Consider the following 224,196-nt stretch of genomic DNA (forward strand, 5'->3'; position numbering starts at 1 on the left):
CCGCCCTGGACGATGTTCAGGTCCTTAACGAAGACCGCATCCTGCGTCGCTACCTCGACCTGATCAAGGCGACCCTGCGCACCAACTTCTACCAGACCGATGCCAACGGCCAGAACAAGGGCTACTTCAGCTTCAAGTTCAACCCGCGTCTGATCCCCGAGCTGCCGAAACCGGTGCCCAAGTTCGAGATCTTCGTGTACTCGCCGCGCGTCGAAGGCGTGCACCTGCGCTTCGGCAATGTGGCCCGTGGCGGCCTGCGCTGGTCGGACCGCGAAGAAGACTTCCGCACCGAGGTGCTGGGTCTGGTCAAGGCCCAGCAGGTCAAGAACTCGGTGATCGTGCCGGTCGGCGCCAAGGGCGGCTTTGTGCCGCGCCGTCTGCCGACCAGCGGCGGTCGCGATGAGGTCCAGGCCGAGGCCATCGCCTGCTATCGCATCTTTATCTCCGGTCTGCTGGACATCACCGACAACCTCAAGGAAGGCGTGCTGGTGCCGCCGGTCAACGTGGTGCGCCACGATGACGACGACCCGTACCTTGTCGTGGCGGCCGACAAGGGCACCGCGACCTTCTCCGACATCGCCAACGGCATTGCCATCGACTATGGCTTCTGGCTGGGCGACGCCTTTGCCTCGGGCGGTTCGGCCGGCTACGACCACAAGAAGATGGGCATCACCGCCAAGGGCGCGTGGGTCGGTGTGCAGCGCCACTTCCGTGAGCGCGACATCAATGTCCAGCAGGACAGCATCACCGTGATCGGCATCGGCGACATGGCTGGCGACGTGTTCGGCAACGGCCTGTTGATGTCCGACAAGCTCAAACTGGTGGCCGCGTTCAACCACCTGCACATCTTCATCGACCCGAACCCGGAACCGGCCAGCAGCTTTGTCGAGCGCAAGCGTCTGTTCGACCTGCCGCGCTCGTCCTGGACTGACTACGACGCCAGCCTGATTTCCGAAGGCGGCGGCATCTTCCCGCGCAGCGCCAAGAGCATTCTGCTCAGCGAGCAGATCAAGGCGCGCTTTGACATCAAGGCCGACCGGCTGACCCCGACCGAACTGCTGCACGCCTTGCTCAAGGCGCCGGTGGATCTGTTGTGGAACGGCGGCATCGGTACTTACGTCAAGTCCAGCGAAGAAAGCCACGCCGATGTCGGCGACAAGGCCAACGACGCCCTGCGCGTCAACGGCGACGAGCTGCGCTGCAAGGTGGTGGGCGAGGGCGGCAACCTGGGCATGACCCAGCTGGGCCGTGTCGAGTTCGGCCTGCACGGCGGCGCGACCAACACCGACTTCATCGACAACGCCGGTGGTGTCGACTGCTCCGACCACGAAGTGAACATCAAGATCCTGATCAACGAAGTGGTTCAGGCCGGCGACATGACCCAGAAGCAGCGTAACCAGCTGCTTGAAAGCATGACCGACGATGTCGGCCATCTGGTGCTGGGCAACAACTACAAGCAGACCCAGGCCTTGTCGCTGGCGGCGCGTCGTGCCTACGACCGCATCGCCGAATACAAGCGCCTGATGAGCGACCTTGAGTTGCGCGGCAAGCTGGACCGGGTCATCGAGTTCCTGCCGTCCGAAGAGCAGATCGCCGAGCGTGTTGCGGCAGGCCACGGCCTGACCCGTGCCGAGCTGTCGGTGCTGATCTCGTACAGCAAGATCGACCTCAAGGAAGCGCTGCTCGAATCGCGTGTACCGGATGACGATTACCTGGCCCGCGACATGGAAACCGCGTTCCCGTCGTCGCTGGCGGCCAACTTCTCGGTGGCCATGCGTAATCACCGCCTGAAGCGCGAAATCGTCAGCACCCAGATCGCCAACGACCTGGTCAACCACATGGGCATCACCTTCGTGCAGCGCCTGAAGGAGTCCACCGGCATGAGTGCCGCCGCCGTGGCCGGTGCCTATGTGATCGTGCGTGACATCTTCCACCTGCCGCACTGGTTCCGTCAGATCGAGGCGCTGGACTACAAGGTGCCGGCCGAGATTCAGCTGGCCTTGATGGACGAGCTGATGCGCCTGGGCCGCCGCGCGACCCGCTGGTTCCTGCGCAGCCGCCGCAACGAGCTGGATGCGGCGCGTGATGTCGCGCACTTCGGCCCGCACATCGCGGCGCTGGGCCTGAAACTCGATGGCCTGCTCGAAGGCCGCACCCGTGCGGTCTGGCAGGAACGCTACGAGGCGTACGTGGAATCCGGCGTGCCGGAACTGCTGGCACGCATGGTGGCCGGCACCACGCACCTGTACACCTTGCTGCCGATCATCGAGGCGTCCGACGTCACCGGGCAGAACGCGGCAGACGTGGCCAAGACCTACTTTGCGGTGGGCAGTGCGCTGGAAATCACCTGGTACCTGCAACAGATCAGCAGCCTGCCGGTGGAAAACAACTGGCAGGCCCTGGCCCGCGAGGCGTTCCGCGATGACATCGACTGGCAGCAACGGGCGATCACCATCTCCGTGCTGCAAATGGCCGATGCCCCGGCGGACGTCGAAGAGCGTCTGGCCCTCTGGCTGGAGCAGCATTCGGCGATGGTCGAGCGCTGGCGCGCGATGCTGGTCGAGTTGCGTGCGGCCAGCGGCACCGATTACGCGATGTACGCGGTGGCCAACCGTGAACTGCTGGACCTGGCCATGAGCGCACAAACCACGACGGTGTAATGCGCTGAACCGGCTGTAAACGAAAAACCCCGCCTTGAGAAAGGCGGGGTTTTTTGTTGTGCGGGGTATTTAGAACGGCACGGCCACGATCACCTGGCTGTACAGGTTGCTGCCATTGCCGCCGTACTGGTTGCCGCCGCTGTCCTGGTCCTTGCGCGGTTTGTACAGGCCGACCAGCGGGGTGATGATCAAATGGTCGTTGACCGCCCATTCGGCGTACACGTCCAGCTCGCGGCCATCCAGGTTCAGCGCTTCGCCGGTATCCACCGTCTTGTAGTTGAAGAACAGCGCGCCCAGGGTCAGGTTTTCCAGCGGCTTGACCTTGAGGCCCACGTGGTGAATGCCGGTGTTGCTGTTGAACGGGCCTGAATAGTTGGCGGTGACTTCGCCCTGGAACCAGGTACCGAAGCCACGGTTCTGGCCGTTGAACATCGAGTCCCAGCCCTCGGAATAACGGCTGTAGCGATAGGTCAGGTCCGGGCTCCACGGCACCTCGCTAAAGGTGTAGCCGCCTTCCAGGTACCAGGCGTTTTCATTGCCGGCGTCCTTGTTCTGCCGGGCGTATTCGAACGAGAAATGCGCGTTGTCGATCCCGGCATTGCCGGCGCCGCGCAGGCTGTAGATGTTCATGCCGTCGCGCTGGCGCTGAAAATCGCTGGCATAACGTTCATCGACATCCAGGCCGTGAATCCAGGTCAGGCCCAGCGTGCCGGGCGCTGCGGTGTATTCCAGGGTGGCGGCGGCCATTTCGGTATTGGCCTGGGCGCGGTTGTCGGACTCGAACCACAGCACGCTGCCATGCAGGCCTTCCTTGCCGCCCAGGCGCAACACGGCGGTCTTGTCGAACGCATGCCGGGCCGCCAGATAGTAGGCGCCGCCACGGTTCAGGTCGCCATCGGCCAGACCGTTGCCGAAGTTGATGCCGTCGTCGTTGATGATAAAGCCGTCACCCAGGGTGATGATCTGCCGACCCCACGACAGGTCGACGCCGTCCTGGCCCAGCAGCGGGAACAGGTCGCCGGATTTCCAGCCGACGAAGGCTTCGTCGAACCTGGTCGTGCGCTCGCTGCCGTCGGTGTAACCGGCCGCATCGCCGTCGCCCCAAGTGGCCGAGCTGACCAGATTGGCGGTGCCGTACAGGCTGCCGAGCGGGCCGATGCCCTGGGTGCCGCTCAGCCCGTATTTGATGAAGCCTTCGCGCCAGGTCGAGCCGCCGGCCGTGCCGTCATAGTTCTTGCGGCTGTTGAAGTGCCCGTACACGGCAAGAAAATTGCCTGTCAGCGTGGTGTCTTCGTCGCTGTACAGCTCGATGGCCTGCGCGCTGCTGGCGCCCATCAGGCCCGCCAGGCCGAGGCCGATCAGTGTTGGCAAAGCGTTGCGTCGGGTAAAGCGCTCCATGGGTGTTGCCCCCTTGTAGGTGGTCTGTAATGACTGCCATCACAGTTAGGGCTATCCGGTGGGCTCAAGTCTTTGCAGCGCCTGCCAGCGGCTTGTCCCTGCTCGCCAGCGTGGCGGCGCTGGCAGGCTGCAACAAAGTTATCGTCAGCCACGGGCAAGACGCAGGATCGGCTGCGGCGCAAAGTGGTTTGCATGCCGCAGTGCAGCGATCGTTCGATCGATGGTATTGCCCACGTCCATCTCCTTTGCAGGGGCCCAGCATGTCACTCAACCAACAGCTCACCGAGCATCTGAACCGCGGCACCGTGGGTTTTCCCACCGCATTGGCCAGCACCATCGGCCTGATCATGGCCAGCCCGGTGATTCTTACCGCGACCATGGGCTTCGGCATCGGCGGCAGTGCCTTTGCCCTGGCGATGATCCTGGCGGTGATCATGATGCTGGCCCAGGCCACGACCTTCGCCGAAGCCGCGTCGATCTTGCCGACCACCGGCTCTGTGTACGACTACATCAACTGCGGCATGGGGCGCTTTTTCGCGATCATGGGCACGCTGTCGGCGTACCTGATCGTGCATGTGTTTGCCGGCACCGCCGAGACCATTCTGGCCGGGGTCATGGCGCTGGTGAACTTCGAGCACCTCAACACCCTGGCCGAGTCGGCCGGCGGCTCCTGGCTGCTGGGCGTGGGCTTTGTCGTGGTGCTGGGCATTCTCAATGCCTTTGGCGTCAGTGCGTTCAGCCGGGTGGAGATCATCCTCACCTTCGGCATGTGGGTGACGCTGATGACCTTCGGCGTGCTGGGCCTGATCGCGGCGCCTGCGGTGCAACTGGACGGCCTGTTCGGCGAGTCGCTGGTCGGCACTGACCTGATCACCATCCTGTCGCTGGTCGGCATGGCGATGTTCATGTTCGTCGGCTGCGAGTTCGTCACGCCGCTGGCGCCGGACCTGCGTCAGTCGGCCAAAGTCTTGCCCAAGGCCATGATCCTCGGCCTGCTGGGCGTGGCCACCTGCATGTTCATTTATGGCGCGGCGATGAAGCGCCAAGTGGAAAACGTGGTGCTTGATGCCGCCAGCGGCGTGCGCCTGCTGGACACACCGATGGCCATCCCGAAATTTGCCGAGCAGGTGATGGGGGATATCGGCCCGATCTGGCTGGGCATCGGCTTTCTGTTTGCAGGCGCTGCGACCATCAACACCCTGATGGCCGGCGTGCCGCGCATTATCTACGGCATGGCGGTCGACGGCGCGTTGCCCAAGGTCTTCACCTACTTGAGCCCACGCTTCAAGACCCCGTTGCTGTGCATTCTGGTGGCCATGTTGATCCCGTGCCTGCACGCCTGGTGGCTGGGCGGCAACACCGACAACATCATTCACCTGGTGCTGGCGGCGGTCTGTGCCTGGAGTACCGCGTATTTGCTGGTGACGATTTCGGTGGTCAGCCTGCGCATTCGTCGTCCCGATTTACCGCGCGCGTACCGCTCGCCGTGGTTTCCGCTGCCGCAGATCGTCTCCAGCGTCGGTATTCTGCTGGGCATGTGGTTCATCACGCCGCCGGGCATGAACCCTGCCGATATTTACGTGCCATTCGGCATCATGCTCGCCGCCACCGCCGCCTATGCGCTGTTCTGGACGCTGGTGGTCCAGCGCGTCAACCCGTTCAAGCCGGCCTCGGTCGAAGAGGTGCTGGCCAAGGAATTTGCCAACGAACCCGGTCTGCATGTCGAGGACACTGCCCATGATGCTCTCAAGACTGTTTGACGGCCTGACCGCCGAGCGCGACCCGTCCGGTTACCGGCCGGGCGTGACCCTGGAACACCTGCGCCGCAACCTCGGGGTCAACGGCTGGCAGGTGATCGACCCACGCACGGCACGGCTGAGCGTGCCGGGATTAAGCTGCGAAGTGCGCGAGCGCACCGAGTCGCAACTGCTGATGCACCTGGTGATGAGTGAGTTCGTGCTAAGCGTGCCCGGCCGAACGCAGTGCAGCGGTCGTTACGATATGCACCATACCGGGTCGATTCGCCGCACTGGCCTGCGGTGCCGGCACCGTGGCGGTGACGACGCGCTGTTACCGGCGCTGCGTCAGGCGCTGGAGCTGGACGAGCCGCTGCGTGCAGCGTTGATGCCGCTGGACTTCAAATGTTTGCGTCTGGAACTGGCCGAAGGCCTGTGGACTGTGCGCCTGGAGCATATGGGCGGCAGTGAAGTGGTCAACCGCATGCCCGCGTTCCGGCGCTACATCAGCATCGCGGCCGAACAGAAAACGGCGTTGTTTGCGGGCCTGACAGCGCTGCAGCGCGTGTTGGGGCAATTGTAGAAAAACTGGCACGCATCCTGCCTTCACCTGATAGGTCAGCATCACTGTTGTGCGCATATTGTTAACATGTTATCAATGCGCACATAACAAAAAGACTTATCAGAGAGGTAGGTATGCACACTGATCAAATCGCCCGTAACGGCCTTGAGCAATGGAATGCCAGGCTGCACGCCATTTGTGGTCGTTTCGACACTGAACTGGCCTTCAATCGCTCACTGTTCATCGGTGAAATCTGCACCTGGACCCGCTCCGGCCTGGAACTGGCCAGCCTGCGCACCAATGCCGGCAATATCATGCGCCAGGCCGGCAGCGCCGATCGGGACAACGACGAAGACTGCTTTCTGGTCAGCCAGCGCAGCGGTTATTCGCAGATCACCCAGCACGGCATCAGCATCAAGCTGGCACCGGGCGACCTGCTGTTGATGGATTCCACCGGCTCCTGCGAAATCACTCCGTTCGGCCTGATCGAACACGCCTCGCTGTCCTTGCCGCGCAAAGACGTGCAGAAAGCCATGAAGCAGGAGCGCCTGACCTTCGGCAAAGTCTCCGCCACCCGCACCTGCGGGCGCATGCTGCATGTATTGATGGAGCAGATCTGCAAGGACACCGGCGTCGAAGAAATGCCTGATGCCGACGAGCATGGTTTGCAGAACGCGCTGATTTCACTGCTGCCCTCGGCGCTGGAACACAGCCAGGCCCAGCGGCTCGACCAGCGCCCGGAACTCGGTGCGCTGGGCAACGCCAACCTGCGCAGCTATGTGCAGAAGCTTATCGACGAGTCGCTTGGCCAGCCGGGCCTGACCCCGTCGGCACTGGCAAGTCGGCTGAATATTTCGGTGCGTCATCTGTACCGTCTGTTCGAGGACGAAGGCGACAGCGTCTGCCGCTATATCCAGCGCGCCCGGCTCAAACGCAGTGCCGAAGATCTGGCCAACCCCTTTCTGCGCAGCGAATCGATCACCACCATCGCCTATAAATGGGGCTTCACCGACTCGGCGCACTTCAGCCGTTCGTTCAAGAAGCAGTTCGAGCAATCGCCCAAGGATTTCCGCAGCTACCGCTTGACCCATGTGGTCGGGGCAGCCTGATCACACAACGCAAGGTTTGACCCGTTGCACTGAGGCTCATATAGTGGCGCTTCTTTACCTACCTATCGTTAGGTAGCGTTTTGCCGAGAGGCAATCGACTGGAGCGTCACCATGAGTGCAATACATACCCCGGGTTTTGTCCGGTTCGCTGTTTCACTGGCTGTCATCGGCGCGCTGGGGCCGGCGGCGATCGACATGTACCTGGCCAGCCTGCCGGAGATTGCCCGGCAGTTCGCCGAGTCCAACGCGCGGGTACAGTTGACCCTCAGCGTGTTTCTGATGGCCATGGGCGCCGGGCAATTGCTGTTCGGTCCGCTGGTCGATGCCTATGGCCGGCGTGTGCCGTTGCTGGCCGGTTTGCTGGTGTTCATGTTCAGTTCGCTGGCGGCGGCGATGGCGCCCAGCCTGGATGCCTTGCTGCTGGCCCGGCTGATTCAGGGGCTGGGCAGCGCGCTGACGCTGGTGGTGATCATGAGCATGGTCCGCGATGTCACTCAGGGAGCCGAGGCGGCGAAGATTTTCGCCTTGTTGATGACCATCGAAGGCCTGGCACCGGTCACCGCGCCGGCGCTGGGCGGCTTGATCGGCGAGGCCTGGGGCTGGCGCGCGATCATGCTCACCCTGGCGGTATTGAGCGTGCTGGTGCTGGTCAACAGCGCCGTGTCGCTGAAGGAAACCCTGCCGGCCGAGCGCCGCGAGCCTGTGCAACTGCGCCGGGCATTTGCCACTTACTGGCGGATTGCACGGGACCCGGCCTTCATGCGTCCGACCCTGGCCATCGCTTCGGTGTTCTTCTTTTTGTTCGGCTATATCGGCGGTGCGGCATTCGTTTACCAGTCCACCTTTGGCCTGGCGCCGGGCACGTTCGGTCTGGTGTTCGGCGCCAGCGGCCTGGCAATTCTGGCCGGTGCCCTGTGCGCAGGGCGCTGGGTGGCCGCTCAGGGGCTGGCAAAACTGGCGATGCTGGGCGCGCTGTGCATGCTCGGCGGCGCGCTGATCGTGGCTTTGGCATTGGCGGCCCACCTGAGCCTGGCGCCGGTGGTGGCCGGCATGGTGCTGGCGCTGTTTGGTCTGGGCGTCAGCGAAACCGTGTTGATGACCCAGGTCATGTCGTCGCAACAGCGCTCGCTGGGCTCGACCGCCGCGCTGTTGGGCGCCTTTCAGTTGATGTTATCTTCCCTCGCCACGCCGCTGTCCGGCGCCTTGCTCGACCACGGCGTCGTTGCCTGGGGCCTGCTGTTGCTGGCCAGCGCGTGCGTCGCGGTGCTGCTGAGCTGGCGCAGTGTCCAGGTGGCGGGCGTCATTGAAAACCGATTGGCAGGACATTGATTGATGAAAACCCTGAGCGCTTCGGCCGAACGAATCTGTTGCCTGGCCATCGAGCATTTTGCCGAGCGCGGCTATGACGGCTCGTCGCTGAATGACATCGCGACCCTGGCCAACATGCGCAAACCGTCGCTGTACGCGCACTTTTCCAGCAAGGACGACCTGTACCAAGTGGTGTTCGAGCGCGCGCTGGAAAACGAGCGGCTGTACATGGAAAGCTGCTTCAGCCCCGACAGCGAACGCAATAGCGTGCCGGGCCGTTTGCACGTCGAGCAGCTTGCCGAGCGCTATCTTGAGTCGCCATCGCTGCGTTTTCTGCTGCGGGCGGCGTTCTATCCGCCGACGGTGTTGCGCCCGGTGATCAGCACAGGCTTCGAAGGCTATCTGGCGGTACTGCGCGAGCGTTTTCTACACCTGCTCGCGCAGCGTTATCCGGGCATGGGCGACGATGACCTGCAACTGTACAGCGATGCCTATCAAGGCATCGTCGACAGCCTGCACGTGGAACTGATCTACGCAACGCCTGAGGCGTATGCAAAACGCCTCAGGGCGCTGTGGCGCTTGTTTTGTGATTCGCTGTCGCTGGTGCGCTGAATGGCGGCGATCACACGGCATCACACGACGGCGAAATAATGCTTCACGAAGCTTTCGCTGAGCACTTCCCACAGCACCGGCGTGCCTTTGGTCACGAACCAGCTGTCGCCGGCCTTGTAGCGGCTGACCAAACCTGTCGATTCATCGGTCAGTTGCAGCTCACCGGTGACCACGGTGGCGTGTTCGTTGAACGGGTAGACCATGCGGAACTTGCCCTGAGTGGTGCCGAAATAGGCGCTGCTGACCGGATCCGTCGGCGCGCCGAAGGTCATCTTGCCGAAGGCTTGGACTTCGCCTTCAAGAATCGTCGAGCCCAGGTCGGCCACGGTGCCCCAGGCATCGAGTTCGCTCAGTCGGGTGTCATGGTTGATGACGGTAAGGGTCATGGCAGTGCTCCTGCAGGAATGAAGTGAAATGAAATGAATCAGCGGCGACCGTTGAAGTAGCCGGACAACTGGTGAAAGGTCTTGCCGCCGGTCAGCAGCAACGGGCGCAGGTGGTCTTTGCCGATGATCTCGGGATGGCGGATCGCGCTGATCAGGTCATAGCGCGCCGAGCCTTCGCTCATGCCTTCGGCCAGCACCTTGCAGATGATGTGGCTGGGGGTGACGCCAAAGCCTGAATAGCCCTGCACATAGAACACATTGCGCCGCCCGTTGAGGGTGCCCAGCTGCGGGAACAGGTTGGCGCCGGTGGCCATCGGCCCGCCCCAGGCCAGGTCGATCTTCACGTCCTTGAGGTACGGGAACACCTTGAGCATCAGGCGCCGGTTCCAGGCCTTCAGGTCGCGCGGAATGTGCTCGATGAATGGGGTGGCCGAGCCGAACAGCAGGCGGTTTTCGCGGGTGACGCGGTAGTAGTCGATCACCGGGCGGATGTCGCTGTAGGCGCCACGGATCGGGCTGATGCGGTTGATCAGTTCCTCTGACAGCGGCTCGGTCATCATCTGGAAGGCGTAGGTGTTGACCGTGGTCTTGTGCAGTTGCGGTTCGAGCTTGTTGAGAAAGCTGTCGCAGGCCCACAGCAGTTTGCTGGCCCTGACCGAGCCGCGCCCGGTGCGCACGGTGATGCGCTCGCCGTATTGCACCTCCAGCGCCGGGCTGTGTTCATAGATGCGCGCGCCAAGACCGCTCAGCGCCTTGGCCTCGCCGAGCAGCAGGTTGAGCGAGTGCACATGGCCGCCGCCCATGTGCAGCAGGGCGCTGCTGTAGGCGTCGGAGCCGATGATCTGCTTGACCTCCGAACCGCCGAGAAAACGAATCTCGTCCTGGCTGTTGATCGACTTGAAGTCGCGCTCCCAGTTGCGCAGGGTCTGCTCCTGGCGCTTGTTGAAGCCCAGGTAGCCGTAGCCATGGCAGAAATCGGCGTCGATGTCGTACTTGGCGATACGGTCCTTGATGATCCCGGCGCCCAGCTCGCTGATCTCGAAAATCTCGCGGATGCCGCTTTCGCCGACGCTGCTGCGGATCTTTTCCAGGTCGTGGCCGATGCCGGCCATGATCTGCCCGCCGTTGCGCCCGGTGCCGCCGAAGCCCAGATAGCGCGCCTCTAGCACGACGATATTGGTGATGCCTTTTTCGGCCAGCTCCAGCGCGGTATTGATGCCGGAAAAACCGCCGCCGATGACCACGACATCGGCCTCGACGTCGTCTTCGAGCGTCGGAAAACTCAGGTTGTATTTTTTCGTCGCTGAGTAATAGGTAGGCGTTTCGATATTGATCATGGCGCAGGCCCAAGGCTGATTAAGACTCACCGGCTGCGCGTTGCAGTGCGCGCCGATGAGGCCTATTAAGAGCTTGTTCAGCCTGGGTGTCTTGCCTGTGTGTGACCGGGGATTTGTTCTCGCTTGCCAGCGCTCACTCGATACCGGCCCATGTATCAGGCATGGCTTTCGGGCAAGGTCGCGCCGCCATCGACAATGATCGTCTGGCCGGTGACATAAGCGGCCAGGCTCGATGCCAGGTAAAGCATGGCGTTGGCAATGTCGGCCGGCGCGCCGAGCCGTCCCAGTGGCACGCCCTTGGCGATGCGTTCGCTGAGCCCGTCATCGCCCAGGTTGCCCATCGCCGGAGTGGCGATCATGCCGGGCTCCACGCCGTTGACCCGCACGCCATGCGGCGCCAGTTCCAGGGCTGCACTGCGGATAAAACCGTTGACCCCGGCCTTGGACGCGGCGTAATGGCTCAGGCCCGGAAAGGCAACCCGCGGGCCGGTGACCGAGGAGGTGACCAGCACGGTGCCGCGCCCTTGTTTTTTGAGCGCCTGTTTTTTGAACAGCGGCAAGGCGGCCTGGGTCAGCCAGAACAGCGACGACAGGTTCACATCCAGCGTGCGTTGCAACATCGCCGGGGTGATCTGTTCGAAGGGTGTCAGCGGAAAGTAACCGGCGTTATGGATCAGCACATCGAGCCTGCCCAGGCTGCTCACCAGTGTGGTGATGGCCTGGTGGTCGGCCAGGTCTATGCCCCGCGCATCAACCTGACGGCCCTGTTCGCGCAGGGTGTGCGCCAGCGCCGTGGCGCCCTCAAGGTTCAGGTCGGCAATCACCACGCGGGCGCCGTGGGCACTGAAGGCTTCGACGATGGCCTGGCCAATGCCTTGCGCGCCGCCGGTCACCAGTACGGTTTGTCCGTTGAAATCGAGCATCAGCTATCTCCCAGGCGGGTGTAGGCCAGGGTCGGCACATCGACAATGCTTGAGCCGCCATCGGCCACCAGCGTGGCGCCGGTGATGATGCTGGCCTCGCTGCTGATCAGAAAACGGCACAGGCTGGCGATTTCTTCAGGCAACGCCGGCCGGCGCAGTGGTACGTCGGCGGTGACCCTGGCATAGGCGGCGTCGAGGTCTTCGCCGTAATGGTCCATCAGCGGCTGCATTTCTTCATCGGCCATCGGCGTGCGCACCCAGCCGGGGCAGATGCAGTTGACCCGCACGCCCAACGGCCCGTAATCACGGGCCAGCGAGCGGTTGAGGCCGAGCAGGGCGTGCTTGGCGGTGGTGTAGCCACACACCTCGGGCCCGGCGGCCAGCGAGGCGATCGAGCCCAGCAACACGATGCTGCCACGCCGTTCGATCAGCAGCGGCAGGCAGGCCTTGGCACTGTAGAACGCGCTGTCCAGATTGCTGCGCAGCGCCGCTTGCCAGGCATGATCACTGGTGTCGGTGGCGCTGCCCAGACCGTGCCCGCCGGCGCAGGCCAGCAAGGCATCGAGGCCGCCGAAACGCTGGCGGATCTGTTCGATGAAGCCGGCCCAGGTGACGCTGCATGCCGCGTCACCCACCAGCACCAGCGCGCCGGTGTCGGCGGCGACCCGCTGCAGCGGTTCGCGGCGTCGACCGACCAATACCAGGTTGGCGCCCTCGGCCGCCAGGCGCCGGGCGCAGGCTTCACCGATGCCGGTCCCGGCACCGGTGATGAGGATGGTCTCAGGCATCGTCGCCATACTCCGTGACATTCAACTGGCGGCAGTAAGAGGCGACCGGAAAGTTGCTGAGTGCATCGAAGGTGTCGCCGGCATAGCCATAGATCTTGCCGTCGCTGCGATGCTGTTGCAGGTCGATGACGATCAGGCCCAGGGTCGGGACGATCTTTTCGCGCCAGACAAACAGGTACAACTGCTCGGCGATCTTGTAGTAGTGCGCGCGGTCGGTGTCGCACAGGCCTTGCTCCACACCCTTGAGGCACTGCCAGCTGTAATAGTCGCGGTTCAGGTAGATGTGTTCGTAGACTTCGGTGGGGCTGTAGCGATACAGGTTGCGCACGCCGACCAGTTCCTCGGTCGGCGCATGTGGGCAGGCGCCGTCTTGCCAGGGTTTATTCAGGCTGCCGTGCAGGAAATCAGCCTGCACACCGGTTAAAGGCTTGCCGGCCAGTGCCCGGCCATACAAGCCCTCGCGGGTTTCGGCAGCTTCGGGCAGGCGCCCGATCACGGCGGTAAAGGACGCTGTCAGGGTGTCCAGCACCAGGCTGATCGACCAGTGCTGGCCGCCTTCGTTTTTGAGGAAATCCACCAGGTAGATGCCCGGCCGCAAAGACGTGGCGCGATACGTCGCGCTGCCGCTGCTGTGGCCATCGGCGGCGTGCCAGTGCACTTGCTCGGCATCGAAGCGGTGGCCGATCTGCCAGCCGTTGGCGAAATTCAGCTCGAAGCTCTGGCCGGCCAGTTCGGCGGCGTTGGGCAGGATAAACGCCTCAGGGGCAAAGCCATCGGCCAGGGCGCCGACGGTGATCCAGTCGTTTTGCATGCTCATCAAGGTGTGCTCATGGGGTGAATGATGGGCACGATGGTGCAGGCAAGGGCGCGGTTGCGGTATCAACCGGATGGTTGAGATGGCATTACAAAAACAGGCGGCTGACCAGTTCGGTGCGGCTCTTCACGCCGACCTTGCGAAACAGATTGAGCAAGTGGGTCTTGACCGTGGGCAAACCGAGGTCGAGCTGGCGGGCCAGGTGTTTGTTGCTGGCGCCACCCTGCAACAGCACGGCGATCTGCCGTTCGCGCGGAGTCAGGTCTTGCAGGCGGTCCTCTTCAGCATCGGCGGGCAGGCTGTGCGCAGCCATCTGCATCAAGCCTTGCAGCGCCAACAGGCTGTGCAGTTCTTCGGGCTGGAACACACCCTGGCCCTTGCAGCGCAGCAGCGACAGGCCCAATGCCGGGCGGCCGTTCACCTGGGCGATGATCTCCACCACATCGACCACCTGATGACGGCGCAAAAACTGTTGGTACTGGCCACTGCTGCCCGCATCCTGATGCGCCAGGCCTTCACTCAGTGCGATCACCGGCTGGCCGATGGCCGCACAGGCGCTGGGCTGCAACGGGTCCAGCCAGCGGTAGTGTTGCAGCCAGGCCTCATGCATGGGCGGCTGCATGCCGTGTAACTGGAAGTCGCAGGCTTGCAGGCCGTCATCGATCCGATAGAACGCGCCCAGCGCCGCCGGCACCTGACGGGTGAAGGCGTTCAGGCAATGACGGGCCAGTTCCTGGCGGCACATATTCATGGGGCAATCCTCGCAGGCGATGATCAGGGGCTGACCATTATTCACCGCCACGCGGCGGTGGATCTTGTCTGTGCCTGCCAGGCGAGCGCCTGATGACCCGTAAAGGATTGACAGGTTTTATTAACAAGTTAACGTGTTGGCGGCTTGCCGGCAGGCGAGCGCTCATTGTCCGGAGGCTTCGATGCTTAAACCGCAACGCCTTATCGTCCTGCTTGCTGCGCTGGTAGCCTTTGGTCCGTTGTCGGTCGACATGTACCTGCCGAGCCTGCCCAGCATTGCCGACGACCTGAATGCCCGGCACGCCCAGGTGCAGATGACCATCGGTGTCTTTCTCGGCGGCTTGTGCCTGGGCATGTTGCTGTATGGGCCGCTGTCGGACCGTTTCGGGCGCCGGCGTTTATTGCTCGGCGGCATTGTCTTGTACCTGCTGGCCAGCATCGGCTGCGCGCTGGCGGCCCAGGTCGAGCACCTGGTGTTCTGGCGTTTTTTGCAGGCGCTGGGCGGTGCGGCGGCGTCGGTACTGGCGCGTGCGATTGTGCGTGATCTGTTCCCGCTCAACGAGGCGGCGCGGGTGCTGTCGCTGATGCACCTGGTGAGCATGCTGGCGACCCTTGCCGCGCCTCTGGTCGGGGGCTACCTGATGCTGCTGGCCGGCTGGCGCTCGCTGTTTGTGGCGCTGGCGGTGTTTTCCGCTCTGTGCCTGATTGCCGTGGCCTGGAAGATCCCGGAAACCCTGCCGCCGGATCGGCGCGGTGATTCGGTGGGCCAGGTCTTTCTCGCCTATGGCCGCATGGCCCTGCAACCGCTGGCGATCGGTTACACCCTGTGCATGGGCCTGGGATTTGGCGGCATGTTCGCGTTCATCACCGCCTCACCCTTTATCTACATCGACTACTTTGGCCTGTCGCCCTTGGGCTATGCGTGGCTGTTCGGCATGAATATCGTCGGCATTATCATTGCCACCTGGCTCAATGCGCGGCTGGTCAAGCGCCTTGGTCCACAGCGGCTGCTCAGCGCGGGCACGGCGGTGGCGGCGGTGGCAGGCGTGGCCTTGCTGGTGGTCGGCATCAGTGGCTGGGGCGGGTTGCCGGCGGTGGCGGTCGGCGTGGTGCTGTATATCAGCATTACCGGCTTGCTGGGCGCCAACTGTCTGGCCAGCCTGCTGGCGGCGTTTCCCCAGCAGGCAGGCGCCTCGGCAGGGCTGGCAGTGGCGTGCCAGTTCGGTCTGGGCATGGCCTGCAGTGCACTGGTCGGCGCGTTGTATGACGGCACACCGTTACCGATGTGCCTGATCATGGGCGCTTGCGGGATCGGTTCCTTGCTGGCCCTGCGCTTTGCGCGCAGCCAGAAAAGCTCAGCCCAGCTGTAACAGCGGCTCGGGCGCGAAATCGAAGGCGTTCAGGGTAAACCCGTGTTCGTCGACCTGCAGCACCCAGGCTTGCCGGTCCCAGTCGCCGAGCACGATGCGTTGCCCGGTCTGTTCGCCGATTTGCAGCTTGTGAATCGCCGGCCGGTGCGTATGGCCGTGAATCAGCGTGCGCACACCGTGGTGCTGCATGACGCGCGGCACTTCGTCCGGGGTGACATCGACGATGTCGTTGGCTTTCATGCTGACCTTGCTGCGGCTTTCGTTGCGCAGCTTGCGCGCCAGCGTGTGCCGGGTGTTGAGCGGCAGATGGCGCAGGATGAACAGCGTCAGCGGGTTGCGCAGCAAGCGGCGCATCTTGAGATAGCCGACATCGCGGGTACACAGGCTGTCGCCGTGCATCAACAGCACCGGTTCGCCATTGAGTGACACCACGCTGGGGTCACGCAGCAGGGTGCAGCCGGCCGCCTTGCAAAAGCGCTTGCCGAGCATGAAATCGCGATTGCCGTGCATCAGGAATATGGGGGTGCCGCTGTCGCTGAGGGCGCGCAGGGCCTGGCAGATCGAGGTCTGGAACGGCGACATGGCATCGTCGCCGATCCAGACTTCGAAGAAATCCCCGAGGATATACAGCGCCTGGGCCTTGCGGGCAGGGCCCGCCAGCAGATCCAGAAACGCCCGGGTAATGTCCGGACGTTCTTCTTCAAGATGAAGATCGGAGATCAGCAGAATCACTCAACGATCTCTGCTTTCTCGATGATCACGTCTTCAGCCGGTACGTCTTGATGGCCGGCCTTGCTGGTGGTTTTCACGCCTTTGATCGCATCGACGACGCTTTCGCCTTCGACCACTTTAGCGAATACCGCGTAGCCCCAGCCCTGGGTGTTCTTGCCGCTGTGGTTGAGGAAGCTGTTGTCGGCGACGTTGATGAAGAACTGCGCCGAGGCCGAATGCGGCTCCATGGTGCGGGCCATGGCAACGGTGTACTTGTTGTTCGGCAGGCCGTTGTCGGCTTCGTTCTGGATGCTTGGGCGCTTGTCTTTCTTTTCTTTCATGCCTGGCTCGAAACCGCCGCCCTGGATCATGAAGTTACCGATGACGCGGTGGAACACGGTGTTGGTGTAGTGACCGGCGTTCACGTACTCGATGAAGTTGGCGACGGTGATCGGCGCCTTTTCAGCGTTCAGTTCCAGGACGATGTCGCCGTGGTTGGTAGTCAGTTTTACTTTGGACATAAAAAAGTCGCTCTTTTGGCATTCATGAACAGGTGTGAATGTCACCCTGACGCGCAGTTTAGCGTGTGCGATACATCTTTTTTCAGGGTTTTTACACCTTCGCCCGCCCGTGCGGCAGGTTAAGCCGCAGTTTTCGCACACTGTGTTGTCAGGCGCTTGACAGCATCGGCTATGATAGGCGCCTTGATTTGACCGGCCCTTCCTGGCCGCGAAACTGTATGCCCAAGGATCCCATGAGCAAGCCCACCCCAGAATCCGCTGCGAACGCAAAGGCAGGCCCTGTCGTCCCTACCAATTTCCTGCGCCCGATCGTGCAGGCCGACCTGGACGCGGGCAAGCACAGCAAAATCATCACCCGCTTCCCGCCGGAGCCTAACGGTTATCTGCACATCGGCCACGCCAAGTCGATCTGCGTGAACTTCGGCCTGGCCAACGAGTTCGGTGGCGCGACGCACCTGCGTTTCGACGACACCAACCCGGCCAAGGAAGACCAGGAATACATCGATGCCATCATGAGCGACGTCAAGTGGCTGGGCTTCGACTGGGCCGGTGAGGTGCGCTATGCCTCGCAGTATTTCGACCAGTTGCACGACTGGGCGGTGGAGCTGATCAAGGCCGGCAAGGCGTATGTCGATGACCTGACCCCCGAGCAGGCCCGCGAATACCGTGGCACGTTGACCGAGCCTGGCAAGAACAGCCCGTTCCGCGAGCGCAGCGTCGAAGAAAACCTCGACCTGTTCGCCCGCATGAAGGCCGGTGAGTTCGAAGACGGCGCCCGTGTGCTGCGTGCCAGGATCGACATGGCCTCGCCGAACATGAACCTGCGCGACCCGATCCTGTACCGCATTCGCCACGCCCATCACCACCAGACCGGTGACAAGTGGTGCATCTACCCGATCTACGACTTCACCCACGGTCAGTCGGACGCCATCGAAGGCATCACCCACTCGATCTGCACACTTGAGTTCGAGAGCCATCGTCCGCTGTACGACTGGTTCCTGGACAACCTGTCGGTGCCGTGCAAGCCGCGCCAGTACGAGTTCTCGCGCCTGAACCTGAGCTACACCGTCACCAGCAAGCGCAAACTCAAGCAGCTGGTCGACGAAAAGCACGTGCAAGGCTGGGACGATCCACGCATGTCGACGCTGTCGGGCTTCCGTCGTCGTGGCTACACGCCGGCTTCGATCCGTAACTTCTGCGAAATGATCGGCACCAACCGCTCCGACGGCGTGGTCGATTTCGCCATGCTCGAATTCAGCATCCGCGACGACCTGGACCGCAGCGCACCGCGCGCCATGTGCGTCCTGCGCCCGCTCAAGGTGGTGATCACCAACTATCCAGAGGGCCAGGTCGAGAAACTCGAACTGCCGCGTCATCCCAAGGAAGACCTGGGCGTGCGCGAACTGCCGTTCTCGCGTGAGCTGTACATCGACCGCGACGATTACATGGAAGAGCCGCCAAAAGGCTACAAGCGCCTGGAACCCAACGGCGAAGTGCGCCTGCGCGGCAGCTATGTGATCCGCGCCGACGAGGCCATCAAGGACGCCGACGGCAATATCGTCGAACTGCGTTGCTCGTATGACCCCGAGACGCTGGGCAAGAACCCTGAAGGCCGCAAGGTCAAGGGCGTGATCCACTGGGTGCCGGCCGCTGAAAGCGTCGAGTGCGAGGTGCGTCTGTATGACCGCCTGTTCCGCTCTGCCTCGCCTGAAAAGGCCGAAGATGGCGCCAGCTTCCTGGACAACATCAACCCTGACTCCCTGCAAGTGCTGACCGGTTGTCGTGCCGAGCCTTCGCTGGCGCAAGCGCAGCCAGAGGACCGTTTCCAGTTCGAGCGCGAAGGCTACTTCTGCGCCGACCTCAAGGATTCGCAGCCTGGCCGACCGGTTTTCAACCGTACAGTGACCCTCCGGGACTCCTGGAGCTAAAGCGCCTGCGCCTCGGCCAGGCGGCGTTAAAAACAGGTTCGTAATGCTCATGTACAAAAGTACATTCCGCTTGCTCACCTGTTTTTGCCTTGCCTGACCCTTGCTCGGCAGCTAAGTAACTCTGAGGTAGGAAAGTGCTTTCCATCTACAACACGCTCACCAAGAGCAAAGAAGTCTTCAAGCCGCTCGATGGCAACAACGTGCGCATGTATGTCTGCGGCATGACCGTTTATGACTACTGCCACCTGGGCCACGGGCGCAGCATGGTCGCGTTCGACCTGGTGACCCGCTGGTTGCGGTTCAGCGGTTATGACCTGACCTATGTGCGCAACATCACCGACATCGACGACAAGATCATCAATCGTGCGCGTGAAAACGGCGAGCCGTTCGAGCAACTGACCGAGCGCATGATCGCCGCGATGCACGAGGACGAAGCGCGCCTGAACATCCTCAAGCCGGACATGGAGCCGCGTGCCACCGGGCATATCGCCGGCATGCACGCCATGATCCAGACCTTGATCGACAAGGGTTACGCCTACGCGCCGGGCAACGGCGACGTGTATTACCGGGTCGGCAAGTTTCTTGGTTACGGCAAGCTGTCGCGCAAGAAGATCGAAGACCTGCGCATCGGTGCGCGCATCGAAGTCGACGAATCCAAGGACGATCCGCTGGATTTCGTGCTCTGGAAAGGCGTCAAGCCCGGCGAGCCGAGCTGGGAGTCGCCGTGGGGCGCCGGGCGTCCGGGCTGGCACATCGAGTGCTCGGTGATGTCGACCTGCTGCCTGGGCGAGACCTTCGATATTCATGGCGGCGGCAGCGATCTCGAGTTCCCGCACCATGAAAACGAAATCGCCCAGAGCGAGGCGGCCACCGGCAAGACATACGCCAATGCCTGGATGCACTGCGGCATGATTCGTATCAATGGCGAGAAGATGTCCAAGTCATTGAATAACTTCTTCACCATCCGCGACGTGCTGGATAAGTACCACCCGGAAGTGGTGCGCTATCTGCTGGTGTCGAGCCACTATCGCAGTGCGATCAACTACTCCGAAGACAGCCTGCGCGAGTCCAAGGGCGCGCTGGAGCGTTTCTATCACGCGCTCAAAGGCTTGCCAGCCGTCGAGCCTGCGGGTGGCGAGGCATTCGTCGAGCGTTTCAAGGCGGCGATGGACGACGACTTCGGCACGCCTGAAGCCTGTGCGGTGCTGTTCGAGATGGTCCGCGAGATCAACCGTCTGCGCGACAGCGATGCCGCCGCCGCAGCGGGCCTGGCAGCACGCTTGAAGCAACTGGCCAGCGTATTGGGTGTGTTGCAGCTTGAGGCCGACGAGTTTCTGCGTGCCGGTGCTGAAGGCAAGGTCGACGCTGCCGAAGTGGAAGCCTTGATTCAGGCGCGCCTGACTGCGCGGGCCGAGAAAAACTGGGCCGAATCCGACCGTATCCGCGACCAGATCACCGCCATGGGCGTGGTGCTGGAAGACGGCAAGGGCGGTACGACCTGGCGTCTGGCTGACTGAGCCTGCGCTTTTAAAAGCGCCCGCCAGCTGCAAATGAAAAACGGCACCCTCGGGTGCCGTTTTTTATGCGCTACAGAAACTTACTTGTGCAGGGTTTCGGCAGCGTACAGGGTGTTTTCCAGCAGGCAGGCACGGGTCATCGGGCCAACGCCGCCTGGCACCGGCGTGATCCAGCCGGCGCGGGGCAGGGCGGTCTCATAGACCACGTCGCCGACCAGCTTGCCGTCAGCCTGACGGTTGATGCCGACATCGATCACGATGGCGCCGGGCTTGATCCACTCGCCCTTGACCAGGCCAGGCTTGCCCGCGGCCACCACCACCAGGTCTGCACGGGCCACATGGCCGGCCAGATCCTTGGTGAAGCGGTGAGTGACGGTCACGGTGCAGCCAGCCAGCAGCAGCTCCATGGCCATGGGCCGACCGACGATGTTCGAGGCGCCAACCACCACGGCATCCAGACCATAAAGGTCGACACCGGTGCTTTGCAGCAAGGTGATGATGCCCTTGGGCGTGCATGGGCGCAGCAGCGGAATGCGCTGGGCCAGGCGGCCGACGTTATACGGATGGAAACCGTCCACGTCCTTGTCCGGGCGAATGCGCTCCAGCAACAGCGAGGCATCGAGGTGCGCCGGCAGCGGCAATTGCAGCAGGATGCCATCGACCTGATTGTCGTCGTTGAGACGATCGATCAGATCGGTCAGTTCGACCTGGGTCGTTGTGGCAGGCAGGTCATAAGCCTGTGAGAGGAAGCCTACTTCTTCGCAATCCTTGCGTTTATGCGAGACGTAGACTTGGGAGGCAGGATCGCTGCCCACCAGGATCACCGCGAGGCCCGGTGTGCGCAGGCCTTGCTGGCGACGTTCGGCGACACGTTCGGCGATCTGCTGGCGCAGGCTGGCGGCGATCGCTTTGCCGTCGATTAGTTTTGCAGTCATGACGGGTGATAACCATCGAGAGGGATTGAAAAGAGCGCGCATTCTCGCATGACCTGACGTCAGGGCAAAGGCGCTTGGCTTGCAGATGTAGCTAACTCCTTTATCTGACTGAGTTTTTTTAAAAAAGGTATTGACGACCTTTGGGGCCGTCTATAAGATTCGTCGCACTTGTCGGGCAGAGCCAAGCACGGTTTGAATAGGTGCTGGTTAATGCTGATCAGGTCGAGTAGGTTTAACGCCTTGTTCGATGTGATTTGAAGCCTTTAATTTGTCGTCGTTCAAGATGCAGATTATATAAGTGCCCGTAGCTCAGCTGGATAGAGCATCCGCCTTCTAAGCGGATGGTCGCAGGTTCGAGTCCTGCCGGGTGCGCCATAAACTGGCAGCTTTGGCACAAGTAATGCGCAATATGGTGGGCGTAGCTCAGTTGGTAGAGCACAGGATTGTGACTCCTGTTGTCGTGGGTTCGATCCCCATCGTCCACCCCATATTCGAAAAGGCGCCAGACTTATCATCTGGCGCCTTTGCTTTAAGCGCTTTGCATGCGGAAGTGGTGGAATTGGTAGACACACTGGATTTAGGTTCCAGCGTCGCAAGACGTGAGAGTTCGAGTCTCTCCTTCCGCACCACCTTGTAAATCAAGGGGTTACGAGCTTTAAGTGGCCTCCTTGTAGCAACACTGGATTATCTGCGTGAACAGATCGTGAACTCGGCCTTTCACGCAGACCGTCCAACACCCTCACCGCATCCCTCACCCTTGCAGGTGCAAGATGCGCGTATCGCTCGGTCATCATGATCGTTGAGTGACCCAGCAAATCCCTGACTTCCGCCAGCGCAACGCCGGCACTGATCAGATGCGCCGCACATGTGTGCCGCAGATCATGGATCGTGAAGTCATCAATCCCAGCTTTCTTGCAAGCCAGCGCGAATCCAGAGCGGATGCACACGACTCGCTCACCGTTTCCGCGAATGAACACCCAGGGCGAAGAGGGCGCTTTCTCTGCCCGAATAGCGGCCATCACCTTCAAGGCTGCCAGTGCGCCTTCGTTCAATGGAATGCTCCTGCGTTTGCCGGCCTTGGTGTGAATGCCTTCCAGGTGGATCAGGCTGTTGGCCAAGTCGACCCGGCGCCACTCAAGCCCGAGCATTTCCTCTTTCCGGCAGCCGGTATTGACCGCCAGTCGGATGAAGCTCTCCAGCGCCTGGCCGAATCGCTGCGCCCGCGCCGCCCGACAAAGTGAATCGACCTCCGCCCGCGTCAGCCAGCGCACCCGGCCCTCCGGCTCCTTCATCTTGCGACCCTTCACAGGGTTGGGCAGCCCCCACTCGTATTCGACGTTGCACCAGTTGATCGCTGCCGAAAGGGCCGACAACTCTCTGTTGATGGTCGCCGCCGACTTGCCGGCTTCATGCCGCTTGTCCATGTAGGCGCGAATATCCTTTCCTGCTATGTCATTCATCACCACGCCTGTAAAATGAGGGCGCAAAGCCTTTACCCTGTTGGCCGTGGTCTCGTAGCTGCGCTGGTGCTGGCTGGCGTTGCGCAGGTACGGAAGAATGACCTCTTCAAACGTGCGGGGCGGATTCACGCCCCACTCTTTCTCTTTCCAGGCATCCGCCCTGGCCTGCTGCTCTATTGCCTTCGCCGCCGCGTAGTCTGCGGTCCCAGAAGAGCGTCTAATTCGCTTGCCATCTGCCTGGGTGACGAAGATCCACCAATAGGGCGAATCGTTTCTTTTATAGGGCATTCGGTTTCCTCCGACATGCCGCCCGCGACGCGGATACTATCAGCGGCGGCATCGTCGATCATCTGTTGCAGTTTTTCGGCATGCACCCTGACCCCGCGCTTCATCCAGCGCACGGTAGGTATGCGTCGCTCGGTGGCCATGCGGTAGGCGGTGGCCCGGCTGACGCCCAAGATGGCCGCCGCCTGTTCAACGGAAATCAGTGACATGGTTGTCTCCGGGCCGCGCGCGGCAGGCATATAAAGGAAGGGAAGGGGTTAAGCGAGGAAGTGGTGGCCGATCGTCACGGCCTGCGCCGCTTCTTTGGTCTTGAACATGAGCTGTGATTTGCTGGTCCGGACTTCGCTTTCGTACTCAACGTCGACCCACCACATTCCGAACTTGCGATATGGCTCGCTCAGGATCTTGCTGACGTAGCAGTCGCAGAGGTTCATGGCATCAACTCCGCCGGCACGCTGACCGTCTCGCCCAATTGCCTGGCAATAGCTCTGCAGATGGCTATCTGCTGTGTCGAGCCCGCCGCCCAGAACCTCCACGTATCAGCCTTCCATGAGGCTTCAGGGTCTTCGTTCGGGCGCTCTTTCAATTCGATGATCTGGCCCATCAACGAGCCGGTGGTCGCCCAGTCATTCGCCGGGTCATACCGCTGGCCATATACCGTCTCGCCGCGCAGCCTGTGCACGAACGCCCGAGCCGGGACGCCGTACACAGTCGAGGCGACATACATGTTCAGCCCCTCGGCCGCGCCCACGACCCAGTTCAGGGCCTCGCCGGCCAGATCGGATGTCTTCACTTCGATCAGAGCGGTCATGGCGTCACCACCCGGCACGCCCACTGCGCATACGGCCCGTCCTCGGTGTCGAATATGCCCAGCAGAAACCATTCGCCCTTGAAGCCCAATACCCCATCTGCATGCGGAGGCTTTTGAGGCTCCCAGCCCAGACAATGGCAGGCTTCATTATTGAAATAAGGGTGATCCTCAAGGTCGGACTCCATATGCCGGCCGACCACTCTTAGCTGCTGGTCGGACAGCCACGCCTTGTAGGCGTCGATGTCTTCGTCGAAATTCGGAACCTGCGGATGCCACCACCAGCCATCGCTGTCCCGCACAACTTCTACCGGGCCAATCAGCTTACTTTCTTTAGGCATGACTTCATCCTTGCCGCCCACCAGGCAGCATCTATAGAGGGGAGAGGGGTTATTGCGGCGCGTTGAGGCTACCGAGAACCTTGTGGCCCTCTTTGCTCACGCGCCAGACGGGCGGCTTTCGTCCTATCTGGTCAAGAAGGCCGAGCGCGGTCAGGTGGTCCATCCAGCGGCGGCCCACGGCGCAGGCATGACCGTTGCGCAGATCGCGCTCGGCGGTGATCAGCTTGCCGATGACCAGGCCTACGAATTTAGGCAGGGCCACGCTCATGGCTCGACACCGTTGAGCTTGGCTACTTCGTCCAGGCACTGATTCCACACAAGCGCTTCCCGAGCGCCGTAAATGTCCACCGCTTTGTCCGGGTCTTCCCGATCCGGCAACTTCACCGCCTGAGCGGCAGGGCGCGCAAATACGTCTCTCGTTTGATAGCCGGCAGCCTCGGTGTTTGCCCGGTGATCCTTTATCCGGTCGTCACCGTTGCGCCACCTCCCGTCATGGCCTATGAACTGCCAGCCTACAGGCTCATCCTGCTGCTCGTCCGGCTGGGCGCGAGTGTTCCATTTGTCGATTGCCTCAAGCTTGGCGCGCTCGACAAACTCTTCACCGTAGCGATAGTTTTTGAACGAATCCGCCGCTCGCTCTTCAAGGGTCATCAGGTCGCAGATTTGGACCGCTGCAACTGCGCCGCCGCAGTCTTCGCACCAGATTTCGTATTGAGTGCCGTCGCCGTCTGGCAGCTTTGGTTGTGTTCCGCAAAACGGGCACGGTTTCAGTTCTTCGCTCATGACTTCGCGCCCTCGGCCAGCTTGGCGCGAATGCGCTTTGACAGCCCGCTCGTAATGAAGTCGTCCATCTCGTCTACCGCTTCAAGCAGCAGCCCCTCAAGCTCAGCACTGCGGGCCTCTGTTTTTAGCTCTTCGGCAATATGGGTAGCCGCCTCGTCTTCAATGCGCTGACCAAGCCGCTCGACCTCGGCCTGTAGCCGGGCGACGTGGGCGCGGTGATCTTTCAGAAACACGAAAGCCTTCTTCATGTACGACCGGTATTCCTCGTCGGGCCGCATCCCGTCTGCCGTCCACTTATAGACTTCCATCTCCCCGCCGAGCGCTGGCGGCTGAGGGGCTGCCTCAATCATCGCCAGATAGTCAGCGATCACAATTGCTCGCGGATCGCACTCTGCGCCGTCACGCGAAAATGCTGCGCGCACCATTTCTTCTGTAGCCGGCACCGGCACCAATTTCCACTGTTGTTCACTCATGTCGCTTTCTCCGCGCTCTGCGCATATATGGCCTGGCGCCGCTTCGAGCAGGCCCGGTGGTTTCCGTGGGATCTGGGGTGCCCACAGAGGTCGCATCGGGTCTTGTGCGAATACCAGGGCGATGGGATTGGACTGTCTGAGGTGCTGCGGCTGTGACCCTTCATGCCGCTTCACCGATCTTGCGCACCTCGTCGATCACGTCCTGCACGCCGAGCACGAATGACGCAGGTTTGCCGCGCAGTCCGCGCTCCAGGTACGCGATCAACTGCCGGTGCTTGTCGTTCTTGGCGGCCAACTCACGAAGCTGGCCGATTGAATCCAAGGCCCACTGGCGGCCTTCACGTTCGAGAACCTTGCACATATGGGTATTCCTCACAGCTGATTGAGGATTCGCTGGCCTATCCAGCGAATGACAGGAACGGCCTTGCTGTTGCCTATCGCCTTATAGCGCGGGCCATCCGGGCAAAGTTCGGCGGTTTTCTTGCGGTAGGGGATCTGGGTGTAGTCGTCGGGAAAGCCCATCAGTCTTTCGCACTCGACAGGCATCAGCCTGCGCACCCGGCCGGCTGCCGGTGCCAGCCCGCCGACCAGGTCGCAAGACTCCGGATGAACCAAGAACGTCTCGGTGGCGAAGTCGTGACGAATGCCATGGGCGGTCAGGGTGCCCGCCCGGAAAAGAGAGCCCTTCCGGTCGCCGCCGTATGCCGGAACGCCGGCAAGCACGCTCACAGCGGGGCCGTCATCGCCTTCACAGTTCGCACAGCCATAAGCGCCTAAATCTTCTTCGAACAGATATCCGCATCCGCACTGGAGAGCAGGGCCAAACGGAGCGTGTCCGGCAAAGTCGTATCCCTCTGCGCGGTTCGGCGCAGTATCCCGGCGCTCGCCTTCCCGCTCAAAAAGTACTTCGAGGGGATCGAACCCTCTTCGAGCACTTGCGACAACGAACACACGGCGCCGTTGTTGGGCCAGGCCGAAATATTGGGCGTCAAGTACCCGCCATGCGATTGTTCTGCGGGGTCCATACACACAACCAGCGTGCGGCCATCCTTTCCCTGGAGACTGCAATTCGCAGTCTTCCCCAGCAAGCGCGCCAAGAAAGCATCCGAAGGCGTTTTGCTTATCGGCAAGGCAGCCGACAACGTTTTCCCAGGTGGCGACACATTCGGCATCGCCACGGGCTGTTCGAACATGGTCAATTGCATCAAGTAGCTCCACGTATTTGATGGTCAGGGCGCCGCGGGGATCAGCCAGGCCGGCGCGCATGCCTGCAACGCTGAACGCTTGGCAAGGCGTGCCACCGACCAGCAGGTCAGGCGCCGGGATTGAGCCGGCCAGTACCCGGGCGGCCAGCCGGGTCATGTCGCCGTGGTTCGGCACGTCAGGGTAGTGATTGGCCAGCACTGCGGACGGGAAGGGCTCGATCTCGGCATACCAGGCAGCACGCAAGCCGAGCGGGTGCCACGCTACCGTTGCGCTCTCTATGCCGCTGCACACGGAGCCGTATTGAACTTGATGCATAGATGCTCCATGAGCTGCGGGGTAGGCGAATCAGGCAACCTGCTTGGTCATGTCCGAGGTGTAATCCACCCAGCCAACCTTCGGCGCCTTGGTTTTCTTGTTGATGATCGGCCGACCTTCTGCATCAGTTATCACGCACTTGGCGCGAATCCGCAGGTCGCGGCTTTTACACTGCTTGCGGGTCAGCTCAAGGAACTGGAGGGCGTACTGCGGGGTGTCGAACATCGCGCTGAGCTGCTTCGACTTCCTGCTGGCCATGATCCTGGCTGCCTCAGTCGCGACGGCGGCATTCCACTCTTCCAAGGTCATCTGGATGGGAATCCATACCCCCCCCACCCGGTGATTTTTCCGAGCCCGGCTTGGTGCTCGGGACTGTATTGCGTGCCTCGGCAATCGCTACATTGAGCGTCATGCCGAACACTGCGAATGTGCTCATGGGAATCTCCAGGCAGGCGCCGCCCTCCGCTTAGCAGTGGTGGCAAATTGGGTGTGGGTGGGGTGCAGCAGGCAAGCCGCTAGCGCTTTCCGTGATTTTCGTGAAAGCCATACTTCTTTTCAGCTGCACGCCGGGCCTGCTTGGCGAAGAATTTCAATCCGAAGCTGCCAAGATGAATTATCTTCCCGCCAGTCCGTATGGTCGCAATCCATTGCCCAGTTTTCTTATCAAAATAGACGCCAGATGCACCGCTCCTGTTGTTTGAAAAGATCTTCTTGTTTCGCGAATTTTCAGCTGAGGAAACTCGACGCAGATTTGGCCAGGAGTTGTTGTGGCGAACGCCGTCTATGTGGTCGACCTCTGATTGAGGGTGCTCTCCATCCATGTACAAAAATGCCAGCCTATGGAGGAGGTATCTCTTATTTAAAAGCCAAACCTGCAAGTAGCGATTGCCGTTCATCTTGCCCGCTATGTCGCCTGGCGACGTGCCGCGCGGAGGCATAATCCACTTGAATTCCCCGCTCTGCGGGTCGTAACTCATTCTCTCCTTGAGCTGTTGTTGGGTTACCAGGTCAACTGAGTCTCGCATTTTTGCCGTCATGGGCTATCTCCACATGGTCCGGGTCAATGATCTCGTCTCCGCCATCCTTGCGGATCATCAATAGGCTTTGTTGTCGAAACGCAACCACCACAGAATGGCTCAATGACGTGTTGTGGAGCGGAGGTGGTGTGAGCAGCGGCAGCGCGCCACCCGGCCCCAGCGCATGCAGGTGGTGGATCATCAGGGTAAGCGCCTCGCCTTGCTCCTCGATGCCAGCCCACTGCATCAGTTCGGTCAACGCCTGCTTGGTGCCAGGCCTGACCCTGAGCCGCAATTCTTCCTCCTGCACCCGCTCCGCTTTCTGTTTGCGCCGATCATCGCGCTCCTTCTGAGTCATGGCCATGACATATCTCCATTGCGCACGAATCTGGTCCCAGGCACGCAGTCAATCAGGTCGCAGACCCGGTTGATAATGCGAAGAGCAGCGTCGAAAACCTCCGCATCATCTTTCTCGCGGGCGAGTCGGCGCATGTTCGGTTGATGCTCAAGACAGACTTTATCGACCATCCGGCGAGCCAAGGCTCGAAGCTCGTCGGCGCTGTCGTGAAAGCGCAGGCTCAGCGCAAACGCCAGAGCTACATCCTCAGGCCGGTAATGCCCGCCGCTGCGCGTGTTGTAGAGCTTCTTCACCGCAGTCATCCACTTTGGCAGGGTGACCACTCCAGATGCTGCTATTTGCATTCCTGCGCTCCTCCAGCCCGCTGGCTGGGATGTGTAATTGCTCGGCTCGCCGGCGGCAGCGAACTCTTGCGCTGATCCGCTTCAAAACTCAGCATCCTTTCGACTTCGGTCAAAGGCCGGATGCACTGGATAGTCGATGGCGTAGCTTTCAATGAGCCGGTGCATCTGGCTGCTGCTCATGCGCAGTTCTTGGCGGGCGGCGTTGCGGGATAGGCCGCGATCTCTGGCGGCCTTTATCCTGATCACGTTCGCCGCATCCTCAATCGGATCTGGCACGCTGCATGGGTTGACGAATCGAAACCCGTTGCTGCGGGCCATGTTGCGCAGGGCATAGGTGGTGAGGCCTGTTTCCTGCTGCACCTGAACCAAAGTCATGACGGTGGCCAGCTCGCGTACCATCCTGATTTGCGCCTCTTTGGCTGCTTGCTTGGCGATCATGGCCAAGTCGCTTTGCTCAGGCCTTGGCTGTCTGGTTTCGCGCTTTCGGACCAGAACCGTTTCAGGCTCGACCCGCTCGGAGCGGAATGGCAGCGCCACTTCCCGGCTTTCCACCTCTTCGACCTGGCCTCCAGATGCAAGAAAGGCGACCTTGGCCGCCTCGATTTCCGCCTGGCGCTCAGCGCTGGCGAGGATGTAGTTGTCGGTCATGCTGCGATCCCCATTACGCGATTCATGCGCTCATCAAGGATTTCGTAGAAAGTTTTGACGCGCTCGGCGATCTTGCGGATCAGCGCCTCATCCCGATACATGCGTTTGACGAAAAGCGGCATGCCAGGCCAGTAGCTGATGAAGTCGATCCACTCGCGCTCAGAGGCCCAGAGCCCGCCCTGACATTGATGAATGTGTTCCTTGGGCACCTCGCCGGCCAAGATCACCCCAACCTGAAACTTGGGCAGCTTGGTCTTGATCTCGATCAGTCCGCTATCGCCCACCAGCGCGTCAGGTGAGTAACCAATGCCGTGATTCAGGATGATGCCTACAGAGCTGGTTTTGACCTCTTCCCGATCTTCATACAGGCTCTTCGCTACACCCTCTTGCTCGTGACCCCGGATAGTGGCCTTGGTTTGGAAGGGGATTTCGGCCGCTTCGCCGGTGATCCGCTCACCTATCAACTGGTCCATGTAGGTGAAGGCCGCCACGCCGAAGCCAGCCTCGCCTTTGCCGTTGACCATCAAGCAATCCAGCTCGGACGCGGTAGCGATGCCCAGGCGCAGGGCCAGCCACTCGGGCGTGCCTTGCTCGATATCAGTCACGATTTTCATTGGCGGCCTCCGCTGCCTTGATGGCTTTGTTGAGCTGGGCGGTCAGAATGTCGTGGCGGGCCTTTGGTACGCACTCGACAGTGCCGTACTCGCCCACAAACCAATCTCGCGTTTTGTCTGTGCATCGGGCGAGCAGGGCGCTGATTGCGCTCGCCTGCACTGCTGTGATGTTGGCGGTCGGCACGGCGGCGTGGCCGTCATCGTCTTCGCCGCGCGTGGTGAGGTTGAGCAGGGCGCTCATCACATAGCGTTTGCCGTAGCTGGTGGACGACCCGACAGCCTGGACGGCGTTCTTGCTGCCGCTGGTATCGAGCGGGATGAACATGCTGGTGCTTTCCCGGTGCCCGGCCCGGTGCATGAGAATGCCGGTGATGTTCATGCCGCCCTGGGTGTTTTCGACCTTGAAGGTAATGGCGAAGCCGTGGGCCTGCATGATCGGCTTGATGACATCGTTGATGTCTTCGAAGGTTGCGTAATTGCTTCGAACCACACCATTGACGGTGATGGCGCCGCGCTCGGCGATGCTGGGGATGTCGCTCTGCATGGCTGCCATCGAGGCGTTGAACTCTGCTTCAGCGTCGCGGGCCTGCATGCGCTCATGCATCGCCATCAACCGCTCCATCTTGTCGATGTCGCACGATGGGTCAGCAGCGGCGCGGCTGATGACTGCCAGCAAGCTGGTGTCCGCCGGTGGGCGCTGAGAAATAGCAGTAGCACGGTGAGACTCAGGAACAATGATTGCTGAACTCATGGCGACCTCAGTATTGAATGCTGATGTTTGGGATCTTGCGCTGGGCGATCAGGGTGACCGCTTGCTTGGCGCAGGCCTCGGGCATGCCGCCGGCGATGAACGCTTCCAGGGCGGCGCGGTTGATCTTTTTCTTGTGCTCAAGATCGGCCTCGCGGGCCTGCTGCTGCCGGACGATTTCGGCTGCGGCTGCATCGGCGCGCCGGCGCTCATCAATCCTGGCTTGCTCGGCGGCTTGTTCGGCTCGCTTGGCGGCAGCAACGCGCTCTTGCTCGGCTCGCTGCTCGGCGGCGATCCGATTGGCTTCGGCCTGGGCGGCTTGACGCTCAGCCTGCTCGCGCTGCAGTTGCAATTCCAGGCGCTGGCGTTCGGCAGCAGCCTCAGCATCACGCACTGCTTGTTCGGCGGCGCGCTGCTGAGCGGCGGCCTGGTCGATCAGCGCCTGCTCACGTCGGGCGGCCTCGGCGCGCTCTGCTGCTGCACGCTCATCAGCTTCGCGCTGAGCCTGCTCGGCAGCGGCACGGGCAATGGCAGCGTCGCGGTCGGCTTTCTCTCGGGCTTCGGCTTCGGCGCGCAGGCGGGCCAGCTCGGCCTGCTGGGCCTCGAAGGCCTCGCGCTTCACCAATGCCTGTTTCAAAGTCGCGATGCTCTCGGCCTTCAAGCGATGAGCTTCGGCCTCGTAATCGCCAAGGTATGAGCCGTCGATGGCTACACCTTCGAAGGCGCCAATGTGAATCTTCAGGCCCGCAGCAGTGGCGCCATCAATCGCGGCTGGATCGATTCGAAGGCTGGCGACCCAGGCCTCAATTTCCTGCTTCTTCGCAGCCTCGGCAGCCTCCCACTCGGTCAGTGGCCGGCGAATCTCGTCGCGCAGCGCATCGGCATCCTTCACGAACTCGCGAAGCTCGGCCTCGATGACCTTGGGCAGCTCTTTGATACGGCGCAGGTAGTCCCGGCCCGGCTTCTCGACAGCAACCTTACGCTTGCTGACCAGCGCAGCCAGGCTGGCGATGCGGTCGCGTCCTTTGCGGGTGGTGAGGTCGGGCACTTCGCCGCAGACCTCATCCTTGATCATCTGCAGGAATGGCTTGAGGCCGTTATGCACGTAGACAGCCGGGGCGGTCTCTTCGCTGATGTGGTCAATCGTGATGACTTGCTGAGCTGCAGACATGGTTTTCTCCTTAACCGTGACAGGCGAATTCTTTGTGTATTTCCAGGCGCTTTGATTGGATGGCTGCTTTTGCCGAGTCCAGATCCGGATAGCTACCTGCGTAATAAATCCTCCCTTCAAAGCGAAGCTGGGTGTACCAGCGGCCTTTCCTGCCATCCCAGTACACGCCTTTCACTTTGCTGGCAGGGCTATTCCCAGTACGATTTGCCATGTTTTGCTGATGTGTTGCGAGGCGGAGGTTCGCCCACCTGTTATCCAGACTGTCCCTGTTGATGTGATCAATACGCGAGTCTGGGAAGCTCCCATTCATATAAAGCCAGGCCAGCCGGTGCGCCGAATACCGTACGCCATCAATCCAGATCGCCACGGAGCCGCGGTTGGTTTTAGTGCCGGCCACTGCCCCTGCCGCTTGTCGTGCGACTCGGCACAGACGGATGAATATCCCTGTATCTGGCTCGTATTTGAAAAGCTCTTTGAGTCGGATCTGGGTAATTGAATTTTTTGAAGGAGGCACACGCTGCTCCTTGCGCCATGCCGTCACCGGGGCGCTGCGAGTGGAATAAGGGGGGGGTTACAGGTTTTCGAAAGGGTCGAACCCAAGGCACTCGACGCAGATTGCTGGGCCGTCACCGGTTGGCGACGGACAAAGCAGTTCGTAATCCACCTTGGCGCCACACTCCATGCAGGTATGCTCATCGACATACCGATCAGCAAGGCGCTCTGCTCGGTCGCGGGATATCTCTATCGGGTCAGGTATTCGCATATTCGCTGCCTTGGGCTCAGGAAGTGATGCAGCCGGCGTAGGCGCTGAGCAGCATCCAGGCTGTTGAGATTGCGAGGACCAGAGCAGAGCTGCGCCATATGTACAGCCGCTTGGCGGCTTGATAGCGGGTCACGATTTTGGCCTCACAGCAATACGCCCAGCCTTCACAGCCTCGACCAGCTTTGGCGGCAGGGCGGATACCGGCAACTCGCGGGGCAGGCCGGCGCCTACGATTTGCAGGCTTCGCTCAATGTCGGCCAGTTGTTCGTCGATCAGGGATTTCACGACCGGCGTTGTCATGGCGCCACCTGCTTGCGGTAGCCTTCATCAATCATCGCCTCGACCACCGCCCGCATGGCTGCCGAGCAATTGACATCAAGGTTGTAACTTTCGGTGGCTTGGCTGATTGCACTGCAAGCGTTTCGGATTTGATGTAGACGCTCATCCGCAGCCATCTGCTCGGCTGTGCGGATAGGGCGCAGCTTTATGGCCGCAAAGGGCAGCGCCTCCTCGATAACTTCCTCGCCAGCGTAGCGCTCGAAAAGCAGGTACTTGCTTCCGCTGTGCAGCGGTGTGATTTCCTGCCAGTTTCTGCACCCAGCGTGCAGCATTTCGATTAGGACGCCAGGCGGAGGATTGCCTTCGCCATTCCATGCTGGTGATGGCCTCTCAACATACAGGGAATGGTCTGAAGAGGTGACAGTCATCCAATTGCCATGCCAAGCATGCCAAATCCCATTTTTCAGCATTCTCCACGGGAATCGATAGTCATCTATGCGAGCATGAGTCGCGCCTGCAGGCGCCTTGCTCCAGTCGATATGAGTCATGCCGCTCTCCTTGCGCCGCGCTGGATGTTCGTGAGCCGCTGGCTGTAGTGGGAAAACTCTTCAAGGGTTATGAGGGTGTCGGCCATCATCTTGTTGATGATCCGCTGCACCAGAATGAATTCGCCGGGCATTGCGGCGGGGTGATGAAGGCTTTCCAGCGCTTCATCGATCAGGATATGGGGGCTCATACCTCGTCCTCGCGCTGAGCAATCAGCCCGTCACGTGCCAAAGGCCGCAATAGGCCCTCTGCCTGATCCAGAGCAGCCTGCTTCGGGTCTTCCAACTCCAGCGCCTCTGTCAGCCCCTCGCGGGCCAGCGACATGTTGCCGATCAACAAGCCGTGGAAGATCTTGCCCAGCGCTGATTGGCTGGCACCCTTGCGGCTGGTGCGCTCCATCAACAGCTCGTCCAAGGCGATGTGGAAACGCTCCTGAGTGACGCCCTGAGCCGACTTGGCGAAGCGCTGAAACTGCACGTCGGCGCCCATCAACAACTGGTCGGCGGCGTTTTCGATCCAAACCAGCTCAGCAGGCGAGCAGGGGATAACGGGCCGACCGGTCGGCGGCACGATTTTGGTAGCTGCGTTCATGGTCGCCTCCGGAGGCGGTCGTTATGGGGTGGCTATGGGGTGATTTGGGCTGCATCGGGGTGTGAACTGGCCGGGTGCGATACCGGCATCCATGGAGGGAATCGAACCCCCGGCGCGCCTTTTGTGAGGCCGCTCTACCAGCTGAGCTACATGGTCACGCTTCGGTTACCCGGCCTAGGAACCCGGTCACCCGTTACGCTTAGCGCATCGCCTGCGCATTCAGTTCACACTCCGATACAGCCTGGGTCAGCGGAAAAGCGTTCCAGGTGATATCGGGCTGGTGTCCTATGGCAAAACCAGCAATGCCCCAACTTCGTCTCAAGTTGGCAGAAGCCCGCATGTGCGGGATGGCCCGGTGCGCGGCTTAGGCCGCTGGGCGTGGTGTAACGGATGCATCGGTCCTGCAATCTCAGAGGGAAAACCCTCAGCCCGCCGTATCTATTGCCCCGTGCCGGGCTGGCAGGTAACCGGTGCGCACGCTCCGGCGAGATTGCAGGCCGATGGGCACTCTTGCGAATGCCGACGGCAAATCAAACCGGCGAGTCGCCATCAGGCGTGCCGTGAGAAAGGTATTCGTGGATCTTGTCGAGGCCGATCCGCTCAAGCGTGTCGTCTGGGTCGCTGTTGGCCAGCAGCCAGTTGCGTACATGCTCTTCGCCAATAGCGTCGAGCAACTCATCAGCGCCCACCTCGTCCTTGATGTCTTCCGGATCAAGCTCGTAAAGGCGGTCATCAATGTCGAGCTTCTCCGCAATATCGCGGCCGCGCGCATCAACAGTTACGCTTATTCCGCTGGTGTGATAGCTGCTGTCGATGCTTGCGCTATCTGCGGGGAAGGTGATTTCCATGCTGTGACTCCTGTGTGATTTCCCGATGCCACCTCGCGGAAGTGGCATGAGGAAAGCGTCAGGCGGCAGCCTTGCAGTCAGCGGCCGTCATGCGGTGACCGTCCTCGCACTCCACGACGTGTACTGATGCGTGATATCCGCGCTCTGCGTTGAGCCGGTTCGCCTCGCGGATGCAGACGGCCAGGTCGGCGTCGATGAGTACCTGCAGCTCTCCGCGCAGGGTTATGCGAAGCACTTTGTTCATGATCAGAGGCCATTCGGGAGGTGGTAGACGGCCATCTTGTCCGGGCAGCTGGTGTAGCCCTTGAATGTGGCTTGTGCAGCTTCCTGCGGCTTGACAGGCTGAGCCGCGGCTTTCTTTGCCGCCATTTCAGCAGGGGTAGGAATGCGGAAAGTTTGCATGTCGTGATCCTCGGTTGGTTTCCCGTAAGCCCCTCGTTAGAAGGGCTTCCAGTGAAGCCTTGTTCTACCGCTGGCACCGCATAGCGGGTCATTCACTCGGTTCGAGCCTTTCGCTCTAGTCAGCCGTCGAGGTGAGCCTCGCGTTGGTTGCCTTTCGGGGCAATCTGATCTCCGGTCGCCGTAGAGGCGGTGCCGTCTTTGTTCGTGTAGCGCGGATTGTTAAAGAGCGGACCGGACTGCTGAGTCCCTCGGGAGGGGCTGCGGCGCCGATGGGTGTAAATCTACAACCAATAGTTACAGCGCGCAACCCTATGGTTGTAAAAAATGCGAATAAAAGTTCTGTCTCCTTTTTTATCAGTAACTTAGGGTTGTTTTTTTGTTCGTCAGCGCGCCGCTGCGTGCCGGCCACCGATCAGATCGTGACGAGGGGGTGCTGAACCCTGAAATTTAGGCAATAAAAAACCCGGCGCTGGACCGGGCTTTCAGTGCTTATTGGGGGGGGGGGTGGCGCTATCTGCATGCCTCTTGGCCAACATAGAAAGCGATAGACCCGGAGACAACAGGGCTCATCGACGCATCAGGCTTGGACGCCTTTAGCTCTGCATACGTGCTACCAGTGCCCAGGTACATCACAGTGCCTGCCGCGCAGTCGTAGGCGCGCTGCGAATAGGTGATTCCGCTTGAGCCAGACCTCTTGGTCATTATGATGCCCAGTCCTTTATCCTTGCTCTTGCTGATAACTGTGTAAGTGGCGCCTGGATCGGACGGGACGTAGACAGTGGGTAGGGAATATTCAGCCGCTGCCTCTGGCTGCGCGGTCGTGAAATATCGCTTGCCCTTTATCCCAGCCATGAACAAAGCAGGGCAAGCAATAAGGCATGCAATAATTATTATTCTGCTGCGCCTGATTGTTAGCAGGTCAGCCTCTGATGGATCCCTTCCTACGCTGCGTAGATACGTCACTTTAGCTTTTGCCACGCCCTTATCAACTCCTCCCTCAAGCAACACTTTCACACCAATTACAAGCGGTATGGCGGAAGAAACGCTTAATAAAAACCAGATCATTGCCGATTGCCCTCCTGGCAGTCTCTACACTCAAACCAGTACCGAGTACCAGAAAACCTTACCAAGAATGAGGATGTTTTTGGCGATCATATCCTCTGCTGAGTACACCTCATCTGGGTGTTCTTCACGGTTATAGCTGCGCATCCTCACCCCGCCACCGGGTAGGCGATAAAGCATCTTCACCCGCAACTGGCCGTCATGGTCGATGGCGTACATCTTTCCATCCACAACGCCGGTTGCGCCCTGATCCACACCAACAGTACTTCTGTCGGGCAGCACTGGCTCCATGCTGTTACCGCTCACGGTTGCGCAAACCGCCTCGCTGGGCTGCACCCCCTGCTGTCTCAGAGTGAGCTTGTCGAAGCGCAAGCGCTCGCCGCCCGAATTTTCAACAACAGTTTTGCCCGACCCTGCGGACAGCTCCACTTCCCTGAGGAACGGCACGTATACCTCGTCATCGTCCAGTGGCGTGTTGTCGTCCCATGTCTCCATTGGGCCGATCATTTTGGCGTTCGAGTCTGTCCGCCCATCGCCTTGAGGCGAGTCACCAGTCACAAGGTAGCCGACAGTGGTGGATAGGGCGGAGGCAATCTCATCGAGTCGCCGGCCGCGCGGAATTGAAACCTCAGACTCCCATTTCTGGACGGCTTGAGGGCTCACTGAAAGTCGACGGGCCAGCTCAGACTGATTCAGCCCGGCCTGCATCCTTTTTTTCGCTATGCGCTTACCTAATGTGCTCATCCCCCAATGATGCAACCCAAGGTTGTAATTATCACTGTGAATCTCAGTTGTAACTTCTGCGGCCATGCGATAACCTTTGGTTGTAAATGTAACTTTGAGGTTCAAAAATGGAAGAGCTACCCATCTGCAGGGCGGCAAAAGCCGCAGGCGGCCAGTCCGCTTTGGCTCGCCTTCTCAAGGTAACGCCCCAGGCGGTGCAGAAAATGTGCGCCTCTGGGCGTGTGCCCGCCGAGCGAGTTCTAGAAATCGAAAAGGCTACTGGCGTTTCTCGCCACGACCTTCGACCTGACATCTACCCGATTGCCGCTTAAACCAATTCATCAGCCACAAGGAGGCAAACAGATGGCCTACGACGATCCAGACCACAAACGCAGCGAAGTAGTGAAGTCGCGCTACAAGCCGGAAGACCTGCGAATGCTCCGTATGGAGGCCCGTGCAGCCGGCATGCAATTGGCCACCTACGTTCACGAGCTTTCCATGATTGCCAGGCGCCTTGGTGCTGCCCAGCTGATCCGAGAACTACACGGGCTTGGCGAGCAGGATAAATCAGCTTAAGCGCCCTATGGAGGGCCTATGCCTGAAACGACCTTCAACTCGATGGAGAAGGGGGCTCAGGAAGAAGTTAGGCAACTGAGTGCCGAACTCGGATGGAGCCTCGAGTACGCAGCGAATCAGTACCTGGAAGCAGGCAGATCGCTGGCCGTACAGGCCCAGTTGAGGCAGATGAAGCGAACAGCTCCGCTGCTTTCACTGGTGGAACACAAAAAGGGCCTCGAACGGGGCTAATTGTGGAAAAGGAGGGGTAGCAGCTTTCCTCCAGGCAAAAAAAAGCCGGGGTAGTGACCCGGCTCTCTTAAACATCTATGTGGGACAAATTATATGCATACCACGACCCCGATAATCAATACCCCAGCTCTCGCTCCACAAAATTCAATTATAGAAAATGTGGAGCGCACGCATTCTCTCAGCCTGGGCGGCGTCAAGATCAAGCAGGATCTGGAGGGCCGATACTGCCTGAATGATCTGCACAAGGCAGCGGGAAAGGAAAAGCGTCATGCGCCTGGATACTGGCTTGCCATACAGCAAACCAGCGAGCTTGTTGCTGAGCTGGAAACTACCGGAATTCCGGTAGTTACGATCGAAGGCAGAAATGGCGGAACCTTCGTAATGAAGGAGCTGGTTTATGCCTATGCCATGTGGGTGAGCGCAAAATTCCATCTTCAGGTCATCCGCACATTCGACGCCGTGGTTATCGGCCACATCAAGCTGGTCGAGGGTAAGCAGGCCAGAGAGCGTGCCCGCCTGGAAGCGCCGGCCCTGACCGATGCAATCAAGCATGGCCGCCTGGCAGCCGGCAAAGACATCAAGCATTACCACTTCAGCAATGAGTTCGACCTGATCAACCGTATCGCACTTGGCATGCCATCTAAGGCGTACCGGGCTGCCCATTGCATCAGCCCTACGGACCCGATCCGCGACCACCTGACGCCATGCGAGATCCGCTGCATCGAGCATCTACAGCGCGTTAACGCCTCTCTGATCGACGTGGGCATGTCGTTCGAGTCCCGCAAGGAAAAGCTCAGCCAGATCTATATCCAGCGCCATAGCCGGGCTCTGCTTTCCGAAATCAAGAGCCTGGAGTTTTGAGCATGGCCACGACTACCTATCAAGAGTTGATTGAGCGTGCCGCCCTGACAGCCCTAGACCTGTTCGAGGCGACGACCACTAAAAAGACCCTCAAGGTCGAGCTTAGCGCTATGTACGACGCCTTCTTCGCCGCGCATGGCCGGCCTGAAGGCTCTTTCGACCAGTACAACGACGCCTTCCTGCCAGTGATGACTTTCACCGATGAGCAGTACCAGCGCGTCGGCCAGGCGAAAAAGGCTGAGTACAACGCCAAGCGTCGTCACGAGACGGCCATCCGCGCCCTTGCGGGCTTTCAACTGAGGGCTGAGTAATGGCCGGAGACTGGATCAAATTCGAAATAACCACCCTGGACAAGCCAGAGGTTTGCCAGCTTGCGGATCTTGCCAGCATTGACCCGGATGCCGTGATCGGAAAGCTCATGCGTGTTTGGGCCTGGTTCGATCAGCAGACCGAAGATGGTAACGCTCCGAGCGTTAGCAAAAAGTTGCTAGACCGTAGCGTTGGCGTTACTGGCTTCTGCGAAATGATGAAGTGCGTGGGTTGGATGCATGAGAACGAAGGCCTTGTAAGCCTCCCGCGCTTTGATCGTCATAACGGAAAAACCGCTAAAAACAGGGGTTTGACGGCCCGTCGCGTTGCAAATCACAAATCTGGTAACGCTAAAGGTAACGCTGGCAGCGTTAATAGTGCGTTACCTAGAGAAGAGAAGAGAAGAGAAGATCAAAACCCTCTCTCTACGCGTGAAGCTGTCGATCCTCGCATGCCCAGCGAAATGACCCTGGACTGGCATGCTGACAAGAAGCTCCTGAAAACCTACGCGGTGCATTCAGGCGTAGCGCTGGACCTGTTCACCGAAGAGGCGCGACGCGCATTCACTGCCCACTACGAGCCACGCGGCCAGGTGAACACCCAGGCTGAGTGGGTGCAGATGCTGGTCAAGTGGGTGCTGAACGATCGTAACCGCGCCGCTGCATCGAACGTGAAGCAGTTCCCGGCGCGCCAGAGCAGCGAACCTGACTTCGACAGCACCGACTGGGCAGCCAACCTAGTGGTGCGCCCATGAAGCCCGCAAGCCAACTCATGGCCACCATGACCAACCAGCCCCCTGAGCTGCACGGCGGCCCCGTCGTCGTCTCCCTGGAGACCGCAGAGGTGGTGAACGACCTCTTCCGCCGCCTACGGGGCATCTTCCCCGCCTGGCGCCAAGCCTGGCCGTCCACAGAGGCCCTGGCGGCCGCAAAGGAAGAATGGATCAAGGAGTTTGCCGACGAGGGCATCCGCACCCTGGAGCAGATCGAGTTCGGCATCGCTAAGTGCCGCAAGCTCTCGAAACCGTTCGCGCCCAGCGCGGGTGAGTTCATCGCCATGTGCGTGCCCGGCCCGGAAGACTTCGGCATGCCGACCATTGCTAACGCGTGGATGGAGGCCCTCATGGGCACCTACAGCCACGAAGGCGTGAAGATCGCCGCCGTCGCCACCGGCCTGTTCGACCTTCGGAGCGCCAAGCAGGACGACAAGGGCCTTCGCCAGCGCTTCGACCACAACTACACGATCGTGATCCGCCGCGCCCAGTCCGGCCAGCCGCTGGACGGGAAGATCCTGACCGGCATCGGCCACGACAGCCAGAAGTCAGCCTTGGAGCTGGCCAACGAGCAGGCCGAGCAAGCGGTACAGGCCCGGATCATTCAGCAAGGTATTCCGGTAGACGGCGCATCGGCGCGCGCTCTGCTGATGAGCAAATTACGGAAGGGGAAGGCGTGATGGGCAACTCGACTATTCGCGAAGCCGTGGCTCGGGCGATCTGGAACATTCGCCGCGAGGAAGAAGACCGCTGCGATATGGAGCTTGAAGACATGGGCACCGACCATTCCGTTTGGGCTGAGGCTGACGCCGCCATCGAAGCTATGCAGGAGCTGCTGCCATGACCGACACCAACAAGATGCGCGACGAAAGCCGCGAGCAGTTCGAGGCTTTTTGCCGAGACGTTCAGGGGTGGGAAGACGACGACTTCCGGCTGGCATCGGACGGCGTGAATTACTACTGGTCCACGACCGGCGAAGCATGGATTTTCTGGCAGGCATCGCGCCAGGCGGTTGTCGTTGAGCTGCCTGCCGAGTGGTCGACCAACGTAGGAACAATGCTTCCTCCTCCTGCCGTGCATAAAGCCATCGAGGCCCATGGCCTGCGAGTGGGGGTGCGGAAATGAGGCGCGCATCCCCAGCGGTATTGCGTCAGGCCCTTGAGACTGCGCACTTCTACGCCAAGGCCGGCATCGACTTCGTGTGCGTGCCGGTGCTGGACGAGGCCGACAAGGTCAGCACGACAAACCAAGCTCAGTTCCGCATCGAGCAACTTCTGGATCGGGCCGAAGCCGAGGAGGCGGTATGACAATCGACAAGGAACAGCTCAAGGCGCTGGCTGAGGCTTCACAAGAGTGGTCAGAAGAAATTGGCGAGAGTGCATGGTATGTGGCTGGCAATTTCGAGAAGCCATTCTTCGGCGGGCCGGATGCTCAATTCATCGCCGCCGCCAACCCGGCCACCATCCTGGCGCTGCTGGATGAGATTGAGCACCTCACCGAATCACGCCAAGAGGCTCGCGACCTGCGCAACAAGATGGGTGACCGCCTTGATGCGGCTGAGGCCGAGCTGGCTGAGCTGCGCAAGGATGCCGCCCGCCTGACCTGGCTCGACGAATCCCAAGAGGTCGACTTAGTAGGCCCGACCCTGTGCTGTGGAAAGCACCGGCCGACCCTGCGCGAGGCGATTGATGCGGCAATGGCGATGGAGGCTCGTCATGGCTGCTGAAATTCATCAGTTCCCTGCCTCTCGCACTGCGCACAACCGTCGCGTGGCTTCTGAGCAGGCGAAGCGCAATGAGCTCGCTGAATACCTGCGCACTGTCGCCAAGTGGATTCAGGCCGACGACGTCAAGTGCGATCCCTCGGCGCTGTTGCTCGTCCTTTCCGGGAAAACCGGTGACGAGGTCGTTTGGAAGGGGTACGCGGACAACTCCGATGTGAGCCTGCGTGACGCTGGGCATGCTGCCTATGCCCAGGTCAGCACGCCCTTCAAGCGCCGCGGCGGGAATTTCCATGATCGGAGGAAGGTATGACTGACCTCATGCTCCGAAATGAAAGCGACCGTGCGCGACTGATCGGCTACCTGGCCGGCCTGGACCTGGCAAAGCCGCGGCGCCTGACAATCGTCGAGGTGCGCAGCAAGCGTTCTGACGCCCAGAATCGCCTGCTGTGGCAGTGGAACGGACTGATTCAGACGCACCTGCGCGAGTCGTTCGGCCAGATGGCCAGCTCGGAAGAGTGGCACGAGATCTTGGTGGCCAAGCTCTGGCCGGCAGAGGTTCATCCGGTGCAACTGCCCGACGGCACCCGGTACCGCGTTGGCCGGGCTAAGACCCGCAAGTTCACGACCCAACAGATGACCCAATACCTGGAGCTTCTGGACGCCTACTGCGCCGAGCACCTGCAACTCCTGCTGCCACACCCTGAGGATTTGATGATGGCGATCTACGGCGAGCGCCGGGGGAGGGCTGCATGACCGTCCTCAAGCGCTTCGAGCGCAACACTGTCGGCCGCGACTTCGCCGTTGGCGACATCCACGGCCACTTCACCCGCCTGAAGGCCGCCTTGGGTGCTGTGGGTTTTGATCCGGCAACCGACCGGCTGTTCTCTGTCGGGGATATGGTTGATCGCGGCCCTGAATCGGAGCAGGTCGACACCTGGCTGGCCAAGCCGTGGTTCCACGCCATTCGCGGAAACCATGAGCAAATGGCGATTGACGCCTATCGCGCTGATGCGGATGGCCGTGCCGCCGGTTTCCACCTGAGGGTTGGCGGTGCCTGGCTCTATGCCCGGTCATCGGTCGAGCAGGCCTGCTATGTCGAGCTGCTGGCTGACCTGCCACTGGTTATCGAAGTTGAGACGCCCGAGGGGCTGATCGGGATCGTTCATGCCGACTGCCCATTCCCGTCGTGGACCACGCTGCAAGAGTGGGCTGGTGGTGGGTCGGGCTTCCGCAATGTGGAAGAGGCCTGCCAGTGGTCCAGAAGCAGGGTCGACTTGCAGCAAGACCACGGCGTGGCCGACATCCGGGCCGTGGTGGTGGGCCATACCGTGGTTCGGCGCCCGGCGGTGCTGGGCAACGTTTACCACATCGACACCGGTGGCTGGATGGATGGCCGCTTCACGCTGCTGGACCTGCACACGCTGCAAGCTCACCCGCCGATTGACCCAAAGCTGTCCTGGGACTGGGGTGACGAATGAAGCGCGCCGAACTGAAACGCACCATCCCGCTCAAGGCCAGCGGCATAACCCTGCGCACACCCCGCAAGAAGAAGTGCCAGCACTGCCAGGAGGCGTTCCAGCCTTCGCGTACAGGGCAGAAAGCATGCAGTCCGACCTGCGCCATAGCATTGGCGCCGAAAGGGCTTGAGCAGGCTCGTAAGGCCCTGTCCGAGATCGAGCGCAAAGACATCAAGGTTCGCAAGGAGGCCCTCAAAAGTCGCTCGGATCACGTCAAGGATGCAGAGAAGGCAGTCAGGGACTACCGCCGTACCTACGAGTTGAGCATCGGCAGCGGCTGCATCAGTTGCGCGAAGTCTCAGGCCGAGATCCTGGCTGATCAGGGCTGGAAGACCGGCGGTGCCTTTGATGCTGGGCATTTCCTCGGAAAGGGAGCCAGGCCGGAGCTTAGGCTGATCCCGGAAAATATCTGGTTGCAGTGCAAGAGCTGTAATGCCGGATCGTCCAAGTACGCCCGCAAGGGCCTGACTGTCTCTCAAGGGTTCAGGGTCGGCCTGATTGAGCGCATAGGCCTAGAAGCTGTAGAGGCGATGGAAGCCGACCATGAGCCGCGCAAGCACACGATTGACGAATTGAAGGCGATCACTGCCGAGTTCCGGGCGAAGACACAAGAATTGAAGAGAGGGGCAGCATGACCAATTCCCAAGAAACGACCTGGCCGCCGACGCCGCCAGTTGATGCCTGGGGCGCGCTGTTCGAGCACCTTGATGCTGAGGTGCTGGCAGGACGGGAAAGCTTCGAGTCATCCCGGCAGCTGTTCGAGTGGGCATGCGCCGCAGACGGTCGCAGCGCGTATCCCGACGCCGAGCAGGTTCTCAAGCTCGCGGCATTCGAGACACTGAAACAGATCGCCGTTTCGATCATCCGCCAGGCGGTTCCGGGGTTCTTGGCAGAAATGGAAAAAAACAAGGCCCCGTTCTGGGCGAAGAAGTGGAGAGGGCAACGATGATGAATTTGAACTCGGCCCGCGCAGCCTGGCACGACGCGCTCTACACACCATGGGACAGCCAAGGCGCTCACGTCGAGCAGATCGGTCTGCTGGGGTGCTCGGTGCAGAAGACAGAGAAGTCGGTGAACAGCCGTCACGCCATGCACCAGTCCCTGTCTGCGCGAATCCAGCACGCCATCGCAACACTGCCCGGGCACCTGCAAGCATTCGGCAACCACATGTACAGCCCATTGTCCGGGATCGACGAGAAGGAAGAGGCCGAAGAGCGGGTGCTGCATCTGGCCTACAGCCTCGGCCCGAAGATGACCGCCAGGAAGTTCGAGAAGGCCCGGTATGTGGCCCAGGCCATCGTGCTCAGGTATCGCCGGCTGCACCAGGGCGGGCAGAGCGAAGGCGTCGACCCGCTGCCTACCGTCGAGAAGATGCGGCTGTGGATTCTAGCTGAGTTCGGAGTGGTGCTGGTGGGTGACCAGTGGGCCAGGGACTGGGGGGACTTTGTAGAGCGCTGTTTCGATGCATGCAACCAGCTCGACAAGGCCGCTCTGGCGCCAGTTTCGCGGTCGTTGATGGTGATGAAAGAAGCTGCTTGATCTTTTGTCGGCGTTGCGGCACCATTTCGCCATCTTTACAGTTTTGCCTTCGGCAAACCTTCAGATCAACCCGGCCCTCAAAGCCGGGTTTTTTGTTGCCCCAAGAAAACCACTGAGGAAATCACATGCGTCGACTCTCCGCTTACTTGGGCTTTGCGTTCGCCGCATGCCTGTCCCTGTTCTCGTTCTCTGCCCTGGCCGAGCCGATCACCAAGGCCTACCAGACGGCCTTCGTCATCGCCGAGCCGCACGGCGTCGCGCTCACCCGCATGGAGCTGACCCTGGCCATGTGGCGAACGGGCAGTGATGAAGGGCTAGAGGCCCTGAAAAGTAACCTGCGCGCATCGAGCAACCACTTCGAAATGGTGTCGGTCACGCCATCGCCTGACCGCGATGAGCGACCGGATTGCTGATACGCCTGGAAGCAACTGAAAAAGCCCGTACATGCTGCGGGCTTTTTTGTGCTGCCGAGGAAAGCTCCTGCACTGGCGGGTGCTTTCCCGGATGCATATTTTCGCCGCCATAGCTCAGTAGGCCAGAGCGTCCGCCTTGTAAGCGGAGGGTCCAGGGTTCGAATCCTTGTGGCGGCACCATTTAGTTTCGGCGGGCACGCCATTCAGCGCGGTAAGAAAATGACCAGATCAATGGCCTGGAGCCTCCTTGCGCTCGGCCTGGCTGCGCTCAACTTCGTCATGCACCGAGACATCAGCAGCAACGTCTTCTTCGCCACATTCATCTTCGTACAGGCCCTCAAAAGGCCCCAGGAAGAGGAGCGAGTGATGTACAGCCGTATGCTCGAGTTCGCGGCCTGTGCCGGTGCTGCATTGCTGACGTTTGCCATTCTGTCGAGGTTGCTTGGCGTCGAATGGACGCCGCCTGGCTCATGGTAGGGCAGACAACAGCGAACAACCCCCACCGGGAGCAGTTATGAGCGCAGATGGAATTTCAGGCGCCCTCACCGTTGGCGTGGCTACGGGTGCAGGGGTTGTTTCGGCCACTCAGATACCGATCGACCACGTCATCATCATGGGCGCCATCGGCGGGTGCTGTGCCTTTCTGGCATCTACCGCCGAACTCAAGTGGGGATCAAAGATCCTATACGCGATGTTCTCATTCATTGCCGGCTACCTTGCGGGGCTGACGGTGCTGATTTTGTACCCTTACAACGTGGTCGCCGCAGCTGTAGCTCTGGTCATTTCGGCCCTTGCATCCAGCATGTTCGGATCACTCAAAGCGTGGTCAGAGGGAGGGAAGAAACCTGCATGGGTCGGGTTCTTCGAGCGCTTCATCCCCTCAGGCCTACTGCGAGGTAAGCGAGATGAAGGATGAGCCGATTGGAATCCTCGACACGCTAGCGCACTGGCTTAACGGCTTTGGCGTATGGGTGCAAGGTGTTGCCCCTGAGGTGCTGCTGACAAGTCGCGGCATCTGCCACCTCATGATATTCCTGATCATCCTGGGGTATCGCAAGAAGACAGACCGGCATCGGTCTTGCGTAGGCCTGATGGCTGGCATCCTCGCCGGCGCCAATCTGGCTGAGTCATACCGGATCATCGTCAACTACACATCATTCCTTGCCCTGGCTCAGTTCCCGCTGACCGTATGCATGTTCGGCTTCCTGTTCTTCGTCGTGTACTCCCGCGGGAACATGGCCAAGCTGATACCGCCTCGTCTTGATCGGGCGATCAGGTAGCCGCTCCACAAAACGATATTCGCCATTTCGTGGCGCGCACATCCACAGCCCTGGCATACGCCGGGGCTTTTGCATTGGAGAAGGGTATGAGCAAAATCAAAGGCGATCGAGTTAAGAGTGAGCCAGCCATAACCCTGGTAAGTCGAACCCTTTCGTTCAATACGGAGGATGGTGGGCTGCCAGCGACTGTGCGGGTCAATGGGGTTGCATTCTATCCAGAGGATGAAGGTCGCGAGCCTGAGGTTTTGCCGGCCCAGATCGGTGAGTTCACCATCGACCCGCTGGAGTCGGCTATCAGCAACATCGTTCGCGAAGCGCAAGACGCTCAGGGCCTGACCCTGACCATCCTGCAGGACCAGCTGGCTGAGCTGTGCAAAATCCAGCGTGAAAAACTCGGCCAGTGAAAAAGAACTGGACGGTAACCGCACCAGGCTACAAACCCTTCCCGATGATCCTCCTTGACGAAGCCCTAGACCATGCAGGCGCTCTGGCCTTTGCCAGGTCGATATGGCCGATGTGCTCAGTGGAGTAATGCATGGACAGGCCAATGCCTCCATCCAAGCTTCTGGAGCTATCCGAGTTCGCAGAGCTAGGCATCCGCCTTGAGCCAGCCCCCGACGTATGGGAATGGATCACTACCCAGATACTGGCCGAGACCGGCAGTATCCATAACCCGGACCATGCTCATCTACTGGATGCCAGTATAGGTGTTATGTGGGCGTCCTCATCATTCGGCAAGCAGGGCCGCACGGTCTTAGGTCAGGCCGAGTCGGTCATGCTCCGCGCCGGGGGCTGGCAGAAAGCGCGCCAAGAACAGCAGATGTTCGAGTGGTTCGGTCGAGTGCCTGAATTCATCATCACCCTGGCTGCCGACTACTGCGCTCAATGCTCGGATGCAGAATTCTGCGCTCTGGTAGAGCATGAGCTGTTCCACATCGCTCACAAGCCCGACAAGTACGGCGCACCGGCCTTCACCAAAGATGGCATGCCGAGGCTTGAGATGCGCGGCCACGATGTTGAGGAGTTCATCGGCGTGGTCCGTCGCTACGGTGCGAGCCAGGATGTTCAAGCGCTGATTGACGCAGCAAGCAAGCCGCCTGAGGTGGCAAGAATCAACATTTCGAGGGCCTGCGGAACCTGTCCGCTCAAGTTGGCCTGAGGATAGACAGCAATAGACGGAACCCAACCCTATGGCAGCCCTGAGCAGCGAGGTGAAGGCCTTCATCGTTCAGGCGCTCGCCTGCTTCGACACACCTTCTCAGGTGGCGGAGGCCGTCAAGCGTGAATTCAACGTCGAAGTGAGCCGCCAGCAGGTGGAGTCGCACGACCCAACGAAACGATGCAGTAAGACGCTCGCCAAGCGATGGGTGGAGATGTTCCACGACGCGCGCAAGCGCTTTCGCGAAGAAACATCTGACATACCAATCGCTAACCGGGCCTATCGGCTTCGGGCGCTGGGCCGGATCGTTGAGAAGGCCGAGACGATGCGCAACCTTGCGCTGGCTCTCCAAGTGCTGGAGCAGGCCGCGAAGGAATGCGGTGATGTGTATGTGAACCGAAAGGTGGAGCCTGATAAGTCCCTCGACGACGAGATCAAGCGCCTGAATATCCAGAAGCTGCAGCGGGAGCTGGCCGACCCTGACCAGGATGTGCCCGAACCAAAGCAAGTCATCATCGGGGTGGAAGATGCAACCGATCCTGATGCTGAATAAGCCTCAATTCGAGTTCATCAAGTCACACAACAAGTTCATGGCGTTCGTTGGCGGCTACCGTAGCGGCAAGACGTTCGTCGGCTGTGTGCGGATGTGCATCAATGCCCTGGAGTTTCCCGGCATCCCTCAGGGCTACTTCGCACCGACCTACCCACAGATTACGGACATCTTCTACGACACCCTTCCGGGCGTTGCCGAGGCGTTCGGCTTGTACGCTGACATTGTGGCCAGCAACAAGCGCGTTTACCTGCGGGACAGCAAAGGGCGCTGCCTGAGCACCATTGTGTGCAAGAGCATGGAGCACCCGCACCGGATCGTCGGTTTCAACATCGCTCATGCACTGGTCGATGAGATCGACTGTATGCCGATCAAGAAGGCGGACAGCGCCTGGAAGAAGATCATTGCGCGGATGTCGACGGTCTGGCCTGGTCGCGACACGAACACCATTGACGTTACTACGACGCCTGAGGGCTTCAACTGGGTCTATCGCAAGTTCGTAAAGGAGCTGGCTGCCGATCCATCGCAGCGTGAGTTCTACGGCATCGTGCACGCCTCTACGCGGCAGAACGCCAAGAACCTGCCCAAGGACTACATCCCGTCCCTGCGCAAGTCGTACCCGGCGAACCTGGTAGACGCCTACATCGACGGCCTGTTCGTCAACCTGACCTCTGGCAGCGTTTACCCGAATTTCAACCGGTTCGCATGCCACACCAACGAGACGATCCGCCCGGGCGAGCAACTGCACGTCGGCATGGACTTCAACATCAACCGGATGGCGGCAACGATCCACGTCATCCGCGACGGTCTGCCTCTGCTACTGGAGGAAGCCACCGGCCTGTTCGACACGCCGGCCATGATCGTCGAACTGAAACGCAGATTCCCTGGGCGAACGATCACCGTCTACCCGGATGCCAGCGGCAAGAACCGCAAGTCGGTCAACGGCAGCGAGTCGGACCATGCCCTGTTACGGGCTGCCGGCTTTCTGGTGATGGTCAACCCATCGAACCCGCTGGTCCGTGACCGTGTGCTGGCCGTGAACGCCATGCTGCTGAACGGCGAGGGCAAGCGGCGATACCTGGTCAATACCGATAAATGCCCGGTCACCACTCAGGTGCTGGAGCAACAGGCATACACCGACAAAGGCGAACCCAACAAGGATGGCACTGAGGACCCGGTAGACGCCCTAGGTTACTTCATTGTCCAGCGCTTCCCGATTGCGGGCGGCTACACACTCGCAAACGTGAGCAACCAATGAGCGCATACACCTTCATCAAGGACAGCCTCCAGAACCTTGTGGCGGGGCTGGGCACGTCGCGGGACAAGGCATCCCACTCGCAATACGCGATCCCGGTAATGGACGACCAGCAGCTTGTGAATGCCTTTCGTGGCTCGTGGGCTGCGCGCAAGGGCGTCACCATCCCCGCTATGGATGCTTGCCGCAACTGGCGCAACTGGCAGGCCGACAAAAGCCAGATTGAGCTGATCGAGGCCGAGGAAGAAAGCCTGAATGTGAAGGGCAAGATTCTGGAGGCCATGCTCAAGGCTCGCCTGTTCGGCGGCGCGGCCGTGTTCATCGGCACTGGCGAGACCGATACCCGGTCAGAGCTCAAGCCTGATCGCATCGGCAAGGGCGGCATCAAGTACCTGGCCGTCATGACTCGTCGGCAATTGAGCGCGACCGAGATCGAGCAAGACCCGCAAAGCCCGCGATTCGGCAAGCCCAAGGCCTACCGGCTGCCAGGGTCGACGGTCGAGATTCACCCATCGCGGCTGGTGCTCTTCATCGGCGTGCCGCATCCAGACCCTGAACTGGCCGTGGGCGATTCCTTCGGCTGGGGTGACTCGGTGCTGCTGGCTGCCATGCCTGCTGTGCGCCACTACGACGAGACGATGGCCAACGTGGTTAGCCTTATCTATGAGGCCAAGATCGACGTCATCAACATTCCCAACCTGATGTCCAGCCTGGCTGACAAGAACTATGAGCGTCTGCTGCTGGAGCGCCTGCGCATGGCGGCGACCGCCAAGGGCATCAACGGCACGCTGATCTTGGATGGCGGCGAGACTCACACCTCCAAATCGGCCAATTTCAGCACCTTGCCGGACATCATCGCCAAGACGGAGCAGGGCGCGGCGGGCGCATTCGATATCCCGGTGACCCGCATGTTCGGTCAGTCCTCAAGCGGCCTGGGCGCAAATGGCGAGGAAAACACCCGCAATTACTACGACAACGTGGCATCCAGCCAGAAGCTTGACCTCAAGCCAGCTATGAGCGTGCTTGATGAGGCGCTGATCCGTTCCGCGCTGGGCTCCAGGCCGAAAGAGATCCACTACAACTGGGCGCCGCTCTGGCAGCCAACCGCGACTGAGCGATCAACCATCGGCAAGACTGTGGCCGACACCATCAAAACCCTGTCCGACACAAAGCTATGGCGCCCCGATGCGCTGGGCCAGGCCGCCACCAACATGCTGGTGGAGCAAGGCGTGGTTCCAGGGCTTGAGGCCGCAGTCGATGAGTTCGGGCTGGTGGATGAGGAGGATCTTTTGCCCACTGAGCCGGTAGTGAAGCAGCCAGCAGCGGAAGGCCCGCCAGAACAAACCTGAGGCAATCATGCACATCACAGACAAAGTCAGCCTCGGCGATATCGCGCTGAGCGATTCCGGCTACCTGGAAGCTTTTGCCCTGACCGCTCGCACTGGTGTGCAGCAGTACCTGGGCGCCGAGGTGGGCCGGCCAGACCTCAAGGTCTTGAACGTCTACCGCGACCAGGCCGAGGTCTTCTCGAAAGACTCGCTGCGCACGTTCTCCAAGATCCCGATCACCAACGACCATCCGGGCCAGCCAGTAACTGCGGCGAACTGGAAGCAGGTTGCCGTCGGCACTACTGGCGATGAGGTCTTGCGTGATGGCGAGTACCTGAAAATCGGCCTCAAGATCACCGATGCCGATGCGGTAGGGGCTGTCCAGGCTGGCAAGCGCGAACTCAGTGTCGGCTACAGCTGCGAACTGGTCTGGGAGGACGGCATTGCCCCTGACGGCACAGCCTATCAGGCCAAGCAAACCAACATCATCGCCGACCATATCGCCATCGTTCAACGAGGGCGCGCCGGTAGCCGGGCAAGCATCGGCGACTCCTGGCCACAACACACACCAACCCCCGAGGAAAAACTCATGACCCTGAAGACGGTTACCGTCGACGGCATCCCGGTTGAAGTAACCGACCAGGGCGCCATTGTCATCGCCACCCTGCAGCAGCGCCTCGCCGATTCCGTCGGCAAGCTGTCCGCTGCCGAGTCGGCCCACGCTACAGTCATCGCCGCCAAGGACGCCGAACTGGCCCGCAAGGATGCCGAGATCGATGACCTGAAAGGCAAGCAGATCACCGATGCGCAGATCGACGAGCGCGTCAAGGCGCGGGGCGATCTGCTGGCCAAGGCCAAGGCCATCCACGATGCCGACTACGCCGGCAAGGGCGACGCGGAGATCCGCAAGGCTGTGATCATCGCCAAGCTGGGAGACGCAGCCATCGCCGGCAAGACCGAGGCCTATATCGACGCTCGTTTCGACCTGCTGGTCGAGGACGCCGCGAAGAACCCGGCCGGCGACCCATTCCGCCATCACATGATCCAGCAGGACGGCAAGACCGTCGACGAGGCCGAGAAGGCTCGTCTGCAGATGATCTCCGACATGCAGACCGCCCACCGTCCGGCCCAGGCCTAAGGAGAACCAGCAATGGCTATCTACCAAAACACTTACGGTAACGCCCCGGCCAAGGGCCTGGTCGGCCAGATCGCAAGCGAGGAGAAGTGCAATAAGATCTCCCGCACCGTCGAGAACGCAGCCGGCATCGTGTTCGGCGCCCCTGTTCAGCGCGGCGCCGGTGACCACGGCGTCATCCCGCTGGCATCCGGCGGCACCTTCATCGGTTTCGCGGTGCTGAACCCTGCAGTTCCGCCAGTCGCGCCAGGATCGACCCTGGTTGACGGCTACCCGCAGTACTTCACCGGCGCATTCATGACCCTGGGCTGCATGAAGGTCCAGGCCGGCGGCGCCGTAGCCGACGGTGGTCGCGTCTATTACAACCCGACCACCAACCGCTACGTCGGCGCTACCGGCGCCGGCATTCTGGGCCCGCTGCCCGATGTCGTGTTCGATACCACTGGCGTCGATGGCGACATCGTCGAAATCTCCATGGGCCTGCGCCCGATCGCTGCCGCTTAAGGCTGAGGACCTGCCAACATGAATCATTTCGCTGACGCACAGGCGGCGTTCCCGTTTGTCCTGGCCCAGGGCCGGAACATCGAGACCCGCGTCTACCAGCGCCGCTACCCGGCCTTCAACTACGCCGCGCATGTGCCGGTCGTGACCGAAGGTGCACCATGGGCCATCGGCACCACCTTCTTCACCGTCGATACTGCTGGCGAAGCCAAGTTCCTGTCCGGTGCCGGCACCGACATGCCGTTCAACCAGGCAACCCATGGCCAGGCATCGCATGACTTCGCAATGATCGGCTCCGGCTGGGAGTGGAACATCGAAGAGATCAACCAGGCCGCGCTGTACAACATCAACCTGAACGACACCAAGGCCATGAGCGCTGCGGACAAGGTTGAGCGCCTGCTGAACGATATCGCCATGCGCGGCTCGACCGAGAAGAGCTGGACCGGCCTGCTGAACGATCCGAACGTGTCGCGCGCCGATGCGGCCGCAACCGGTACCGGCAGCTCCACGCTGTGGGCGAACAAGACCGTTGACCAGATCATGGCTGACATCAACGGCCTGCTGGGCGGTATCCGCACCAACACCGGTGAGGTCGAGTGGGCAGACACCCTGCGCATGCCGCCAGATGCCTTCCGCGATGTGGCCACCCGCCGCATGGGTGCCGGCGATGGCTTCATGACCGTGCTGGAATACATCCGTCGCAACAACATCTACACCGCCGAGACCGGCCAGGCGCTGGACATCCAGCCGCTGCGCGAGGCCCGCAATGCCTCCCAGGACGGTGGCGGCCGTCTGGTGGCATACCGCAAGGACGTCGAGGTGGTTCGCTTCCACCTGCCGATGCCGCGCCGCGTCCTGGTGCCGCGCCAGAAGTCCATCATGGGCTTCGAAACCGGCATCATCGCCCGCACCGGTGGCACCGAGATCCGCCTGCCAGGCGCTTTCGCGTACCTCGACGAAATCACCGCCCCGGCAGCCTGATAGGAGCCAGCCATGAAAGTGACCAACGACACCAAGGCGCCTCAGGGCATCCAGACCGATACCGGTCTGATTTACGTGCTGCCTGGCGAGACTCAGGACCTGCAGGTCACTGAAGCAGGCCAGAAGCTTGCCAAGCGCGTGCCGGGCCTGACGCTGTCGGCGGCCGAGAAGGCCAAGATCGACGACAAGAAGTAACCCCGGGCGGTTCGCCGCCCACCTATTCGAGACATCCCGATGCCTGAATTCTACGGAAGCGTCGCAGCCGCTGACGCCTATCATGCCGATCGCGCCAATTCGACCTGGACCGGCACTGATGAGGCGAAGCAGGCCGCCCTGGTCCGGGCATCGGCGTACATCGACGGCAAGTACCAGCAGCAGACCAGTTGCGGGCGCTGGGAGTCGATGTTTTCCGGCTCCAAGACCGGTGGCCGGGCCCAGGCCCTGCAATGGCCGCGCAAGAACGCATTCGACAGCGATGGCGAGGCTATTCCTGACACCGAGGTGCCGGTTGAGATCGAGCATGCGACCTATGAAGCCGCTCTGCGTGAGCTGGTAACCCCTGGCAGCCTGAGCCCCGACTACGTCGCCTCCAGTGCCATCAAGCGGCAGAAGGTCGACGTGCTGGAGATCGAGTATCAGGCCCCGGCCGCTGTGGATGGCTCGGTGCCCACCCGCCCGATCGTTACCGTTGTCGATGAACTGGTAGCCCCATTGCTGCGCAATACGCGGCTCTGCGGGGTTGCGGTGTTCGTCGTATGAAGGCCGCCGAGGTGGACCGGGAGATTGAAAGCCTTGAGCCGCAGGTCCAGCAAGACTATCTGGGCCAGGTCGCCGGCACCGTCAAGCGGATCAGCATCCAGGAGCTGGAGCAGGCAATCCAGCAGGGTGACGAGTCACGCATCGAGGAGCTTCTGCTGCTGGGTCTGTTCTCGTTGCTGACCGTTCGCCTGCGGGTTATCTATATCCGCGGCGCGACCAAGGAAGTGGCCGGCATACGCATTCCCGGCGTGCGACAGGAGTTTGACCCCGGCACAGACAGGGTGAATGGCTTCTTGTCCGGCCAGGCATCAGCGCTCCAGCAGCAGGCAGCTATCGAGCAGATTGCGGCTGTACGAGAGGCTATAGCTGCCGGTGTCGCTCGCGGTGATTCGCCAAGAACCATTGCACTCAACGTAGCCGGTCGCCTCAGCAAGCAGACCGGCGTTCGCTCCGGCGGCGTTGTTGGTCTGAGTGGCACAGCGGCAAAGGCAATCGAAAATGCCAAGGACCAACTGTCCAGTGGCGATCCTGCGCAGCTCAAGCAGTACCTGGGCAGGGTAAGGCGAGACCCGACGTTTGATGCCGTAGTAAAGGCAGCCATTGCCAGCGGCAAACCCATCCCGAAAGAGGTCGTGAACAAGGCCGCAGGCGCCTATGCCGACCGGCTGCTTATTACAAGTGCTGCGCGCTTGGCTCAGACCCTCGCCGCCGAGGCATATCACAAAGGCAGGGATGAGGGGTGGCGACAGCTCACGGCTCGCAGCAACGGCCTCTATACATTCGTCAAAACTTGGCGATCCATGCGCGACGAGCGCGTTCGGAACACGCACGTAGGTCTTGATGGGCAAGCGGTTCAGCAGGACGAGCCGTTTGTTTCGTCGAGCGGCGCGCTGCTCATGTATCCGCATGACACTTCGCTGGGTGCACCTCTACACGAGCGCATCAACTGCCGATGCGTGGCCGAGTACGCACTCAAGAAAATCGAACAGGTGAGGCTATGAGCATCAAAGGCGCTATGCAGTCCTCATTCGGCGCGCTGTTCGATACAGCATTTGCCGAGGCCGTGTCTGGTTTCACCGGCTCATATCTGGGGCCAGGGGGATACAACCCGGTCACCGAGCAGACTGACGCGCAGCTTGTGGTATACACCGGTCGCGGCGTGCTGACCCGCTTCAAGGCTGACCAGATCGACGGTCAGCGCATTCTTGCCACGGACGTGCGCGTGATTGCGCTGGTCAACGAGGTGACCGACCGGCCAAGGCCGGATCATGACGTCAAGGCAAAGGATCTGATCACCGGTGAGCAGCGGATGTACCGCGTCATCGAGGCTGTTGCCGACCCTGCGGGTGTGCACTATCAGATCCAGCTGAGGGCGACCTGATGGCCAGTTCCTGGAGCGTCAAGCCAAGCGAGTTCATCGAAGAGGTCAAGACCGATCTGGTTCGGCTGCAAAAGACCATTGCAATCGACATGATCGGCGACATCACCGCGAACTCGCCGATCGACACCGGCAACTATATGGCGAACAACATTGTTTCGCTCGGCGCGCCTGACTTTACCGTCAACACCGCGCTGGACATCTGGGGGACTGCTACACGACTGGCGGCAAAGTCAAAGCTGGCCGGACTCAAGCCGTTTGGCATCGTCTACATCCAGAACAACAGCCCGTACGGCGAAAAGCTGGAGTTCGGCGGCTACAACGGACCCACCGTCAAGGTCACCTCTGGCGGATTCAGTCGTATGTCTCCCAAGGGTGTCTACGGGATTTCCTTTATCGGCGTCAGCGAGAAATACCGATGACCGTAGAATTTGAAACGATCCGCAGGACGCTGACGGGGCGCATGGTTTCGTTCCAGGGTATTGAGCAGTCTCGCATTGAGTACGCCAACAGCCCACAGGCAGGCGGGACATTCACGCCGCCGGCGACTGGGGTCTGGTGCGCCTTCGAAATCATGCACGCCTCATCCTTCTTTGCTGGCATGGCTGACACGCCTTATTACCGCCGGCCTGGACAAGTGGTTATCCAGTGCTTTGCCCGCCGATCAAGTGGGCTTTGCGGGCTGAACACTCTTGCCGACGCTCTCTCAAGCCACTTTCAGGCCTGGTCTTCCGGCGATATCGAGTGCATGGAGGTGTCGCAGGTTGTGGTTGGCCTGTTCGAAGACTTTTACCAGATCAACGTGAATATCCGGTTTCGCGCCGGCTGAGGACTGCACATGAGCGATACAACCAAAGAACTGCACCGCAGCCTTATCCGGGCCGCGAAAGCCGCGCTTGCGGCCTGGGAACGCTGGCTTGGCGCGAAGGAGAAGGGCGATGAGTGACAGCCCGAGCATGACTATTGATCAGGTGCGCGAAGAGCGCCGCCTGCTCTCGCAGCAAGTGTTTGATGCCATCCAGGCTTTCAACAAGAAAACGGGGCTGACCGTAGAATACGTTCAGCTCACCAACGTAGATATCAACACTCATGGCGAAGTGGGCCGACAGGTCCTTACCAGTATTGAGATCGAGCTGAACATCTAAACCACCCGCACCACCGGGCACGCTGACCAGACACGCCGAAAGGCCCCTCTGATCAACCCGCCTCCCCGGATCAATTGATCTAGGAGGCCTCCGATGAGTTCGGGCGCAAAAGTTACGAGCTACCTGATTCCCGAGGTCACCCCGGGCGTCACCCCTACCACAGGGCCATGGGACACCCTGCGCCTGACCAGCAACACCCTGTCGCCAACGCCGAATACTCAGGTCAGCGACGAGATCACCGACACCCGGCTCAGCCAGGGCTCTGTGGTGACCACCACCGACATTCAGGGCGACTTGGTCGGCGAACTGTCCTACGGCTCGTTCGACAAGCTGCTGGAGGCCGCTTTCTACGGAACCTGGACGGGCAACGTGCTGGAGGTTGGCGCTACTCGCCGGACCTTCACCGTCGCAAAGAACTTCAACGACGTCAGCGTGTTCACCCTGTTCAAGGGTATGCACGTCTCTACCTTCGCGCTGGACGTGCCATCCGACGGCAAGATCACCGCCACTTTCACAATGATGGGGCTGGACTTTGCTGACGGCGACACCAACACCGTAACGCCAATCAACCCGCCGACCACCACGCCGTTCATGTCGAATGCCAACGTGGGCACCATCCTTGTAGATGGCGTATCGCTGGAAGGCTCGGCCTGCGTGTCGGCAATGACCGTCAGCCTGGACAACAGCCTGCAGGTTCAGCGCTGCCTGGGTACTTCCCGGCTGGGTCCTGGTGCACTGATCGAAACCGAAGCGGCGATCACTGGCACGATCGTACTGGCCTGGAGCTCGCGCGCTTGGCAGCTCTGGAAAAACCAGTTCACCCGCAAGACCATCGCCGTCTCGTTCCCGATCACCGACTCGCTCGGCAACAAGTACACGCTGAACTTCCCTGCGATCGAAGTGGATGGCGAGCTGCCAAGTGGCGGCAAGCGTGAATTGGTCGAGGTCACGCTGAACTGGACTGTGGCCAAGCTCTCGCCAACCATCACCCGCACGCCGGCAGCGGCCGTTACAGGCGTTTCCGTTTCGCCGACAACCGCATCCATCGCAGTGGGCGCAACTCGCCAACTGACCGCGACCGTGGCGCCTTCTGGCGCAACCCAGTCCGTCACTTGGACCAGCTCCGCGCCTGGCGTGGCGACAGTCAGCGCGTCCGGCCTGGTCACCGGCGTATCCGCCGGCAGCGCAACAATCACCGCAACCAGTACCGCTGACGGCACGAAGACCGGCACGTCCTCGATCACTATTACTGCATAACGAGCTCCTTTGGTCGTCCCGGTACAACGCCGCCGGGGCGGCCCTTTTTATTGGCGTGGCGTGAGGATTTATCATGGCTTTAAAGATCAAGAAACCTGCCACCGCTACTGCTGAGTCGCGCTGGGAGAAATACGACGAAGAGGGCACGGAAGTGCTGTTGATGCCCCTGGACAATGAGGGCTATACCATCGGCTACGAGCGCCTGAGCCGCCGACTGAGAAGCAATGACGCTCAGTTCAGTGAAGGCGAGCTGGGCGTTGTCAGTGGCGAGCGTACCGAGCACGAAGGCCACTGCATTCTGCTTGCTACCTTCATCCTCAAGGATTGGAAGGGTGCGCAGGACGAGAGCGGCAAGGAAATTCCATACAGCGTTGATAATGGCGTGGCCATGCTCAAGGGCGATGTTGAATTCTTCTTGTTCGTCATGCGCAAGTCAGCAGCGCTGGCCAAGGAAAACAAGGAAGAATTGGCCGACATCAAGGGAAAGTAATTGCTCGCTTTGAGTGGGAGCAGGAATGGGGGGGCAACACTGAAAAGCGCGCAGCGATCTATAAGAGCCTGCGAATTGCCGCCCCGGCCGAGCCCGAGCAGGACGCCATTACCGTATCGCTGATGCATGCCTACTTCAACGCCTGTCGAGGGCGGCGGTATCTAGTGGGCGCCACAGCGATACAGCCTCTACGATTATCCGCCCGCGAGATCAGCGACTGGCTGGAGGCGCACCCACTGCCTTTGCCGCGTCGATACATTGACGAGGTGATGTTCGCGCTTGATGAGGTCGTGCTGGCCGAGGATGCCTGAGTTCCACCTGCGTTGCGTATGGTAAAATTTAACCATACACAGGGAGGGCATCCATGAATTACGCCACAGCTACCCGCGCCGAAATCCGTGAACTTGTGCGCATCAATGCCGAGGAGATGTTGGAGTTCTCCCTCGCCGGAGGCAATGTGCATCAGAAATCGCTGGACCAAAAGGACTTGCTGGAAGAGCAACTTGCGCCGCTGACAGATGAGCAGCGCGAAAGGTTTTACGGAATATACGCCGAGGAAATGGAGGCCCGAACCCAGCAAACTCTTGGTGATGCGCGCAAAAATAACGAGCAGGCATTGATGATTGATGAAGGTTACAGTGGTTTTGGGCGCGTCATCCTGATTGCATGTGTAGTAGTCGCTGTAATTGCCGCAGTAAGTAAATTCGCAACTTAGATTCCTTTATTCAGCCCCTTTTATCGGGGTCAAAAACCAACCCGCTTCGGCGGGTTTTTTTATGCCCGGAGAAAAGTTATGACCCAGACATCTCGCCTGGTCGTAGAGATCGACAGTCGTAGCTCCGAGCAGAAAGCAAAGGACCTTACCCGCGCTCTCATTGGCGTGGAGGAGGCGGGCATCAGAATTGGCCCTTCGCTGTCCAGCGCAACAGCGTCGATGTCGTCTTTCGGGCAGAGCCTGAAATCTGCGGCTGACAAGGTCGCATCGGCAAAGAAGACTTTCGAGTCCTTGGGCGATTCTGGCGCCAGGATTGCTGCTGCGCTTCAAGGTGTCGGCGGCAGCATCATCACTATTGGCCAGAATGCTGCGGCTGCCAGCGCCAATATTCAGTCTATCCAGAAGGTGCTCGACGGACTGACGGCGTCTGGTAACAGGGCATCTGCCTCTGTCTCTGCCGTAGCCAGCAGCATTACCGCCGCAGGCAGCAGTTCGTCAGCATCGCAAAGCCAGGTCGCTTCTGCTCGCAAGGCTTTGTCGGACCTTGGCGATGCCAGCCTGCGAGCGTCCTCCTCGCTGTCGGTCGTGGCTGCCGGTATTTCAGCCGCTGCCAATAGCGCCGTAGCTGCCGAAGCGAAGATAAATTCAGTCAAGCGCTCTCTGGACGCTATCAACGATTCAGCTGCGCGTATTTCTTCGCGCCTGGTAGTTGACCTTGACAGCAAATCAGCCGAGCAGCGGGCCAAGGACTTCGCTCGTGCACTGGACGGAATCACGGAGGCTGGGACAAGGGTCGGCCCATCACTATCTGGCGCGAGCGCTGCGCTTTCCTCGTTCGGGCAAAGCCTCAAGTCTGCATCCGACAAGGTGGCGTCAGCGAAAACGATTTTTGATTCGCTTGGCGAGTCGGGCGCAAGGATCTCTGCTTCAATTCAGGGCGTGGGCGGCAGCATACTGACCATCGGCCAGAACTCCGTGGCGGCCGGCGCAAACATGCAGGCCATCCAAAAGATTTTTGAGGCATTGGCTGCTGCCGGCAGCAAGGCGAGCTCATCGGTATCTGGCGCCGCTAACAGCATCACAGCTGCTGGAAACAACTCCGCCGCCTCACAAAGTAAGATCGCCGGGATTCGCAAGGCGCTGGCAGACCTGAGTGATGTAAGCCAGCGCATATCCCCCGCGCTTTCGGCTGCGGCCGGAAGCATTGCAGCTACTGCCAGCGGTGCCGCAGCGGCCGAGGCCAAAATAGCCTCCATCAAGCGCGCCTTGGACGCATTGAGCGAATCCGCCGCGCGTGTCGCTCCTGCTCTGACTGCTGCAAATAACGCCATGGGCTCTGCTGGCCAGCGCGCAGGCTCTGCCGGAGGCCCTGTAGCGGACCTGGATCGTCAGTTCAGGTCTTTGACCGTGGCGTCCACAAACCTGCTTGGCCCGCTTGCGGGTGTGTTCGGAACCGCTCAGTCCGTGCGCGGCGTTTATCAAGCCGCCGAGGCCTATCAGTCGCTGACAAACCGCATGAAGCTGGTAACCGAGACCTCGAGTCAGTTGGTGTTCGCCCAGCAGGCTGTGTTCAACGCTGCGCAGAGCGCATACCAGCCTCTGGATGCAACGGCTCAACTGTACCAGCGCATCGCAACGAACCAGAAAGAGCTGAAAATTTCGGGCGAGGGCGTAGCAGGCATCGTTGGGACGATCAGCAAGACCCTGGCGATATCAGGCGCTTCGGCCGCTTCGGCAAACGCAGCCCTGATCCAGCTGGGCCAGGCGTTCGCATCCGGCACGCTGCGCGGGCAGGAACTCAACTCGGTGATGGAGCAGGCGCCGGCATTGGCCCAGGCCATCGCTCGAGGCATGGGGAAAAGTGTTGGCGATCTGCGCACGCTGAGTCAGGCCGGACTGCTGACCGCCGAGGCCGTAGTCAAGGCCTTGCAGTCTCAGCAGGGTGCCGTTGATGAGTTGTTCAACAAAACAGCCGTGACCATCGGCAACAGCTTCACCGCCCTGAACAACAGCTTTACCCAGTTCATCGGCAAGATGGACCAGGCCAGCGGGTCGAGCGCGGCTATATCGGCAGAGTTCGTAAGTCTCTCGAAGTACATGGATTCGCTGACGATCAGTTCGGAGGCCCTCTCCAAAACAATGGAGATAGTGGGCTCGGTACTCGGCGGGGCGGCGGCGGCAGGTGCTGTTTACCTGACAGCAAAGCTCGGCCTTCTTGGGCTGGCAACGGCTCAAAGCATTTATTCCCATTACGCAAATAGAACTGCCGCCATGGCTTCTGCTGCGGCCGACCTCGAAAACGCCAAGGCAAAACAGATTCAGGCTCAGTCTGCTGTCATTGCCGCCGAAAGGAATGCTGTTGCAGCGCTTAACCAGGTGCGTGCATCTGAGCAGGTTGCTGTTGCCAGAATGGCAGAGCGAGCTGCCACTGACGCCGTCACTCAAGCTCAAATCAGGCAGCGTGCGGCATCCACCGGGCTACTTGGTGTTCTGGGCGGCCCTGCGGGAATAGCCTTGGCAATAGGCACAATTGCTGCGGGCTATCTGCTTTTCCGCGATAACACTGACAGCGCAACGGATTCGCTAATTGAGCAACACCTTGCGATTGATGAGTCAATTGTGAAGTTCCGAGCTCTCGGAGAAGCTCAGCGTGCCCTTCAAGTCTCTAAGTGGACTGACGGGCAGATCAAGGCCACGGAGACAGCTGCGAAGGCATTTGAAGAGTACTCCCTGCGCGGCCAGGAGGCATTCCAGCAGCTTGGCGCCGCTGGCGTGCAGGGCGGCGAAGCGTTCGCGAAGATGATCTCAGAGGCTCGCGAAGGATCGCGCACTCTGCCAACGATCACGGCCTGGATTAAAGAAAACGCATCCATCATGCCCGGCTATGTTGCCGAGCTTGAAAAACTGGCTGCGGCGCATGAAAGGAGTGGTGAGCAGGCAGACAAGCTGAACAAGCTGCTTTCCCAGTCAAAAGAGTCGGCCAGTGGCGCAGCCAAAAGCGTCGACGAACTGCGAGCCGCTCAAGGCGCAAATACAGAACAGACCAAGGCCCAAGTCGCTGAATGGGAGAAGTACATCGCAAAACTGCGTGAGCAGCGTGATCTGTTCGGGGCGAACGAGAAGGCCCAGGCCGCCTACGCAGCCAAGAAAATGGGGCTCAATGCCCAGCAAACCGAAGAAGCCAGACTCATTGCAGCCCAAATCGATGTGCTGGACAAATACAAGGACGCAATCAAGGAAGCGGACAAAACCCGCCAGGAATCGCTGCGCAAGGAGCTGATTGCTCTCTATACACAGCAACAAGCGACCGAGGATGCAGCGTCAGCAGCGGCCAAGGCCAACAAGGCCGCGTTCGATGCAACCGCGAAAGCCGCGAAGGATAACGCTGACAAAGTCATTGGCGAGATGCAGCGCGTCATTGACAAGTCTCTCAACCTCGCCAGCGGGCGAAGCATCCTACTTGTGCCCGAGGCGCCGAAGGTCGCCATCACCGGACGCAGCATGGTGCCTGTTGGCGCACCTACGCCTGCCAACGGGGTTGCGCCGCGCAAGACCCCGCAGCAGCTTGCGACTGAGGCTATTGCCCAGCTCAGCGCTACGACCGATCCGAACAAGAGCACCACCAAGACCAAGGCCGTGCGCGAAGACGCGGGCCAGAAGCTTTTGGACGATGCCCGCCAGCGCTATGCCGTGCTCCAACAGCAAAGCCGGGAAATCGAAGTTCAGGGCAGCAGCACCAGGACCCTGGGCACGGAAGCGAAAAAGCTCATCGAGCTTGAGTACGAGCTTAAAAACCTCAAGAGCAAAGGCACCCTGACCGCGACCCAGAAACAGGTCTTGGCAATGGGTGAGCTCAACCTTGCCCAGCAGAAGCAGAACGCCGCCCTCGAAAGGGCGAACGAGCTGAAAAAGGAGGAGTACGAGAACGAGGCAAAGCTGCGTGCTTTTCGTGAAAACCTGAACTCGCAGCTGGATCTGGCCAGGGAAGGCATGGCCAGCAGTCTTGCCGGCGCCGGGATGGGCGACAAGACCAGGCAGCGGATGCAGCAAGACCTGCAGATCCGTCAGACGTACCAGAAGGAGATGGACAAGCTATCGCGCGACTTCAACAAACTCGATAGCCCATCGGCAAGCCAGGCAAAGCTCTACGAGACCGAGACGCAGGACCTTAAAGATGCCTTGGCAACACGCCTTGAGGATCAGCGGGATTACTACACGAAACTGGACGGCTTGCAGGGCGAATGGCTGGTAGGTGTTTCTGAGGCTTGGCGGAATTACGTCGACATCGCCACTGACTTTAATCAGCAGGCGTTCGAGGCTACCTCTCAAATCCTTTCAGACACCACCAGTGCGCTCTCCAGCCAGCTGCAAGAGCTGGTCAAGGGTACGGTAACGCTGGGCGAAGCCTTCGCGAATCTGGCTACATCCATGGCGGATTCGGTGCTCAAGGCGATCACCGACATTGCGGCGCAGTGGGTTGTTACCCAGGCCCTGCAACTGGCCGGGATCACGACCGTAACCAGCGCAACCGTTGCTGCTGAGGCGACAAAGACAGCCGCCAAGGTAACAAGCGATGCAACCGCAACGGCGTCATCCCTAACCGCCACCGCTACAACCACCAGCGCCCAGGTTGCAGCGGCAGGCACAACACTTGCCGCCTGGATGCCGGCAGCTCTGGTCGCATCTATTGGATCGTTCGGCGCCGCTGCTGTTGTGGGTGGCGCAGCTCTCATCGCCGCTTTTGCCCTGATTAAGGGCCTAAATGGCGGGTTTTCCGAGGGTGGCTACACGGGCTCGGGCGGGAAATATGAGCCGGCCGGCGTGGTGCACAAGGGAGAAGTGGTTTGGTCGCAGGCTGACATCCGCAACTTCGGCGGCGTTGCCGCTGTAGAGGCCCTGCGCAACGGCAACGTAACGCCTATTCAGGCCAAGTCGTCCGGCTCGCGCAGTGCACCAGTTGACGCATCTGGCCAAGGCTCCATGCCAAGGGCGGGGCGCCGGCAGCCCGGCAACATCACCGTCAACCAGACCAACAACTTCGGCGCTCCTGACAACCGCACAGCCAACCAGACTGCGGCGGCTAACGCCCGGAAAATTCGGCAGGCATCGAGGCTCGGATAATGTTCAACGAATCGAGGCTGCTCGACTGCGTGTCTTACGGCTCGCAGTTCGGGCGGGAGTTCAACACTCGCATTAAAACGCTCAAATCCGGGCACGAGAGGCGCAACGCCAACTGGTCTATGCCCTTGGGCAGGTTCAGCGTGGTTTACGACCTTCTCAAGCCGGAGGATCACAAGAAGGTCAGGTCTGCCCACATGGTCTGCTTGGGCAGTCTCATCGGGTTTCGTATGAAGGACTGGACGGACTTTCAGGCGGAAATGGAGCACATCGGCACCGGTACCGGATCGTCCAGCAGGTATGGGCTGCTCAAGTCCTACCATTTCGGCCCGCTCACCCTGCAACGGCCCATAGCCAAGCCTGTGGAAGGAACGGTTACCATCTTCGTTGATGGTCAGCCTGCTGCCGCAGTGATCGACTACACCACTGGCGCGGTCACCATAGCAGCGCCGGCGGGCTCGCAGATCTACTGGTCTGGCGAGTTCGATGTGCCTGTGCGGTTTGAGTCGGATCGGCTGGATGTGGACCCGATCGCGCTGACGCAGGGCGGCTACATTCTCTCTGCTGACGTTGATTTGGTGGAGATTCGCCTATGAGGACCATGCCAGCGGCACTCAAAGCGCACCTCCAGCAGTCGGTGACCAGCACCTGCCGGCTGCTCAAGCTGATATTGCGGGACGGCCAGGTGTTCGGCCTCACGACCTTGGACCGCAACGTCGATTACCTGGGCGTGACTTACATCGCCATCAACGGGTTCGACCCGTCGGTGATCGCTACGGACACCGGCTTATCAGTGGACAACGCCGAGGCCAGTGCACTGCTGTCGGTCGATGTGCCTGGGGTCACGCTGGAGATGGCGCTGGCGGGCGACCTAGACGACGCGTCCTGGGAGTTGATGCTCGTGAACTGGGCCGATCTATCGATGGGCCACCTGGTCATCGACGCCGGCGACGTGGGCGAAGTCAACGTGCAGGGCACCTCAATCTATGTGCCTGAGCTGCTCAGCTACGCGATGCGGCTCAAGCAGAACATTGGCCATGTCTGGTCCCGCCGGTGCCGGGCTGTGTTCGGCAGTGAGGCGCGGGGGCAGACCGGGTGCGGTGTTGACGCATCGGGCATGTGGCGCACTGGCGAAGTGTCGGCCGTGGGCGATGAGCCGCGGGCAGTGTTCGCCGCCGCCGGCCTCAGCCTAGACCAAGAGCCGGTACCGGGGCGTCTGCGCTGGATCACCGGCCCGAACCGGTCAACGACCCGGCTGTATCAGGTCGAGGCCTGGAGCGCGGTCAGTCACACGATTGCGCTACTGGAGCCGGTGCCTTTCACCATCGAGCCGGGCCACCAGTTCGAGATCCGGCGCGACTGCAACAAATCCCCGTCGTTCTGCACTGCCTACGGCAACTACATCAACTACAAGGGCGAGCCATTCATCCCGGTCGGCGACGGCCTGGAGACAATGACCCCGAGTGCACAGGTCTTTGGAGGCTTGAGTGGATCAGCAATCATCGATTGACGCGGCCTTGGCCGAGGCGCGCACGTACATCGGCAGCAAGTGGCGGCACCGGGGGCGCAACAAGTTCGGCATCGACTGCATTGGCCTGCTGGTGGTCTCCATGACTGCTGGCGGTTTCGTGATGCGCGACCGGACCGACTACAGCCGCACGCCGCACCTGGATGGGTTGGAGCGGGAAATGCTCGAGCACTTTGGCGAGCCGGTCGATGACCTTCGCCCCGGTGACGTGGTGCTGATGGCTTGGGACGGCCAGACCGAGCCGTCTCATGTCGGCCTGATCGGTAATGGCGTGCACGGCGTGACGCTGATCCACAGCTACAGCCAGATCAGTGTCACCGAGCATGGCATCGACGACGCCTGGCGCAAGCGCATTGTCCGCATCTACAGGCCCTGGCCATGAGTCTGTCGGCGTCGCTATTCGGGCGCAACAGCCTGATCTTCAAAGCCACCAACGTACTGGGCTTGGGTCTTCCCGGAGTGCTCGACAAGGAATTTGGCCCCAAGGACCCGGAGCCTCAGCGCCTGGGCGAGCTCAGTGCCCAGACCGCCAAGGAGTCAGAGCCGCGAGCAATCATCTGGGGCCGGGTGCGGCCCATTGGCGGCAACATAATCCACTGCCAGGAACCCATCAAGCGCCTGGTCAAGGAAAGCACCCAGTCCGGCGGCAAGGGTGGTGGTGGAAAAAAAGAGACAAAAGTCGAACACGTCTTCCGCACGTACGCCATTGGCGTCTGCGAAGGCCCGATCACCTCGTTCTCCCGCATCTGGCGCAATAACAAGCTCGTCTACGACGCGCGCGGCAACGACTGGGGCGCCGAGAACAACCCGGTGTTCCTACAGGCGTACCGGCTGTACCTGGGCAACTGGGACCAGATGCCCAGCCCGGACCTTGAGGCGATATGGGGCGTCGGCAACGTGCCGGCTTACCGGGGCACGGCGTACATCGTCGCGATCGACGAAGACCTCACGGAAATGTCCGGCGCGGTGCCGCAGTTCCAGTTCGAGGTTGAGCGTGCCGAGGGGTTTTCGCTGACCTCGCGGGTATACCCAATTGAGGTGATCGAGGCGGTGGAGTCGACACCAGCCAAGGCTGATGCGCCTTGGCAAGGTTACACAGAGGCGCTGGGATCGAGCGGAATAGGCGTGGATTCTGGAGTGCTAAGAAACACCCTTAACAGCTACACAGCACCTGCTGAGGCCGTCGCCTCATCTGGGCTTGATTTGCAGGGCGGGGAGCTTCGGACGACTCTCAAGGGATACGTTACCCCTGTAGAAGGCGTTTCATCTGGCGGTCTATCCATCCCCTCCGGAGAACTACGCCGAATCCTTATTTCATATTCAAACTATGCCCCCGAGGCGGTTTCTTCGGGAGGGCTTTCGATTACCTCTGGAAACCTGTCATGAACATTGATCTTCTCTGCGAAGTTGAAGGCTATTACACAATCGAGATTTTCAAGGTCGACAACGATGGGAGCTTGATCCCTGGAAGCGGCCGTCAGCCGGTGCCGACATTCAAGAACCTGATTACAAACGCAGGCCTGGATAGAATGGGCGCATTCAGTGACTATCTGACTTACTGCCAGGTGGGAAGCGGCTCAGCTCCTGCCACAGTCGCTGATAGCTCTCTGGGCTCAAGAATTGCAGGCACTCAAAACTTTTCGACAAGACCAAGCGGTACAACCTCGGCAGCGCCTTACTACACCTACAGGACGACCACATTCCAGTTCGATGCTGGAGTGGCAACAGGGAATATATCTGAGGTTGGAGTAGGCTGGGCTTTAACAGGATCCCTATTCAGTCGTGCACTGATCGTGGATGGGGCAGGCTCTCCAACAACAATCACTGTTCTTGCAGATGAGATTCTGCAAGTCACCTATCAGGCACGATATTACGCACCAACTGCCGACCTGACTGGCAGTCTTACATTGAACGGCGTGTCGACAAGCTGGGTTTCGCGGGCGGCCGGAGTAACCTCTGACTCGTACTGGACTAACCTGGGATCCATAAGTGAGGCCCTATACATAGGCTGGGATCAGGCTATCAGGGCTCATGAGGGCGCTGCGAATGCGTCAATAACAGGCTTGCCGGCGGGCGCCTCAGCTCCAAGAAGCTCTGTCACTGACGCCGCGTACAGCTCCGGCAGTTATTCGCGTGCTGGAAGCGTTACTTGGGACATCTCTGTCGCTAACTTTGCGGCAGGAATCAAGTCTGTTTTGGTCAAGCAGGGGGTAGGTTCCTACCAGGTGGAATTCACTCCCGCAATTATGAAGACCAGCACACAAACCCTGACCCTGACCTTCTCGCACTCCTGGGCCCGGAGAACGATCTGATGATGCCGGATAACGTGCTGTCCACCGAGCCTGTGGTGGGGCGGTTCGTGGGTGCGCGGGCGTTGGCGGTTACCAACTTCATCGATTACGAGGATGGCGGGGTAGCGGTCAACGACACCAGCCAAGGCCACACCTTCCAGATTTGGCGTGCACGATTGATCCGAGAGCAGGTGATGCTCGGCGCCCCGAACACACCGGAGTTTGTGCTGTACGAAGGCGCCGGTATAACCGAGATCAGTTTCGCCTTCGACCAGCTCATGCGCCCAGTGCTGGCGTTCATGCAGGCGGGCCAGCCCAAGATCCTCTGGTACGACTCAAGTGTGCCCGGCCAGGTGGTCACCAACTTGCCGGCCGGCACGATCACCCCCCGAGTCATTCTCGACGACAAACGCGTCACGCAGGCCCAGGCCAGCGACGTGATTCTGGCCTACGTGCGTGGCGGCAGCCTGTACTTCTGCCAGCAGCGCGAGCGATTCACGGTTGAGCGCCTGCTGGCCACCGGCCTTGAGTCTGGAATTCTCCGCATTGGCTTCTCGAACAGGCTCCGCCTGCAATTCATGATGGAGGTTCCCCCTTGAGCCAGGCCTATGACCCGCTGCTCTGCTCCTGGGCGCTGCCGTCCATCGTCGCCGAGATATGCGACCGGGCTGGCGTGCCGTACGACCGATTCAATGTCAGCCTGCTCGAAGGCTATGTGGACGGTTTCTCGACCTCAAGCGCGCACTCGGCGGCCAGTGCAATCGAAGCGCTGGCCGGCATCTTCATGTTCGACCCGGCCAGCTACGGCGGCGAGATCCACTTCATCCCGCGCGGTGAGGCGGCTATAGCCACGATCACCCGCGAGGACCTGGTCGACGATGGTGACGAGCTCGAGCGCATCAGCCGCAAGGACAGCATCAGCATCCCCCGTGTCATCAACATGGAGTACTTCGACACTGATGGCGGGCTGACGACAGACAAACAGACCAGTGACCGCAGCTTCGATGCCCGGTCAAGCTCCGAGAGCAACTCGGAGACGACTGTGATCATGCGGGCCGACGATGCCGCGCGCGCCGTGGTCATCGCGCACAAGATCGCGGCCGAGGAGCAGCGCGGCGAAGTTGAGTTCTCGCTGCCGGACAACTGGCTGTGGCTCACAACGTCCGATGTGATTGTGTTCGACGGCGACCGGATGCGTATCACCAGCATCGAGATCGACGACGGACAGCAGAACTACAAGGCCATTTACGACCGGGTCAGCGCGTACAGCTCAAATATCAGCGGCGTGCCGGCGGCTGTGCCTTCGACCCCGCCGGGCCTTGTCGCGGCTGAGTCGCGCATGGAGTTCATCGACTCGCACATCCTGCAATCTGCCGACGATGCCCTGGGCTATTACATCGCGGTCAGCAGCCTGACGCTGGACTGGAATGGCGCTGTCGTCGAGTACAGCACGGACGGCGGGGCCAACTGGACCGCCTCTGCCGGTACCACGTCGAATGCAACCATGGGCGCGATCACATCGGCATTCGGTGCGCACACGGCCAGCTACCGCGACGACCGCAACACTTTCACGGTCAAGCTGCTGAGGTCGGACATGGACCTGATCCCGGCCACCATGACCGAGATGATGAACCGAGCGAACCTGGCCATCATCGGTGATGAGCTGATCAACTTCTCGACTGTCGAGCAGCTCAGCGAAACTGAGTGGCGCCTGGGTGGCCTGCTGCGCGGTCGGAAGGGGTCACCCGTTTCCGGCCATGCCGTGGGCGAACGCTTCGTGCTGCTCGACCGGCTGGACCTAACATTCGTCGAGGCCGAACTGTTCGAACTGAACCGGCCGCTGACCTTCCGCGTGATCTCCTACAGCCGCAGCGATGGGCCCAGCACCACGGTGACATTCGTGGGCAGATCGCAGCAGGAGCGGCAGCCGGCCTACCTCAATGCGCACCGATCCGGCGACAGCCTCGTCATCAGCTGGCAAGGGGTAGGGCGCTTGGGCGGCGGCTACGGCGTCGGCATGGGCCGGTACTTCACCGGTTACCGCGTCACGCTCGGTTCTGCCACATACGACACCACGGCCATGACCCTGACCATTCCCTACGCCGCTGGCGCACTCAGCGTGCAGCAAAACAACTCAATCACCGGCCTCGGGCCAGCCATTACGGTGGACGTATGAGCAACAGCGTAAACAACGCGATTCCCTTCGTGCCGGAAAACACCATCGATCCGGCTGCCGGCCTGAACGAAGCTCTGAACGTCATCGACGTGCTGCTGCAACTGGCCGTTCTGACCGTGAACGGCAACACTCCACCGGCAAGCCCGGTCGAGGGCGACCGGCATGTCATTGGCGCGGCACCGACCGGCGCATGGGCGGGGCAGGCTGGCAAGGTTGCTCGCTGGCTGGATGGTTACTGGTCGTTCTTCAATGCGCGCACCGCACTGAGCCTTGCCGACGGCATCCTGTACGCCCGTCGCACGACCACATGGGCCTCGGTCGCGGGCGCCGGCGGCACCGCTTGGGGCTCGATCACCGGAACGCTGTCGGCGCAGACAGATCTGGCCAATGCGCTGGGCCTGAAAGTCGACAAGGTGACAGGGAAGGGACTCTCGACCGAGGACTTCACATCAGCCGAAAAGACCAAGCTGTCGGGTATCGCCACAGGGGCTACGGCCAACGACACCGATGCGAACCTGAAAAACCGTGCGAACCACACCGGCGTTCAGCCGATCAGCAGCGTAACCGACCTGCAAACCACGCTCGACGCCAAGATCCCGGCAACCCAGAAGGGCGCAGCAAGCGGCGTGGCCACGTTGGGCGCTGATGGCAAGATCCCGGTCAGCCAGTTGCCGCCGCTGGCAATCAACGAAGTGTTCACGGTCGCAAGCCAAGCCGCGATGCTGGCGCTGACAGCCGAACGCGGTGACGTAGCGATCCGCACCGACCTCGCCGGGCAAGCCTTCATTCTTTCCGCCGATGCGCCTGGCACCCTGGCCAACTGGATCAGCCTGCAACAGGCCCTGTCGATCGCGCTGGCCGCGCTCAACGCGCTTACACCGGCCGCCGACCGGCTGCCCTACTTCGACAGCGCAAGCACTGCGGCGCTTGCTGTGTTCACAGCTCAGGCACGCAGCTTCTTGGCATTGGGCACCGTTGCCTTGCAGCGTCAGTCGCTGCTGGTGGATCAGGTGGACAACACGCCGGACTCAACAAAGCCGGTTAGCACTCCGCAAGCCGTCGCTATCGCCGCATCGCTTCAGGCCTACGCCGCAAGACAAGCAATGGCAGGTGCAACCCTGACCGTGCCAGACACTGCTGGAGGAACGCTTTACAACGTTTCCTCAGCGAACCCTACGATTACGTTAGGGGTTGCCGCCAATATGTCATTGAAGGTTGTTGAATTTCGCTATGTTGGCTCCGGCACATGCACTTTCTTAACTCAAGGCTCCGATTTAATCGTATTGGAAACCGCGCAAGTCGCCTCCTTTACGTTATCTCGGGGGATGACAGTCCGAATGGTTGCCAGTGGCAGTCTATGGTTTGCGGTAAGCAAGGGTTGTCTGTATGACGTTGCGCCGCTGGCAAGTCCAGCATTCACTGGGCCCTTGCGACTGGGGATCTACACGTTAGCGACTCGGCCCACGGCATCCGCTTGGGCTAACTACACCATCATGGTCACCGACGCGGTTGGGGGGCCACAAGAACAAACATCGAACGGCTCGGCCTGGCTTCCCACAAACGCGGGGACATGGACTGCGCTGACACTTGTCAGTGGATTCACCGCAGGGCCAACTGCGCCGCAGTACCGCATTATCGACGACGTTGTCGAGTTTCGCGGCAAGGTAACTATCACCGCCGCGCTTGGCACGAACACCATCAGGCAGTTTGCGACCATGCCTGCCGGTTATCGTCCGACCTGGCTGGCCAGCGATACCGATCCGCTTCGTCTGCCTATATGCAACGTAACGTCCGGCGTGGGCGGCGTGTACCTCAATGCCCTGCGTACCGGCGTATTCTCCCTGGCCGCCAACATGGGTCTGGCCGCGAATGACGTAATCGACCTTTCCAATATCCGCTATTCCCTCGCATAAGGAGCCCTCATGGCCATTCAAGTTCGAACCCGTGGCGAGACGATCCTGATTCGCCTCAAGGAAGTATCACCAGGTGTCACCGGTGTTGCCGGCGCGCACTACGACACCATCAGCGAGTTTGTCGATGACAACGGCCAAGTCGTAGGCGGGCAGCAGAACCCACCAGTGCCGGTTGACCTTGAGCAAGGCCTGCCAGCGCTGCTGGGTGAGTTGACGGCGGGCAAACTGATCCAGATCGAGCAATTGACCCAGCAGGTCGGCGCCTTGGCCCAGCAAAAAGAATCGTTCAGCGAGCAACTGCAGGTCGCACTGGCAGAGATCGAGCGGCTGACCGCGCCCCAGGCTGTCGAGCCAGCTCCCGAGCCTGCGCAGGCGTAACGACTACAGATTCCAGCATCCCCAGCCGCCTTGAGCGGTTTTTTTTGTGTCCGGAGAAACCCATGCTGAAACAAATCCGCGCCTCGGCAATTGCCTTGGCGCTCGATCTGCTGCCTGCGAAAATGTCCGGTAGCCGTGCTGAACAGATGCTGCTGAGCATCGGACTGCAGGAAAGCCGTTTTGAATACCGTCGGCAGATGGGCAATGGCCCGGCCCGTGGCTTCTGGCAGTTTGAGAAGGGCGGCGGCGTCCGGGGCGTGCTGGAATTCACCACCACCAAAGCGCTGGCACGGTCCGTATGCCAGGCGCGCGGCGTTGCGCCGACAGCCGACGCCGTGCATGCCGCGCTCGAGCACGACGACGTGCTGGCCGCCGCATTCGCCCGGCTGCTGCTCTGGACCGATCCGAAGCCATTGCCGGCAGTTGGCGAGGTCCAGCAGGCATGGGATCTGTACATCCGCACTTGGCGCCCAGGCAAGCCGCACCGGCAGACATGGGATGGGCTGTACGCCCGAGCAATGGACGAGGTGGTGTGATGCCGATGGCGTTGACCGGCACCGGCCGGCTCTGGCTGCCGCTGGCCGGCGGCGCGCTGGCTCTTGGCCTGCTGGCTGGCGGCCTTTACCTGGCATACGACCACGGCCGATCCGTCGAGCGGGCAGAGTGGCGGGTGCGCTGGAGCGATCGCGATGCCGGCGACAAGCAGGCATGGGGGTTGGCCCAGGCAGCCGCCCGAACCGAAGAACAGCGCCGGCAGACGGCAATCAACCAGGTGGCGAACGATGCGAGAAAGGAACAGGCTGCGGCCATTGATGACGGTGATCGCGCTGATGCTGCTGGTGACCGGCTGCACGTCGCAGCCCAAGACCTGGCCAGCCGAGCCAGTTGCACAACCGGCGATACCGGAGTTGCCCAGCGAGGCGAGGCAGCCCGCCGCGCCGCCTTGGTGCTCTCCGAACTGCTCAGCCGGGCTGATGCGCGAGCGGGAGAACTGGCAAAGGCTTATGACCGGGCAAGAATAGCGGGACTGGCGTGTGAGGCGACATACGCATCTCTGTCGGCAGCTAATCGGCAGCCAGTTGCCCGCCCCTGAGCCTGCCGGCATTATGCTGTCTGCATATACAGTATTGGCCGACACATGAAAGATCTTGAAAGGTGGAACAACTGGCTCAATAACGAAGACCAGTGGCTGCGCGACCCCGCGTTTCATCGCTGGTCGCTGGCCAGCTATGCTCGGCGATTCGAAGGTGACATCCCGCCACTCGAACTCGCGGAGATGCACGAGATGCTCGACGCTGCGTATTACTGGGCATGCGAAGAGCTGGTGACATTCGGCCCGCAGCCGTTGCACCCGAAGGATATCAAGATCTGGAATGCGTACCGCCGGGCGCCGAAGCGCGGGGTGAAAGCCGGGTGATGCAGGTATGGGGATTTGTTTCGGCAGAACGCCTGGGGAGGGGTATAAAAGAAGGCGCGTGTACGGATCGTGAATCACGCTGGTGCACAGCGTGAACAACAATATCATTCCTGAGACAGCTTTACCGGTTGCGGGCGGCGTAAACTGTTGATTATACTGGCGTCCTGCTAAAGGAGCATGATTTAGGTTCCAGCGTCGCAAGACGTGAGAGTTCGAGTCTCTCCTTCCGCACCAATTCGGGTTTTACCGGCCTTTACAGGCTGCTGTGAAACCCTCGAAGGGCCCGTCTGATGACGGGTTTTTCATGCAATATGGTGGGCGTAGCTCAGTTGGTAGAGCACAGGATTGTGACTCCTGTTGTCGTGGGTTCGATCCCCATCGTCCACCCCATATTCGAAAGGCGCCAGACTTGACGGTCTGGCGCTTTTTTTTGTGCCCGGTTTTCCTGGGCAAGGGATTGCCGCCGGTCGAGGCGGGTGGCTGAATTCATACAAAATCATTCGTCCCTCGTTGTATTGAAGCTTCGAGCCAAAGCCTGTTCCAGACGGCTCGCCGAGGCGTTATCGGCAAGCCTTCGGCCTTTTGTCGGCTGACCGATCACAGACTCTTTACTTGGCCCTTTGATGCAGGGTGACTTCTTGAGTTTGACCCACTAGAATGCATGCCCTTGATTCTAGGGTCGGAAACGCCGGCTACCGTCTGTGCAACGAGGAATATCCATGCAAGTTTCTGTTGAAAACACTTCTGCTCTTGAGCGCCGCATGACCATTGGCGTACCTGCCGAGCGTATCGAGACCGAAGTCAGCAAGCGTCTGCAACAGACTGCACGCAAGGCCAAGATCCCGGGCTTCCGCCCAGGCAAGGTGCCAATGAGCGTGATCCGTCAGCGCTACGAGGATGGCGCCCGTCAGGAAGCGCTGGGCGAACTGATCCAGGCAACTTTCTACGAAGCTGTGGTTGAGCAGAAGCTGAACCCGGCCGGCGCGCCTTCCGTTGAGCCTAAAGCCTTCGAAAAGGGCAAGGACCTGGAATACGTTGCCACTTTCGAAGTATTCCCCGAGTTCACCGTTTCGGGCTTCGAGTCGATCAATGTAGAGCGTCTGTCTGCCGATGTTGCCGACAGCGATCTGGACAACATGCTGGAAATCCTGCGCAAGCAAAACGTCCGTTTCGAAGAAACCGACCGTGCTGCCCAGACTGACGATCAGGTGAACATCGATTTCGTCGGCAAGGTCGACGGTGAAGCATTCGCTGGCGGTTCGGCGACCGGCACTCAGCTGGTTCTGGGCTCTGGCCGCATGATCCCGGGCTTCGAAGATGGCCTGGTCGGCGCTAAAGCCGGTGAAGAGCGCGTTCTGAACGTGACCTTCCCCGAGGACTACCAGAACCTGGAGCTGGCCGGCAAGGCTGCCGAGTTCACCGTTACCGTCAACACCGTTTCCGAGCCAAAACTGCCTGAGCTGAACGAAGAGTTCTTCAAGCTGTTCGGTATCAAGGAAACCGGTATCGAAGGTTTCCGCACCGAAGTTCGCAAGAACATGGACCGCGAACTGCGCCAGGCCATCAAGACCAAGGTCAAGAACCAGGTCATGGACGGTCTGCTGGCTGCCAACCCGATCGAGGTGCCAAAGGCGCTGCTGGAAAACGAAGTCAACCGTCTGCGCGTGCAGGCTGTTCAGCAGTTCGGTGGCAACATCAAGCCTGACCAACTGCCGGCCGAGCTGTTCGAAGAGCAGGCCAAGCGCCGCGTCGAGCTGGGCCTGATCGTTGCCGAAGTGGTCAAGCAGTTCGACCTGAAGCCTGACGAAGCTCGCGTTCGCGAACTGATCCAGGAAATGGCTTCGGCCTACCAGGAGCCAGAGCAGGTCGTGGCCTGGTACCTGAAGAACGAGCAGCAACTGAACGAAGTCCGTTCTGTTGTGCTGGAAGAGCAAGTTGTGGATACTGTTTTGCAGAAAGCTAGCGTGACCGACACCTCGGTCTCCTACGAAGAAGCGGTCAAGCCGGTACAAGCTCCACAAGCCGACTGACTTTCTCCTTTCGTTCGATAACACTCACAAGCCAGCCTTCGCGCTGGCTTGTGCGTATTGAAGACTCGACTATTTGGGAGTGAATGCAGGACATGTCCCGCAATTCTTATTTTCAGCAGAACTCTGACATCCAGGCCGCTGGCGGCCTGGTCCCGATGGTTATCGAGCAGTCCGCCCGTGGCGAACGCGCGTATGACATTTACTCGCGCCTTCTCAAGGAACGCGTAATCTTTCTGGTCGGCCCGGTAGAAGACTACATGGCCAACCTGATCGCTGCGCAGCTCCTGTTCCTTGAAGCGGAAAACCCGGACAAGGATATCCATCTCTACATCAACTCTCCTGGCGGCTCGGTCACTGCAGGCATGTCGATCTACGACACCATGCAGTTCATCAAGCCAGACGTTTCCACCATCTGCATCGGCCAGGCCTGCAGCATGGGCGCTTTCCTGCTCGCCGGTGGCGCCAAGGGCAAGCGTCACTGCCTGCCGAATTCGCGGATGATGATTCACCAGCCGCTGGGCGGTTTCCAGGGCCAGGCTACGGATATCGATATCCATGCCCGTGAAATCCTGCACATCCGTCATCGCCTCAACTCGTTGCTGGCCGAACACACCGGTCAAGACCTCGCAACCATTGAGCGTGACACCGAGCGCGACAACTTCATGAGTGCGGATCGCGCTGCTGAATATGGCCTGATCGACTCGGTCATCACCAAGCGTGAAATGCCTGCCTGAGCAACCGGGATATAGGCGGTCTGCGTAACTGACCGCCTGTGGACTTGAAAAAGCCCGCAATAGCCTTCATCTTGTGTTGCAAGCCTAACGGATTGGATCGATCGAATGACTGACACCCGCAACGGCGAGGACAACGGCAAATTGCTCTATTGCTCCTTCTGTGGCAAAAGCCAGCATGAAGTGCGCAAATTGATTGCCGGCCCCTCGGTCTTTATCTGCGACGAGTGCGTCGACCTGTGCAACGACATCATCCGCGAGGAGGTGCAGGAGGCACAGGCCGAAAGCAGCGCGCATAAATTGCCTTCGCCTAAAGAAATCAGCGGCATCCTTGACCAGTACGTCATCGGTCAGGAGCGAGCCAAAAAGGTTCTCGCAGTAGCGGTGTACAACCACTACAAGCGTCTGAATCAGCGTGACAAGAAAAATGACGACGTTGAACTGGGCAAGAGCAACATTCTCCTGATCGGGCCTACCGGCTCGGGCAAGACCCTGCTCGCCGAAACACTGGCGCGCCTGCTCAACGTACCGTTCACCATTGCCGACGCCACCACCCTGACCGAAGCCGGTTATGTGGGCGAGGACGTGGAAAACATTATTCAGAAGCTGTTGCAGAAATGTGATTACGACGTAGAGAAGGCCCAGATGGGTATTGTCTACATCGACGAAATCGACAAGATTTCGCGCAAATCCGACAACCCGTCCATCACCCGGGACGTGTCCGGCGAAGGCGTTCAGCAGGCTCTGCTGAAGCTGATCGAAGGCACCGTGGCTTCCGTACCGCCTCAAGGCGGCCGCAAGCACCCGCAGCAGGAATTCCTGCAAGTGGACACGCGCAACATCCTGTTCATTTGTGGCGGTGCCTTCTCGGGCCTGGAAAAAGTTATCCAGAACCGTTCGACCCGCGGCGGCATCGGCTTCAACGCTGAAGTGCGCAGCAAGGAAGAAGGCAAGAAAGTCGGTGAGTCGCTGCGTGAAGTCGAGCCGGACGATCTGGTCAAGTTCGGTCTGATTCCCGAGTTCGTCGGGCGTCTGCCGGTTCTGGCCACGCTGGATGAGCTGGACGAAGCGGCACTGATGCAGATCCTGACCGAACCGAAGAACGCGCTGACCAAGCAATACGGCAAGTTGTTCGAGATGGAAGGGGTCGATCTGGAGTTCCGTGCCGACGCACTCAAGGCCGTTGCCCGTCGCGCGCTGGAGCGCAAGACCGGCGCCCGTGGCCTGCGTTCGATCCTTGAAGGCGTGCTGCTCGACACCATGTATGAAATCCCGTCGCAAAACGACGTGAGCAAAGTGGTGATCGACGAGAGCGTTATCGAAGGTACGTCCAAGCCGCTGCTGATCTACGAAAACAACGAGCCCACCGCAAAGGCTGTACCTGACGCGTGACCTGCGTCCTGCTGCCTGGGTGTGACCGTTGAAAGAGGGGGCCTTCGGGTCCCCTTTTGCGTCTCTGAAAGTCTGATACAGCCTGATTGAGGCGCTTGTAAGGATGGCGATGCAAATCGCTGCCTGGCAAGCCGTGCAAGGGATGGGAAACAAGATCACAACTATTACCGGAGCAAGACACTAAAGCTTGTTTTTTTCGGATACTGCCCCCATCTTGGTTCCAAGCTCATTCCATCTGTCCACGGCCAATTGGCCGCTGTAGAGGCGAAATCATGAAAACCACCATCGAATTGCCTCTTTTGCCATTGCGTGATGTTGTGGTTTATCCGCACATGGTTATCCCGCTGTTCGTGGGGCGCGAGAAGTCTATCGAAGCCCTCGAGGCTGCGATGACGGGTGATAAACAGATTCTGCTGCTCGCGCAGAGAAACCCGGCTGACGACGATCCTGGCGAAGAAGCCCTGTATGGCGTCGGCACCATTGCCACTGTCTTGCAATTGCTCAAGCTGCCCGACGGTACCGTCAAGGTGCTGGTCGAGGGTGAGCAGCGTGGCTATGTAGAGCGTTTTATCGAAGTTGACGGCCATTGCCGCGCAGAAGTGTCGCTGATCGACGAAGTCGACGCGCCTGATCGTGAATCCGAAGTGTTCGTGCGCAGCCTGCTGGCTCAGTTCGAGCAGTACGTCCAGCTCGGCAAAAAGGTACCTGCCGAAGTGCTCTCGTCGCTCAACAGCATCGAAGAGCCGGGTCGCCTGGTCGATACCATGGCGGCGCACATGGCGCTGAAGATCGAGCAGAAGCAGGAAATCCTCGAAATTATCGACCTGTCCAGCCGGGTCGAGCATGTATTGGCCCTGCTGGATGCCGAAATCGACCTGTTGCAGGTCGAGAAACGCATTCGTGGCCGGGTCAAGAAGCAGATGGAGCGCAGCCAGCGCGAGTACTACCTGAATGAGCAGATGAAGGCCATTCAGAAAGAACTGGGCGACGGCGACGAAGGCCACAACGAAATCGAAGAGCTGAAAAAGCGCATCGATGCCGCCGGTCTGCCCAAGGACGCCTTGACCAAGGCGACCGCCGAGCTGAACAAGCTCAAGCAGATGTCGCCGATGTCGGCCGAGGCCACCGTGGTGCGCTCGTACATCGACTGGCTGGTGCAGGTGCCGTGGAAGGCGCAGAGCAAGGTGCGTCTGGACCTGGCCCGCGCTGAAGAGATCCTCGATGCGGACCACTATGGTCTGGAAGAGGTCAAGGAACGCATCCTTGAGTACCTCGCCGTACAGAAACGGGTGAAAAAGATTCGTGGCCCGGTCCTGTGCCTGGTCGGCCCACCGGGTGTCGGCAAGACCTCGCTGGCCGAGTCGATTGCCAGCGCAACCAACCGCAAGTTTGTGCGTATGGCCCTGGGTGGCGTGCGTGACGAAGCGGAAATCCGTGGTCACCGCCGCACCTACATCGGTTCGATGCCAGGAAGATTGATTCAAAAGATGACCAAGGTGGGTGTTCGCAACCCGCTGTTCCTGCTCGATGAAATCGACAAGATGGGCAGCGACATGCGTGGCGACCCGGCCTCGGCCCTGCTTGAGGTACTCGATCCCGAGCAGAACCACAGCTTCAACGACCACTATCTGGAGGTCGATTACGACCTGTCGGATGTGATGTTCCTGTGCACCTCCAACTCGATGAATATCCCGCCGGCGCTGCTCGACCGCATGGAAGTCATCCGTCTGCCGGGCTACACCGAAGACGAGAAGATCAACATTGCCGTCAAGTACCTGTCGCCCAAGCAGATTCAGGCCAATGGTCTGAAAAAGACCGAACTGGACTTCGAAGACAAGGCGATCCGCGACATCATTCGTTACTACACGCGTGAAGCGGGTGTGCGTGGCCTGGAACGCCAGATTGCCAAGGTCTGCCGCAAGGTGGTCAAAGAGCATACGCAGGAGAAAAAGTTTTCAATTCATGTCACCGCCGAGAGCCTTGAGCACTATCTGGGCGTGCGCAAGTTCCGCTACGGCCTGGCCGAGCAGCAGGACCAGATCGGTCAGGTCACAGGCCTTGCCTGGACTCAAGTGGGCGGCGAGTTGCTGACCATCGAGTCGGTCGTGGTGCCGGGCAAGGGTCAGCTGATCAAGACCGGTTCTCTGGGCGATGTGATGGTCGAGTCGATCACCGCCGCGCAGACAGTCGTGCGCAGCCGCGCCAGGAGCCTGGGTATTCCGTCGGACTTCCATGAGAAGCACGACACGCATATCCACATGCCTGAAGGCGCGACGCCAAAAGACGGTCCAAGCGCCGGTGTGGGCATGTGCACCGCACTGGTGTCAGCACTGACGCAGATTCCGGTACGTGCCGATGTGGCAATGACCGGTGAAATTACCCTGCGTGGTCAGGTGCTGGCCATTGGTGGTCTGAAGGAAAAATTGCTGGCCGCGCATCGGGGCGGAATCAAGACAGTGATCATTCCCGAAGAAAACGTACGGGATTTGAAAGAAATTCCTGACAATATCAAGCAAGACCTGCAGATCAAGCCTGTTAAATGGATTGACGAAGTCCTGCAAATTGCGCTGCAATACGCGCCTGAGCCCTTGCCGGATGTGGCTCCCGAGAGAGTGGCAAAGGACGAAAAGCGCGAGTCTGACTCTAAGGAAAGAATTAGCACGCATTAAGTCTGAATGGCCTTTCTTGACAGCTTTTTGGGGCGCTTGTTATAAAGCGCCTCTTTCAAGTCATGCTTGTGGTCCATTCAGCGCACGTTTTGCTTAAACCAAAAACTTAGAAACATACTCCATAAAGAGATAAGGGGACTTAGCGTGAACAAGTCGGAACTGATTGATGCTATCGCTGCATCTGCTGATATCCCGAAAGCTGCTGCCGGCCGTGCGCTGGACGCTGTGATCGAATCCGTCACTGGCGCTCTGAAGGCTGGCGACTCTGTTGTACTGGTTGGCTTTGGTACGTTCTCCGTAACCGACCGTCCTGCTCGTGTAGGCCGCAACCCGCAAACTGGCAAGACTCTGGAAATTCCGGCTGCCAAGAAGCCGGTTTTCAAAGCTGGCAAAGCGCTGAAAGAAGCCGTCAACTAAGCTTCTTCATGGCTTGACGCGCGCGGGTCCGCGATTGTTCGCGGACCGCTTGCGAAGGGTTCGAGACCCTCTGCTTCGCGATTTACGAGAAGGCGCATCCTCGGATGCGCCTTTCTTCTATCCGCTTTCTACCCACGCTCCGCGGTTGGTTCGTGAGTTCAACCGTTCTGGGGGACGCATGCTGCAAAACATCAGGGACAATTCACAAGGCTGGATTGCCAAGACCATCATCGGGATCATCGTTGCACTGATGGCTCTGACGGGCATTGAGGCGCTGTTCACCTCTAACAGCAGCAAGCAGAACGCTGCTCAGGTGAACGGCGAAGAAGTGACCCAGAACGAACTGGGCCAGGCTGTCGACATGCAACGCCGTCAACTCGCCCAGCAACTGGCTCAACAATTGGGCCCGAATTTCGATCCTGCGCTGCTGGATGACAAGCTGCTGCGTGAGTCGGCGCTCAAGGGCCTGATCGACCGCAAGCTGCTGCTGCAAGCGGCTGCCGATGACAAGTTCGCCTTCTCTGAAGCGGCGGTTGACCAGCAACTGCTGCTGACACCTGAATTCCAGGTCGACGGCAAATTCAGTGCCGATCGTTTCGATCAGGTCATTCGCCAGCTCGGTTATAGCCGTTTGCAGTTCCGTCAGATGCTGACTCAGGAAATGCTGATTGCCCAGGCGCGTGCCGGTGTGGCCGGCAGTGCCTTCGTCACTGACGCGCAGGTCGATGCGTTCGCCCGTCTCGAGAAACAGACCCGCGACTCCGCGACCCTGACCGTGCCTGCCAACACTGCTGCAGTCTCGGTCACTGACGGTGAGGTCAAGGCGCACTACGACGAGCACGCCAAAGAGTTCATGAGCCCCGAGCAGGTGGTGCTGGACTACATCGAGCTGAAGAAGTCGTCTTTCTTCGACAAGGTGCAGGTCAAGGACGAAGACCTGCAAGCGGCCTATCAGAAAGAGATTGCCAACCTGAGCGAGCAGCGTCGTGCGGCGCACATCCTCATCGAAGTGGGTGGCAAGCTCGACGACCAGCAAGCCAAGGCCAAGATTGAAGAAGTGCAGCAACGCCTGGCCAAGGGTGAGGATTTTGCGACCCTGGCCAAGGAGTTCTCGCAGGATCCGGGCTCGTCCAACAAGGGTGGTGATCTGGGCTATGCCGGCAAGGGTGTTTATGACCCGGCCTTCGAAGACGCGCTGTATGCGTTGAACAAGGACCAGGTTTCGCAGCCGGTACGCAGTGATTACGGCTGGCATCTGATCAAGCTGTTGGGCGTCGAAGCACCGTCGGTGCCGACCCTGGCCAGCCTGAAAGACAAACTGACCAGCGACCTGAAATCCCAACAGGTCGAGCAGAAGTTCGTCGAGGCTACCAAGCAGCTGCAGGACTCGGCGTTCGAGTCGTCCGATCTGGTGCAACCTGCCCAGGATCTGGGCCTTAAGGTGCAGACCAGCGCTCCTTTTGGTCGTGAAGGCGGTGAAGGCCTGACGGCCAACCGTGCGGTGATCCAGGCAGCGTTCAGCCCTGAAGTGCTTGAAGAAGGCTCCAACAGCAGTGCGCTGGAGCTTGATCCGGACACCGTGCTGGTGGTGCGCTCCAAAGAGCACCTGCAACCTCAGCAGTTGCCACTGGAAAACGTGACCGCGTCCATTCGTGCCCAGTTGCTCAAGGACAAGGCCAGCGCTGCGGCCAAAGCCAAGGGTGAGGCTCTGCTGAGCGGCCTGCGTGATGGCAAGATCCCGCTGGCAGCCCGTCAGGACGGTATCGAGTGGAAAGTCCTGGAAGCGGTCAGCCGTGGTCAGGAAGGCGTGGAGCCATCGGTGCTGCAGACCCTGTTCCGCATGCCCAAGCCTGAAGGTACGGACAAGTCCGAATACGCCAGCCTGACCACCCGCGATGGCAGCTACGTGATCGTGCGCCTGAAGGGCGTCAACGAGGCCACAGTGGCCAGTGACGAAGAGAAGGCCCAGTACCGTCGTTTCCTGGCTTCACGTGCCGGCCAGCAGGATTTCGCGGCCTACCGCGCCGAGCTGGAACACAAAGCCAAGATCGAGAAGTACTGAAGAGCAGCGACAAGCTTCAAGCTATAAGCGGCAAGTAGCGTAACGCAGGACCGCTTGCTTGAAGCTTGAAGCTTGAAGCTTGAAGCTTGAAGCTTGTAACTTGCAGCTTGCAGCCAAAAAGAAGGCCGCCCCAAGGGGCGGCCTTCTTTTTGGCGTCTGAACAAGCGCAACGCTTATTCTTCGATATTGCCCATCGCGGTGGTGTTGAAGCCGCCGTCGACGTACATGATTTCACCGCTGATGCCCGAGGCCAGGTCCGAGCACAGGAAGGCGGCAGCGTTGCCGACTTCGTCGATGGTGACGTTGCGACGCAGCGGGGTTTGCGCTTCGTTGGCAGCCAGCATCTTGCGGAAGTTCTTGATGCCCGAGGCCGCCAGGGTGCGGATAGGACCTGCCGAGACGGCGTTGACGCGGGTGCCTTCGGCGCCCAGGCTGCCGGCCAGGTAACGTACACCGGCTTCCAGGCTGGCCTTGGCCATGCCCATCACGTTGTAGTTGGGCATGGTGCGCTCGGCGCCCAGGTACGACAGGGTCAGCAGGCTGCCATTGCGGCCTTTCATCAGTTCGCGGCCGGCTTTGGCCAGGGCGATGAAGCTGTAGGCGCTGATGTCGTGGGCAATGCGGAAGCCGTCACGGGTGGTGGCGCTGGTGAAGTCGCCATCGAGCTGGTCGCCCGGCGCGTAGCCGACCGAGTGAACGATGACATCCAGGCCATCCCACTTCTTGCTCAGTTCTTCGAAGACCTTGGCGATCTCTTCATCGCTGGCCACATCGCAAGGGAAGCACAGCTCAGGATTGGAACCCCAGCCTGCGGCGAACTCTTCGACGCGGCCTTTGAGTTTTTCGTTCTGGTAGGTGAAAGCAAGCTCTGCACCTTCACGATGCATGGCGGCAGCGATGCCGGATGCGATGGACAGTTTACTGGCGACACCGACGATCAGGACGCGCTTACCGGCGAGAAAACCCATGTGTTGTTCCTCTTCAGGTTAATCGACAGCTACCGGTGCCATGAAGGCGGCTTCCAGTAGCTGCTGTGTGTAAGGATGTTGCGGTGCGGCGAAAACAGCCTCGGCTGCACCTTGTTCGACCACTTTACCTTGCTTGACCACCATCAACTGGTGGCTCAGCGCCTTGACGACAGCCAGGTCATGGCTGATGAACAGATACGTCAGGTTGTACTTTTCTTGCAGCGAGCGTAGCAGCTCGACCACCTGGCGCTGCACGGTCCGGTCGAGCGCCGAAGTGGGCTCGTCCAGCAGAATCAGCGCCGGCTTCAGCACCAGTGCCCGGGCAATGGCGATGCGTTGCCGCTGCCCGCCAGAAAACTCGTGAGGGTAACGGTGCCGGGTTTGCGGGTCCAGCCCAACCTCCATCAGTGCCTCGATAATCGCCTGTTCCTGCTCGGCCGCGGTGCCCATGCCATGAATGCGCAGGCCTTCGCCAACGATCTCGCTCACCGACATGCGCGGGCTCAGGCTGCCGAACGGGTCCTGAAACACCACCTGCATCTGCCGGCGCAGCGGGCGAACCTGCTGTTGCGACAAATCCTGCAAGGGCTGCCCCTGAAAGCGTATGGCACCATCACTGGACAACAAACGCAAAATCGCCAGGCCCAATGTGGATTTCCCTGATCCGCTTTCCCCGACAATCCCCAGTGTCTGACCCTGAGGCAGGCTGAAGCTGACACCGTCCACGGCCTTTATATGGTCGACGGTGCGCTTGAACAGGCCCTTTTTGATCGGAAACCAGACGCGCAAGTCGTCGACTTCAATCAGCGGCTTGCCCGGCACGGTGTCGACAGGCCCGCCGCTGGGCTCGGCATTGAGCAGCGTTTGGGTGTACGGATGTTGAGGCGAGCGGAACAGTTCTTCGCACGATGCCTGTTCGACGATGGAACCGCGCTGCATGACACATACCCGATGGGCTATTTGCCGCACAACGTTCAAGTCGTGGCTGATCAGCAACAGCGCCATGCCCAGGCGGCCCTGCAACTCCTTGAGCAACTCGAGGATTTTCAGCTGCACCGTGACATCCAGCGCGGTAGTCGGCTCGTCGGCGATCAACAGCTCCGGCTCGTTGGCCAGGGCCATGGCGATCATCACCCGCTGACGCTGGCCGCCGGACAACTCATGGGGCAGCGCCTTGAGTCGCTTGTGCGGCTCCGGGATGCCGACCAGTTCCAGCAGCTCCAGCGTGCGCTCGGTGGCGGCCTTGCCGGTCAGGCCCTTGTGCAGCGCCAGCACTTCGTTGATCTGCTTTTCCACTGAGTGCAGCGGGTTGAGCGAGGTCATCGGCTCCTGGAAGATCATCGCGATGCGGTTACCGCGCAGCCGGCGCAGGTGTTTCTCGTCAAGCTTCAGCAGGTCTTCGCCGGCATAGCGGATGCTGCCCGAAGGGTGGCTGGCGATGGGGTAGGGCAGCAGGCGCAGGATCGAGTGGGCGGTAACCGACTTGCCCGAGCCGCTTTCGCCGACCAGTGCCAGGGTTTCACCGCGGCGGATATCGAAGCTGATGCCCTCGACCGCCCGTTGACGGGTATCGCCGGTGACGAACTCGACCGCCAGATCGCGGATTTCGATCAGAGTGTCCTGAGTCATGTCATTTCCTTGGGTCGAAGGCATCGCGGGCCGATTCACCGATAAATACCAGCAGGCTGAGCATCACCGCCAGTACGGCAAAGGCACTGATGCCCAGCCATGGCGCTTGCAGGTTGGCCTTGCCCTGCGCGACCAGTTCGCCCAGCGACGGCGAACCTGCCGGCAGACCGAAGCCGAGAAAGTCCAGCGCGGTCAGGGTGCCGATGGCGCCGGTGAGGATGAACGGCATGAAAGTCATGGTCGAGATCATCGCGTTGGGCAGAATGTGCCGGAACATGATCTCGCCGTTGCGCATGCCCAAGGCGCGGGCGGCGCGCACGTATTCCAGGTTGCGGCCACGCAGAAACTCGGCGCGCACCACATCGACCAGGCTCATCCACGAAAACAGCAGCATGATGCCCAGCAGCCACCAGAAGTTGGGCTGCACGAAGCTGGCCAGGATGATCAGCAGGTACAACACCGGCAGGCCTGACCAGATCTCTAGAAAGCGCTGGCCGACCAGATCGACCCAGCCGCCATAAAAGCCTTGCACGGCGCCGGCTATGACGCCGATGACCGAGCTGATCAGGGTCAGGGTCAGGGCGAACAACACTGAAATCCGGAAGCCATAGATCACCCGCGCCAGCACATCACGGCCCTGATCGTCGGTGCCCAGCAGGTTATCGCTCGACGGCGGGGCTGGCGCCGGGACTTTCAGGTCGTAGTTGATGCTCTGGTAGCTGAACGGAATCGGCGCCCACAGCGTCCAGCCGTCCTTGGCCGCCAGCAAGTCCTGGATGTAGGGGCTCTTGTAGTTGGCTTCCAGCGGGAATTCGCCGCCGAAGGTGGTTTCCGGGTAGCGCTCCAGCACCGGGAAATACCATTGCCCGTCGTAGCGCACCGCCAGCGGCTTGTCGTTGGCGATCAGTTCGGCGCCCAGGCTGAGGATGAACAGCGCCATGAACAGCCACAGCGACCACCAGCCACGCTTGTTGGCCTTGAAACGCTCGAAGCGGCGGCGATTGAGAGGAGACAGCGGCATATCAATGCTCCCTGCTTTCGAAGTCGATACGCGGGTCGACCAGGGTGTAGGTCAGGTCGCCGATCAGTTTCACCACCAGCCCCAGCAGGGTGAAGATGAACAGGGTGCCGAATACCACCGGGTAATCGCGGTTGATGGCGGACTCGAAACTCATCAGGCCCAGACCGTCGAGCGAGAAGATCACCTCCACCAGCAACGAGCCGGTAAAGAAGATGCCGATGAACGCCGACGGAAAGCCGGCGATCACCAGCAGCATCGCGTTACGGAACACGTGGCCATACAGCACGCGGTTATTGCTCAGGCCCTTGGCCTTGGCGGTGACCACGTACTGCTTGCTGATTTCATCGAGGAAGCTGTTCTTGGTCAGCAGGGTCAGGGTCGCAAAGTTACCGATCACCAGCGCGGTGATCGGCAGCACCAGGTGCCAGAAGTAGTCCAGCACCTTGCCGGTGGTGCTCAGTTCGTCGAAGTTGTTCGAGGTCAGGCCGCGCAACGGGAACCAGTCCAGGTAACTGCCACCGGCGAACACCACGATCAACAGGATGGCGAACAGAAACGCCGGTATCGCATAGCCGACGATGATCGCCGAACTGGTCCAGACATCGAACTGGCTGCCGTGGCGGGTGGCCTTGGCGATGCCCAGCGGAATCGACACCAGGTACATGATCAGCGTGCTCCACAGCCCCAGCGAGATCGACACCGGCATCTTCTCGATGATCAGGTCGGTGACTTTGGCATCGCGAAAGAAGCTGGTGCCGAAATCGAGCTGTGCGTAGTTCTTGATCATGATCCACAGGCGTTCCGGCGCCGGCTTGTCGAAGCCGTACAGGCGCTGGATCTCTTCGACCAGCGCAGGGTCCAGGCCTTGCGCGCCACGGTAATTGGAGCCGGCCACCGACACTTCCGAACCGCCGCCGGCGATGCGGCTGGTGGCGCCGTCGAAGCCTTCGAGCTTGGCGATCATCTGTTCGACCGGGCCGCCGGGTGCGGCCTGGACGATGACGAAGTTGATGATCAGAATGCCCAGCAGGGTCGGAATGATCAGCAGCAGGCGCCGAAAAATATAAGCCAGCATCTCAGCGCTCCTCGTTATTGGCGTCGCTATCGGGCGGCGGTGCGGCGGGTGGCGCCGGCTGTACGTCCGGCTTGGCCCACCAACTGCTCAGGCCGATATCCGACAGCGCCTTGGCTTTGGGGTGCGCCAGGTGATCCCAATACACGATCCGCCAGCTCTTGATGTGCCAGTTGGGCACCATGTAGAAGCCCCACAGCAGTACCCGGTCGAGTGCGCGTGTATGAGCGATCAGGCTTTCGCGGGAGTCGGCATTGATCAGCCCGTCGACCAGCGAGTCGACCGCCGGGTCCTTCAAACCCATGAAGTTGCGGCTGCCGGTACGGTCGGCGCTGATCGAGTGAAAGAACTCGCGTTGCTCGTTGCCCGGCGAGGACGACTGCGGAAAACTGCTGACGATCAGGTCGAAGTCGCGTGAGCGCAGGCGGTTCATGTACTCGGCCACATCGACGCGACGGATCACCAGCTCAATGCCCAGGTCCTGAAGGTTGCGCTTGTAAGGCAGCATGACCCGCTCGAAAGCGGTCTGGGCCATCAGAAACTCCAGCTTGACCGGGTTGCCCTGGGCATCGGTCATGCGGTCGTCCTTGATCCGCCAGCCGGCCTCTTGCAACAACTGATAGGCCCGGCGCAGTTGTGGGCGGATCATGCCGCTGCCATCGTTGGTGGGCAGGGCGAACGGTTCGCTGAACACCCGGTCTGGGACCTTGCCGCGCAACGGTTCGAGCAATTTGAGTTCTTCGGCCGAGGGCAGGCCGCTGGCGGCCATCTCGGAATTGTCGAAATAGCTTTTGGTGCGGGTGTAGGAACCGTTGAACAACTGCTTGTTGGTCCATTCGAAATCGAACAGCAGGGTCAACGCCTCGCGCACTTTGGGGTCCTGGAACACCGGGCGACGCAGGTTGAAGATGAAGCCCTGCATGCCCTGCGGGTTGCCGTTGGGCAGTTCTTCCTTGATCAGCCGGCCGTCACGCACGGCCGGGATGTCGTAGGCCGAGGCCCAGTTCTTGGCCGTGTTTTCTTCGCGATAGTCGTATTGCCCGGCCTTGAGCGCCTCAAGGGCCACGTCGCTGTCGCGATAATAGTCGTAGTTCATCACGTCGAAATTGTACTGGCCACGGTTGACCGGCAGGTCCTTGGCCCAATAGTCCTTGACCCGCTCGTAACGCACCGAGCGGCCGGCCTTGACCTCGGCAACCTTGTACGGGCCGCTGCCCAGCGGAAACTCCAGATTGCCCTTGTTGAAATCGCGCGTGGCCCAGAAATGCTTGGGCAGCACCGGCAACTGGCCGATGATCAGCGGCAGTTCGCGGCTGTGGCTGTCCTTGAATTTGAACAGCACGCGCAGCGGGTCTTCGACCACCACCTGGTCGATGCCGGCGTAATAGGCGCGATACATCGGGGCGCCGTCCTTGATCAGGGTGTTGAAGGTGAACGCTACGTCCTCGGCGCGGATCGGATGGCCATCATGAAAACGGGCTTCAGGCCGCAAGTAGAAGCGCACCCAGGTGTTGTCCGGGGCTTTTTCGATCTTGCCGGCGATCAGGCCGTATTCGGTCAGCGGTTCATCAAGGCTCGAACGGGCCAGCGTGTCATAGATCAGGCCGCCGAGGTCTTCGGCCGGCGTGCCCTTGTTGATGAACGGATTAAGGCTGTCGAAGCTGCCAAAGCCGGCCTGGCGCAAGGTGCCGCCCTTGGGCGCATCGGGGTTCACATAGTCGAAATGCTTGAAGTTCGCCGGGTATTTGGGCGCTTCGTCGTACAGCGTTACAGCATGCTGGGGCGCGGCAAGGGCCGTGCAGGCCAGGGTGGCCAGCAACAGGCCGCCTGCCTGCGCGAGCAGCAAACGGATCGGATTCATCGGGTGTTCTCCAGAGGCTTGAGCCACCATGCCCGCAGGCCCAGGGTGTAGGGCGGGGTGGTGACTCTGGCAAAGCGATCACGCCAGGCCAGACGATGACTGTTGAGGTACCAGTTGGGAATCATGTAGTGCTGGCTCAGCAATACCCGGTCCAGGGCGCGGGTAGCGGCCACCTGGTCTTCACGGTTTTGCGCTGCCAGCAATTGATTGAGCAGGCCGTCGACCACCGGGTTATTGATGCCGGCGTAATTCTTGCTGCCGTTGATCGCGGCCTGGCTGGAGTGAAAGTACTGCCACTGCTCAAGGCCCGGGCTCAGGGTTTGTGGCAAGGTCAAAAGAATCATGTCGAACTCGAAACGGTCCAGGCGCTGCTTGTACTGGGCGCGGTCCACGGTGCGCAGTCCGGCATCGATACCGACGCGGCGCAGGTCTTGCACGTACGGCTGCAGAATGCGCTCCAGGTTCGGGTTGACCAATAGAATCTCGAAGCGCAGCGGCTGTTGCTGATCATTGACCAGGCGTTGCCCGGAAAAGTGCCAGCCGGCATCACTCAACAATCCCAGCGCCTTGCGCAGCGTTTCGCGAGGGATGCCACCACCGTCGGTGCGCGCCAGCTCGAACGGCTGGGTAAACAGGCTGGCTGGCAAGCGGTCGCGGTACGGCGCCAGCATCAGCCATTCACGCCCGGTCGGCAGCCCGCTGGCGGCAAATTCGCTGTTGGGGTAATAGCTGGTCGAGCGCTGGTAGGCATCGCTGAACAATGCCCGGTTGGTCCATTCGAAATTGAACAGCATGCCCAGCGCTTCACGTACCCGACTGTCGCTGAAGGTCGCGCGGCGGGTATTGAGAAACAGGCCCTGGGTCTGGGTCGGGATCTTGTGCGGGATCGCTGCCTTGATCACCTGGCCGTTGTTCACGGCGGCAAAATGATAGCCATTGCTCCAGTTCTTGGCCTGGTGCTCGATATAAATGTCGAATTCACCGGCCTTGAAGGCCTCGAACGCCACCTCGCTGTCGCGGTAGAACTCGACTTCGACCCGGTCGAAATTGTATTTGCCGCGATTGACCGGCAAGTCCTTGCCCCAGTAATCCTTGACCCGTTCGAAGATCAATTGCCGGCCCGGCTGCACCCGCGTGATGCGGTACGGCCCGCTGCCCAGCGGCGGCTCGAAGGTGGTGGCCTTGAAGTCGCGGTCTTTCCAGTAGTGCTGCGGCAAGACCGGCATCTCGCCAAGACGCATGATCAGCAGCGGATTGCCGACACGCTTGAACACAAAGCGGATGCGATGGCGATTGAGGATGTCGACCCGTTGCACTTCTTGCAACGCGGTGCGGTATTGCGGATGACCCTCCTTGAGCAGCGTGCGCCAGGAAAACGCCACGTCATAGGCCGTAATCGGTTTGCCATCGTGAAAGCGGGCTTCAGGGCGCAGGTTGTAGACCACCCAGCTGCGGTCCTCGCTGTACTCGACGCTGCGCGCAATCAAGCCGTAGCTTGAGGTGGCTTCGTCGCCTGACGGGTCATAAGGGCCGGTGCCGACCATCAATGGCTCGTTCAGCTCATTGACGCCGTACTGCAGGAAATTACCGGTCGAAACCGGGCTGCTGCCCTTGAGGGTGTAGGGATTGAGCGTGTCGAAAGTGCCGAATGCCATCATCCGCAAGGTGCCGGCTTTCGGCGCCTCGGGGTTGACCCAGTCGAAATGGGTGAAACTGGCCGGGTACTTGAGGACGCCAAACTGGGCATAGCCATGGCTTTCGCTGATGGCGGCGCTGGCGTTGGAGCTCAAGCCCAGGCTGATGGCTAACAGGATGGGACGTATCACGATCCATACGGCTTGGGCTTTCGGGGCGCTAACAGTAACAGCTTGTCGGGGCCTGCAAAAGGCCACGCCAGACCCGCAAGCCTTGGCGGGGCTGGCGCGCCGGCAGATCAATGTGGCAGGTAGACGGTCAGGGTCTGGCCGGGTTTAAGCGCCTGACCGGAGCGTGGGTTCCAGCGCTTGAGGTGTTTCATCTCGACATTGAAGCGCTTGGCCACCAGGTACATCGAATCGCCTTTCTGGATCTTGTACTGCATCGGCTTGCCATCTTTGCCGGTGGTGCTGGCGACAGCTGTGGCCTTGGCGCTGCTGCGGGCCGGGACTGCCTTGCTGTTGTCCTGGATCACCAGGCTCTGGCCGATTTTCAGGCGGTGGCCGGAGAGTTGGTTCCAGCGCTGCAGGGCTTCGACATCGACCTTGTTGGCGCGGGCAATCGTCGTCAGGTTGTCACCGTTCTTGACCCGGTAGGTGCGCGAACGGGCTGGTTTGTCATTGCTGGCCAGGGCTTCGAACGCCGGTTGCGAGACACCGCCCGGTTGCGCCGGAATGCTCAGCGACTGACCGATTTTCAGCGCGTTGCCTGCCAGCCGGTTATTGCTTTTGAGCGAGCTGGTCGATACCTGGTACCGCTTGGCCAGGCTTTCCAGGGTATCGCCACGGCGGACACGGTATTGCTGCCACTCCATCAACTCGGCAGGTTTCAGGTTCGGCAGGTTGGCGGTCACCAGTTGCGCCTTGGCGGTCGGCACCAGCAGGTGTTGCGGGCCGTCTATGGTCATGCGTTTCTTGAACGCCGGATTGAGCTGGATCAGCTCGTCTTCATCGATATTGGCAAGGCTGGCGACCCGTGACAGGTCGACACGCTTGTTCACCGCAACGGCCTCGAAGTACGGCTCGTTGGCGATCGGGTTGAGGTTGACGCCATAGGCGGCAGGCGTCAGGACCACTTGCGACAGGGCCAGCAGCTTGGGCACATAGTCGCGGGTTTCCTGAGGCAGCGGCAGGTTCCAGTAATCGGTCGGCAGGCCGAGCTTTTCGTTGCGCTCGATGGCCCGGCTCACCGTGCCTTCGCCGGCGTTGTAGGCGGCCAGGGCCAGCATCCAGTCGCCGTTGAACATCTCGTGCAGGCGGCCCAGGTAATCCAGTGCCGCGTTGGTCGAGGCCTGAATATCGCGGCGCCCGTCATAAAAGCCGGTCTGGCGCAGGTTGAAGTAACGTCCGGTGGACGGAATGAACTGCCACAAGCCCACAGCCTGGCTGCGAGAAACCGCCATCGGGTTGTAGGCACTTTCGATGACTGGCAGCAGGGCCAGCTCCAGCGGCATGTTGCGTTCTTCAAGGCGCTCTACGATGTAGTGCATGTACAGGCTGCCACGTTCGCCGGCGTTTTCCAGAAACGAAGGGTTGTTGGCGAACCACAGGCGCTGCTGGTCGATGCGCGGGTTCATATCGTTGCCTTGCTGCAACTGATAGCCCAGACGAATGCGTTCCCACACATCCTGCGGTGGCGCCTGCACGGATGGGGCAGGGGCGAAGATCGGTTTCTGCTTGATGCCCGCCGCGAGGTTGGGCTGGGCACGCCAGGTCGAGGTCGAAGTCGTTGGGTTGGCTTCGGGCTCGACATGACTGGTGCTTTGGCAGCCTGCCAACAGCGCGCTTGCCGTCACTGCGATGGCTTGAGCCAGTCGCGTCAATGTGTCGGAACTTGCGGGTTTTCCAGTAGATGACGACATTGTCCGGGGTGTATCCAGGCAAAAATGTCGGGCGATTCTAGAAAGCGCGATGCCACTGGTCAACCTTTAGGGAACTTTGGGCGGCCGGGCGGTCACCTCAGAACTCGTTTTTCCAGGCCCGGAGGCTGGCAAAAACCGCGCCAGGCGACGTGTTGTCTCGCCCGCTCCACTCGTCCGCTTTTTCTTTAACGGATGTTACGTGGACCCTCAAAAAGGGGTTGGTCAGGTGTTCCAGGTCCAGACGGGTCGGCAGGCTGATAAGGTTTTGCTGGCGTAACCGGGTGACGTGCTCGAAGCGTTCGGCGATGTCGCGGTTGTCCGGTTCCACAGCCCTGGCGAAGCGCAGGTTGCTCAGGGTGTATTCGTGGGCGCAGTAAATGGCCGTGTGGGCGGGCAGGGCGGCCAGCCGGGTCAGGGCTTCGTGCATTTGTTCGGGTGTACCTTCGAACAAGCGCCCGCAGCCGGCAGCAAACAGGGTGTCGCCGCTGAACAACAGCGGTTGCCCGGCGTCGTCGTGGTAGAAGGCGATGTGCCCTGAGGTATGACCGGGCACCAGCAGCACGTCAAAGCTCAGGCCCAGCACAACGACCTGGTCGTTATCGTTGAGAGCGACATCGCGGGCGGGAATGGTCTCGTTGGCGGGTCCCGATACCTTGGCACCGGTCGCCTGCTTGATGGCCACCACGCCGCCAACATGGTCATTGTGGTGATGGGTGATCAGAATGTCGGTCAGTTGCCAGTCCGGATTGTGCTCCAGCCAGTCCAGCACCGGCGTCGCATCACCCGGATCGACCACGGCGCAGCGGCGGGTCGTAAGGTCTTGTAACAACCAGATGTAATTGTCGCTGAAAGCGTGCAAGGCGTGGATCTGTATCATGGCGCAGTTCGCTTGGCGAGGAACAATAGTGCATCTTAGGGTCTGTACACTGGCTCGTCGAGCCGCAAGCTCCCGGAGGAAATACACCGATGACCGATCAAGTGTTTGCCCAGGCCGATCCGCAATGGCTGGCATTGACTCTGGCGGCCCGTGAATGGTTGTCCGGTCCCTTGGGGCACCTGCTGGTCGAGGAAGAGCGGCGGGTACTCGAAGAGGAACTGGCGCGCTTTTTTGGCGGCTATCTGGTGCATTACGGCCCCTCGGCACAGAACCCGCCCCTGGCGCCGCAAGTGCAGCGCACCGTGCGCCTCGGTGCGCCGCTGCCAGGCACAGAGATTGTCTGCGAAGAACTGGCCTGGCCCTTGAGCGAGCATGCCGCCGACATTGTGGTGCTTCAGCATGGCCTGGATTTCTGTCTTTCACCGCATGGTCTGCTGCGTGAGGCCGCCAGCAGCGTGCGTCCCGGCGGGCACTTGCTGATCATCGGCATCAATCCCTGGAGCACCTGGGGCCTGCGCCGGGTGTTCAGCCGCGGCGCCTTGCGCAAGGCGCGTTGCATTTCGCCTTCACGGGTCGTCGACTGGCTGAACCTGCTGGGCTTTGCGCTGGAGAAGCGCCGCTTCGGGTGCTATCGTCCGCCGTTTGCATCGGCAAACTGGCAGGCGCGCCTGCAAGGGCTGGAAGGCTGGGGCCACAGCCGTCAGGCGCTGGGCGGCGGATTCTATCTGTTGGTCGCGCGCAAACTGGTGGTGGGCTTGCGCCCGCTGCGTCAGGTGCGGCGCGAGCCCCTCGGCAAGCTGATCCCGATGCCGCTGGCCAAGGTCAGCCGCGACGGCTGTGAACCCTGAGCCCTGCCTGCCGATGCGCAAGCCTTAGTGCGTTATTTGGGAAAACATTGATGAGCGAATCCGTTGAACTGTTTACCGACGGTGCCTGCAAGGGCAATCCCGGACCTGGCGGTTGGGGCGCGTTGCTGGTCTGCAAGGGCCAGGAAAAAGAGCTTTGGGGCGGCGAAGCCAACACCACCAATAACCGCATGGAGCTGACCGGCGCCATTCGTGGCCTGGAAGCGCTCAAGCGCCCGTGTGAAGTGACCCTGGTCACCGACTCGCAATACGTGATGAAAGGCATCACCGAGTGGATGACCAACTGGAAGAAGCGCGGCTGGAAAACCGCCGCCAAGGAGCCGGTCAAAAATGCCGATCTCTGGCAGTTGCTGGACGAGCAGGTCAATCGGCATCAGGTCAAATGGCAGTGGGTGCGCGGGCATATCGGCCATCCTGGCAACGAGCGCGCCGACCAGTTGGCCAATCGCGGTGTCGATGAAGTGCGCGGCAAGGCTTGATGTCCCTCGGTCAGCCCGGCGCAATGCCCTGTAACCCCATGTTAAGATCGCCGCCTGCACAAGAGGCAAAGAACCATGGCATTGCAAAATATCGATAACCGCTCGATTGTTCTCGACACCGAGACCACCGGCATGCCGGTCACCGACGGGCACCGCATCATCGAGATCGGTTGCGTCGAGCTGATCGGCCGACGCCTGACCGGCCGGCACTTTCACGTTTATCTGCAGCCTGATCGCGAGAGCGACGAAGGTGCAATCGGCGTGCACGGCATCACCAACGAATTTCTGGTCGGCAAGCCGCGTTTTGCCGAGGTCGCTGACGAATTCTACGAATTTATTCGTGGCGCACAGCTGATCATCCACAACGCGGCGTTCGACGTTGGCTTCATCAACAATGAATTTGCCCTGATCGGCCAGTCGGACAAGACCGACGTTACCCAATACTGCACGGTGCTCGACACCTTGCTGATGGCCCGCGAGCGCCATCCCGGCCAGCGCAACAGCCTCGATGCCCTGTGCAAACGCTACGGCGTAGACAACTCCGGCCGTGAACTGCACGGCGCTTTGCTCGACTCCGAGATTCTTGCTGACGTTTACCTGGCAATGACCGGTGGCCAGACCACCTTGTCACTGTCGGGGCAGGGCGCTGATGGCAACGAGGGAGACGACAGCCGGCCGAGTGAAATCCGCCGTCTGCCCGCAGACCGCCCGGCTTCACGAATCATCCGCGCCACTGAAAGCGAACTGGCCGATCACCAGGCGCGCCTGGCGATCATTGCCAAGGCCGCGGGCGCACCATCGTTATGGACGCAACTGCTGGAAGCCGGGCAACCGGCCAACGCCTGAGTCGATCAGGCGATGACCGGCTTTCTGAGCATCCGCAGCGCTGACGAAACGTTCGAAGACTATCTTCTGAACGGCGACTTCACCTTCATGGTGCATGGCTATGCCCACGCGCAAGTTGGTGAGCCGGTGGCGGCATGGCGGGTGGATCAGGTCGAGCCCTTCGAAAAGAACTACTGCATCGACTCTCAGGAGTTCTGCGACCGGCGTCAGGCCAGCCGCGCCACGGTGCTGGTCGCCTGGCTGGGCGAGCAGGCGGTCGGGCACATCGTGGTGCGCATGCACTGGAACGGCTTTGCCTATATTGATGAGCTGGCCGTGGATGTGCCGGCGCGGCGTCAGGGCGTGGCGCGTTTGCTGCTCGAAAGGGCAAGGGTGTGGAGCGAAGAGCGCAATCTGGCGGGGGTTGTACTGGAAACCCAGAACAACAATCTGGCGGCGTGCTGGTTGTATGAAAGCTTCGGTTTTGTGGTCGGCAGCGTCGATCACCTGTGTTATCGAGGCATCGATGCGCAAACCCGCGAAACCGGAATCTTCTGGTACCTGATTTTCAAGGCCTCCTGAGCCGCGCCGGGCGGCTCGCAGAGACCCGAATCATCAGACGATGCGGACCATCTTGATGCCGCTTTGTACCAGCTCGAATTCATCGCCACCCAGGTGGTTGACCCGGTCGCCGATCGCCAGACGGTAAGTGGTCACCACGCTCGCACCACCGGCTTCATCAATCTTTGCCTCTTGGAATTCATGCATCGGGTAGACGCGCCCCTCGGCATCTCTTGCCTGAAACTGTCCAACCATAACTGAAGCCATTTGCCTTGAACCTCTGTAAAGAACCGCGGATTTTGCTTGCCAATTGGCCCTGTAGACCACCAAAACGAAATTGAGTTCGCCGCCTGGCCGCCTCCCTGTGCAGTTGCAAAAAGAAAAGCACAGGCTTCATACACTCAATGCTGCACTTGATCTATAACTCATGACTCTTCAAATCGCAGAGCAGGAGTTCTCATGAGTCAGGTCCATTCCATTGCCGTACTGGTCGGCAGCCTCAGAAAAGAGTCGATCAACCGAAAAGTCGCATTGGCCCTCGCCGAACTGGCGCCGCCAGGCCTGAACCTGAACATTCTCGAAATCGGTGACCTGCCGCTGTACAACGAAGACATCGACGGCGAGAACCCGCCGGCAGCCTACAGCATTTTTCGTGAAAAACTGGCAGCAGCCGACGGCGTGCTGTTCGTCACCCCCGAATACAACCGCTCAGTGCCAGGCGCCCTGAAAAACGCCATTGACGTCGGCTCGCGGCCTTATGGCAAAAGTGCCTTCAGCGGCAAGCCGGGCGCAGTCGTCAGCGCATCTCCCGGTGCCATCGGCGGCTTTGGTGCCAACCATCACCTGCGCCAGTCGCTGGTGTTTCTCGATGTCGCCTGCCTGCAGCAACCCGAAGCCTATCTGGGCAACATCGGCGCCAGCTTCGACGACAACGGTCAGTTGAACGAGCGCACCCGCAGTTTTCTGCAGAGTTTCATTGATACCTTCGCCGCCTGGGTCGAGAAAAACCGCAGCTGATCAACATTAATATGTAGCGCAGGGCCTGATCAGGTCCTGCGTAAGCTCTTTTCCTTCTGCAAAAGGAAAAGACCCATGACGGCTCCTTATTTTTATAGCGCCTCGTTGAGCGCGCGTTTTACCCAGGATATCCAGGAGGCGCTCAGCGCCTCGCGTATCGACGTCACGCAAAGCCAATGGCTCGCGCGCCTGAACGCGCCCTTGCAAACGGTCGTCGATCACTCGGCCATGCCCAGGGTCGACAAGCTGCTGATCGACGATGCCATGCCTGAGCATGACGAACTCGCCAGCGCCTGGATGATCACCGACCCGACCGTCACAGCCGGTCCTGTGTTTCTCAGCACGCTGCTGTCGGGCATCGAACGATTTGCCGATCGCGCCGCACTGGTCGATGCATTGACACAGCGATTTGCCCTTGGCGCCTCTACGGTCTCAGGGCTTGAGGTCGAGCGGGTCGACGCCAGCCTGTTCCAGCAGCGCATGCTGGTAACACTCAAGCAACAGAGCCACCATCTCGACACCCTGCTCGACCAACTGCATGAGCTGCCAACCTTGCATCAGGCGCTCGGCACAGCCTTGCAGGCGCAGATCGCATCGATGCTGCCCGGCACCGCTATCGATGTGTTCAGCCATTTGCTGCAAGTGGTCAAGATCGACAATGTCGGGCAGAGCACAGAAACAGAGTGCGTCGGCGGTACCCAAAGCCTCGCCGGGGCCGCGTTCGATTTATTCAGTGGCCAGCCGCTGAGGCCGCCACTGCAACAGCGCTTTCTGGGCGAACAAGGGCAAAGGCTGACGCACGATCAGGCCAGCCCCTATATTCAGGCGCTGGCCAATACCCCGGCCTCTTTACCTCAAGTCTATGAGCGCTTGTTGGCCGACTACTGGAACGACATTCAGGCCGGGGGATTTTCCAGACGCGAAACAATGGCCCGTGCGCTGGCCGGGTTCTTGCGCCAGACGTTGCTGCATGAGCGCGCTGCCGGGCGCTTGAGTGCCGAGGAATATTCCCGGCTCAGCATGTTGCCTTACGCGGGCCGGGCGGTATTGGCGGATGAATCGATCAGGGTCGAGCGCATGGCCTTGCGCTTCACCGATCAGGAGCCGGTCAAGCTGGCGGGCATGCTGCTGATCGAGATTCAGGCCGCGCAACAGCCTGTGCTGTTCATGTATTCGACCTCGCACGGATTGCGCCGCCTCGAGAGCAAAAAGAAGCTGATCCGTCACCTGATCAGCGATCCAGGCCAGGTCGAGCTGCTGTGCCATACCTCGCTGAATGACCACTTTCTGGTAAAGGGACGTAGCGACTATTCGCTGCACCTTGAAGTGCTGCAGTCGCCGTGGGCACTCAAGGTGATCGATACGATCATTGGCCTGAACAAACGTAACCTGGCGCATGTTCTGACCCTGCCCACGATTGCCGGCCCGCACCTGCCGGTCAGGGTCGATGATGCGCTGGATGTGCGCGGCCTGATCGATCGTCGTCTGCTGGCATCGCATGATTCCGGTCGCTGGCGCGCCGGGCTCTGGACGTTTGCGCACATCTGGCCCGCCAACGCCCAGCCAGCGCTGCGGCCTGAGCCGTTCGACACTTTAGCGCCCGGCCAGGCGATCGATGGCATCGTGCTGGAGGACACCGGTACCTGGTTTGATCAGGTGCAGAAGCTGGACGGGTTGATCGAGCGTCAAAGCCTGTTGCACGAGGGACCGCAGGGCTGTGTGCGGCATGCGCTGAATCGTTACCTGGCCATTTTCGACCGTGTGCCGATCGATGCAGGCGAGCTGAGCGTCGACTACGCGGATCAGAGCCACAAATCGCTGATTGATGTGGCCCTGGAACAGGTCAACGGCTTCAACCGCCAGCCTTTTACGCAAGCAAGCCGTATCGGCACCACTTCGGTCGATCCCCAGAATATCCAGGCTGTTGCGGGGCTGATGCCTGATCTGATCGAGCAAGTGCTGGTACTGGTACAAAACGATTTCACCCGGCTGTATGAGCGCCAGACACGCAGGTTCAGTACCCGAACGATACGCAGCCAGGACAGGCAGGTGGACCCCGGCGCCTTGGCCGTCATCACTCGCGAGCGTGCCCTGCGCTTCGAAATGACCATGGAGCGGCGCCTGGATTCAGAAGACAAGGACATCAAGAGCATGCTTGGCCGTGTGCTGGACCGTCCGCTTGGCCGGTTGCGCCTGGCCGATGGCGATCAACGCCTGGAGGTCTGCACGTTGCACTGCCAGCTGGCATCGAACCTGCCGGCCATGGAGTTGAGCAATACCTTTGTGGTGCGCGCAAGCTCGGGCGCCGGGCGCATCGCCCTGTGGTCGGTGTACATGGGGCTGGAAGGCTATGATTCGCTGGCTGACCTGGAAAACGCGCTCAATTACCGGTTGCGCTATCACGACTGGTTCGAACACTGGCAAGAGATGCTGCTACCGGCAGACCGGTCGGCAATGCGCAGCTATCTCAACCGGGCAGATGTGCCTGTGCTGCCCCTGCAGTTGCACACAGTCGATGGCCATTTCATTCAGGCGCTGCAACAGGCAGAGTTTTTGCGCAACAGGCTGGAAGTCATGGACATGCTGCACAGCACCCGCACATGGCAACTGGATGCGCAGACGATGCGCAACGCCCTGGGCGGGACCGAGAGCGATGACATGAGTCGCCACCAGCTCAACGATGTGGCCGCGCTGCTCGAAGCCTTGCTCAGCAAGCTGAGTCTTCCTGACTGGGTCAGGACGGCCTCGATACCGGACCTGATTGTGTTGAGCTGGCTGGTCCGGAATTTCTTCATGGTCTTCACCTCCCAGCCTGATTACCTGTACGGGATACCCGAGCTGACCGATTACGCGCGTGAGCAAGTGCAGGCAAGGCTGAATGCCGATTATCCGGGGCATTCTCTGGATCCCGAACAGATCATGGTCACCTCGACCCGCTACACCGCCCCGCCGGTCGGCATAGGACAGATTCCAAGCGGGTTGGCGGCGGCGACCAGCCGGGTTACTGAAACCCTGACCGACTACGCCATCAACCGCTTTGCTCATCTGCAGGATGGGCTGACCAGCCTGTCTGATGCCAAAGGACAGCCACTCGACGGCGTCATTGGTATGCAGGCCTTGAAAAGCCTGGTCGACTCTCTGGATGTGGCGACCAAATACCGCGACCAGCTGAAGCTCGACCTGTCTGAGGACGCCGTGGATTACCTGATACGTCAAGGCTACTTCTGCCGGCAGATACCGCTGACAGAGATGCTCAAGGCGATCAGGCTGAAGATATCCGGTGAGCTGAGCGGCGAAGCCTTCCTGTTCATCGGCGCAGTGATGACCATGCCCGACGCATTGGCCCGCCTGCCCATGCTTGGACGCCATGTGATCATCAGCCCGCTGCAACTGTGGGTCGAGGATCAGGGGCTGGCACCCCATTGCGTCACCGGCGCTTATGTCATCGCCCCCCTCGAGCCGCAACGCGGTCCGTGGGTGCTCTACATGATTCTGTACGAAGGGTTTGTGTTCAAAGAGTATGCCGACCGTTCAGAACTGCTGGCCGATCTGCACACCGACCAGAAGCTGCAAGCGTTCATCCTTGGCAGGCTCGACAGCGATGCGCGCAAGCTTTACGACAACGGCGGGTTTATCGAGCCTCATGTGCCATTCAGTGTCGAATCTTCCCTGGATGTCCCTTTTGGTGCACCGGCGCCGGTCAACATCAAGATCACGCCGTTTCAAGGCAATGCCATGCAGCTGCTGTTCAAGGACTCGGTGCAAACGCTCATGTCGAACGCCAGGCAGGACAGCGTCAGCACGGCGGAAAACGATCGATTGTCTTCGCACTATCTGATGCTGCTGGGGGGCGAGCAAGTGTTGGCCTTGTTGCCGGGGCGGGTGGGTTTTCTGTTGGCGTTAAACCAGGCCAAGGACCTGTTCCACGACTCGTTCAAGTCCGGATCGAAAGAGCAGTGGGGCCAGGCGTTGATGCAATTCATCACCGCTCTGGGTGTGCTGCTCTCAAGCCTTGAGACCGTGCAGATACAACCTGATGCCGAGGCTTTGCCTGAGCTTGAGCTTGAGCTTGAGCCTGAGGTCGAAGCCGAAGTTGCAGCACAGCCGGTGGCTTTTCCGGTGTTCAGTTGGGGCAACAATGTCCTGAGTGCGGAAATGCAGGTCCGCCTGCGCCAATTCGAAGTCCACGATGTCGTGCTCAACACCCTGCAAAAAGACGAGGCGTACAACGTTTATCTGGATACCCGTACCGACAAGCGCTACGCAGGGGTTGGAGGGCAGGTCTATCAGATTCTGTTCAGCGCCCAGGCCTCCTACATTGTGATCGATGACCGGGTAGGCCCTCCCATCAGGCTCAATCAACAGCACCAGTGGGAGGTAAGCCTGACGGGCGGGCTCAGGGGCGGAGGCGGTGTGGTCAGTCGTGTCCGTGAAGTGGCAATGGACAGCGAGGTCGACCAGGTCATGATCGTCCAGGCCCGCGGCATGCCGGAAATTCGCCAGAAGTTTCGTGACAAATCCCAGTACATTGCCGACGCCCATATACAGGCCCGCCATTATCTGGAGAACTGCCTGGATAATCTGGCACCGCATGCGCCGTCCAACCTTCGCAGCGAACGCAGCAAAAAGATCATTGGCGATTTTTTCAGCGTTCCTGAACCTGACGAGCTGCTGTACGACACCATCAGCCACACGATCAAGGCCATCTACAAAGGCCTGCTGGACAACTCACTGTCGCCCTATCGCTCAGAACGTTACGTCGTGGGCTTGAGCAGGCTGGGTCATGAGGACTCACTGGCATTTACCTTCGATACCGATTCGCAGAAGCGCATCTTCCTCACCGAAGGCTTCTTTCAGACGCCGGTGTTCCGTCTCAAGAGCAGGGCCTGGCGGGTAAGCAGTTTCAATTACGGCACGCACCATCGGGCGGTGGTGCTGTTGCATGAGTTGTCCCATTTGTACTGCAAGACCGATGACATCGCTTATGTCGACGCCAACAGCCCATACATCGACATGCTCGAAGACACCGCAGGCTACCGAAAGCGTGTGCGCGACCAAGTCGTTGCCGCCCAGCAGCGCACTCTGTCCTTCCATACCGATCGCAATCAATTGTTCCGCCAGCTCAAGGAAGGAGGGTGGGAGGATTTGCGTCGGCGCGACAAGGACGGCAAGGCCAGCATCCTTGCCATTACGCGCAAGAGCAGCCTTGAAGAGGCGCGGGATGTGTTCTATGAGAACCCGCAAAAGCGCAGTCAGATCATGCTGAAGAATGCCGATTCCGTGGCCCTGTTCATCAGCCTGCTGGGCCGTGAAAGGTTCTCCACGCGGCCTTGAATTCAGGGGCCGTTTGCCGACCTGGCTTTACGGTAGGTAGTGACGCAGCTCGCGGGCAATCAGCAGGCGCTGGATCTCGCTGGTGCCTTCGTAGATCTGGGTGATCCGCGCATCGCGGTAATAACGCTCCACCGGATAGTCTTCCAGATAACCGTAGCCGCCATGAATCTGCAGGGCGCTTGAACACACCTGCTCGGCCATTTCCGAGGCAAACAGCTTGGCCTGCGACGCTTCGGACAAGCAGGGCAGGCCGGCGCTGCGCAGGCGTGCGGCGTGCAGCACCAGCAGCCGGCTGGCATTGATGCGTGTGTGCATGTCGGCCAGCAGATTGGCAATGCTGGGGTGCTCGATGATCGGCTTGTCGAACTGCACCCGTTCGCGGGCATACAGCAGCGCCGCCTCGAATGCCGCACGGGCAATGCCCAACGCCTGGGCGGCGATGCCGATGCGCCCGCCTTCCAGGTTGCACAGCGCAATGGCCAGGCCCTTGCCGCGCTCGCCCAGCAGGTTGGCGGCCGGAATGCGGCAGTCGGTCAGGCTGATCGCGCAGGTGTCCGAGGCACGAATGCCCATCTTGTGCTCGCGGCGCTCGACATTGAAGCCCGGCGTATCGGTGGGCACCAGAAACGCCGACAGGCCTTTTTTACCCAGCGCAGGATCGGTCACCGCAAAGACAATGGCCAGTTGCGCGCGCTGGCCATTGCTGACGAACTGCTTGGCGCCGTTGAGTACCCACTGTTCGCCCTGCAACTCGGCGCGGGTGCGCAGGTTATGCGCTTCGGAGCCGGCCTGCGGTTCGGTCAGGCAAAAGCAGCCAATGGCCTGGCCCGTGGCCAGTTTCGCCAGCCAGGTGTTTTTCTGTTCGTCACTGCCGTAATTGAGAATCGGCCCGCAACCCACCGAACTGTGCACGCTCATCAGTGTGCCGGTGGCCGCGTCGGCGGCAGAGATTTCTTCAACCGCCAGCGCATAGGCCACATAGTCGACATAACTGCCGCCCCATTGCTCGGGGACGATCATGCCCAACAGCCCAAGCTCGCCCATGCGTGCGACCAGCGCGTCGTCGATCCAGCCGGCCTGTTCCCAGGCCTTGGCGTGCGGGGCGATTTCATGACGGGCAAAATCGCGGGCCATGTCGCGGATCATCACCTGTTCTTCGCTCAGTTCGATGTCGTGCACGATCAGCCCTCCGATTCAATGAAGAAACGCTGCACATGCTCCGCCTTGAGCGCCTGCACTGTGGCTGGCTGCCAGCGCGGCTGCTTGTCTTTGTCGATGATCAGGGCACGCACGCCCTCGATCAGGTCGCCGTGTTCGAACCACTGCCGGTCCAGGCTCAGCTCGAGCGCAAAACATTCCTGCAGCGACAATTGCCGGCCTCGGCGCAACAGCTCCAGAGTCACGGCCATGGCCAGCGGCGAACGGTTTTGCAGGGCGGCTGCGGTGTCCAGCGCCCATTGCCGGCTGCCAGCCACAGTGACCTGCTGCAACTGTTCGATGATGCTGGCGATATCGGGCAGGGCGAAAAAGTGATCGATGGCGGTACGCAAGCTTTGCAGCGGCGGGTCGGGCAGGCGCTGAGTACCGAGCCTGGCCATCACGCCTTGCAGGTCCTTGAGCGGCGCGGATTTCCATTTCAGGTGGTCGAGCATGTGGTCCAGGCGCGCCTGCGACTGGCTGGGCATGTGCCAGTCGGCCAGCCCGCAATACAAGGCGTCGGCCGCGCCGATGCGTGCACCGCTGACGCCCAGGTACAGGCCCAGTTCGCCGGGCAGGCGCGGCAGAAAATAGCTGGCGCCCACGTCGGGGAAATAACCGATGGCCACCTCCGGCATGCCCAGCGAACTGCGCTCGGTGACCACCCGCAGGTCGGCACTTTGCACCAGCCCCAGGCCGCCGCCGAGCACCAGGCCGTCCATCAGCGCCATGACCGGCTTGCGGTAATCGTGGATGGTCAGGTCCAGCGCGTACTCTTCCTCGAAAAAACGCAGGTGGTGGTCATGCCCGCTGGTGTAACTGTCGTACAGCGCGCGAATATCACCGCCTGCGCAAAACGCTTTGTCCCCGGCTCCGCGCAGCACCACGGCGTACACGTTGTCATCCTCGGCCCAGGCATCAAGCTGCAATTGCAGGGTGCGCACCATTTGCAGGTCCAGCGCATTCAGGCCGGCAGGGCGGTTGAGCACCAGATGACCGATGTGATTGCGTACATCGATCAGGATGGACGGCTGGCTGGCGTGTGACGCGGCGCGCGAGGATGAAGCCGGTGAACTCATGATGAACTCCTTGTTCTGGTTCTTGTTGCGGGTCGTGCGCGGTGTGCCCGGCCCGAACACCTGACGTTTTTGTCGATAGCCACAGCATAGACTCAACCCTTGAGTGCCTCTGGTGCTTTACACCCGATTAAGCTTCACTGCTGACATTGACGGGTATTTGCAGACATCGCTGAGCATTCCGGCGGCTGCCAATGTCACACCTTTGAATTTTCCAGGTCTGCCTCTGATAAAGCCTGCTCATGAACGATAAATACGCACCGCGCCAGTGGCAGCCCCACGAGCGCCCGACCATGCCGGGTTCGCCCTCTACCCCCTTGCATTCGACCCGCAAGCGCTGGGCCTATGCACTGGTGGGCGTGATCGTGGCGTTGACCGGCGGGCTGGGCAACGCCCTGGTGGTCGCCAACCTGCCGTACCTGCAAGGCGCGCTGGGCGCGACATCGCAAGACATCGCCTGGTTACCGGCGGCCTACGTCATGACCAATGTTTCGATGAACCTGTTGTTGGTGAAGTTCCGTCAGCAGTATGGGCTGCGTGCCTTCACCGAGCTTTTTCTGGTGCTCTATGCGCTGGTGACCCTGGCCCATCTGTTCGTCAACGACATCGATTCGGCGATTGCCGTGCGCGCTGCCCACGGCATGGTCGGTGCAGCGCTGAGCACGCTGGGTCTGTATTACATGATCCAGGCCTTCCCGCAGAAGTGGCGGCTCAAGGCACTGGTGCTGGGCCTTGGCACCGCGCAACTGGCCACGCCGATGGCCCGGCTGATTTCCGAAGACTTGCTGCAGATCGCCGAGTGGCGCGGCCTGTACCTGTTCGAGCTGGGCATGGCGATGCTCTCGCTGGGCTGCGTGCTGTTGCTCAAGCTGCCGCCGGGCGATCGCTTCAAGGCCTTTGAAAAACTCGATTTCCTGACCTTCGGCCTGCTCGCCACCGGCGTGGCACTGTTGTGTGCGGTGCTGTCGCTGGGACGCATCGAATGGTGGCTGGAGGCGCCATGGATCGGTCTTGCGTCGGCGGCGTCCATCGCGCTGATCTGCGCGGGGCTGGCCATCGAACACAATCGCCGCAACCCGCTGCTGATCACCCGCTGGCTGGGCAGCGGCGCGATTCTGCGCCTGGGTCTGGCGGTCATGCTGTTTCGCATCGTGCTGTCGGAGCAGTCCGTGGGCGCGGTGGGCTTTTTCCAGACCCTGAACCTGGGCAGCGAGCAATTGCACAGCCTGTATCTGGTGATGCTGGTCGGCAGCATCGCCGGGCTGGTCGTCAGCGCCCTGACCATTCATCCCTCGCACCTGGTCAAGCCGCTGCTGGTGTCGCTGGCGATGATGGCCACCGGCGCCTGGATGGACAGCGGCTCGACCTACCAGACCCGCCCGGAAAACATGTACCTCAGCCAGTTCCTGCTGGCCTTCGGCGGCACCTTCTTTCTGGGGCCGACGTTGGTGATGGGCATCAGCGGCGTACTGGCCAACCCGCGCAACATGGTCAGTTTCTCGGTGCTGTTCGGGATCGCCCAGAACCTTGGCGGCCTGATCGGCTCGGCGGCGCTGGGCACCTTTCAGGTGGTGCGCGAGAAGTTTCACTCCAGCCATCTGGTCGAACACCTGACCCTCTTCGACCCGCTGGTGCAAGCCCGTCTGCAAAGTGGCGCGGCCAGCTACGCCGGCGTGATCGCCGACCCGGCAGCGCGCACCTCGCAAGCCATGCGCGCGCTGTCCAGCACCGCCACCCGCGAGGCCAATGTGCTGGCCTATAACGATGTGTTCATGCTCATCGCCCTCATCGCGATATTGACCATGCTGTGGATCACCTTTCGCGTGCTGTGGCTGAAAATGACCACCCAACCTATCGCGCCGCTGTCTGCGGCACCCGTTTCCTCCAGTAGTGCGCAGAATTCATGAACGACACGACCCGCAACGATCCGCCTGCATCAACCCCGGCCGCCAGCAACCCACCGCCGGCGCCATTGACCTCGCCACCCACCGTTCGCCCGCGCTCGACCCGTGCCCGCGTGCTGTCCAGCACTGTGTTCGCTCTGATCGCCATCGGCGGCATTCTGCTGGTGCTCTACGCCTGGGAACTGCCGCCGTTCACCAGCGAGGTGCAGAGCACCGAAAACGCCTTGGTGCGCGGCCAGACCACGTTGATCGGGCCGCAATTGAGCGGCTATGTGCATGAAGTCACCGTGCAGGATTTCCAGCACGTCAAGGCCGGCGACCTGCTGGTGCGACTCGATGACCGTATCTACAAACAACGGCTTGAGCAGGCCCTGGCCCAGGTCGGCGTGCAAAAGGCGGCCCTGGCCAATAACCTGCAACAACGGCGCAGCGCCGAGGCGACCATTGCCCAGCGCGAAGCCAGCCTGCAAAGCAGCATTGCCCAGGGCCGCAAAAGCGCCGCCGATCTCAAGCGTAGCCAGGCACTGGTCACCGACGGCTCGGTGTCGCGCAGCGAGCTCGATGTCGCCCGCGCCGCCGACGCCCAGGCGCAAGCCGCCGTCGCCGAGGCCCGCGCTGCCATTCAGATCGCCAGGGAAGACCTGCAAACCGTCATCGTCAACCGCGACTCGCTTGAAGCGCAGGTGGTCAACGCCCAGGCCGCCGTCGAACTGGCACGCATCGATCTGGACAACACCCGCATCACCGCCCCGCGCGACGGGCAGCTGGGGCAAATCGGCGTACGCCTCGGCGCCTACGTCAACTCCGGCGCACAACTGATGGCGCTGGTGCCCGACACGCTGTGGGTGATTGCCAACATGAAAGAAACCCAGATGGCCCATGTGCAACTCGGCCAGCCGGTGAGCTTCACCGTGGACGCGCTGAATCACCAGAAACTGACGGGCAGGGTAGAGCGCATCTCGCCGGCCACCGGTTCCGAGTTCAGCCTGCTGCCGGCGGATAACGCGACGGGCAACTTTGTGAAAATCGCCCAGCGCATTCCGGTGCGCATCAGCGTGGATGTGGGGCAGGAACTGGCCAAACGGCTAAGGCCGGGGATGTCGGTGGTGGTGAGTATCGATACGGCGGGTGAGGGAGCAGAGACAAAACCGTAGAAATCGATGATTCAGATTCCATGACAACGTAGGTATCGGCCGATCTTGGGCTTCACCCGAGGCGATACGTCAAAGCCTGATCGAACCTGGCGAAAGACATCGATATTCACTGGGGGGCGAGGAGTAGTGCCGCCTGCGGCAATATCGGCTTCCAGACGAGGGAGGCGCAGAACGACGGCTTCGCCGTACACAACCCAACTATTCTGGCGGACGAATGGATGACAACCAGCAGGAAGAATGCATGTCGGATCATGTTTTCCTCCGTCTTTGTCTCTAACAGAGGAAATATTGACTACCAATACGCTGAGTTCACCTAACTCACCACACAACACAGGGTCATTCATTACGATATGAAGATGATGTGATGGCCCGGTTTGTATCAACAGCGTTCCTTGCTGAAAAACAGTCCTGGGCATTACGACATCTCTGAGAGTTTCTGACCTAGCTGATGGCGGGCATGAAGCATCTCAACTTTTTCTTGAGCCTGGTCCTTGCTGAAACCAAAAGACTGAAAGGTCACCTCGGCGTCAATCGCTTTGCTCGAATTGCCAGGATGCTCCCATTCGGGAAGCTGATGGACGAACTCGACGAGCTCCCAGCGAGTCATGTGTCCATACTTTTCAAATACTTCATCCAAAAGGGCGACATCGGCAGAAGAAAGCTCGTCCAGTTCATCCCAGGCAAAGTTTCTTTGGAGGCTGACCTCAAAATTATGGATTGGAGAAACGAATGCACTCCATGCTTTGCTCTGCCTGGTCCCGTTCATAAGGTTGAGTGTTGCAGACAGGATGGGGCCGTTTTTCATGTTGCATTGAGCATCGTCTGTCATAGGAACGTCATACCGTTCCATACTCAAGCGATCAGCCAGATACAGCAGCTTCATTAGCTTGATGTGAGCCATCGGGGCTTCACGGCGAGCCAAAAAGAAGGCCGCCATCTGGGCCACTTTTTGTTCGGAAAAAATCAAGAATCACCTCTCTTGCACCATCCATGGGCATTTCGGTTCTTAAGGACGCGATTGCCATCCAATGCATGCATTAATCATCAGCATCAGTCGGGCGTCACTTCAAAGTGGACAAGTGGTCCTGTTCAGGCCGCTAACCTGACAGATATCGGTCTTTTGACACGATTCTTGACACTGTCATCACGCAGCAGGTTAGTGAACCGACAGGCGATGAACAAGCGATGACTCGTTTTTGGGGCGTAATTCCAGATCTTTAGGAATTACCCTACGGCCTTGATGAGCGACGGATGACAATCACTCACCCGAATCAATGACCCGCTTTCACCTTGCCCGGCGCCGGCATCATCTGCACCTGCCCGTGCTCGACACCGCGCTCGGTCATCAACTGGCGCGACAGCTCGGCCACTTGCCCGCTTTGTCCTTGCAGCACCGACACTTCAAGGCAATGGCCGGCATCCAGATGCACATGCAGCGTCGAGCGGGTCAGGTCGTGGTGGGCATGAAAGGTCTGGTTGAGGCGCTTGGGCAACTCGCGGGTTTCGTGGTCGTACAGGTAACTGACCACCGCCACGCATTCGCTATCCTGCGCCAGCGGCTCTGACTCGCGCATGCCGGTGCGCAGCAGGTCGCGTATGGCCTCGGAGCGGCCTTGATAGCCATGCTCCACCACCCGCCGGTCGATGACCTCAAGCAGTTCTTCGTCCAGCGTGATGGTGATTCGTTGCATTTTGTTACTTCCAGTAAGATGATTTTTTATGGACATCATACCCACCGCTCTTTAGGCTACCGCCTCCGTTGAAGTGGGGGACGCAGTGTGAAGCAGCAGCCTGGCAAACGAAAGCCTGCCCTCTGGGGCATTCTCTTGCTGGGTGCAAGCGTGTTTGCGCAAGCTTCCAGCACCACAGCTCACGGCCCGACGCTGGTCTATTCCTGGCCGGTCAATGCCGGGCCGCTCGATCCGCGCGGCTACTCGCCCAATCAGATGTACGCCCAGGCCATGGTCTACGAGCCACTGGTGCGCTACACCGCCGCCGGCACGGTGGAGCCCTGGCTGGCCACGGCCTGGCAGGTGTCCGCCGACGGCAAGACGTACACCTTTACCCTGCGCGACGGCGTGCGTTTCAGTGATGGCACGCCGTTCGATGCCGCTGCCGCCAAGGCCAATCTGGATGCGGTCCTGGCCAACAGCCAACGTCATCGCTGGCTGGAGCTGGTCACCACGCTTGATCATGTCGAGGCTCCCGACCGCCTGACCCTGCGCCTGGTGCTCAAGCGCCCGTATTACCCGACGTTGATGGAGCTGGCGCAGGTTCGCCCGCTGCGGTTCGGTTCACCTCAGGCAACGCCTGGCCAGCCGGCCGGCACCGGGCCGTGGATGCGCACCGAAGCTCGCCTGGGCGAATACGACCGCTTCGTGCGTAATCCCGAATACTGGGGGCCGAAACCTGCCTATGGCGAGGTCATGGTCAAGGTCATTCCCGACCCCAACAGCCGTGCCCTGGCCCTGCAAGCCGGCGAGCTTGAACTGATTCAGGGCGCTGCCGGCGAGATTACCGCCGGCACGTTCGTGCGTTTGCGCGATCAGGGCTTTGCCACCGCACTGTCGGCACCCTTGGCCACTCGTACTCTGGCGATGAACACCGGCCGTGGCGCCACCGGCGACCTTGCGGTGCGCCAGGCCATCAATCAGGCCGTCGACAAACAGGCCATTATCGACAAGATCCTCTATGGCCTGGAGCCGCGCGCCGACACGCTGTTCGCGCCGAACATGCCGTACGCCGACCTCAATCTGCAGCCTTACGCCTTCGACCCTGGCCAGGCCAGCGCCAGCCTCGACGCCGCCGGCTGGACGCTTGCTGCCGGTGCTTCGGTGCGCAGCAAGGACGGCACGCCGCTGTCGATCGAGTTGGTGTTTCTCGGTACCAGCGCCTTGCAGAAAAGCCTCGCTGAAGTGCTGCAGGGTGAGCTGGCCAAGGTCGGCATCCAGATTGTCTTGCGCGCCGTGGAGGAGGGCGCGATGGTGCGACGTCAGCGTGAGGGCGACTTCGGGATGATCTTCGCCGACACCTGGGGCGCGCCGTACGACCCGCACTCGTTCGTCAGCTCGATGCGTTACGCCGGCCACGCCGACTACATGGCCCAGCGCGGCCTGGCAATCAAGGATGAGCTGGACCGGCGCATCGGCCAGGTGCTGGTCAGCACCGATGAGCAACAGCGCGCCGAGCAATACCGTTTCATCCTCAGCACCCTGCACGAGCAGGCGGTGTACCTGCCGATTTCCTACCTGACCGCGATCAGCGTGCGGCGTGACACGGTCAGCCACGTGCAGTTCGGCAGCACGCTGTTTGACGTGCCGTTCGAAGTCATGACCCCAAAACAGGAGCGCTGACATGCTGCGCTATATCTGCCTGCGCCTGGTGCTGCTGGTGCCGGTGATCCTTGGCGTTTCGTTGCTGGTGTTCGTTCTGTTGCACTTGGGCAGCACCGATCCTGCGCTGGATTTTTTGCGCTTGTCGCATATCCCGCCGACCGATGCGGCGGTCGCCGAGGTGCGCCATACCCTGGGGCTGGACCGACCGTTGTATGAGCAATACCTCACTTGGCTGTGGAAAGCACTGCACCTGGACTTCGGCATTTCTTATATGACCGGCCGCCCGGTGCTCGACGATCTTCTTTATTACCTGCCCGCCACCTTGCAACTGGGCGGCCTGGCGCTGGTATGCACGCTGCTGTTGTCGATTCCGCTGGGACTATTGGCCGCTCGCTGGCAAGGCCGCTGGCCTGATCATGCGGTGCGTGTGATCACTTTTTTCGGCGTGTCGATGCCCAACTTCTGGCTGGCCTTCCTGCTGATTGCCCTGTTCTCGCTGTGGCTGGGCTGGCTGCCGCCATTGGGGCGCGGCACGGCCGGGCATCTGCTGATGCCAGTGCTGGCGATTGCCTTGATGTCGATGTCGATCAACGCCCGGTTGCTGCGCGCCAGCCTGCTCGAAGCCGGCGGCCAGCGACATGTTACGTACGCCCGCGCCCGCGGCCTGCCCGAACGGCGGGTCTGGCGCGACCATATCCTGCGCAATGCCTGGTTGCCGCTGGTGACCGCGACCGGCATGCATGTCGGTGAATTGATCGGCGGCGCGCTGGTGATCGAAACCATTTTCGCCTGGCCCGGTGTCGGGCGTTTTGCCGTGTCGGCGGTGCTTAACCGCGACTTTCCGGTCATGCAGTGCTTCACGTTGCTGCTGACCGGGCTGTTGATGCTGTGCAATCTGGCAGTCGATGTCTGCTATGCCTGGCTCGATCCGCGCAGCCGCCAGCAAGGGGTGAGCGCATGAAGGCTATTTCAACTGTGCGTCGACCTGTGTTGGCGGGTTATGGCCGCTTGCTACCGGGCATGCTACTGGTCGGTCTGCTGGTCGTACTGGCGTTGTTCGGCCAGTGGATCGCGCCGCACGACCCGGACCTGGTCGATCTCGGCCAGCGCCTGCAAACGCCGGATGCCAGCCACTGGCTGGGCACTGATCATCTGGGCCGCGACCTGCTTTCGCGGCTGATCGTCGCCACCCGCCTGTCACTGGGCAGTGTGATGCTGACCCTGGCACTGGTGCTTGCCCTGGGGCTGGCGGTCGGTGGCGTGGCCGGTTTTGTCGGCGGGCGCACCGACCTGTTGTTGATGCGCCTGTGCGACATGTTCATGACCTTTCCGACCCTGGTGCTGGCGTTTTTCTTCGTCGCCCTGCTGGGTACGGGCCTGATTAATGTGATCGTCGCCATCGCCCTGTCGCATTGGGCCTGGTATGCGCGCATGGTGCGCGGCCTGGTGATCGCCCAGCGCGGGCGCGAGTACGTGCAGGCTTCACGGCTGGCCGGTGCTTCGCGCTGGACCCGGCTGCGCCAGCATGTACTGCCGAACATCGCCGGCCCTTTGCTGGTGCTGGCGACCATGGACATCGGCCACATGATGATGCATGTCTCGGGGCTGTCTTTTCTCGGCCTTGGCGTCACACCGCCCAGCGCCGAGTGGGGCGTCATGATCAACGACGCCAAGGAGTTCATCTGGAGCCACCCGCAATTGCTGCTGTTGCCGGGGCTGATGATTTTCTTCTCGGTAATGGCTTTCAACCTGTTGGGCGATGCGCTGCGCGACCGCCTCGACCCGACTGCGGAGCACCACTGAATGAGCGCATCGACCCTGGAAATACGCGGGCTGCGCATTGAGGGCCAGACCTGCGTACTGGTGCATGAGGTAGACCTGCAACTGCGGCGCGGCGAAGTCTGCTCGCTGGTCGGCAGCAGCGGCTCGGGTAAATCCTTGAGTTGTCTCGGGCTGCTCGATCTGTTGCCGACGGGCTTGCTGCGCACCGGTGGCCATTTGTTGCTTGATGGCCAGCCGATTGCAGCGGCTCAAGTGCGTGGCCGGCTGGCCAGCCTGGTGCTGCAGAACCCGCGCAGTGCGTTCAACCCGGTGCGCAGCATGGCCGCGCATGCTCTGGAAACGCTCAAACCGCGCGGTATCACCGGCCGCGTCGCCCGTCAGCGCATGGATGAATGCCTGGATGCCGTGGGGCTGCGTGACCGCCGTCGGGTATTGGAATCCTTCGCCTTTCAGCTCAGCGGCGGCATGCTCCAGCGCATGATGATCGCCCTGGCGCTGATGGCCGAAACGCCATTTCTGCTGGCCGACGAACCCACCAGCGACCTCGATCTGCTGAGCCAGGCACGTTTTCTCGATCTGCTGATGGCATTGGTCGAGCGCCACGGGCTTGGGGTTTTGCTGGTGACCCACGACATGGGCGTGGTCGCGCGTTGCGCCGATCAGGTCGTGGTCATGGACGCCGGGCGCATTGTCGAACGCCAGAATGTACACGACCTGTTCGATCGGCCGCAGAGCAATACCGCGCGAACCTTGCTTGAAGCCCATCAGATTCTCACCGGAAGCCCGTCATGAGCCTGCTGCACGTTCATCAAGTCGATCACGGTTACCGCACCGGCGGTCTGTTGCGCAAGCGCGGTTGGCTGCCCGTGCTGAATGGCATCGACCTGCACCTGCAGGCCGGTGAGTCGGTGGGCCTGCTCGGCAGCAGCGGCAGCGGTAAAAGCACCCTGGCCAGGTTGTTGCTGGGGCTGGAAAAGCCGAGCCGCGGGCAGGTCACCTTTGCCGGGCAAGACGTCAGCGCTTTGCGTGGCGAGCTGGCGCGTGACTTTCAGCGCAAGGTGCAACTGGTCTTTCAGGACGCTCCCGGCGCCTTCAACCCGCAGCGTACGATTGGCTGGAGCATCGCCGAACCGTTGCGCCACCTGAGCGATCTGGACCAGGCCGGGCAGGGCGCGCGCGTCTTGCAGTTGCTGGAACAGATGGGCCTGCGCCCCGAACACGCGCACAGCCTGCCGCAGCAACTGAGCGGTGGCCAGCTGCAACGCGCCAATATCGCCCGGGCGCTGGCCATCTCGCCTGCGCTGATCGTGCTCGATGAGGCGCTGTCGAACCTCGATCGTGTGTTGCAACTGCAACTGCTGCAACGTCTGGAGGCCTTGCGTCGGGACAGCGCCACCGCGTTTGTGCTGATCAGCCACGACCTGAGTCTGGTGCAGTATTTCTGCCAGCGCGTGCTGTTGCTCGACGGCGGGCGTATCGTCGAAGACCGCCCAGTACAATCAAAGCTTGAGTTTGAACATCCGGCGGGCAAACAGCTGCAATCGGCGGTGTTGCCGGTACGGCCGGTCATGCCGCAGGTGCGCTTGAAAGCGAGCCGGTACGGCTGAGTTCAGACACTGAGCCGCACGGCCAGCGCGCACAAGGTCGCGATCAGAATGGGCAGGGTCAGCACAATGCCGGTCTTGAAGTAGTAACCCCAACTGATCGTGATGTCCTTTTTAGCCAGCACATGCAGCCACAGCAGCGTGGCCAGGCTGCCGATCGGGGTAATCTTCGGGCCCAGGTCGCAGCCAATGACGTTGGCGTAAATCATCGCCTGGCGAACCACGCCATCGACTTCGGCGGCATGGATAGACAGCGCACCGACCAGCACGGTAGGCAGGTTGTTCATGATCGAAGACAGCAGCGCGGTCAGCAGCCCGGTGCCCAGCGCCGCGCCCCATACGCCGTAGCCGGCGAAGACATTGAGCAACTGCGCGATGTAGTCGGTCAGCCCGGCATTCCTGAGGCCATACACCACCAGATACATCCCCAACGAGAACAGCACGATTTGCCACGGCGCACCCTTGAGCACCTTGCCGGTATTGATCGTGTGGCCACAGGCGGCAATCACATACAGGATCAGCGCGCAGACTGCCGCAATCGCACTGACGGGCACTCCCAGGGGCTCGATGACAAAACAGCCGATCAACAGCAGCGCCAATACCCACCAGCCGGCGATAAACGTCGCGCGGTCGCGGATGGCTTCGGTCGGGCTGCGCAGTTGATCAAGCGCGTAGGTCTTTGGCAGGTCTTTACGAAAGAACCACATCAGCATGGCCAGCGTTGCCGCCACGCTGACTACGTTCACCGGCAGCATGATCGAGGCGTATTCGTTGAAGCCAATCTTGAAATAGTCCGCCGAGACAATATTCACCAGGTTGGAGACCACCAGCGGCAGGCTGGCGGTATCGGCGATGAATCCGGCCGCCATGACGAACGCCAGGGTTGCCGCCGGCGAAAAGCGCAGCGCCAGCAACATCGGAATCACGATGGGCGTGAGGATCAGGGCCGCGCCGTCATTGGCAAACAGCGCCGACACCACCGCCCCCAGCAGGATGATCAAGGCAAAGAGCCTGCGCGTCCGGCCGGCGCCCCAACGGGCCACGTGCAGGGCTGCCCACTCAAAAAAGCCGGCTTCATCGAGCAGCAGGCTGATGATGATCAAGGCAATGAAGGTTGCCGTGGCATTCCAGATGATGTGCCACACCTCAGGAATATCCCCCAGCGTTACCACACCGCTCAGCAGCGCGGCGATGGCGCCCAGCAAGGCGCTCCAGCCCACGCCCAGGCCCTTGGGTTGCCAGATGACGAGGGTGATGGTGACGATGAAAATCAACACGGCAATCAGCATGTGTGCGCACTCGTTGGTGGTATGGGCTCAGACCTGTGTTGCCGAACATTGGTTTGATGCGCGTGCAACAAACGTTGCGATGTTCAGTTATAAGCCGCCTTGAAAATGACCAAGTGTGCTTGTGGTCGCGAACGCGGGGGTGGGTTAAGGTGCTGACACACTGTAAAACCATTGTTTCAGGGCGGCCATTTCCCGTGCTCCGTCGTTACAGCTGTTCACTGACGTAACGAGGAAACACGCATGCGCCTGGCCGATTTCATCCTGAACACTATCGAACCCATTCTTCAGCAATGGGAAGACTTCGCCAGAACCATGACCCCGGCCTCGCTGGGCATGGATGCCGAAACCTTGCGCGATCATGCCGGCCAGATGCTGCTGGCCATCGCAGCCGACCTGCAAACGCCGCAAAGTGTCGAAGCGCAAATTTCAAAGTCGCATGGTGAAGCCCCGGCATCGAAGCAGGTCACGCCAGCTGAAACGCATGCCGATATCCGCCATGCTTCAGGCTTCACCATTGCCCAGGTGATTGCTGAATACCGGGCGCTACGCACCAGTGTGTTGATGTTGTGGATGCCCTCGAAGGGGATTTCCAGAGAGCACGAAATTGCTGATGTGATCCGCTTCAATGAAGCGATCGACCAAGGCATTGCCGAGTCGGTGGTGAGCTATACGCAAGCTGTGGATGCCGCCAGAAATGTCTTTCTCGGCATTCTTGGGCACGACTTGCGCAGCCCGTTGGGCGCTATCTTGCTCAGCGCCGAAGTGCTGTTGAGTACCGGCGACCTGGCACCCAAGCAGTCCAGAAACGTCTCCAGAATTTACAGCAGCGTGAAACGCTCCGCGAAAATCGTGGGCGACCTGCTTGATTTCACGCGCACCCAGCTGGGCTCCGGAATACCGATTCGTAAGTTGCCTGAAGACTTGGTGATGGTCTGTGAGGCCATGGTTGAAGAGGCGCGGGCGTATCACCCGGATCACACGGTCGATCTGCATACGCAGTCATCACTGCCGGCGCAGGTCGACCGCGCAAGAATGGAGCAAGTCGTTGCCAACCTGATTGGCAATGCCATCGAACACGGAGCAGCGGGCGCACCTGTCACCGTGACACTGAAAGCGGATAACGAGATGGCCGTCATCACGGTTCACAATGAGGGGCCGCCTATCGGTGCAGAGGCCCGAGGCAGCCTCTTCAATCCGATGGTGCGCCATCTGCAAAACAGCGAGGCCGTCTATGGACCCGGTGCCGGGCTCGGGCTTGGACTTTATATCGCCTCGGCGATTGTGAGTGCTCATCAGGGGCGTATCGAGGTTGAGTCCGAAGAGTGCACAGGCACTACGTTTACCGTGTGTATTCCTTGCTGATCAATGAGGTGCGCTTAACCCAAGCCTTAGCCACTCTATCAACGCGGTCGTCTCTGGTCGCTCGGTGCTAGTCGGGCTTTTAAAAACCGACAGTGCTTGCGGCAAGACAACGCTTTCTGCGCAAGGCCTTATCAGCTCGCCGCTTTCAATCAACCGGCCGGCGGTTCGAGCCCAGCCCACGGCAATACCATGACCTTCCACGGCGGCCTGAAGCATCATTGGATAACTGTCGAAGTAACGATTGTTATTGCGCCCGTCCAGAAAGCAGCCGAACTCGGCCAGCCAGCTGTCCCACTCCATCAAATGCGGCGGTGTCGCGCGATGATGCAAAAGGGTGTGTTGCCGTAAATCGGCGACGTTCAAGACTGGGGTTGAAGTGTGCAGGTAATCGGGGCTGCATACCGGAAACACTTCGTCAGACGCTGTGAATTGCAGTTGGCTGAGTCCACTGGCCCGGCCGGTACTTTGCAACGCCACGTCGAAATGACCGCCGAACTCCGTCAGCGGTTGCGTGGTGGTCACCACTTGAATCTCGATGTCGGGGTGGCGTTGATGAAAGCCGGCAAGGCGCGGCATCAACCAGTAAAACGCTTCGCACAACTGTGAGAGCAAGACCACCTGATGCTTGCGCGATGCACTGCGCAAGCCGTCCGCTATTGAGCCTATCTGGTTCAACGCTGTACTGACGACCTGGCTTAACTGTTGCCCTTGCGCTGTTAGAAACACGGCCCGGTTACGCCGTTCGAAGAGGACGACGCCAAGATCGGACTCAAGTCCGCGAATCTGCCGGCTGACCGCTGCCTGAGTGATGTGCAGTTCGTCAGCGGCACGTGAAAAACTTCCCAGGCGTGCGGCGGCTTCAAAGGGCAGCAAACTGGCAAGTGGAGGGAGTGACTGGCCGAGTAGATTCATAACCGTGAATTATGCATGGCGGGCTGAGAACTCGTTTGTAGCATACCTGTGCAGACGTACAAGCTGGCGACTCCTCTGTCTGGAGTTGCTCATGATCAGATCTGCCCATCCCCTGGCCGCAGGCGTTCTTTTTGCGGTCTTCGCTACCGCGTGCTGGGGCTCGAATTTTATTATTCCTTACGTCACGGGACGCTACAGCCTGTTTGATTTTCTGGCCGTCAAATTCATGGTTGTCGGGGTCATTGGTGGTGTGTGGACAGTTGTCGAGCGCGCCAGGGTTCGGCAACTGACACTTCACCTGCGAGTGCTGGCGTTGGCGCTGGGCATTATTGGCTATCTTGGCTACGGTATCTGCATCGCCTGCGGCGTCATGATCAGTGGTCCCGTGCTGACCCCGGCATTTATCGCCGTCGTGCCGGTGATCCTGGCGCTGCTGGGTAACGCCCAACACAAGGTGCTGGCATGGCGACAATTGGCATTGCCTTTGTTACTGCTGGTGTTCGGCCTGCTGCTGGTTAATATCCTCGGTCACGACACCTCGCAGGCTTCGACGGGCAGCACTTTAACGGGCGTATTTTTTTCTGTGGGGGCCGTGGCGTTATGGTTAGCCTTCAGTTGGCTGAACCAGAAAGGCCTGGGCACTATTGCCGCGCATTCAACCAGTGCCTGGACAGGACTGATGATGGTGGGCAGCGCACTGGGAATGCTGTTTATCGTGCCCGCAGGTTATGCATTCAACCTGTTTGAAATGCCTGTTCAAGGTGCCGGCTTCGCCCAGGCAGGGCGTCTGTATGCGTGGGCCTTTGTCATAGCCATAGTGTCTTCGGTATTGGGGGCATGGGCGTGGAACAGAGCTTCGCGCTCTTTGCCGATGGTTCTGTCGGGACAACTCATTGCCCTTGAATCCTTTTTCGCGACCGTTATGGGCCTGGCATTTGAGCAACGCTTGCCGACGGTGTATGAAACGCTGGGCATGACGGCTGTATTGACGGGCGCGCTACTTGCCATTTACAGATTGAGGGACACCGCATGACCTGCCAGATCCGACTTGCCACTCGCGACGATGCAACAGCGATCAGCCGTGTAGTGATTGCGGCGCTTCGAGAATCGAATGCCCAGGACTATTCGCCTGAAGTCATCGCCCAGGTTGAAAACAGCTTCGCGCCAGAGGCCGTCAGGGTGCTGCTCGACACGCGCACTGTATTCGTAGCCTTGTCAGGAGAGCGCCTGATTGCGACGGCGAGCCTTGATGGAGCTGTTGTGCGAAGTGTGTTCGTTGATCCGGTGTATCAGGGCAGGGGGATTGGCAGGCAACTTATGGCGGTTATTCATGCCACCGCCGTCAGTTCAGGGATTGGCACGTTGCGCGTGCCGTCATCAATCACTGCGCAGGGGTTTTATGCCGGCCTGGGTTATCAGAAAGTCCGGGATGAGTTTCATGGCCAGGAACGCACCATTGTCATGGAGAAGCCATTGCCCCCTGAGTTATGCGAGTATCAGGCGCATCCCCCAATCGTTGCGAGGCCTGAATGACTGACTACCGTGGATTGATATTCGACGACACGCGTGAAGGCGCCACCGATGCGGCCATCGAACAACTTGAGGCCAATCTTGGTGCACGTTTGCCGGACGATTACCGGCAGTTTCTCAAGACCTGCAACGGCGGTTATGTGGACTACGATGTCCTCGCCACCATGGCCAATGGCGATAAGGAATTGCTCAGTTTTGCGCTGTATGGGCTGGATGCTGCCGAAGGGTATGAATCCAATCCCTTCGAACTTGCGCAGTTGCGCAAAGACCCCGACTTTCCCACTACCGGATTACTGCCCATCGGCCGCGACGGTGGTGCGAGCATCCTGCTGCTGGACTTGCGCGACGGTCGCCAGGACGTGGCGGCGATGGTTGCAGGCTTGCCTGCATGGACCGGCCGCCGTCAGCAAGGCAATGAGTACGTCGTGCTGGCGGACTCTTTCAACGGCTATCTTGACGCCCTGTACCTGTCGCACGACCGAATCGCGGACCACATAGACAACTTCATCATCAGTGCCGACAGTATTGAAGCGACACTGACGTGGCTGGACAACGGCAGTCCGGGTTGGCGCGAACGATACCGCGAACAGTGGAATGCAAGGGTTGTGGACCGGCCGATTTGAAATCGTTCTGAGTAATGGCCGAGACTTTGCTGTTACTCAGGTCTGAATTCGACCGTTGCGCCTGACGCTTCAAGTTGGTCGCGCAAACGTTGCAGTCGCAGTCTCACGCCGCTGGCGGCTTTCAATCGAGGCGTTTCAGCGAGCGCTAATGCGTCCTTCAACGACACGCCGCGAGACTTGCTGATGATCTGCACGACCTTGAGTTTATGCGGGCCCAGGTCGGTAATGATCAGGTCACCTTGTTCAAAGTCGGCCGGATTGAAATCGCCAGCATCAGACGGTGATTCCTCTGAATCCTCGCTATCACGAAGTGCATCGAGAATCTCGCGCCAGTATGTGTTCGCGGGGTCGGTCTCGGCGATGATCAAACGTTCAAACCCGGCGGTATCTTCCTGCACCTTTGCCAAGGCCTCTAGCAGACGGGCAAAGGCCGCGAGGCTCGGCGCTATTTTTATCGCGTCCCAGCGTCCGGCACCATGGAGTGCGGTATAGACCGGATAGCCGATTTGAGCCTCGTTTATGGCAATGAAAACAGGATCATCCAGTCCCGTCAGTGCGATGACATACCAGTCCAGGTGCCACTCGCCGTCAGCTTCGGATACCAGGTTTTCGCCGGTAAGGCCGTGCGTGCGAAAGCCAACCTGATACTCATCGAGGCGTTCGGGGTCGGCATAGTGCATGGGCAAAAAAGCATTATCTACAACGACACCGTTGATCAGGAAATCCCGAATGTCTTCACGGAACGACTTCATAGGCTGAGAGATCCTCATACAGGGTTTTGACGATGGCCCATTACCGCTTCGCCAGTAACCTTGCCAACAAGGCAGTTATCACAACCGCCAGCACCACGGCTGCGGTAATAGAAGCGACCGCGCCCCACTGCAGAATTGAATAGTTGAGCGCCAGGTAAAAGCCCACCACGCCAACAGCGCCAATGGCGTTGCCGCGTATGATCGCCGCCAGTTCAAAGCGCCCGCCCTGAACATGAGCGAACACGGCCAGCGGCCAGGCGATCACCGGAATCGGCGCCAGCAATCCACTGACTACCGGCCCCAGCCAGGTGGCGCTTGCCGTAATCGCCAACAGCAGCAGCGTGGCCGTCAACATGCGCATCGGAATGATCCAGCGTGGCACTGGAACATACGGCGCTTCGCTCGGCGCTGGCTGTTTCGAGGTGATGGTAATGATCGAGGCGACCAACAGCAGCGTGGCAGCGATCGACAGCGCCAACACGTCCAGACGGCTCAGCAAGAAGGCGACTGCCGCGTAAAACGCCAGGGCTGCCGGGCATCCGATAACCGCCGAAACCTTGCGGGTCACCACGAAGTAAAACAGGTAAGTCGCCTGAATCGCCGCCAGTCCGGCCAATGCGCCTGGCACGGCCATCGACGCAAATTCTGCGCCTTGCTCAAGGCTGAGAAACAGCATGACCAGCGCTGAAGTAATGGGCAATCCGGAGAGCAGCCCGCCAATATGAGTGCCCCAGCGTTTGGCCGCCAGCGAGATGGCGAGCATGAGTGCGGGGGTGATGAGTAACTTGAGGTAGAAGGCAGTCATGTGCGGGCATTTATGTTTAAAGGTCGCAAGAGCCTAATGCTTTTGGCGACTGTTTGCCTTGCCAGTTTCAGCGACGCTTTATAAATGCAGTGCGTGCTACCTTCGAGTTTGGATGGGAGAAGCTCATGATCAGGATGCTACCGAAACATGAACTCGCGGAGCTTTTGGTTAAAGCCCGGGCAGAGAATTTAACCCTGAGTGATATCGCCGCTTTGTGCGAAAAGTTCGATGTTGCGCCGCAATATGTGCTGAACGAGTTGTCTGTCCTGGTTGCGCGAGGCTACCTGGATGGGTCGTTGAACTACGAATTTTGCGATGACGTCATGAACGGGATCATCAATGCCGTGGTTGAGGTGGGCATGACTCACGATATGCCTCAGCCTGCGTTTGCCCTTTACCAAGCGTTCGATGAGGGTGAATGGATCCGCAGTGACGACCCGCCGGAGACTGACCCAAGCGAAAAATACACCAAGCCGTTGGTTCAGGAAATTATGCGCGGCCTCAACGATTATGAGTACCAAGCCACTGCCGAGTCGGTATAAACATGTTTCTGCTTTTCAGGCACAAAGGGCGTATCCAGCGTGCCCAGCGCGATCGAAATCCAGTCGGCAAACCCACCTTGAGCGCGTGACCAGAACAGGGTCGAGCCGCAGTGCATGCAGAACTCGCGCGACACCGTTTCTGATGACGCATAGCTTTTCAGGCTGTTGGTGCCACTGAGTATTCGCAGCGCGCTGCGCGGAACGCTGGCGTATGAAGCGAATGCGGCCCCATGGCCTTTGCGGCACTGGCTGCAATGGCAATGACTCACCGCTTTGGGTGGGGTGAGCAGTTCATAAGTGACCGCTGCGCATAAGCAGCTTCCCTGATACGCCTCTGTCATCGGTTTTTCCATGCAGGAGAAAAACGCCAGCGTATCAGAGTGCCTTGCCCGCTTCTGGCCGACAGCACCAGTGGTTCTCAGCCTGGTTGCGCCGCCAGACTGTTACTGACGTTACGCCCCAGCACCAGCACGGTGACAAAGCCGCAGCCCACCAATGCCGTGGCCAGGCTCAACAGCATCGAGCTGCCCAGCTGGTCGACGATCTGCCCACCGAAGAACGAGCCCAGTGCAATGATCACCTGGAACATGGCGACGAACAGTGGCATGCCGCGTTCGACATCCTTGGGCGCCACGACAAACATCCAGATGCTGGCGCAGGCCGGGAAGGCGCCGAAGGCGAAGCCCCAGAGCGCGATCAGCATCGCAGCGCCCGTCATGCCAGTGGCAAACCAGGGAAACAGGGCGGTGCTGATGCCGATCATCAGGGCGACCAGCAACAAGGTATGGCGCACGCTGCGGTTGGCGGCGAAGCCGGCGAAAATATTACCCATGACCCCGGCGATGCCGTAGAGCAGCAACAGTGAGCCAATCGTGGGTCCATCGAAGCATGCATTTTGTTTGAAGAAGGGCGCGACATAGGTGTATGCGGCGAAGTGCGCCAGGCCAATCAGCAAGACCGCGATCAGTCCGACCCGGGCTTGTGGATTGATAAACAAGGCCGGCAGGTCACTGATGCGAATGGCCTTGTCCGGGGTGAGCCGCGGCAGCAGGAAGATCTGCGCCAGCAGCACCGGTATGCCCACCAGCGCGGTGACCAGAAAGGTCATGCGCCAGCCCATCAGGCCGCTCAACCAGGTGCCTACGGGCACGCCCAGCACGGTGGCCAGGGTCACGCCGACCATGATGATCGAGGTCGCCTGGGCGACACCGACGCCCTTGGGCGCCAGGCGGCCACTGAGGGCAATGGCCGTCGCCCAGAAGCCGCCGATGCTGATGCCCAGCAAGACGCGGCCGAACAGTAGCAGGCTGAAATCACTGGCGTAGGCCACGACCGTATTGGCGATGATCATTACCAGTGTCAGGCCGATCAGCAGATAGCGACGGTCCATGGCACCGATGCCCACAGACAGCAGGGGCGCGGCGAGGGCGGCCATGATGCCGGGCAGGGTGACCATCAGGCCGGCGTGGCCGGCACTGATACCGAGGTCGCTGGCGACATCGTTGAGCACGCCCACCGGCAGAAACTCACTGGTCACCAGGGCGAAGGCGCCCACGGCGACCGAAAGAATCGCCAGCCACTGCTGTGCGACGCTCTGTTGATTATGTTCGGGAGGGGCGTGAGAGGCCTGGCTGGCGCTTGGCATGGTGCTGGGTTCCTGAGGGGAATGTCGCCTGAAGCAGACGGGGGAGCGGGGGGAATCGGGGGCAATTATAGGAGTCGGTTTTGGCAATCCGTCAGGCGAGCCGTTCGATAGTAATCATCAGTGTGATCGATGAAACGTGCCCGATAACTCGCCTGCAACGCCAGGCACAGTCACCGGGTCGCGCAACCGCACTGCATCCTTGCCCGGTGGCAGCCCGAACATCCGCACATAGTCGCGGCTGAACTGCGAGGGGCTTTCATAGCCCACGCGATACCCGGCTGCGGCCGCATCCAGCGCTTGGGCGACCATCAACCGGCGTGCTTCCTGCAACCGCAGATGGCTGCGAAATTCCAGTGGGCTCATGGCCGTGACGGCTTTGAAATGCGCATGAAAGGTCGAGCGGCTCATACCCGCTACATCGGCAATATCGTCGATGCGGCAGGTTTCGCGATAGTGACTGCGCAGCCACGCAATCGCCTTGGCGATCTGGCTCAGGCGGCTGTCGGCCCTGGCCATTTGCCGGACCATGCCGTTGCCGCTGCGGGTCAGGAGGCGGTACAGGATTTCACCAATCACCAGCGGCGCAAGGGCATCGATATCGTCTGGCGTATCGAGCAGGCTGGCGAGCCGTGCGGCAGCATCGAGCAGTTCAGCGGTGGTCGGGCTGAGTTCGATACCGGCGGCGGGCAGGGCATTGTTTTCGTCCGCAGCGGGGTAGCGCAAGGCAAGGTCGCTGAGAGTGGCCATGTCCAGATCGAGGATCATGCACAGGTAGGGCGCGGCTTCGCTGGCCTCGATGACCGAGCCCATCACCGGAATGTCGACCGAGGCGACCAGGTAGTTGGCGGCATCGTAAATATAAGTGGTGGTGCCGGCCATGACCTGTTTGCGGCCTTGGACGATCAGGCACAAGGTGGGCTCATACACGACGGGCATCGGGATTGTCGGGGTGGCCGAGCGCGCCAGGCTGACGCCGGGGATCGCTGTGGGGTGGATACCGTCGCTGGGGGTGTGGCGGCCGATGAGGTCGACCAGCATTTTCAGAGAAACCATGTTCAGAGAAACCATGAGTGTCGGCGTCCGGATGATCGTGCAAGAACACAGGACGATCTTGCTACAGGTTGCTGCTTGCCCGGCGGCAGACTGAACGCCATAGAAGTCGTCTTTCACTTTTTGCAAGGAGTTCAGTATGTCCACTCTCCCGTCACTCGACCACTACCGCTTGCTCGGACGATCAGGCATGCGCGTTTCACCGCTGGCGCTGGGCACCATGACCTTTGGCTCTGACTGGGGCTGGGGCGCCGATGAGGCCGGGGCGCGGCAGATCTTTGATCTGTACGTCGACCACGGCGGCAATTTCATCGATACCGCAGTCAATTACACCAATGGCGCCTCAGAGCGCATTCTCGGCCAGTTGCTCAAGGGCAAGCGTGATCGCCTTGTCGTCTCGACCAAGTACACGATGGCGCGTGATCCGGGCGATCCCAACTCAGGCGGCAATCACCGCATGAACCTGATGCGCTCGGTGGAGACCAGCCTGCGGCAGCTCGACACGGATCGCGTCGAATTGCTCTACCTGCATGCCTGGGATTTCACCACGTCGGACGATGAGGTGATGCGTGCGCTGGACGATCTGGTGCGCAGCGGCAAGGTGCTGTACCTCGGCATTTGCAACACTCCGGCGTGGAAGGTGGCGCAATTGCAAACGCTTGCCGATTTGCGTGGCTGGTCGCCGCTGGTGGCCCTGCAGATCGAGTACAGCCTGGTCGAGCGCAGCGTCGAGCATGAGTTGATGCCGATGGCGCAGGCGCTGGGTCTTGGGGTGTTGCCATGGTCGCCGCTGGGTGGCGGGATTTTGAGCGGCAAGTACAGCCGCGACGACCTGAGCCAGGCCAGCGAAGCGAATGTGTCGCCCACGCGCAAAGGCGTGATCAGTTCGTCCGGGCACATGAACGAGCGCGCCTTGCAGATTACCAGCGTGGTTGGCGACGTTGCGCAGGAGATCGGCGTGACGCCTTCACAGGTCGCCCTGGCCTGGACGCTGTTGAATCCGGCGGTGGTTGCGCCGGTGATGGGCGCCAGAACCCTGGCCCAGGCGCAGGACAATCTGGGGGCGCTGAGCCTGCAATTGAGCGAGGAACATATCGCCCGTCTTGATCGGGCCAGTGCGCCGGAGCCGATCTTTCCGGCGCGCTTTGTCGAGCGTCCCCTGGTGCAGCAACTGATCTTCGGTGGCACTCGCCTGCAACACCGGGCGTAACCGTCCGGCCGCTCCCGGTTGGGGAATCAGTGCGGCGGCTGAGCCGACATAGAATGCGCCCAGTATGCCGCCCGTCCAGAACCACCAGGCGCCTTGCAGGGCCTTGTTGATGTCCGGCGCGGAAATACGCAGCACCAGCAAAGCGATGATGATCACCACCGTGCTCAGCGACAAAGACGTCAGTGCCGCCCACAGCGGATGCCCCAGCGTACGCCCCACGGCACAATTGCTGGCCGCCTGAACCGGAATCACCGCCCCGGCCATGAAGGCCATGGCCGTCGGCATCAATGCAAGAAGTACGGTTTTGCTGAACATTGTCTTATCTCTGTGTGCAGGAGTGGCATATCCGGTTACAGGGTGATGAATTGATGGGGATCATGGAAATCGAAAAGATGCACCTGGGGTATTCGTGGGGTGCATGAGCACTCACGCCTAAAGCGATGTCATGGATAAACCATCAATGGAGTTTCAGAACGTGAAGATTGAAGGAGAATGGCATTCATCACCCGGCGCCTCGCCAGAAGCGCTGGCTGCCTTGCGTGCGGTTGCGCCCGCCGCGTTGCCGGAGGCCTATTTCCAGCTATTGGGTGACAGCGATGGCGGTGAGGGGCCGTTACCTGACAGTCCTTTTTATTTCATTCTCGATTCGGCAGAAGTCGCAGGCGACCCCCGGCAAATTGCGCTCTATCAAGAACAGGCGCCGCTTATGTTTGTCTTCGGTGGCAATGGCGCAGGCGAACTGGTCGCGTTCGACCTGAGAAATAAGTCCCCGGCGCCCTGGCCGATAGTCAGCTTTGACGCCATTGACCCGCAAGACTCGGTGATCAGGATTGCGGAGAGTTTCGTGGCGTTTGTTTCGCTGATTGGCAAGCAAGCGTGAGCGGGAACGATAAGGCAGCCTCCTGCGCTGAGGAGGCTGCCTCAGGGGGCTGTATCAGAAATCCCAGCGCGTGGTCAGCATGAAGTTACGCGGCTCTCCATACGCCGCCGAGTTGTAGAAACCGATGTTGGTGTAATACGACTTGTCGAACACGTTGTTGGCATTCAGCGTGGCCGACAGGTTTTCGCTGAATTGATAACGGGCCATGGCGTCCACCAGCCAGTAGGCCTTTTGCGAGAACTCTTCATAGCCGCCTTTTGGCGAGTTGTAGATGTCCTGCCAGCCCACGCTCTGCCAGCGGGCGCCGCCGCCAATCGTCAGTTTGTCCAGGCTGCCGCGCAGTTTGTACGAGGTGTAGAGGGTGACCTGGTCTTCAGGCTCGAAGGTCGAGATCTTCACGTCGTTATCGTCGCGCACGATCTTGTGCGTGTAGCCGGCCTGCACTTGCCAGCCTGGAGATACTTCGCCGGACACTTCGACTTCATAGCCTTTGGTCACAGCCTTGGTGCCTTTGAAGGCGTAGTTGGACGGCGTCGGCTGGCGGTTATTGTAGTCGTCGTCGGAGACCGAGCGGTTGTCTTCGCGAATTTCAAACACGGCCGCGCTGGCGTTCAGGCGCTTGTCGAAGAACTCGGCCTTGATACCCAGTTCGTAGTTCTGGCCTTCGTCCGGTTCGAGAATCTTGTTGTCGCGGTCGCGGTTCCAGTTTTCCTGCGGCATGAAGATATCGGTGTAGCTGGCATACACCGAGTACGTGTCGTTCAGGTCATAGATCGCGCCCACATACGGCACGAAACGTCCGGTTTCCTTGTACGAAGGCGTCAGCCCGGTCAGCGTGTAATTAACCACGCGCCCGCCAAGCAGCACTTTCAGGTCGTCCGCCAGGTTCAGGCGCGTGGTGATGTAGGCGCCGGTCTGGCGCACGGTGTCGTCGATGGTTTGCGCTTGCTCGCCCCAGTCCGGTTCGCGGAAGTTGCCGTGCCAGTTATTGAAGTCGACGACATTGGGACCGTACGGGGTGTAGTTCCAGAAACCTTTGCCTTTCCAGGTCGAATTGGCGATGGAGCCGCCCAGCACCAGCTCATGCTCGCGGCCCAGCAGGCTGAACGGGCCGCTGACATACAGGTCGGCCGAGTCACTGGTGGTTTCGCCGGTGTATTTGCCGGGCGTGATCGACGAAGTGCCGTCGGCGTTTGGTGTGCTGCCCTGAATCGAACCCATCAGCGCGTGGTAGCCGTTGATCTTGTGGTCCACTTGCAGTTTGGCCACCCAGCCGTTGCTGAAGTTGTGCTCCAGCATGGCGAACACGGTGCGGGTGTATTGCTCCCAGCTACTCCAGTCTGCGCCGTTGTTGAACGAGCGCGAAACGTTGTTGCGATTGCCATTGGCATCGATCAGCGGAAAGCTGCCCGACCAGGTCGAGGCTTTGGGCAGGCTGTCCTGATAGTCGCCGCCGACGGTGAGCATCGTGTCCGGCGACAGGTCGAATTCCATGATGCCGTAGTACACCGGCGTCTTGCGCGAGTAGCGGTCCATGAACGAATGCTTGTCCTGGTACGCCGCCACCGCGCGGCCGCGCACATTGCCGGTCTCGGTCAGCGGGCCGCTGACGTCCAGTTCGCTGCGGTAGTTATCCCAGGAACCGGCGCCCAGGCTGGCGTGGCCCTGAAACTCGGCGGTCGGTTTTTTGCGCACCAGGTTGATGGTGGCGCCCAGTGACCCTGCGCCGGTCAGCAGGCCGGTCGCGCCCTTGAGCACTTCGACACGGTCATAAATGGCCATGTCGCTCAGCGTGTTGCCCGCCGAATAGGCGACGTTGCGCGCTGTGGAGGGAATGCCGTCGTACTGGAAATTGTTGATCGAGAAACCGCGCGCGTAATAGTTGCTGCGCTCGGTGTCGAACGCCGACACGGTAATGCCCGGCGTGTGGCGCATGACGTCGTCGACGTTGTTCAGGCCAAAGTCGTTCATGTGCTGGCGAGTGACAACGGTGATCGACTGCGGCGTTTCACGCGGCGACAACACCAGGCGCGTGGCGGTCGCAATCGTGCCGGGCGTGTAGGAGCCTGAGCCTTCGGTGATGGTCCCCAGTTCGTTGGAGACGATTTGCGTCTGGCCCAGCTCCACCACCGAGGCGTCCTGGCTGCCGGCGCGCAGGGAATAACGACCGTCACTCTCGCGAATCGCCTGCAGGCCCGAACCCGACAGCAGCCGCTCCAGGCCCTCGTTGGCGGCGAAGGTGTCGTCCAGCCCGCTGGTGCGCTGGCCACGGGTAAGTGCCGGGTCGAACGACAGCACCACGCCCGTTTCGGCGGCAAAGCGGGTCAGGGCTGCGCCCAGGTCGCCAGCACCGATGTGATACTCGCGCACGGCGGTCTCGGCCGCCTGGACCTGAATGGCGGCGCCGGCGGTCAGCAAGGCCGAGCAGAGCAGGGCGCGGCGAAGGCTGAGCGCGAGAAGGCTGGGCTGTGGAGGGCGTTTCATGTCGGGTTGATCTCGTTGTCGTGATGGGCAGGGTGGGGCAGTTGTCCCTTTGCTCCCATGAGTCGAACGAGAATGAGAAAACCTATCACCTGCGAGAAAATATTTTTCAGCGCGCCATCACGGTGACCCAGTAACGGGTTTTCTGCTCGACCCGCACCGGCAGACTGCTGGTCAGCGCCTGCAAGGCCTGATCGGTGTCGTTGAGGGCAAAGGCGCCACTGATGCGCAGCCCGGCAATCGCCGGATCACAGCGCAGCCAGCCCGCGCGGTAGCGGCCCAGCTCGGCAAGAAAGGTGTCCAGCCGCTGATCGTTGGCCACCAGCACGCCTTTGCCCCAGGCATCCTGGCCCGCCGTCACGGGTGATACCGCACCGGCCTGACGGCTGTCGAAGCTGCACTGGTTGCCTGCCGCGAGCAATGACGGTTGCCCCGCGAACGGCGTGATACGCACCTGATGTTCAAAGACCGCGACATGGTCACGCGCACCGTCGCGGCGGACCGAAAAGCGTGTGCCCAACGCCTGCACCGTGCCTTGCGGGGTCTGCACGAAAAATGGCCGGCCGGCGCTGTCGGTCGCCGTGGTAATCAGGACTTCGCCTTCACGCACCACCAGCCGCCGTTCGCTGGCGCTGTAGGCGAGGTCCACGGCGCTGGCGGTATTGAGCTGCAACTGCGAACCATCCGGCAGCACGATCGTGCGCTGTGCGCCAGTTGCCGTGCGGTAGTCGGCCATCCAGCCTGCGCTCTGCACCTGGCGGTAGCCGCCATAACTGAACAGGCCCGTGCCGGCCGCCAGCACCAGACCTTTGAGCAAGGTGCGCCGATGCTTTTCCGGTTGATCGGCCAGGCTCAAGGCGCGCCCGGTCAGCCCCGCCGGCATGCCATGCAAACGCTGCTGCAAGCCCTGAACCTGTTCCCACGCCCAGCGATTTTCTGCGCAGGCTTGCAGCCATTGCTGCCAGGCGCTTTGGTCGGCGCTGCTGGCGGCCTCACTCTGCAGTTTGGTGAACCAGTGGGCGGCCTGCTTGATGGCGACCATTTGCCGGCTGTCGAGAGTGGTCATGCTGGCGGGGAGACCACGCCCAGGCTGAACAGCACGCAATGCTGCGTGGCCTTGGCGATGTAGCGATTGATCGTCACCACTGAAACACCCAGTTCGGCGGCAATCGCGGTGTAGGTCATGCCGTCCAGTTGCGACAACAGAAACGCCCGGCGCACATTGGCGCCCAGGCCTGCGAGCATGGCGTCCAGTTCGCACAGGCTTTCGAGCAGGATCGCGCGGGTTTCTTCGCTGATGGTCGCCGCCTCTGGCTGCTCGGCCAGGGCTTGCAACCAGGCGCGTTCCAGCCGGGCGCGGCGAAAATGATCGATCATCAAGCGCCGCGCGATGGTCGCCAGGTAGCCTTTGGGCTCACGCACCGCCTCCAGCTGCGCCTCACCGTCCTTGGCCGTCAGCACCCGGATAAACACGTCCTGCACCAGATCGGCCGCCAGATCTCGGCATTCGACACGCGGCCGCAACCAGCTGAATAGCCAGCGGTGGTGGTCGCGGTAAAAAGTGCCGACCTGCTGTTTGAACGGGGAGTGGCTGGGCATGGTGTCGGGAGATGATGTAATTAGGATTCATTATCATTATGTGAGGCGGCGGGATTTTTCTGCAAGGTGGTGCGGGGAAGTATTCTGTTTTGCCGCGATCAAGACTTGCGAGTGGTCAGTCTCAATTTCAAATGCGATGAACTGGTTTGCCTGGGTGAGCAGTAAACCAAAGAGTCTTGGCATTCCGGGAAAGTCGATGTCCAGTTTGAGTACGATGGTTTTTGACCATTCGATACCCTGACGCTCACCTTCTTCGAGTGTTGAACGTTTCTCGTGGCAGCATGAAAGGTACCGTTCCGGCTCTATCCAGAAAAATGATTTATGGACCGAAACTATGGACATCGTCTTTGTGATCGTTGTAGTGAGCGGATAACCGCGTATTGCCCATCCATTGAAACGTTTGCGACTTCAGAAATTTTTCTCGATAAAGACGATCAGGCAGTGATCAATGAGATAGCACGACGGGAGAGGGTCGATCCTGGCATTGTCAGTGAGTACTTCCATCATCGAATGAGGCAAAACTGCACCCAAAAGATTGCGCACTGCTTATCCTGCGGTGTGCAGTTAAGGACCCAGAAAGCACGCCAGTGCATGCACTGCTTGGCTGATTGGCATTAGGTTGGCATTAGGTTGGCATTAGGTAGCGCGCCAAAAATGACGAACTGAAATGGATAGGCGTCCGGCAAACCCCGACTCAGACACGATACACTCTGCCGCCACTCCATAAACTTTGAGGCAACCTGCATGAGCGGTGATGAGTTGGGGCAATTGAGAGCTGAAATCGATCATCTGGATGAAGAGATCATCAGGGTTCTTTCGCTAAGATTTATTGCGACGGGCAAGGTTGGCCATATCAAGGCACAGCAGAGTCTGGAGGCTGTGGATGCCTCTCGCGAGGCCGCACAAGCGCAGCGATACAGCGTCCTGGCCGAGCGCTACGGTGTAAGTGCCGAGCTCATTCAGAAAGTCTTCAGAACCGTCATCGACGAAGTCGTGATCAATCATCAGGCCATTCGGGAAAGTACCGCGTAATAGGCTGCAACGCATCAGAAGGTGGAATATGAACCGTCGTAAAAAAATCAAACAGCTGTTGCAGGCGCACGCCAAGAAAGCCAGTGCCAAACTGGCGCCGGCCAGCAAGTCCAGATACATCAGCAAGGCTGATCGTTTGAAACTGGCGGCTGAAGCCGGTGATGACTCAAGCAACGCCGTGCAGAACTGAGCGGCCACACCTGCACCACTTACAAGTCTGCAGGGGCGGGTTGACAGGCCTTTAGATGACGTTCGCGCAGGGTGTGGCATAAATCAAAACCGTTGTTGCGGACAAACCCCGCGCGCTTCATGCACTCAAAGCTTTCTGCCTTTTGCTCAAGTGTTGCCGAGGCATCCACACCGGCAGCGTTGCGATAGCCGCATCCCAGCATGGCCGCCTCGATATCGGGTTGTGCCTTACCGGGTTTTTGCCACAAGTCCACCTCCGCCGGTGGGGGCTGAAATCCCCGAAATGAGCAGGCGCTCAGGGTCAACACCGCCAGCAAGAGCAGTGCGAATGGCTTTACCTTGTCTTTCATACTGGATGTCCATCTGAGGCCGTTGTCATACTTGGGCTTTGTAACCTGAGCTGGCCTTTTGACTTGCATGTCATTGCGCATACGTGCAAGGCTAAAAAGGAATACCAGTCACTTCACAGGAAGCAAAGCACCTTATGCTTGGAATCACACGTATCCATCGCTTTTTCCGCTCATTGTCTGCCAATCAAACAGCAGCCAGTGAGCGTGAAGTCAACGTCGGACAAGGCGCCCTGAGTGCCTCAAAGCTTGCAACCCTTCTGTGTACCCCTCGCTCTGTCCCGCCTTACCTCGTTGTTGCGCCCAAGCGCGTTCCGATAAGTCGTGTGCCCCCTACCTGAAAAATCGCGCTGCAGTTGTTCGCAGTAGTCGCTTGTCCGCGTTTTGACAGCGGGCTTTTTCACGAGACAAACAGGGGCCTCACTTCATGATTTTTTTTCAAGGTAAACGAATTTTCAGCGCGATCTTCGACATGGACGGCACCATGTTCGATACCGAGCGCTTGCGCTTCAAGACGCTCAAACAGGCGTCCATGGAGATTTTCGGCAAGGCATTGAGCGAGCAAACGTTGATTGGCTCGCTGGGCCTGAGCGCGAAGAAAGCCGAAGCCCTCGCCAAGGCTCACAACGGTGAAGACTTTCCATACGCGCAGATTCGCCAGCGCGCCGATGAACTTGAGCTGGAGTACGTGCGCAATCACGGCGTGCCAATCAAGGCCGGCCTGCTGGAAGTACTGGAGCGGTTACGCAAGTCGGGCTTGACGATGGCCGTCGCCACGTCCAGCCGCCGTGCCATTGCCGAGGAGTATTTGATCAATGCCAATGTGCTCAAGTATTTCGACATTACCGTTTGTGGCGACGAAGTCAGCCAGGGCAAACCCCATCCGGAAATCTTCCTGAAAGCCGCCAGCGCGCTCAATTGCGAGCCCGACAAATGCTTTATGGTCGAAGATTCCGAGAACGGCATGCTGTCGGCGATGCGCGCCGAAGGGCAGGCCATTCTGATCGAAGACATCAAGGCGCCGGCGCCCGAGGTCAAGGCGGGCGCGCTCAAGGCGTACCGCAGCATGAACGAATTCCTCGCTGACCTGAGCGAATGCGTGCCCGATCTCGGCATGCCCGAGTTGACCGAGCCGTTTCCTTCCTCGCTGAACCAGTTTCGTGTCGGTATCCATGGTTTCGGCGCCATCGGTGGCGGTTACCTGACGCAGGTGTTCTCGCATTGGGATGGCTACACCCGGCCTTTCGAAATCATCGCCGCGACCCGTTCGCGCATGCTCAGGGAAACCGTCTCTGCGTTCGGCCGCTACAGCGTGCGCTACGGCGCAACCTCGTTCGACCAGACCATTGAAAATGTGCGCATGATCGACATGGACGATGACGATGCGGTGATCGACATGTACACCAGCGCCGAAATCATCGGCCTGAGCCTGCCCGAGCAGGCCATTCGCAATCAGGCCAAGGTGATTGCCAAAGGCTTGCTGCAACGCTTCGAGCGCCGCGGTCGCGAGCTGACCATTCTGATTGTGCTGAACAAGATTGGCGGTGCAGCGTTCGTGCGCCTGCATGTGCAAGCGGAGCTGGAGTTGCTGTGTTCGCCAGAGATCAGCCAGCAGATTCTGCAAAAGACCCATTTTGCCGAAACGGTGGTCAGCCGCATCGTGTCCAAGATCAGCAATGACGCGCTGGTTCGACAACTGCGTATCAAGTCGCAGATGTTCCAGAACAGCCTGGAGGAGGGTGAACCTGCCGTCGCCAGAAAGCCGTCGACACCGGTGCCTGAATACGAACGACTGATCGGACGATTCAGGCCCTTCGCGCAGTCCAGCAGTGCGTTGAGCCAGCTGCATTTGATCCTGTTCAACAGCGAACCCGACATGCTGCTGTATGTAGAGCGCGGCAGCGATCTGCTGGAACGTCTGCGCCAGGTTAAAACGGTGCCTGATATCGCCCAGATCCAGATCATCAAGAACCGGCTGTGGAATGGTCCCCATGCCATCATCGCCTGGTACGCCAGCCTGCTGGGCTACGCCTGGGTAGGCCAGGGCATGGGTGATGAGCGTGTCAGTGCGCTGGCCGAACGCTTGATTCGCGAGGAAGTGGCGCCCGCCCTGATGGCAGAAAACGCCGAGATGTCAGAGGCCGTCAAAGGTTTTGCCAATACCTTTCTGGAGCGTTGCAAAACCTCGTTCAAGGATCCTTGTGCCCGTGTCGGGCGCGATCCATTGCGCAAGTTGCAGCGCAACGAGCGCATCCTGAGCAGCATCGATCTGGCGCGTAAACACGGGATCGAAACGCCTGCTTTGGCCTTCGGCGCAGCCCTGGCGATTCACTATGCGCTGCGTTGCAGTGACAGCAAGGATCTGGAAGCGCAGGTAATGAAGCAGCTCTACAAGGACAACGACGACAATGTCGAGGCCGTGCTGACCCATAACGGCGACTACAACGGCAAGCCTTATCCGGGAATGGACCCGGTCAATGACTCGGATCTGATCGACGCTATTTCAGGTAACTTCCGGCAATTGCAGCAACTGGAGGTGCGCCATTGGGCCATTCCACTTCCGGCAGAGCACAGGTCTTCCCACAGCCTGTAAAAGGAGTTCGAACCATGGCGCTGGCCCGACGTCAGTTCAATACACTCACCTTGCTGAGCCTGCTCGGCACTGGAGCATTGACCATGAAACAGGCGCTGGCCGCGCCCGCCGTGCAGACACTGATGCTGAAGCGCAACGGCGGTATTCCCAACCATCCGACGCTGCCCGTGTTGATTTATCCCGCCGCGCTGAGCGTGACCGGCAGTGATCCTGCGGCATTGTTCGAGCGCACGTTCAAGGCCAATGGCTGGCCGCCGCAGTGGCGTTATGGCGTATTCACCTATCACCATTACCACACCCGTGGTCATGAGGTGCTGGGTGTCTATGCCGGTAATGCGCGATTGATGCTGGGAGGGCCGAACGGCCACGTGGTCGAGGTCAAGGCCGGGGATGTGCTGTTGCTGCCCGCAGGCACAGGGCATTGCAACCTTGGCGCCAGCGACGACTTCATGGTGGTCGGCGCCTATCCACCGGGGCAGGAAGGGGATGTCAATCGTGAGGCGGCCACGCCTGCGCAGATCCAGCAGATAGCGCAACTACGGTTTCCCGAGACCGATCCGGTGCTGGGTCGTGAAGGCGGGGTGGTGGAGCAGTGGCGTAGCTGAGAGTGGCAACCTTGCAAAACCATCAGGTGATAAAGATAATGAGAGCCATTATCAAATATTAGCCTTGGTCGATCCTGATGCCCGATCTCCCTGACTGTCCCGCCGTTGGCATCCTCTACGAAAAACATCACAGTTGGCTAAAGGACTGGCTGCGCAAGCGCCTGAATTGCAGCGAGCAGGCGGCGGACCTGGCTCAGGACACGTTTGTGCGCGTACTGACGCAACGCCAGACTCAGGTGCGTGAGCCACGTGCCTATTTGAGCAATATTGCCCGCGGGCTGATGATCGACAAGTACCGTCGGCGCGTGCTGGAAGAGGCCTATCTCAAGGCTTTGGCTTGTGCTCCAGAGCGGTACGAGATCTCTGCGCAGGAGCGCTTGCTGCTCATTGAATCACTGATCGAGATCGACCAGATGCTGGAGGGGCTGGGCCAGCGAACCCGAGAAATATTCCTTCTGGCGCAATTGGACGGCTTGAGTTATGTCGCGATCAGTCACCGCCTGAATCTGTCCCTCACCACCGTGAAAAAACACGCGGCGCGGGCAATGACGCACTGCTTGCTGCTGATGGATGATTAATTCATGTCCTCTAACGCTCTGGATTTGAAAACCCTGGAGTCGGCTGCTGCCTGGTACGTGGATTTGCGTGCAGGGCTGGATGACGAAGCGCTTCGTGCCGCCCATCAACACTGGCTGGAAAACGATCCGCGCCACCGCCGGGCATGGGATCGGGTTCTGCGCTTGCAGGGAAAATTCGAGGGGTTGGCGAGTCCATCGATTGCCAGGGCGACAATACAGGGCGCGAATATCAGGCGCCGCGACACGCTGAAAATTCTTGCCGTATTGCTGGCCGCAGGCACTGCTGCGCCCTTGGCATGGCGCTCTGTAAACAGTACAGGGTGGATGGCAGACCACCGCACGCAAATCGGTGAGCAGCGCCATGTACGTCTGGAAGATGGTACCCGGCTACACCTTAATACAGCTACAGCCGTGAATATTTACTTCGGTGAAACGCTTCGCGAAGTGGTACTGCTACAAGGTGAGATCCTGATCGAGACCGCACAGGACACCCTGTACAGGCCGTTTGTCGTGCATACCGATGAGGGTAGCATGCGTGCGCTGGGCACACGCTTCGTAGTCTTTCGTGATGACAACACGACCCACTTGAGCGTCATCAAACATGCGGTCGAGGTCCGGCCAGCCGAACTCGTACAGAGGTCGGTGACGCTGTCGGCTGGTCAACAAGTCAGCTTTTCTGCTGGCATCCTGGGCCGCGTCATACCCGCAGACCCTCAGGTCGATGCCTGGACACGCAACATGCTGATCGTCAGTAACTGGCGCCTTGGAGATTTTGTCCGGCAAGTGCAGCGGTACCGTCCGGGTTATCTGGGGTGTGATCCAAGGGTTGCCGAGTTACGCCTCTCGGGCGCTTTCAATCTGGGCAGTACCGAAGCGATTCTGGAAAATCTGCGCAAGACGCTGCCCGTACAGGTCAGGCAGTTCACTCGCTACTGGGTGCGCATCGAAGCCGCTGCTGCTGTGTAAAAAGTCCCTGTATAAAAAGTCCCTGTGTAAAAAGACAGCGGCGATGGGTTATCGATTCTGATTTTCGTTCGGCAAGTTAAGTAGAGGCGCTCAAGACGCCAGACATTGCCAACCTAATCAAGGAAACAGGATGTACGTGCACCCATACACCCTCACACCTCGTGTCATACCGGTTCAACCCCGCCACCTCTTGTTGCACCGTGCTGTGCGCCTTGCCGCATTCGGTCTTGCGGTGGGCGTGGGGCTTAATGCGCTGTCGATCAATGAGTCGTTTGCCGCTCAAGTGGCAACTGAGCATGAAATCGAATTCGCCATCGCTCCTGGTTCTCTGGAGAGCGTGGTCGCCCAGTTTGCGTCCACTGTCGGCGTAAGCGTGTCTTTCGAGCCCGCTCTTACCCGCAACAAGCAGTCACCCGGCCTCAAGGGACGATTCGCTATCGACGCGGCGTTGCACCGGATTCTGGCGGGTACCGGGGTTGAAGGCGTCAGGCTCGAGAGCGGCGGATACGCCTTGAGCGCGTCTCAGGCGTCTGTCAGTGCATTGGAGCTGAGTAGCACAACCATCAATGGTCAGGGTATGGGTGAGATGACCGAGGGCAGCGGCTCTTACACCACCGGCTCGGTCAGTGTCGGCTCCAAGACCCCCGTCAGCCTGCGCTACACGCCCCAGTCAGTGTCGGTGATCAGCCATCAGATGATCGATGACAAAAACATGACCCAGCTGCAGGAGGCGCTGCGCTACACGCCGGGCATTACGCTGCAGAAGACCGCAAGCAGGGGCTACGACTACTACTCGCGTGGTTTCAACATCGACAATATCCAGATCGATGGCGCCGCGCCCATGGCGTTGAGCTCGGTGGCTTCAGGGTTTTATTCCAACCGCATGTACAACCTGCTGGAGTTCGATCACGTCGAAGTGCTGCGCGGCTCGAACGCATTGTTTGGCGGGGTGAGCGATCCGGGTGGCACCATCAATCTGGTACGCAAGCGGGCGTTGCCGGACTTTCATCTGAGTTATGAAGTGTCTGCGGGCTCCTGGGATAACTATCACACCCAGCTGGATGTGACCGGCCCCCTGACCGAGAGCGGCAATGTGCGCGGGCGTCTGGTAACGGCCTACACCGACAGCCAGGAGTTCGTCGATAACATGGCCGAGCAAAACCCGGCGGTGTATGGCGTGATGGAAGTCGACCTGACGCCCTCGACCACCTGGACCCTGGGCGGCATGTACGAACGCGTGCACTCCAATACTTACCTGGGGCTGCCGCGCTACACCACGGGCGCAGACCTTGGCTTGCCTCGGCATACCGGGCTGGGACAGACCTGGTCTTATCAGGACGATACCTCGCAAGAGATCTTTACCAAGCTTGACCACTATTTCGACAACGACTGGAAACTCAACATCACCTACACCAATACCCGCGACGGGGCCAAATCGCTGTCGGGGGTAACCGGTAACGCAGTGAATCCAGTCACACTTGCAGGCCCCGTGACCCGGGGAAGTGTCAACCGCTATTGGAGCAAGCAGAGTCTGCTGGACAGTAACGTGTCGGGAAGTTTCGAGGCGTTCGGCCGTCAGCATGATGTGGTCGTGGGGGCGGACTGGCAACGGGTCACCAGTCAGTGGCAAGGATCGGGCACGCTGTCGGGCACTGGCGCACCGGTGAATGTGTTCAACCCCGGCTACTGGAGCCCTTATCCGGTCAACTACACACTGTCGCGTAATTACACCCCCAATACCCAGGAACAGTACGGGTTGTATTCGCGGGTGACGTTGCAAATGACCGACCCGCTTAAGGTCATCCTCGGTGGGCGGCTGCAGCGATATCATTTCGAGCAGACCTATACCAGCGCAGGCGTCGTGCAAAGCGATGTCGACATGCGTGAGCCGACGCGCTTCATACCTTACGCGGGGGCGATCTTTGACCTGGACTCGCAATGGTCGCTGTACACCAGCTACTCGAAGATCTTCAAACCTCAGCAAAGTTACCTGAAGGGGCCGGTAGGCAGCGGCCAGGTGGTCGAGCCGATGATTGGCAAGACTTACGAAATCGGCCTCAAGGGCGAGCTGTTCGAGGGGCGTCTGAACACCGGACTTGCGCTGTTCTACACCCAGCGCGACGGCGGCGCGGTGCTGGACCCGGGCTACCCTGAGGACTCGGTATTGTTTGGTGGTAGCTGCTGCTACCTGAACAAGGATGAAGTGATCAGCAAGGGCGTGGAGTTGCAGGCCTCCGGTGAACTGGCCGAAGGCTGGAATCTGATGGCCAGCTACGTTTACAACAACAATCAGGACAAGACGGAAAAGACGGCACTGAGCACGGTCACGCCCAGACATGAAGTCAAGCTATGGAGCACCTACCGCTTGCCTGCAGGGTTGTCCGACTGGACAGTGGGGGCTGGCGTGAATGTGCAGAGCGCAACGTACGTCAGTGGTACCGCCGTAAGGGTGGATGGTAATGGCCGGGTGGTGGAAAGCGGTATTCCCTTCGAGTACACGCAAAGCGGCTATGCGGTCTGGGATGCTCTGGTCAAATACCGCATTGACGAGCATTGGACTGCGTCAGTCAACGCAAACAACCTGTTCGATAAAACCTACTACCAGACCACCTCAAGCTCGGCAAATGGCAACTACTATGGAGAGCCGAGAAACTACATGTTGACCTTGCGAGGCGAATTTTAAAGTGCAGCCGGATTTGCTTTGCCGACGCATGGACGAACAACCATCGCCAGGCAAGCCAGCGTCGCAAAGGCAACCAGTGCCGCAGTGGAGCCAAAGACTGTGAGCATCGCGCCGAACAGCGGGGTGCCCACGGTCTGGCCCAGGGCAAGGACCAGAAAGGGGATGCCCAGGCCCAGATCGGGGCGATCGGCAAGAAGCTCGATGCCCTGGATCAGATAGGCGCCTGTCGCAACGATATAGGCGGCGCCGAACAGGCCCATGGCCGCTAATCCATAAACGCCTGAAACGCTGGCCGCCGCCAGTCCTGCAATGCCAATGGCCATGCTTAGAATCGAGATACGGTGAACCCGCCCGGTGCCATGGCGACGGATCAGCCTGCCGGTAAACGCGCCACTGATACCGGCAATGCCCAGCACAACCCAGGCCCAGGCAATGCCTGTGTCGGTGAAGCCCGCCTCACTGCGCAGAAGGTTGGCCGCGAATGTCCAGATGGCAGTACTCGACACGCCCATCATGAACGCGCTGACGCACAGCGTGAGCAAACCTGCGCGCTTGAAAATGGCCAGAGAAAATCCCTGGTTGCCACTGCGCTGCCTGCCTGCCGGGATCGCAAACCACAGCCAGAGCGTGACCGCCGCACCCATCAGCGCAAACAGGCCATAAAGCTCGCGCCACGCACCTGCAGCCAGCAGGGCGGCCATGCCGGAAAGCACGATCCCGGCGGCAGTGCCGGCATTGATCGTGGCATTGGACCTAGGGCGCTGCGGGTCAGCGAACTGTCGGGCGACGGCCGAGGCAAGCGGTGGCGAGGTCAGGCCGGTGCTCAGCCCGGCGAGCGCAATGCCGATGCCCAGTGTCCAGCCCGATCCGGCGACGGCCACCAGCGCCATACCCATGGTTGCGGCAAGGCCTGCCAGCAAGGCGAGGGTTCGCGGGCTGAGCGTGCCGTTGCTATAGAACGCCAGGACGATACCCACGCAATAAGCCGCAAAGGCGCTGCCGCCGATCCAGCCGGCGGCGATCACCCCCAAGGCAAGTTCTTCGCGAATCTGCGGCAGTAGCAGGCCGTAGGCGAAGCGGGCCAGCCCGTAGGACAGGGCTGTCAACGCAAAGGCGGCGGCCACCAGATTGGAGTTTTTGTTCATGAGGCGCGTGCTCGCGCCAGGGCCACAAGCGCAAGCGCGGCTTGCCTGGCGTCTTCGATCACCGGGGCATCGGCCACGGTGGCCGATGTGGTCGCGCCCTCCAGCAGCAGCCAGACCTGGTTACTGAGCGCCGGGTCTTCCCGTCCCAGCGCTTCGCGAACGTGCAGTGCAATCCGGGCGCGGTACTCATTTTTCTGCCGATGAACGAGCAGGACGATTTCTTCGTTTGCACAGGCATATTCGCTCAGCGCCCTGAGCAGCATGCAACCGCGCGCACCGTTCAGTTCGATCCAGTGGCCCAGCACATCGAACAGGACACCGACAGAATCCTGGTGCAAGGGCTGCGCTTGAAGCTGCGCCATGAACGTCTGGTGCCGCTGCTCAAGCACGGCAATCACCAGCCCGTCGCGCGAGCCAAAGTGCTTGTAAAGGGTGCGGGTCGAGGCGCCGGAAGGGGCAATCACCCGGTCTATACCGATGCCGCGAAAACCTTCGGCGTCGAACAGGCGCATGGCGCCCGCGATAATCTCATCACGTTTATCCATGCACTCGAGTGTAAAACGATCGCTTTACATGTCAAGGCCGGATTCGGCGGGTGCGCGGATACGCCCACTTGCCGTTGAACCTCTGGCACTTCACCCTGTTCTGAGTCTGCATGGCGCAGAGTGTGCGGGCCAGACCGGCGCTCTGCCATGCGATGCATTTTCAACCCAGGAGAATTTCATGACCCAGACAGCTTTGGTGGTCGGTGCCAGCGGTATTGTCGGCAGCGCAATCGTTGAGCTTTTGCTCGAGAACCAGTGGCAGGTCGCGGCGCTTTCGCGCAAGCCGTCCTCCATTCCCGGTGTGATTCCAGTGGCCGCCGACCTTCAGGACCCTGCCTCGCTGGCGAGCGCGCTGGGCGATCTGAAGCCTACCCATGTGTTCATCACCACCTGGTCGCGCCAGGCCACGGAGGCTGAAAATATTCGCGTCAACGCCGCCATGGTGCGCAATGTGCTGGATGCGGTGCGGCCTGCCAACAGCGTGCAGCATGTGGCGCTGGTCACCGGCCTCAAGCATTACCTGGGCCCGTTCGAGGCCTATGGCAAGGGCAGCTTGCCGCAAACACCGTTCCGCGAATCGCAAGGTCGCCTGGACGTTGAAAACTTCTACTACGCCCAGGAAGACGAAGTCTTCGCGGCGGCCGAAAAAGATGGTTTCAGCTGGAGCGTGCACCGTCCGCACACCGTGACCGGCGTGGCGGTGGGCAATGCCATGAACATGGCGACGACCCTGGCTGTGTATGCCTCGATCTGCAAAGCCACCGGCCGGCCGTTCGTGTTCCCCGGATCAAAGGTGCAGTGGGACAGCCTGACCGACATGACCGATGCCCGCCAGTTGGCCAGACAGCAACTCTGGGCCGCGACTACGCCGGCCGCCGCCAACCAGGCGTTCAACGTCACCAACGGCGATGTGTTCCGCTGGAACTGGATGTGGGGGCAGATTGCCGATTACTTTGGTGTGCAAGCGGCCGATTTCCCGGCGCAACCCTCGCCACTGGAAACGCAGATGGCCGACGATCAGCGTGCCTGGACCGACATCGTGCGCGAGCATGGTTTGCAAGAGCCGGATATCACTCGGCTGATCTCGCCCTGGCACACCGATGCCGATCTGGGGCGGCCCATCGAAGTGGTCACCGATATGTCGAAAAGCCGGGCCATGGGCTTCACGGCGTTTCAGGCCAGCGACCAGGCGTTTTTCGACGTGTTTGATCGCTTGCGCAAGGCACGTTTGATTCCCTGATCATCCCTGCGGATGACCAGTGGTCTGCCGGGTGGTTTTTCAGGCCAATCCCGGCAGAGGGTTGCGTGCAGAGGCCTATGCTGGAGTGGGTGGTTCCTGAACGCACCGGAGTACTTCGCATGAGTTACGACGCAGCCATCATCAAACGCTTCAGCGATGAAACCGAAAGTATTGAGGGCGAGTACTGGATCGAATCGCTGAAGGACGGCACGCCCTTGTTGATCCGTGCCCTGGTTGAAGCAGACCGGGCGCGAGACCGGCTTTTCTTTGAGCGCATCGAGCAAAACACGCCGCATTTCCGTTTTCTGGCGACCTTCAGCGACTTGAAGCAAACGCACGATCAGCTGATGGACGTGTGCCTGCCCAACCGCGCGGCCTACATCGCCCTGGTCTATGAGCGCGGGCACCTGACACAGATCGGCAAGGCGCGTTACGGCGCCTATCCAGGCGATGTGCATTGTGAGTTCGCCGTGGCGGTGGCCGATGACTGGCAGCGCCAGGGCGTCGCTACGGCCTTGATGCAGCACTTGATGGACACGGCGATCCGCCAGGGTTTTCTCAGGATTTCTTCGATGGACTCGGCGGGCAATCTGGCCATGGACGGTCTGGCCAAAAGCCTGGGGTTTACCTGCCGTAAAGAAAACCAGCATGGGCCACAGGTCTTTCATGAGTATGTCTTTGGTTAAACAGCGTACTTACACACGCAGTGGCATATAAGACAGCAGGCGATCCGTTTCCTTTTTCACCACCGCATAACACTCGCAGGTCAGCTGTTCGAGGCGTCGGCGGTCAAGCACGGTGATATGCCCGCGGCTGTATTCGATCACGCCTTGGCGCTGCAACTTTCCGGCAGCTTCTGTGACCCCTTCGCGGCGCACACCGAGCATGTTGGCGATCAACTCCTGCGTCATGTTCAGTTGATTGCCCGACAAACGATCCAGGGACAACAACAGCCATCGGCACAGTTGCTGATCGATCGAATGATGGCGGTTACAGACCGCGGTCTGGGCTATTTGCGTGATCAACGCCTGGGTATAGCGCAGTATCAGAACCAGCAATTCACCGTGGCGATTGAATTCATCCTTGAGGCGCTGACCTTGCAGGCGATAGGCGTGCCCCGCACTTTGCACCACGGCCCGGCTGGGCGTGCTTTCGCCGCCCATGAACAGCGAAATACCGACCAGCCCTTCGTTGCCAACCACCGAGATTTCCGCCGAGGCACCGCTTTCCATCACATTGAGCAACGAGATGATGGAGTCGGTCGGAAAATACACATGGCGCATGGTTTCGCCGGATTCATAGAGCACTTGGCCAAGGGGCAGGGTGATGTGTTCCAGATGTGAGAAAAGCCTTTGCTGGACATCGCCGGACAGGGCGGCCAGCAAGTAATTGTGCTGTGGCGTGCAGTCTTCGAGCATGGAATCCCTTGGGTGTTCGAGCGATGGACCTTCTCACTATATGCCTGCAAAAACAGTCTTCGCCTTGTTCGCACACGTCGCCCGTCGGTTTGTGGGTCAGGTGGTGCGATGCCGTTCGAAGAAACTCAGAATCTGTTTTTGCGCTTCTTCCTGGGTCATGCCATAGCGCTGCTGGATCAGTGTCGTCAGCTTGTCCAGGTCACCCTTGGACTTGATCAGCTCATCCAGCGTCAGATCGTCCCAGACAATCCGGGCCAGGCTTGCCAGACGCTGCCATTTGTTCTTGATGATGTCGTTTAACGGGGCGCTCTGGGGGAGGCTCATGGTTTGTGCTCCTTGATGCGTGAAGGCTGAACGCTCAGCCTGAAAGGGTGTGCCGGCGCTGTCGATGTATCTGAAGCCGGGTTCGGCCACTGGACATCGACCTGATGCTCCCGGCCGTCGTCGAGCAGGGTGATGCTGTCGCCGGGTATCGCGATGTCGTCCAGATGAAGGCTCATTTCACCGACCTGTATGCAGCGCACGTTAATGCGGTAAAGCGTCGTGCCTGTGCGGTAGTCCAGCGTGAACCCCGGCCAGTGCGCCGGCAGCACCGGCTGGATGCGTAACTGGGTGGCGCTGCGTTGTACGCCCAGCAGCGACTCGACGATCAAGCGGTACATCCAGCCGGCGGAACCGGTGTACCAGCTCCAGCCGCCACGCCCTTCATGGGGCGGCACGGCATAGACATCGGCAGCCATCACATAGGGCTCGACCTTGTAGGTGGCGATGCCCATGGTGCTGTTGCCGTGATTGACCGGGTTGATCAGGCGCAACAGCTCCCAGGCCCGTGCGCTGTCGCCCAGTTCGGCGAAGGCCATGCTCGCCCACACGGCGGCGTGGGTGTATTGGCCACCGTTCTCGCGCACGCCAGGCACATAGCCCTTGATATAGCCGGGGTCGAGCGTGCCGTGATCGAAAGGCGGGGTCAGCAGTTGCACCAGGCCGATATCGCGGCGCAGCAAATGCCGCTCCAGAGAGTGCATCGCGGTGCGCCGGCGATGATCGGGCGCCGCGCCAGACAGTACCGACCAGCTCTGTGCGATGGAATCGATGCGGCATTCGTCATTGCTGGCCGAGCCTAACGGCGTGCCGTCGTCGAACCAGGCACGGCGATACCAGGCGCCGTCCCAGGCATGGGTGTCCAGGCTCAGACGCAAGGCCTCGGCGTGTTCGGTGCAGCGTTTGGCGAACGCGGCGTCGCCATACTGTCGGGCGGTGGTGGCAAAGCGATTCAGCACCTCGTAACTGAAGAACCCGAGCCATACGCTTTCGCCTTTGCCCTGTTCACCGACCCGGTTCATGCCGTCGTTCCAGTCTCCATGACCCATCAGCGGCAGACCGTGTACGCCTCGGGCCAGGCTGTGTTCGATGGCGCGCACGCAATGCTGATACAGGGTTTCCTGCAGGCCTGAATGGCCCGGCAGATCGTAATAGGATTCTTCGCCGCCATTGAGCGGGCGACCTTCAAGGTAGCCCACGGATTGCCCCAGTACGCTGTCATCGCCGCTGACCTGCACATAGCGGCTGGTCGCCAGTGCCAGCCATAAATAATCGTCGGAGCAGCCGGTGCGAACACCGCGGTCCATGGGCGGGTGCCACCAGTGCTGCACATCGCCTTCGATGAACTGATGCGCGGCGCACAGCAGCAAGTGCTGGCGCGCCGATGCAGGGTCGGCGTGCAGCATGGCCATGCTGTCCTGCAACTGATCGCGAAAGCCGAAGGCGCCGCCCGACTGGTAGTAGCCGCTGCGGGCCCAGAACCGGCAGGCGATCACCTGATACATCAGCCAGCCATTGACCAGTACATCCACGGCAGGCTCCGGGGTTTTGATCTGCAGGGTGCCCAGTGTCGTTTGCCAATGACGTTGCACGCGCGTCAATTCACTCTCGGCAACGGCGGTGCCGCGCAGGCGTTGTACCAGGCGCGAGGCGGCCTTGCTGTCTTGCTCTGCGCCCAGTCGAAAGATCACGTTGCGCTGTTCGCCGGGGGCCAGTTGCAGCTCGACCCGCAAGGCGGCGCAAGGGTCAAGGCCTGGGCCGCTGCGCCCGGACAACTGCGCCTGGGTCATGGCGGCGGGGGCGCTGAGGTGACCGTTACGGCCGATGAATTCGCCCCGCGCAGCGGTGCTGCTGGCCAGCGGTCCATCGACATCGAAGAAGGCCACCCGCCCCGGAAACTCCATGGAGTAGGCATTGCGTGCAAACAAGGCACCGCTGTTCGGGTCGGCCTCGCTGACCACGTGCATCGACGATTTTTCACGCAGGTCGCCCAGCACCCAGCCCACATAGCCGGTCACCGAGAGATTGCGGGGCTGGCTGGAAGTGTTGAAGAGCTTGAGGTGTGAAAACTTGACCGGATCCTGCAACGACACATAGACCCACAGCTCGCTGCGAATGCCGTCCTGCTCGTGTTCGAAAACGCTGTAGCCAAAGCCATGGCGGGTCAGGTAGCGGCCCTTGCCGGGACGCGGCAAGGGCGTGGGCGACCAATAGTTGCCGCTGTCTTCGTCACGCAGGTAAATGGCTTCTTCGCTGACGTCGCTGACCGGGTCGTTGTGCCAGGGCGTGAGGCGGAACTCATGGGCATTCTGATGCCAGGTGTAGGCGCTGCCGCTTTCCGAAATCACACTGCCGAAATGCGGGTTGGCCAGCACATTGACCCAAGGGGCCGGTGTCGGCTGGCTGGCGCTCAGGTGAATGACGTATTCCTTGCCGTCGGCAGTGAAACCACCGTGCGGGTTGCTCAGGATCAACGACTGATCGGGTCGCAGTTCGACTTCAGCCGGCGCCGGTGCCGGCAGGTTCCTGGCATCGAACGCCGGCAGGGCCGGTTCTGCACGACGCCTGTGGATTTGCTCGGCGAGGCTGCCGCGTTCGTCGCTGAGCACCAGATGGGCCACGGCCAGCATCAATACCCGGTCTTCGCTGGAGAGCTGTTGCGCCGGGCGCACGAAAATACCGCCCGGGCGGTCCAGCAGGTGAGCCTCGCTGCCCGAGGTGACCAGGCCCATGATCAGGTCTTGCAGGTCCTGGCGGTAGCCGGCCTGGTCTTCGTTCCAGATCACCAGGTCGACGCTCAGCCCCTTGTGCCGCCAGTAGGCATGCGCTTGCACCAACTGGCGCACCAGGTCGATGTGCGCGGCCACGCGAATCTGCACCAGCACGATGGGGCGGTCGCCGGAAATCGCCTGGCCCCACAGGCCGCTCTGGTTACGCTGGTTGGCGGCCAGCACGCTGGGGGCCGCGCGCAGTGACGGGTTGGTGTAGATGATCGAGGCGGCCATCTGCTCGAACAACCGCGCCTCGGCGTGGGAGGTATTGAGCTGGCGCAACAGGACCTGGCTGTGGGTCCAGGCCAGGTCGAAGACCCGGTCGGCCAGGTGCCGGTCGCGGTATTTGTTGATCAGTTGCAGGCACGCCTCACGGCTGTCGCTGACCCCGGTCACCAGGTCGATGGTTGCGTTCTGGCCGGGCGCCAGGCTGATCCGGCAACGGATGGCGACAATGGGGTCGAGTACCGCGCCTTCGCTGCCCGACAGGACCTCGTCGTCCATCGCCGCAGGATGGGCCAGATTGCGCCCGCGGCCGATGAAGCGTGCGCGGTCGGTTTCATAGGAGATGGCCTCGATGTCCACCTCATGCGCCGCCAGCAGATGGCACAGCCACGGCACTTTTTCTTCGCTGGCGCGCGGTCTGCGGGTACACAGAATGGCTTGCAGCGGCGTCAGCAGCTCGGTGTGGACGAACAACTTGCTGAAGGCCGGGTGCAGGATGTCGCTGAGTGCAGGGGCCAGCACCACTTCGGCGTAGCTGGTCAGCTCCAGGGTACGGCGTCGTGTGCTGCGGTTGCTGATGTGCAGGCGGCGCAGCTCGATGTCGTCTTCGGGGGAGACGACAATCTCGGTATGCACATCGAAATCGCGTTCGCGCACGCGAAATTCGGCACGCGCATCGGTAAAGATCGCTTCGTAGCTTTCGGTTGCACGCAAGGTGGGCTGGTGTGCAGACGACCAGAAGTCACCGCTGGCAACATCGCGCAGGTAACAGAACATGCCGCTGTTGTCGCACGTGACATCCTCGCGCCAGCGGGTCACGGCCATGTCGTTGCGGCGGCTGTAGCCACCGCCGGCGTGGCTGATCATCACGTGGTAACGGCCGTTGGAAAGCAACTGCACGGCGGGGTGCCGGCGTGCGGGATCGGTATAAACCCGCAGTTTGTTTTCGTCGACCCGCGCGACTTTGCTGGTGAGCAAGCCGGTGGCGGTATGCAGGTACAGCGCTGCGCTTTTGGGCACGCGCTCTTGCAGCAGCAAGGCGGTGGCCTGAAATTGCGGATCGGTTTCGAAGCGGCGCTGCATGGGCCGATCAAGCAGCGTGTACGCCAGGGCCAGCAGGCTCATGCCCTGATGGTGTGCCATGAATGAATACACCGGTGCTGCACTTTGTTCCGGCGGCAAGCGCGCGCTGGTGAAATCGATGGCTTCATACAGGCCGTAGCGGCCGGTCATGCCCATGCCGCCCAGGCGTTGCAGGTTCTTGCAGGCAGCCTGCGGGGCGACCATCAAGGCCAGCACCGAGGCATAGGGCGCAACCACCCGGTCTTCACCCAACCCATGCTTGAGCCCCAGCCCCGGCACGCCGAAGGCCTGGTACTGATAATTCAACTGTGCGTCCAGAGTGCTGTAGCCAGACTCCGATACACCCCAGGGCAGGTTCAGTTGCTGGCCATATTCGATCTGTCGCGCCACGGCTGCACGGCAGGTCTGGTCGAGCAGGGTGCCCGCGTAGCTGGGCATGACCAGCATCGGCATCAGGTACTCGAACATGGAGCCTGTCCAGGACAACAAAACCGGGACGCCGCTGTTGCTGGTAAGCAGCCTGCCGAGGGTGAACCAGCTTTCCTGAGGCAGTTGTCCCTGGGCAATGGCCACGAAGCTGGTCAGGCGCGCCTCCGATGCCAGCAGGTCGTAGTGGGCGTTGTCCAGGCGCTGCTCGTCGGCGTTGTAACCGATGGCCAGCAGTTCGCGCTGCGGGTTATAGAGGAAGACAAAGTCCATGTCGGCAAGCTCGGCGGCCAGGTCCGCCAGACGCCGCGCAGTATGGATGCGCGCATCAGCCTGGGCGATGACCGCGCGCACCTGAGCCTGCTCGGCGACGGGCCATACACTGGCGTCCAGTTGGGCCAGGTCTTGCCACGTCAGGGTCGCTGAAGGGTTGCCGGGCAGGGTCAGGCAGGCCAGTTCAGTGCTCAGGTCCTGACAATGAGCGAGCAGCGCCTGATGCCAGTAATGCGCCTCTGGCAGGTGCGCCAAGGTCGTTTCGAGACGCTCTACCTGTGCAATCAAGCGTTGCAGCACGCTGTGGATGGCGGCCACGCTGTCGGTTTCCAGCGTGTGCGCTGCCACCAGTTCGCTTAATGCTTCATCGAGCAGGTGCTCGTCCAGCTCACTGAGCAGCAGGGCATCGTGCAAAACCCCCAGGCTGTCGGTCAGGCCGCCCAGCCAGTTGCGGTTGATCAGCGGGGCATTGGGCAATTCAAGCAGGCCAGGGCGCAAGGTCAGCAGCAAGCCTGCCAGGTTGCCGCTGTCGACACTTGAGACATAGCGCGGCGCCAGCGGCTTGAGGGTCTGGGTGTTGTACCAGTTATAAAAATGCCGGCGATGCCGTTCCAGCCCGGTCATGGTGGTCATTGCCTGATCGAGCCGGGTGAGCAGGCGGCCGCCGCTGAGGTAGGCGAAGTCGTAGGCGGCCAGGTGCGACAGCAACGCCATGCCCATATTGGTGGGCGATGTGCGCCAAGCGGTCACGGCCACGGGTTGCTCTTGAATATTGTCGGGCGGCAGCCAGTTGCCCTGCGGATTCATGTGGTCGTCGAAGAATGCCCAGGTCTTGCGTGCCAGGCGGCGCAGAAACTGCTGGTCTTCAAGCGGTGGGGCGAAGGCGACATAGGCCGATGAGGTGCTCAGCCAGCAGGCGATGGCCGGTGCCAGCAGCCAGGCCAGCAGCCAGGGTGTGGCAATGGCCAGCACCTGTGGTTTGCCGATCAGCAGCAAGGCGACGACGACGGCCAGCAACGGCGCGATCCACATCAGCCGGTACAGGCTGGGCAGGTCGTTGCGGCTGCTGCGTTCCACCTCTCGCGAGGGGTTCCATTGCAGCAGGTGGCGCTGGCTGATCGTGATGCGCCACAGGGTGCGCGCAATGGCGTCCAGGTTGCTGAAGGCCTCGAACGGCAGCCACACCCACGCCAGCAGCGCCCGGCTGAAATGGCCGCCTGCGTCGCGCAGGATCACCTTCAGGTGTTGCCCGAGGGCGATGTCATGGGGTTTTTGCAGCAGGTCCAGCAAGATGCTGACCAGTGGCTGGGCAATGATCAGCAACAATACGCCCAGGCTCCACAGCAGCGGCGCGGTGCTGGCAAACCAGCCCCAGAGCAGCATGCCGAGAAAGGCGGCCGGTTCCAGGCTGCGGCGCAGGTTATCGACGATCTTCCAGCGGGCCAGATGCGTTAGCCGGTTACGCTCCAGCCCGCCACCGGGTTTGCGCGTCCACGGCATCAGCCACGGCAGCAACTGCCAGTCGCCGCGAATCCAGCGGTGACGGCGCTTGGCATCGGCGCTGTAGCGCGCCGGGTGTTCTTCATAAAGTTGCACGTCGCTGATCAGGCCCGAGCGGGCGTAGCAGCCCTCGATCAGGTCATGGCTGAGAATGCGGTTGTCCGCAAAACGGCCTTGCAAGGCCTGCTCGAAAGCGTCCACGGCGTAGATCCCCTTGCCGATGAACGAGCCATTGCCGAACAGGTCCTGATACACGTCGGACACCGCACGGGTGTAAGGATCGACGCCGGCATCGCTGCCAAACAGCTGCGCGTAGGCCGAGCGCGCAATGCTCGGCAGGCTGATGCCCACGCGCGGTTGCAGAATCGCGTAGCCACTGACGATGCGGCGTTGCTCCGGGTCGAAGCGGGCCTGGTTGAGTGGGTGGCTGATGGCCCCGATGAACTGCCGCGCGACGTCACGTGGCAATTGGGTGTCAGTGTCCAGGACGATCACGTAGCTGATGCTGGGCAACGCCTCGATATCGCCGACGATCAGGGAAAACCGTTCCCGGCCATGGCCGCGCAGCAGGGCATTGAGTTCGGCAATCTTGCCGCGCTTGCGCTCATGGCCCATCCAGCATTGTTCGGTGGTGTTCCAGCGCCTTGGACGATGCAGCAGAAAGAACCGTGGCGCGCCAGTCTCGGGGTATTTCAGGTTGAGCCACTCGATTGCCTGACGGGCCTGCAGCAACAGCGCCGCATCGCCATCGAGCACCTCGCTGGCGGCATCCATGAAGTCAGTGAGCAAGGCGAAATGCAGGTTGGCATCGCGGTTGGCGAGAAAGCGCACCTCGATGCCTTCGACCAGTTCATCCACATCCTGAGCGCTGCCAATCAGCGTCGGCACCACCACCAGCGTGCGCGCCTGGGGCGCAATACCGGCGCTGTAGTCCAGGCGCGCAAGGATGTCCGGCGGCAGGCTGAGGGTGACCAGCCGGTTGATCAGGCTGATGCTCAGGTGGCTGGTCGCCAACAGGATCGGCACGCTGAGCAGCAGCATCGAGCCAAGGCCCCAGCCTTCGCCGCGTAGCATGCTGATAAAGGGCCAGGCCAGCAGGCCGCTGAGCAGCACCAGCGGAACCAGAAAGAAACCCAGCGGGTACTGGCGCAACAGACGCCGGCCTCGCTCGGCCAGACGCGGTCGCACCGCCAGCTGTTGTTCCAGAACAGACCTGCCTGCGTCCAGCAGATAGAAGCCGACGTGCTTCATCACCGGGTCTTCGGCCGGTGCGCTGCGGCACAGGGCGAGGACCATGTTGGCCACGTCGATTTCAGAATGCGGGCAGGTGCGCGCCAGCCGCTCGACGGCGTGGCGGTAATGGTCGCGGGTTGCGAAGTCCATGCAGGCATAGACGGCGGCAGGGTCCTGGTTGAGGGCCTGTTCGACGCCGCTCATGCGTTCGACAAATTCAGGCCAGTCAGTGGTCGAGAGCAGCCGCAGGCTGTTGATGCTGTTGCTGATCGACACTTGCTCGGTGGCCTGCAACTGGGCATCGAGGTGCACCAGGCGCTCCACACTCTGGCCGGATTCTGCCAAGGCTTGTTCGACCCAGGTCATGGGCAGGATCAGCGTGGTGCTTTGACCTTGCAGGCGCCGCGCCAGCTCGGCAACGAAAGCGCTGGTCATGGGCGGCGCCGAACGGGCCAGATCGGCCACCAGCAACACCACATTCTTGGCATCGTCCTCGGCCATAGCCGTAAGACGATCTGCCCAGTCGTTGGCCAGGTTGCGGTCGATCCAGTTCGCCATGACGCCGGAGGCGACCCGGCGCAGGTTCTCGATCAAGGCCAGGCGCAACATGATCGGAATCGCCCATAGCTCGCCCAAGGTCAGCGGTGTGACCGATTGATAGGCGGTCACGAAGCGTCCCAGGCTGTCACCGTCGACCCGGCCATCGCCATGGGCGATGGTTTCCAGGGCAATGTCGTAAACCCTGGGCAGATGGCGTGATGGCCCATTGGCCAGGCCGGGCAATTGGCGGCAATAGCCTTTGGGCAAATGCTTGTGCGCGGTGCGGATCTGCTCCTCGACCAGGTAGGCATTGTCGAGCAGCCATTGCGCCGCCGGCGTCGCGCGCTCATGCGAGAGCGCCGCCACGGTCATGGCCTGGCAACTGCTGGCCAGCAATGCCGCGTTTTCGGCGAGCCGGTTAAGCAGGGCGTCGGACGTCTTGTCGGGGCTCAGATTGTGGCGCTGGGCCAGTTGGGCACCGTGCAGGCCCATTTGCTCGGCACTGAACAGCTCGGCGCGCAGGATGGGTTCGTAATCAAATGTTCGGGGTTCAGGTTGCCATAACTGTCGTATTGCTCGAAGCCATTGCGTGTCCATGTTTTCCTTTTGCAACGTGGAGCGAAGCCGCCGTTGCAGTAATGGAGGTCACGTAGGGCACTAAGCGTGACGCATGCGGAGGGTGCTGGATGTCAGTGTGAAATCAGACCAATGGGGCGTCTGTCTGATGGCACACATAGCGGGATGAACGGTAGAGCATTGTGGCCATCGGCTGGGCCTCACCCCACAACTCGCCGTTTTACCGCCTTCAGCACCGCTTGCACATGCCAGGTTTCTACCCCGACAGACACCGCACCCTGTGCGTCCGGGCTCACGTTGATGTGAGTCTGGATCCCTTGGCTTGCCAATAATCGCTGGGCATCCCGAAGGATCCGGGCGGTGCCTGTCAGCCAGTGGACGCGGCCATCCGCCAGCAGTGCAAAGACCTCGGCGTAGGTGCATTGCAGTTTTTGCCGCAGATGAATCAGCCCGGCTTTATGACTGCGGTCAAACGCAGGTCCAAGCACATAGACATTTCCGGCCGCCATTGCGAGGTCGTACTGGTCCTGAAGATAGTCGTCCACGCTCATGGCACTGCACACGACGCTCACTTCGCCACTGTTGACGTCGACAAGGTGGGCATTGACCCCGACAAGGCAGCGCGAAAAATTGTTGTGCACTACACAGTCCTCGGTGTTGCAGCGCACAATCCAGTAATCCCCACGGGGCGACAGCTCACAGGACTGGATGACGTAACGCTCCGGTTCGCCATCATGGCCGCGGCCGCTACTGTTATAGAGTTCAAGCACAATTGCCTCGGCGTCCCGGGCGCAAACGCTTGATTGCCGTGTGTTCATTCAGCGCCCCTCAAACAACACGATTAACGTTATCGCGACCTACCAGCCCGCGTGCCGTCAACGCCTGAAGTCTTTGGATCAGCGCTGCGCGCTCGGCCTTTGGCGTCACCGGGTCAACCACCTGGTACTGGCGGTGGCACCACAGGTCCAGCTGCCGCAGCCAGAACGCCATTACCTCAGGTTCCTGATCCAGACGCTCCAGCAGGAACGCCAGCTGTTGCCAGGCCGGTCGCAGGCGCAGCAAGGCCTCGCGGCGCGCGATTGGCAGGTGGTGCCAGTCCCGAATGGACCTTGCGTCGAGCAAGGTGTTGATCGAAGGCCAGGCCAGCGTGTTCAGGCGCGCGACGGCTGCTTGAAAAACGCTGTCTGCGGCATCGTCCAGCGCGCCAAACAACGCAATCACCTGCTCGTCGCCAAGCTGGCGTACGGCGGCCTGGCGCACGCTGGAACAGGCGCAATGCAACGCTGGGTCTTGCCACGGTTGAGGCAGCGCGACATCAAGCTCGGCCGCCAGGCCCAGCACGCCCAGCCATTCGCGCTTGCCGGTTGGCAGTGGCTGTCGCAGCCGATCGGCGAGCAATGCGCGCGCATCGATGTCGTTGCGTGGCGCCATCCAGCGCGCCAGGCTGCGAATCGAAGGGGAAGCATCGAGCAAGGCCGCACGCAACACCGGTCGTGGATCATCAAGCATGGGCAGCACAGCGCGCAGTACACAGACACGCACCTTGGCACCCGGTTGCGCCAGGGCTTCAAGCAGCAATGGCCGGGCCATTTCGGTCGGCAAGGCCTGGCACGCCGCGACGGCCAGCAACCTGACGGTCAGCTCGCGATGGGCGAGGGCGTTGCGCAGCAAGGTTTGCGGGGCGGGGTTATTTTCCAGCAACAGCTCAAACAGATAACGCGCCGCCTTGCCTTGCCGCGTCAGAAAGTGCTCATGCACCTGCGCCTGGTTAGCGGGCGCTTGCAACACCGCACGCACGCGCAACAGCGTTGGAGCATGATCGGCCCGGCGCTGCGCCGCCAACGCCAGCAGCGGTTCCAGTGCGAACAACAAGGCCTTGGCGTCGGACAGCGACAGGTAATGCGCCACCCCGTCGACCGCCAGCTCGCGCACCTGCGCCACCCAATCGTTCTGCCGTTCGATCAGGGCCTTGAAGGCTTCGGGGGACGGTTGATTGCACAACTCCCTGACCGCGATCTCGCGAATGAAGCCGTCGTAGTGACGGCTGAGGTCCACCCAGGTCACTTCGCTGCCGACCTGCTCCAGCAGGCGCAACGCTTCATTGCGCCGCTGCTCTTGCCAGGACGACGCCGGTGTCTGTTTGTTCTTCAGCCGGTGCAGCCAGTCTCGTATCGTGCTCACGCCTTAATCCTTTCTGCGTGTTTTGTAGGGTCAGTGGTTGTCAGACCACAACGAGCCATTGAGTTCATGCCGAGGGCTTGGCACGATCACCGTCACGTTAAGGAGATGGCTCATATGCAGGACGATTTCTGGACGTTTCACCTCTTTGCCGCCACGTTCAACAGTGAGGCACAGGCGCGTGAATATGCCTTTGAACAATGGGAGCCAGAACCCGCAGCGTCGGCCAGTGACGCCGAATACAGCGCTTGGGAGGACCGTAATCCGGTGTGGCGTCTGAAAGAAGAACTCGGGTTTTACATGGACGCCAATTTCGTCGAACTGGTCGATGATGCCGAATACGTGAAGTCGCAGATTTGCAGTGAGGCCGGGCGGCAGGCGTTCAGTGCGCGTGCTGGCTGTTTCAGCCACTTCATTCTGGTGGGGATCAATGCGATCTGGGGGGATAAACGCGCAGACCCGGATAGCACAGACTCAGATAAGAAAGAGTTGCGCTTGCCCGAGAGCACGGCAACGGTCGAGTATCTGGGGTTGTATAACCCGTAGGCCGGCACAACGAATCATTACCCATGTTCAAGGATGTCCCATGCAGTATGAGTTTCCCGAAGTTCTCAACGACCTGATCGACTATTTCCTGCTCGGCGATCTGTTGCTGCTCAAGCGCTTCAAGGATGAACAGCAACTGGACGACGACCTGGCCACTGAGTTTGTGTCCAATGACAGCAGTGACAAGGCGGTACTGGACGGTGTGATGATCCCGATGGCCGGCGTCGAGAACCATCCGTACACCGCGTTGTTCACCCTCGACGGTGCCGAGCCTGAGCTGCTCAAGCCGCAAAGCCGCTTGCAGCATCGACGCGGTGGTTATGCATTGCGCGTCGAACATGGGCGTCTTTATCTTTTCACCTGGCGCATCCTGCAAGACTTTACCGCCCAGGCGCTGGATGAGTTGTTGCTCCGTTATCAAGACAAGGCACAGGGCCGGCCGAGCATTGAAGTGGACAACGGCTGGTATGAAGTGGAAGTACTGGCCGGAGAAATTGCCCGTGATGACGGGATACAGCCGGCGTTCGAGTTCGTGTTGAAAAAGACCGACGCGCCGGTGGATGCCAGCGGCGTCGATATCAATTATCGGTTTGCCGTCGAATGGAACCAGTAAGGCAGCCGCCCACCCGCGCGGGTTGGCAAGGGCGGCGCATCAATACTTCCAGGTCACGGTCGCCAATTGCCCGGCAAACCGCGCGACGGCCGCATCGATAAAGTGTCGAACCTTGGCGGTCTTCTGCCGGTTGGCGGTGTACAGCAGATGCATTGGCCGGCTGGGCGTCTGATAGTCCTCCAGCAACCTGATCAATTCGCCTTTTTGCAATGCCGGCTGCAGAAAGTCCGCAGGCCCCAGCACAATGCCGAACCCGTCTATGGCTGCCGAAAGCAGGGCCTTGCTTTCGTTGACGTGCAAGCGACTGGCGACCGGGATGGTATGCACGTGCCCGTCCTTGCAGAACTGCCACTCACGGTCGGCCGGACGCGACCAATAGGCATAGCCCAGGCACTCGTGCTGCTGAAGGTCGGCAGGGACTTGCGGTGTGCCGCGTTCAGCCAGGTAGCGGGGCGCTGCGCACACCGCCAGTCGATAAGCGGCCAGCGGCCTTGCGGTCAACCCCGTGTTGTTCAGCGGACCGATGCGAAACGCCACTTCGACACTTTCTTCCACCAGGTCGACGGCACGATCGGTCAAGTGCAGATCGATGTCGACCTCGGGATAGTGACGCAGAAAATCGGTGATGAACGGTATGAGGCTGTAAGAGCCAAAGGTCACCGGCGCACTCACTTTCAGCTTGCCACGTGGCGTGTCGCTCATGATTTGCGCAAGCGAGTCGGCAGACTGGGCTTCGCTGACGATGTGCTTGCACCGTTCGTAATAGGCGCTGCCCAGTTCGGTCAGGCTTTGCCTGCGCGTGGTGCGGTTGAGCAATCGTGCGCCCAGCCGCTGTTCAAGGGCGCTGACATGCTTGGCGACCATTTGCGCCGACATGCCCAGCCGTAAAGCGGCGCTGGCATAAGAGCCTGCTTCAACCGCCATCACGAAAGCGCCCATGCTGGTGAGTCGATCCATTCACTACTCCTGGTAATGAGAGCAAGTATCAGAAGACGATTTATCAGTGTCTGGTAGGCAATCATCATAGGCCTTTCAACGCAGATAACGGAGCAAGCGATGCGTATCGGGATTATTGGAGCAGGGTTTATTGGGCGTGCCGTGGCGCAACTGGCGATCGCGGCCGGGCATGAAGTGATGCTCAGCAACTCACGCGGGCCGCAAACCATGAGTAGCGTGCTCAGCGGTATTGCCGGCAGCCGGATCGGCACGGTCGAGCAGGCGGCAGGGTTTGGCGACATGGTGGTGGTGGCGATTCCGTTGCAGCATTACCAACGCCTGCCGGCTGATCATCTGGCGGGCAAAATCGTGCTGGATGCCAATAACTATTATCCCGAGCGTGACGGTCATATCGCCGCTCTGGACCGGCGCGAAACCACGACCAGCCGTTTACTGGCGCAGCATCTGAGCGGCGCTACGGTGGTCAAGGTGTTCAACGCCATTCTGGCCGGCGACTTGCTCAAGGATGCCCGGCCAGGCGACGTTGCAGGCCGCCGTGCCTTGCCGGTTGCGGCTGACGACAGCGCCGCCAAAGCGCAGGTCATCCGCTTTTTTCTGGATCAGATCGGTTTCGACGCCGTCGACGCCGGAGGGCTCGATGAAAGCTGGCGCTTCGAGCGGGCCAGGCCGGCCTACTGCATTCCAATGGACACGCAGGCCCTGAGCGCGGCGTTGTCAGCCGCGCAACGCGACGTCGAAGTACCTGAAGGCGCGTGGCGTCACTGATAACACTCACGGCGTCCCGTTACGGCCATACAAGCGGTAACCGGGGCGCTGGCTCAAACGTTCGTAATAGTCGCTGACGGCTGGCAACGACGGTTTGTCGAACGGGGTCTCGCACCAGCGGTTGACCGACAGGCCGATGGGAATGTCGGCGAGCGAGAACTCATTGCCGGCAACATACGCGCCGGTGCCTGCAAGTTGGCGATCAAGGATCTGCATGTGCCTTGCCCAGTCATCGCAACCGGCGGCCAGCCGTTGCGGATCCTGATGCTCGGGCGAGTGCTTGACACGCGACATGAATGCATAAGACCAGGACTTGTTCAGGTCCGATGCCTGCCAGTCGATCCATTGATCGATGCGCGCCCGGGCGCGTGCTTCGCCCGGATAAAGACGTAGGTCGCCATAGCGCGCAGCCAGGTAACGGATGATGGTGTTGGACTCCCAGAGCACGAAGTCATCGTCCTGAATCACCGGCACCATGGCGTTGGGGTTCATCGCCAGAAATTCGCTGGTGTGCGTCGACTGAAAACCGCTGCCCCAGTCTTCCCGCTCAAACGGTACGCCAAACTCTTCACAGGCCCAGAGCACCTTGCGCACGTTGATCGATGAGGCCTTGCCTAAAACCCGCAACATTGAATGTCCCTCACGTTGAATGTCTCTGGTATTGAACAGCACGCTGCTCGATAAAGGCCTGTGCGTGCGAGGGATGATTGATCTCGGTCCACTGTAAATGGGCAAAATCAGGCTGTTGGCGAAGGTGTGCAAACTTCAGCCGGTTCTTCCTGAAGGTCGACCATGACCAGAGCAGAATCGAGTCTCTGGACAAGAATGCCATGTGCAGCGATTCGCGGTTGCCATGAGAAAGCCGCGTGCGCATCACCCCTCGGCCCACGGTGCGCCACAAGACCCGTGAAAACACGGTCCAGCGCCCGTAGTTGAGCCACACCACATGGGTGGCCCGCGACCACAACACATCGCGCACGGCGCTGTAATTGCCATCGGCAATCCAGCATTCACCCTGGGTCGCCGCCATGACGGCCTGCCTGAATTGCTCAGGCGCGACCGCCTGCCACTGCGGCCCCCAATACAGCGCATCAAGTTCGATATAAGGGGATTGAGTGGCGTTCGATAACGCCTGGGCAAAGGTGGATTTGCCGGCACCGCTTGTTCCGATGACTACACAGCGCATCTTGCCCCCGGCGTTCCATTCGCAAAGCGCGCCAGTTTAACGTGGCGCGGTTGCGGATGGGACCTGAAGACTCAATACGCGTAGCGCACCGTGGTCATGAAGTTGCGCGGGGCGCCATAAAGACCGGCGGCGGTGGTGGTCAGGTATTCCTTGTCGAACAGGTTATTGACGTTAAGCGCGATCGAGGTCGACGGGTTGATCTGATAGCGTGCCATCAGGCTGGCCAGTGCGTAGCTGCTCTGGGTGGTGGCGTAGCTGAGGTTGTAGCCGGTTTCGCTCTGCCAGTTCACGCCGCCGCCGACGGTGAGTTTGTCCAGGGCGCCGGGCAGGCGGTAGGTGGTGAACAGCTTGACGCTGTTGCGCGGGATTTCGGTGACGATGCGTTTGTCATCGTCGTTGAAGCTGACGCTGTAGGAATAGCCGCCGGTGAACTGCCAGCCATCGAGGATTTCACCGTTGAATTCCAGCTCGACGCCTTCGCTGGTGGTGCCGCTTTCAGCTTTATAGGCCTGGTAACCGCTGGGTTGCAGCAGGTTGCCATCGGCTACGGCGAGGTTGTCCTGCTCGACCCGGAACAGCGCCAGGCTGGTGTTCAGGCGGTTGTCGTTGAAGCTGGCCTTCACACCTACTTCGTAGCCGGTGCCTTCTTGCGGGTCCAGTGGCGTGCCTTTGACGTCGCGGATGTTGGCGTTCTGCGGGTTGAAAATCTGCGTGTAGCTGGCATAGGCGGTCCAGGTGTCGTTCAGGTCGTAGACGAAGCCTGCGTACGGAATGACGATGCCGTTCTCGGTGCGCTCGGTCTTGGTGGTTGAGCCGCCGTACAGCCAGCTTTTGTTTTCACGGTTCCAGTCCACCACGCGCGACCCGAGGATCAGGCTGGCCTTGTCGGTCAGGTGCCAGCGCGAGGTCAGGAAGGCCGCGTACTGGGTTTCGGTCAGGTCGCTGGCACCGGTCTTGGTGAAGGTCGGCTTGGGCGACTGGCCGTCCCAAGTGTAGATATTGGCGATGGTGCCCGGGTAGCTGCTGCCCGGACGCTGCCAGCCGCCATAGTTCGATGTGCCGCGCTCTTCAAGGCGCGACAGGGTGACGCCGGTGATCAGCTCATGCTCGCGGCCCAGAAAGCTGAACCCGCCAGTGGCGTAGGCATCCAGCTTGTCCTGGGTCGGTGCGGCCTCCCAACGGGTTGGCATGATGTAGCCGCCCGCGCCGGTGGCCGGGTTGATGGCGCCGTCCATGTAGGTGACCACGGTGTCGTAGTCGTTACGCGCATGGCTGTATTCGAGCTTGCCGCTCCAGCCATTGTCGAACTGATGCTCGACCGAGGTGAAGACAGTACTTTGCTCACGATCGTAGTACGACCAGTCAGGTGCGCTGTTGAACGAGCGCTTGATGTCGGTACGCCCGCCATCAACGGTGAACAGCGGAAAGCCGGTGCGCATCGGCGCGTTGGAATGGGTCACTTGATGGCTGAAACCCAGGGTCAGCAGCGTCGACTCGCTCAGGTCCAGCTCGGTGATGCCGTACAGCGTCGAGACCTCCTGGCTGAAGCGGTCGATCCAGGCGTGCTGATCTTTCTGATCCGCCACGAAGCGGCCACGCAGGGTGCCGCTGTCGTTCAGCGCACCGCCGGCATCGATGCTCAGGCCGTAACGATCCCAACTGCCGGCTTCGGCCGAGAGCAACACCTGCGGCTCGGTGGTGGGGCGCTTGCGGATCAGGTTGATGGTCGCCGACGGGTTGCCCAGGCCGCTGATCAGGCCGGTGGCGCCACGCACGACTTCGATACGGTCGTACATGGCGGTGTTCTGGGTGTAGTTGTCCATGCTCGGCGAGGTCGGCACGCCGTCGATTTCAAAGTTGGTGATCGAGAAGCCGCGCGACAGGTACGGCGTGCTGTCGGCGCCGATGCTTTCACGGATCACGGTGATGCCGGCGGTGGCATCCAGTGCGTCGGTGAGGGTTTCCAGTTTCTGGTCTTGCAGGCGCTGCTGGGTCAGCACGGTGACCGATTGCGGGGTTTCCTTGATCGACAGGTTCAGGCGCGTCGAGCTGCTCGACGATTCGGTGGTGTAAGAGCCGGTGCCTTCGGTGGTCGAGCCCGGCGCCTTGCCGGAAATGCTTACCGCGCCCAGTTCCATCGCGGTATCGCCGGGTGCGCTTTGCGGCACCAGCACGAAACCGCCATTGCCTTGCCGACGGGCCTGCAGACCGCTGCCGGCCAGCAGCCGCTCAAGGCCTTGCTCCACGGTGTAGCTGCCTTGCAGGCCGGGCGAAGTCAATGCTTGGGTCTGGCTGCTGGCGAACGACAGGGTCACGCCGGCATCGATAGCGAACTGACTCAGCGCCGTGCCCAGCGGGCCTTGTGCGATATCGAAACGGCTGACCTGATTCTGTTCGGCGGCAAAGCTTGCGGTGGTAATCAACGGCGTGGCGATCAGGCCGAACAGGGCCAGATGGATGGCGCGGGCCAGTGGAAGACGGGGCATCGGATTTTCCTGGGTTAGCGTGGCACATATGCGGCAGTTTTCGCCGCTTCAGTGCATGGCCGCATGAGAATGAAAATCAGCAACCCCTTGAAGCGTTTTTATTGATCGTGCAGGAGTCATACCGATCAGTTAAGGGACACGCGGTCGCTGTGGCAGGGCGCTTTGCTCGCGACAGTGCCAGTAACATCGACACATTTTCAGCATCTTCTCCACCGTCATCGCGGGCAGAGCCCCCTCCCACAGGTCCGTGCCGAGGCTCAACTGATCGGCCGGCCCTGTGAGGTGGGGTCTCACGCCGCCTCGACCGACACCCAATAGCGCGTCAGGTAGCGCACCCGAACGGGCAGCGAGAGGGCCAGGTTTTCAAGAATGGTGTCGGTATGGTCCAGATCGAAACCGCCTGAAACCCGCAAGTCGGCCACCGCTTCACTGCACCTCAGTACACCCGGTCGATAGCGTTCAAGCTCCACCAGCAGGTCAGCCAGGCGCCATTCCAGCACCATCAGCCGGCCGCGCAGCCAGGCATCGCTGTGGGCGGGCAGGGGCGAAGGCTGGCCCAGGCGGTCATGATCGAACTGTGCCTGCTGGCCAGCCTCCAGCCTTAGCAGGCCGGCAGGATTGCCGGCCGGGCGCAGTTCCACCGCATGTTCCAGCACCCGGACGTCGGTTTGCGCCGCTTCACTGCGCACACTGAAGCGGGTGCCCAGCGCACGAATGCTGCCTTCGGGCGTATGCACGACAAAGGGCCTGCCAGCGGCGTCTTTAGCGGTTTCGATCAGCACCTCGCCATGATGCAAGCGCACCTCACGCAGGCTTGCGCTGTAATGCACGTCCACCGCGCTGTGGGTATTGAGGTGCAGCTGACTGCCATCGGCCAGTTGCACCTGACGCCGTTCGCCTTTGCCGGTGCGCAGCGTTGCCAGCCGCGCCGACAGTGGCTCGACGCTATTGAGGCCCCAGCCTGTCGCACCGACCGCCAGCAGCAGGCCCAACAGTTTGGCCACCGAACGCCGCCGCGCCCGCGCACCGGCCAGTGTCGGCAGCGCCACCTCTTGTGGCAGCCCGCCCAACTGGCGTTGCAGTTTTTCCACTCGCGCCCAGGCCTGGGCATGGCGGGCATCCTGCTCCAGCCAGGCCTGCCAGCCGCTGCGGTCAGCCTGGCCTGGCGCAGCAGCACTGAGTTGCACATACCAGGTGGCAGCGGCCTCAAGCACCTTGCGATCCAGCACCGCTCAGTCCTCCACCAGCAACAGGCACTCGGTCATGGCGCGGATCATGTGCTTTTTCACCGTGGTCACCGATACGCCCAGCCGCTCGCCGATGGCGGCATAACTCAGGCCTTCCAACTGCACGGCCAGAAAAATCGAGCGGGTGCGCTCGCCGAGCCCGTCGAGCATGGCGTCCACAGCGGTCAGCGTTTCGATGATCGACAACCGCGTTTGTGGCGAAATATCCAGCGGTTCAGGGCGCAACATCAACGCATCCAGATACGCCTGCTCCACCGCCCGGCGACGGAACTTGTCGATCATCAACGCCCGGGCAATCGCGCTCAGGTACGTGCGCGGTTCACGAATCGCCTCGACATTGCGCGCCGTCAGCACACGCACGAACGTGTCCTGGGCAAGGTCCGCCGCATCGCTCGAATTACCCAGCCGCGCCCGCAGCCAGCTATTCAGCCAGCTGTGGTGTTGCTGGTAGAGGTGGTGCAGGGGAGAGGAGTCGAGTGCGGACATGGCAGCCGTGTATGTGAGAATGATTCTCTACATTGTTGGCGCAAATCCGCTTTTATGACAAGGGGAGGCTCAAACTGATTGGATAATTACCGATTCTTCTCGACGAACCGGGTGCACTTCAGGTTTGGGGTAATCCGCAGTTGCTTGGCAGGTTCGATGCTTTCCTGAGTGCCTTCTTTGTTCAGTACACCGATACCACAGTAATTCTGCTGGTAGGTGAAGCTGGGGATAAGACCGGGTGTCGACTCACTCCAGAAGCCTGATTTAAAGGTGTAGTGGTGCCCAGGCTGTGGTGTAAACGAAAGGTTGATCATGCAGTTCATCTTCCCCTCTCTGCGCTCGTATTGCAGCACCAGCGGTTTGTTCACCAGGACGGGAGCTTCAAAAGAACCGTTCACGTACGGAATATTTGAATAGCCTGCATAACAACCGGCCTCGTCGAGGGTCATGACGCGCAGGTAAGTATCGCGTTCATATTCAAGCCGAATCGTCGCCGAGGACTCATCCCTGGCTGGAAACGGATACGGTTCACCACTCGACAAAAACCGGCAGCCAGGCAGCATTGCTAGGGCAGTCAGCAGCATCCCTGCTTTGAAAAGGTTGTTACTCAAGGGCATTAACCGCTCCTTCCTTGATGATTGTCTTATGTTCGCAATACACGCCAAGCCGGCTTACACCATCTCCAGCCGCTGCTTGCGCACCGGTGCCGGCCAGGCGCGGTCGATGTCGGCCAGGTCCTGGGCACTGAGCACGATGTCGGCGGCGGCCACATTAAGGCGAATGTGCTCGGGGTCCACGGCCTTGGGGATGGCGATCATGTTGTCTTGCCGCAGGACCCACGCCAGGCTGATCTGCGCAGGCGTTGCATTGTGGCGCCTGGCGACTTCTTGCAGGGCAGGGTGCCAGAGCAGGTCGCCGCCCTGGCCGATCGGGCAGTAAGCCATTAACGGCAGATGCCGGTTGGCCGCCCAGGGAATCAGGTCGAATTCGATGCCGCGTTGCGAGGGGTTGTACAGCACCTGATTGGTCGCGCAGCGCGGGTCGTCGAGTGCCAGCAGGTCCGACACATCGAAGTTCGACACGCCCCAGGCGCCGATCTTGCCTTGTTCGCGCAGGCGTTCGAAGGCTTGTACGGTTTCGGACAACGGGTACTGGCCCGGCCAGTGCAGCAGATACAGGTCGATGTAATCGGTGTGCATACGCCGCAGGCTGGCTTCGCAGGCCTTGGGAATGCCCTGGCTGCTGGCGTTGAACGGGTAGACCTTGCTGACGATGTACAGCTTGTCGCGCTGGCCGGCGATGGCCTGGCCAACGATTTCTTCGGCGCCGCCGTCGGCATACATCTCGGCGGTGTCGATCAGGGTCAGGCCCTGATCGATGCCCAGGCACAGCGCGGCGATTTCGTCGGAGCGCTGGTGATTTTTTTCGCCCATGTGCCAGGTGCCCTGGCCCAGTGCCGGGACGGTCTTGCCCGCCAGTGTCAAAGTACGCATTTATTGAGCTCCAGCCCGCCAGACGATTGCCATTGGAGGGGCAATCGTCAATCTGGTTCCGGTCGATGGATCAAACCCGGAATGGTTTAAGCCAGCCGTTGAGTTGCTCGCTCAAGCGCGCCAGATTCAGGCTCGCTGTGCTGGACTGCTCGGCCGCCAGGGCGGTGCCTTGCGACAGTTGCGCGGTCTGGGTGACGTTCTGATTGATGTCGTCGACCACATGCGATTGCTGCAAGGTGGCGCTGGCAATCGAGGCGTTCAGGCCGTTGAGATTGCGCAGCGCCTGGCTGATCGAGGTCAGACTCTGGCCGGCCAGATTGGCCTGCTCCAGGGTCAGGTCCGAGGCGCGGCTGCTGTCGCCGATGACTTTGACCGCGGCATCGGAGTGATGCTGCAAGCGTTCGATCATGCCTTGAATCTGTGCGGTGGACTTCTGCGTGCGCTGGGCCAGCAAGCGCACTTCGTCGGCCACTACGGCAAAACCACGGCCCTGTTCACCGGCGCGCGCCGCCTCGATGGCGGCATTGAGGGCCAGCAGGTTGGTCTGGTCGGCAATCGAGCTGATCACCTCCAGCACGCCGCCGATCTGGGTGCTTTCGGCCGACAAGGTGCGCATGACCTCGACGGCCTGTTCGATGGTGGCCGATAACTGCTGAATCTGCCGCAGGCTGCCGTCGATATTGACCAGTCCCTGCTGCGCCTCGGACTCGGCACTGCGCATTTCACTGGCGGCGTGCTCGGCATTGCGCGCCACATCCTGAACGCCGTAGGTCACCTGGTTGACCGCCGTGGCCACCAGTTCCATTTGTTGCGACTGCTGCTGGCTGCGCGCCTGGGCCTGCTCGGCGCTGCTGCCCATGTCTCTTGAGGCTTCGCCCAGCGCCACGGCCGACTGCTGCAACTGGCTGATCACATGGCGCAACTGGGCAATGAAGGTGTTGAAGTGCTGGCTGAGCAAGGTGATTTCATCGCTGCCCCGGGTTTCGAGGGTACGTGTCAGGTCGCTTTCGCCGCTGGCGACATTGGCCATGGCCTGCACCGCCGCGCGCAGCGGCAGGACGATGCTGCGCACAATCACGATCACCAGCAATGCCATCAACACGCTGATCGCCAGGCACACCAGAATGGCCTTGATGACCTGACCCTTGAATTCGGCGGCGACATCGTCGACATACACGCCTGAGCCGATGATCCAGCCCCACGGGCTGAACAACTGCACATACGAGGTCTTGCGCACCGGCTCGCTGGCACCCGGCTTGGGCCAGCGGTAATCGATGATCCCGGAGCCCTGACGCTTGGCCACCGCGACCATCTCGTTGAACAGCGCAAAGCCGTCCGGGTCCTTGATGGCAGACAAATCCTGGCCTTCAAGCTTGGCATTCATGGGGTGCATGATCATGAACGGGCGCAAATCGTTGATCCAGAAGTAGTCGTTCTGGTCGTAGCGCAGCCCGCGAATCGCCGCCAGCGCCTGCTGTTGCGCAGCCTCGCGGGTGAGGGTGCCGGCGGTTTCCAGGGCGTGATAATGGTTGAGCAGGCCGCTGGCGGTCTGCACCACGTGCATGGTTTTCTGCGCCTTGGCCAGATAGAGATCGTCGTGGATCTGCTTGAGCAGCGCGGCGCCCAGGATGAACAGCATCAGGACACAGACGACCAGAATCAGCCACAACCGTCGACTGATGGAAAGATGGCGCATGCTCATGGCATCGACCTCGCTTGTTATTGTTATTTCATTAAGGCTTTCGGCTCATCGTGACTAGAATTGAGCGTTTGGTCACGAAATTTTTCATGCCTTTTTGCTACTACCTTCGGCTAATGGTCAAAGGCTTACACGCGGTGGCGGCATTCGGCCATTTTCTCAGCGCTGATACACTCGTAACATAGGATCCAACAGCCGTAGCCAAGGAAGCGCCACGGTGATCAAGGACGATCGACCATTGCCAGGATGGCTACTGACAGGATGTTGGAATGGTCATGTGCAAAGAACCCGCCTCGGCGGGTTTTTGCGTTTGTGGGGTTTGAGTCAGTCTCAAAGTGCCGGGGCAGGGCACTTTCCGATGGAAGGTGTAACGAGATGTGAAAAATTTGTGATTTGATAGGAACGCTTCTCAAAAGCGCTTATCAGACTTTCACTTTTGAGAAGAGTCCGCATTGCCAGGAAGGCGCTCACCACTCTTGCCCAGGTACATCGCTCCATGGCCTTCTCTTTCCCGTCACGCCCAACCCTGCTTGCTCTGTGCTGTTCTGCCAGCCTCATGGCCCACGCCGCCGATCAGGTTGTCGAACTGGGCGCTACCGACGTCAACGCCAGCGCCGTCAAAGCCAATTCCAATACCCTGCCTGAAGCCTTTGCCGGCGGTCAGGTCGCGCGTGGCGGGCAAATGGGCGTGCTGGGCAATCAGGACAACATGAACGTCCCGTTCACCATGACCAGCTACACCGCAAAACTGATCGAAGACCAGCAGGCCGAGGACGTCGGCGATGTGCTGCTCAATGATCCGTCGGTGCGTCAGTCGTTCGGTTTCGGCAACCAGTCGCAGGTGTTTGTCATTCGCGGCCTGCCGCTGAGTGGTGACGACATTTCCTATAACGGCCTGTATGGCGTGCTGCCACGGCAGATCCTGTCCACCGATGCGGTCGAGCGCGTTGAAGTGTTCAAGGGACCGAACGCTTTCATCAATGGTGTCAGCCCGACCGGCAGCGGCCTGGGCGGTGGCGTCAACCTGCAACCCAAGCGCGCTGGCGATACCCCGACGCGCCGCTACACCCAGGACATCAGCACCGATGGCCGGATTGGCGAGCACCTGGACCTGGGCCAGCGTTTCGGTGAAGACAACCGCTTCGGCGCACGGGTCAACCTCAGCCAGCGCGAAGGCGAAACCGCCATCGACGACCAGGATCAACGCACCAAGCTGTTCGTCGCCGGGCTGGACTATCGCGGCGAGGGCTTCCGCGCCTCCACCGACTTCGGCTACCAGAAGCAACGCATCAACCATTTGCGCAACACCGTGCAGCTTGGCAGCGCCACCCAGATTCCGACCGCGCCCGATGCCAGCCATAACTATGGCCAGAGCTGGTCGTACACCGAGACCGAAGACACCTTCGGCATGATGCGCGGCGACTGGGACCTGAGCGAAAACTGGACCGCGTACCTGGCCGGCGGCGTCAAGCACACCCGTGAAACCGGCATTTACGGCACGCCGGCCCTGGTGGGCAATAGCGGCAGCGCGACCATCGGCGGCTCGGAAATTCCGCACAACGAAGACAACACCACCTTCAGCGCCGGTCTCAATGGCCGCCTGCAGACCGGCCCGGTCAGCCATCAGATCGCAATCGGCGCCTCGACGATCTGGACCGAGCAAGAGAACGCCTATGTGTTTTACGTTCCCACGGCCGGTAACACCAATATCTACAACAAGGTCAGCCTGCCCAAGCCTTCCACCGTCTGGTTTGCTGGCGGCGAAATGGGCGATCCCGGTGTAACCGGCAAAACCCGTAACCGCAGCCTGGCGATTTCCGACACCGTGGGCCTGTTCGACGACACGTTGTTGCTGACCTACGGCCTGCGCCGCCAGCAATTGCGCGTCGAGAACTACAGCTACGACGGTCCTGTCGCCGACGGCAGCCGCACCTCGCTCTACGACCAGTCGATCACCACGCCGGTGTACGGCATTGTCTATAAACCGATCGAGACCGTTTCGCTGTACGCCAACCGCATCGAAGGCCTGGCCAAAGGCCCGGTGGCATCGGGCACCGTGACCAACCTGGGCCAGGCCTTCCCGCCGGGCCGCACCAAGCAGCTTGAAGCCGGTATCAAGCTGGACCTGCAAAGCTTCGGCGCCAACCTGGGCGTGTATCGCATCGAAAAACCCACCGACGGTTACGTCGATTCGGCGCAAGCGCTGTATGTGCGCGACGGCGAGCAGGTCAATAAAGGCGTCGAGTTGAGCGTGTTCGGCGAGCCGGTCGAAGGCCTGCGCCTGATGGCTGGCGGCACGCGCATGACTTCCGAACTGAACGGTACGGCCGGCGGTATCAACGATGGCAACCACGCCATCGGCGTGCCGACCTTCCAGCTCAACGCCAGCGTCGATTGGGATGTGCCGGGCGTCGAAGGCCTGGCGCTCAATGGCCGCATGCTGCGCACCGGCGGCCAGTTCGCCGACCAGGCGAATAACCTCAGCCTGCCGACCTGGAACCGCTTCGATGCGGGCGCCCGCTACAAATTCCGTGCGTACAAGGACCTGACCCTGCGCGTGAACGTCGAAAACATCACTGACAAGAACTACTGGGCCTCGGCCAACGGCGGTTACCTGACCCAGGGCGAGCCACGCTTGGTGAAGTTCTCCGGCACGGTCGACTTCTAAGCCTGGCCGTTCTTGACGGCATCCAGCTCGCGCACCAGAAAATCCACCAGCGCCGATACCCTGCGGTTCGGCGCGCCACCTGCGGTCACGGCATACAGGTCCACATGCCGTGGCATGTACGCATCCAGCGCGGTTTCCAGCAGGCCGCTGTCCAGCTCTTCGCGCACCTCCCAGCAGTTCTTGATCATCACCCCATGGCCCTGCAGCGCCCAATGGCGCAGCACCGCGCCGTCATTGGCCACCCGATTGCCGGCGACACGGATCGCCACCGGCTTGCCGTCGACAATGAAGGGCCAGGTCGAGAAGGGCACGTCCGGCCGTTGCAGCACCAGGCAATTGTGCCGGCTCAATTGCTCGGGATGCTCGGGCTTGCCGTGGGTTCGCCAGTACTGCGCGGTGGCACACACGATGCGCTGGCTGCGGATCAACAGGCGCGACCTCAGCGCTGAATCGGCCAGCGGGCCATTGCGCAACGCCAGGTCGAGATTGTTTTCGATCAAATCGAACACGCCGTCTTCAAGGTGCAGGCTGATCTGAATATCCGGGTGCAAGTGCATGAAGCGGTCGAGCAGTTGCACCAGCTTCAGGCGCCCGAAATCGCGCGTGGCGGTCATGCGTATCGGGCCCTTGAGTGGACCGTCCTGACGAATGCTGTCGATCGAGCCTTCCCAGTCGGCCAGCAGGCGCCGGGCATCGACCAGAAAACGTTCACCCTCATGCGTAAAGGTCAACTTTCGTGTCGATCGGTTGATCAAACGGGTGGCGGCGCGTTCTTCCAGCTGTTGCAGGGCCAGCGTCACCGTCGAGGTGGCCACCGCCTGGCGTCGGGCGGCGGCGCTCAGGCTACCGGTTTCGGCAATGCTCACGAACAGGCGCAAGGCATCGAGTGTGTCCACGGAGTTCTCGCCTTAAAGGGCTGGATATTATTCGACAAAATCGAAAAGTGATATTCGCAATGCGTGGATTATCCGCCATTTGAAAATACTGCAGAGTAGGCTCAATCAACCCGATTATGGAGGTCTCACCATGAACATCGACTTCAACGGCCGCAAAGTACTGGTCAGTGGCTCCACCAATGGCATTGGCCTGGCGGTGGCCAAAGGATTTCTCGACGCGGGCGCGACCGTGATCATCAACGGTCGCAGCGACGCCTCGGTGAAAAGTGCCCTTGAACGCCTGGGACCGCTGGCGGCCAACGCCATCGGCTTTGCCGGCGACCTGGCCAGCGAATCGGCGGCGCAGCAACTGATCGAGCAACATCCGCACGTCGACATCCTGATCAATAACCTGGGCATTTATCAGCCGCAGGACTTCTTCGACACCCCCGACAGCGAGTGGCAACGCTTCTTCGACACCAACGTGCTGTCTGGCGTGCGCCTGTCGCGTGCCTATGCACAGGGCATGGTTGAACGTGGCTGGGGACGCATCGTGTTTGTCTCATCCGAGTCGGCGCTGAATATCCCCTCGGACATGATCCATTACGGCTTCTCCAAAACCGCGCAACTGGCCATCGCGCGCGGCCTGGCCAAGCGCCTGGCAGGCACCGGCGTGACCGTCAATTCGGTATTGCCGGGTCCGACATTGTCCGAAGGCGTGGCCGAAATGCTGCAGCCTGAGGTCGAGCGCAGTGGCGAAAGCCTGGAAAAGGTGGCCGCCGACTTCGTCAACGCCCATCGCGCCTCATCGATCATCCAGCGCGCGGCCAGCGTCGAAGAGGTGGCCAACATGATCATCTATGTCAGCTCGGCACAAGCCTCGGCCACCACCGGCGCCGCGTTGCGGGTCGATGGCGGCGTGGTCGACAGCATCGTCTGATTGCGCCAGAAACAGTCAACGTGGCAGGTGCTGCTCCGGGTCCAGCAACTGCCACTGCTCCTCGCTAAAAAAGTGCTCATCGCAGTTATTCCCCTCACCACTGCGATCCACCACCAGAAAATCATCCTGCGCCTGCAGGCTCAGCACCGGGTGGTGCCAGACGCCGCGATGGTAGTTGATGCCTTGTTTGCCATCGGTCACGAACGCGCGAATCAACGCAGGATCCGGTTCATCCCCCGCAGGCGCCACCACAATCAGAAAACGATTGCCCAGCAACGGGATAAACGCCTGGCTGCCCAGCGGGTGGCGTTCGAGCATGCCGATGGTCAGCGGCCACTCCAGCATCCGGGCGCGGAAGATGCTGATGATCGCCTGGTCGTCGGGCGTCGCGGTTTGCACCTCGGCCAGGCGGTGGTAACGCTGGGTCGAGCCGTTGTTGATCGCAAAGTGCGCGCTGCCTTCGGTTTCGATCACGTCGCCGAAAGGGGCGAAGGCGTGTTTGGTCAATGGTTCGATGATCAGGCTGCGCATGGTGGCTTCTGTCGTGCAGCGAACACGGCCCCCGCAGAAGCGAGCGTAGAGCTCGCGAAGGGGGCGGTGTGGCTGAAATATTTCTTTCGTCTGCTCTGACGCATCCGCAAGCTCTACGCTCACTCCTGCGAATGCGATCAGTCAGGCAATTAAAGGGTGTCTGCTGAACGCCTTTAGCGAACGCTGGCTTTACCCAGCAACCGCAGCCGGCTCACGCCGCCGTCCGGGAAGATGTTCAGGCGCACATGGGTGATCGGGCCCAAATCCTTGATCTGCTCGTTGAATGTGTGCTCGGCGTGCATGCTCAGCTTTTGGCTGGGCAGCAGTTCGCGCCAGAACAGGCTCTGGGTTTCGATCTGGCTGTCGGTGCCGCCTTTGACGAAGGCGCCCTGGATCGAGCAGCTGTCGGGGTAATTGCCTTTGAAGTGCAGGGTGTCGACGATCACTTGCTCGATAACGCCCGGATGCCCCAGCGCGACGATGACCCAGTCATTGCCGGGCGTACGGCGGCGGGCGGTTTCCCAGCCGTCGCCCATGTTGACGCCGCGACCTGGGTTGAGCAGGTTGCCCATGCTGCCGTAGTGCTCATCCGAGCAGGCAATCGAGCGGCCGCCGTTCAGGGCCGAGGCCAGGTCAAGGGTTTGCTCGGCGCTGACCGTCGACCAGTCGCGGTAAGGAATGCCATGCACGCGCAGGCGGGCCACGCCGCCGTCGGGGTAGATGTTGAAGCGCAGATGGCTGAACGGTTGGCTGGCGTCGATGGCGTGGTAGTGGTGGCTGTTGCCTTGCAGCTCGACCGAGGGCAGCAGCTCGAACCATTCGGTGCTTTCGTCGGGGTCGCCTTCGGCCAGGAAGCAGGCTTCCAGCGAGGCGGAAGGCGGGTAGTTGCCGGTGAAGTACGAGGTGTCGATGTCGACGCCTTTGATCACCCCGGCCACGCCCAGGCGAATGACCGCACTGTCGTAACCCTCGAAGCGTTTGCGGCGCGACTCCCAGCCGTCCATCCACTTGCCGTTGTCGTCGAACACGCCTTCTTTCCACACCGCCGGGTGTGGCTGGAACAGGCGGTTGGCGTCGGCGAACCAGTCATCGGTGACCGACAGAATGCGCGTGCCGAGGCGGGCATCGGCGAGGTTGACGTATTTCTCGAACGGGGCAGCGTGGACTTTCATGGGCAGTGGCCTTGTGCAAAGGGGCGTCTGAATAGGATGGTATTTCCTATGCAATTTGTTTGCCTGCCATGAAGGACTAAACACTCAAGCCCCGTATTACGGGGCTCAAGGGGTTTTGTTTTGTTGATGTCTGGTCAGACCAGTCCTACCGTTGTGCGCCTTGTCAGGTCTGGCCGCAAGCAGCGGCACCAACTCGGTGCATGCGCATCGCCGCGCTTAATGGCTGAAAGCCTGGCTGAACGAGGTGTCGATGATGGTGCTGGTGTCGAACGCCTTGGGCAGGGCGCCGGTTTGCTGGAGGAAGTCGGCGGTGCCCTGGTAATCCCTGGCCGCCTGTTCATCCACCGGGCCGACGGTCATGTTGGCCTGGCCGATCCAGTGGCGCGAGACGGCAGGGTCGAGGTTGGCTTTTTTCGCCCATATATCGGCGTAGGTTTCCTTGTTGGCTTCAACCCAGGCACGGGCTTTTTGCAGGCGGCCGAGGAAATCGGCGATGGCTTCACGCTTGGGGTCGATGGCGTTGGCGTTGGCGGCGATGCTCGACAGCCCCGGCATCAGGTCGCGGGCGGTGATGATCGGCTTGGCGCCGGAGAACACCACTTGCTGGGAGATGTACGGTTCCCACACCGGAAAGGCGTCGATGCTGCCACGCGGAAAGGCAGCGGCGGCATCGATCGGCATCAGTTTGACGAACTCGACGTAGTCGTGCGGCAGGCCGGCCTTGTCCAGTGCGCGCAGGGTCAGTTGCTGGCTCCAGGCGCCGGGCCAGTAGGCGACCTTTTTACCCTTGAGGTCCTGAATGGTCTTGGCGGTCGAGTCCTTGGGCACCAGCAGGGCGATGGTGTCCGGGTTCTGCCGCGACACGCCGATCAGTTTCACCTGTGCGCCCTTGGCGGCCAGGAAGATAAAGCCCGAGTCGCCGAGAAAGCCCAGGTCCAGCGCGCCGACTTCCAGCCCCTCGGCCACCGGCGCTGCCGACTGGAAGTGTTTCCAGTCGACGGTGTAAGGCGCGTCCTTGAGCACGCCGGAGGCCTCGACCGAGGCGCGCACGTTGTAGTAGTTCTGGTCGCCGACGCGCAGTACGGTGGGTTCAGCGGCATGCAGGGCGGTAACGGGTGCAGCAATGGCCAGCGCGACCAGGCTGCGGCGCAGCAGACGAAGCAGGTTCATGGGGACTTCTCCAGGTCAGCCGGCCTTGCGGGTTTGCAGGCGGGCAATGTGTTCGCGGATCGCCGGGATCAGGCCCCGGCCATACAGTTGGGCATCGTCCAGCGGGTCGAAGCCACGAATCAGAAAGGTGCTGGCGCCGTGTTCCCAATAGCGGCCCAGAGCGGTCGCGACCTGTTCGGGGGTGCCGACCAGGGCGGTGGAATTCCACTGCGCGCCGGTCAGGCGGGCGACGCCGGTCCACAAGCGTTCATCCAGCACTTCGCCACGCTGGGCAGCGGCGAGCAGACGTTGCGAGCCGGTATTGCCCGGTGCGTGGCCGTGCAGCGGCAGGCCGAAGCGCTCGCGGTTGTCACGGATGCGTTCGAGGATCTCGGCGGCGCGCTTCCAGGCGGCCTCTTCGGTGTCGGCGACAATAGGCCGGAATGACACCGAAACGCGCGGGCTGCGGCGCTGAGTGTGGGACTGGGCCTGAGCGGCCTTGCGCAGATGCTGCACATGTTCGGCAAAGTCGGCCAGCGGCTCGCCCCAAAGCATATAGGTGTCGGCATGCCGCGCCGCCACATCGAGTGCGGCCGGCGATGAGCCGCTGAAATAGATGGGGATGTGCGGTTTCTGTCTGGGTCGCACGTTGGGCAGCGCACCTTTGAAGTGATAGAAGCGCCCTTCGTGGTCGACCGGGCCTTCGGCGGTCCAGATGGCCTTGAGTGCCTGAATATATTCGTCGGTGCGCGCATAACGCTGGTCGTGATCGAGCCAGTCGCCATCGCGCTGCTGATCGATATCGTTGCCGCCGCTGATGACATTGAGCGACAGGCGCCCGTTGCTGAACTGATCCAGAGTCGCCAGTTGCCGGGCGGCCAGTGGCGGGGCGATCACGCCGGGCCGGTAAGCCAGCAGAATGCCCAGGCGTTCGGTGGCGGCGGCAATGAACGAGCTGACCACCGCGCCCTCGGCGCCGTTGGAAAAGTAACCGACCAGTGCCTTGTCGAAGCCGGCCTGCTCATGGGCCTGGGCGAAGCGCCGAACGAAGTCGGCATCCACGGCGTCGCCCAGTGGCTGGTCCACCTCGGCACTGGGGGTGGCGGTAATCATGCCGATGATTTCGACGCTCATGTGACGCTCCTTCGATCGCTGCCAGTCGTGTGTACGGTAGGGTTTTGCTTATAAGAAAGGCGCAGTGGCCTAACCAATGCTTATAAGACTATTGGCAATTCTGATCGAAGGGAAATTCGTTTTGGGTCTAAGCTAATATTTTAAAAATGCATTAAACGTTTAAGCTTTATTGTTATTAATGCATTTTATCGGCGATGGGTGATGCATCGCGTTCATGCACCTTTTGCCCTGCCGACCAGGTCTGGCGGACCACGCGGTCATCGCCCAGGGTCATCAGCACAAACAGCGTTTCTTCTATCGTGCGTGACTGCGCCAGCCGGTAGCTCAGCAGTGGCGTGGCGTGGTAGTCGAGCACCACAAAATCTGCCTCGAGCCCGGCTTGCAGGCTGCCGATGCGGTCGTCCAGGCACAAGGCGCGGGCGCCGCCCAGGGTGGCCAGGTACAGCGCCTTGAACGGGTGCAGTTGCGCGCCCTGCAACTGCATCACTTTGTAGGCCTCATTGAGCGTTTGCAGAATCGAAAAGCGGGTGCCGGCGCCGACATCGGTGTCCAGGCCGACGGCGCTGATGTGTCCGTCCTCGACCAGCAGCAGGCCATCGGCGAAATACGCATGGCTGGCCTGCACGCCGCACTCGGCGGGGTCATTGAGGCTGTAGAGGATGGCGGCGCGATGCGCCGCGCGTGTGGCGTTGATCAATGCGATAGCCTGCGAAAGCTGCCGGGGGTAATGCCCACCACTTTCTTGAACGCCCGGCTCATATGGCTCTGATCGAAGAAACCGCAAGCGAACGAGGCCTCAGCCAGGCCGGCGCCACGGCGCAGCAGTTTCTGGATATGGGCAATGCGCTTCTGAATCTGATAACTGTGCGGCGTCACACCCACGCACTTTTTAAACACCCGGATCAGATACAGCGAATCGAGATTGACCATCTGTGCCAGTTCCTCCAGAGAAACGGCCTTGTCGAAGTCGTCTTCAAGTTTCTTTCTGATGCGTTTTACCGCGTGCGGTTCACAAGCGTCTGTGCGCATGACCGGCGCGCCGCTGCGTTCAAACACGTTTGCCACCAGATCAAGCAATAACGTTTCCCGTTCCAGGCTGGGAGGAGAGCGTTGAATGATTTGATGGTGCTGTAAAAACAGCGAGGCAATGTGAGGGGTTTGATTCATCGCCGTTTGAAACAGATGAATATGGTCCTCGGAAAAACGCCCCTGAAACACACTGCGGCTGACCCATTGCGGATCGATATACAGCATCCGGTATGTCCAGCCCTGGTCGTTGCCGGGCAAGCCGTCATGAATTTCGCCGGGGCTGATGGTCACTACGCTGCCAGCGCCGCCGAGGGCGTAACTGCCGCGATAGAACAGTTTTTCGGCGCCGCCACTGATAACGCCTATCGCATAGCGATCATGCGAATGCCGGCCAAACGACTGGGTGCTGTAGTGCGCGGATAACAGTTCACAGTCGCCTTCGGGAATGCGCCAGAAGTGCACGAAATCCTTACCCGTATCAGGGGCTTTAGTGTGTTGTAGCTCTTCCATGAAATGTCCAGTTTTGTGCAATACCAGTGAACGCAAGGTTTATACAGTAACCGCCCATTTCATAGCACACGCGCAGCGGAGCGTTCAATGTCTACAAAACTGGTTATTGGGGATTTCAACAAGTCTTCATGGTCGTTTCGCGCATGGCTGGCGTTGGTAACAGCCGATGTTTCGTTTGACGTCATCCAGATCAAACTGGAGCAAAACGATACCCGTCAGCGCATTCTGGCGCATTCGCCTTCCGGCAAAGTGCCGGCACTGGTGCTCGATGACATCGTCATCAACGACAGCCTGGCCATCAGCGAATACGTTGCCAGCGTTTATCCGGCCGCTCACCTGTGGCCCGACGACGTGCAACTCAAGGCGCTGGCCCGTGCGGCGGCGGCCGAAATGCACTCGGGCTTCACCAACCTGCGCACGCAGATGTCGTTTGGCCTGCAAACCGGCGAAACCCCTGAGCCCCTGACAAGCGAAACTCGCGAAGAGATCCAGCGGATCTTCGCCATCTGGACCCAACTGCGTGAGCGCAGCGACTCGCAGCAGTTTCTGTGCGGCACCTTCGGCATTGTCGATGCGATGTTTGCCCCGGTGGTGTTTCGCTTCCGCCGCTACGGCATTGAAGTGCCCGAGTCGTTGCAGGGTTATGTCGACAATCTGTTGGCGTATGCACCGGTGCAGCAATGGCTGAAGCTGGCCGCGCAGGAAGTCTGACCCGCGCAGCGTAACCCCTCGAAATCGATCCGACGACGGAAAACCATGGGATTTTCCGTCTTGTCGAGTCAGCAGGCTTAATGGAATAAAGGAAAGCAAGGATGAGCGTTCATACCGTCAATGCCCGGCAAACCGGACGTGAGGCACAGATTTACGATGTGATCGGTATCGGTTTTGGCCCGGCCAACATCGCATTGGCCATCGCGCTGGAAGAGTTGCAATTCACGGGGACGCGGTTGTTTCTCGAGCGACATTCCAGTCCCCGGTGGCAGCCGGAAATGCTCCTGGCCGGCAGTGATATCCAGAACCATCCGAGCCGGGACCTGGTGACGCCGCGCAATCCGCGCAGCCGCTACACCTTCACCAACTTTCTGTTTGAAAACGATCGGCTGTTCGAGCACCTGAACCTCGGCCTGGAATTTCCGCTGCGCAGTGAGTTTGCCGAGTACGTGCGTTGGGTCGCCGGGTTCTTTGCCGAGGACGTCGCCTACAACCAGACGGTGACGTCGATTCACACCGACCCGGCCAGCCAGGTCTATTGCATCACCACGCAGGCCGGCGACAGGTTTTATGCCCGCTCTCTGGTCCTGGCGCCTGGGCGCACGCCGGTGATCCCCAAGGTGTTTGCCGGCTGCTCAGAGGACCGGGTGTTCCACTTGACCCAATACCTCGGGCGTCTGCAGCACCTGTCCAGCCAGGGCGAGCTGAAGCGGGTGGCGGTGGTCGGCGGCAGCCAGAGCGCCATCGAGATCATCCTGCACCTGCGTCACACCTACCCGCAGCTGGAAATCATCAATGTGCAGCGCGGCTACGGCTTTCGTCTCAAGGACACCAGCCAGTTCAGCGAGCATGTGTATTTCCCGGACTTTGTCGACCAGTACTACTACAGCTCCGCCGAAGCCAAGCGCAACATCAATCGGCACCTGCACTACACCAACTATTCGGCCGCCGATGCCGATGTGATCGGCGAGTTGTACGTCGGTATGTATGAAGACCGCCTGAAGGGCAAGGAACGGGTCGTGATCAAGGGCCTGAGTGAAATTCGCGGCTGCACGCCTGCCGCACAGGGCTACACGCTGAACGTGCTCGACACGCGCAGCCAGGACAGCGAAGCGATCGAAAACCTCGACGCCATCGTGCTGGCCACCGGTTTCCGCAACCTGGGCACCGGCGAGCAGGACGAGCGTTTCCCGGCCGTGCTCAAGGACCTGGCCGAGTGCCTGGACTGCGATGAGCACGGGGTGATCCGCATCGGTCGCGATTACCGACTGTCGGCCCGTGAAGGGTGCAGCCTGCCGGCGCTTTACCTCAATGGCCTGTGCGAGTCGTCCCACGGTTATGGCGATGCCGGCTCGTTCAGCCTGCTGTCGCTGCGTGCCCGGGATATTTTCACCTCGCTCAATGCGCAATTGGGGCTTGAGCCCGTCGCGCAAAAGATCGCTTGAAACGCAGTACCGAATCCGACCTTTTATGAGTAAGCAACCGATGGATATTTCAGGAATGGATGAGCGCGGTCTATTTGCCGAGTTCGAGTCTCAGGCGCGCAGTTACTGTCGCAGCTTTCCGGTGGTTTTCGACCGGGCCCAAGGCAGCTTCCTGTATGACCTTCAGGGTCAGGCGTACATCGACTTTCTAAGTTGCGCAGGTTCTGTCAATTACGGCCACAACCCGGCCGTGGTAAAGGCTGCAATCATCGAGTACCTGCAAAACGACGGTATCCAGGGCGCGCTGGACATGCACAGCCGCGCCAAGCAAGCGTTCATTTCGACCTTTCAAAAAATCATTCTTGAACCGCGTGCACTGTCGTACAAGATGCAGTTCACCTCACCGACCGGCACCAGCGTGGTCGAGTCGGCGATCAAGCTGGCGCGCAAGGTCACCGGACGTCGACACGTTGTGAGCTTCACCAATGGCTTTCACGGCATGTCCGGCACCTCGCTGGGGCTGACCGGCAGCCGCGACAATCGCCAGCCGGGTGTCGACCCTTATGTGTTTCGCCTGCCGTATGAAAACTATTTGCCGGGCCTGGATTCGATTGCCTATTTCGAGCGCTTGCTCAACGACAACAGCTCAGGCCTGGACCTGCCGGCGGCGGTGATCCTGGAAACCGTGCAGGGTGAGGGCGGTATCAACACGGCGTCGGCCGAATGGCTGCGCCGCCTGCGGCAATTGACCGCCGAGCACGACATTTTGCTGATCGTTGACGATATCCAGGCCGGCTGCGGCCGTACCGGCACGTTCTTCAGCTTCGAGCCCTCCGGGATCACCCCCGATATGGTCTGCCTGTCCAAATCGCTCAGTGGCTATGCCTTGCCGTTTGCCTTGCTGCTGCATCGTCCGGAGCTGGACCAATGGCGGCCCGGTGAAGACAACGGCACCTTTCGTGGTAACAGCCTGGCGTTTGTCGCGGCCACCCGCACCCTGCAAGAGTTCTGGAGCGATGAGCTGCTGGTCGAGCACATCAAGGCCAATGAAGCCCACTTGCAGGCCTGGCTTGGCAGTGTGACCGAACGCTTTGCCGCGCATATCAAGGCTGTGCGCGGGCGCGGGCTGTTTTATGGCATCGAGTTCCACGACGCATCGCGAGCGGCTGTGGTGATGCGTGCCTGTTTCGAGCGTCATCTGATCATCGAGCGCTGTGGGCCTGAAGATCAGGTGCTCAAGCTGATGCCGGCGCTGACCATTGAGACCCACACCCTGCAATCGGGTCTGCAACGCATTTTCGAGTCCATGCAGCAGGTGCTGGGCAACCAGTTCGATACGTCGCGTACGGTCCGGGAGGTCGCTGATGTCAACTAACAACAATCGGGCAATCATCGAGCTGACCATCGGCGGGCTGATGCTCAGCCTGTCGGCCCTGGCGGTCGCTTTCGCCAATATCGGCGCGGGCGGGGCAGGGTTCTACCGCATGCTGTTCGCCTCGATCCTGTTTTACCTGCTGCTCAAGGTGCGCAAGACCCCGGTATTGCTCAAAAACCTGAAAGCTCAGATGTACACCGCGCTGGCCGGGGTGTTTCTGGCCATCGACCTGGTGCTGTGGCACCAGAGCATTTATATCGTCGGTCCCGGCATCGGCTCGATTCTGACCAACTGCCAGGTGTTCTTCATGACCCTGTTGGGGCTTTACCTGTTGAAGGAAAAGCCGTCTATCTACTTTGTGATCTCCATTTGTCTGGCATTTGTGGGCCTGTACCTGCTGCTGATGCCGGAAATGCGCAGCGCGCTGGGTATCAAGGGCGTGGTGTATGGCGTGTTGTCGGGGCTGGCGTATGCGATTTGCGTGTACTTCCTGAAGGTCAACACCCAGTTGCCCGACGGTGGCGGCGACAAGATTGCGCAGATGCTCAACCTGAGCCTGTGGGCGGCGCTGGTGTTGCTCGGCTATGCACTGCTGAACAATGAAAGCCTGGCCATCGTCGACGGCCAGACCCTGCTGATGCTGATTGTCTATGGGGTGCTGGTGCAGTTTGTCGGCTGGTTGCTGGTCAACCGCTCGATCGGCGCGCTGAGCCTGGGGCTGGCGGGATTGATCCTGCTGCTGGAGCCGGTGATCACTTACTTCATCGACATCACCCTGCTGGGCAAGGAAAGCTCGCTGGTGCAAATCAGCGGGGCGTTGTTGACCATCGTTGCGGTGTACATCGGCTCGATCAAGCCTCCAGAGAAAGCGGCACCGGCCAGCGCGGCGGTTGCCGAGACTGTCTGAACCGGCTCTTTGCCATCATCGCTGAGGTTCTATACTGTGCGCAGGCCCGCAAAAGGCCTGCGCACAGTCGTTTACGGCCCGGCAACAGCGCGTTACAAGCGCTGCAAGAGTTTGCGCCAATGCCCCGGCGCTTGAGATACACTGCGCCGCTTGTATCGAGTCTGAAGTTGCTTGCTAAGGAATCAAACGATGTTCAAGGCTCCCGACAGCCTAGCCGAGCAAATCGCCCAGCATCTGGCCGAGCGGATCATCCGTGGCGAACTCAAGCCTGGTGAGCGCATCCAGGAGCAGAAAGTCACGCAGTCATTGAACGTCAGCCGCGGTTCGGTGCGCGAAGCCTTGCTGATTCTGCAACGCCGCCATCTGGTGGTGATCCTGCCGCGCCGTGGCGCTCAGGTCACCGCGCTCAATGCGCACCACGTGACCAGTTTGTGCACGCTGATGGGTGAGTTGTACATCCTGCTGGCACTGGCAGTGTCCGAGCGTTGGCAAGAGCAGGCCGACCTGCAACCCTTCCTGGCCATTCAGCAGCGTTTGCAGGCCAGCCATGATCGCCAGGATGTGCAGGCCTTCGTCGAAGACAGCTTCAGTGTGATGCGTGCGGCGTTCCCGTTCGCCGATAACCCGTACCTGCAAGAAACCATCGAAAACCTGCAACCGTCCATGAGCCGCAACTATTACCTAGCGCTGGAGCAGCGAAAGGCGGAGATGGGCGATTTTCTCGAGCTGTTCGCGCAACTGTTGCACGCGGTGATCGACCGCGACCAGCCGCGCATCCGTACGGTGCTCAAGGCCTACGGCCAGCGCAACTGCCAGCTGGTGCTGGCAGCGCTCGCCGCGGACTGAACGCATGCGCCTCAAGTGCATCCGGCTTGCGGGGTTCAAGTCCTTCGTCGACCCGACCACGGTCAACTTCCCCAGCAACATGGCGGCGGTGGTCGGCCCCAATGGCTGCGGCAAGTCCAACATCATCGATGCGGTGCGCTGGGTAATGGGCGAAAGCTCGGCCAAGAACCTGCGCGGCGAGTCGATGACCGACGTCATCTTCAACGGCTCGACCAGCCGCAAGCCGGTCAGCCAGGCGAGCATCGAACTGGTGTTCGACAACACCGACGGCACGCTGGTGGGCGAGTACGCCGCCTACGCGGAAATCTCCATTCGCCGCAAGGTGACCCGCGACAGCCAGAACACCTATTTCCTTAACGGCACCAAATGCCGGCGCAAGGACATCACCGATATCTTCCTCGGCACCGGCCTGGGGCCGCGCAGCTACTCGATCATCGAGCAGGGCATGATCTCCAAGCTGATCGAAGCCAAGCCTGAAGAGCTGCGCAATTTCATCGAAGAAGCCGCCGGCATCTCCAAGTACAAGGAGCGGCGCCGGGAAACCGAAAGCCGTATCCGTCGTACCCAGGAAAACCTGGCGCGCCTGAGCGATCTGCGCGAAGAGCTTGAGCGCCAGCTTGAACGCCTGCATCGCCAGGCCCAGGCGGCCGAGAAATACCAGCAGTACAAGATCGAAGAACGCCAGCTCAAAGCGCAATTGTCAGCGCTGCGCTGGCAGGCGCTGAACGAGCAGGTGCGCCAGCGTGAGGCGGTGATCGGCGATCAGGAGGTTGGCTTCGAGGCGCTGGTGGCCGAACAGCGCAATGCCGATGCCGGCATCGAGCGGCTGCGCGACGGTCATCACGACCTGTCGGAGCGCTTCAATCTGGTTCAGGGTCGGTTTTATTCGGTGGGCGGCGACATTGCCCGCGTCGAACAAAGCATTCAGCACGGCCAGCAGCGTCTGCGCCAGTTGCAGGACGACCTGCGCGAAGCCGAACAGGCGCGCCAGGAAACCGAGTCGCACCTGGGGCATGACAGCACCTTGCTGGCGACCCTGAGCGAAGAGCTCGAAATGCTCGAGCCCGAGCAGGAAATCACCGCCGCCGCTGCCGAAGAGTCGGCCATGGCCCTTGAAGACGCCGAAAGCACCATGCACGGCTGGCAGGAGCAATGGGACAAATTCAACCAGCAATCGGCCGAACCGCAGCGTCAGGCGCAGGTGCAGCAGTCGCGCATCCAGCAGCTTGAGCAAACGCTGGAGCGCATTGCCGAGCGTCAGCGGCGGCTGGGCGAAGAGCTGCAACTGCTCGCCGCCGACCCCGAAGATGCCGCGATCCAGAGCCTTGAAGAAGAGCTGGCGATCCGCGAGCTGACCCTTGAAGACCTGCAACTGAGCGAGGAGCACGCCGTCGAGCGGCTGGAGCAACTGCGCGAAACCTTGCAGCACGCGACTCAGGATCAACAGCAGGCGCAAGGCGACTTGCAGCGCTTGCAGGGTCGCCTGGCTTCGCTTGAAGCCTTGCAGCAGGCGGCGCTGGACCCGGACACCGGCACCGCCGAGTGGCTACGCGACCAGCACTTGAGCGAACGCCCGCGACTGGCCGAAGGCCTGAACGTCGAGGCCGGTTGGGAGTTGGCGGTCGAGACCGTACTGGGCGCCGATTTGCAGGCGGTGCTGGTCGATGATCTGGCAGGCCTTGATCTGGCGGGTTTTAGCCAGGGCGATTTGCGCCTGGTCAGCCCAGGCCTGGGCGGCTTGGGTTTTGGTGGATCCGCTCTTGGTGAATCGGGCCTTGGTGGATCAGGGCTTGGTGGATCGAGCCTGCCGGGCAGCTTGCTGGACAAGGTCGACAGCCGTGTCGACCTGTCGGGCTGGCTGGGTCAGGTGTTGCCCGTCGAGGACCTTGATGAGGCCCTGGGCCGGCGCCCCACGCTGCAAACCGGACAAAGCCTGATCAGCCGCGACGGTTATTGGGTCGGCCGCGATTTTCTGCGGGTGCGGCGGGCCAGCGAGGCGCAAAGCGGGGTACTGGCGCGCGGCCAGGAAATCCAGCGCCTGGGCCTGGAGCGCGATGAGCTTGAGGCCACGCTGGCCAGTCTGCAGGAACGCTTGCAAACGGTACGTGAGCAGCAGGCGCAGCAAGAAGAAACCCGGGAAACGCTGCGTCGCCAGTTGCAGGACGAGCACCGCCAGCAGGGTGAACTGAAGGCGCGCCTGTCGGCCTCCAAAGCCAAGGCCGAGCAATTGACCCTGCGCCGCGCGCGGCTTGAAGAAGAGCTGGCCGAATTGGGCGAGCAGCGCGCGCTGGAGCACGAAAACCTTGGTGAGTCGCGCCTGCAGTTGCAAGAAGCACTGGACGCCATGGCGCTCGACACCGAGCAGCGCGAGGTCCTGCAGGGCCTGCGTGACAGCTTGCGCGAGCGGCTTGACCGAGTGCGCCAGGAAGCCCGCCAGCACAAGGATCGCAGCCATCAACTGGCCGTGCGCCTGGGGTCGCTCAAGGCCCAGCACGATTCGACGCACCAGGCGCTGGAGCGCTTGCGCATGCAGTCCGAGCGGCTCAATGAGCGCCGCGAACAACTGAGCCTTAACCTGGAAGAGGGCGCCGCACCGCTGGAAGAGCTGCGCCTCAAGCTTGAAGAACTGCTGGAACGGCGCATGGCCGTCGACGACGAAATGCGCATTGCCAAAAATGCACTCGAAGACGCCGACCGCGAACTGCGCGATGTCGAGAAGCGCCGCACCCAGGCCGAGCAACAGTCGCACATGCTGCGCGGGCAGCTGGAGCAGCAGCGTCTGGACTGGCAAACACTGACGGTGCGACGCAAGACCCTCGAAGAGCAGTTGCATGAGGACGGCTACGATCTGGCCGGCGTCATCGCCACGCTGGACGCCGACCTCAACGAAAGTCATGCCGAGCAGGAGCTGGAAAATATCGGCGCGCGCATCCAGCGCCTCGGGGCGATCAACCTGGCGGCCATCGACGAATATCAGCAACAGTCCGAGCGCAAACGCTACCTTGATGCGCAGGATGCCGATCTGGTCGAAGCCCTGGACACGCTGGAAAACGTGATTCGCAAGATCGACAAGGAAACCCGTAACCGCTTCAAGGACACCTTCGATCAGATCAACAGCGGCATTCAGGCACTTTTTCCAAAAGTTTTCGGTGGTGGCTCAGCTTATTTGGAACTGACGGGCGAAGATTTACTCGATACAGGAGTGACAATCATGGCGCGTCCTCCTGGCAAGAAGAACAGCACCATCCATTTGCTGTCCGGCGGCGAAAAAGCCCTGACCGCACTGGCTCTGGTTTTTGCGATTTTCAAGCTCAACCCGGCGCCGTTCTGCATGCTCGACGAGGTCGATGCACCGCTGGATGACGCCAACGTGGGGCGCTATGCACGGCTGGTGAAGGAAATGTCTGCCACGGTGCAGTTCATCTACATCACCCACAACAAGATCGCCATGGAAATGGCCGATCAACTGATGGGCGTGACCATGCACGAGCCGGGTTGTTCACGGCTGGTGGCGGTCGATGTGGAAGAGGCCCTGGCCATGGTCGAGGCCTGATAAAGGCCTGTTCGGCGGGTCGGCGAGGTGTTTTGTGCTACCGGTTGTGCGGTATGTATCGATTCTTGACTAACAGGTGGAATAGACGGTGTTAAGTTGCCTGAGGTCGTGCTAGTTTAATGACCACTTTTTTATCTATATCGTGGGCAAAATGCCAGTTAGAACATAGACTTGGCATCACGAATTAAAGGGGTTTAGGGCACCTCTGAAAACGCAGGCAACGCAGGTAGTTTTCAGAGGTGCCCTTTTCAGGCCCTTGTTTACAGAATTTCTCATTAGAGGCACGGGATTACATGGAAATCGGTCTGCGCGAGTGGCTGATCGTCATCGGCATCATTGTCATCGCCGGTATTCTCTTTGACGGCTGGCGCCGCATGCGCGGTGGCAAGGGAAAACTGAAATTCAGGCTCGACCGCAGTCATTCCAGCGTCGCGGACGAAGACGACACACCGTCTGCCGACCTGCTCGGACCTTCGCGCGTACTGGACAACCAGAAAGAGCCGCAGCTTGACGAGCACGACCTGCCTTCGGTCAGTGGCGAGGCCCGCGAGCCGCGGCGTCGTTACAACGACACCAGCAAAAAGCGCAAGGACGAACCGGCATCGGGCAATCTGGACCTGAACGACGACGGTCCCGGCCTGTTCTCGGCCCGTGACGATGAGGTGGCCGACGACAAGCTGGCGGCACGCACCTCGGCGTCCACTGCTGCTGTCGAAGACAAGGATCAGGTACCGCTGGAAGAAGTGCTGGTCATTAGCGTCATTTCCCGCGACGAAGGCGGTTTCAGAGGCCCTGCGTTGTTGCAGAACATCCTCGAGAGCGGACTGCGTTTCGGTGAAATGGACATTTTCCACCGTCACGAAAGCATGGCCGGCAACGGTGAGGTCTGGTTCTCCATGGCCAACGCGGTCAAGCCTGGCGTGTTCGACCTGGACGATATCGACCACTTCAGCACCCGTGCCGTGAGCTTCTTCCTCGGTTTGCCAGGCCCGCGTCATCCCAAGCAGGCCTTCGATGTCATGGTCGCTGCGGCCCGCAAGCTGGCGCATGAACTCGATGGCGAGCTCAAGGATGACCAGCGCAGCGTGCTGACCGCGCAGACCATCGAGCATTACCGCCAGCGCATCGTCGAGTTCGAGCGCCGCGCGCTGACCCAGCGTCGTTGAGTGTCCGGGCAGGGCGGGACTTCATGTACCCGCCCGCTCGTCGACTATCTTCTTTACTGATTGAGCAGCCAAGGCTGCTCTTTTTGCTTTTCGAGAGACCCCATCATGAAGGCCGCCGAAACCCGAATCCTGGAACTGCGCACAGAACTGGACCTGCATAACTACCGTTATCACGTGCTTGATGACGCCAGCATCCCGGATGTCGAATACGACCGTCTGTTTCATGAGCTCAAGGCGCTGGAAGCCGAAAACCCGCATCTGGTAACCCCAGACTCGCCAACGCAGCGGGTCGGCAGTGCGGCCTTGAGCGCATTCACCCAGGTTAGCCATGAAGTGCCGATGCTCAGCCTGGGCAACGCCTTTGAAGACGATGACCTGCGCGATTTCGACCGCCGCGTGGTCGAAGGCCTGGACTTGCCGGCCGGTGACCTGTTTGGCGGCGGCGCGCAAGTGCAGTACAGCTGCGAGCCCAAGCTCGACGGCCTGGCCGTGAGCCTGCTGTACCGCGATGGCGCGCTGGTGCGTGGCGCGACCCGTGGTGATGGCAGCACCGGAGAAGATATCAGCGTCAATGTGCGCACCATCCGCAATGTGCCGCTCAAGTTGCAAGGCAGCGACTGGCCGGCGGTGCTGGAAGTGCGTGGCGAAGTGTTCATGTCCAAGGCCGGCTTTGAAAAACTCAATGCCAGCCAGCTCGAAATCGGCGGCAAGACCTTCGCCAACCCGCGCAATGCCGCCGCTGGCAGCCTGCGTCAACTGGACTCGAAAATCACCGCCAGCCGCCCGCTGGAATTCTGCTGCTACGGCCTTGGGCAGGTTTCGGCCGAAATTGCCGACACCCACGTCGGCATGCTCAACCAGCTCAAGGCCTGGGGCCTGCCGATCAGCCGCGAATTGCGCCTGGCCAATGGCGTGGAAGAGTGCCTGGCCTATTACCGCGACATCGGTGAGCGGCGCCTGAGCCTGGCGTATGAAATCGATGGTGTGGTGTTCAAGGTCAACACCCTCGGCTATCAACGCGAGCTGGGCTTTCGTGCCCGTGAGCCGCGCTGGGCGATTGCGCACAAGTTCCCGGCGCTGGAAGAGCTCACCGAGTTGCTGGACGTGGAATTCCAGGTCGGCCGTACCGGCGCCGTCACGCCGGTGGCGCGGCTCAAGCCGGTCAAGGTGGCAGGCGTGATGGTCGCCAATGCCACCTTGCACAACATGGATGAAGTGGCCCGGCTGGACGTGATGATCGGCGACACGGTGATCATTCGCCGTGCAGGCGACGTGATTCCGCAGGTCGTCCAAGTGGTGACCGAGCGCCGCCCGGCCGATGCCCGTCCGGTGCAAGTGCCCGAAACCTGCCCGGTGTGTGGCTCGCACGTCGAGCGCACCCAGTTGGTCAAGCGCAGCAAGGGCAAGGAAACCCTCAGCGAAGGCGCTGTGTATCGCTGCATCGGCCGGCTGGCCTGCGGTGCGCAACTCAAGCAGGCGATCATTCACTACGTTTCACGCCGGGCCATGGACATCGAAGGCCTGGGCGACAAGACCATCGAGCAATTGGTCGATGAAAAGCTGATCGGCTCGCCCGCCGACCTGTATGCCCTGGAATACGAGCAAATCATCGACCTGGAAGGCTTTGCCGACGTCTCCAGCAAGAAGCTGCTCGCGGCCATTGCCGACAGCAAGCAACCGACGCTGGCACGCTTTATCTATGCGCTGGGCATCCCGGATGTCGGCGAAGAAACCGCCAAGGTGCTGGCCCGCTCGCTGGGCGCACTGGAGCGGGTCAAGCGCGCCTTGCCGCCGGTGCTGACCTATTTGCCGGATGTCGGTCTGGAAGTCGCGCACGAGATCCATAACTTCTTTGAGGACGAGCACAACCGCAACGTCATCGACGCCTTGCTGGGCGAGCGCGGCCTGAAGTTGCAGGATGAGGGCGAACTGGGCGCTGAATTCGCCGCCAGCGCGACCCTCGACGGCATGCTCGACAAGCTGCACATTCCCTCGGTCGGTCCGGGCGGTGCCTTGAAACTGGCCGAGCGTTTCGGCTCGCTGGACAACGTGATTCAGGCCGACTGGCTGGACATGCGCCAGACCTTGCCCGAGAAACAGGCAAAGTCGGTGCGCGAGTTTTTCGACATTGCGGCCAACGCCGAGCGCGCCCGCGCCATTGAAGCCCAGCTCAAGGACTTCGGCATGCACTGGCAAAGCGAGAAGAAAACCGTCGAAGGCCTGCCACTGGTTGGCCAGACCTGGGTGTTGACCGGTTCTCTGGAGCGCATGAGCCGTGATATCGCCAAGGACAAGCTGGAAAGCCTGGGCGCCAAGGTCTCAGGTTCTGTGTCGGGCAAGACCCACACGGTGGTCGCCGGTCCCGGTGCCGGCTCCAAGCTGACCAAGGCCAATGAACTGGGCGTCAAGGTGCTCGATGAAGAGGCATTTATCGAGTTTCTGGCCGGTCAGGGTATCGCTTGACGGATGGCGTTTATTTAGACGGAACCCCTGTATACGCCCATGATCTAGTCATTCAGGCCAACAGGGGAAATCCGCCATGTTTCATTTTTTCGAGCAATTGAGTTCGCGTATCGCAGCGCCGTTCATTGGTGAAACCCGGCGCAACAGCAAGGTCTGGCAATGTCGTTGTGGCCAGTCGGTGTTTTTTCCCAACACACAGTGCCTGGCCTGTGAGGCCGCGCTGGGGTATTTGCCCGAGCAGAGCCGGGTCGTGGCGCTGGAACCGGCTGCCGAGCCGGACACCTGGCGCCTGAGCGACGAGCCGGGCATCGGCCTGTACCGGCGCTGTGCCAACCTGCAGACGCCAGCGGCCTGTAACTGGTTGTTCCCGGCCCATGATCTGGGCGAGTTCTGTGTTGCGTGCAGCCTCAACCGCACCATTCCCGATCTGTCGATCGTCGAAAACCACGAACGCTGGCGCAAGGTTGAAACCGCCAAGCGCCGCCTGGTGGCGCAGCTGATCTCGCTGGGGTTGCGGGTCATTCCCAAGTCGGTGGACGAAGAGCGCGGTCTGGCCTTCGATTTCATCGGGGTCGACCTCGAGGGTCGCAAGCCTACTACCGGTCATGCCAATGGCCTGATCACTCTGGATATCAAGGAAGCCGACGACGCCCATCGCGAAGCGGTGCGCGTGCAGATGCGCGAGCCGTATCGCACCTTGCTCGGCCACTTCCGGCACGAAGTGGGGCATTACTACTGGGATCGGTTGATTGCCAATACCCGCTGGGAAGAGGGTTTTCGTCAGCTGTTCGGCGACGAACGCGCCAGCTATGCCGAAGCGCTGGATCGCCACTATGAACAAGGCGCGCCGGCTGACTGGCAAGAACGCTATGTCAGCGCCTACGCGACCATGCACCCGTGGGAAGACTGGGCCGAAACCTGGGCACACTATCTGCACATGGTCGATGCCGTCGACACTGCGCTGGGCTTTGGCATGAGCGCACGCGACATGGAACTGGATTTCCAGCCATTCCCGCTCGACACCCTCTATGACCCGCAGCACCCGAGTGGCACGGCGTTCCTGTCGTTCGTCAACGCCTGGATCGAACTGGCCAGCATGCTTAACGAACTGTCGCGCAGCATGGGCCAGCCGGACTTCTACCCGTTTGTCCTGCCGCCGGCGGTGATCGCCAAGCTGCATTTCATTCACCTGGTGATCCAGGATGCAGGCGGCAAGGCCGATGAGGTGTTGCAGGCCTGACCCTACAGACCGCGCGTTGTCGATGACACTGCGCGGCCTGGTAGGAGCGCGCTCTGCCCGCGACCGGCTGCGCAGCAGTCGTAAAAATAGTAGCTGCACTATCGCAGCAAGGTCCTTGTGGCCTTGTTGCGAGCAAGCACGCTCTTGCGCACAAGTGCCTGAACCTCTTCAGATTTTTAATTTTATTCAGAGGTTGTAACTTCGCGTCAGACCGGTACAATGGCGCGGCTTGCCACTGGCAAGTGTCGTTATGGTGGCCCCATCGGTCCCCTCGCAACGATTACCCGTGAACCTGGTCAGATCCGGAAGGAAGCAGCCATAGCGGGAACATTGTGTGCCGGGGTGTGGCTGGTGGGGCCGCCACCTTTCTCCAGATCCTTGATGCTTCAAGGATCGTCGCGTAAAAAATCCCGAAGTGTGACAGCGTTCAGGTACACCTCCCTGTGTATTGTGCGGGTCCCGGCTTACACCCCTACAACCATCCCTTGATTCGTGTACACACCGCCTCGGTCGAAATCCCGTATCGGTCGTGCAGTGTCGGCAGTGCTCCTGCATCCAGAAAGGCATCCGGTAACGCAATCTGCCTGAAGGTAGGCGTCACGCCATTGCGCAGCAATACCGTGGCGACGGCTTCGCCCAGGCCACCAATGATCGAATGGTTTTCTGCGGTGACTACGAGACGCCCCGGTTTCCTGGCCTCGGCAAGAATCGTCTGCTCATCCAGCGGTTTGATCGTGGGCACGTGCAGTACCGCGACATCCACGCCATCGGCCTGCAGTTCCTTCGCCGCTTCCAGCGCCCGCATCGTCATCAATCCGGTCGAGATGATCAGGACGTCATTGCCGGTGCGCAGGGTTTTCGCTTTGCCGATCTCGAACGTATAGCCATATTCGTCCAGCACCAGTGGAACATTGCCGCGCAGCAGGCGCATGTACACCGGCCCTTGGTGCGCGGCGATGGCGGGCACGGCTTGTTCGATCTCCAGCGCGTCGCAAGGGTCGACGATCATCAGGTTGGGCATGGCGCGGAAAATGGCCAGGTCGTCGGTGGCCTGGTGGCTGGGGCCGTAGCCGGTGGTCAGGCCTGGCAAGCCACAAACGATTTTCACGTTGAGGTTTTCTTCAGCGATGGCCATGCAAATGAAGTCGTAGGCACGACGTGAAGCAAACACGGCATAAGTAGTGGCGAACGGTACAAAGCCTTCACGGGCCATGCCGGCTGCGGCGCTCATCAGCAGCTGTTCGGCCATGCCCATCTGATAAAAGCGCTCAGGATGCGCCTTGGCGAAGATGTGCAGGTCGGTGTATTTCGACAGGTCGGCCGACAGCCCGACGATGTCCTGACGCTGATCGGCCAGTGCGGCCAGCGCATGGCCAAAAGGCGCGGAGCGGGTCGCCTGACCTTCCGAGGCAATGGAGGCGATCATCGCTGAAGTTGTGAGTTTTTTCTTCACTGGCTCAGCAGCCTGGGCGGTGGTGTTATTGGCAGTGCTCATACGGTTTTCCCTTCTTCGAGGTTGTTCAGCGCGATATCCCATTCATGCTCGTCTACGCGGATGAAGTGGGTCTTCTCCCGTGTTTCCAGGAACGGCACGCCTTTACCCATTTTCGTGTCGCAAATGATGACCCTGGGTTGTGCGCCCGCATGATTGCGAGCGGCATCGAAGGCCTTGACCAGGGCGTGCAGATCGTTGCCGTCAACCCGCTGGGTAAACCAGCCGAAGGCTTGCCAGCGATCGACGATGGGTTCAAACGCCAGCACTTCACTGGAGTGACCGTCGGCTTGCTGGTTGTTGACGTCGACAATCGCGATCAGGTTGTCGAGTTTCCAGTGCGAGGCGGACATCACCGCTTCCCAGGTCGAGCCCTCGTTCAGCTCGCCGTCCGACAGCAGGTTGTAGACGAATGAAGGCGAGCCTTTGCGCTTGAGGCCCAGGCACGCTCCCACGGCAATGCCCAGCCCGTGGCCCAGCGAGCCGCCGGTGATTTCCATGCCGGGTGTGTAGGCGGCCATGCCCGACATGGGCAAGCGGCTGTCGTCGGAACCGTAGGTTTCAAGCTCATCCACCGGGATGATTTCGGCTTCGATCAGCGCGGCATAGAGGGCAATGGCGTAATGGCCAATCGAAAGGTAGAAGCGATCGCGCTGTTCCCACTCAGGGTCCTCGGCCTTGTAGTTCAAGGCATGGAAATAGGACACGGCCAGGAAATCCGCGGCCCCCAGCGCCTGGCCCACATAGCCCTGGCCCTGGACCTGACCCATGCGCAAGGCATGGCGGCGAATATTGTGCGCACGCTGCGCCAGCGTGGTGGAGGGTGTGGCAGTCATAGCGAATACTCCGTTGAATCAACGATTGACCGAGGCGGCCGGAATACGCAGCACCAGGCAGGCGCCGATACACAGCACGCCCGTAATCAGGTACATGCCGATGGCGCTGGAGCCGGTCGAGGTCGTAATCCAGCCGATCAGGTAGGGCGAGCAGAAACCTGCGAGGTTGGCAAAGCTGTTGATGCCGGCGATACCCGCTGCCGCAGACACGCCACCCAGCAAAGTAGTGGGCAACATCCAGAACAGCGAAGAGGCGGACAAGACACCGGCCGCCGCCAGGCACAGGCTCAACACCGACAGCAGCAGGTTGCCGCCGAAGACCGCTGCCAGGGTCAGGCCCAGGGCGCCGGCGATCATCGGGGCGACGAGGTGCCAGCGGCGTTCGCGGTGCTTGTCGCCGCTGCGGCCCATCAACAGCATGGCAACGATGGCGCACAGGTAGGGCACGCTGGTCATGAAGCCGATATGCAAGGCATTGGTGAGGCCGGCATTGCGGATCAGCGTCGGTAGCCAGAAGGTGATTGCGTACTGGCCCATGACCACGCAGAAGTAGATGCATGCCAGCAGCCACAGGCGCCGGTCGCGCAGGAAATCCTTCACCGAGCCATGGGTCACCTTGCGGCTGTTGTCCTCGGCCAGTTCCTTGTTGATCAGCGCCTTTTCTTCATCATTGAGCCAGGTGGCCTGGTGCACGCCATCCTTGAGATAGCCCAGAACAAAGAAGCCGACGATGACGGTAGGAATGGCCTCGATCACAAACATCCATTGCCAGCCGGCCCAGCCGTGGTAACCGGCAAAGGCGTTCATGATCCAGCCCGAAAGTGGCCCGCCAATCATTCCCGACAACGGAATGGCGATGAACCACAGCACGGTCATTTTTGCCCGGCGATAGGACGGGAACCAGTACGTCAGGTAAAGCAACAGACCCGGTGCGAGTCCTGCCTCCGCGATGCCCAGCAGAAAACGCAGGGCATAGAACTGCCAGGCGGTTTCGACGAAGGCGAAGAGGGCAGAGATGATCCCCCACGAGATCATGATGCGGGCGATCCAGCGCCGCGCGCCTACCCGGTGGAGGATAAGGTTGCTGGGTACTTCACACAGGAAATAACCAATGAAGAACATGCCGGCGCCGAGCCCGTAAACGGCCTCGCTGAGTGCCAGGTCATTCATCATTTGCAGCTTGGCGAAGCCGACGTTGACGCGATCCAGATACGCGCACAGGTAGCACAGCATCAGGAACGGCATCAGCCGCCAGGCCGTCTTGCGGTAAGCGTTGGAGCGCACGGCCGAGGCCGCATCGAGAGGCATGGTGGTGCTTGTCATGGGGTCTGATCTCTTGTTTTTATAGATCGCCAGGCGGTGCCCGGCGTCTCGTCGATCCAGAACAGGACGCTAAATCAGTGAATCAGCATGCCTCCGTTCACATCCAGGGTGATGCCGGTGAGATAAGAGGATAAGTCGCTGGCGAGAAACAGCGCCGCATTGGCTACATCCTGCGCGGCACCCAGCCGACCCAGCGGAATGCCTTCGATGATGGCGTGCCGCCGGTCATCCTGCATCAGCCCGCCGGTGATATCGGTGTGGATCAAGCCTGGCGCAATGGCGTTGACGCGAATATTGTCCGGGCCGAACTCGCGGGCCATGGCTTTACCCAGGCCGAGCACGCCGGCCTTGGCGGCGCTGTAGTGCGGGCCGCCGAAAATACCGCCGCCACGCTGGGCCGAAACCGAAGACATGCACACGATGCTGCCGCTGGACTGGGCACGCATCGCCGGAATGACCGCCTGCGACATCAGCAACGTGCCGCGCAGGCTGACATCCAGCACTTTGTCGTAGTCCGAGGGGCGGATATCCAGGGTCTTGATGGGTTGGGTGATGCCGGCATTGTTGACGAGTATGTCGATGCGGCCGAAGTGCTCGATCACTTTTGCGACCGCAGCCTTTACTTGCGACTCATCGGCAACGTTGGCTGCCAGGCCCAGATGGCCTTCGCCGAGCGACGCTGCCGCATCACGTGCAGCGGATTCATCGAGATCCAGAATGACGACACGGGCGCCTTGTTGCGCGAAGGTGACGGCGGTTGCCCGACCGATGCCGCGTGCCGAAGCGGCGCCGGTAATAATTGCGATTTTGCCTTGAAGAAGCATGGAAACACCTCTGATTTTGTTTTTATTGAGTCGATCCATCGTGAATCGATGACTCAGCTTGTTCCCCGGCAAAAACTTGAGCAATAACGCAAACATCACTGGTAGATGAAGAAAATTCACCTCTCGTAAAGGCAAAGTCCACATGCTTGAATGGAATCGATTCAAGGCAAAAACAATAAACTGGAGACACGATGTCGCCCGATGACAGTCCCCCTGCGAACCTGCCGCCGCTGCGAGCCTTGCAAGCCTTCGAGCAGACCGCGCGCTTCGGTAACCTTGCACGCGCTGCGGAAGTCCTGAACCTGACCCCTTCAGCGGTGAGTCATCAACTGGCCAAGTTAGAGGCGATGATAGGCCGCCAGCTGTTTGTCCGGGCGGCGCGTGGCGTCACGCTCACGCCGGTGGGCGAGCAGTACCTGAAGGACATTTCCGGGGTCTTGCACAGCCTGGAAGTGGCCACCGAGCGGGCAACCAGTGACGTGAGCCTCGATTGTCTGCGGCTGCATTCGGCGCCCAGTTTCGGTCTGCTCTGGCTGATGCCACGCCTGGAAGGGTTCAGGGTCAGCCACCCGGATATTCAGATCAATCTGTCGTGTTCGTATGAGTCTCTGCACTTCAGCCGCGACAAGATCGATGTCGATATCCGTCACGGTGTGCCCAATTGGCCCAGTTATGAGGTGCGCACGGTTCGCAATGAAGCCTTTACTGTTCTGGCATCGCCCACCTTGCTGGCGCGTCACCCGGTCAGGTCTGCCGTGGATTTGCTGTCGCGCGAACTGATCCTTTCCGAAGCCACCTTGCTCAAATGGCCGGCCTGGTTCGCCCAGCATGGTCTGGCGCGTCCGGATAAATACACACTGAGTTTCGATCGCTCCTACATGACCCTGGAAGCGGCCAGCCACGGCCTGGGATTCGCCCTGGAAAGCTCGTTGCTGGCGCAGAAGTATTTGCTCTCGGGCGCTTTGGTCGAGGTGGCGCCGGAGTCACTGAGCGCGCCAGTGGCGGCTCACCATCTGGTTTTTCCAAAGGCCCACTCAAGCTTCCCGCGTGTGCGGCGTTTTCTGGAGTGGATGGAAGGCGAGCTGGGGCATGGCTTTTCTTTCTGACGCTAAAGATCCTGAGGCAGAAAATCATTTTTTGTTGCATATGCAATCACATTGCATTATTTCTGGGTGCCCGATGCATGCAATCCAAAGGAGTTTGAAGGCATGGACACCCGGCGTCTTCAGCACGCTGCGCCCACCGAGAGCGTGGCCCAGACGTGTATCCAGCGTATCGAACAGTGGCGTCACGAGGGCGCCGGCAGCCGCAGTTCGCCCTTGTTTACCAGCCTTGAGGCGCTAAGGCGCCTGGAGCAGGAAGCGTCTCTGCGTGGCCGGTTACAGGTCATCAGCGACAGGGCCGATAACCTGCATGCCGACAGGCCGATCAGTGCCTGGCCGCTATGGTTCAGTGAGCGCACCAGGCAAGCGCAGCCGCTGTTCTACCTGACCCAGTCGGCGACGTCGGCGCAGCTGTCGATGCTCACGAGCCAGATCGGCGAGCGCGGCATTGTGCTCAATGACATCGAGTCATCGCCGTCGCGCTGGGCCAAGGGCGCGCATCCCTGGTTACCGCTGTGGCTGGCCGCCAATCGGCATTGCCTGCCGTTTGATCCGGCCTGTGGCGAAGAAGCGCTGGTGCTACTGGCCGCAGCGTTGCAGTCGCTGTATGTCGATGCACAACCCGCATTTTGCTACATGACCCTGCATGACGATCCGGACGAAGACCTGGCCTGTGACCGTTCCCAGGCCTGGCTGGGGATGTACCGTTTGCCATCTGACGGCGCGCAGGCAGGCCCGCGAATCCGCCTGCTGGGCGCCGGCCAGATGTTGCGTGAAGTGCGCGCGGCTGCGCAGTTGCTTGAACAAGAGTGGGGCGTCGGTTGTGAGCTCTGGAGTTGCCCCAGCTACACCCGGCTGGCGCGCGATGCCGAGGCGGTGCAGCGCTGGAACAACCGCCATCGCAACGAGGCGCCGCGCCGTTGTCACCTGCACGAATGCCTGGCGGCCAGCAACGAGCCGGTGCTGGCCGTGACCGGTTATGCCGAATTTGTGGCGGCGCAGATCGGCGCTTGTCTCAAGGCGCCGTTCACTGCGCTGGGGGCCGACAGCCTGGCGCCCGATCAGCGCCTGAACCGTCACTGGATGGTGTACAGCGCGTTGCAGGCGCTGGTGCGCGAAGGGCAGTTCGGCACTCAGGTGCTGCAAGAGGCGCAGCAGCGCTACCGCTTGGTGTGAGCCGGCCGGCGGGCGTTGCCAATGGTTTCTTCAAGGGCTGCGGCAAACGTCCGTTGTTGCTCCTCATCAAACTGCGCCAGAAACAGCTCGTCGACTGCCTGCTTGTAAATCACCCACATACGCTTGCGTAATTCCCGCCCGCTGTCGGTGATGCAGGCCGTGGCGCCGCGCCCGTCTTCGACGGCCTTGATGCGCTGCACAAAGCCGTCTTTTTCCAGGCGATCGACCAGTCGGGTCAGGTTGTAGCGTTCGATCGCCATCACATCGGCCAGCTCATGCATGCGCCGGCAGCCGTCCGGGCCGCTTTCGATGCCCCAGAGCGCGTCGTACCAGGCATAAGGCGGCAGTTTCTCGTCGGCCAGACGTCGCTCGATTTCGCGGATAAGGCTGCGGTGGGCACGAACGAAGTTGAACCAGAGGTCCGGGGAAGGGGTGGCCATGCAGGCTCCAGGGAAGGGGCTGATTAGTAATTGCAGTTGCAATCATAGCGCGCTTAACGATAGATTCAATTGCAAGTGCAATCAAATGGCCTGGCACACACGTGCTGGCCGCTGCCCGTCCAGGAGGATTTCCGATGGCGCAAAGCTACCCTCACCTTGATGCTGACCCGCAGGAAACCCGCGAATGGCTCGACTCGATCGCTTCGGTGGTCGAGGTTGAAGGCCGTCCGCGTGCGCATTTTCTCATCGACCAGTTGCTGGACTTCGATGTCTCGCTGCATGGCGACTTCCATGGCCGGGTCACCACGCCTTACATCAACAGCATCGGCACCGAGCGCGAGCTGCCGTATCCGGGCGATCTGGCGCTGGAAAAACGCCTGAACGCCTATATCCGCTGGAACGCGCTGGCCATGGTGCTGCGCGCCGGCAAGCATTCCGGGGTGGGCGGACATATCGCCACCTACGCCTCGGCGGCGGTGCTGTATGACGTGGGTTTCGAGCACTTTTTCCGTGGCCGTACCGAGGCCTTCGGCGGCGACATGGTGTATATCCAGGGCCATTCGTCGCCGGGTATTTATGGCCGCGCCTACCTTGAGGGACGCCTGAGCGAAGAGCAGCTGGATAATTTCCGCCGCGAAACCGATGGCGGCGGTATTTCGTCTTATCCGCACCCGCGGTTGATGCCTGATTTCTGGCAGTTCCCGACGGTCTCGATGGGCCTGGGGCCGATCACCGCCGCGTACCAGGCGCGCTTCATGCGTTACCTGGAAAACCGTGGGCTCAAAGAGCATCAGGGCCGCAAGGTCTGGGCTTTTCTGGGTGATGGCGAGATGGACCAGCCCGAATCGCTGGCGGCCATTTCCCTGGCCGGACGCGAGAAACTCGACAACCTGATCTTCGTGGTCAACTGCAATCTGCAGCGCCTCGATGGCCCGGTGCGGGGTAACGCCAAAGTGATTCAGGAGTTCGAGAGCCTGTACCGCGCCGCCGGCTGGAATGTGATCAAGGTCATCTGGGGCGGCGGCTGGGACGCCTTGCTGGAAAAGGACCAGAGCGGCCTGCTGCGCCAGCGCATGATGGAGTGCGTGGACGGCGAATATCAGACCTACAAATCGCAGAACGGCGCTTATGTGCGCGAGCACTTCTTCGGCAAATACCCCGAGCTGCTGGAACTGGTCAGCGACATGAGCGACGAGCAGATCTGGAAGCTCTCGCGGGGTGGCCACGACCCGGTCAAGGTCTACAACGCCTACAGCACCGCCATGCGTCACAAGGGCCGGCCGACGGTGATCCTGGCCAAGACGGTCAAGGGCTTTGGCATGGGCGAGGCCGGCGAAGGGCAGAACATCAACCACCAGCTCAAGAAAATGGGCGGCGATGCGGTCAAGGCCTTCCGTGACCGTTTCGGCCTTGAGCTGTCTGACGACCGGCTCGGTGAAATGCCTTACTTGCGCCCGGCGCCCGACAGCCCTGAAGCCCGTTACCTGCAAGCGCGCCGCGACAGCCTGGGCGGGCAGATACCGGCCCGCCAGGCTCAGGTCGAGCCGCTGGCCATCCCGCCACTGTCGGCGCTCGAAGGCCAGCTCAAGGGCACCGGCGAGCGGACCATTTCGACCACCATGGCGTTCGTGCGCATCCTCAGCACCTTGCTCAAGGACCCGCAGATCGGGCGCCTGGTGGTGCCGATTGTGCCCGACGAATCGCGCACCTTCGGCATGGAGAGCATGTTCCGCCAGATCGGCATCCATTCCCATGTCGGCCAGCTCTACACCCCGCAAGACGCAGGCACCCTGTCGTACTACAAGGAAAGCAGCGACGGCCAGATCATGCAGGAAGGCCTCAACGAATCAGGCGCTACCTCGTCATGGATCGCGGCCAGCACCGCGTACGCCAACCACGGCGTGATGACGTTGCCGTTTTACATCTTCTATTCGATGTTCGGTTTCCAGCGCGTCGGTGACCTGCTCTGGGCGGCCGGCGATGCCCGTGCCCGCGGCTTTTTGCTCGGTGCTACCTCCGGGCGCACCACATTGATGGGCGAAGGCCTGCAACATGATGACGGCCACAGCCATGTCATGTCGGCCACCGTGCCGTGCTGCCTGTCCTACGACCCGACGTACAGCTACGAGCTGGCGGTGATCATCCATGACGGCATGCAGCGGATGTTCGTCGAGCAGCAGGACGTCTATTACTACATCACCGTGCTCAACGAAAACTACGCGCACCCCGACATGCCCGAAGGGGTGGAGCAGGGCATCATCAAGGGCCTGTACCGCTTGCCGGTCGAGCGTGCGTTGAAGGGCGCGCGGCATGTGCAACTGATGGGCAGCGGGGCAATTTTGCCCGAGGTGCTGGCCGCCGGCGAAATCCTTGAGCGCGACTATGGCGTCAGCAGCGAAGTGTGGAGCGCCACCAGCCTCACCGAAGTGCGCCGCGAAGCCCAGGCGGCGGAGCGCTGGAACCTGCTGCATCCACTGGACGAGCCGCACGTGCCGTATGTGCGTCAGGTACTTGAAGGTCATCCGGGGCCGGTGATTGTGGCCACCGACTACATGAAGATTCATGCCGATCAGATTCGACCCTGGCTGGGCGACCGGCGCTTCGTGGGGCTGGGTACCGATGGCTTTGGCCAGTCCGACACCCGCGAGGCCTTGCGCCGGCACTTCGAGGTCGACCGCCAGTTCATCGTGCTGGCGGCGCTCAAGGCGCTGGCCGATGACGGCGTGATCGAGCGTGAAGTGGTGGCCAGGGCGCTGGTCGATCTGGGCATCGATTCTGAAAAGACCGACCCGGTCAGCGTCTGACCCGGCCATGCGGGTTATGATGCACGCCAGTCAATCGCGAGCCTGCCGTCACCCATGTTCACCATCACCCGCCTGGAAAATCCGCCGCCCGAATCGATCAAGAGCCAGATCATGCAGATGGTCATCGACTATGTCAGTGACATCGGCATGGTCGGCATCCTGCCGAGCAATCCGCTGTACCCGCTGTATCAGTACGGAATCGGCTTTGAGGTCAATCGCTATCAGGAGGCCATGGATGGCTCGCTGGGCTTGTCGGTGGAGCTGGTGCTGGCGCTGGATGCCGAAGACCCGGCCACGGTGATCGGCTTTCTGCTGTATCTGCCCTATGAAGACGATCCCCAGGCCTGTGCCGTGGCTTATATGGCGGTGCTGGCCAACCGGCGCCGCCAGGGTGTGGCGCGGGGCATGCTGGCGGCCATGCTCGCGCGCTATCCGCATGCGGAGCTTGCCTGCTTTGCCAGCAAGGTGCCGTGTTTCGAGGCGCTGGGCTTTCAGGTGTTGGGTGCGCGTGGCCCGCAGGTGTTGATGAACACCCGCGACCACAGCTCGGACGGGCGTCTGGCGGTGCTGGATGTCGAGCCGATCTATCGCAGCGAGCAGGTGCTGCAAATTCATGCCTATCTGCTCAACCAGCACGGCCGGCGGGCGATGAGCGACGCCGAGAAAAACCGCGACCGGCATCTGGACCGTCTGGCTCGCCAGGCCGATGCGCTGGTGGTCGAGCGCCTGGGCGAGGGCGCTCTGGCACCGACGCGGCGGCCGTTACGCTTGATCTGAGGCGGCCCACCAAGCGCCGACATCAAAGCACGGGCAGTCCTTGATGAACTCGTTGGCGGTGATCCGGCCGTCGCCGTTCAGGTCCGGCGACAAATCACGATGGCCGAGGATGCGCGCCTGCGGGTAGCGCTTTTTCAGCGTTACCAGCAGCTGCTTCAGCGTGTCGAACTGCGGCGCAGTGAAATTGTTCTGCGCGCGGTTGCCGGCATCCACGCCGCCCACCAGGCAAATGCCGATCGAGCGGCTGTTATGGCCTTTGACATGGGCGCCGATTTCACTTTCACGGCGGCCTCTTTGCAGGCCGCCGTCGCGGACGATCACATAGTGATAACCCACCGCATCAAAGCCGCGTTGCCGGTGCCAGCGGTCGATGTCGGCCACGCCGATATCGAGTGTCGGGCCGCTGGCCGAGCAATGTACGACCAGCAGGTCGGTGCCTTCACGGTCTTTGAGGCGCGGGGTGTCGAGCGGGGTGGTGAGGTTTGAGAGCGTCATGGGCAAGCTTCCTGGTAATGAGGGGAAGCCTTGACTCAATAGTGAGGGCCACTTGCTGTCTGTCAGGCAGGGCTGCAATTGACGTGGGAATCATCTCACCGCCGAATCGGATTTTGCTCTGTCAACGCGCGTCATCGGCGAGTGATGCGGTGTAACGGTCGACGATCTGCTGGATTTCGCCGGACATCTTCATCCGCAGCAGCGTGCGCAGGATCTTTTGTGCCGGCAAGTCCGGGTCGTTGCGCACCATGCAGGCGGCCGGCTGCTCGCTGATCACTGACACCACCTTCAAGCGCCGTCTGGCTGGCAGGTCGCGATTGACCCAATCCATGGCTAACTGATTGCCCACCGCATAGTTATAACGCCCGGCCACCAGTTTTCTCAGCACTTGCTCTTCATTACGGGCGTCTTCGCGCAGCAGGTTGTGGTTGTTGAACAGGTGCTGCAGTTGCGGGTAGGTGTAGCCCAGTACGGTGCCGACCACTTCATTGTCGAACTGATCGGGATAAGGGCCTGCGGTTTCCGGCGAGGCCAGCAGCACATCGCGCTGGACCAGAATCGGCAGGCTCCAGAAATAGTCGCCGGACAAGCTGCTCAGCCAGGCCGGTGATGTGTAGCAGCGCACATCGACCTCGCCTTGTTCCATGGCCGTTTGCACGCGCAGGCGCGGCAGTACATGAAACTCGGGCGTGCGTCCGACCTGGCGGGCCAGGCTATTCATGATGTCGAACAGAATACCGGTGGTCGGTTGGTGGCCTTCGATACGAATCAGCGGCATCGACCAGCTTTCGGATACTGAAAAACGCAGCGGCGCCTCGCTGGCGGCACCGGCCTGGGCGATCAGCAGCGTCACGCCAAGCAGCACGCTGCACAGGGTGCTTTTTAGTGAGAAGAGGCCTGGGCACAGCAGATTCGATGGCATGTCTGTACCTGTTCTGGTCAAGGTCGGGATCGTGCACGCAGGCCGGTAGCGTGTCCAGTACATGACACCAGATGCAATTTTAGCCTTGCTCCGCTAGCATTAGCGGTCTTCAGCTTCCCTTCGCGACGGTTTTCGATGAGTTATCAGGTTCTTGCACGTAAATGGCGTCCGCGCTCGTTCCGCGAAATGGTCGGCCAGACCCATGTGCTCAAGGCTCTGATCAACGCCCTGGACAGCCAGCGGCTGCACCATGCCTACCTGTTTACCGGCACCCGAGGCGTGGGCAAGACCACCATCGCCCGTATCATCGCCAAGTGCCTGAACTGCGAGACCGGCATCACGTCGACGCCGTGCGGCACTTGCTCGGTGTGCCAGGAGATCGACGAAGGCCGCTTTGTCGACCTGATCGAGATCGACGCCGCGAGCCGCACCAAGGTCGAGGACACCCGCGAGCTGCTGGATAACGTGCAATACGCGCCAAGCCGCGGACGCTTCAAGGTCTACCTGATCGACGAAGTGCACATGCTCTCCAGCCACTCGTTCAATGCCTTGCTCAAGACCCTTGAAGAGCCGCCGCCCTACGTCAAATTCATCCTGGCGACCACTGACCCGCAAAAACTGCCGGCGACCATCCTCTCGCGCTGCCTGCAGTTTTCACTGAAAAACATGACCCCCGAGCGGGTCGTCGAGCACTTGAGCCACGTGCTGGGTGCCGAAAACATTCCTTTCGAAGACGATGCGCTGTGGCTGCTGGGGCGTGCCGCCGACGGTTCGATGCGCGATGCCATGAGCCTGACCGACCAGGCCATCGCCTTTGGTGAGGGCAAGGTGCAGGCGGCCGATGTGCGGGCCATGCTCGGCACGCTGGATCACGGTCAGGTGTTCGATGTACTGACCGCGCTGCTCGAAGGCGATGCCCGCGGTGTGCTTGAGGCGGTTCGGCACCTGGCCGAACAGGGCCCTGACTGGAGTGGCGTGCTCGCTGAAATACTCAATGTGCTGCACCGAGTGGCGATTGCCCAGGCCTTGCCTGAAGCGCTCGACAATGGTCATGGCGACCGCGATCGGGTGCTGGCTCTGGCCCAGGCGCTGCCCGGCGAAGACGTGCAGTTCTACTATCAAATGGGCCTGATCGGCCGGCGCGATCTGCCGCTGGCGCCCGACCCGCGTGGCGGTTTTGAAATGGTGCTGCTGCGCATGCTGGCGTTCCGGCCGGCCGACAGCAACGATGCACCGAGCCAGCCACTAAAGTCGGTGGGGATCAGCCAGGCCAAGGTTGATCCCCGTCCTGCGCCGGCCCCCACGCCGCAAGCCCCGGTCGCCGCCGTTGCGCCAAAGCCTGCTCCTGAACCTGAACCTGAACCTGAACCCCAGCCTCAACCTCAACCGGTCGAAGAAGTCGATCTGCCGTGGAACGAGCCTAAAGCTTCTGAGCCGGTCCCCGTTGCACCGGAGCCGGTGCTCGAAACCGTCGCCGAGCCGCCCGAGCTGACCCCGATGCCGGTCCCGACGCCCGCCAGCCCGGTGCCCGATGCGCCGCAGGTCGAAGAACCTGCGCCGGAGCCGGTCGCGGCAGCGGTGCCGGACCGGGGCGCCGGTGGCCTTGAAGACATTCCCGACAGCGCCTACCTGTCGGCGTCGATGCCACGCGATGACGAGCCGCCGCTGGACGACGACTATGTCGAACCTGAAGTCGATATCGACCCGGCCTCGTTCAGCTACCTGGATGAACTCGCCCACGAAAGCGTGCAGCATCAGGAAGCCGCGCAGCCCGAACCTGAGCCTGCCGCCATGCCGGCCACCGGGCTGGCGCTGGAATGGCTGGAGATTTTCCCCAAGCTGCCAATCTCGGGCATGACCGGCAGCATCGCCGCCAACTGCACGCTGATCAGCGCCGAGGGCGACCGCTGGTTGCTGCACCTGGACCCGGCGCACAGTGCCCTGTTCAACGCCACCCAGCAGCGCCGCCTGAGCGATGCGTTGAACCAGTACCACGGCCGTCCGATCCAACTGACTATCGAGCTGATCCGCCCGGAGCAGGAAACCCCGGCCCAGGCCGCCTCCAGGCTGCGCGCCGAGCGTCAGCGCCAGGCCGTGGCGTCGATTCAGGCTGATCCGTTCGTCCAGCAAATGATGCAGCAGTTTGGTGCGGTGATTCGCGAGGATACGATCAAGCCGGTCGACGCTCCTGAAGTGCAAGCTCACTGATTGAACGCACGGCGCCCACAGGCGCTGTTGCAAACCAACCATCCGTTTGAAGGAGATATCCCATGATGAAAGGTGGCATGGCTGGCCTGATGAAGCAGGCCCAGCAAATGCAGGAAAAAATGGCCAAGATGCAGGAAGAGTTGGCCAACGCGGAAGTCACCGGTCAATCGGGCGCAGGCCTGGTGAGCGTGGTGATGACCGGTCGTCACGACGTCAAGCGCATCAATCTGGATGACAGCCTGATGCAGGAAGACAAGGAAGTGCTCGAAGACCTGATCGCCGCTGCCGTCAACGACGCCGTGCGCAAGATCGAGCAGGCCAGTTCGGAAAAAACCGCCAGCATGACTGCCGGTATGCAACTGCCACCGGGCATGAAACTGCCGTTCTGATGGCTGTTTTACGCAGGTAAAAAATTGCCAGGCTCATGTCCTGGCATTTTTTTGTCTGCGCAAAACGAGGCTTTTATCTGCGCAAAACGAAACAATCAAAATCGAACGCCAGGGATGAGCGGTGGTCTGCCCTGTATGTCCAGCCTAACCATCGGAGAGTATTGGCAATGACGCAAGAACTGATTCTGAACCAGCGAATCGTCCTGGCCTCCCGGCCACAAGGCAAACCGACTCCGGAAAACTTCCGCCTGGAACGTGAGGCGCTGCCGGACCTCAAAGGTGGCCAGGTGCAATTGCGTACCCTGTTCCTGTCGCTCGATCCCTATATGCGCGGACGCATGAGCGACGCACCGTCCTACGCCGACCCGGTGCAGATCGACGCAGTGATGGAAGGCGGCGCGGTGAGCGTGGTCGAGCAATCGCTGAACTCCAATTTTGAGGTGGGCGACCTGGTCGTCGGCTCGACCGGCTGGCAGACCCACAGCATTCATGACGGTTCAGCCCTGGTAAAACTGCCGAAAGACCTGCCCAGCCCTTCGCTGGCCGTAGGCGTGCTGGGCATGCCGGGCATGACCGCTTATATGGGCCTGATGGACATCGGCAAGCCCAAGTCTGGTGAAACCCTGGTGGTGGCCGCTGCTTCCGGCGCGGTCGGCTCGGTGGTCGGTCAGGTCGCCAAGCTGCATGGCCTGCGCGTGGTCGGCATTGCCGGTGGTGCCGAAAAGTGCGGGTATGTGGTCGAAGAACTGGGCTTTGATGCCTGCATCGATCACCGCAGCGAAAACTTTGCCGCCGAACTGGCCGAGGCCTGCCCCAAAGGCATCGACATTTACTACGAGCTGGTGGGCGGCAAGGTGTTCGAGGCGGTGCTGCCGTTGCTCAATGCCCGCGCGCGGATTCCGTTGTGCGGCGTGATTGCCCAGTACAACGCACAGGGCGAGTTCGCCGGCCCCGATAAACTGCCGCTGCTGATGCGCACCTTGCTGACCAAGCGCGCGCGGATTCAGGGCTTTATCGTCTTCGAGGAATACGGCTCGCGGCGCCAGGAATTCATCGACGCCATGACGCCGCTGGTCACTTCCGGCAAGATCAAATTCCGCGAAGACGTGGTGCAGGGCCTGGAAGCGGCGCCCGAGGCCTTTATCGGCCTGCTTGAGGGACGTAACTTCGGCAAGCTGGTGGTCGAGGTTTCCAGCCTTTGATTGACGCTGACGACAAGGCGCGGGTATAAACCGCGTCTTTCGATTGTGTGGGACTTTTCTTCATGAGCTTCAGCCCTCTGATTCGCCAACTGATCGATGCCTTCCGCGTGCTGCCCGGTGTCGGGCAAAAGACTGCCCAGCGCATGGCCTTGCAGCTGCTGGAACGCGATCGCAGCGGCGGCTCGCGACTGGCCCTGGCCCTGAGCCAGGCCATGGACGGCGTCGGCCATTGCAAAAGCTGCCGGACCCTCACCGAAGAAGAGCTTTGCCCGCAATGCGCCGATCCGCGCCGTGACGACACGCTGCTGTGTGTGGTCGAGGGCCCGACCGATGTCTATGCGGTCGAGCAAACCGGCTATCGCGGCCGCTATTTCGTGCTCAAGGGCCACCTGTCACCGCTGGACGGCCTGGGCCCCGAGGCCATCGGCATTCCGCAACTGCTGGAGCGCATTGCCGCACAGGGCAGCTTCACCGAAGTGATCCTGGCCACCAACCCGACCGTGGAAGGTGAAGCCACCGCGCACTATATCGCCCAGTTGCTGAACAATAAGGGCCTGATCGCTTCACGCATTGCCCACGGCATTCCGCTGGGTGGCGAGCTGGACCTGGTCGACGGCGGCACCCTGGCCCACTCGTTCGCGGGCCGTAAACCGATCGCGCTGTAACGAAATCTTTCTACAACTCATCCAGCGAAAAGCGCGTCAGGCTGAAGGTCGATACCTGCAGGTCATTCAGGCGTTTGGAGCCACCCAGTTGCGGCAGGTCGATGATCGCTGCGGCCTCATGCACCCGGGCGCCCATGCGGCGGATCAGGTTGACTGCCGCAATCAATGTGCCGCCGGTGGCGATCAGGTCATCGAACAGCACCACGCTGTCGCCGTCGCACAGGCTGTCGGAATGCACCTCCAGAAACGCCTGGCCATATTCGGTCTGATAAGCCTGCGACAGCACATCGGCGGGTAGCTTGCCCTGCTTGCGAAACAGCACCAGCGGCTTGTTCAGCTCATACGCCACCACCGAGCCGATCAAAAAGCCGCGCGCATCCATGACACCGATCTGGTTGAAATCGGCATCTATGTAGCGCTGCACGAAATGATCGATGACCTGGCGCGTGGCCTTGGGCGATTGAAACAGCGGAGTGATGTCACGAAACACCACGCCGGGCTTGGGAAAGTCCACAACGGGGCGGATCAGGGATTTGAGCAGGCTGTCGTCAAAAGTCATACGGGCGATCCAGGAACAAGTCAGGCCGACAGTGTAGGTCGGTCAGCTCTGGATCGCACGTTTGAGCTTTATCTCAGTGTCTCAGTTGTCCATCGCGCCACCGGCCAGGGCGCAAAGCTGAATCGGGTCAAGGATCTGGATGTCCTTGCCTTCAGCGGCAATCAGCTCGTTCTGCTGAAAGCGGGTAAACACCCGCGACACCGTTTCAACGGCCAGGCCCAGATGATTGCCGATTTCGTTGCGCGACATGCTCAGGCGGAAATGATTGGCCGAAAAACCGCGTGCCCGGAAGCGGGCCGACAGGTTGACCAGAAAGGTGGCGATACGCTCGTCGGCGGTTTTTTTCGACAGCAACAGCATCATCTGTTGGTCATCGCGGATTTCCCGGCTCATGACCCGCATCAACTGGCGACGCAACTGTGGCAATTGCACCGACAGCTCGTCCAGGCGCTCGAAAGGGATTTCACACACCGAAGTGGTCTCCAGCGCCTGCGCCGAGACCGGATAGGCTTCGGCGTCCATCCCGGACATGCCGACCAGTTCGCTGGGCAGGTGGAAGCCGGTGAGCTGTTCGGTGCCGCCGTCGCTGATATTGAAGGTCTTCAAGGCGCCGGAACGTACGGCGTATACCGACTCGAAGGTATCGCCCTGGCGAAACAGAAACTCACCCTTTTTCAGCGGGCGGCCACGCTTGACGATCTGGTCCAGCGCGTCCATGTCTTCCAGGTTAAGCGACAGGGGCAGGCACAACGGCGCCAGACTGCAATCCTTGCAATGAGCCTGATTATGGGAGCGCAACTTGACTGGCTCGGACATCACTCTATTCCTTGTGGGATAAGCACACACAGGATGTAGGGTAACTCAGGGGCGGTGGCTTCGACCAGCGTAGGAAATGTCATGTAGGTAGCCCGGTGATCTCAAATGACCCTGGAAAAGCGCTGAATATTCTGTGGATTCAGGTAGCTGTCGAACAGCATGCACACCGCCCGCACCAATAGCCGGCCGGCGGGCAAGACCTGTATTCCCCGGTCATTCAGCGCGATCAGGCCGTCGTCGTCCATCTGCAGCAACTGCGGCCATACGTCGCTGAAGTAGCCCCTGAATTCAATCGCGAACGCTTGCTCGATATGGCTGAAATCCAGCTCGAAATGGCAGATCAATTGCTGAATGACAGCCCGTCGGATGCGGTCGTCTTCAGTGCACACCAGCCCGCGCTTGGTTGCCAGTTGGTCGCTGGCCAGTAGCGTCTGATAGTCGTTCAGATCGTTGCTGTTCTGGCAGTACAGATCGCCGACCTGGCTGATCGCTGACACGCCCAGGCCGATCAGGTCGCAGTGCCCATGGGTGGTGTAACCCTGGAAATTGCGTTGCAGCGTGCCTTCTTCCTGGGCAATCGCCAGTTCATCGTCGGGCAGGGCAAAGTGATCCATGCCGATGTAGCGATAGCCGGCGCCGGTCAGTTGCTCGATGGTGCCCTCGAGCATGTGCAGTTTCTGTTGCGGCGCGGGCAGGGCACTGGTTTCAATGCGCCGCTGCGGCATGAAACGTTCGGGCAGGTGCGCATAGTTGAACACCGACAGGCGGTCGGGCTGCAAGGCGATCATTTCGTCCACCGTGCGCGCAAAGCCTTGCGGCGTCTGCAAGGGCAGGCCGTAGATCAGGTCGATATTGACCGAGCGAAATTGCAAGGTGCGCGCCGCCTCGACGATGGCGCGGGTCTGCTCCAGGCTTTGCAGGCGATTGACCGCACGCTGCACGGCCGGGTCGAGATCCTGCACGCCGAGGCTGACCCGGTTGAAGCCCAGCTCGCGCAGCAGCCCCATGGACGACCAGTCGGCCTCACGCGGATCGATCTCGATGCCGTAATCGCCTGAATCGTCATCGAGCAGCGTGAAATTGGCCCGCAACGTGGTCATCAGCTGGCGCAGCTCGTCATGGTTGAGAAACGTCGGCGTGCCCCCGCCAAAGTGCAACTGCTCGACCACCTGATCCGGCGCCAGGTGACAGCCAAGCATCTGAATCTCGTGCTTCAGACGTTGCAGGTACGCCTGCGCCCGGCTGCGATCCTTGGTGATGACCTTGTTGCAGGCGCAGTAGTAACAAATGTTGGCGCAGAACGGGATGTGCACATACAGCGACAACGGCCGGTGTGCCTTGCGGCTGTCGCGCAGCGCATGCAACAGATCGAAAGCGCCGGTCTGGGTGCTGAACTGCACGGCCGTGGGGTAGGAGGTGTAACGGGGTCCTGCCAGATCGTAACGACGGATCAGGTCAGAATCCCAACGAATGGCATCGAGCATGCGGGCATTCCCCTGGAGAAGCTGGCGATGCCCGAGTGTAGGTGACGGCTCGACGAGGCTTGTTGATATGCATCAATGCCCCATCAACCACCGTTGATGCGGCCCTGGCAGGCTCCACACCCCAAACAGCATCACCAGCAGACCGCCAGCCATCCGCAAGCCCCGCTTGCGCAGCAGGGCGCGTGTGCGTTCGGCGGCCAGGCCCGTCAGCAGCAGCACCGGCAGCGTGCCCAGGCCGAAGGCCAGCATCAACGCCGCGCTGGTCAGGGCGTTGCCCTGAATGGCGGCCCACAGCAGGATGCTGTAGACCAGCCCGCAAGGCAGCCAGCCCCAGAGCGCGCCGACCAGCAGGGCGCGCGGCAGGCTGGTGATCGGCAGCAGGCGCGCGGCCAGCGGTTGCACATGCCGCCACAGGCCGCGGCCGAGGCGTTCGATGTGGGTCAGGCCGTTCCACCAGCCGGCCAGGTACAGGCCCATGGCGATCAGCAGCAGGGCGGCAATGACCCGCAGCACGATAGCGCCCGGACCATTGGCCACGGCATGGCCGAGCAGGCCGGTGAGCAGGCCGGCCACGGCATAGCTGGCGATGCGCCCCAGGTTGTAGGCCAGCAGCAGGCGCCCGCGGTGTTGCGGGTTTTTGATGCCCAGGCTCAAGGCCCCCATCAATCCGCCACACATGCCGACGCAATGCCCGCCGCCGAGCAGGCCGAACATCGCCGCAGAGCCAAGCAGGGCAACGATCTCAGGCATGTTTGTCGCTGTCCTGGTCTTTGGGCGTGGACGATTCTTGCAGGGCCGCCTGGTGGCCTGGGTCCTGATCGTCGAACAGAATGCTGTGCGCCGGGCTTTCGAGGTCGTCGTACTGGCCGCTGTCGACGGCCCAGAAGAAGACATAAACGGCCACGGCCACCAGCAACAGCGCCGCTGGAATCATGATGTAGAGCGCAGGCATGTCGGCTCCGTCAGCGTCGGGGGTTCAGAGGGTACACGGCTCAGCCGCAGCGCATTGAGTACCACGGCCAGCGAACTGACCGACATGCCGATTGCCGCCCACACCGGCGTGATCCAGCCCAGGGCCGCGAAGGGCAGCATCAGGCCATTGTAGAGCCCCGCCCACAGCAGGTTTTGCAGGATAACCCGGCGTGTGCGCCGGGCCAGTGCCAGCGCGTCGACAAGGGTTTGCAGACGATTGGACATCAGCACCGCATCGGCGCTGGTCTTGGCCAGGTCAGTGGCCGAGCCCATGGCCACGCTGATATCGGCAGCCGCCAGCACCGGTACATCGTTGACGCCATCGCCAAGCATCAGCACCTTGTGGCCGTCTTGATGCAAGCGTTGCAGCATCGCCAGCTTATCGTCCGGGCGCAGGCCGCCATGGGCCTGGTCGATGCCCAGTTCGGCAGCGACCTGGGCCACCATCGGTGAGCTGTCGCCAGACAACAGCAAGGTTTTCCAGCCGCGCGCCCGGCAGGCGTCGAGCAAGGCATGGGCATCGCTGCGCAAGCGGTCATCGAGCACCAGCCAGGCCAGAGGCCCGCTTTCGTCGCCCAACAACAGCCATTGCCCGTCGGGCTCCGGTGGTTCGAGCAGCGGGCTGGCACTCAGGGCGCAGACAAAACCCGGCTGGCCGATGCGCAGGTGCTGGCCGTCGAGGCTGCCTTGCAAGCCAAGGCCGGGACAGTTCTCGACGTGTTCGGCAGGCCGTGGCGCCCGCCCGAAGGCGCGGGCGATGGGATGCTCGGAGCGGTTTTCCAGCGCCGCAGCGAGGGCCAGGCAAGCGTCGACATCCAGCCCGGCCAGCGGCAGGATACGGCGCAATTGCAGGCGGCCTTCGGTGAGGGTGCCGGTCTTGTCGAAGATCACCGTGTCGATCTGCTCCAGACCTTCAAGCACATGGCCGCGTGTCAGCAGCAGGCCGAGGTTGTGCAGGCTGCCGGTGGCGGCGGTCAATGCCGTCGGGGTCGCCAGCGACAAGGCGCACGGGCAGGTGGCGACCAGCATGGCCAGCACGATCCAGAACGCGCGGCTGGCATCGAGCTGCCACCAGAGCGCGCCGATGACCACGGTGGCAATCAGCGACACCAGCAGAAAATGCTGCGCGGCGCGGTCGGCCAGCCGGGCCAGGCGCGGCTTTTCGGTCTGCGCCCGTTCCAGCAGGCGCACGATGGCTGACAGCCGGGTGTCGCCGCCCAAAGCCTGCACCTGCACGGTCAGCGGGCTGTCGACATTCAGGGTGCCGGCGGTTACCGCCGCGCCTGGCCCACGCGATTGGGGCAGGTATTCGCCAGTCAGCAGCGACTCGTCGAGGCTGGAGTGGCCGCTGACAATGTGCCCGTCGGCAGGCACGATGGCGCCGGGCAGCACCAGGACCTGGTCGTTCAGGCGCAGCTCACTGAGCAGGATGCGTTGCTGCTGACCTTGCGCGTTCAGGCGCAGGCAGGACGCCGGCAACAGCTTGATCAGCCGGTGGGTCGCCACCGCCGTGCGCTGCCGGGCGCGGCGTTCCAGATAACGCCCGCTGAGCAGCAGCAGCGCAAACATGCCCACGGCATCGAAATACAACTCGCCGTGACCGGTTACCGCCGTCCAGATGCCGGCGCCATAAGCGGCGCCGATGGCCAGCGACACCGACACGTCCATGCTCAGTTGCCGGTGGCGCAGGTCACGCAATGCGCCGCGAAACAACGGCGCGCAACTGTAGAAAACGATGGGCGTGGTCAGAAACATCGCCACCCAACGCAGGATGGTGTGCAGCTCGGGGCTCAGGTCGCTGTTGAATTCCGGCCAGGTGGCCATGGTCGCCATCATCGCCTGAAACCACAGCAGCCCGGCCACGCCCAGGCGCCGCAGTGCCTGGCGGTTTTCCTGGGCCAGTTGTTCGCAGGCAGGGTCGGGCTGCCACGGATGGGCGACATAGCCGATGCGCCGCAACCGCTCGATGATCTGGCTCAACGGTAATGGCCCGGCCTGCCAGCGCAGGTGCAAGCGATGGGTCGACAGGTTCAGGCGCGCCTCGGCCATGTGCGGCAGCGCGCGCAACTGGCGTTCGATCAGCCAGCCACAGGCGGCGCAACTGATGCCTTCGATCAGCAGCGTGGTTTCGCTGAGTGGCCCGTCCTGACGCACGAAACCCTGCTGCACCTCGGGCCGGTCATAAAGCTGCAACTCGTCGGCTAACGGGGCGGGCAAGTCCTGCGGATTACTGGCCGCTGCACTGCGATGCCGGTAGTAGTGTTCCAGCCCGCTGGCGACGATGGTTTCGGCCACCGCCTGACAACCGGGGCAGCAGAACGACCGCGCCTCACCGAACACCAGCGCCGTAAAGCGATTGTCCGCTGGCACGGGCAGGGCGCAGTGGTAACAGGCAATCGCTGTCGGCCTCAAGGCTTGGGATCCTGTGCCGCCTGTAACGGCTCGTCGCCCAATACCAGCGTCTGACCCTGATCCAGAACCTCTTCTTCGAACAAGCGCCAGGTCTGCCGCTGTTCCTGGCCGAGCACTTCGACAAAGCGCCGGCCTGCAATGGGCTCCTCGAGATGACCGACATAACGGCCCGTGTCGCTGGCGCTGCGGTTGAGCAGCAGGCGCCGGTCCTTGTCCGGCTGGGTCGGTGACAGCAGGTTCAGTTCAAGCGTGGGTGGCAGGCTGTCGCCACTCAGGCGCAGGTCGACCTCGCCGGTCAGGTCGTCCAGTTGCAGGCGTGCATGCAGGTTCAACCGGCGGGCAAGCAGCTCACGGTCCAGCGAGCGATTGATGCCCTTGCCGGCCTCGTAATAGTTGTCGCTGACCAGATTGACCGGATTGTTCACGGCAATCGTCACCAGGCTCAGGCTCAGGATCACCGAACAGCCCAGCAAGGCGATGATGAACCACGGCCAGCGATGCCGGTACCAGGCAGAAGCACTCATGCGGGCATCCTTATTGACGGACCTGTGGGCCGGTAAAGCGGCTGCGGGCTTCGATCCGAAGGTCGCGATTATCGATGTCCTGAAGAATAAAGGTCACCTCGTTGCTGCTCGAAGGCAATGTAGCGGGCGCGCTGGACAGTCCTATCGGCAGGGTCAGGCTGGCGCCACCCGGCACGTGGATTTCCTGCGGGCCTTGCAGGCGCAGGTCGGGCAGGCCGCTGGCGCTCAGCAGGTAGGTGTGGGCAATCTGATCCTTGTTGAGCACCTTGAGGCTGTAAACGTTTTCGATATGCCCCTGGGTATTTTCGCGAAACAGCATGCGGTCCTTGTTGACCTCAAGGCCGGTCAGCGGGCGCAGCAGAAAAGCGCAGGCCAGTACGCCGATCATCAGCACCAGCACGGCGGCATAGCCGATCAAGCGAGGGCGCAAGGTCCGGGTAGTCTGGCCGGCCAGGTTGTGTTCGGTGGTATAGCTGATCAGGCCGCACGGGTAGTCCATCTTGTCCATCACCGTGTCGCAGGCGTCGATGCACGCCGCGCAACCGATGCATTCGATTTGCAGGCCGTCGCGAATGTCGATGCCGGTCGGGCACACCTGCACGCACAGGGTGCAGTCGATGCAGTCGCCCAGTCCTTGAGCCTTGGGATCGGCATCCTTGCGGCGCGGCCCGCGTTGTTCACCACGGCGCGGGTCGTAGGAGACGATCAGTGTGTCCTTGTCGAACATCACGCTCTGAAAGCGCGCATACGGGCACATGTACACGCAGACCTGCTCACGCAGCCAGCCGGCGTTGGCGTAGGTGGCCAAGGTAAAGAAGCCGACCCAGAAGTACGCCCAGCCATCGGCCTGGCCGTTCAGCAACTCGATACCCAGCTCGCGGATGGGTGAAAAATAGCCGACGAAGGTGATCCCGGTCAGCAGGCCGATCAACAGCCACAGGCTGTGTTTGGCCGTCTTGCGCAACAGCTTGCCGGCCCCCATCGGCGCCTGGTCGAGCTTGATGCGCTGATTACGGTCGCCTTCGGTGATTTTTTCGCACCACATGAACATCCACGTCCATACGCTTTGCGGGCAGGTATAACCGCACCACACGCGCCCGGCGTACACGGTAATGAAGAACAGCCCGAAGGCGGCGACGATCAGGATGCCCGACAGCAAGATGAAATCCTGCGGCCAGAAGGTTGAGCCGAAGATATAGAACTTGCGCTCCGGCAGGTTCCACCACACCGCCTGGCGGCCGTTCCAGCCCAGCCATACGGTGCCGAAATAAATCAGCAACAGCAGCGCACCGCCGATCATGCGCACGTTGCGAAAAAAACCGGTGAAGGCTCGTGTATGGATTTTCTCACGCGTCGCATACAGGTCGACGCTGCCAGGGCCTGGTTCGGCTGGCGGCGTGATGTCGTGTAGCGGTATCCGACGGCTCATCGCAACGTCCTGCGGCAGTTCGAAAATGCCAGGCCGTGCCTGGGCAATAAGTAGCTGTTCCCGCCAGCGATGATACGCCCGGCCTTATGGGTGAACCTGCGACAGTTGGTCACGCAGCCTGACATGCCCGATAAATGCCCACGTCAGAGAGACGAATAGCGGGCTCGATCTTCATTCAACTGGCTGACCCAAGGGTTAAGCAGGGGCACTTCAGCGTGCTGGAAATCGGCGACGTTGCGCGTGACCACTGTCAAGCCGTGCACCAGCGCCGTGGCCGCGATCATTGCATCGCATTCGCTGCGTGGATCGGGCACATGCAGTTGCGCGCAACGCCTTGCAACCGCGGTGTCGATGGCCAGAATACGGCCGTTGAACGCGGCCAGGACCTGATTCTCCAGCCAATACCTGAGCTGTCGGGCCTGGCTGGGGTCTCGGCGTTCGATACGCAGAACGCCGGTCTCCAGTTCCATGACCGTGATGGCCGAAATAAACAGGCTGGCCGGTGCCTGGGTGCTTGCCCAGTGCATGACATGTGCATCGGCTCTGGGTTTGCGCAGTTCGGAGATGACATTGGTGTCGAGCAAATACATCAGCAAAGGTCCACAGGACGTGACGCGATCGCCGCGCGTTGTGGCTCGAATTCGATCTCGACCGGCATGCGCAGCATTTGCACGATGTCCGGTGCGCTACCGGTCAGGCGCTCGTAGGCCTCGATGCTGAGCAACACATGGCTGGGGCGGCCGCGGTCGGTGATGAATACCGGGCCCTCAATGGCCGATTTCTTGGCGCCACTGGTGTCCTGATTGAATTCGCGACTGGAAATGATCGTCGTCATGGATTGCGCCTTCCTTGAATAGGTATGTAGCAATGTTACTACTATCTGTCATTGAGGCTCAACCGGCTTTTCCTGACGCGACAAACTGTAGATATAGCCCGCCAGCACATGCACCCGATCATCGCCCTGCAGGGCTTTTTGCGCCGGCATCTGGCCCATGCGGCCCTTGGCGATACTGTCCTGCAATTGCGCAAAACCGGTGCCGTAGATATAGGCGCCGGGGTGGGTCAGGTCGGGTGCGCCCAGCAGCGGATTGCCTTTGCCTTCGAGGCCGTGACAGGCGATGCAGGTGGTGGAATAGAGTTTCTGTCCGTTGGCCGGGTCGACCTTGATGCCTTCGGGCAGCGGTCGGTCGAGGCGGGTCAGCAGCCAGGCGGCCACGTCGTTGACGCCTTGCTCGCCCAGAATCGGTCCCCAGGCCGGCATCATGGCGTGACGGCCATTGAGAATGCTGGTCTTGATCGACTGCGCATCGCCGCCCCAGCGCCAGTGCTCGTCGGTCAGGTTCGGAAAGCCGTAGGCGCCCTTGGCGTCCGAGCCATGGCACACCGAACAGTTGGAGGCGAACAGCCGGGCGCCCATTTGCAAGGCTTCGGGATCTTTGGCCACCGCCTCGACGGGCATGGCGGCAAAGCGGGCGAAGGTCGGCGCGTATTGCGCGTTGGCGCGGGCCATCTCTTTTTCCCATTCGTGGACGCCGGTCCAGCCTTGTTGCCCATCGGCAAAGCGCGTCTGGTTATCGGCGTCAACATACTCGTAGCCCGGCAACAGACCGCGCCAGTTGCCCAGCCCCGGGTATAGCAGCAGGTAGCCCAGTGAGAACACGATGGTGGCGATGAACAGCTTGAACCACCAGCCCGGCAGCGGGTTGTCGTACTCCTCGATGCCGTCATAAACATGGCCTGTGGTTTGCTCGCCGGGCTCCTTGCGCTCGCCCTTGCGGGTGGCCAGCAACAGCCAGGTCAGGCCCGCCAGGGTGCCGAGGGTCAGAACAGTGATGTACAGGCTCCAGCCACTGCTCATGCGTCGGGTTTCCGCAGGCTTTCTGGCGTTTCAGTGCTCGGCGGCTCATCGGCGAACGGCAACAGCGTTGCCTCGTCGAAGGCCTGCTTGCGACGTGGGCTGAACACCCACAGCGCCAGGCCGACAAAGGCCAGCAGTACCACCAGCGTGCCCAGACCGCGAATCGTTCCGATATCCATGCCGGTCACCGTTTGCTCTTTATATGCACGCCCAGGCCTTGCAGGTAAGCCACTAGCGCATCCAGTTCGGTCTTGCCTTGCACAGCCTTTGTGGCACCGGCAATGTCGGCATCGGTGTACGGCACGCCCAGGCTGCGCATCGCTTGCATCTTGATCGGGGTCTGGCTGGCGTCGACGGCTTTATGGGCCAGGAAGGGGTAGGCCGGCATCTTCGATTCGGGCACCAGGTCGCGAGGGTTGATCAGGTGAATACGGTGCCATTCATCCGGATAGCGTGCGCCAATCCGCGCCAGGTCCGGGCCGGTCCGTTTGGAACCCCACAGGAACGGGTGATCCCAGACGCTTTCACCGGCCACCGAATAATGGCCGTAGCGCTCGGTTTCGGCGCGAAACGGACGGATCATCTGCGAGTGGCAACCCACGCAGCCATTGGCGATGTACACATCGCGGCCCTCAAGTTGCAGGGCGGTGTAGGGCTTCATGCCTTCGACCGGGGTGTTGGTCACGTCCTGGAAAAACAGCGGCACGATCTGGGTCAGGCCGCCGATGCTCACCGCTATGACCATCAACAGGGTCAGCAGGCCGATGTTTTTCTCTACGATTTCATGCCTCATCGATGAGCCCCTGTCACGCCGATGTGCGCCGCCTGCTCGGCCGCCAGAGGATCGCCGCTGCGGATCGTGCGCCAGGTGTTCCAGGCCATCAGCAGCATGCCGCTGGCAAACAGCGCGCCGCCGATCAGGCGCACCACGTAACCCTGATGGCTGGCCACCAGGGAGGCTATGAAGGTGTAAGTGAGGGTGCCGTCGGCATCCACCGCCCGCCACATCAAGCCTTGAGTGAGACCGTTGACCCACATGGCGGCGATATACAGCACCGTACCGACGGTCGCCAGCCAGAAGTGCGCATGGATCAGCGTCACACTGTGCATCGCCTTGCGGCCAAACAGCGGCGGGATCATGTGATAGGTCGAGCCGATGGTGATCATCGCCACCCAGCCCAGGGCGCCGGCATGCACGTGGCCGATGGTCCAGTCGGTGTAGTGCGACAAGGCATTGACTGTCTTGATCGCCATCATCGGCCCTTCGAAGGTCGACATGCCGTAGAACGCCAGCGCTACTACCAGAAAGCGCAGGATCGGGTCGCTGCGCAATTTATGCCAGGCGCCGGAGAGGGTCATCATGCCGTTGATCATGCCGCCCCAGCTGGGCACCAGCAGGATGATCGACATCACCATGCCCAGCGACTGCGCCCAGTCCGGCAGCGCGGTGTAGTGCAAGTGGTGCGGGCCGGCCCAGATGTACAAGGTGATCAGCGCCCAGAAATGCACGATCGACAGCCGATAGGAGTACACCGGACGCTCGGCCTGCTTGGGCACGAAGTAATACATCATGCCGAGAAAGCCGGTGGTCAGGAAAAAGCCCACGGCGTTGTGGCCGTACCACCACTGCACCATGGCATCGGTGGCGCCGGCGTAGATCGAATAGGACTTGAACAGGCTGACCGGTATCGCCAGGTGATTGACCACATGCAGCATGCCGGTGACCAGAATGAACGCACCGTAAAACCAGTTGGCGACATAAATGTGCGAGGTGCGCCGCCGCGCCAGGGTGCCGAAGAACACCGTTGCATAAGCGACCCAGACGATGGCCAGCCAGATTGCGATGGGCCATTCCAGCTCGGCGTATTCCTTGGTGGTGGTGTAGCCCATGGGCAGGCTGACGAGGGCGGCAACGATGACCGCTTGCCAGCCCCAGAACGTGAAGGCCGCCAGCCGGTCGGAGAACAGCCGTACCTGGCAGGTGCGTTGCACCACGTAATACGAGGTGGCCATTAACGCGCATCCACCGAAGGCGAAGATCACCAGGTTGGTGTGCAGCGGACGCAGGCGGCCGAATGTGGTCCATTCCAGGCCAAAGTTCAGTTCCGGCCAGACCAGTTGGGAGGCGATGAACACGCCAAGCCCCATGCCCACGATCCCCCAGACCACCGTCATGATGACGAACTGGCGGACCACCTTGTAGTTGTAGGCAGTCGGGCTGATTGCTGTACTCATTGCCGGGGTCAAGGCTCCTGAAAGGATCGGGCCGTACCGATACTGTACGAGTGGGAGGCTGGAAAATTTCCTGAATCTGCATCAACGGTGCAAGTCGGCCGCGCGCAAGCTTAATGCCGAACGCCGGGTGAGGGAAGCGAAGAGGCGCTGCAGCCTCGCGCCAGGCCCAAGGCCTTATGGCAAACTGGCCGATCACAGATAGCAATGAGGCACACATGAGCAACGGGCTAAAAGCCGTAATCGAAGACAACGGCTGGCTGTGGACCGACGCCGTCGTGCAGGACGCCCAGGCGCCGGTGACATTGATCCTGGCGCACGGTGCCGGCGCGCCCATGGACAGCGGGTTCATGAACGACATGGCAGCCTTGCTGGCGCAGCAAGGCGTCAATGTGCTGCGTTTCGAGTTTCCCTACATGGCCCAGCGGCGCACCGGTGCCAGCAAGCGCCCGCCCAATCCCCAGCCTCAATTACTGGAACACTGGCGGCAGGTGTATACCCAGGTGCGACCTCATGTCGCCGGGCGGTTGGCCGTAGGCGGCAAATCCATGGGCGGGCGCATGGCCAGCCTGTTGGCCGATGAGTTGCAGGCCGACGCGCTGGTGTGCCTGGGTTATCCGTTCTATGCCGCCGGCAAACCGGAAAAGCCCCGTGTGGCGCACCTGGCCGATTTGCAGACGCGCACGCTGATCGTGCAGGGCGAGCGCGATGCGCTGGGCAATCGCGACACCGTAAACAGCTACACGCTGTCGCCCGCTATCCAGCTGCACTGGCTGTCCACCGCCGACCATGACCTCAAGCCCTTGAAAGCTTCAGGCCTGAATCATGCGCAATGCCTGGCGCAGGCGGCTGTCCGGATCGGTGCCTTTTTGCAGGACTGAGCCGGGTCACGAGCAATGCACCGCAAAGTGGCCTTGAGTGACCTCGAAATCCATGGCTGAAATGCCGAAATCGAAGCGGCCTTGCACCTGCTGGCGTTGTTGATCGACCGCCAGCAGGGTCAGGGCGCCACTTTGCAAATGCGCCGAATGGTAAATGACGCTGTGCCAGTGCGGCGACTCGCTATACACCACCTTGATCTGCGGATTACCCACCAGCGGGTAAGTGCCCGGCTGCAGATCCCGATCAAAGAACAGGCCGATACTGGTGCGCCGCTGGCCGACCTTGCCGTCGGCAATGATTTTCCAGACCCACAGGTCACTGGCGGGTAATCGTTGCGCACGCATTATCAGCCGCCCCAGCAACGTGCTGACCTGCAAGGACTGGCCGTTGACGCAGGCCTGGAAATAATCGTGATGGCAAGGTACATAGCCACAGTGGCCGGAGTCAGGCGCGAGATTGGACATGGCTTGGATCTTGAGCGGCAGTGGATAGGGATAAAGGACGCTGCCCTGTCGGCAGCGCCCGCAATCATGGGGTGACTAGCGAATCGCGACGCCAAGGTTGGCGTTGTGATGCAGCAGCTTGTTTTCCCCGCCGGTGACCAGGTTTTTCACGAAGTACCATTTCCAGCCCACAAGATTGGTCATGGCCAGGGTCGAGGACCAGTAATAGGCGTTGCCCATCGGCCAGCGATCGCCGTACGCGGCGTGAATCTCGCGCAGTTCATCCAGCGAACACAGATGAGCGCCCTGTTGAGCCGCAGCGTTCGAAATCGTGGTGAAACTGCCGCTGCCCAGCCCCAGGCAATGGATTACGCCGGTGACGTCGACGGTATAGCTCAGGCTTTCACCCAGGTTGTCGCTGACCTTGATACTGGCCGTGCCCTTGCCTCGCACCGTGACCAGCCCGTTGCCATCGACCTTGGCCACCAGCGTGTTACTGGAACTGTAGGTATAAGGCGCCTGACCGCCGCGGGCGATGCGCTGCACCGAGGTATCGGCAGGCAGGGACGGCAGCAGATCGGGAGAGCCCGGCAGCAGATACACCTTGCCAGCCAGGGTGACCGGCGTGGTGTCCAGAATCAGCCCCTGATACACCGACAACCACAACGGCGCAGAATCGGCCTGCTGGCCTGCACGAAAGACGGTGTAGAACACGGTGGCCGAACGACCGCTGCTTGCCACGATAAAGGCCTTGGGCACGCGGAACAGCAACTCGCCGCCGGCACCCACGGTCTGATCGGCCGTGTCATGGTCCGACGCACCCCGCCAGCTCACGAGCACACGGTCTTCACGGCTCATGCCGGTATAACGAACCCGTACCGTGGCACCGGATTCGGGAATCCGCGAAGGCACCAACACGCCGTCGACGCCGACGGTGTCCATGCTCGGTGTTGGCAGGTTGTCCAGCCCGATCTGGATTTTCAGGTCCAAGGTATCGGAGGTCTGTACCTGCCCGTTGGCCCGGTTGACGGTATAGGCAATCGCCACCGTTTCGCCGGCATTGGCGATGACCAGCGCATAGGCAAAGACCAGCTCCAGTGCCTGGCCGGCCTCGGCTTCGGTAATGGTTTTCTCTTGGTTATCACTGCCTCTGGGGCCCTGCCACTGGACGGTGACGCGATCGCCTGCACGGAGTTGGGCGAGCGCCTCGATGCGCACTGTTGCTCCGGCGGTGGCGTGTGCGGGATCGAGTGTGTCGCCCTGAGCTTCCTTTACGGTTGGGGTGGGGAGCGGCGCAAGAGTGCTTTCCCGGACAGTGATGATCCGTTTGATGGAGGCCTGGGTACGACCACCTTTTTGCACGTCATACCAGACCTCGACGGTGCCATTGATATTGGCCACCACGTAGCTGCGGGGCACCCTGAAAATCACCTCTTTATTGACCGTGCCGCTATTGATCACCGTGTAGGTGCTGTAAGAGCCCTGCGCAGTACGTCCGTCCCAGTGCAGCGTGACCTTGTCACCCGTGGCCATGGCAGGGTAAGGCAACACCCGGACGACAGCTTCAAGCACCACGTTTTCAGGGTCCAGTACGCCGTCTTCGTTGACGTTGTCCACCAGTGGGCCCGGCAGTGGATCGTTGCTGTTGGTGTCGACCAGCAACGGCAGCACCGGCGACTTGAAGAAGTCCTTCGCAAAGGTGGTTACCGTGTAGTAAACCTCCAGAGTACCGCCCGCCAGTGCAATGACTTTTTCATCGGGAACAAGAAATTGAAGCGTCTTGCCGACATCACCATGGGTGAGATTCTTGACCTCCTCATGCATGACATTGGCGCCGTTGGCCGTCTTGCCCATCCACGCCAGCGTAACCTCATGCCCGTCCGCCATGAAGTAATACGCGGGCACCTGAACCTGCACATTCTGCAAGGTAGGGTCGAGCAAACCATTGACCGCCGCTGGCACAATCGGCAGCGCCAGTTCCTGAAACTCGCCAAGGATAGTCAGCGACAGGCTTTTGGAGCGCAGTTGAACGCCCGAGACCTTGCTGACGATGTATTTGAAGCGCGCGCGGCCTTGAGCGATCGGCTGGAACTGCTCGTTGGGGATCAGAAACTCGACGAAACTGCCTGGAATGTTGACGACCTTCGAGGCCGTATAGGGCTCCAGCGCGATCCCCTCGGCGGTATTGCGTTCGGCAATAAAGTTGATCGTGTCGCCAATCGCGATATCAGGGTTCGACAGCACCAGAGTCTGCACGTCGGCGCCGGACAACTTGTCCAGATCCAGCTCCATATTCGGTGCTTGTGGCGCAATGGGCGCCGGAAGGGTCGAGTTACCGGCCTCCACCT

General features: G+C 60.8%; 228 protein-coding genes, 7 tRNA genes, 1 other RNA gene and 1 pseudogene (2 of these 237 only partly in view). 126 read left to right on the forward strand and 111 right to left on the reverse strand.

Translation table 11 applies throughout. From position 1 onward, the window contains the following. Positions 1–2,660 carry the 3' portion of an NAD-glutamate dehydrogenase gene (locus ACYAS9_RS22465; protein ID WP_463570506.1) on the forward strand. Its footprint begins 2,194 nt before the window's first position, so 2,660 of the gene's 4,854 nt are visible here — the last part of the coding sequence; the start codon falls outside the window, past its left edge; the stop codon is at positions 2,658–2,660. 69 nt (positions 2,661–2,729) lie between these two features. Here ACYAS9_RS22465 and ACYAS9_RS22470 read toward each other — a convergent pair whose 3' ends face one another. Then, entirely contained in the window at positions 2,730–4,058 is a 1,329-nt protein-coding gene (locus ACYAS9_RS22470) for an alginate export family protein (protein WP_463570507.1), read from the reverse strand. 260 nt (positions 4,059–4,318) lie between these two features. On the opposite strand from ACYAS9_RS22470, the gene ACYAS9_RS22475 reads away from it, so the two are divergent. The 5 genes from ACYAS9_RS22475 to ACYAS9_RS22495 all read left to right on the forward strand — a co-directional run bounded on the left by ACYAS9_RS22475 (position 4,319) and on the right by ACYAS9_RS22495 (position 9,385). Beyond that, positions 4,319–5,818 (forward strand): APC family permease, encoded by a 1,500-nt coding sequence (locus ACYAS9_RS22475; RefSeq protein ID WP_463570508.1) that lies wholly within the window; start codon positions 4,319–4,321, stop codon positions 5,816–5,818. Further along, positions 5,799–6,377 carry a DUF3156 family protein gene (locus ACYAS9_RS22480; RefSeq protein WP_463570940.1) on the forward strand — a complete coding sequence of 193 codons (579 nt, stop codon included), beginning with the start codon at positions 5,799–5,801 and terminating at the stop codon, positions 6,375–6,377. The genes ACYAS9_RS22475 and ACYAS9_RS22480 overlap by 20 nt, the downstream gene beginning before the upstream one ends. A 113-nt stretch (positions 6,378–6,490) precedes the next feature. Beyond that, on the forward strand, positions 6,491–7,465 hold the full coding sequence (gene feaR / locus ACYAS9_RS22485; RefSeq protein ID WP_463570509.1) for a transcriptional regulator FeaR: 975 nt from the start codon (positions 6,491–6,493) through the stop codon (positions 7,463–7,465). 111 nt (positions 7,466–7,576) lie between these two features. Beyond that, positions 7,577–8,794, forward strand: coding sequence for a multidrug effflux MFS transporter (locus ACYAS9_RS22490; protein ID WP_463570510.1), 1,218 nt, complete (start codon positions 7,577–7,579; stop codon positions 8,792–8,794). Between the two features lie 3 nt (positions 8,795–8,797). Beyond that, complete coding sequence (locus tag ACYAS9_RS22495) at positions 8,798–9,385, forward strand: TetR/AcrR family transcriptional regulator (RefSeq protein ID WP_463570511.1); 588 nt, start codon at positions 8,798–8,800, stop codon at positions 9,383–9,385. A gap of 20 nt (positions 9,386–9,405) precedes the next feature. Here ACYAS9_RS22495 and ACYAS9_RS22500 read toward each other — a convergent pair whose 3' ends face one another. The 6 genes from ACYAS9_RS22500 to ACYAS9_RS22525 form a co-directional block, all read right to left on the reverse strand. Beyond that, entirely contained in the window at positions 9,406–9,771 is a 366-nt protein-coding gene (locus ACYAS9_RS22500; protein ID WP_463570512.1) for a cupin domain-containing protein, read from the reverse strand. Between the two features lie 38 nt (positions 9,772–9,809). Next, positions 9,810–11,108 carry an NAD(P)/FAD-dependent oxidoreductase gene (locus ACYAS9_RS22505; RefSeq protein ID WP_463570513.1) on the reverse strand — a complete coding sequence of 433 codons (1,299 nt, stop codon included), beginning with the start codon at positions 11,106–11,108 and terminating at the stop codon, positions 9,810–9,812. Positions 11,109–11,263: 155 nt separating this feature from the next. Further along, the gene (locus ACYAS9_RS22510; RefSeq protein WP_463570514.1) at positions 11,264–12,031 is read right to left on the reverse strand and encodes an SDR family oxidoreductase; all 768 of its coding nucleotides are present in this window, start codon (positions 12,029–12,031) and stop codon (positions 11,264–11,266) included. Continuing rightward, positions 12,031–12,828, reverse strand: coding sequence for an SDR family NAD(P)-dependent oxidoreductase (locus ACYAS9_RS22515; RefSeq protein WP_463570515.1), 798 nt, complete (start codon positions 12,826–12,828; stop codon positions 12,031–12,033). Before ACYAS9_RS22515 ends, ACYAS9_RS22510 begins: the two co-directional genes overlap by 1 nt. After that, on the reverse strand, positions 12,812–13,636 hold the full coding sequence (locus ACYAS9_RS22520; protein ID WP_463570516.1) for a molybdenum cofactor biosynthesis F family protein: 825 nt from the start codon (positions 13,634–13,636) through the stop codon (positions 12,812–12,814). The genes ACYAS9_RS22515 and ACYAS9_RS22520 overlap by 17 nt, the downstream gene beginning before the upstream one ends. An 85-nt stretch (positions 13,637–13,721) precedes the next feature. After that, entirely contained in the window at positions 13,722–14,384 is a 663-nt protein-coding gene (locus ACYAS9_RS22525) for a helix-turn-helix transcriptional regulator (protein ID WP_463570517.1), read from the reverse strand. Positions 14,385–14,565: 181 nt separating this feature from the next. Between ACYAS9_RS22525 and ACYAS9_RS22530 the strand changes: the two genes are divergently transcribed. Further along, positions 14,566–15,753: a Bcr/CflA family multidrug efflux MFS transporter gene (locus ACYAS9_RS22530; RefSeq protein ID WP_463570518.1), complete on the forward strand. Its 1,188-nt coding sequence runs from the start codon at positions 14,566–14,568 to the stop codon at positions 15,751–15,753. On the opposite strand, the gene lpxH is transcribed toward ACYAS9_RS22530, so the two are convergent. After that, positions 15,739–16,485 (reverse strand): UDP-2,3-diacylglucosamine diphosphatase, encoded by a 747-nt coding sequence (gene lpxH / locus ACYAS9_RS22535; protein WP_463570519.1) that lies wholly within the window; start codon positions 16,483–16,485, stop codon positions 15,739–15,741. The two genes, ACYAS9_RS22530 and lpxH, sit on opposite strands and share 15 nt — an antisense overlap. Then, on the reverse strand, positions 16,482–16,985 hold the full coding sequence (locus ACYAS9_RS22540) for a peptidylprolyl isomerase (protein ID WP_463570520.1): 504 nt from the start codon (positions 16,983–16,985) through the stop codon (positions 16,482–16,484). Before ACYAS9_RS22540 ends, lpxH begins: the two co-directional genes overlap by 4 nt. A 233-nt stretch (positions 16,986–17,218) precedes the next feature. Between ACYAS9_RS22540 and ACYAS9_RS22545 the strand changes: the two genes are divergently transcribed. Next, a complete protein-coding gene (locus ACYAS9_RS22545; RefSeq protein WP_463570521.1) occupies positions 17,219–18,913 on the forward strand; it encodes a glutamine--tRNA ligase/YqeY domain fusion protein in 1,695 nt (564 codons plus the stop codon). Positions 18,914–19,047: 134 nt separating this feature from the next. Further along, a complete protein-coding gene (gene cysS, locus ACYAS9_RS22550; RefSeq protein ID WP_463570522.1) occupies positions 19,048–20,430 on the forward strand; it encodes a cysteine--tRNA ligase in 1,383 nt (460 codons plus the stop codon). 80 nt (positions 20,431–20,510) lie between these two features. On the opposite strand, the gene folD is transcribed toward cysS, so the two are convergent. Further along, positions 20,511–21,365 (reverse strand): bifunctional methylenetetrahydrofolate dehydrogenase/methenyltetrahydrofolate cyclohydrolase FolD, encoded by an 855-nt coding sequence (gene folD, locus ACYAS9_RS22555; RefSeq protein WP_463570523.1) that lies wholly within the window; start codon positions 21,363–21,365, stop codon positions 20,511–20,513. Positions 21,366–21,663: 298 nt separating this feature from the next. Here folD and ACYAS9_RS22560 point away from each other — a divergent pair. The 3 genes from ACYAS9_RS22560 (at position 21,664) to ACYAS9_RS22570 (ending at position 21,994) form a co-directional block, all read left to right on the forward strand. Next, positions 21,664–21,740, forward strand: a tRNA-Arg gene (locus ACYAS9_RS22560). A gap of 37 nt (positions 21,741–21,777) precedes the next feature. Continuing rightward, a tRNA-His gene (locus ACYAS9_RS22565) sits at positions 21,778–21,853 on the forward strand. A gap of 56 nt (positions 21,854–21,909) precedes the next feature. Continuing rightward, positions 21,910–21,994 (forward strand) — tRNA-Leu (locus ACYAS9_RS22570). A 9-nt stretch (positions 21,995–22,003) separates the two neighbouring features. On the opposite strand, the gene ACYAS9_RS22575 is transcribed toward ACYAS9_RS22570, so the two are convergent. The 29 genes from ACYAS9_RS22575 to ACYAS9_RS22715 all read right to left on the reverse strand — a co-directional run bounded on the left by ACYAS9_RS22575 (position 22,004) and on the right by ACYAS9_RS22715 (position 37,236). Beyond that, positions 22,004–22,954, reverse strand: a complete 951-nt coding sequence (locus ACYAS9_RS22575) for a tyrosine-type recombinase/integrase (protein WP_463570524.1) — start codon at positions 22,952–22,954, stop codon at positions 22,004–22,006. A 44-nt stretch (positions 22,955–22,998) separates the two neighbouring features. Next, positions 22,999–23,319 (reverse strand): helix-turn-helix domain-containing protein, encoded by a 321-nt coding sequence (locus tag ACYAS9_RS22580; RefSeq protein ID WP_463570525.1) that lies wholly within the window; start codon positions 23,317–23,319, stop codon positions 22,999–23,001. A 48-nt stretch (positions 23,320–23,367) separates the two neighbouring features. Next, a complete protein-coding gene (locus ACYAS9_RS22585; RefSeq protein WP_463570526.1) occupies positions 23,368–23,544 on the reverse strand; it encodes a hypothetical protein in 177 nt (58 codons plus the stop codon). After that, entirely contained in the window at positions 23,541–23,921 is a 381-nt protein-coding gene (locus tag ACYAS9_RS22590) for a phage protein NinX family protein (RefSeq protein WP_463570527.1), read from the reverse strand. Before ACYAS9_RS22590 ends, ACYAS9_RS22585 begins: the two co-directional genes overlap by 4 nt. Further along, positions 23,918–24,259 carry a hypothetical protein gene (locus ACYAS9_RS22595; RefSeq protein WP_463570528.1) on the reverse strand — a complete coding sequence of 114 codons (342 nt, stop codon included), beginning with the start codon at positions 24,257–24,259 and terminating at the stop codon, positions 23,918–23,920. The genes ACYAS9_RS22590 and ACYAS9_RS22595 overlap by 4 nt, the downstream gene beginning before the upstream one ends. A gap of 49 nt (positions 24,260–24,308) precedes the next feature. Next, positions 24,309–24,527, reverse strand: coding sequence for a hypothetical protein (locus ACYAS9_RS22600; RefSeq protein WP_463570529.1), 219 nt, complete (start codon positions 24,525–24,527; stop codon positions 24,309–24,311). Then, positions 24,524–25,042 (reverse strand): Lar family restriction alleviation protein, encoded by a 519-nt coding sequence (locus tag ACYAS9_RS22605; RefSeq protein WP_463570530.1) that lies wholly within the window; start codon positions 25,040–25,042, stop codon positions 24,524–24,526. The genes ACYAS9_RS22600 and ACYAS9_RS22605 overlap by 4 nt, the downstream gene beginning before the upstream one ends. After that, positions 25,039–25,515 carry a hypothetical protein gene (locus tag ACYAS9_RS22610; protein WP_463570531.1) on the reverse strand — a complete coding sequence of 159 codons (477 nt, stop codon included), beginning with the start codon at positions 25,513–25,515 and terminating at the stop codon, positions 25,039–25,041. The genes ACYAS9_RS22605 and ACYAS9_RS22610 overlap by 4 nt, the downstream gene beginning before the upstream one ends. 160 nt (positions 25,516–25,675) lie before the next feature. Further along, entirely contained in the window at positions 25,676–25,876 is a 201-nt protein-coding gene (locus ACYAS9_RS22615; protein ID WP_463570532.1) for a hypothetical protein, read from the reverse strand. An 11-nt stretch (positions 25,877–25,887) separates the two neighbouring features. Next, positions 25,888–27,036, reverse strand: coding sequence for a DNA cytosine methyltransferase (locus ACYAS9_RS22620; protein ID WP_463570533.1), 1,149 nt, complete (start codon positions 27,034–27,036; stop codon positions 25,888–25,890). A 30-nt stretch (positions 27,037–27,066) separates the two neighbouring features. Then, the gene (locus tag ACYAS9_RS22625; RefSeq protein ID WP_463570534.1) at positions 27,067–27,345 is read right to left on the reverse strand and encodes a hypothetical protein; all 279 of its coding nucleotides are present in this window, start codon (positions 27,343–27,345) and stop codon (positions 27,067–27,069) included. Positions 27,346–27,551: 206 nt separating this feature from the next. After that, the gene (locus ACYAS9_RS22630; RefSeq protein ID WP_463570535.1) at positions 27,552–28,073 is read right to left on the reverse strand and encodes an HNH endonuclease; all 522 of its coding nucleotides are present in this window, start codon (positions 28,071–28,073) and stop codon (positions 27,552–27,554) included. Beyond that, a complete protein-coding gene (locus ACYAS9_RS22635; protein WP_463570536.1) occupies positions 28,045–28,416 on the reverse strand; it encodes a hypothetical protein in 372 nt (123 codons plus the stop codon). Before ACYAS9_RS22635 ends, ACYAS9_RS22630 begins: the two co-directional genes overlap by 29 nt. Further along, on the reverse strand, positions 28,407–28,754 hold the full coding sequence (locus ACYAS9_RS22640; RefSeq protein ID WP_463570537.1) for a DUF7740 domain-containing protein: 348 nt from the start codon (positions 28,752–28,754) through the stop codon (positions 28,407–28,409). Before ACYAS9_RS22640 ends, ACYAS9_RS22635 begins: the two co-directional genes overlap by 10 nt. 81 nt (positions 28,755–28,835) lie before the next feature. Beyond that, entirely contained in the window at positions 28,836–29,402 is a 567-nt protein-coding gene (locus ACYAS9_RS22645) for a hypothetical protein (RefSeq protein ID WP_463570538.1), read from the reverse strand. Continuing rightward, complete coding sequence (locus tag ACYAS9_RS22650; RefSeq protein ID WP_463570539.1) at positions 29,399–30,016, reverse strand: lambda exonuclease family protein; 618 nt, start codon at positions 30,014–30,016, stop codon at positions 29,399–29,401. Before ACYAS9_RS22650 ends, ACYAS9_RS22645 begins: the two co-directional genes overlap by 4 nt. Continuing rightward, positions 30,000–30,767 (reverse strand): ERF family protein, encoded by a 768-nt coding sequence (locus tag ACYAS9_RS22655; protein ID WP_463570540.1) that lies wholly within the window; start codon positions 30,765–30,767, stop codon positions 30,000–30,002. The genes ACYAS9_RS22650 and ACYAS9_RS22655 overlap by 17 nt, the downstream gene beginning before the upstream one ends. Positions 30,768–30,774: 7 nt before the next feature. Further along, entirely contained in the window at positions 30,775–31,935 is a 1,161-nt protein-coding gene (locus tag ACYAS9_RS22660) for a hypothetical protein (protein ID WP_463570541.1), read from the reverse strand. A 10-nt stretch (positions 31,936–31,945) separates the two neighbouring features. Beyond that, positions 31,946–32,449 (reverse strand): HNH endonuclease, encoded by a 504-nt coding sequence (locus ACYAS9_RS22665; protein ID WP_463570542.1) that lies wholly within the window; start codon positions 32,447–32,449, stop codon positions 31,946–31,948. A 378-nt stretch (positions 32,450–32,827) separates the two neighbouring features. Beyond that, the gene (locus tag ACYAS9_RS22670; RefSeq protein ID WP_463570543.1) at positions 32,828–32,998 is read right to left on the reverse strand and encodes a hypothetical protein; all 171 of its coding nucleotides are present in this window, start codon (positions 32,996–32,998) and stop codon (positions 32,828–32,830) included. Continuing rightward, positions 32,995–33,525 carry a hypothetical protein gene (locus tag ACYAS9_RS22675; protein ID WP_463570544.1) on the reverse strand — a complete coding sequence of 177 codons (531 nt, stop codon included), beginning with the start codon at positions 33,523–33,525 and terminating at the stop codon, positions 32,995–32,997. Before ACYAS9_RS22675 ends, ACYAS9_RS22670 begins: the two co-directional genes overlap by 4 nt. Next, a complete protein-coding gene (locus ACYAS9_RS22680) occupies positions 33,522–33,713 on the reverse strand; it encodes a hypothetical protein (RefSeq protein ID WP_463570545.1) in 192 nt (63 codons plus the stop codon). Before ACYAS9_RS22680 ends, ACYAS9_RS22675 begins: the two co-directional genes overlap by 4 nt. After that, on the reverse strand, positions 33,710–34,114 hold the full coding sequence (locus ACYAS9_RS22685) for a hypothetical protein (protein ID WP_463570546.1): 405 nt from the start codon (positions 34,112–34,114) through the stop codon (positions 33,710–33,712). The genes ACYAS9_RS22680 and ACYAS9_RS22685 overlap by 4 nt, the downstream gene beginning before the upstream one ends. A gap of 86 nt (positions 34,115–34,200) precedes the next feature. Then, positions 34,201–34,270, reverse strand: a tRNA-OTHER gene (locus tag ACYAS9_RS22690). A 374-nt stretch (positions 34,271–34,644) separates the two neighbouring features. Further along, entirely contained in the window at positions 34,645–34,962 is a 318-nt protein-coding gene (locus ACYAS9_RS22695) for a hypothetical protein (RefSeq protein WP_463570547.1), read from the reverse strand. A gap of 58 nt (positions 34,963–35,020) precedes the next feature. After that, positions 35,021–35,206: a hypothetical protein gene (locus ACYAS9_RS22700; protein WP_463570548.1), complete on the reverse strand. Its 186-nt coding sequence runs from the start codon at positions 35,204–35,206 to the stop codon at positions 35,021–35,023. Positions 35,207–35,208: 2 nt separating this feature from the next. Next, positions 35,209–35,364, reverse strand: coding sequence for a hypothetical protein (locus tag ACYAS9_RS22705; protein ID WP_463570549.1), 156 nt, complete (start codon positions 35,362–35,364; stop codon positions 35,209–35,211). Positions 35,365–35,874: 510 nt separating this feature from the next. Next, positions 35,875–36,429, reverse strand: a complete 555-nt coding sequence (locus ACYAS9_RS22710) for a hypothetical protein (protein ID WP_463570550.1) — start codon at positions 36,427–36,429, stop codon at positions 35,875–35,877. Positions 36,430–36,459: 30 nt separating this feature from the next. Then, the gene (locus ACYAS9_RS22715; protein WP_463570551.1) at positions 36,460–37,236 is read right to left on the reverse strand and encodes an XRE family transcriptional regulator; all 777 of its coding nucleotides are present in this window, start codon (positions 37,234–37,236) and stop codon (positions 36,460–36,462) included. A gap of 41 nt (positions 37,237–37,277) precedes the next feature. Here ACYAS9_RS22715 and ACYAS9_RS22720 point away from each other — a divergent pair, with 41 nt between their 5' ends. From ACYAS9_RS22720 to ACYAS9_RS23020, 61 genes are all read left to right on the forward strand, one after another. After that, positions 37,278–37,481 (forward strand): YdaS family helix-turn-helix protein, encoded by a 204-nt coding sequence (locus ACYAS9_RS22720; protein WP_463570552.1) that lies wholly within the window; start codon positions 37,278–37,280, stop codon positions 37,479–37,481. A gap of 31 nt (positions 37,482–37,512) precedes the next feature. After that, the gene (locus ACYAS9_RS22725; RefSeq protein ID WP_463570553.1) at positions 37,513–37,725 is read left to right on the forward strand and encodes a hypothetical protein; all 213 of its coding nucleotides are present in this window, start codon (positions 37,513–37,515) and stop codon (positions 37,723–37,725) included. An 18-nt stretch (positions 37,726–37,743) separates the two neighbouring features. After that, entirely contained in the window at positions 37,744–37,956 is a 213-nt protein-coding gene (locus ACYAS9_RS22730) for a hypothetical protein (protein WP_463570554.1), read from the forward strand. 93 nt (positions 37,957–38,049) lie between these two features. Next, the gene (locus ACYAS9_RS22735) at positions 38,050–38,817 is read left to right on the forward strand and encodes a KilA-N domain-containing protein (protein ID WP_463570555.1); all 768 of its coding nucleotides are present in this window, start codon (positions 38,050–38,052) and stop codon (positions 38,815–38,817) included. A gap of 2 nt (positions 38,818–38,819) precedes the next feature. Further along, positions 38,820–39,128 carry a hypothetical protein gene (locus ACYAS9_RS22740; RefSeq protein ID WP_463570556.1) on the forward strand — a complete coding sequence of 103 codons (309 nt, stop codon included), beginning with the start codon at positions 38,820–38,822 and terminating at the stop codon, positions 39,126–39,128. Beyond that, complete coding sequence (locus ACYAS9_RS22745) at positions 39,128–39,880, forward strand: DnaT-like ssDNA-binding domain-containing protein (protein ID WP_463570557.1); 753 nt, start codon at positions 39,128–39,130, stop codon at positions 39,878–39,880. The genes ACYAS9_RS22740 and ACYAS9_RS22745 overlap by 1 nt, the downstream gene beginning before the upstream one ends. Continuing rightward, positions 39,877–40,578 (forward strand): replication protein P, encoded by a 702-nt coding sequence (locus ACYAS9_RS22750; RefSeq protein ID WP_463570558.1) that lies wholly within the window; start codon positions 39,877–39,879, stop codon positions 40,576–40,578. The genes ACYAS9_RS22745 and ACYAS9_RS22750 overlap by 4 nt, the downstream gene beginning before the upstream one ends. Next, the gene (locus ACYAS9_RS22755; protein ID WP_463570559.1) at positions 40,578–40,742 is read left to right on the forward strand and encodes a hypothetical protein; all 165 of its coding nucleotides are present in this window, start codon (positions 40,578–40,580) and stop codon (positions 40,740–40,742) included. Before ACYAS9_RS22750 ends, ACYAS9_RS22755 begins: the two co-directional genes overlap by 1 nt. Beyond that, positions 40,739–41,023 carry a hypothetical protein gene (locus ACYAS9_RS22760; protein ID WP_463570560.1) on the forward strand — a complete coding sequence of 95 codons (285 nt, stop codon included), beginning with the start codon at positions 40,739–40,741 and terminating at the stop codon, positions 41,021–41,023. The genes ACYAS9_RS22755 and ACYAS9_RS22760 overlap by 4 nt, the downstream gene beginning before the upstream one ends. Beyond that, positions 41,020–41,205, forward strand: a complete 186-nt coding sequence (locus ACYAS9_RS22765) for a DUF1382 family protein (RefSeq protein ID WP_463570561.1) — start codon at positions 41,020–41,022, stop codon at positions 41,203–41,205. The genes ACYAS9_RS22760 and ACYAS9_RS22765 overlap by 4 nt, the downstream gene beginning before the upstream one ends. Next, the gene (locus ACYAS9_RS22770) at positions 41,202–41,624 is read left to right on the forward strand and encodes an ead/Ea22-like family protein (RefSeq protein WP_463570562.1); all 423 of its coding nucleotides are present in this window, start codon (positions 41,202–41,204) and stop codon (positions 41,622–41,624) included. Before ACYAS9_RS22765 ends, ACYAS9_RS22770 begins: the two co-directional genes overlap by 4 nt. Further along, positions 41,614–41,931: a hypothetical protein gene (locus ACYAS9_RS22775; RefSeq protein WP_463570563.1), complete on the forward strand. Its 318-nt coding sequence runs from the start codon at positions 41,614–41,616 to the stop codon at positions 41,929–41,931. Before ACYAS9_RS22770 ends, ACYAS9_RS22775 begins: the two co-directional genes overlap by 11 nt. A gap of 8 nt (positions 41,932–41,939) precedes the next feature. Then, positions 41,940–42,374, forward strand: coding sequence for a recombination protein NinB (locus tag ACYAS9_RS22780; RefSeq protein WP_463570564.1), 435 nt, complete (start codon positions 41,940–41,942; stop codon positions 42,372–42,374). Beyond that, a complete protein-coding gene (locus ACYAS9_RS22785; RefSeq protein ID WP_463570565.1) occupies positions 42,371–43,099 on the forward strand; it encodes a metallophosphoesterase in 729 nt (242 codons plus the stop codon). The genes ACYAS9_RS22780 and ACYAS9_RS22785 overlap by 4 nt, the downstream gene beginning before the upstream one ends. Beyond that, positions 43,096–43,773 (forward strand): recombination protein NinG, encoded by a 678-nt coding sequence (locus ACYAS9_RS22790; RefSeq protein WP_463570566.1) that lies wholly within the window; start codon positions 43,096–43,098, stop codon positions 43,771–43,773. The genes ACYAS9_RS22785 and ACYAS9_RS22790 overlap by 4 nt, the downstream gene beginning before the upstream one ends. Beyond that, positions 43,770–44,087, forward strand: a complete 318-nt coding sequence (locus tag ACYAS9_RS22795; protein WP_463570567.1) for a hypothetical protein — start codon at positions 43,770–43,772, stop codon at positions 44,085–44,087. Before ACYAS9_RS22790 ends, ACYAS9_RS22795 begins: the two co-directional genes overlap by 4 nt. Beyond that, entirely contained in the window at positions 44,084–44,677 is a 594-nt protein-coding gene (locus tag ACYAS9_RS22800) for a hypothetical protein (RefSeq protein WP_463570568.1), read from the forward strand. The genes ACYAS9_RS22795 and ACYAS9_RS22800 overlap by 4 nt, the downstream gene beginning before the upstream one ends. 125 nt (positions 44,678–44,802) lie before the next feature. Continuing rightward, a complete protein-coding gene (locus ACYAS9_RS22805) occupies positions 44,803–45,090 on the forward strand; it encodes a hypothetical protein (protein ID WP_056837550.1) in 288 nt (95 codons plus the stop codon). A 103-nt stretch (positions 45,091–45,193) separates the two neighbouring features. Then, positions 45,194–45,270 (forward strand) — tRNA-Thr (locus tag ACYAS9_RS22810). 51 nt (positions 45,271–45,321) lie between these two features. Beyond that, on the forward strand, positions 45,322–45,567 hold the full coding sequence (locus ACYAS9_RS22815) for a hypothetical protein (protein ID WP_463570569.1): 246 nt from the start codon (positions 45,322–45,324) through the stop codon (positions 45,565–45,567). Between the two features lie 37 nt (positions 45,568–45,604). Then, positions 45,605–46,006 carry a putative holin gene (locus tag ACYAS9_RS22820; protein ID WP_463570570.1) on the forward strand — a complete coding sequence of 134 codons (402 nt, stop codon included), beginning with the start codon at positions 45,605–45,607 and terminating at the stop codon, positions 46,004–46,006. Further along, positions 45,996–46,370 (forward strand): phage holin family protein, encoded by a 375-nt coding sequence (locus tag ACYAS9_RS22825; protein WP_463570571.1) that lies wholly within the window; start codon positions 45,996–45,998, stop codon positions 46,368–46,370. Before ACYAS9_RS22820 ends, ACYAS9_RS22825 begins: the two co-directional genes overlap by 11 nt. An 86-nt stretch (positions 46,371–46,456) precedes the next feature. Further along, positions 46,457–46,774 carry a hypothetical protein gene (locus ACYAS9_RS22830; protein WP_463570572.1) on the forward strand — a complete coding sequence of 106 codons (318 nt, stop codon included), beginning with the start codon at positions 46,457–46,459 and terminating at the stop codon, positions 46,772–46,774. A gap of 131 nt (positions 46,775–46,905) precedes the next feature. Next, positions 46,906–47,529, forward strand: coding sequence for a putative metallopeptidase (locus tag ACYAS9_RS22835; RefSeq protein ID WP_463570573.1), 624 nt, complete (start codon positions 46,906–46,908; stop codon positions 47,527–47,529). 31 nt (positions 47,530–47,560) lie between these two features. After that, on the forward strand, positions 47,561–48,082 hold the full coding sequence (locus ACYAS9_RS22840; RefSeq protein ID WP_463570574.1) for a DUF2280 domain-containing protein: 522 nt from the start codon (positions 47,561–47,563) through the stop codon (positions 48,080–48,082). After that, a complete protein-coding gene (locus tag ACYAS9_RS22845) occupies positions 48,072–49,337 on the forward strand; it encodes a terminase large subunit domain-containing protein (RefSeq protein ID WP_463570575.1) in 1,266 nt (421 codons plus the stop codon). The genes ACYAS9_RS22840 and ACYAS9_RS22845 overlap by 11 nt, the downstream gene beginning before the upstream one ends. Then, positions 49,334–50,683 carry a DUF1073 domain-containing protein gene (locus ACYAS9_RS22850; RefSeq protein WP_463570576.1) on the forward strand — a complete coding sequence of 450 codons (1,350 nt, stop codon included), beginning with the start codon at positions 49,334–49,336 and terminating at the stop codon, positions 50,681–50,683. Before ACYAS9_RS22845 ends, ACYAS9_RS22850 begins: the two co-directional genes overlap by 4 nt. A 7-nt stretch (positions 50,684–50,690) precedes the next feature. Then, positions 50,691–51,800 carry a DUF2213 domain-containing protein gene (locus ACYAS9_RS22855; protein ID WP_463570577.1) on the forward strand — a complete coding sequence of 370 codons (1,110 nt, stop codon included), beginning with the start codon at positions 50,691–50,693 and terminating at the stop codon, positions 51,798–51,800. Positions 51,801–51,812: 12 nt separating this feature from the next. Next, entirely contained in the window at positions 51,813–52,301 is a 489-nt protein-coding gene (locus ACYAS9_RS22860) for a structural cement protein Gp24 (protein ID WP_463570578.1), read from the forward strand. Positions 52,302–52,319: 18 nt separating this feature from the next. After that, a complete protein-coding gene (locus ACYAS9_RS22865) occupies positions 52,320–53,279 on the forward strand; it encodes a DUF2184 domain-containing protein (protein WP_463570579.1) in 960 nt (319 codons plus the stop codon). A 12-nt stretch (positions 53,280–53,291) separates the two neighbouring features. Continuing rightward, a complete protein-coding gene (locus ACYAS9_RS22870) occupies positions 53,292–53,474 on the forward strand; it encodes a hypothetical protein (protein ID WP_463570580.1) in 183 nt (60 codons plus the stop codon). A 39-nt stretch (positions 53,475–53,513) separates the two neighbouring features. Continuing rightward, positions 53,514–54,038 (forward strand): DnaT-like ssDNA-binding protein, encoded by a 525-nt coding sequence (locus tag ACYAS9_RS22875; RefSeq protein WP_463570581.1) that lies wholly within the window; start codon positions 53,514–53,516, stop codon positions 54,036–54,038. Further along, complete coding sequence (locus ACYAS9_RS22880) at positions 54,035–55,039, forward strand: phage minor head protein (protein WP_463570582.1); 1,005 nt, start codon at positions 54,035–54,037, stop codon at positions 55,037–55,039. Before ACYAS9_RS22875 ends, ACYAS9_RS22880 begins: the two co-directional genes overlap by 4 nt. Continuing rightward, complete coding sequence (locus ACYAS9_RS22885) at positions 55,036–55,419, forward strand: hypothetical protein (RefSeq protein ID WP_463570583.1); 384 nt, start codon at positions 55,036–55,038, stop codon at positions 55,417–55,419. The genes ACYAS9_RS22880 and ACYAS9_RS22885 overlap by 4 nt, the downstream gene beginning before the upstream one ends. Next, positions 55,419–55,838, forward strand: a complete 420-nt coding sequence (locus tag ACYAS9_RS22890) for a hypothetical protein (RefSeq protein WP_463570584.1) — start codon at positions 55,419–55,421, stop codon at positions 55,836–55,838. The genes ACYAS9_RS22885 and ACYAS9_RS22890 overlap by 1 nt, the downstream gene beginning before the upstream one ends. Next, complete coding sequence (locus ACYAS9_RS22895) at positions 55,835–56,245, forward strand: hypothetical protein (RefSeq protein WP_463570585.1); 411 nt, start codon at positions 55,835–55,837, stop codon at positions 56,243–56,245. Before ACYAS9_RS22890 ends, ACYAS9_RS22895 begins: the two co-directional genes overlap by 4 nt. A 109-nt stretch (positions 56,246–56,354) precedes the next feature. After that, entirely contained in the window at positions 56,355–56,561 is a 207-nt protein-coding gene (locus tag ACYAS9_RS22900) for an SPFH domain-containing protein (protein WP_463570586.1), read from the forward strand. 93 nt (positions 56,562–56,654) lie between these two features. After that, positions 56,655–57,818 carry a phage tail tube protein gene (locus ACYAS9_RS22905; protein ID WP_463570587.1) on the forward strand — a complete coding sequence of 388 codons (1,164 nt, stop codon included), beginning with the start codon at positions 56,655–56,657 and terminating at the stop codon, positions 57,816–57,818. Between the two features lie 73 nt (positions 57,819–57,891). Beyond that, positions 57,892–58,308: a hypothetical protein gene (locus ACYAS9_RS22910; protein ID WP_463570588.1), complete on the forward strand. Its 417-nt coding sequence runs from the start codon at positions 57,892–57,894 to the stop codon at positions 58,306–58,308. Positions 58,309–58,672: 364 nt separating this feature from the next. Further along, a complete protein-coding gene (locus ACYAS9_RS22915) occupies positions 58,673–59,023 on the forward strand; it encodes a hypothetical protein (protein ID WP_463570589.1) in 351 nt (116 codons plus the stop codon). A gap of 78 nt (positions 59,024–59,101) precedes the next feature. After that, positions 59,102–64,144, forward strand: a complete 5,043-nt coding sequence (locus ACYAS9_RS22920; RefSeq protein ID WP_463570590.1) for a tape measure protein — start codon at positions 59,102–59,104, stop codon at positions 64,142–64,144. Continuing rightward, positions 64,144–64,737 (forward strand): DUF2460 domain-containing protein, encoded by a 594-nt coding sequence (locus ACYAS9_RS22925; RefSeq protein ID WP_463570591.1) that lies wholly within the window; start codon positions 64,144–64,146, stop codon positions 64,735–64,737. The genes ACYAS9_RS22920 and ACYAS9_RS22925 overlap by 1 nt, the downstream gene beginning before the upstream one ends. Further along, a complete protein-coding gene (locus tag ACYAS9_RS22930; protein ID WP_463570592.1) occupies positions 64,734–65,651 on the forward strand; it encodes a DUF2163 domain-containing protein in 918 nt (305 codons plus the stop codon). Before ACYAS9_RS22925 ends, ACYAS9_RS22930 begins: the two co-directional genes overlap by 4 nt. Beyond that, positions 65,629–66,051, forward strand: coding sequence for a C40 family peptidase (locus ACYAS9_RS22935; protein WP_463570593.1), 423 nt, complete (start codon positions 65,629–65,631; stop codon positions 66,049–66,051). Before ACYAS9_RS22930 ends, ACYAS9_RS22935 begins: the two co-directional genes overlap by 23 nt. Then, positions 66,048–67,055 carry a hypothetical protein gene (locus tag ACYAS9_RS22940; RefSeq protein WP_463570595.1) on the forward strand — a complete coding sequence of 336 codons (1,008 nt, stop codon included), beginning with the start codon at positions 66,048–66,050 and terminating at the stop codon, positions 67,053–67,055. The genes ACYAS9_RS22935 and ACYAS9_RS22940 overlap by 4 nt, the downstream gene beginning before the upstream one ends. Further along, on the forward strand, positions 67,052–67,981 hold the full coding sequence (locus tag ACYAS9_RS22945; protein WP_463570597.1) for a hypothetical protein: 930 nt from the start codon (positions 67,052–67,054) through the stop codon (positions 67,979–67,981). Before ACYAS9_RS22940 ends, ACYAS9_RS22945 begins: the two co-directional genes overlap by 4 nt. After that, positions 67,981–68,559, forward strand: coding sequence for a hypothetical protein (locus ACYAS9_RS22950; RefSeq protein WP_463570598.1), 579 nt, complete (start codon positions 67,981–67,983; stop codon positions 68,557–68,559). Before ACYAS9_RS22945 ends, ACYAS9_RS22950 begins: the two co-directional genes overlap by 1 nt. Then, positions 68,556–70,136 (forward strand): phage tail protein, encoded by a 1,581-nt coding sequence (locus tag ACYAS9_RS22955; protein WP_463570599.1) that lies wholly within the window; start codon positions 68,556–68,558, stop codon positions 70,134–70,136. Before ACYAS9_RS22950 ends, ACYAS9_RS22955 begins: the two co-directional genes overlap by 4 nt. Beyond that, positions 70,133–72,049: a DUF2793 domain-containing protein gene (locus ACYAS9_RS22960; RefSeq protein ID WP_463570601.1), complete on the forward strand. Its 1,917-nt coding sequence runs from the start codon at positions 70,133–70,135 to the stop codon at positions 72,047–72,049. The genes ACYAS9_RS22955 and ACYAS9_RS22960 overlap by 4 nt, the downstream gene beginning before the upstream one ends. Before the next feature lie 9 nt (positions 72,050–72,058). After that, positions 72,059–72,427 carry a hypothetical protein gene (locus ACYAS9_RS22965; protein WP_463570603.1) on the forward strand — a complete coding sequence of 123 codons (369 nt, stop codon included), beginning with the start codon at positions 72,059–72,061 and terminating at the stop codon, positions 72,425–72,427. Positions 72,428–72,489: 62 nt separating this feature from the next. Continuing rightward, positions 72,490–72,963, forward strand: coding sequence for a hypothetical protein (locus ACYAS9_RS22970; protein ID WP_463570604.1), 474 nt, complete (start codon positions 72,490–72,492; stop codon positions 72,961–72,963). Then, positions 72,963–73,520 (forward strand): DUF2514 domain-containing protein, encoded by a 558-nt coding sequence (locus tag ACYAS9_RS22975; protein ID WP_463570606.1) that lies wholly within the window; start codon positions 72,963–72,965, stop codon positions 73,518–73,520. Before ACYAS9_RS22970 ends, ACYAS9_RS22975 begins: the two co-directional genes overlap by 1 nt. Positions 73,521–73,565: 45 nt before the next feature. Next, positions 73,566–73,844 carry a hypothetical protein gene (locus ACYAS9_RS22980; protein WP_463570607.1) on the forward strand — a complete coding sequence of 93 codons (279 nt, stop codon included), beginning with the start codon at positions 73,566–73,568 and terminating at the stop codon, positions 73,842–73,844. 130 nt (positions 73,845–73,974) lie between these two features. Beyond that, a tRNA-OTHER gene (locus ACYAS9_RS22985) sits at positions 73,975–74,078 on the forward strand. An 80-nt stretch (positions 74,079–74,158) separates the two neighbouring features. Continuing rightward, a tRNA-His gene (locus ACYAS9_RS22990) sits at positions 74,159–74,234 on the forward strand. Between the two features lie 329 nt (positions 74,235–74,563). Next, the gene (gene tig, locus ACYAS9_RS22995; RefSeq protein ID WP_463570609.1) at positions 74,564–75,874 is read left to right on the forward strand and encodes a trigger factor; all 1,311 of its coding nucleotides are present in this window, start codon (positions 74,564–74,566) and stop codon (positions 75,872–75,874) included. 92 nt (positions 75,875–75,966) lie between these two features. Next, positions 75,967–76,608, forward strand: coding sequence for an ATP-dependent Clp endopeptidase proteolytic subunit ClpP (clpP, locus tag ACYAS9_RS23000; RefSeq protein WP_459748989.1), 642 nt, complete (start codon positions 75,967–75,969; stop codon positions 76,606–76,608). Between the two features lie 105 nt (positions 76,609–76,713). After that, the gene (clpX, locus tag ACYAS9_RS23005) at positions 76,714–77,997 is read left to right on the forward strand and encodes an ATP-dependent Clp protease ATP-binding subunit ClpX (RefSeq protein WP_463570611.1); all 1,284 of its coding nucleotides are present in this window, start codon (positions 76,714–76,716) and stop codon (positions 77,995–77,997) included. Positions 77,998–78,269: 272 nt separating this feature from the next. Next, positions 78,270–80,666 carry an endopeptidase La gene (lon, locus tag ACYAS9_RS23010; RefSeq protein WP_463570612.1) on the forward strand — a complete coding sequence of 799 codons (2,397 nt, stop codon included), beginning with the start codon at positions 78,270–78,272 and terminating at the stop codon, positions 80,664–80,666. Positions 80,667–80,810: 144 nt separating this feature from the next. Further along, positions 80,811–81,083, forward strand: coding sequence for an HU family DNA-binding protein (locus ACYAS9_RS23015; protein ID WP_045489741.1), 273 nt, complete (start codon positions 80,811–80,813; stop codon positions 81,081–81,083). Between the two features lie 178 nt (positions 81,084–81,261). Continuing rightward, complete coding sequence (locus ACYAS9_RS23020) at positions 81,262–83,145, forward strand: SurA N-terminal domain-containing protein (RefSeq protein ID WP_463570614.1); 1,884 nt, start codon at positions 81,262–81,264, stop codon at positions 83,143–83,145. A gap of 173 nt (positions 83,146–83,318) precedes the next feature. Here ACYAS9_RS23020 and fabI read toward each other — a convergent pair whose 3' ends face one another. The 8 genes from fabI to gloB all read right to left on the reverse strand — a co-directional run bounded on the left by fabI (position 83,319) and on the right by gloB (position 94,129). Beyond that, a complete protein-coding gene (fabI, locus tag ACYAS9_RS23025) occupies positions 83,319–84,113 on the reverse strand; it encodes an enoyl-ACP reductase FabI (RefSeq protein ID WP_459748985.1) in 795 nt (264 codons plus the stop codon). An 18-nt stretch (positions 84,114–84,131) separates the two neighbouring features. After that, positions 84,132–85,742, reverse strand: coding sequence for an ABC transporter ATP-binding protein (locus ACYAS9_RS23030; protein ID WP_463570616.1), 1,611 nt, complete (start codon positions 85,740–85,742; stop codon positions 84,132–84,134). A 1-nt stretch (position 85,743) separates the two neighbouring features. After that, positions 85,744–86,763, reverse strand: coding sequence for an ABC transporter permease (locus tag ACYAS9_RS23035; protein WP_463570618.1), 1,020 nt, complete (start codon positions 86,761–86,763; stop codon positions 85,744–85,746). 1 nt (position 86,764) lies between these two features. Beyond that, complete coding sequence (locus ACYAS9_RS23040; protein ID WP_463570619.1) at positions 86,765–87,838, reverse strand: microcin C ABC transporter permease YejB; 1,074 nt, start codon at positions 87,836–87,838, stop codon at positions 86,765–86,767. Between the two features lies 1 nt (position 87,839). Next, on the reverse strand, positions 87,840–89,696 hold the full coding sequence (locus tag ACYAS9_RS23045) for an extracellular solute-binding protein (RefSeq protein WP_463570620.1): 1,857 nt from the start codon (positions 89,694–89,696) through the stop codon (positions 87,840–87,842). Continuing rightward, positions 89,693–91,522 (reverse strand): extracellular solute-binding protein, encoded by a 1,830-nt coding sequence (locus tag ACYAS9_RS23050; protein ID WP_463570621.1) that lies wholly within the window; start codon positions 91,520–91,522, stop codon positions 89,693–89,695. Before ACYAS9_RS23050 ends, ACYAS9_RS23045 begins: the two co-directional genes overlap by 4 nt. 107 nt (positions 91,523–91,629) lie before the next feature. Further along, positions 91,630–93,252, reverse strand: a complete 1,623-nt coding sequence (locus ACYAS9_RS23055; RefSeq protein WP_463570623.1) for a LysM peptidoglycan-binding domain-containing protein — start codon at positions 93,250–93,252, stop codon at positions 91,630–91,632. Between the two features lie 97 nt (positions 93,253–93,349). Then, positions 93,350–94,129: a hydroxyacylglutathione hydrolase gene (gene gloB, locus ACYAS9_RS23060; RefSeq protein WP_463570624.1), complete on the reverse strand. Its 780-nt coding sequence runs from the start codon at positions 94,127–94,129 to the stop codon at positions 93,350–93,352. Between the two features lie 89 nt (positions 94,130–94,218). On the opposite strand from gloB, the gene ACYAS9_RS23065 reads away from it, so the two are divergent. The 4 genes from ACYAS9_RS23065 to ACYAS9_RS23080 all read left to right on the forward strand — a co-directional run bounded on the left by ACYAS9_RS23065 (position 94,219) and on the right by ACYAS9_RS23080 (position 96,881). Further along, positions 94,219–94,977: a methyltransferase domain-containing protein gene (locus ACYAS9_RS23065; protein ID WP_463570626.1), complete on the forward strand. Its 759-nt coding sequence runs from the start codon at positions 94,219–94,221 to the stop codon at positions 94,975–94,977. 50 nt (positions 94,978–95,027) lie between these two features. After that, the gene (gene rnhA / locus ACYAS9_RS23070) at positions 95,028–95,474 is read left to right on the forward strand and encodes a ribonuclease HI (RefSeq protein WP_459748976.1); all 447 of its coding nucleotides are present in this window, start codon (positions 95,028–95,030) and stop codon (positions 95,472–95,474) included. Between the two features lie 75 nt (positions 95,475–95,549). Further along, positions 95,550–96,320: a DNA polymerase III subunit epsilon gene (dnaQ, locus tag ACYAS9_RS23075; RefSeq protein WP_463570627.1), complete on the forward strand. Its 771-nt coding sequence runs from the start codon at positions 95,550–95,552 to the stop codon at positions 96,318–96,320. Between the two features lie 12 nt (positions 96,321–96,332). Beyond that, positions 96,333–96,881 carry a GNAT family N-acetyltransferase gene (locus ACYAS9_RS23080; RefSeq protein WP_463570629.1) on the forward strand — a complete coding sequence of 183 codons (549 nt, stop codon included), beginning with the start codon at positions 96,333–96,335 and terminating at the stop codon, positions 96,879–96,881. 33 nt (positions 96,882–96,914) lie between these two features. On the opposite strand, the gene ACYAS9_RS23085 is transcribed toward ACYAS9_RS23080, so the two are convergent. Beyond that, a complete protein-coding gene (locus tag ACYAS9_RS23085; protein ID WP_463570631.1) occupies positions 96,915–97,127 on the reverse strand; it encodes a hypothetical protein in 213 nt (70 codons plus the stop codon). Between the two features lie 192 nt (positions 97,128–97,319). Here ACYAS9_RS23085 and ACYAS9_RS23090 point away from each other — a divergent pair, with 192 nt between their 5' ends. Both ACYAS9_RS23090 and ACYAS9_RS23095 read left to right on the forward strand, forming a co-directional pair. Then, positions 97,320–97,877 carry an NADPH-dependent FMN reductase gene (locus tag ACYAS9_RS23090; protein ID WP_463570632.1) on the forward strand — a complete coding sequence of 186 codons (558 nt, stop codon included), beginning with the start codon at positions 97,320–97,322 and terminating at the stop codon, positions 97,875–97,877. Between the two features lie 75 nt (positions 97,878–97,952). Then, entirely contained in the window at positions 97,953–103,211 is a 5,259-nt protein-coding gene (locus ACYAS9_RS23095; RefSeq protein WP_463570634.1) for a dermonecrotic toxin domain-containing protein, read from the forward strand. Between the two features lie 27 nt (positions 103,212–103,238). On the opposite strand, the gene ACYAS9_RS23100 is transcribed toward ACYAS9_RS23095, so the two are convergent. Both ACYAS9_RS23100 and ACYAS9_RS23105 read right to left on the reverse strand, forming a co-directional pair. Next, positions 103,239–104,390, reverse strand: a complete 1,152-nt coding sequence (locus ACYAS9_RS23100; RefSeq protein ID WP_463570636.1) for an acyl-CoA dehydrogenase family protein — start codon at positions 104,388–104,390, stop codon at positions 103,239–103,241. A gap of 2 nt (positions 104,391–104,392) precedes the next feature. Continuing rightward, entirely contained in the window at positions 104,393–105,487 is a 1,095-nt protein-coding gene (locus ACYAS9_RS23105; protein ID WP_463570638.1) for an enoyl-CoA hydratase/isomerase family protein, read from the reverse strand. A 239-nt stretch (positions 105,488–105,726) separates the two neighbouring features. On the opposite strand from ACYAS9_RS23105, the gene ACYAS9_RS23110 reads away from it, so the two are divergent. Then, positions 105,727–107,391 (forward strand): MFS transporter, encoded by a 1,665-nt coding sequence (locus ACYAS9_RS23110; protein ID WP_463570639.1) that lies wholly within the window; start codon positions 105,727–105,729, stop codon positions 107,389–107,391. After that, positions 107,388–108,542, forward strand: a complete 1,155-nt coding sequence (locus ACYAS9_RS23115) for an HlyD family secretion protein (protein ID WP_463570640.1) — start codon at positions 107,388–107,390, stop codon at positions 108,540–108,542. Before ACYAS9_RS23110 ends, ACYAS9_RS23115 begins: the two co-directional genes overlap by 4 nt. A 415-nt stretch (positions 108,543–108,957) precedes the next feature. Here ACYAS9_RS23115 and ACYAS9_RS23120 read toward each other — a convergent pair whose 3' ends face one another. Next, positions 108,958–109,509 (reverse strand): Panacea domain-containing protein, encoded by a 552-nt coding sequence (locus tag ACYAS9_RS23120; RefSeq protein WP_463570641.1) that lies wholly within the window; start codon positions 109,507–109,509, stop codon positions 108,958–108,960. 304 nt (positions 109,510–109,813) lie between these two features. After that, positions 109,814–110,233 carry a nickel-responsive transcriptional regulator NikR gene (gene nikR, locus ACYAS9_RS23125; protein WP_463570642.1) on the reverse strand — a complete coding sequence of 140 codons (420 nt, stop codon included), beginning with the start codon at positions 110,231–110,233 and terminating at the stop codon, positions 109,814–109,816. Positions 110,234–110,320: 87 nt separating this feature from the next. Between nikR and nikA the strand changes: the two genes are divergently transcribed. From nikA to nikE, 5 genes are read left to right on the forward strand one after another with little or no spacing between them, the layout of a single operon-like run. Next, positions 110,321–111,895: a nickel ABC transporter substrate-binding protein gene (gene nikA, locus ACYAS9_RS23130; protein WP_463570643.1), complete on the forward strand. Its 1,575-nt coding sequence runs from the start codon at positions 110,321–110,323 to the stop codon at positions 111,893–111,895. 1 nt (position 111,896) lies between these two features. Next, entirely contained in the window at positions 111,897–112,838 is a 942-nt protein-coding gene (gene nikB / locus ACYAS9_RS23135; protein WP_463570644.1) for a nickel ABC transporter permease subunit NikB, read from the forward strand. Continuing rightward, positions 112,835–113,680, forward strand: a complete 846-nt coding sequence (gene nikC / locus ACYAS9_RS23140; protein ID WP_463570646.1) for a nickel ABC transporter permease subunit NikC — start codon at positions 112,835–112,837, stop codon at positions 113,678–113,680. Before nikB ends, nikC begins: the two co-directional genes overlap by 4 nt. After that, positions 113,681–114,451: a nickel import ATP-binding protein NikD gene (gene nikD / locus ACYAS9_RS23145; RefSeq protein WP_463570648.1), complete on the forward strand. Its 771-nt coding sequence runs from the start codon at positions 113,681–113,683 to the stop codon at positions 114,449–114,451. Then, positions 114,448–115,266 (forward strand): nickel import ATP-binding protein NikE, encoded by an 819-nt coding sequence (nikE, locus tag ACYAS9_RS23150; RefSeq protein WP_463570650.1) that lies wholly within the window; start codon positions 114,448–114,450, stop codon positions 115,264–115,266. Before nikD ends, nikE begins: the two co-directional genes overlap by 4 nt. A 2-nt stretch (positions 115,267–115,268) precedes the next feature. Here nikE and ACYAS9_RS23155 read toward each other — a convergent pair whose 3' ends face one another. Continuing rightward, positions 115,269–116,552 (reverse strand): arsenic transporter, encoded by a 1,284-nt coding sequence (locus tag ACYAS9_RS23155; RefSeq protein WP_463570651.1) that lies wholly within the window; start codon positions 116,550–116,552, stop codon positions 115,269–115,271. A gap of 240 nt (positions 116,553–116,792) precedes the next feature. Between ACYAS9_RS23155 and ACYAS9_RS23160 the strand changes: the two genes are divergently transcribed. Next, positions 116,793–117,914, forward strand: a complete 1,122-nt coding sequence (locus ACYAS9_RS23160) for a sensor histidine kinase (protein ID WP_463570653.1) — start codon at positions 116,793–116,795, stop codon at positions 117,912–117,914. Here the strand turns inward: ACYAS9_RS23160 and ACYAS9_RS23165 are convergent, their stop codons facing one another. Then, on the reverse strand, positions 117,915–118,826 hold the full coding sequence (locus ACYAS9_RS23165) for a LysR substrate-binding domain-containing protein (protein ID WP_463570654.1): 912 nt from the start codon (positions 118,824–118,826) through the stop codon (positions 117,915–117,917). 91 nt (positions 118,827–118,917) lie between these two features. Between ACYAS9_RS23165 and ACYAS9_RS23170 the strand changes: the two genes are divergently transcribed. Genes ACYAS9_RS23170 through ACYAS9_RS23180 form a run of 3 tightly spaced genes read left to right on the forward strand, consistent with a single transcriptional unit; the run spans position 118,918 to position 120,979 of the window. Further along, complete coding sequence (locus tag ACYAS9_RS23170) at positions 118,918–119,859, forward strand: DMT family transporter (protein WP_463570656.1); 942 nt, start codon at positions 118,918–118,920, stop codon at positions 119,857–119,859. After that, positions 119,856–120,359 (forward strand): GNAT family N-acetyltransferase, encoded by a 504-nt coding sequence (locus tag ACYAS9_RS23175; protein ID WP_463570657.1) that lies wholly within the window; start codon positions 119,856–119,858, stop codon positions 120,357–120,359. The genes ACYAS9_RS23170 and ACYAS9_RS23175 overlap by 4 nt, the downstream gene beginning before the upstream one ends. Beyond that, entirely contained in the window at positions 120,356–120,979 is a 624-nt protein-coding gene (locus tag ACYAS9_RS23180) for an SMI1/KNR4 family protein (protein ID WP_463570658.1), read from the forward strand. Before ACYAS9_RS23175 ends, ACYAS9_RS23180 begins: the two co-directional genes overlap by 4 nt. A gap of 32 nt (positions 120,980–121,011) precedes the next feature. Here the strand turns inward: ACYAS9_RS23180 and ACYAS9_RS23185 are convergent, their stop codons facing one another. Both ACYAS9_RS23185 and ACYAS9_RS23190 read right to left on the reverse strand, forming a co-directional pair. Continuing rightward, a complete protein-coding gene (locus tag ACYAS9_RS23185; RefSeq protein ID WP_463570660.1) occupies positions 121,012–121,731 on the reverse strand; it encodes a hypothetical protein in 720 nt (239 codons plus the stop codon). A 40-nt stretch (positions 121,732–121,771) separates the two neighbouring features. Beyond that, entirely contained in the window at positions 121,772–122,536 is a 765-nt protein-coding gene (locus tag ACYAS9_RS23190; protein ID WP_463570662.1) for a hypothetical protein, read from the reverse strand. A gap of 125 nt (positions 122,537–122,661) precedes the next feature. Between ACYAS9_RS23190 and ACYAS9_RS23195 the strand changes: the two genes are divergently transcribed. Continuing rightward, the gene (locus ACYAS9_RS23195; protein WP_463570663.1) at positions 122,662–123,078 is read left to right on the forward strand and encodes a hypothetical protein; all 417 of its coding nucleotides are present in this window, start codon (positions 122,662–122,664) and stop codon (positions 123,076–123,078) included. Here ACYAS9_RS23195 and ACYAS9_RS23200 read toward each other — a convergent pair. The 3 genes from ACYAS9_RS23200 to ACYAS9_RS23210 form a co-directional block, all read right to left on the reverse strand. Further along, complete coding sequence (locus ACYAS9_RS23200; protein WP_463570942.1) at positions 123,045–123,419, reverse strand: GFA family protein; 375 nt, start codon at positions 123,417–123,419, stop codon at positions 123,045–123,047. The genes ACYAS9_RS23195 and ACYAS9_RS23200 overlap by 34 nt on opposite strands. Positions 123,420–123,496: 77 nt before the next feature. After that, complete coding sequence (locus ACYAS9_RS23205) at positions 123,497–124,723, reverse strand: MFS transporter (RefSeq protein WP_463570664.1); 1,227 nt, start codon at positions 124,721–124,723, stop codon at positions 123,497–123,499. 117 nt (positions 124,724–124,840) lie between these two features. Then, complete coding sequence (locus ACYAS9_RS23210) at positions 124,841–125,776, reverse strand: AraC family transcriptional regulator (protein WP_463570666.1); 936 nt, start codon at positions 125,774–125,776, stop codon at positions 124,841–124,843. A 136-nt stretch (positions 125,777–125,912) separates the two neighbouring features. On the opposite strand from ACYAS9_RS23210, the gene ACYAS9_RS23215 reads away from it, so the two are divergent. Beyond that, positions 125,913–126,983 (forward strand): aldo/keto reductase, encoded by a 1,071-nt coding sequence (locus tag ACYAS9_RS23215; protein WP_463570668.1) that lies wholly within the window; start codon positions 125,913–125,915, stop codon positions 126,981–126,983. A 63-nt stretch (positions 126,984–127,046) separates the two neighbouring features. Here ACYAS9_RS23215 and ACYAS9_RS23220 read toward each other — a convergent pair. Next, positions 127,047–127,298 (reverse strand): annotated as a pseudogene (locus tag ACYAS9_RS23220) (DMT family transporter); the annotation flags it as partial. A 130-nt stretch (positions 127,299–127,428) separates the two neighbouring features. On the opposite strand from ACYAS9_RS23220, the gene ACYAS9_RS23225 reads away from it, so the two are divergent. Continuing rightward, on the forward strand, positions 127,429–127,863 hold the full coding sequence (locus tag ACYAS9_RS23225; RefSeq protein WP_463570669.1) for an SMI1/KNR4 family protein: 435 nt from the start codon (positions 127,429–127,431) through the stop codon (positions 127,861–127,863). Positions 127,864–127,917: 54 nt separating this feature from the next. On the opposite strand, the gene ACYAS9_RS23230 is transcribed toward ACYAS9_RS23225, so the two are convergent. The 4 genes from ACYAS9_RS23230 to ACYAS9_RS23245 all read right to left on the reverse strand — a co-directional run bounded on the left by ACYAS9_RS23230 (position 127,918) and on the right by ACYAS9_RS23245 (position 132,285). Beyond that, the gene (locus ACYAS9_RS23230) at positions 127,918–130,347 is read right to left on the reverse strand and encodes a TonB-dependent siderophore receptor (RefSeq protein WP_463570671.1); all 2,430 of its coding nucleotides are present in this window, start codon (positions 130,345–130,347) and stop codon (positions 127,918–127,920) included. A gap of 106 nt (positions 130,348–130,453) precedes the next feature. Then, complete coding sequence (locus ACYAS9_RS23235) at positions 130,454–131,410, reverse strand: FecR domain-containing protein (protein WP_463570673.1); 957 nt, start codon at positions 131,408–131,410, stop codon at positions 130,454–130,456. Beyond that, positions 131,407–131,943, reverse strand: a complete 537-nt coding sequence (locus tag ACYAS9_RS23240) for a sigma-70 family RNA polymerase sigma factor (RefSeq protein ID WP_463570674.1) — start codon at positions 131,941–131,943, stop codon at positions 131,407–131,409. The genes ACYAS9_RS23235 and ACYAS9_RS23240 overlap by 4 nt, the downstream gene beginning before the upstream one ends. A 36-nt stretch (positions 131,944–131,979) precedes the next feature. Next, on the reverse strand, positions 131,980–132,285 hold the full coding sequence (locus ACYAS9_RS23245) for a hypothetical protein (RefSeq protein ID WP_463570675.1): 306 nt from the start codon (positions 132,283–132,285) through the stop codon (positions 131,980–131,982). Positions 132,286–132,687: 402 nt separating this feature from the next. Here ACYAS9_RS23245 and ACYAS9_RS23250 point away from each other — a divergent pair, with 402 nt between their 5' ends. Next, positions 132,688–132,975, forward strand: a complete 288-nt coding sequence (locus ACYAS9_RS23250; RefSeq protein WP_463570677.1) for a chorismate mutase — start codon at positions 132,688–132,690, stop codon at positions 132,973–132,975. A gap of 28 nt (positions 132,976–133,003) precedes the next feature. Continuing rightward, positions 133,004–133,165 carry a DUF2986 domain-containing protein gene (locus ACYAS9_RS23255; RefSeq protein ID WP_463570679.1) on the forward strand — a complete coding sequence of 54 codons (162 nt, stop codon included), beginning with the start codon at positions 133,004–133,006 and terminating at the stop codon, positions 133,163–133,165. 19 nt (positions 133,166–133,184) lie between these two features. Here ACYAS9_RS23255 and ACYAS9_RS23260 read toward each other — a convergent pair whose 3' ends face one another. Then, positions 133,185–133,514 (reverse strand): hypothetical protein, encoded by a 330-nt coding sequence (locus tag ACYAS9_RS23260; RefSeq protein WP_463570681.1) that lies wholly within the window; start codon positions 133,512–133,514, stop codon positions 133,185–133,187. A gap of 424 nt (positions 133,515–133,938) precedes the next feature. On the opposite strand from ACYAS9_RS23260, the gene mtlD reads away from it, so the two are divergent. From mtlD to ACYAS9_RS23285, 5 genes are all read left to right on the forward strand, one after another. Beyond that, entirely contained in the window at positions 133,939–136,104 is a 2,166-nt protein-coding gene (gene mtlD / locus ACYAS9_RS23265; protein ID WP_463570683.1) for a bifunctional mannitol-1-phosphate dehydrogenase/phosphatase, read from the forward strand. A gap of 14 nt (positions 136,105–136,118) precedes the next feature. After that, positions 136,119–136,709 carry a cupin gene (locus ACYAS9_RS23270; RefSeq protein ID WP_463570685.1) on the forward strand — a complete coding sequence of 197 codons (591 nt, stop codon included), beginning with the start codon at positions 136,119–136,121 and terminating at the stop codon, positions 136,707–136,709. 77 nt (positions 136,710–136,786) lie between these two features. Next, the gene (locus ACYAS9_RS23275; protein ID WP_463570687.1) at positions 136,787–137,287 is read left to right on the forward strand and encodes a sigma-70 family RNA polymerase sigma factor; all 501 of its coding nucleotides are present in this window, start codon (positions 136,787–136,789) and stop codon (positions 137,285–137,287) included. 3 nt (positions 137,288–137,290) lie between these two features. Next, positions 137,291–138,253, forward strand: coding sequence for a FecR domain-containing protein (locus tag ACYAS9_RS23280; RefSeq protein ID WP_463570688.1), 963 nt, complete (start codon positions 137,291–137,293; stop codon positions 138,251–138,253). A gap of 205 nt (positions 138,254–138,458) precedes the next feature. Further along, the gene (locus ACYAS9_RS23285; RefSeq protein ID WP_463570690.1) at positions 138,459–140,936 is read left to right on the forward strand and encodes a TonB-dependent siderophore receptor; all 2,478 of its coding nucleotides are present in this window, start codon (positions 138,459–138,461) and stop codon (positions 140,934–140,936) included. Here the strand turns inward: ACYAS9_RS23285 and ACYAS9_RS23290 are convergent. Both ACYAS9_RS23290 and ACYAS9_RS23295 read right to left on the reverse strand, forming a co-directional pair. Next, positions 140,933–142,081 (reverse strand): MFS transporter, encoded by a 1,149-nt coding sequence (locus ACYAS9_RS23290; protein ID WP_463570691.1) that lies wholly within the window; start codon positions 142,079–142,081, stop codon positions 140,933–140,935. The genes ACYAS9_RS23285 and ACYAS9_RS23290 overlap by 4 nt on opposite strands. Beyond that, a complete protein-coding gene (locus ACYAS9_RS23295) occupies positions 142,078–142,626 on the reverse strand; it encodes a TetR/AcrR family transcriptional regulator (protein ID WP_463570692.1) in 549 nt (182 codons plus the stop codon). Before ACYAS9_RS23295 ends, ACYAS9_RS23290 begins: the two co-directional genes overlap by 4 nt. A gap of 178 nt (positions 142,627–142,804) precedes the next feature. On the opposite strand from ACYAS9_RS23295, the gene ACYAS9_RS23300 reads away from it, so the two are divergent. Both ACYAS9_RS23300 and ACYAS9_RS23305 read left to right on the forward strand, forming a co-directional pair. Then, positions 142,805–143,866 carry an SDR family oxidoreductase gene (locus ACYAS9_RS23300; protein ID WP_463570693.1) on the forward strand — a complete coding sequence of 354 codons (1,062 nt, stop codon included), beginning with the start codon at positions 142,805–142,807 and terminating at the stop codon, positions 143,864–143,866. Between the two features lie 119 nt (positions 143,867–143,985). After that, positions 143,986–144,552, forward strand: a complete 567-nt coding sequence (locus ACYAS9_RS23305) for a GNAT family N-acetyltransferase (RefSeq protein ID WP_463570695.1) — start codon at positions 143,986–143,988, stop codon at positions 144,550–144,552. Positions 144,553–144,561: 9 nt separating this feature from the next. Here the strand turns inward: ACYAS9_RS23305 and ACYAS9_RS23310 are convergent, their stop codons facing one another. The 5 genes from ACYAS9_RS23310 to ACYAS9_RS23330 all read right to left on the reverse strand — a co-directional run bounded on the left by ACYAS9_RS23310 (position 144,562) and on the right by ACYAS9_RS23330 (position 156,413). Continuing rightward, complete coding sequence (locus ACYAS9_RS23310) at positions 144,562–145,284, reverse strand: Crp/Fnr family transcriptional regulator (protein WP_463570697.1); 723 nt, start codon at positions 145,282–145,284, stop codon at positions 144,562–144,564. 96 nt (positions 145,285–145,380) lie between these two features. Next, positions 145,381–145,608 (reverse strand): CsbD family protein, encoded by a 228-nt coding sequence (locus ACYAS9_RS23315; RefSeq protein ID WP_463570698.1) that lies wholly within the window; start codon positions 145,606–145,608, stop codon positions 145,381–145,383. Next, on the reverse strand, positions 145,605–154,253 hold the full coding sequence (locus ACYAS9_RS23320) for a GH36-type glycosyl hydrolase domain-containing protein (RefSeq protein WP_463570700.1): 8,649 nt from the start codon (positions 154,251–154,253) through the stop codon (positions 145,605–145,607). The genes ACYAS9_RS23315 and ACYAS9_RS23320 overlap by 4 nt, the downstream gene beginning before the upstream one ends. A gap of 179 nt (positions 154,254–154,432) precedes the next feature. After that, positions 154,433–155,050, reverse strand: a complete 618-nt coding sequence (locus ACYAS9_RS23325) for a hypothetical protein (protein WP_463570701.1) — start codon at positions 155,048–155,050, stop codon at positions 154,433–154,435. A gap of 10 nt (positions 155,051–155,060) precedes the next feature. Beyond that, positions 155,061–156,413 (reverse strand): PBS lyase, encoded by a 1,353-nt coding sequence (locus ACYAS9_RS23330; RefSeq protein WP_463570703.1) that lies wholly within the window; start codon positions 156,411–156,413, stop codon positions 155,061–155,063. Positions 156,414–156,527: 114 nt separating this feature from the next. On the opposite strand from ACYAS9_RS23330, the gene ACYAS9_RS23335 reads away from it, so the two are divergent. Next, on the forward strand, positions 156,528–156,956 hold the full coding sequence (locus tag ACYAS9_RS23335) for a hypothetical protein (RefSeq protein ID WP_463570705.1): 429 nt from the start codon (positions 156,528–156,530) through the stop codon (positions 156,954–156,956). A 40-nt stretch (positions 156,957–156,996) separates the two neighbouring features. Next, positions 156,997–157,569, forward strand: coding sequence for a hypothetical protein (locus ACYAS9_RS23340; RefSeq protein WP_463570707.1), 573 nt, complete (start codon positions 156,997–156,999; stop codon positions 157,567–157,569). A 39-nt stretch (positions 157,570–157,608) separates the two neighbouring features. Here ACYAS9_RS23340 and ACYAS9_RS23345 read toward each other — a convergent pair whose 3' ends face one another. After that, positions 157,609–158,526: a LysR family transcriptional regulator gene (locus ACYAS9_RS23345; RefSeq protein ID WP_463570709.1), complete on the reverse strand. Its 918-nt coding sequence runs from the start codon at positions 158,524–158,526 to the stop codon at positions 157,609–157,611. Between the two features lie 99 nt (positions 158,527–158,625). Here ACYAS9_RS23345 and ACYAS9_RS23350 point away from each other — a divergent pair, with 99 nt between their 5' ends. Beyond that, complete coding sequence (locus ACYAS9_RS23350; RefSeq protein WP_463570710.1) at positions 158,626–159,291, forward strand: NADPH-dependent F420 reductase; 666 nt, start codon at positions 158,626–158,628, stop codon at positions 159,289–159,291. A gap of 6 nt (positions 159,292–159,297) precedes the next feature. On the opposite strand, the gene ACYAS9_RS23355 is transcribed toward ACYAS9_RS23350, so the two are convergent. The 8 genes from ACYAS9_RS23355 to ACYAS9_RS23390 all read right to left on the reverse strand — a co-directional run bounded on the left by ACYAS9_RS23355 (position 159,298) and on the right by ACYAS9_RS23390 (position 167,891). Continuing rightward, positions 159,298–159,921 carry a glutathione S-transferase family protein gene (locus ACYAS9_RS23355; RefSeq protein WP_463570712.1) on the reverse strand — a complete coding sequence of 208 codons (624 nt, stop codon included), beginning with the start codon at positions 159,919–159,921 and terminating at the stop codon, positions 159,298–159,300. Between the two features lie 10 nt (positions 159,922–159,931). Then, complete coding sequence (locus ACYAS9_RS23360) at positions 159,932–160,477, reverse strand: P-loop NTPase family protein (protein ID WP_463570714.1); 546 nt, start codon at positions 160,475–160,477, stop codon at positions 159,932–159,934. 71 nt (positions 160,478–160,548) lie between these two features. Beyond that, positions 160,549–162,963 (reverse strand): TonB-dependent siderophore receptor, encoded by a 2,415-nt coding sequence (locus ACYAS9_RS23365; RefSeq protein ID WP_463570715.1) that lies wholly within the window; start codon positions 162,961–162,963, stop codon positions 160,549–160,551. Between the two features lie 290 nt (positions 162,964–163,253). Next, entirely contained in the window at positions 163,254–164,192 is a 939-nt protein-coding gene (locus tag ACYAS9_RS23370; protein WP_463570717.1) for a FecR domain-containing protein, read from the reverse strand. Positions 164,193–164,195: 3 nt separating this feature from the next. Further along, on the reverse strand, positions 164,196–164,696 hold the full coding sequence (locus ACYAS9_RS23375; RefSeq protein WP_463570719.1) for a sigma-70 family RNA polymerase sigma factor: 501 nt from the start codon (positions 164,694–164,696) through the stop codon (positions 164,196–164,198). Positions 164,697–164,782: 86 nt separating this feature from the next. Next, on the reverse strand, positions 164,783–165,313 hold the full coding sequence (locus ACYAS9_RS23380) for a hypothetical protein (RefSeq protein WP_463570721.1): 531 nt from the start codon (positions 165,311–165,313) through the stop codon (positions 164,783–164,785). A gap of 54 nt (positions 165,314–165,367) precedes the next feature. Next, positions 165,368–166,189: an aldo/keto reductase gene (locus ACYAS9_RS23385; RefSeq protein ID WP_463570722.1), complete on the reverse strand. Its 822-nt coding sequence runs from the start codon at positions 166,187–166,189 to the stop codon at positions 165,368–165,370. A 70-nt stretch (positions 166,190–166,259) separates the two neighbouring features. Then, positions 166,260–167,891 (reverse strand): methyl-accepting chemotaxis protein, encoded by a 1,632-nt coding sequence (locus tag ACYAS9_RS23390; protein ID WP_463570723.1) that lies wholly within the window; start codon positions 167,889–167,891, stop codon positions 166,260–166,262. 493 nt (positions 167,892–168,384) lie between these two features. Here ACYAS9_RS23390 and ACYAS9_RS23395 point away from each other — a divergent pair, with 493 nt between their 5' ends. Beyond that, the gene (locus tag ACYAS9_RS23395) at positions 168,385–170,556 is read left to right on the forward strand and encodes a TonB-dependent receptor (RefSeq protein ID WP_463570724.1); all 2,172 of its coding nucleotides are present in this window, start codon (positions 168,385–168,387) and stop codon (positions 170,554–170,556) included. Here the strand turns inward: ACYAS9_RS23395 and ACYAS9_RS23400 are convergent. Beyond that, positions 170,553–171,452: a LysR family transcriptional regulator gene (locus tag ACYAS9_RS23400; RefSeq protein ID WP_463570726.1), complete on the reverse strand. Its 900-nt coding sequence runs from the start codon at positions 171,450–171,452 to the stop codon at positions 170,553–170,555. The two genes, ACYAS9_RS23395 and ACYAS9_RS23400, sit on opposite strands and share 4 nt — an antisense overlap. A gap of 130 nt (positions 171,453–171,582) precedes the next feature. Here ACYAS9_RS23400 and ACYAS9_RS23405 point away from each other — a divergent pair, with 130 nt between their 5' ends. Beyond that, a complete protein-coding gene (locus ACYAS9_RS23405; protein WP_463570727.1) occupies positions 171,583–172,371 on the forward strand; it encodes an SDR family NAD(P)-dependent oxidoreductase in 789 nt (262 codons plus the stop codon). Positions 172,372–172,386: 15 nt separating this feature from the next. Here ACYAS9_RS23405 and ACYAS9_RS23410 read toward each other — a convergent pair whose 3' ends face one another. The 6 genes from ACYAS9_RS23410 to ACYAS9_RS23435 all read right to left on the reverse strand — a co-directional run bounded on the left by ACYAS9_RS23410 (position 172,387) and on the right by ACYAS9_RS23435 (position 177,896). After that, on the reverse strand, positions 172,387–172,902 hold the full coding sequence (locus ACYAS9_RS23410) for an ureidoglycolate lyase (protein ID WP_463570729.1): 516 nt from the start codon (positions 172,900–172,902) through the stop codon (positions 172,387–172,389). Positions 172,903–173,075: 173 nt separating this feature from the next. After that, positions 173,076–174,074, reverse strand: a complete 999-nt coding sequence (gene alc, locus ACYAS9_RS23415) for an allantoicase (RefSeq protein ID WP_463570731.1) — start codon at positions 174,072–174,074, stop codon at positions 173,076–173,078. Between the two features lie 216 nt (positions 174,075–174,290). Then, positions 174,291–175,244 (reverse strand): ABC transporter substrate-binding protein, encoded by a 954-nt coding sequence (locus ACYAS9_RS23420; protein WP_463570732.1) that lies wholly within the window; start codon positions 175,242–175,244, stop codon positions 174,291–174,293. 15 nt (positions 175,245–175,259) lie between these two features. Beyond that, positions 175,260–176,336 carry an LLM class flavin-dependent oxidoreductase gene (locus tag ACYAS9_RS23425; RefSeq protein WP_463570943.1) on the reverse strand — a complete coding sequence of 359 codons (1,077 nt, stop codon included), beginning with the start codon at positions 176,334–176,336 and terminating at the stop codon, positions 175,260–175,262. Between the two features lie 196 nt (positions 176,337–176,532). Continuing rightward, entirely contained in the window at positions 176,533–177,141 is a 609-nt protein-coding gene (locus tag ACYAS9_RS23430; protein ID WP_463570733.1) for an amidohydrolase family protein, read from the reverse strand. Beyond that, the gene (locus ACYAS9_RS23435; RefSeq protein WP_463570735.1) at positions 177,051–177,896 is read right to left on the reverse strand and encodes an AraC family transcriptional regulator; all 846 of its coding nucleotides are present in this window, start codon (positions 177,894–177,896) and stop codon (positions 177,051–177,053) included. The genes ACYAS9_RS23430 and ACYAS9_RS23435 overlap by 91 nt, the downstream gene beginning before the upstream one ends. Before the next feature lie 87 nt (positions 177,897–177,983). On the opposite strand from ACYAS9_RS23435, the gene ACYAS9_RS23440 reads away from it, so the two are divergent. The 10 genes from ACYAS9_RS23440 to ffs all read left to right on the forward strand — a co-directional run bounded on the left by ACYAS9_RS23440 (position 177,984) and on the right by ffs (position 191,938). Next, a complete protein-coding gene (locus ACYAS9_RS23440) occupies positions 177,984–178,607 on the forward strand; it encodes a glutathione S-transferase family protein (RefSeq protein WP_463570737.1) in 624 nt (207 codons plus the stop codon). Positions 178,608–178,708: 101 nt separating this feature from the next. Next, a complete protein-coding gene (locus ACYAS9_RS23445) occupies positions 178,709–180,052 on the forward strand; it encodes a SidA/IucD/PvdA family monooxygenase (protein WP_463570739.1) in 1,344 nt (447 codons plus the stop codon). Positions 180,053–180,107: 55 nt separating this feature from the next. Continuing rightward, entirely contained in the window at positions 180,108–181,406 is a 1,299-nt protein-coding gene (gene ectB / locus ACYAS9_RS23450) for a diaminobutyrate--2-oxoglutarate transaminase (RefSeq protein ID WP_463570945.1), read from the forward strand. Next, entirely contained in the window at positions 181,396–182,313 is a 918-nt protein-coding gene (locus tag ACYAS9_RS23455) for a DMT family transporter (protein WP_463570740.1), read from the forward strand. Before ectB ends, ACYAS9_RS23455 begins: the two co-directional genes overlap by 11 nt. Before the next feature lie 189 nt (positions 182,314–182,502). Beyond that, entirely contained in the window at positions 182,503–183,159 is a 657-nt protein-coding gene (locus tag ACYAS9_RS23460) for a GntR family transcriptional regulator (RefSeq protein ID WP_463570741.1), read from the forward strand. Between the two features lie 4 nt (positions 183,160–183,163). Further along, positions 183,164–186,712: a chromosome segregation protein SMC gene (gene smc / locus ACYAS9_RS23465; protein WP_463570742.1), complete on the forward strand. Its 3,549-nt coding sequence runs from the start codon at positions 183,164–183,166 to the stop codon at positions 186,710–186,712. A gap of 293 nt (positions 186,713–187,005) precedes the next feature. Next, complete coding sequence (zipA, locus tag ACYAS9_RS23470; RefSeq protein WP_463570743.1) at positions 187,006–187,878, forward strand: cell division protein ZipA; 873 nt, start codon at positions 187,006–187,008, stop codon at positions 187,876–187,878. A 105-nt stretch (positions 187,879–187,983) separates the two neighbouring features. Further along, positions 187,984–190,341 carry an NAD-dependent DNA ligase LigA gene (ligA, locus tag ACYAS9_RS23475; RefSeq protein ID WP_463570745.1) on the forward strand — a complete coding sequence of 786 codons (2,358 nt, stop codon included), beginning with the start codon at positions 187,984–187,986 and terminating at the stop codon, positions 190,339–190,341. Positions 190,342–190,417: 76 nt separating this feature from the next. After that, positions 190,418–191,581 (forward strand): zinc-binding metallopeptidase family protein, encoded by a 1,164-nt coding sequence (locus tag ACYAS9_RS23480; RefSeq protein ID WP_463570746.1) that lies wholly within the window; start codon positions 190,418–190,420, stop codon positions 191,579–191,581. A gap of 260 nt (positions 191,582–191,841) precedes the next feature. Beyond that, positions 191,842–191,938, forward strand: an RNA gene (gene ffs, locus ACYAS9_RS23485) — signal recognition particle sRNA small type. Between the two features lie 115 nt (positions 191,939–192,053). Here the strand turns inward: ffs and ACYAS9_RS23490 are convergent. The 4 genes from ACYAS9_RS23490 to ACYAS9_RS23505 all read right to left on the reverse strand — a co-directional run bounded on the left by ACYAS9_RS23490 (position 192,054) and on the right by ACYAS9_RS23505 (position 196,056). Further along, entirely contained in the window at positions 192,054–193,076 is a 1,023-nt protein-coding gene (locus ACYAS9_RS23490) for a transketolase family protein (protein ID WP_463570747.1), read from the reverse strand. Next, positions 193,073–193,909: a transketolase gene (locus tag ACYAS9_RS23495; protein WP_463570749.1), complete on the reverse strand. Its 837-nt coding sequence runs from the start codon at positions 193,907–193,909 to the stop codon at positions 193,073–193,075. The genes ACYAS9_RS23490 and ACYAS9_RS23495 overlap by 4 nt, the downstream gene beginning before the upstream one ends. Before the next feature lie 18 nt (positions 193,910–193,927). After that, entirely contained in the window at positions 193,928–195,232 is a 1,305-nt protein-coding gene (locus tag ACYAS9_RS23500) for an MFS transporter (RefSeq protein WP_463570750.1), read from the reverse strand. A 74-nt stretch (positions 195,233–195,306) separates the two neighbouring features. After that, positions 195,307–196,056 (reverse strand): SDR family NAD(P)-dependent oxidoreductase, encoded by a 750-nt coding sequence (locus ACYAS9_RS23505; protein WP_463570752.1) that lies wholly within the window; start codon positions 196,054–196,056, stop codon positions 195,307–195,309. Between the two features lie 191 nt (positions 196,057–196,247). Here ACYAS9_RS23505 and ACYAS9_RS23510 point away from each other — a divergent pair, with 191 nt between their 5' ends. Beyond that, on the forward strand, positions 196,248–197,162 hold the full coding sequence (locus ACYAS9_RS23510) for a LysR substrate-binding domain-containing protein (protein WP_463570754.1): 915 nt from the start codon (positions 196,248–196,250) through the stop codon (positions 197,160–197,162). Between the two features lie 102 nt (positions 197,163–197,264). Continuing rightward, positions 197,265–198,335 (forward strand): transketolase-like TK C-terminal-containing protein, encoded by a 1,071-nt coding sequence (locus ACYAS9_RS23515; protein ID WP_463570755.1) that lies wholly within the window; start codon positions 197,265–197,267, stop codon positions 198,333–198,335. Here ACYAS9_RS23515 and ACYAS9_RS23520 read toward each other — a convergent pair. Then, a complete protein-coding gene (locus ACYAS9_RS23520; protein WP_463570756.1) occupies positions 198,320–198,775 on the reverse strand; it encodes a MarR family winged helix-turn-helix transcriptional regulator in 456 nt (151 codons plus the stop codon). The genes ACYAS9_RS23515 and ACYAS9_RS23520 overlap by 16 nt on opposite strands. Positions 198,776–198,909: 134 nt before the next feature. On the opposite strand from ACYAS9_RS23520, the gene aceE reads away from it, so the two are divergent. Further along, positions 198,910–201,579 carry a pyruvate dehydrogenase (acetyl-transferring), homodimeric type gene (gene aceE / locus ACYAS9_RS23525; RefSeq protein ID WP_463570758.1) on the forward strand — a complete coding sequence of 890 codons (2,670 nt, stop codon included), beginning with the start codon at positions 198,910–198,912 and terminating at the stop codon, positions 201,577–201,579. Between the two features lie 54 nt (positions 201,580–201,633). Further along, on the forward strand, positions 201,634–202,356 hold the full coding sequence (locus ACYAS9_RS23530) for a GNAT family N-acetyltransferase (protein WP_463570760.1): 723 nt from the start codon (positions 201,634–201,636) through the stop codon (positions 202,354–202,356). Here the strand turns inward: ACYAS9_RS23530 and ACYAS9_RS23535 are convergent. Both ACYAS9_RS23535 and ACYAS9_RS23540 read right to left on the reverse strand, forming a co-directional pair. Beyond that, positions 202,342–202,851 carry an N-acetylmuramoyl-L-alanine amidase gene (locus ACYAS9_RS23535; protein WP_463570762.1) on the reverse strand — a complete coding sequence of 170 codons (510 nt, stop codon included), beginning with the start codon at positions 202,849–202,851 and terminating at the stop codon, positions 202,342–202,344. The two genes, ACYAS9_RS23530 and ACYAS9_RS23535, sit on opposite strands and share 15 nt — an antisense overlap. Positions 202,852–202,972: 121 nt before the next feature. Further along, positions 202,973–203,773: a substrate-binding periplasmic protein gene (locus tag ACYAS9_RS23540; protein ID WP_463570764.1), complete on the reverse strand. Its 801-nt coding sequence runs from the start codon at positions 203,771–203,773 to the stop codon at positions 202,973–202,975. A gap of 135 nt (positions 203,774–203,908) precedes the next feature. Here ACYAS9_RS23540 and dnaX point away from each other — a divergent pair, with 135 nt between their 5' ends. The 4 genes from dnaX (at position 203,909) to recR (ending at position 208,237) form a co-directional block, all read left to right on the forward strand. After that, positions 203,909–205,981, forward strand: coding sequence for a DNA polymerase III subunit gamma/tau (gene dnaX / locus ACYAS9_RS23545; protein WP_463570766.1), 2,073 nt, complete (start codon positions 203,909–203,911; stop codon positions 205,979–205,981). Positions 205,982–206,043: 62 nt separating this feature from the next. Continuing rightward, the gene (locus tag ACYAS9_RS23550) at positions 206,044–206,370 is read left to right on the forward strand and encodes a YbaB/EbfC family nucleoid-associated protein (protein WP_459748000.1); all 327 of its coding nucleotides are present in this window, start codon (positions 206,044–206,046) and stop codon (positions 206,368–206,370) included. Positions 206,371–206,537: 167 nt separating this feature from the next. Then, positions 206,538–207,572, forward strand: coding sequence for an NADP-dependent oxidoreductase (locus ACYAS9_RS23555; RefSeq protein WP_463570768.1), 1,035 nt, complete (start codon positions 206,538–206,540; stop codon positions 207,570–207,572). Positions 207,573–207,634: 62 nt separating this feature from the next. After that, positions 207,635–208,237, forward strand: coding sequence for a recombination mediator RecR (gene recR, locus ACYAS9_RS23560; protein WP_463570769.1), 603 nt, complete (start codon positions 207,635–207,637; stop codon positions 208,235–208,237). A 10-nt stretch (positions 208,238–208,247) separates the two neighbouring features. Here the strand turns inward: recR and ACYAS9_RS23565 are convergent, their stop codons facing one another. From ACYAS9_RS23565 to ccoN, 14 genes are all read right to left on the reverse strand, one after another. Next, positions 208,248–208,796, reverse strand: a complete 549-nt coding sequence (locus ACYAS9_RS23565; RefSeq protein ID WP_463570771.1) for an adenine phosphoribosyltransferase — start codon at positions 208,794–208,796, stop codon at positions 208,248–208,250. Positions 208,797–208,877: 81 nt separating this feature from the next. After that, positions 208,878–209,612: a fumarate/nitrate reduction transcriptional regulator Fnr gene (fnr, locus tag ACYAS9_RS23570; protein WP_463570773.1), complete on the reverse strand. Its 735-nt coding sequence runs from the start codon at positions 209,610–209,612 to the stop codon at positions 208,878–208,880. Positions 209,613–209,713: 101 nt separating this feature from the next. Next, positions 209,714–211,096, reverse strand: coding sequence for an oxygen-independent coproporphyrinogen III oxidase (gene hemN / locus ACYAS9_RS23575; protein ID WP_463570774.1), 1,383 nt, complete (start codon positions 211,094–211,096; stop codon positions 209,714–209,716). Positions 211,097–211,168: 72 nt separating this feature from the next. After that, positions 211,169–211,846: a sulfite exporter TauE/SafE family protein gene (locus tag ACYAS9_RS23580; protein ID WP_463570775.1), complete on the reverse strand. Its 678-nt coding sequence runs from the start codon at positions 211,844–211,846 to the stop codon at positions 211,169–211,171. After that, positions 211,839–212,048 (reverse strand): cbb3-type cytochrome oxidase assembly protein CcoS, encoded by a 210-nt coding sequence (ccoS, locus tag ACYAS9_RS23585; RefSeq protein ID WP_463570776.1) that lies wholly within the window; start codon positions 212,046–212,048, stop codon positions 211,839–211,841. The genes ACYAS9_RS23580 and ccoS overlap by 8 nt, the downstream gene beginning before the upstream one ends. Then, on the reverse strand, positions 212,027–214,480 hold the full coding sequence (locus ACYAS9_RS23590; RefSeq protein ID WP_463570777.1) for a heavy metal translocating P-type ATPase: 2,454 nt from the start codon (positions 214,478–214,480) through the stop codon (positions 212,027–212,029). Before ACYAS9_RS23590 ends, ccoS begins: the two co-directional genes overlap by 22 nt. Then, positions 214,477–215,004, reverse strand: coding sequence for a FixH family protein (locus tag ACYAS9_RS23595; protein WP_463570779.1), 528 nt, complete (start codon positions 215,002–215,004; stop codon positions 214,477–214,479). Before ACYAS9_RS23595 ends, ACYAS9_RS23590 begins: the two co-directional genes overlap by 4 nt. A gap of 10 nt (positions 215,005–215,014) precedes the next feature. Further along, the gene (ccoG, locus tag ACYAS9_RS23600) at positions 215,015–216,433 is read right to left on the reverse strand and encodes a cytochrome c oxidase accessory protein CcoG (RefSeq protein ID WP_463570781.1); all 1,419 of its coding nucleotides are present in this window, start codon (positions 216,431–216,433) and stop codon (positions 215,015–215,017) included. Between the two features lie 143 nt (positions 216,434–216,576). Beyond that, positions 216,577–217,023, reverse strand: a complete 447-nt coding sequence (locus ACYAS9_RS23605) for a PIN domain-containing protein (RefSeq protein WP_463570783.1) — start codon at positions 217,021–217,023, stop codon at positions 216,577–216,579. Next, a complete protein-coding gene (locus ACYAS9_RS23610; RefSeq protein WP_463570784.1) occupies positions 217,023–217,268 on the reverse strand; it encodes a type II toxin-antitoxin system Phd/YefM family antitoxin in 246 nt (81 codons plus the stop codon). Before ACYAS9_RS23610 ends, ACYAS9_RS23605 begins: the two co-directional genes overlap by 1 nt. A gap of 48 nt (positions 217,269–217,316) precedes the next feature. Beyond that, positions 217,317–218,291 (reverse strand): cytochrome-c oxidase, cbb3-type subunit III, encoded by a 975-nt coding sequence (ccoP, locus tag ACYAS9_RS23615; RefSeq protein WP_463570785.1) that lies wholly within the window; start codon positions 218,289–218,291, stop codon positions 217,317–217,319. Then, positions 218,288–218,470: a cbb3-type cytochrome oxidase subunit 3 gene (locus ACYAS9_RS23620; RefSeq protein WP_463570786.1), complete on the reverse strand. Its 183-nt coding sequence runs from the start codon at positions 218,468–218,470 to the stop codon at positions 218,288–218,290. The genes ccoP and ACYAS9_RS23620 overlap by 4 nt, the downstream gene beginning before the upstream one ends. Before the next feature lie 5 nt (positions 218,471–218,475). After that, positions 218,476–219,084, reverse strand: coding sequence for a cytochrome-c oxidase, cbb3-type subunit II (gene ccoO, locus ACYAS9_RS23625; protein ID WP_463570788.1), 609 nt, complete (start codon positions 219,082–219,084; stop codon positions 218,476–218,478). After that, positions 219,081–220,526, reverse strand: coding sequence for a cytochrome-c oxidase, cbb3-type subunit I (gene ccoN / locus ACYAS9_RS23630; RefSeq protein WP_463570790.1), 1,446 nt, complete (start codon positions 220,524–220,526; stop codon positions 219,081–219,083). Before ccoN ends, ccoO begins: the two co-directional genes overlap by 4 nt. A 215-nt stretch (positions 220,527–220,741) precedes the next feature. Between ccoN and ACYAS9_RS23635 the strand changes: the two genes are divergently transcribed. Continuing rightward, positions 220,742–221,404, forward strand: a complete 663-nt coding sequence (locus ACYAS9_RS23635) for an alpha/beta family hydrolase (protein WP_463570792.1) — start codon at positions 220,742–220,744, stop codon at positions 221,402–221,404. A 6-nt stretch (positions 221,405–221,410) separates the two neighbouring features. Here the strand turns inward: ACYAS9_RS23635 and ACYAS9_RS23640 are convergent, their stop codons facing one another. Then, entirely contained in the window at positions 221,411–221,869 is a 459-nt protein-coding gene (locus ACYAS9_RS23640; protein ID WP_463570794.1) for a hypothetical protein, read from the reverse strand. Between the two features lie 75 nt (positions 221,870–221,944). Beyond that, positions 221,945–224,196 carry the 3' portion of an Ig-like domain-containing protein gene (locus tag ACYAS9_RS23645; RefSeq protein ID WP_463570796.1) on the reverse strand. The gene runs 697 nt beyond the window's last position, so 2,252 of the gene's 2,949 nt are visible here — the last part of the coding sequence; the start codon falls outside the window, past its right edge — the gene reads right to left on this strand; the stop codon is at positions 221,945–221,947.

The sequence above is a fragment of the Pseudomonas sp. HP_08 genome, assembly GCF_055284095.1.

Coding starts and splice junctions, on each gene's coding strand:
- ACYAS9_RS22515 (WP_463570515.1), bottom strand. CDS start 12,828: ATGGCGACGATGCCTGAGACCATCCTCATCACCGGTGCCGGGACCGGC.
- ACYAS9_RS22975 (WP_463570606.1), top strand. CDS start 72,963: ATGCCGATGGCGTTGACCGGCACCGGCCGGCTCTGGCTGCCGCTGGCC.
- ACYAS9_RS22660 (WP_463570541.1), bottom strand. CDS start 31,935: ATGTCTGCAGCTCAGCAAGTCATCACGATTGACCACATCAGCGAAGAG.
- ccoN (WP_463570790.1), bottom strand. CDS start 220,526: ATGAGTACAGCAATCAGCCCGACTGCCTACAACTACAAGGTGGTCCGC.
- ccoS (WP_463570776.1), bottom strand. CDS start 212,048: ATGCCTGCGCTCTACATCATGATTCCAGCGGCGCTGTTGCTGGTGGCC.
- ectB (WP_463570945.1), top strand. CDS start 180,108: ATGGATGAGCGCGGTCTATTTGCCGAGTTCGAGTCTCAGGCGCGCAGT.
- ACYAS9_RS22960 (WP_463570601.1), top strand. CDS start 70,133: ATGAGCAACAGCGTAAACAACGCGATTCCCTTCGTGCCGGAAAACACC.
- ACYAS9_RS22925 (WP_463570591.1), top strand. CDS start 64,144: ATGTTCAACGAATCGAGGCTGCTCGACTGCGTGTCTTACGGCTCGCAG.
- ACYAS9_RS23540 (WP_463570764.1), bottom strand. CDS start 203,773: ATGCCATCGAATCTGCTGTGCCCAGGCCTCTTCTCACTAAAAAGCACC.
- ACYAS9_RS23175 (WP_463570657.1), top strand. CDS start 119,856: ATGACCTGCCAGATCCGACTTGCCACTCGCGACGATGCAACAGCGATC.
- ccoO (WP_463570788.1), bottom strand. CDS start 219,084: ATGAGGCATGAAATCGTAGAGAAAAACATCGGCCTGCTGACCCTGTTG.
- ACYAS9_RS22480 (WP_463570940.1), top strand. CDS start 5,799: ATGCTCTCAAGACTGTTTGACGGCCTGACCGCCGAGCGCGACCCGTCC.
- ACYAS9_RS22595 (WP_463570528.1), bottom strand. CDS start 24,259: ATGCCTAAAGAAAGTAAGCTGATTGGCCCGGTAGAAGTTGTGCGGGAC.
- ACYAS9_RS23170 (WP_463570656.1), top strand. CDS start 118,918: ATGATCAGATCTGCCCATCCCCTGGCCGCAGGCGTTCTTTTTGCGGTC.
- ACYAS9_RS23495 (WP_463570749.1), bottom strand. CDS start 193,909: ATGACTGCCACACCCTCCACCACGCTGGCGCAGCGTGCGCACAATATT.
- ACYAS9_RS22830 (WP_463570572.1), top strand. CDS start 46,457: ATGAGCAAAATCAAAGGCGATCGAGTTAAGAGTGAGCCAGCCATAACC.
- zipA (WP_463570743.1), top strand. CDS start 187,006: ATGGAAATCGGTCTGCGCGAGTGGCTGATCGTCATCGGCATCATTGTC.
- ACYAS9_RS23555 (WP_463570768.1), top strand. CDS start 206,538: ATGACGCAAGAACTGATTCTGAACCAGCGAATCGTCCTGGCCTCCCGG.
- ACYAS9_RS23020 (WP_463570614.1), top strand. CDS start 81,262: ATGCTGCAAAACATCAGGGACAATTCACAAGGCTGGATTGCCAAGACC.
- clpX (WP_463570611.1), top strand. CDS start 76,714: ATGACTGACACCCGCAACGGCGAGGACAACGGCAAATTGCTCTATTGC.
- ACYAS9_RS22865 (WP_463570579.1), top strand. CDS start 52,320: ATGAATCATTTCGCTGACGCACAGGCGGCGTTCCCGTTTGTCCTGGCC.
- ACYAS9_RS22945 (WP_463570597.1), top strand. CDS start 67,052: ATGAACATTGATCTTCTCTGCGAAGTTGAAGGCTATTACACAATCGAG.
- ACYAS9_RS23595 (WP_463570779.1), bottom strand. CDS start 215,004: ATGAGTGCTTCTGCCTGGTACCGGCATCGCTGGCCGTGGTTCATCATC.
- ACYAS9_RS22825 (WP_463570571.1), top strand. CDS start 45,996: ATGAAGGATGAGCCGATTGGAATCCTCGACACGCTAGCGCACTGGCTT.
- ACYAS9_RS22635 (WP_463570536.1), bottom strand. CDS start 28,416: ATGGCCATGACTCAGAAGGAGCGCGATGATCGGCGCAAACAGAAAGCG.
- ACYAS9_RS23515 (WP_463570755.1), top strand. CDS start 197,265: ATGGACACCCGGCGTCTTCAGCACGCTGCGCCCACCGAGAGCGTGGCC.
- fnr (WP_463570773.1), bottom strand. CDS start 209,612: ATGTCCGAGCCAGTCAAGTTGCGCTCCCATAATCAGGCTCATTGCAAG.
- ACYAS9_RS23325 (WP_463570701.1), bottom strand. CDS start 155,050: ATGAACACACGGCAATCAAGCGTTTGCGCCCGGGACGCCGAGGCAATT.
- ACYAS9_RS23105 (WP_463570638.1), bottom strand. CDS start 105,487: ATGAGTTCACCGGCTTCATCCTCGCGCGCCGCGTCACACGCCAGCCAG.
- ACYAS9_RS23405 (WP_463570727.1), top strand. CDS start 171,583: ATGAACATCGACTTCAACGGCCGCAAAGTACTGGTCAGTGGCTCCACC.
- ACYAS9_RS22780 (WP_463570564.1), top strand. CDS start 41,940: ATGCTCCGAAATGAAAGCGACCGTGCGCGACTGATCGGCTACCTGGCC.
- ACYAS9_RS23445 (WP_463570739.1), top strand. CDS start 178,709: ATGAGCGTTCATACCGTCAATGCCCGGCAAACCGGACGTGAGGCACAG.
- ACYAS9_RS23300 (WP_463570693.1), top strand. CDS start 142,805: ATGACCCAGACAGCTTTGGTGGTCGGTGCCAGCGGTATTGTCGGCAGC.
- ACYAS9_RS23085 (WP_463570631.1), bottom strand. CDS start 97,127: ATGGCTTCAGTTATGGTTGGACAGTTTCAGGCAAGAGATGCCGAGGGG.
- ACYAS9_RS22520 (WP_463570516.1), bottom strand. CDS start 13,636: ATGAGCATGCAAAACGACTGGATCACCGTCGGCGCCCTGGCCGATGGC.
- ACYAS9_RS23045 (WP_463570620.1), bottom strand. CDS start 89,696: ATGAATCCGATCCGTTTGCTGCTCGCGCAGGCAGGCGGCCTGTTGCTG.
- ACYAS9_RS22920 (WP_463570590.1), top strand. CDS start 59,102: ATGACCCAGACATCTCGCCTGGTCGTAGAGATCGACAGTCGTAGCTCC.
- ACYAS9_RS22970 (WP_463570604.1), top strand. CDS start 72,490: ATGCTGAAACAAATCCGCGCCTCGGCAATTGCCTTGGCGCTCGATCTG.
- ACYAS9_RS23335 (WP_463570705.1), top strand. CDS start 156,528: ATGCAGGACGATTTCTGGACGTTTCACCTCTTTGCCGCCACGTTCAAC.
- ACYAS9_RS23440 (WP_463570737.1), top strand. CDS start 177,984: ATGTCTACAAAACTGGTTATTGGGGATTTCAACAAGTCTTCATGGTCG.
- ACYAS9_RS22630 (WP_463570535.1), bottom strand. CDS start 28,073: ATGACGGCAAAAATGCGAGACTCAGTTGACCTGGTAACCCAACAACAG.
- ACYAS9_RS22860 (WP_463570578.1), top strand. CDS start 51,813: ATGGCTATCTACCAAAACACTTACGGTAACGCCCCGGCCAAGGGCCTG.
- ACYAS9_RS22615 (WP_463570532.1), bottom strand. CDS start 25,876: ATGTGCAAGGTTCTCGAACGTGAAGGCCGCCAGTGGGCCTTGGATTCA.
- ACYAS9_RS23180 (WP_463570658.1), top strand. CDS start 120,356: ATGACTGACTACCGTGGATTGATATTCGACGACACGCGTGAAGGCGCC.
- ACYAS9_RS23205 (WP_463570664.1), bottom strand. CDS start 124,723: ATGCCAAGCGCCAGCCAGGCCTCTCACGCCCCTCCCGAACATAATCAA.
- nikD (WP_463570648.1), top strand. CDS start 113,681: ATGAGCGCATCGACCCTGGAAATACGCGGGCTGCGCATTGAGGGCCAG.
- recR (WP_463570769.1), top strand. CDS start 207,635: ATGAGCTTCAGCCCTCTGATTCGCCAACTGATCGATGCCTTCCGCGTG.
- ACYAS9_RS23565 (WP_463570771.1), bottom strand. CDS start 208,796: ATGACTTTTGACGACAGCCTGCTCAAATCCCTGATCCGCCCCGTTGTG.
- ACYAS9_RS22725 (WP_463570553.1), top strand. CDS start 37,513: ATGGCCTACGACGATCCAGACCACAAACGCAGCGAAGTAGTGAAGTCG.
- ACYAS9_RS23095 (WP_463570634.1), top strand. CDS start 97,953: ATGACGGCTCCTTATTTTTATAGCGCCTCGTTGAGCGCGCGTTTTACC.
- ACYAS9_RS22640 (WP_463570537.1), bottom strand. CDS start 28,754: ATGCAAATAGCAGCATCTGGAGTGGTCACCCTGCCAAAGTGGATGACT.
- folD (WP_463570523.1), bottom strand. CDS start 21,365: ATGACTGCAAAACTAATCGACGGCAAAGCGATCGCCGCCAGCCTGCGC.
- ACYAS9_RS22845 (WP_463570575.1), top strand. CDS start 48,072: ATGCTGAATAAGCCTCAATTCGAGTTCATCAAGTCACACAACAAGTTC.
- ligA (WP_463570745.1), top strand. CDS start 187,984: ATGAAGGCCGCCGAAACCCGAATCCTGGAACTGCGCACAGAACTGGAC.
- ACYAS9_RS22680 (WP_463570545.1), bottom strand. CDS start 33,713: ATGAGCCCCCATATCCTGATCGATGAAGCGCTGGAAAGCCTTCATCAC.
- ACYAS9_RS23040 (WP_463570619.1), bottom strand. CDS start 87,838: ATGCTGGCTTATATTTTTCGGCGCCTGCTGCTGATCATTCCGACCCTG.
- ACYAS9_RS22840 (WP_463570574.1), top strand. CDS start 47,561: ATGGCAGCCCTGAGCAGCGAGGTGAAGGCCTTCATCGTTCAGGCGCTC.
- ACYAS9_RS22675 (WP_463570544.1), bottom strand. CDS start 33,525: ATGACTCATATCGACTGGAGCAAGGCGCCTGCAGGCGCGACTCATGCT.
- ACYAS9_RS23280 (WP_463570688.1), top strand. CDS start 137,291: ATGTCCTCTAACGCTCTGGATTTGAAAACCCTGGAGTCGGCTGCTGCC.
- ACYAS9_RS23505 (WP_463570752.1), bottom strand. CDS start 196,056: ATGCTTCTTCAAGGCAAAATCGCAATTATTACCGGCGCCGCTTCGGCA.
- ACYAS9_RS23165 (WP_463570654.1), bottom strand. CDS start 118,826: ATGAATCTACTCGGCCAGTCACTCCCTCCACTTGCCAGTTTGCTGCCC.
- ACYAS9_RS23605 (WP_463570783.1), bottom strand. CDS start 217,023: ATGTATTTGCTCGACACCAATGTCATCTCCGAACTGCGCAAACCCAGA.
- ACYAS9_RS22585 (WP_463570526.1), bottom strand. CDS start 23,544: ATGAACCTCTGCGACTGCTACGTCAGCAAGATCCTGAGCGAGCCATAT.
- hemN (WP_463570774.1), bottom strand. CDS start 211,096: ATGCTCGATGCCATTCGTTGGGATTCTGACCTGATCCGTCGTTACGAT.
- ACYAS9_RS23185 (WP_463570660.1), bottom strand. CDS start 121,731: ATGAAGTCGTTCCGTGAAGACATTCGGGATTTCCTGATCAACGGTGTC.
- ACYAS9_RS22800 (WP_463570568.1), top strand. CDS start 44,084: ATGATGAATTTGAACTCGGCCCGCGCAGCCTGGCACGACGCGCTCTAC.
- ACYAS9_RS23245 (WP_463570675.1), bottom strand. CDS start 132,285: ATGTCCATAGTTTCGGTCCATAAATCATTTTTCTGGATAGAGCCGGAA.
- ACYAS9_RS23240 (WP_463570674.1), bottom strand. CDS start 131,943: ATGCCCAGCCACTCCCCGTTCAAACAGCAGGTCGGCACTTTTTACCGC.
- ACYAS9_RS22545 (WP_463570521.1), top strand. CDS start 17,219: ATGAGCAAGCCCACCCCAGAATCCGCTGCGAACGCAAAGGCAGGCCCT.
- fabI (WP_459748985.1), bottom strand. CDS start 84,113: ATGGGTTTTCTCGCCGGTAAGCGCGTCCTGATCGTCGGTGTCGCCAGT.
- ACYAS9_RS23110 (WP_463570639.1), top strand. CDS start 105,727: ATGAACGATAAATACGCACCGCGCCAGTGGCAGCCCCACGAGCGCCCG.
- ACYAS9_RS23345 (WP_463570709.1), bottom strand. CDS start 158,526: ATGGATCGACTCACCAGCATGGGCGCTTTCGTGATGGCGGTTGAAGCA.
- tig (WP_463570609.1), top strand. CDS start 74,564: ATGCAAGTTTCTGTTGAAAACACTTCTGCTCTTGAGCGCCGCATGACC.
- ACYAS9_RS23360 (WP_463570714.1), bottom strand. CDS start 160,477: ATGCGCTGTGTAGTCATCGGAACAAGCGGTGCCGGCAAATCCACCTTT.
- ACYAS9_RS23190 (WP_463570662.1), bottom strand. CDS start 122,536: ATGACTGCCTTCTACCTCAAGTTACTCATCACCCCCGCACTCATGCTC.
- ACYAS9_RS23350 (WP_463570710.1), top strand. CDS start 158,626: ATGCGTATCGGGATTATTGGAGCAGGGTTTATTGGGCGTGCCGTGGCG.
- ACYAS9_RS22775 (WP_463570563.1), top strand. CDS start 41,614: ATGGCTGCTGAAATTCATCAGTTCCCTGCCTCTCGCACTGCGCACAAC.
- ACYAS9_RS22735 (WP_463570555.1), top strand. CDS start 38,050: ATGCATACCACGACCCCGATAATCAATACCCCAGCTCTCGCTCCACAA.
- ACYAS9_RS22685 (WP_463570546.1), bottom strand. CDS start 34,114: ATGAACGCAGCTACCAAAATCGTGCCGCCGACCGGTCGGCCCGTTATC.
- ACYAS9_RS23390 (WP_463570723.1), bottom strand. CDS start 167,891: ATGAGCATGCGCCATCTTTCCATCAGTCGACGGTTGTGGCTGATTCTG.
- ACYAS9_RS23510 (WP_463570754.1), top strand. CDS start 196,248: ATGTCGCCCGATGACAGTCCCCCTGCGAACCTGCCGCCGCTGCGAGCC.
- ACYAS9_RS22650 (WP_463570539.1), bottom strand. CDS start 30,016: ATGAAAATCGTGACTGATATCGAGCAAGGCACGCCCGAGTGGCTGGCC.
- ACYAS9_RS22940 (WP_463570595.1), top strand. CDS start 66,048: ATGAGTCTGTCGGCGTCGCTATTCGGGCGCAACAGCCTGATCTTCAAA.
- ACYAS9_RS23365 (WP_463570715.1), bottom strand. CDS start 162,963: ATGCCCCGTCTTCCACTGGCCCGCGCCATCCATCTGGCCCTGTTCGGC.
- ACYAS9_RS22905 (WP_463570587.1), top strand. CDS start 56,655: ATGAGTTCGGGCGCAAAAGTTACGAGCTACCTGATTCCCGAGGTCACC.
- ACYAS9_RS23250 (WP_463570677.1), top strand. CDS start 132,688: ATGAGCGGTGATGAGTTGGGGCAATTGAGAGCTGAAATCGATCATCTG.
- ACYAS9_RS22855 (WP_463570577.1), top strand. CDS start 50,691: ATGCACATCACAGACAAAGTCAGCCTCGGCGATATCGCGCTGAGCGAT.
- ACYAS9_RS23035 (WP_463570618.1), bottom strand. CDS start 86,763: ATGCCGCTGTCTCCTCTCAATCGCCGCCGCTTCGAGCGTTTCAAGGCC.
- ACYAS9_RS23520 (WP_463570756.1), bottom strand. CDS start 198,775: ATGGCCACCCCTTCCCCGGACCTCTGGTTCAACTTCGTTCGTGCCCAC.
- ACYAS9_RS23210 (WP_463570666.1), bottom strand. CDS start 125,776: ATGGTTTCTCTGAAAATGCTGGTCGACCTCATCGGCCGCCACACCCCC.
- ACYAS9_RS23235 (WP_463570673.1), bottom strand. CDS start 131,410: ATGACCACTCTCGACAGCCGGCAAATGGTCGCCATCAAGCAGGCCGCC.
- ACYAS9_RS23425 (WP_463570943.1), bottom strand. CDS start 176,336: ATGATTACCGCCACCCCCAGTGCCGAGGTGGACCAGCCACTGGGCGAC.
- ACYAS9_RS23080 (WP_463570629.1), top strand. CDS start 96,333: ATGACCGGCTTTCTGAGCATCCGCAGCGCTGACGAAACGTTCGAAGAC.
- feaR (WP_463570509.1), top strand. CDS start 6,491: ATGCACACTGATCAAATCGCCCGTAACGGCCTTGAGCAATGGAATGCC.
- ACYAS9_RS22495 (WP_463570511.1), top strand. CDS start 8,798: ATGAAAACCCTGAGCGCTTCGGCCGAACGAATCTGTTGCCTGGCCATC.
- ACYAS9_RS22850 (WP_463570576.1), top strand. CDS start 49,334: ATGAGCGCATACACCTTCATCAAGGACAGCCTCCAGAACCTTGTGGCG.
- ACYAS9_RS22805 (WP_056837550.1), top strand. CDS start 44,803: ATGCGTCGACTCTCCGCTTACTTGGGCTTTGCGTTCGCCGCATGCCTG.
- ACYAS9_RS22885 (WP_463570583.1), top strand. CDS start 55,036: ATGAGCATCAAAGGCGCTATGCAGTCCTCATTCGGCGCGCTGTTCGAT.
- ACYAS9_RS22740 (WP_463570556.1), top strand. CDS start 38,820: ATGGCCACGACTACCTATCAAGAGTTGATTGAGCGTGCCGCCCTGACA.
- ACYAS9_RS23410 (WP_463570729.1), bottom strand. CDS start 172,902: ATGCGCAGCCTGATCATCGAACCATTGACCAAACACGCCTTCGCCCCT.
- gloB (WP_463570624.1), bottom strand. CDS start 94,129: ATGATACAGATCCACGCCTTGCACGCTTTCAGCGACAATTACATCTGG.
- ACYAS9_RS23550 (WP_459748000.1), top strand. CDS start 206,044: ATGATGAAAGGTGGCATGGCTGGCCTGATGAAGCAGGCCCAGCAAATG.
- ccoG (WP_463570781.1), bottom strand. CDS start 216,433: ATGAGCCGTCGGATACCGCTACACGACATCACGCCGCCAGCCGAACCA.
- ACYAS9_RS22875 (WP_463570581.1), top strand. CDS start 53,514: ATGCCTGAATTCTACGGAAGCGTCGCAGCCGCTGACGCCTATCATGCC.
- nikE (WP_463570650.1), top strand. CDS start 114,448: ATGAGCCTGCTGCACGTTCATCAAGTCGATCACGGTTACCGCACCGGC.
- ACYAS9_RS22895 (WP_463570585.1), top strand. CDS start 55,835: ATGACCGTAGAATTTGAAACGATCCGCAGGACGCTGACGGGGCGCATG.
- ACYAS9_RS23310 (WP_463570697.1), bottom strand. CDS start 145,284: ATGCTCGAAGACTGCACGCCACAGCACAATTACTTGCTGGCCGCCCTG.
- ACYAS9_RS22815 (WP_463570569.1), top strand. CDS start 45,322: ATGGCCTGGAGCCTCCTTGCGCTCGGCCTGGCTGCGCTCAACTTCGTC.
- aceE (WP_463570758.1), top strand. CDS start 198,910: ATGGCGCAAAGCTACCCTCACCTTGATGCTGACCCGCAGGAAACCCGC.
- ACYAS9_RS23580 (WP_463570775.1), bottom strand. CDS start 211,846: ATGCCTGAGATCGTTGCCCTGCTTGGCTCTGCGGCGATGTTCGGCCTG.
- ACYAS9_RS22705 (WP_463570549.1), bottom strand. CDS start 35,364: ATGCAAACTTTCCGCATTCCTACCCCTGCTGAAATGGCGGCAAAGAAA.
- nikB (WP_463570644.1), top strand. CDS start 111,897: ATGCTGCGCTATATCTGCCTGCGCCTGGTGCTGCTGGTGCCGGTGATC.
- mtlD (WP_463570683.1), top strand. CDS start 133,939: ATGATTTTTTTTCAAGGTAAACGAATTTTCAGCGCGATCTTCGACATG.
- ACYAS9_RS22540 (WP_463570520.1), bottom strand. CDS start 16,985: ATGTCCAAAGTAAAACTGACTACCAACCACGGCGACATCGTCCTGGAA.
- ACYAS9_RS22730 (WP_463570554.1), top strand. CDS start 37,744: ATGCCTGAAACGACCTTCAACTCGATGGAGAAGGGGGCTCAGGAAGAA.
- ACYAS9_RS22590 (WP_463570527.1), bottom strand. CDS start 23,921: ATGACCGCTCTGATCGAAGTGAAGACATCCGATCTGGCCGGCGAGGCC.
- lon (WP_463570612.1), top strand. CDS start 78,270: ATGAAAACCACCATCGAATTGCCTCTTTTGCCATTGCGTGATGTTGTG.
- ACYAS9_RS23290 (WP_463570691.1), bottom strand. CDS start 142,081: ATGAACAAAAACTCCAATCTGGTGGCCGCCGCCTTTGCGTTGACAGCC.
- ACYAS9_RS22500 (WP_463570512.1), bottom strand. CDS start 9,771: ATGACCCTTACCGTCATCAACCATGACACCCGACTGAGCGAACTCGAT.
- ACYAS9_RS23275 (WP_463570687.1), top strand. CDS start 136,787: ATGCCCGATCTCCCTGACTGTCCCGCCGTTGGCATCCTCTACGAAAAA.
- ACYAS9_RS22910 (WP_463570588.1), top strand. CDS start 57,892: ATGGCTTTAAAGATCAAGAAACCTGCCACCGCTACTGCTGAGTCGCGC.
- ACYAS9_RS23460 (WP_463570741.1), top strand. CDS start 182,503: ATGTTCAAGGCTCCCGACAGCCTAGCCGAGCAAATCGCCCAGCATCTG.
- ACYAS9_RS22890 (WP_463570584.1), top strand. CDS start 55,419: ATGGCCAGTTCCTGGAGCGTCAAGCCAAGCGAGTTCATCGAAGAGGTC.
- nikR (WP_463570642.1), bottom strand. CDS start 110,233: ATGCAACGAATCACCATCACGCTGGACGAAGAACTGCTTGAGGTCATC.
- ACYAS9_RS23195 (WP_463570663.1), top strand. CDS start 122,662: ATGATCAGGATGCTACCGAAACATGAACTCGCGGAGCTTTTGGTTAAA.
- ACYAS9_RS22965 (WP_463570603.1), top strand. CDS start 72,059: ATGGCCATTCAAGTTCGAACCCGTGGCGAGACGATCCTGATTCGCCTC.
- smc (WP_463570742.1), top strand. CDS start 183,164: ATGCGCCTCAAGTGCATCCGGCTTGCGGGGTTCAAGTCCTTCGTCGAC.
- ACYAS9_RS23455 (WP_463570740.1), top strand. CDS start 181,396: ATGTCAACTAACAACAATCGGGCAATCATCGAGCTGACCATCGGCGGG.
- ACYAS9_RS22490 (WP_463570510.1), top strand. CDS start 7,577: ATGAGTGCAATACATACCCCGGGTTTTGTCCGGTTCGCTGTTTCACTG.
- ACYAS9_RS22700 (WP_463570548.1), bottom strand. CDS start 35,206: ATGAACAAAGTGCTTCGCATAACCCTGCGCGGAGAGCTGCAGGTACTC.
- ACYAS9_RS22600 (WP_463570529.1), bottom strand. CDS start 24,527: ATGAGCGTGGCCCTGCCTAAATTCGTAGGCCTGGTCATCGGCAAGCTG.
- ACYAS9_RS23535 (WP_463570762.1), bottom strand. CDS start 202,851: ATGACGCTCTCAAACCTCACCACCCCGCTCGACACCCCGCGCCTCAAA.
- ACYAS9_RS22770 (WP_463570562.1), top strand. CDS start 41,202: ATGACAATCGACAAGGAACAGCTCAAGGCGCTGGCTGAGGCTTCACAA.
- ACYAS9_RS23160 (WP_463570653.1), top strand. CDS start 116,793: ATGCGCCTGGCCGATTTCATCCTGAACACTATCGAACCCATTCTTCAG.
- ACYAS9_RS22720 (WP_463570552.1), top strand. CDS start 37,278: ATGGAAGAGCTACCCATCTGCAGGGCGGCAAAAGCCGCAGGCGGCCAG.
- ACYAS9_RS22745 (WP_463570557.1), top strand. CDS start 39,128: ATGGCCGGAGACTGGATCAAATTCGAAATAACCACCCTGGACAAGCCA.
- ACYAS9_RS22915 (WP_463570589.1), top strand. CDS start 58,673: ATGAATTACGCCACAGCTACCCGCGCCGAAATCCGTGAACTTGTGCGC.
- ACYAS9_RS22980 (WP_463570607.1), top strand. CDS start 73,566: ATGAAAGATCTTGAAAGGTGGAACAACTGGCTCAATAACGAAGACCAG.
- nikC (WP_463570646.1), top strand. CDS start 112,835: ATGAAGGCTATTTCAACTGTGCGTCGACCTGTGTTGGCGGGTTATGGC.
- ACYAS9_RS22760 (WP_463570560.1), top strand. CDS start 40,739: ATGACCGACACCAACAAGATGCGCGACGAAAGCCGCGAGCAGTTCGAG.
- ACYAS9_RS23490 (WP_463570747.1), bottom strand. CDS start 193,076: ATGAGCACTGCCAATAACACCACCGCCCAGGCTGCTGAGCCAGTGAAG.
- ACYAS9_RS23090 (WP_463570632.1), top strand. CDS start 97,320: ATGAGTCAGGTCCATTCCATTGCCGTACTGGTCGGCAGCCTCAGAAAA.
- ACYAS9_RS22605 (WP_463570530.1), bottom strand. CDS start 25,042: ATGAGCGAAGAACTGAAACCGTGCCCGTTTTGCGGAACACAACCAAAG.
- ACYAS9_RS23380 (WP_463570721.1), bottom strand. CDS start 165,313: ATGCCCTTGAGTAACAACCTTTTCAAAGCAGGGATGCTGCTGACTGCC.
- ACYAS9_RS22625 (WP_463570534.1), bottom strand. CDS start 27,345: ATGACCTTGGAAGAGTGGAATGCCGCCGTCGCGACTGAGGCAGCCAGG.
- ACYAS9_RS23480 (WP_463570746.1), top strand. CDS start 190,418: ATGTTTCATTTTTTCGAGCAATTGAGTTCGCGTATCGCAGCGCCGTTC.
- ACYAS9_RS23395 (WP_463570724.1), top strand. CDS start 168,385: ATGGCCTTCTCTTTCCCGTCACGCCCAACCCTGCTTGCTCTGTGCTGT.
- ACYAS9_RS23055 (WP_463570623.1), bottom strand. CDS start 93,252: ATGTCGTCATCTACTGGAAAACCCGCAAGTTCCGACACATTGACGCGA.
- ACYAS9_RS22765 (WP_463570561.1), top strand. CDS start 41,020: ATGAGGCGCGCATCCCCAGCGGTATTGCGTCAGGCCCTTGAGACTGCG.
- ACYAS9_RS23435 (WP_463570735.1), bottom strand. CDS start 177,896: ATGGAAGAGCTACAACACACTAAAGCCCCTGATACGGGTAAGGATTTC.
- ACYAS9_RS23500 (WP_463570750.1), bottom strand. CDS start 195,232: ATGACAAGCACCACCATGCCTCTCGATGCGGCCTCGGCCGTGCGCTCC.
- ACYAS9_RS22645 (WP_463570538.1), bottom strand. CDS start 29,402: ATGACCGACAACTACATCCTCGCCAGCGCTGAGCGCCAGGCGGAAATC.
- clpP (WP_459748989.1), top strand. CDS start 75,967: ATGTCCCGCAATTCTTATTTTCAGCAGAACTCTGACATCCAGGCCGCT.
- ACYAS9_RS23225 (WP_463570669.1), top strand. CDS start 127,429: ATGGATAAACCATCAATGGAGTTTCAGAACGTGAAGATTGAAGGAGAA.
- ccoP (WP_463570785.1), bottom strand. CDS start 218,291: ATGAGCAGTGGCTGGAGCCTGTACATCACTGTTCTGACCCTCGGCACC.
- ACYAS9_RS22900 (WP_463570586.1), top strand. CDS start 56,355: ATGAGTGACAGCCCGAGCATGACTATTGATCAGGTGCGCGAAGAGCGC.
- ACYAS9_RS23065 (WP_463570626.1), top strand. CDS start 94,219: ATGACCGATCAAGTGTTTGCCCAGGCCGATCCGCAATGGCTGGCATTG.
- ACYAS9_RS22610 (WP_463570531.1), bottom strand. CDS start 25,515: ATGAGTGAACAACAGTGGAAATTGGTGCCGGTGCCGGCTACAGAAGAA.
- ACYAS9_RS23640 (WP_463570794.1), bottom strand. CDS start 221,869: ATGTCCAATCTCGCGCCTGACTCCGGCCACTGTGGCTATGTACCTTGC.
- ACYAS9_RS23260 (WP_463570681.1), bottom strand. CDS start 133,514: ATGAAAGACAAGGTAAAGCCATTCGCACTGCTCTTGCTGGCGGTGTTG.
- ACYAS9_RS23420 (WP_463570732.1), bottom strand. CDS start 175,244: ATGAACCTGCTTCGTCTGCTGCGCCGCAGCCTGGTCGCGCTGGCCATT.
- rnhA (WP_459748976.1), top strand. CDS start 95,028: ATGAGCGAATCCGTTGAACTGTTTACCGACGGTGCCTGCAAGGGCAAT.
- ACYAS9_RS23635 (WP_463570792.1), top strand. CDS start 220,742: ATGAGCAACGGGCTAAAAGCCGTAATCGAAGACAACGGCTGGCTGTGG.
- ACYAS9_RS22510 (WP_463570514.1), bottom strand. CDS start 12,031: ATGCTCGATTTCAACGGACAAACCGTACTGGTGACCGGCGGCGCGCAA.
- ACYAS9_RS22505 (WP_463570513.1), bottom strand. CDS start 11,108: ATGATCAATATCGAAACGCCTACCTATTACTCAGCGACGAAAAAATAC.
- ACYAS9_RS23305 (WP_463570695.1), top strand. CDS start 143,986: ATGAGTTACGACGCAGCCATCATCAAACGCTTCAGCGATGAAACCGAA.
- ACYAS9_RS22755 (WP_463570559.1), top strand. CDS start 40,578: ATGGGCAACTCGACTATTCGCGAAGCCGTGGCTCGGGCGATCTGGAAC.
- ACYAS9_RS22870 (WP_463570580.1), top strand. CDS start 53,292: ATGAAAGTGACCAACGACACCAAGGCGCCTCAGGGCATCCAGACCGAT.
- ACYAS9_RS22880 (WP_463570582.1), top strand. CDS start 54,035: ATGAAGGCCGCCGAGGTGGACCGGGAGATTGAAAGCCTTGAGCCGCAG.
- ACYAS9_RS23375 (WP_463570719.1), bottom strand. CDS start 164,696: ATGTCCGCACTCGACTCCTCTCCCCTGCACCACCTCTACCAGCAACAC.
- ACYAS9_RS23155 (WP_463570651.1), bottom strand. CDS start 116,552: ATGCTGATTGCCGTGTTGATTTTCATCGTCACCATCACCCTCGTCATC.
- ACYAS9_RS22750 (WP_463570558.1), top strand. CDS start 39,877: ATGAAGCCCGCAAGCCAACTCATGGCCACCATGACCAACCAGCCCCCT.
- ACYAS9_RS23230 (WP_463570671.1), bottom strand. CDS start 130,347: ATGAAACGCCCTCCACAGCCCAGCCTTCTCGCGCTCAGCCTTCGCCGC.
- ACYAS9_RS23255 (WP_463570679.1), top strand. CDS start 133,004: ATGAACCGTCGTAAAAAAATCAAACAGCTGTTGCAGGCGCACGCCAAG.
- ACYAS9_RS22525 (WP_463570517.1), bottom strand. CDS start 14,384: ATGAATATGTGCCGCCAGGAACTGGCCCGTCATTGCCTGAACGCCTTC.
- ACYAS9_RS22820 (WP_463570570.1), top strand. CDS start 45,605: ATGAGCGCAGATGGAATTTCAGGCGCCCTCACCGTTGGCGTGGCTACG.
- ACYAS9_RS22710 (WP_463570550.1), bottom strand. CDS start 36,429: ATGATCTGGTTTTTATTAAGCGTTTCTTCCGCCATACCGCTTGTAATT.
- ACYAS9_RS22950 (WP_463570598.1), top strand. CDS start 67,981: ATGATGCCGGATAACGTGCTGTCCACCGAGCCTGTGGTGGGGCGGTTC.
- ACYAS9_RS22695 (WP_463570547.1), bottom strand. CDS start 34,962: ATGGAAATCACCTTCCCCGCAGATAGCGCAAGCATCGACAGCAGCTAT.
- ACYAS9_RS23530 (WP_463570760.1), top strand. CDS start 201,634: ATGTTCACCATCACCCGCCTGGAAAATCCGCCGCCCGAATCGATCAAG.
- ACYAS9_RS22930 (WP_463570592.1), top strand. CDS start 64,734: ATGAGGACCATGCCAGCGGCACTCAAAGCGCACCTCCAGCAGTCGGTG.
- ACYAS9_RS22795 (WP_463570567.1), top strand. CDS start 43,770: ATGACCAATTCCCAAGAAACGACCTGGCCGCCGACGCCGCCAGTTGAT.
- ACYAS9_RS23200 (WP_463570942.1), bottom strand. CDS start 123,419: ATGACAGAGGCGTATCAGGGAAGCTGCTTATGCGCAGCGGTCACTTAT.
- ACYAS9_RS22655 (WP_463570540.1), bottom strand. CDS start 30,767: ATGAGTTCAGCAATCATTGTTCCTGAGTCTCACCGTGCTACTGCTATT.
- ACYAS9_RS22790 (WP_463570566.1), top strand. CDS start 43,096: ATGAAGCGCGCCGAACTGAAACGCACCATCCCGCTCAAGGCCAGCGGC.
- ACYAS9_RS23215 (WP_463570668.1), top strand. CDS start 125,913: ATGTCCACTCTCCCGTCACTCGACCACTACCGCTTGCTCGGACGATCA.
- alc (WP_463570731.1), bottom strand. CDS start 174,074: ATGAAAGTCCACGCTGCCCCGTTCGAGAAATACGTCAACCTCGCCGAT.
- ACYAS9_RS23295 (WP_463570692.1), bottom strand. CDS start 142,626: ATGGATAAACGTGATGAGATTATCGCGGGCGCCATGCGCCTGTTCGAC.
- ACYAS9_RS22715 (WP_463570551.1), bottom strand. CDS start 37,236: ATGGCCGCAGAAGTTACAACTGAGATTCACAGTGATAATTACAACCTT.
- ACYAS9_RS23270 (WP_463570685.1), top strand. CDS start 136,119: ATGGCGCTGGCCCGACGTCAGTTCAATACACTCACCTTGCTGAGCCTG.
- ACYAS9_RS22580 (WP_463570525.1), bottom strand. CDS start 23,319: ATGTCACTGATTTCCGTTGAACAGGCGGCGGCCATCTTGGGCGTCAGC.
- dnaX (WP_463570766.1), top strand. CDS start 203,909: ATGAGTTATCAGGTTCTTGCACGTAAATGGCGTCCGCGCTCGTTCCGC.
- ACYAS9_RS22785 (WP_463570565.1), top strand. CDS start 42,371: ATGACCGTCCTCAAGCGCTTCGAGCGCAACACTGTCGGCCGCGACTTC.
- dnaQ (WP_463570627.1), top strand. CDS start 95,550: ATGGCATTGCAAAATATCGATAACCGCTCGATTGTTCTCGACACCGAG.
- ACYAS9_RS23385 (WP_463570722.1), bottom strand. CDS start 166,189: ATGCGTACTTTGACACTGGCGGGCAAGACCGTCCCGGCACTGGGCCAG.
- ACYAS9_RS23030 (WP_463570616.1), bottom strand. CDS start 85,742: ATGACTCAGGACACTCTGATCGAAATCCGCGATCTGGCGGTCGAGTTC.
- ACYAS9_RS23320 (WP_463570700.1), bottom strand. CDS start 154,253: ATGGACACGCAATGGCTTCGAGCAATACGACAGTTATGGCAACCTGAA.
- ACYAS9_RS23355 (WP_463570712.1), bottom strand. CDS start 159,921: ATGTTGCGGGTTTTAGGCAAGGCCTCATCGATCAACGTGCGCAAGGTG.
- ACYAS9_RS22620 (WP_463570533.1), bottom strand. CDS start 27,036: ATGCATCAAGTTCAATACGGCTCCGTGTGCAGCGGCATAGAGAGCGCA.
- ACYAS9_RS23315 (WP_463570698.1), bottom strand. CDS start 145,608: ATGAGCCTCCCCCAGAGCGCCCCGTTAAACGACATCATCAAGAACAAA.
- ACYAS9_RS22670 (WP_463570543.1), bottom strand. CDS start 32,998: ATGACAACGCCGGTCGTGAAATCCCTGATCGACGAACAACTGGCCGAC.
- ACYAS9_RS22475 (WP_463570508.1), top strand. CDS start 4,319: ATGTCACTCAACCAACAGCTCACCGAGCATCTGAACCGCGGCACCGTG.
- ACYAS9_RS22530 (WP_463570518.1), top strand. CDS start 14,566: ATGCTTAAACCGCAACGCCTTATCGTCCTGCTTGCTGCGCTGGTAGCC.
- ACYAS9_RS23610 (WP_463570784.1), bottom strand. CDS start 217,268: ATGACGACGATCATTTCCAGTCGCGAATTCAATCAGGACACCAGTGGC.
- ACYAS9_RS22835 (WP_463570573.1), top strand. CDS start 46,906: ATGGACAGGCCAATGCCTCCATCCAAGCTTCTGGAGCTATCCGAGTTC.
- ACYAS9_RS22470 (WP_463570507.1), bottom strand. CDS start 4,058: ATGGAGCGCTTTACCCGACGCAACGCTTTGCCAACACTGATCGGCCTC.
- ACYAS9_RS23340 (WP_463570707.1), top strand. CDS start 156,997: ATGCAGTATGAGTTTCCCGAAGTTCTCAACGACCTGATCGACTATTTC.
- ACYAS9_RS23620 (WP_463570786.1), bottom strand. CDS start 218,470: ATGGATATCGGAACGATTCGCGGTCTGGGCACGCTGGTGGTACTGCTG.
- ACYAS9_RS23115 (WP_463570640.1), top strand. CDS start 107,388: ATGAACGACACGACCCGCAACGATCCGCCTGCATCAACCCCGGCCGCC.